Here is a 230,686-nt window from a genome sequence, read left to right on the forward strand (position 1 = left end):
CCAGCTTCAGCGCGGCGGCAATCGACGGCGTATTGAGCCCGCGCTCGACCTTGGACAGGTAACTCTTGGTCATCCCGGATTTTTCAGCCAGGGCTTCCAGGGTCACGCCAAGTTTTTTTCTCAATAGTTTCAAACGGATAGACATGTGCTGCGGTTAATCCCTGCAGAAAGGCAAGAGCCATGCTTGCCAATGACACAAAGTGTCATATAGCATCGTTAGTGTCATTTGCAGCCACCGAGGGCACCCGATATGGCCAAGACATTAGCACTCCCCAAAGACCAACTGGTCAAGCAGGCGCTGATCCAGATGCAAAACACCCTGGCGGATAATACGTGGACCGACCGGCAAAAGCTGGCGCTCACGTGTCGCATCCTGTTCGAGCACGGTCACGATTCCGGTCTGGCCGGGCAGATCACCGCGCGTGGGCCGCAGCCTGGCACCTATTACACCCAGCAATTGGGCCTGGGCTTTGATGAGATCACCGCCAGCAACCTGTTGCTGGTCAACGAAGACCTGGAAGTGTTGGAAGGCCATGGCATTCCCAACCCGGCCAACCGTTTTCACACCTGGGTTTACCGTGGGCGGCCGGATGTGAATTGCATCATCCACACCCACCCTACCCATATCGCGGCACTGTCGATGCTGGAAGTGCCGCTGCAGGTGTCCCACATGGACCTCTGCCCGTTGTACGAGGATTGCGCGTTCCTGGAAGCCTGGCCCGGCGTGCCGGTGGGCAATGAAGAGGGGGAAATCATCACGGCGGCACTGGGCGACAAACGCGCCATCCTGCTTTCGCACCACGGCCAGTTGTCCACCGGGGCGAGCATCGAGGAGGCCTGTGTGATCGCGCAGTTGATCGAACGCGCAGCCAAGTTGCAGTTGCTGGCGATGGCCGCCGGCACGATCAAGCCGATCCTGCCAGAGCTCGGGCGCGAGGCCCATGACTGGATCTCCAAGCCCAAGCGCTTCGGCGCTGCGTTCAATTACTACGCCCGGCAGAACCTGCGCCAACACGCCGATTGCCTGAACTGATTGCCCCTTTTTGACCGGAGACTGTTTATGTCCAGCCCAACGATTCACGGCATCATCGGCTACACCATCACCCCGTTCAGCGCCGACGGCCAGCGCATCGACCTTGATGCCCTGGGCCGTTCCATCGACCGCTTGATCGACAGCGGCGTGCACGCCATCGCGCCCCTGGGCAGCACCGGCGAAGGCGCGTATTTGAGCGACGCCGAGTGGGACGAAGTGAGCGCCTACAGCCTGGCCAAGATCGCCCGGCGCGTGCCGACCATCGTCAGCGTGTCCGACCTGACCACCGCCAAGGCCGTGCGCCGCGCCCGTTACGCCGAAGCCAACGGCGCCGACGTGGTGATGGTGCTGCCGGCGTCTTACTGGAAGCTCAGTGAAGCGGAAATCCTCGCCCACTACGCGGCTATTGGCGACAGCATCGGCGTGCCGATCATGCTCTACAACAACCCGGCCACCAGTGGCACGGACATGTCGGTGGAGCTGATCCTGCGCATCATCAAGCAGGTGGCCAACGTTACCATGGTCAAGGAAAGCACCGGGGATGTTCAGCGCATGCACCAGTTGCATCGCCAGACGGACGTGCCGTTTTACAACGGCTGCAACCCGCTGGCGCTGGAAGCCTTCGCGGCAGGTGCCAAGGGCTGGTGCACGGCAGCGCCGAACCTGATCCCGCAACTCAATCTGGCGTTGTATGAGGCGGTATTGGCCAATGACCTGGCCAAGGCGCGGGAACTGTTTTATCGCCAGTTGCCGTTGCTGGAGTTCATCCTCAAAGGTGGGTTGCCGGCGACGATCAAGGCGGGTTTGCGTTTGACGGGGCTGGAAGTGGGTGATCCACGGTTGCCGGTTTTCCCGCTGGGTGAAGCGGCGATCGAGCAGCTGAAAACATTGCTGCGCTAACCCACAATCCCCTGTGGGAGCGGGCTTGCTCGCGAATGCAGTGCGCCAGTCAATGGATAAATCGACTGACACACCGCTTTCGCGAGCAAGCCCGCTCCCACATTTTTTGCTGTGTACATCCGTAAAATAGAGACAAATGACAATGGTTCTCGATACCATTCACGACTTTTCTACGTCGTGCTTCCTCAAGAAGGATCCCCATGTCTCGTCCCAAGCCCGACCCGTTGTCGGCCGATGCCTTTCGCGGGTTCTATACAGATATCCTGTATTTCCTGCGCAAACGCACGGACAACGCCAGCGACGCCGCGGACATGACCCAGGATGTCTTCACCCAATGGCTGGACTACCGCGACCGGGCCAAAGTCGAGCAGCCACGGGCGTTTCTGTTCCAGATGGCGCGCAACCTGCTGCGTGATCACTGGCGCAAGCAGAAGGTACGGCAGACCGTCCACTCAGACCCGGCCGACATGGACACCGAGCCGGTCACCGATGAGCAAAACGATCCCATGGCCGCCGCGCAACGCTTGCAACGCCTGGAACAGTTGAAAGAAGTCCTCGCCGAACTCTCGCCCCGAAGGCGAGAAGCCCTTATGCTGCACCGCTTCGAAGGCTTGAGCCAGGCACAGATCGCCGAGCGCATGGGCATTTCGACCAGCATGGTGGAAAAGCACATCGCCTTTGCCCTGCTGCACTGCAAGCGACGCCTTCAAAACGAACCCGGCACGGAGCAGCCCGAATGAACCGCCTGAGCGACATCGACGCCCTGGACATCGAGCAGAGCGACTCCATCGATGCCCAAGCCGCCAGCTGGTTTGCCCGCAACCGCAACGAGGCGGGGCGTGCCGACCGCAAAGCCTTTGCCGCCTGGCAAGCGGAGCCTGCCCATGCCCGCGCCTATGCCGAATTCGAACAACTGTGGGCAGACCTCGCCCAGTTGCAGCAACTGAACAAACCCGTGGCGCTGCCCAAGCGCAAACCGTCGGTGTGGCGCCCTGCCCTGGCCGTGGCCGCAGCCCTGGTCTGCGCCGTGATGGCCAGCGCTATCGACGCCCCGCGTGCGCTGTACCACAGCCAGGTGGCCGCCCATGCCAAAGGCATGCGCACCCTGAACCTGCCCGATGGCAGCACCTTGTATGTGAATGCCAATACGCGGGTGCGGATAGACTTCACCGCCCACCAGCGCATCGTTCATCTGGACAAAGGCCAGGTGTATATCGAGGTGGCCGCCGACAAGGAGCGGCCCCTCTACGTGCAGGCCGGCGAGGCGAATGTGCGGGTGGTGGGCACCGGTTTCGATGTGCGCCGCAGCCAGCAGCAACTGGTGGTGAGCGTGGCCCACGGGCAGGTGGCCTTCGAGCCAGACCCCAAGAGCCCGGTATCCTTGCTCGGCGCCCAGCAGCGCGCCACCTACAGCTATGCCAAGGGCACGTTGCAGCAGCAAAGCCTGAACGCCGAAGAAGTCGCCGACTGGCGCAGCGGGCACCTCACGTTTCGCAATCGCGAACTGGCCAGCCTGATCGACGAATTGAGCCTGTACCGCCCCCAGGCACCGCTGCAGGTGAGCCGCGCGGTGGCGCAATTGAAGGTGTCGGGCAACCTGGATGTCAATGACCCGGACGCCTTGCTCAACGCCCTGCCCGCCCTGCTTCCGGTGAAAACCGTACCGTCAGCGGATGGCATCGTACGGATCGAACCGAGCAAGTAACCCCGCAAAACACCGTACTTGAGAATATTTTGCATTCGCATGTGTGGATTTTTTTGCCTGCCCCGTCTTCCCCCCGTCTGCGTTTGATACGCACGCCTTTTTGGCCGTTTGGCCACACCGGGGGATTTCATGTTTCGCGCGCCTTGCCACGTTTCACACCTGTTTCTTCGACCGTCGATCATCGCCACCTGCCTGGCATTCAGCCTCAGCGCCCAGGCCGAGTCGCTCACGCTGCAACTGCCCGCCCAGCCGCTGGCGACGTCCCTGAGCCAAGTGGCGCAACAGGCGAAAATCCAGCTGTTGTTCGATGAAACCCTGCTCAAGAACGTGCAGGCGCCGGCGCTCAATGGCGAGTTCACCCCGGAAGTGGCGATTCGTACCTTGCTCAAAAACGGTACGTTCACCTTGATCAAGGTCGGCAGCACCTATGTGGTTAAACCCGAAGAGGACAAGACCAGCAACAGCGGTACCGTCCAGCTCGACGCCCTGAGCGTGATCGGCACCGGTACCCAGGTCGACTCCAGCACCGTGGGACGCTCGACCCTGAACCAGGCCGACATCGACCGCTACCAGCCCAATAACATTCCCGCCCTCCTGCAGACCCTGCCCGGCGTATTCATGGGCGGCTCACCCAAACCCGGTGGCCAGACCATCAACATTCGCGGGATGGGTGAGGCTGAAGACATACCGATGACCGTGGACGGTGCGACCAAAAGCGGCTTCGAGCGCTATCAGCAAGGCACCGTGTTCATCGAGCCCGAGCTGATCAAGAGCATCGAAGTCGAGAAAGGCCCGTACTCGGCCTTTACCGGCAACGGCGGCTTCGGTGGCACGGTGCACATGGAAACCAAGGACGCCCCCGACCTGCTCGAAGACGGCCGCAACGCCGGTGCCATGCTCAAATATGGCTACTCCAGTAACGACCACGAACAGGTCTACAGCTCGGCCATTTATGGCCGCACCGATGATGGTCGCCTGGATGGCCTGGCCTACCTGACCCAACGCGACGGCGGCGACATGAAGCTGGCGGCCACTCCGCCAGACCCGCGCAACGAATACCCGATCAACCCAAAGCGCCTGCCCAACAGCGCGACGAATGTGGATGGCGCCCTGTTCAAGGTCAACGCGCACTTCACCGACGAGCACAGCATGGGCCTGTCTTACTCGCGCTCGCGAAGCCAGCGCTGGACGCCCTTCTCGGCTAAAAGCTACCCCACGCCGCCGCTGCAATCGGCCATTGACCGCTACGGTTATGAAGGCGCCCTCAAACGCTTCCTGGCAGACCGCGAGACCATCGACACCACCTACTCGGCCAAGTACGAATACCAGCCTCTCGACAACCCATTGGTGGACCTGAAACTCAGCTACTCCGCGTCCAATACCGACCAGACTGACGAACGTGACGCGAACGCCTCGTTCTCCCTGGCCACCGGCGGGCGCAAGATGGACACCTCGTACGACGACAAGATTCTGGAAGCACGCAACATCAGCCGCTTCAGCACCGGGCCGCTGGAACACGCCGTCACCACCGGGGTACAGGTGCGCAAGCACATCCGTGAAACCGAAAGCTGGATGCCCGGCGCCACCTACAACACGCCGCGCTACAACTACGGACACTTCCAGCCGTACTTCATGCCCCACGGCAAAGTCGATACGAACTCGTTCTATCTTCAAGACGCGGTGACCCTCGGCGACGTGACCATCACTCCATCGCTGCGCTACGACCACGTGCGCAACCGGGGTGAAGCCAACGATGCGCCGTACTACAGCAACCCCAACCCGTCCTTCGGGCATGACTACAGCGACCGCACCTACACCGGCTGGTCACCCCGCCTGGCGGCCTATTGGAACATCACCCCCGACGTAGCGATGTTCGCCAGCTGGAACAAAACCTGGCGCGCCCCGGTGATCGACGAACAGTACGAAGTGCAAGGCATAGGCAGCCGCACTGCCACCAGCGTCGACCTGGACCCGGAACGCATCACTGCGATCACCGCCGGCAACATCACCAACTTCTCCGGCCTGTTCACCCGCGAAGACAACCTGCAACTGCGTACCACCCTGTTCCACAACCGCATCGAAGATGAGATTTTCAAAGCCACCGGCATCGGTTGCGCACGGCAGAACTCGGTCTCGGGCAGTATCGACACAGTCTGCGCCGGCGACATGGCGGCCAAGTCCAACTACCGCAACATCGGCGGCATGACCATCAAGGGCTTCGAGGTTGAAAGCTACTACGACTCGACGTACCTGTTCGGCTCGCTGTCCTACTCCTGGGCCACCGGCAAGCGCGACAACCCCTACACCAACCCCTGGGCCACCAGCACCCACGTGTGGGCCCGTGACATTCCGCCGGCCAAATGGGTGGTGGTGCTGGGCACCAAGATCCCGAGCTGGGACGCGCAAGTCGGCTGGCAGGGGCAGTTCGTGCGCAAGACCGACCGCCTGCCCAGCGATAAATATTCCAGCAGTCTCAACAGCGTCGCCGGTGACAGCTTCTACGACCAGTATGAAAACGCCAGCTACGACACCCAGGGCCTGTTCGCCAGTTGGAAACCGCAGCAGGCCGGCCTCAAGGGCACCGAAGTCAACTTCACCGTCGACAACCTGTTCAATCGCAATTACCGCCCCGCGCTCAGCGGCGACCGTGCCTACAGCGAGGGGCGCAACGCCAAGATCAGCATCACGCGGTTCTTCTGAAAAACTGTACGGATAAATCTGCGATCAGCTGTAGGCCCGCAATCGCCGGGGGTTGTGGCTAGATGGGCTTCCCTTGAAGCCCTCTTGATCCCGGTCCCCTCACCATGAGCTCGCGCGAAAACACCGGCATGGCCCTCGGCCTGCTGGGCGTCATCATCTTCAGCCTGACCTTGCCGTTCACGCGCATCGTCGTGCAGGAAATCCACCCGTTGCTCAACGGCCTGGGCCGTGCGCTGTTCGCGGCGATCCCGGCGGCGGCGTTGCTGCTGTGGCGCCGTGAACGCTGGCCGACCTGGCGCCAGGTGCGCGGGCTGTGCCTGGTTATTGCCGGTGTGATCCTGGGCTTTCCGGTGTTGTCGGCCTGGGCCATGCAAACCCTGCCGGCGTCCCATGGTGCACTGGTCAACGGCCTGCAACCGCTGTGCGTGGCGCTGTACGCCGCCTGGCTGTCCCATGAGCGTCCGTCCAAGGCCTTCTGGGCCTGTGCGGCGCTGGGCAGTGCCTTGGTACTCGGCTACGCGTTGATCACCGGTGCCGGCAGTATCCAGGCCGGCGACTTGCTGATGCTCGGCGCGATTGCCGTGGGTGGCCTGGGTTATGCCGAAGGCGGCCGGTTGGCCAAGGAAATGGGCGGCTGGCAGGTGATCTGCTGGGCGTTGGTGCTTTCAACACCGGTGTTGATCGGCCCGGTGTGGTACCTGGCGGCGCAGCATCAAGGTGCAATCTCGATGCGCGCATGGTGGGCGTTCGGCTATGTGTCGCTGTTCTCGCAGTTCCTGGGATTCTTTGCCTGGTACGCCGGGCTGGCCATGGGCGGCATTGCGCGGGTCAGCCAGATCCAGCTGTTGCAGATCTTCTTCACCATCGCGTTTTCGGCGCTGTTCTTTGGTGAACATATCGAGCCGATTACCTGGCTGTTTGCATGCGGGGTAATCGTGACGGTGATGTTGGGGCGCAAGACGGCGGTGCAGCCAGCCCCGATTCCCAAGCCAAATACAGTCTAAATGTGGGAGCAAGCCCGCTCCCACACAAGCCGGCTCCTACAGGGGGTGTGTTCAGCTCAGGAAACCGTCGGCGCGCAGCAGGGTTTCCAGGCAGTGCTCGGTGATGTGGTAGAAGGCCTTCAATTCCTGGATTTTCTCCAGCAACTGCGCGTTGTCCACAGGCTCGGCGCGCTTGACCGCCAGGATCATCTTGTTCTTGTTGGTGTGTTCCAACGAGATGAACTCAAACACCTTGGTCTCGTAGCCACAGGCTTCGAGAAACAGTGCGCGCAGGCTGTCGGTAACCATTTCGGCCTGCTGGCCCAGGTGCAAACCGTATTGCAGCATTGGCTTGAGCAGCACCGGGCTCTGGATCTGCAGGCGGATCTGTTTGTGGCAGCACGGCGAGCACATGATGATCGACGCACCGGAACGGATGCCGGTGTGGATCGCGTAGTCGGTGGCGATGTCACAGGCGTGCAACGCGATCATCACGTCCAGCTCGCTCGGCGCCACGCTGCGCACATCACCACACTTGAACACCAGCCCCGGGTGCTCCAGGCGCGCAGCGGCGCTGTTGCACAGGGTCACCATGTCTTCGCGCAACTCCACACCGGTGACTTCGCCCTCGGCCTTGAGGGTGTTGCGCAGGTAATCGTGGATGGCGAACGTCAGGTAGCCCTTGCCCGAACCAAAATCGGCCACGCGCACCGGCTGGTCCAGCTTCAACGGTGACGAGGTCAGCGCATGGCTGAACACCTCGATGAACTTGTTGATCTGCTTCCACTTGCGCGACATCGACGGGATCAGCGCCTGCTTGGCGTCGGTCACGCCCAGGTCGGCGAGAAACGGCCGGCTCAGGTCAAGAAAGCGGTTCTTCTCACGGTTGTGCTCTGCCGACGGCGCTTCGCGCAACTTCTGCGGCTTGCTTTTGAACAGCGAGCTTTTGTTCTTCTTGCTGTATTCCAGCTGGGCTTCATCGGTCAGCGACAACAGGTGCGCGTTCTTGAACTGGGCCGGCAACAACTCGGCAATCGCCGCCACGCCGTCAGCCAGGGGCAGGTTCTTGGTGATGTCGCGGGTCTTGTAGCGGTACACGAACGACAGGCAGGCCTGCTCCTTGACCACCACCTGCTTGATGATCAGCCGCTGCAACTCGGCTTCGGCACCGACGTACTTGGCCAGCACCAGCTTGATGAAAGCATTCTGCGCAAGGCTGTCGCTCAGCAGTGCGATGAACTGGGCGTGATGATCCGGTTGAACAGTGACAGACATGAACAAAAACGCCTCGGGCAGGGAATGCCGGGCATTTTAGGGGGGATGGGGCTTGAGGGCACGGGGTTATTTGACTAACGGTACTGCGTCTGGATAACACACATGCAAATGTGGGAGCGGGCTTGCTCGCGAACGCAGTGCGCCAGTCAATGAATAAATCGACTGACACACCGCTTTCGCGAGCAAGCCCGCTCCCACATTTCGAACCGCATATCCAGGATCACTCCAACACGATTAACCGGTTGGGCAGCTCATTACGCGTCTGCGTCAACGGCACATGCACCTTGAGCAGTTCGCCACAGGCCTCGATGCACGCGATGAACCCCGCCAGCGTCTGCCCCTGCTTCACCTGCTGGGTAAACGCCTTGACGATCACCTCCCAGCTGCTGTCATCCAGGCGCTGGGAAATCCCGTCATCCACCAAAATCTCCACGTACCGCTCGGCCTCGCTGACGAAAATCAGCACGCCGGTGCTGCCCAGCGTGTGGTGCAGGTTCTGCTCCAGGAACTGGCGCCGCGCCAGGTTGGACGCACGCCAATGGCGAACCGAACGCGGGATCAATCGCGTGGTGACCGCCGGCATACGAAACACCAGGCACAGCACGATGAACGTCGCCCATTGCGCCAGCAGCAAGGTGTACATGGTCAGGTAGCCGGACAGGTAATGCACCACGCCTGGCACCACCAGGGCGATCAGGCTGGCCCACAACAACGGGATGTAGGCGTAGTCGTCGGCACGCGCCGCCAGCACGGTCACCAGTTCAGCGTCGGTGGTTTTCTCGACGCGGGCGATCGCTTCGGTGACTTGGCGCTGCTCGTGTTCAGTCAGTAATGCCATGGTTGTCGATGCTCTTTTCTCGTTATTGTCATTACCACCCGCCTGAAGCCCCGCCGCCGCCAAAACCACCGCCGCCGCCCCGGAAGCCGCCACCACCGCCGCCGCCGCCACCACCGCCACGCCCGCTGTTGCTGAGGATGGCCAGGAGAATGGCGCCCACTGGCAGGCCCATGCGATGGCACAACCACAAGACGCCGATCAGCAGAATGAACAGGCCGATGGAAAACCCGGGATTATCCTTGGCAAAGTTCGCGTCGGCCACATGCGCCGGCACCGCCAAGGGGTCACCGCCCACCACCTGCAGCATCGCCGCCACGCCGTCGCTGATGCCCTGGCTGTAGTTGCCGGCCTTGAACTTGGGCGCGATCACCTGGTTGATGATGACCCACGACTGCGCATCCGTCAGCACGCCTTCAAGACCATAGCCGACTTCGATGCGCAACTTGCGCTCATCCCGGGCGACGATCAACAGCGCGCCGTTGTCCTTGCCCTTCTGACCGATGCCCCACTGACGGCCCAACTGGTAACCCAAGTCTTCAATGGGCACACCTTGCAGGTTGGGCACGGTGACCACCACGATCTGGTCGCCCGAGGCCTGCTCCAGCGCCTGCAACTGCTGGGTTATTTGCTGGCGCGTGGCCGGGTCGATCATCTGGGCATCGTCCACCACCCGCCCGGTCAATGCCGGAAAGGTAAGCGCCGCCTGGGCCGTCATGGCACCGAGCAACAGCAGCAGCGCCAGGCCCATTCGTACTATTCGCATCATGCCCCCTTGGCCTGTGAATGCCTGGCTACCAATTACCGGTCGCCCCTGCGCCACCGAAGCTGCCGCCACCACCGGCAGAATCGGAGCGCTTGTCGCTGTCGCCCGGGCGCGGGGCGTCATCGTCGGAGGGCGTGGTCCGGCGCCCGTACTTGATCACCACAAAACCGATCACCAGCACAAACAACGCCGCCAACCCGAAGATCCACCCCACCCAGTTCTTGTGCGAAACCTTGCCGTGCACCGGCTTGCCGCCCAGCACCTGGACCATGGCGTTCACGCCCGCCGTGATCCCCTGAGCAAAGCGGTTCTGCTTGAACGGGGGAATGATCACCTGATTGATGATCACCGAACTCTGGGCATCGGTCAGGCGATCTTCCAGGCCATAACCCACTTCGATCCGCACTTGATGTGCCTTGGGCACCACGATCAACAACGCGCCGCTGTTCTTGCCCTTTTCGCCCACACCCCAGTGACGCCCCAGCTGATAACCGAAGTCTTCCAGGGTGTTGCCGTGCAGGCTGTCCAGGGTGACCACCACAATCTGCTCGCCGGTCTGCTGCTCGTGGCTGTCCAGCATGTGCTTGAGCGTCGCTGTGCTAGCGGCGTCGAGCAGGCCGGCGCGGTCGACGATGCGACCGTCCAGCTGGGCAAACTGCTCGGCGATCAAGGCCTCGACCGACACCGGGGTGTCAGCCGCCATCACCTGACCGCACAGCAGCAAGGCGGCGAACAACCAGCCCCGTGCGCCCATCAGAACTTCACTTGCGGCGCTTTATCAGCATCGGCGCTGGTGGCTTCGAAGTTGGCGCGGATCGGCAAGTCGCTGTACATCACGCTGTGCCACAAGCGGCCTGGGAAGGTGCGGATTTCAGTGTTGTAGGCCTGCACCGCCTGGATAAAGTCGCGGCGGGCCACGGCAATCCGGTTTTCGGTGCCTTCAAGCTGCGATTGCAAGGCCAGGAAGTTCTGGTTGGCCTTGAGGTCCGGATAGCGCTCGGACACCACCATCAACCGGTTGAGTGCACCGCTCAGGCCGTCCTGGGCTTGCTGGAACTGCTTGAGCTTCTCGGGGTTGTCCAGGGTGCCGGCGTCCACCTGGATCGACGTGGCCTTGGCCCGCGCCTCGATCACGGCGGTGAGGGTGTCCTGTTCATGGGCCGCGTAGCCCTTCACCACTTCCACCAGGTTGGGGATCAGGTCGGCACGCCGTTGGTACTGGTTCTGCACCTGGGCCCAGGCCGCCTTGGCCTGTTCGTCAAGCGTGGGGATCTTGTTGATGCCGCAACCGCTCAACACTGCGCCTATCAGCAGCATCGCCGCCGCCTTGAAGCCCCAGCGATATCCTTGAATAACTGACATAAGTCTCTCCGCAACCATTGCTGTGAAATTTGATAACCCTGTAAATCGTGCGCCTGGGGCATAATCCGCCACCACGACTGGCATGCATCGACCCAATCAGCTAAAAGATGCCCTGCGCGAATCAGAGTTCAGATGTGTGCTGCATTCGTCTGACATAACACTCGAACAACAACATATGTTCCAAACACTTTGGCCGAGCAGCGTTCCTTTTGTCGCTGCGCAGTACGCCACGAAAGGATATTCATGAAGAAGCTGTGTTTGCTCGGCCTTGTGGCCACGTTGGCCTGCCACCCCGCCTGGGCTGAAACAGGGTCCGCCGCGCCAAAGGACAAGGACGCGTTCGTCAACGACCTGCTCAAGCAGATGACCATCGATGAAAAGATAGGCCAATTACGCCTGATCAGCATCGGCCCGGAGATGCCCCGCGAGCTGATCCGCAAGGAAATCGCCGCCGGTCGCATCGGCGGCACGTTCAACTCTATCACCCGCCCGGAAAACCGTCCGATGCAGGACGCGGCCATGCGCAGCCGGTTGAAGATCCCGATGTTCTTCGCCTATGACGTGATCCACGGCCATCGCACCATATTCCCGATCAGCCTGGCGCTCGCCTCCAGCTGGGACATGGACGCCATCGGCCGCTCCGGGCGCATCGCTGCCCAGGAAGCCGCCGCCGACAGCCTCGACATCACCTTTGCGCCGATGGTCGACATCTCCCGCGACCCGCGCTGGGGCCGCACCTCCGAAGGTTTTGGTGAAGACACCTACCTCGTTTCACGCATTGCCGAAGTGATGGTCAAGGCCTTCCAGGGTGTCAGCCCGGCCAACGCCGACAGCATCATGGCCAGCGTCAAGCACTTCGCCCTGTACGGCGCGGTGGAAGGCGGTCGCGACTACAACGTGGTCGACATGAGCCCGGTCAAGATGTACCAGGACTACCTGCCGCCGTACCACGCGGCGATCAAGGCCGGCTCGGGCGGCGTGATGGTGGCGTTGAACTCGATCAACGGCGTGCCCGCCACCGCCAACACCTGGCTGATGAATGACCTGCTGCGCAAGGACTGGGGTTTCAAGGGCCTGGCCGTGAGTGACCATGGCGCAATCGTCGAGCTGATCAAGCACGGCGTGGCCAAGGACGGCCGTGAAGCGGCGAAGCTGGCAATCAAGGCCGGCATCGACATGAGCATGAACGACTCGCTGTACGGCAAGGAACTGCCGGGGCTGCTCAAGTCCGGCGAAATCCAGCAAAGCGACATCGACAACGCCGTGCGCGAAGTGCTCGCCGCCAAGTACGACATGGGCCTGTTCAAGGACCCGTACCTGCGCATTGGCAAGGCCGAGGATGACCCGGTCGACACCTATTCCGAAGACCGACTGCACCGCAGCGAGGCCCGTGATATCGCGCGCCGCAGCCTGGTGTTGCTGAAGAACCAGAACGACGCCCTGCCGCTGAAGAAATCGGCGACCGTCGCACTGGTCGGCCCACTGGCTGATGCCCCCATCGACATCATGGGCAGTTGGGCCGCTGCCGGCCGTCCGGCACAATCGGTGACCCTGCTCAAAGGCATGACCGACGCCCTCGCGGGCAAAGGCAAGCTGGTGTATGCACGCGGTGCCAACATCACCAACGACAAGGCGGTGGTCGACTACCTCAACTTCCTCAATTTCGACACCCCGGAAGTGGTGGATGACCCTCGCTCGCCGCAAGCCTTGATCGACGAAGCGGTCAAGGCGGCCCAAAACGCCGACGTGGTCGTGGCGGCCGTGGGTGAGTCCCGTGGCATGTCCCACGAGTCGTCCAGCCGCACCGACCTGAACATCCCGCAAAGCCAGCGCGACCTGATCAAGGCCCTCAAGGCCACCGGCAAGCCGCTGGTGCTGGTGCTGATGAACGGCCGTCCGCTGTCGATCCTGGAAGAAAACCAACAGGCCGACGCGATCCTGGAAACCTGGTTCGCCGGCACCGAAGGCGGCAACGCCATCGCCGACGTGCTGTTCGGTGACTACAACCCGTCGGGCAAGCTGCCGATCACCTTCCCACGTTCGGTGGGGCAGATTCCGACCTACTACAACCACCTGACCATCGGCCGCCCGTTCACCCCTGGCAAGCCGGGCAACTACACCTCGCAGTACTTCGATGACATCACCGGGCCGCTGTTTCCGTTCGGTTATGGCCTGAGCTACACCCGCTTCAGCCTGTCGGACATGGCGCTGTCGTCCACCACGCTGAACAAGACCGGCAAGCTCGACGCCAGCGTCACCGTCAAGAACACCGGCAAGGTGGATGGCGAAACCGTGGTGCAGTTGTACATCCAGGACGTGGCGGGCTCGATGATCCGCCCGATCAAGGAGCTGAAGAACTTCCAGAAAGTCATGCTCAAGGCGGGTGAAGAGCGCACGTTGCACTTCACCATCACCGAGGACGACTTGAAGTTCTACAACACCCAGCTCAAGTACGCGGCAGAGCCGGGCGAGTTCAATGTGCAGATCGGGCTGGATTCCCAGGATGTGCAGCAGCAGACCTTCGAACTGCTGTAACACAAGGCTGTAAACCCGGCTTGTGTGGGAGCCGGGCTTGCCCGCGATGCAGGCACCTCGGTGTGTCAGTCATACCGAGGTGATGCCATCGCAGGCAAGCCAGCTCCCACAAAAGCCCGCTCCCACATTTGTTTTGCGGTGTGCTTCTTAGCCGCGTCGGTCGAGCAGGTTGACCACCAACCGGTCAATCCACCCCCACACCCGCTGCTTCACCCGCCGCCACAACGGTCGCGCCTTCCACGCCTCCAGGCTCACTGCCTGGCTCTGTTGAAAATCCCGCTCGAAACTGCCCGCCACTGCCAGCGTCAACGCCGGGTCCAGTGCTTCCAGGTTGGCGTCCAGGTTGAAGCGCAAATTCCAGTGATCGAAGTTGCACGAGCCCACGCTGACCCAATCGTCCACCAGCACCATCTTCAGGTGCAGGAAGCACGGCTGGTATTCAAAGATCTGCACGCCCGAGCGCAGCAGGCGCGGGTAATAGCGGTGCCCGGCGTAACGCACGGACGGGTGATCGGTGCGCGGGCCGGTGAGCAGCAAACGCACCTCCACCCCGCGCCCGGCCGCACGGCGCAAGGCTCGGCGCACACTCCAGGTGGGCAGGAAGTACGGCGTGGCCAGCCAGATACGGGTCTGGCTGCTGTTCAGGGCGCGAATCAACGATTGCAAAATGTCGCGATGCTGGCGGGCGTCAGCGTAGGCGACACGGCCCAGACCCGGGCCGCTCGCCGGCAGCTTGGGCAAACGCGGCAAGCCAAAATGGGTGGCGGGTTTCCACTCGCGACGGGCCGCGTTGGCGTGCCATTGACGGTCGAACAGCGCCTGCCAGTCCATCACTAGCGGGCCGCTGATCTGCACCATCACTTCATGCCAATCGGCACTGTCGTTACCCGGCGTCCAGAATTCATCGGTAACCCCAGTGCCGCCGACAAACGTGACGCCTTGGTCGATCAGCAACACTTTGCGATGGTCGCGGTAGAGGTTGCGCATCCACCGACGCCAGCTCAGGCGGTTGTAAAAACGCAGCTCCACGCCGGCGTCGGTCAGGCGTTTGCGCAAGCCGAGGGTAAAGGCCAGGCTGCCGTAATCATCAAACAGGCAACGCACGCGCACACCGCGTTCGGCGGCCTGCACCAGGGCGCTCACCATGGCATCGGCGCAGGCGCCGGCTTCCACCAAATACAGTTCAAGATCGACTTGGCGCTCGGCCCGGGCAATGCCCACTAGCATCTGCGGAAAGAACTGCGGTCCGTCGATCAGCAACTCGAAACGGTTGGCGCTGCGCCAGGGGAACACCGCGCCGCTCATGTCAGCGCGCCGTGAAGATCAGTACCGCACCCACCGGCACCGACAGGCTGATCGATTCGAGCCCCGCCGCTTTACGCAGCGTGGCCACGCCGGGCACCAGGTCGAAGTCCTCGGCGTGCACCACCAGCGGTTCCAGGGTCACCACCTGGAAACGCCGGTCGTCCAGGCGCGTGGCCAGCAGCTCGGCGCTGTAGGTCTGGGTCTTGCCGTGCAGGGTCACGGCCAATGGCAGGCGTAACTCCAGTTGCGCGCCGGGCGCCAAATCATTGATCGGTTGCAGGTTGATCTGGGCGTTGATCAGCGCGTCGGGGAATGTCTTGATCTCAAACAGTTGGTTGCGCATGCGCTCATCGCGCAATGGAATGCCGCTGTTGACCGACTCCAACTCGACTTCCAATTGCGCAGCACCTTTGCTGTCGACCTTGCCGTGCAGCACCAGGAAACGCTGCACTTCGGCGATTTCGGTGTTCTTGGTGGTGACGAACGACAGGCGTGACGATTCGTTATCCAGGTACCAGTCGGCGTGGGCAGGCGCGGCAGCGGCGGCCAGCAGGGCGAAGGCCAGGGGTTTGATTGACATTGAAGACTCATGGGACGAAAAACCTGAACGAACCTTAAGCGCAATGTCATGAACCGCGCAAATCCAATGTGGGAGCGGGCTTGTGTGGGAGTTGGCTTGCCTGCGATTGCATCGACTGAGTGTTACCGACAGACCGAGTTGCCTGCATCGCGGGCAAGCCCGGCTCCCACATAAACCACAATTCCCTCAGTGAGGAGGCGGTGACTGTCAGGCCAGCGCCCGCTGCACTTCCCGCACGGTCTGCTCCAGGCTGGCCATGTGCAGGTTCAATACGCGCTCCACCGGCGCCTGGTGCATCGGCCAATGCAGCGCCATGCTGCCCACCAAGCGGCCGTTGGCTTGTACCGGCAAGGCCACGGCGCGGATCAGGAATGGCAGGCGCACCGGGTATTCCCAGTAGCCTTCGGTGCGCTGGCCAAACCCCTGGTGCTGGGTTCTCTCGCAGGCATCGTACTGCTCGTGCGCCGCCACATGGTCACGGCCCGCCAGGCGCTGCACTTCTTCGGCCGGCAATTGCGTGAGGCATGCCTTGCCCATCGCCGAATGAAACAAGCTCGCGTGCTGGCCGACGATCTGGCAATTGTTGGGATACAGTTTGCGCAGCACGCCAGGAATCGCACTTTCCATGACTTCGAGGCGCTCACCATCAAAGCATGACAAGTCCACCACCAACCCGGTGCGCTCGCTGAGTTCCAGCAGCCACGGCGCCGCGCTTTCCACCACTTGGCGCTTGAAGCGTTGCTGGCTGTCGCCGAACAGGCGCTGGGCGCGCAGGCGGTAGCGCCGGTCGCTCAAGCCGCGATAAACCCAGCCCTGGTCCTGCAGGGTCAGCAACATGCGCGACACGGTGGCCTTGGGCAGGCGCGTGAGATAATGCAATTCCTCCAGCCCCAGGGCCTGGTGTTCGCCCAGCAGTTCGACGATTGCCAATGCACGTTCAACCGAGCGTACCGTGCCTGTCTCCATGTTCGATCTCCCTGATGCCGGTGGATGATCATTGTTCACAGCAAGATACAGGCCCGGTCGTGCCTCAACGCGCCGATTCAAGGCAGGTCGGCGGGCGACGCTGCACCCATTGCGTCAGCTGTTCATGGGCGTAGGCCAGTTGCAACACCGCCCGGTCCGCCTGGGCCGGGCCAATGATCTGCACGCCCATGGGCAACCCTTGAGGGTTGAAGCCCACCGGCACGCTCATGCTTGGCAAACCGGCCAGGGTGGGGCCGATCACCACTTCCATCCAGCGGTGGTAGGTGTCCATTTCGCGCCCACCGACGAGGCGTGGCCAGGGTTGTTGTGCATCGAAAGGGAACACTTGAGCGGTGGGCAACAGCAGGAAATCGTAACGCTCGAACAGCTTGGCCAGGGCGCGATACCACTCGCTGCGGTCCACCGACGCCTGGTACACCTGCTGGGCACTCAAGCCCTGGCCGCCCTCCACTTCCCACTGCGCCTCGGGTTTGAGCAGCGCGCGTTTTTGCGGGTTGGCGTAGGCCGCGCCGAGGTTGCCGTGCACCAGCCAGTGACGATGCACCAGCCAGCTGCGCCACAGGCGCGCCAGGGAAAAATCCGGTTGGCAGCTTTCCACTTCGCAACCCAGCGCGGTGAAGTCGCCAAGGGCCGATTCGCACAGGCTCATCACGCCGTCATCCATCGGCAGGTAGCCGTTGTAATCCCCCAGCCAGCCCAGGCGTGCGCCCTTGAAGTCGCGCTGCAACGGCTGGCCGAGCACGGCGGGATCATCCTTGGAGGACAGCGGCACCCGAGGGTCGTAACCCGCCTGGATGCTCAGCAACCGCGCCACATCCGTCACGCTGCGGCCCATCGGGCCTTCGGTGCCCAGTTGCTGCACGAACAGTTCCGGCATCGGCCCGTGGGGCACGCGCCCTTGGGACGGGCGCAGGCCAAACACATTGTTGAACGCCGCAGGGTTGCGCAACGAGCCCATCATGTCGCTGCCATCGGCCACCGGCAGCATGCGCAAGGCCAATGCGACAGCTGCCCCGCCGCTGCTACCGCCGGCGCTCAGGCGTGGGTCATAGGCGTTGCCGGTGGTGCCGAACAGGCTGTTGTAGGTGTGCGAGCCCAGGCCGAACTCCGGCACGTTGGTCTTGCCGATGATGATCGCGCCACTGGCCCGCACCCGCGCCACGCTAATGGCGTCTTCGCTCGGCACCTGCTCGGCGAACAGCGGTGAACCCAAGGTGGTGCGCAAACCTCGGGTGGCCGCCAGGTCCTTGATCGCCTGGGGCATGCCGTGCATCCAGCCGCGCGACCGGCCTTGGTCCAACTCACGGTCACAGGCCCGGGCTTCGGCCAGTACCTCATCGGCATCACGCAACGACACCAGCGCATTCACGCCCGGGTTGAAGCGTTGGATCTGTGCCAGATACGCCTGCATCACGTCTTCACACGACACCTGCCGCGCATGGATCGCCTGCGACAGCTGCGTGGCATCCCAATCGACAATACTCAAGGCTTCACCTCTTTGGAAAACGGCTGCGACTGTTTGGCGCGCGGCGCTTCCTGCATGCAGTAAGTGCCCAGCAGCGTCAGCACGCACGCGAACAACACATAGAAGGCTGGCGCCACCGGCGTGCCCAGCACCTTGCTCAACCAGGTGACGATCAGCGGTGCAAACCCACCAAACACCATGACCGCCACGTTATAGGCCACCGACACGCCCGTCGAGCGCACTTCGATGGGGAACTGCTCGGCCAACGCGGTCGGCGCGGGGCCGAAGAATCCGCCAATGGCCGTGCACAGCAGCACCTGCATCACCATCAAGCGTTCGATGGATGGCGCGGCGGCCACCCACACATACAGCGGGTAGACCATCACAAAAAACGCCAGGGTGAACGCCATCAACACCGGCCGCCGCCCAAAGCGATCGGACGCCAGGCCCGACAATGGGATCACCACGGTCATCAGCGCCACCGCAAACATCTGCACCATCAACACCTGGTCCAGCGGCAGGCCGAGGTTCTTGTGGGCGAAGGTCGGCATGTTCACCAGCACCACATAGAACGACACCGTCGCGCCACAGGCCAGGCCCATGGACACGAGAATGCTGCGCCGGTGTTCGCGCACCACCTGCATCAGGCTCGGCGCGGGGCCGGTCGCCTGTTTGCGGGCTTCGATGAATGCCTCCGGGTCTTCCATGTGCCGGCGAATCCACAGCCCCACCGGGCCGATCAGCAAGCCGAACACGAACGGCAGGCGCCAACCCCACAGGTCAAGAGTTGCCGGCGAGAAGAAGTGCGTAACCGCCGCCACCATGGCCGCGCCGCCAAACACCGCCAGGCACTGGCCCACCAATTGCCAGGAGCCATACAAGCCCTTGCGATGGGCCGGCGCACTTTCCACCAGGAACGCCGTGGCGCTGGCGTATTCACCGCCGGTGGCAAAGCCTTGAAGCATACGCGCCACCACGATCAGCAACGGCGCGCCCATGCCGATGGCAGCGTAGTTGGGCGCGAAGGCGATCAACGCGATGGACACCGTCATCAGCCGGATAATCAACTGCATCGCCGCCTTGCGGCCTTTGCGATCGGAGTAGATGCCCAGCAGGATGCCGCCCACCGGGCGCATGAAAAAGCCCACGCCAAAGGTGGCCAGGGCCATCAACAGCGACGCGTACTCATCGTCCGAGGGGAAGAACTGCCGGGCGATGATGCTCGCCAGAAAGCCGTAAACGATGAAGTCATACCATTCCAGCGCATTGCCGATCACGGCCGCTACCACCTGGCGGGTGCGGGAGACGCCTGTGTGTGAAGTCTGCATGAGGAACACTCCATTCAACCGAACGTGGGAAAGGGTCCAGCGGCAGAAAAAAAGTGAGGGCGTCAGGCAGGCTTGAGCCAGCTCTCGGCCAGCGCGCCCCAGTAGGCGGCGCCGGTCAGCAGGATGTCGTCGTTAAAGTCATAGGCGGGGTTATGCACCATTGGCCGCGACACGCCGTTGCCGATAAACAGGTAACTGCCGGGGCAGCGTTGCAGCATCCAGGCGAAGTCTTCACTGCCCATCAGCGTGCGGGTGTGGCCGTCCACCGCGTCGGCGCCGAGCAAGGCCACGCCGACCGCGCGCGCGAACTCGGTTTCTTCGGGGTGGTTGACCAGCACTGGGTACGCCGGGCGATGCTCGATCTGCACGGTGCAGCCGAAGCTCGCGGCCTGGGTCTGGATGATGGCGAACACGCGCTCCAGCATCTGTTCGCGGATTGCCGGGTTGAGTGCGCGCAGGCTCAAACGCAACAGCGCTTGCTGCGGAATCACGTTGGCCGCCTGGCCCGCTTGCAGGGCGCCGACGGTGACCACGGCGGCTTCCTGGGTGTCGATATTGCGCGCCACCACCGTCTGCAACGCCATGACCATGCTCGCTGCCGCTACCAGCGGGTCCACCGTGAGGTGCGGCATGGAACCATGACCGCCGACGCCGTCGAGGGTCACGGTGAGCAAATCCTGGGAGGCCATCATCGGCCCCACGCGCAAGCCCAGATGCCCCGCCGGCAGGCCAGGCATGTTGTGCATGCCAAACAGGCCATCACAGGGGAAACGCTCCAGCAAGCCGTCGGCCAGCATGGCTTCGGCACCGCCCTGGCCTTCTTCGGCGGGCTGGAAGATCAGGTTCAACGTGCCGTCGAACTGCCGCGTGGCTGCCAGGTAACGGGCGGCACCCAGCAGCATGGTGGTGTGCCCGTCATGGCCGCAGGCGTGCATGCAACCGGCGTGTTGGCTGGTGTAGGCCGCGCCGGTGTTTTCGATGATGGGCAAGGCGTCCATGTCGGCACGAATGCCCAGGGTGCGTGAGCTGCTGCCGTTGCGCAGTACACCCACCACACCGGTCTTGCCGATGCCGGTGTGCACTTCGTAACCCCAGCCTTTTAAGGATTGGGCGACCAGGGCGCTGGTGCGATTCTCTTCAAAGCCGAGTTCAGGATGGGCGTGGATGTCGTGGCGCACGGCGTGCAAGTCGCCGGCAACGTCGCTGAGCCAATCCAGGATGTGCTGGTGGGGGCGCATGGTGATTCTCCTCACAGGCGGGTATTCCCGTTCTTGTTTGCTGCACACCGCCAGCTAACCGCGATGTGCTCAGGAGGACAATCAAAGGTGGTTCCACCCTGTGGAACCTCAGGGTTTTAGTGTTGGTCACCGAACCCTGTGGGGTGGGTCAGGGCGTCAGGCGACAGCCGTGGCGGTCGCCGAGCCAGCGGGCGGTGTGGGTGCGGCCCAGCCCGCTGGCGATGACTTCGCTGCGCTCGGGGTTGTCGCTGAACGCGCTGGTGGGCACGTATTGCTTCACGTAGCCCCGGCAATAGTCAGCCGGGTTGTTCTCGACATAACGGCACGAGCAATACTCCTTCGCCGTGTACGCCGCAATGATGTCGGGGAAGGCTTGCAGGTTGACGCGCTCGTGCCAGATCCAGCCCAGCAAGGCGAGCAGCAGCAACAGAAATACACTGGTAAACGGCCGGCGACGGATCATGGTTGCACCGCCGCGAGCACGTGCTTGAGCAGGTCGTTGTGGCGGTAGCTGCCGTCGCGGTCATCGCCATAGCGCACGATCACCAGGTGTTCGGCGGGCATCACGTACAGCGCCTGGCCCCAGTGGCCGAGGGCGGCGAGCGTGTCACCGGGAGCATCCGGCCAAGGCCTCGGCGCACCTTTGTTGAGCCACCAATGGCCGCCCGGCACGGCTTCATCCTGGCCGGCCCGGTAATTGGCGAAGGGTTGGCGATTGAAGGCGACCCAGTCCTTGGGCAGCAATTGCTGCTCACCCCAGCGACCGTCACGCGCCATCAGCAGGCCGACGCGTGCCAGGTCGCGGGCGGTGAGGTAGGCGTAGGACGAGGCCACGAACGTCTCGTCGGCATCGGTTTCCCACGTGGCGCTGCGGATGCCCAGCGGTTTGAACAGCGCGTCCCACGGGTAGCTCATATACGCCTTGTGGCCGAGCATGCCTTTAAGCGTGGCGGACAGGATGTTGGTGTCGCCGCTGGAATAGCGGAACACCTGGCCGGGCGCGCTGGCGGCGTCCGTATCGGCGGCGAAGTCGGCCATGTCGGCGTGACCACGGGTGTAGAGCATCGCCACCACCGAGGATTTCAGCGGGGCGTATTCGTAGTCCTCCTGCCAGTCGAGGCCCGAGGCCCAGTGCAGCAGGTCGGCCATGGTGACTTTGGGGTGCTGCTTCATCGGCGGGTAAAAGCGTGCGGCGGGGTCGGTCAGTTTGAAGCGGTTTTCGCCGTAGGCCACGCCCAATACCGTCGCCATCAAGCTCTTGCTGACGGACCAGGTCAGGTGCGGCGTGCTGACAGTGGTGGGCGCTGCGTAGCGTTCATAGATGACTTCGCCGTCGCGGATCACCAGCAGCGCATCGGTACGAATGCCCTTGCGGGAGGTGTCATCACGAGGCGGAAAAGCGTAGGCATTCAGGGCATCGACGGCGGGGCCTGCGAGCGGCGTGCCCTTGGCCCAGTCCTTGTCTGGCCAGGTCTCGGCGTGGGCGGTGACGGTGACTAGCAGGAGGGCGACGGATAGCAGGCCTCTGAACATGGATACGGACTCACGGGGGGCATTCGTGGTCGCGAGGCTAGATGAGGGGGATGACGGTTTTGTGACCGGGGGGGGGTGGGGGGGGGTTGGGGGCATATCCGTTATTTGGGGGATGGCCACTTAGGGTTCCGCCCTTACGGCGGGTCACTTTTGGAAAAGAGCCCGGAATGCCGGCCCAGCCAAAAGTAACCAAAAGGGCTCTTGCCCCAACACTCGGCACCTCGCTTAGGCTCGGTGTGCCCGAACGAAGGCTTGAATCCGTGGGCCGCCGCCACGCGCCATCCATGGCGCGGGGCGGCTAACCCGGCATCCCTGCCGGGTTACCCACGGATTCAAGCCTGCGTTCGGCCAGCGTGTTTGACGGGGCGCCTAAGATCAAAATCAAGATCAACAGCAAGAGCACAGCGGCCTAGTAGCCGACCTGAGTGGTTAGATCAAAGGCAGATACGTGTAGGAGCTGGCTTGCCGGCGATGCAGGTACCTCGGTGAATCAGGTACACCGCGTTGATGCCATCGCCGGCAAGCCGGCTGTCAGGCCGCTGTGCTCTTGCTTTTGACTTTGATCTTAAGCGCCCCGTTAAACACGCTGGCCGGAATTCGGCAGGGATTTGGGGGGTAAACCGGCAGGGATGCCGGTTTAGCCGCCCCGCGCCATGGATGGCGCGTGGCGGCGGCCCCCCAAATCACTGTCGGATTACGGGCACACCGAGCCTAGGCGAGGTGCCGAGTGTTGGGGCAAGAGCGTTTTGCTTACTTTTGCGCTCTATCAAAAGTGAGCCGCTGTAAGAGCGGAACCGATATCAGCCATCACCGAAATAACGGATAAGCCCCCTGTCATCCAACCGTCACCGGAACTTCATGGAGATGACACCGAGCCTACATAGCCTGAGTTTGGACAAACAAGTCGACCGGCCGAACAGTGGCTGGCACTCGGAGATTCGCCATGACTCAGATCGCCCGCATCAGCGACACCGGCAATGAACGCCGTCTGCAAGCCGAACGCCTGATTGGCGCAGCGGCATTGCAGGAAGCCCAGGCCCTGCGTTTCAACGTGTTCAGCGGCGAGTTCAACGCCAAGCTGAAAGGTGCGGAACAGGGTCTGGACATGGATGACTATGATGTTCACTGCAGCCACATCGGCGTGCGGGACTTGAACACTGGCCGCCTGGTGGCGACCACCCGCTTGCTCGACCACGCGGCCGCCAGCACCCTGGGTCGTTTCTACAGCGAAGAAGAATTCAGCCTGCACGGGCTGCTCCACCTGCAAGGCCCGATCCTGGAAATCGGCCGTACCTGCGTCGACCCGGCCTACCGCAACGGCGGCACCATCGCGGTGCTCTGGGGCGAGTTGGCCGAGGTGCTGAACCAGGGCGGCTACAGCTACCTGATGGGCTGCGCGAGCATCCCGATGCACGACGGCGGTATCCAGGCCCATGCGATCATGCAGCGCCTGCGCGAACGCTACCTGTGCAACGAACACCTGCGCGCCGAACCGAAGAAGCCCTTGCCGGCGCTGGACCTGCCGTCCAACGTGATCGCCGAGATGCCGCCCTTGCTCAAGGCCTACATGCGCCTGGGCGCGAAGATCTGCGGCGAGCCGTGCTGGGATGAAGACTTCCAGGTGGCCGACGTGTTCATCCTGCTCAAGCGCGACGAGTTGTGCCCGCGTTATGCACGCCACTTCAAGGCTGCAATGTGATGAGCCGCCTGCGGGTGTACGGGCGCATTGCCCGCGTGCTGCTGGTGGTGGCGCTGGGCTTGAGCATGGCCAGTGTGTTTGGTGTGTTCGAGCGCTTAGGCATTGCCAACTCGATGGTACGGCGCCAGCGTTGGTCGCGGTTTTTCATGGCGCGGCTGACCAACGCCCTGCCCTTTCGCGTGACGGTGCACGGCGAGTTGCCGCAAACCCCGATGCTGTGGGTGAGCAATCACGTGTCCTGGACTGACATCCCGCTGTTGGGGATGGTCACGCCCATGTCGTTCCTGTCCAAGGCCGAAGTGCGCACCTGGCCGGTGGCCGGCTGGTTGGCGGCCAAGGCCGGCAGCTTGTTCATCCGCCGTGGTTCGGGCGACAGCCAATTGATCCGCAAGCAGATGACCCGCCATCTGGAGCAACAGCACCCGCTGCTGATGTTCCCCGAGGGCACGACCACCGACGGGCGCAGCCTGCGCACCTTCCACGGGCGTTTGCTGGCCAGCGCGATTGATGCCGAGGTGTCGCTGCAACCGGTGGCGATCCGTTACCTGCGTGACGGCCAGGTGGACCCGCTGGCACCGTTTATTGGCGATGATGATTTGCTGTCACACCTGATGCGGCTGTTTGCCAATGACCAGGGCGATGTGGAAATCCATGTGCTCAAGCCGATTGCCTGTGCCGGGCAGGAGCGCGCGGCGCTGGCGTTCCAGGCGCAGCAGGCGGTGCAGAAGGCGTTGTTTGGGCCGGTGCCGGAAGCAGAGCCAATCGCGGTTCGACCGGCATTCGCGGCTTAAAGCGGGCACGGTTAAACATGTGGGAGCTGGCTTGCCTGCGATGGCGGTGTTGAATTCACCGACGCCATCGCAGGCAAGCCAGCTCCCACATTTAGACCTCAGTGGTCAGTTGTTTTTGTGCAAAGGCCTGCAGCTCGGGATAGAAGATCCGGAAGTCTTCGCTCAACGGCTCATAAAGCTCGCGCAACTCCTGCATTGCAAACCCCAATTCCTCCGGCTGCGACAGCCTCCGCGAAATCCCCCGCAACACCTGCTCCATCACCGCAAACTCGCGATACGACCCCAACCAGTCATCCGCCGCCATCCACGGCGCAATCTGCGCCAGTCGCCCCGGCAATTGCGGCTCGGCCGCCAATACGCGGTACACCTGCGATGTGAAATGCTCCAGCGGCTGGTCGGCATACAGCGCCCAATCCCGCGCCAGGCAATGGTCGAAAAACACATCAAGGACGATCCCGGCATAGCGCTTGCGGGTCAGGGTGAAACGCGACAGTGCCTCCCCTACCAACGGGTGGCTGTCGGTGAAACGGTCGATGCTGCGGTGCAGCGCAATTGCCGCCTCGATTTGCGGGCTGAACTGGCCCTGCAGGCGGCCTTTGACGAAGTCGCCATACAAACTCCCCAGCAGTTGCGCAGGAAGTTGGCCGCCCAGGTGCAGATGTGCGAGATAATTCATGGTGCGCAGTCTATCACTGCCATCAACGTATCGTTATAACCCGATATACCGATTTGAGCGGGACTCAGATCAAATTCATATTGGTATATCGGGATACAACGATTTAAAGTTCGCCTCATCGCGATATAACGCTGCACGACACCGAGCACCTGCCATGTCCATCGACCTCGACGAAATAATAAAAGCCCTGGCGCACCCAGTACGGCGAGACATCCTCAACTGGCTGAAAGACCCGAAAGTGCAATTCCCCGAGCAAGTGCACAACCACGAATACGGCATCTGCGCCGGGCAGATCGACCAGCGCTGCGGCTTGTCCCAGTCGACCGTGTCGGCCCACCTGGCCACGTTGCAACGGGCGGGTTTGATCAGCAGCCAGAAGGCCGGGCAGTGGAACTTTTTCAAACGCAACGAGGACACCATTCGCGCGTTCCTCGATGCGCTCATCACTGAGCTAACCCCCGACATCAGCGAACCGCTGTAACCAAGGAAACGATAATGCCCCTCTCGCTACTCATACTGGCCCTGAGCGCCTTCGCCATCGGCACCACCGAGTTCGTCATCATGGGCCTGCTGCCCGATGTGGCGACGGACCTGGGCGTATCGATCCCCGGCGCCGGCTGGCTGGTAACCGGCTACGCCCTGGGCGTGGCCATCGGCGCGCCCTTCATGGCACTGGCCACCGCCAAGCTGCCGCGCAAGGCCGCCCTGGTAGCGTTGATGGGGATCTTCATTATTGGCAACCTGCTCTGCGCCCTGGCAGGTGACTACAACGTGCTGATGTTTGCCCGTGTGGTCACCGCGCTGTGCCACGGTGCATTCTTTGGGATTGGTTCTGTGGTAGCGGCCAACCTGGTGCCGGCCAACAAGCGGGCTTCGGCCGTGGCCTTGATGTTCACCGGTTTGACCCTGGCCAACGTGCTGGGTGTGCCACTGGGTACCGCGCTGGGCCAGGAAGCCGGCTGGCGTTCGACCTTCTGGGCTGTGACCGTGATTGGCGTTGTGGCACTGATCGGGCTGATCCGCTTCCTGCCGGCCAAACGTGACGAAGAAAAACTCGACATGCGCGCCGAACTCAAGGCCCTCAAGGGCGCCGGCATCTGGTTGTCGCTGACCATGACCGCGCTGTTCTCCGCCTCGATGTTCACCCTCTTCACCTACGTCGCACCGCTGCTGGGCGATGTGACGGGCGTGTCGCCCAAAGGCGTGACCTGGACCCTGTTGCTGATCGGCCTGGGCCTCACTGTGGGCAACATCATCGGCGGCAAGCTGGCGGACAAGCGCCTGGCCGCCACCCTGCTCGGCGTGTTCGCCAGCATGGCGGTGGTCTCCACCCTGCTGACCTGGACCAGTGCTGCGGTGATCCCGACTGAAATCACCCTGTTCCTGTGGGCTGCCGCTTCGTTTGCCGCCGTACCGGCGCTGCAAATCAACGTGGTGACCTTCGGCAAGGCGGCACCGAACCTGGTGTCCACCCTGAACATCGGCGCATTCAACATCGGCAACGCCCTCGGCGCCTGGGTCGGCGGCACGGTGATCGCCCACGGTTTCGGCCTGACCAGCGTGCCCTTGGCCGCGGCCGCCCTGGCGATCCTCGCGCTGCTGGTGACCCTGATTACCTTCCGTCAGAGCGGCGATGCCGACCTGGCCCCTGCGACCCACTGATCAATCCACTTAAAGAGAAGGGTGTTATCCCATGACGACGATTTTCGATCCCATCAAACTGGGCGACCTGGAACTGTCGAACCGCATCATCATGGCACCGCTGACCCGCTGCCGCGCCGATGAGGGTCGTGTACCCAACGCGCTGATGGCCGAGTACTACGTGCAGCGCGCCTCTGCGGGCCTGATCCTCAGCGAAGCCACTTCCGTGACGCCCCTGGGCGTGGGCTACCCGGACACCCCGGGCATCTGGTCCAACGACCAGGTGCGCGGCTGGGCCAATGTGACCAAGGCTATCCACGGCGCAGGCGGCAAGATCTTCCTGCAACTGTGGCACGTGGGCCGTATCTCCCATGAGTCGTACCTGAACGGCGAAAGCCCGGTGGCCCCGAGTGCGATCCAGCCCAAAGGCCATGTCAGCCTGGTTCGCCCGCTGGCCGACTACCCAACTCCACGCGCCCTGGAAACCGCTGAAATCGCCGACATCGTCGACGCCTACCGCACCGGTGCCGAAAACGCCAAGGCCGCCGGCTTTGACGGTGTAGAAATCCACGGTGCCAACGGCTACCTGCTTGACCAGTTCCTGCAGAGCAGCACCAACAAGCGTACCGACAACTACGGTGGCTCCCTGGAAAACCGTGCGCGCCTGCTGCTGGAAGTGACTGACGCTGCCATCGAAGTCTGGGGCGCAGGCCGTGTGGGTGTGCACCTGGCACCACGCGCCGACTCCCACGACATGGGCGACGATAACCTGGCAGAAACCTTCACCTACGTCGCCAGCGAGCTGGGCAAGCGCGGCATCGCGTTTATCTGCTCCCGAGAAAAAGAAGGCGCCGACAGCCTCGGCCCTCAACTGAAAAAAGCCTTCGGCGGCCCCTACATCGCCAACGAGCGCTTCACCAAGGACAGCGCCAACGCCTGGCTGGCGTCGGGCAAGGCAGACGCGGTGGCCTTCGGCGTACCGTTCATTGCCAACCCGGACCTGCCGGCTCGCTTGAAGGCCGATGCGCCATTGAATGAAGCGCACCCGGAAACCTTCTACGGCAAAGGCCCGGTCGGCTACATCGACTACCCGACGCTGGCGATCTGATGTAACCCGCTGAAACGAAAAAGCCCCGGTTCGCAGGAACCGGGGCTTTTTCATTGGCGCTGGGAAACATTCCTTCACAGCCTTGCAACAAAATCGCTACAAAATACTTAGGCGGCTACCTATCAACCGCCCGCCAGCCCGTATATAAAGTCACCCCACCTATCAGTCGAAGGGGCGATTGACTGCCTCTGGGCTTTACTGTTGACACAACTGGATGCAATTACGCATTTTGTCTTAATTGCGCAGGCTGGGGCTCAAGCGCAGCATGTCCAACCCTGCATCCACCCAGCGTTCGGCATCCTGATGCAATTGGAAGCTGTCGGGCACCAGCAGCCACTGGCCGATCAGCCCGTGAATGTAGGCATGGATGCACACCGCACCGCGGGTTGTGTCCAGGTTTTCCGGAAGCTGCCCGCGATGGACCGCGTTGCGCAATGTCAGCCCGATGCGCAGGTTGCACTCAAGACTGTGGGTTTGGCGTTGACGCCGCATGTCACACATTTCATCGGTGAACTCGCACTTATGAAACAGGATTTCGTTGATGCGCCGGGTTTTCGGGTCCAGTGCCACTTGATGATAAAGATGAATGAGCAACTTGCGCATACAGCCCAGCGGGTCGACTTCATCCTCGCTTTCACTCGCCCGGGCCAACTCGTCCAGCGGCTCGTGCAGCGTGTCGAGCAGCGCCTGGAGCAAGTCGGACTTGTTGCTGAAGTGCCAGTAGATGGCCCCCCGCGTCACGCCCGCCAGCGCAGCGATGTCTGCCAGCGTGGTCCGCGCGACACCGCGTTGGTAAAAGGCTTGCTCGGCGGCATCGAGAATCTGGCTGCGCGTTTCCTGAGCTTCCTCTTTGGTGCGACGAACCATGGCAGTAAAACCTCTATCAGGACACTGTGGATGGTGCTGGACCATCATCTGAATAATTGTGGGACGACGCCGTCATGGGCGCCGAACGTACTAAAATCGAGGCTTTGGGAGCTGCTTTGTCAACATTTCGCGAAGCCTGTCAAGAGTTTACAAACAACCGTGAACGTAAGTATATTGCGTAGCAAGCTACTTATCTACTCACGGCTTGTTTTTTACCCTTCCACACTTCTTGTGCGCAGTCTGCGCGCCTGACCCGAGGATCTTCATGCAACTTAAGCCAGCTGTTACCGCTCTGGTTACTGCCGTCGCCCTGGCATCGCTGCTCAGCGGATGTAAAAAGGAAGAAGCGGCTCCGCCCGCTCAAACCCCTCAGGTCGGCGTGGTCACTATTCAACCGCAAGCCTTTACCCTGACGTCCGAACTGCCAGGCCGCACCACCGCCTACCGCATTGCGGAAGTTCGCCCACAGGTCAACGGCATCATTCTCAAGCGCCTGTTCAAGGAAGGCGGCGACGTGAAGGAAGGGCAACAGCTCTACCAGATCGACCCGTCGGTGTATGACGCCACCCTGAAAAGCGCGCAAGCCAGCCTGACCCAGACCAAGTCCATCACCGACCGCTACAAGCAGTTGGTCGATGAACAAGCCGTCAGCCGTCAGGAATACGACACCGCCGTCGCCAACCGCATGACCGCCGAAGCAAACGTTCAAACCGCCCAGATCAACGTGCGCTACACCAAAGTGTTCGCGCCGATCTCCGGGCGTATTGGCCGTTCTTCGGTGACCGAAGGCGCACTGGTCAGCAACGGCCAGACCGACGCCATGGCGGTGATCCAGCAACTGGACCCGATCTACGTCGACGTCACGCAGTCCTCGGCCGAAATGCTGAAACTGCGCCGCGACCTGGAAAGCGGCCAACTGCAGAAAGCCGGCGACAACGCGGCCAAGGTCAAGCTGACCCTGGAAGACGGCAGTTCCTACGCCCAGGACGGCAAGCTGGAATTCTCCGAAGTGTCGGTTGACCAGACCACCGGCTCCGTGACCCTGCGCGCCGTGTTCCCCAACCCTGACCACACCCTGCTGCCGGGCATGTTCGTACACGCCCAACTGCAAGCCGGCGTGAACAGCAAGGCCATCCTCGCCCCTCAGCAAGGCGTGACCCGCGATCTCAAGGGCATTCCGACTGCGCTGATCGTGAACAAGGACAACAAGGTCGAGCAACGCGTACTGGTCGCCAACCGTACAGCCGGCGCCTACTGGCTGGTGGAAAAAGGCCTGGACGCCGGTGACCGCGTGATCACCGAAGGCCTGCAGTTCATCAAGCCGGGCATCGAAGTCAAGGTCAAGGACGCTGATAACGCCAAGCCTGCTGGAACCGCTGCTGCTCCTGCTGCCACTACGGGCAAAGGGGAGTAACCCATGTCTAAATTTTTTATCGACCGTCCCATTTTCGCCTGGGTAATTGCCCTGGTGATCATGCTGGTCGGGGCACTGTCGATCCTGAAGTTGCCCATCAACCAGTACCCGGCCATCGCGCCAACTGCCATTGATATCCAGGTGACCTACCCGGGTGCCTCTGCACAAACCGTGCAGGACACCGTGGTGCAGGTGATCGAGCAACAGCTCAACGGTATCGACAACCTGCGTTACGTGGCCTCGGACAGTAACTCCGACGGCAGCATGACCATCACCGCGACGTTCAACCAGGGTACCAACCCGGACATCGCCCAGGTTCAGGTGCAGAACAAGCTGAACCTGGCGACCCCACTGCTGCCGCAAGAAGTGCAGCAGCAGGGTATCCGCGTGACCAAGTCGGTGAAGAACTTCCTGATGGTGATCGGTCTGGTGTCGGAAGACGGCAGCATGACCAAGGACGACCTGTCCAACTACATCGTGTCCAACATCCAGGACCCGATTTCCCGTACCGCAGGTGTGGGTGACTTCCAGGTGTTCGGTTCGCAGTACGCCATGCGCATCTGGCTCGACCCGGCCAAGTTGAACAACTACCAGCTCACGCCGGTGGATGTCAGCAACGCCATCGCGGCCCAGAACGTCCAGGTGGCCACCGGTCAACTCGGCGGCCTGCCTGCCCTGCCCGGCACCCAACTGAACGCCACCATCATCGGCAAGACCCGCCTGCAAACCGCTGAAGCGTTCGGCAAGATCCTGATGAAGGTCAATGCCGACGGCTCGCAGGTTCGACTGGGCGATGTTGCCCGGATCGAGCTGGGCGGCCAGAACTACAGCATCAGTGCACAGTTCAACGGCAAGCCGGCTTCCGGCATGGCGATCAAGCTGGCAGCAGGCGCTAACGCCCTGGACACCGGCAAGGCTATCCGCGCCACCGTGGCCTCTTTGGAACCGTTCTTCCCGCCAGGCATGAAGGCCGTGGTGCCGTATGACACCACGCCTGTGGTGACCGAATCGATCTCCGGTGTGGTTGACACCCTGGTCGAAGCGATCGTGCTGGTGTTCCTGGTGATGTTCCTGTTCCTGCAGAACTTCCGCGCCACCATCATCACCACCATGACCGTTCCGGTGGTATTGCTGGGTACGTTCGGGATCCTCGCGGCCTTTGGCTTCACCATCAACACCCTGACCATGTTCGGCATGATCCTGGCCATCGGCTTGCTGGTGGACGACGCCATCGTTGTGGTGGAAAACGTCGAGCGGGTGATGGCCGAGGAGCATTTGTCGCCTAAAGAGGCGACGATCAAATCCATGGGCCAGATCCAGGGCGCCCTGGTGGGTATTGCCCTGGTACTGTCGGCGGTACTGCTGCCGATGGCCTTCTTCGGCGGTTCCACGGGTGTGATCTACCGGCAGTTCTCCATCACCATTGTGTCGGCGATGGCGTTGTCGGTACTGGTTGCCCTGATCTTCACTCCCGCCTTGTGCGCCACCATGCTCAAGGACATCGACCCGGAAAAACACGGCCAACCCAAGCGCGGTTTCTTCGGCTGGTTCAACCGTACCTTCGACAGCGGCGTCCTGAAATACGAGCGTGGCGTCGGCAACATGATCAAGCACAAGATCCCGGCGTTCCTGGTGTACGCGTTGATCCTGGCCGGCATGATCTGGATGTTCACCCGTATTCCGAGCGCGTTCCTGCCCGAGGAAGACCAGGGCGTGATCTTTGCCCAAGTGCAGACGCCGGTCGGTTCGTCGGCTGAGCGCACGCAGAAGGTCATCGACGACATGCGCGCCTTCCTGCTCAACGACAAGGAAGGCGAGCCTGGCGAAGGCAAAGCGGTTAAGTCGGTGTTCACCGTGAACGGCTTCAACTTCGCCGGCCGTGGCCAGAGCTCGGGCCTTGCGTTCGTGATGCTCAAGCCGTGGGGCGAGCGTGATGCCACCCAGTCGGTATTTGAAGTGGCCAAGCGTGCCCAGGGTTACTTCTTCGGGGCTTTCAAGGACGCTATGGTCTTTGCCATCGTGCCGCCTTCGGTTCTGGAGCTGGGTAACGCCACCGGTTTCGACGTGTTCCTGCAAGACCAGGGTGGCGTCGGCCACGAGAAGCTGATGGCTGCACGTAACCAGTTCCTCGGTGCCGCAGCGCAAAGCAAGGTCCTGGCGGGCGTGCGCCCCAACGGCGTGAACGATGAGCCGCAATACGAACTCACCGTTGACGACGAAAAAGCCAGCGCCCAGGGCATCAGCCTGTCGGACATCCAGCAGACCCTGGCGATTGCCCTGGGTGGCAGCTACGTCAACGACTTCATCGACCGTGGTCGTGTGAAGAAGGTGTACGTGCAGGGTGACGCCGCCAGCCGTATGTCCCCGGAAGACCTGGACAAATGGTACGTGCGCAGCAACTCCGGGAAGATGGTGCCGTTGTCGGCCATCTCGTCGGGCAAGTGGATCTACGGCTCGCCGAAGCTCTCGCGTTACAACGGTGTAGCGGCGATGGAAATCCTCGGTACTCCGGCACCGGGCTACAGTACCGGTGACGCGATGGCGGAAGTCGAGCGTATCGCCAAAGACTTGCCAGCCGGCGTGGGTTACGCCTGGACCGGCCTGTCGTACGAAGAGCGCCTGTCCGGCTCCCAGGCTCCGGCGTTGTACGCGCTGTCGCTGCTGGTGGTGTTCCTGTGCCTTGCGGCCCTGTATGAAAGCTGGTCGATCCCGATCGCGGTGATCCTGGTGGTGCCACTGGGTGTGATCGGTGCATTGATCGCCACCAGCCTGCGCGGCCTGTCCAACGACGTGTTCTTCCAGGTGGGCTTGTTGGTGACGGTGGGCCTGGCGGCGAAAAACGCCATCCTTATCGTCGAGTTCGCCAAGGAGCTGCATGAACAAGGCAAGGGCATCGTCGAGGCGGCCATCGAGGCGTCCCGCATGCGTCTGCGTCCGATCATCATGACCTCCATGGCGTTCATGCTCGGCGTACTGCCCCTGGCGATTTCCACGGGTGCCGGTTCAGGCAGCCAGCACGCCATCGGTACGGGCGTGATTGGCGGTATGATCACCGCCACCGTGCTGGCGATCTTCTGGGTGCCACTGTTCTATGCAACCGTGTCCTCGGCTGGCGAACGTAAAAAGAAAGACACTACTGAAACTCCTAAAGAGGCTGGCCAATGAGCAAGTCGCTACTCTCCTTAGCCGTCACCGCATTCGTGCTCAGTGGCTGCTCGCTGATACCTGACTATCAGCGCCCTGAGGCGCCGGTGGCCGCCCAGTTCCCGCAGGGGCCGGCGTATTCGTCGGCCCAGGCGCCGAGCCAGGCCGCGGCGGAGCAAGGCTGGAAGCAGTTTTTCCATGACCCTGCCCTGCAACAGCTGATCCAGACCGCACTGGTGAACAACCGCGACCTGCGTGTCGCGGCCCTGAACATCGATGCCTACGCCGCGCAGTACCAGATCCAGCGCGCCGATCTGTTCCCGGCCGTCTCGGCCACGGGCAGCGGCAGCCGTTCGCGTACCCCGGCCAAGCTGTCGCAGACCGGCGAATCGACCATCAGCAGCCAATACTCGGCCGGCCTGGGTATCAGCTCCTATGAGCTGGACCTGTTCGGTCGCGTGCGCAGCCTGAGCGAAGAAGCCCTGCAGAAGTACTTCGCCACTGAAGAAGCACGGCGCAGCACCCAGATCAGCCTGGTGGCCAGCGTGGCCAACGCCTACCTGACCTGGCAGGCCGACAAAGAGCTGCTCAAGCTCACCCAGGACACCCTGGGCGCGTTCGAGCAGAGCTACAAGCTGACCTCGCGCAGCAATGAAGTCGGCGTGGCCTCGGCCCTCGACCTCAGCCAGGCGCGCACCTCGGTGGAAAACGCCCGCGTGCAACTGGCACGTTATACGCGCCAGGTGGCCCAGGACGAAAACAGCCTGACCCTGCTGCTGGGCACCGGCTTGCCGGCCAACATCACCAGCAAGCCGCTGGCGGATGACCTGCTCAGCGAAGTGCCCGCCGGGTTGCCTTCGGACCTGCTGCAACGTCGTCCCGACATCGTGCAGGCCGAGTACAACCTCAAGGCCGCCAACGCCAACATCGGTGCAGCCCGGGCAGCGTTCTTCCCGAGTATCAGCCTGACGGCCAGCGCCGGCACCGCCAGCCCGACCCTGGGCGGCCTGTTCAAAGGCGGTTCGGGTACCTGGTCGTTCGCCCCGCAGATCAACATCCCGATCTTCAACGCCGGTAGCCTGCGCGCAAGCCTGGACTACTCGAAGATCCAGAAAGAGATCAACGTGGCCAACTACGAGAAGGCCATCCAGACCGGCTTCCAGGAAGTCTCCGACGGCCTCGCCGCGCGTGAGACCTACAAGCAGCAGCTGGATGCCCAACGTGGCTTCGTCGCGGCCAACCAGGATTACTACCGCCTGGCCGAGCGTCGCTACCGCATTGGTGTCGACAGTAACCTGACGTTCCTCGACGCCCAGCGCCAACTGTTCAGTGCCCAGCAATCGCTGATCACCGACCGCCTGGCGCAGCTCACCAGCGAGGTTAACCTGTACAAGGCCCTCGGCGGTGGCTGGAACGAGCAGACGGCCAAGAACGAGCCGCTGAAAGAAGAAGCGCCGCCGTTGAAGTTGTTCTGATAGCAGCGCTGTACACCAAACCGCTTCCCTCACCGGAAGCGGTTTTTTTATGCCCGCCGCTCTCTGTAGGAGCTGGCTTGCCAGCGATGGCGGTCTTTCCCTGTGAACAACACTACCTGACACACCGCTATCGCCGGCAAGCCGGCTCCTACAGGTGATCGGCGTTGCGTTGTTGCCTTGCTTTTCGCCCAACCCTTCAGGGTAAAATTGGTAACAGATTCTTACAGACCACAGAGGGAGCTTGTCGTAATGATCGTAGGAATCGACCTGGGGACGACCAACAGCCTGGCCGCCGTCTGGCGCGGCGATGCCGCCGAAATGGTGCCCAATGCCCTTGGCCAGCTGCTGACCCCCAGTGTGGTCGGCCTGGATGATCAAGGCCGCGTCCTGGTCGGCCAAGCCGCCAAGGAACGCCTGCACACCCACCCGCACCTGACCACCTCGCTGTTCAAGCGCTACATGGGCAGCGCCACTGAAGTGCGCCTGGGCGACCGCTCGTTCCGCCCCGAAGAACTCTCGGCGCTGGTGCTCAAAAGCCTCAAGGAAGACATCGAGCGCACCTACGGCCAGACCGTCACCGACGCCGTGATCAGCGTGCCCGCCTACTTCAGCGACGGCCAACGCAAGGCCACGCGCATCGCCGGTGAGTTGGCGGGGCTCAACGTTGAAAAACTGATCAACGAACCCACCGCCGCCGCCTTGGCCTACGGCCTGCACCAGCGTGACAAGGAAACCTCGTTCCTGGTCTTCGACCTGGGCGGCGGCACCTTCGACGTGTCGATCATCGAGCTGTTCGACGGCGTGATGGAAGTGCGTGCCAGCGCCGGCGACAACTTCCTTGGCGGTGAAGATTTCGACACCCTGCTGCTGGAACACTTCGTCGACAGCCAGCGCAACGCCCCAGGCTTCCCGCCCACCCGCAGCGTGCTGCAAGCCCTGCGCCGCGAAGCCGAGCGCGTACGCAAGGCCCTGGGCCAGGACGACAGCGCCGAGTTCAGCCTGCGCGTCGACGGCCAGCAATGGGTCAAGACCATCACCCAGCAGGAACTCGCCAAGCTCTACACGCCCCTGCTGGAACGCCTGCGCGCCCCGATCGAACGCGCCCTGCGTGATGCGCGGATCCGTGTCGGCGACCTCGATGAGATCCTGCTGGTCGGCGGCACCACGCGCATGCCGCTGGTGCGCAAGCTCGCCGCCGGCCTGTTCGGGCGCTTCCCGTCCATCAGCCTCGACCCGGATCAGGTCGTCGCCCACGGCGCGGCGATTCAGGCGGCGCTGAAAGCCCGCTCGGCGGCTCTTGAAGAGGTGGTGCTCACCGACGTCTGCCCCTACACCCTGGGCATCGAGACCTCGAACCAGTACGGCGGCCATATCGAAAGCGGCCACTACCTGCCGTTGATCGAACGTAACAGCAGCGTGCCGGTGAGCCGGGTCAAGACGGTCGTGACCCTGCATGACAACCAGAGCCAGGTGCTGCTCAAGATCTTCCAAGGCGAAAGCCGCCTGGTCAAAGACAACATCGAACTCGGCCAACTGGACATCGCGGTGCCCAAGCGCAAGGCCGGCGAAGTCTCGCTGGACGTGCGTTTCACCTACGACAACAACGGCTTGCTGGAAGCCCAGGTAAAGATCCCGCTGACCGGCGAGCAACACTCACTGGTCATCGAGAACAACCCTGGCGTGTTGAGCCCGGAGGAAATCCAGCAACGCCTGCAAGCCCTGGCGCAGTTGAAGGTTCACCCGCGCGACCAACAGGTCAACACCGTGCTGGTCGCCCGCCTCGAACGTCTCTACCAGGAAAGCCTCGGCGAGGTGCGCGAGCAGCTCGGCCACTGGGCGGCGCAGTTCCAGCAAGTACTCGACACCCAGGATGAGCGCCGTATCCGCGAGGCCCGCAGCGAACTCACCCGCCAACTTGAACACCTCGACAACGGGTTCTGGCGCTAAGGGAAAACAACATGGATTGTTGGACAGTGTTGCAACTGGCAGACGATGCCGACGAGCGCACGATCAAGCGCACCTACGCGCGCCTGCTCAAGGGCTGCCGGCCGGACGATGATCCCGAAGGTTTCCAGCGCCTGCGCGAAGCCTACGAAGAAGCGTTGAATGAAGCACGCTGGCGCACGGACGACGAGGCCGAGGAGACCGTTCACGCGCCTGTCGCCGAACCGGCCTACGCCAACCTCAACGACCTGGCCGAACTGATGGACGTGCGCCCGCTCAGCCCTGCGCCGTTCGACGCCCCAGCACCGAGCCCGGCCCAAGCCCTACTCGCCGGCCTCAACGTGCACAACCTCGATGAACGCTGGGCCCACGCCCAACTTCAAGGGTGCGCCGACGCCTTTCAAGACGGTCTGTTGCGCCACTGCTTCGACGCGCCAGGCGAGCGCAGCGCCATCGCCCGTTGGGCGGTGCAGCACCTGGAATGGCTGACGCCCTGGCAACAGGTGAGCATGACGCCCTGGCAGCACGAGGCCCTGAGTGCCGAACTGCTGCAGGACTACCGCCTTACTTTGCAGGAGCTGCTGGAGCAAAAGGCCGAACGCGAATTCATCACCCAACTCACGCAGTACAACACCCAGCCCTGGCTGCGCGTGTTCGACCTGCAGCAACAGTGGCAACGCATCGTCCTGCAACTGCTCTACGACACCCAATGGAGCGTGCCGCTGTTCGAGCGGGTGTGCCAGGCGTTCGGCTGGGACGACCAGAAAGGCGTGTTCCCGGAACCCGCGTGGATGTGGCGCCAGCTGGTCTCGCGCTGCGAGCAGGAAAGCTTCTTCGCCAACCTCCAAGAGAAGGCCCAGGACCCTCGGCGTACGTCCCCGGATGCGCTGGCGGCGCGGCTGTTGCTCACACCGATGTCGGCCACCCAACACAAACGCATCATCGACCAGTTCGGCGAAAACGAGTGGAACGCGTGCCAGCACCTGGCCGAAACACTGACCTGGCGCTACCCGCAACTGGCTGAACGCGTGCCGCAAGACGACCTGTTTTTCTGGCGCAGATTTGTCCCTCGGCCGATCTACACCCAGGTGTTTATCCGACTGTGGGCCGTCTTTGCATTGGGCCTCGGCCTGAGCATCGCCCACGACAAACCCGATCGCATGAACCTGATGTCGATCGTGATCTTCATGATGATGGCGTTCGTACCCGCCGGTATTGGCTTTCGCGTCACACAGCTGTGGGCGGGCATGAGTTCGACCTTCAAGGTCCCGGACCTGTGGCTGACCGAGCGCCTGGTGCCCAAGCGGTTCAACCCCAACAGTTATTGGCTGGTGATACGTCACGGCGTGCCGCAGGCCGTCATGCTGCTAGCTTGCGGGCTGATGCTCGGCGTACTGGGCATGATCACCTACGCCGGCATGGTGCTGATCAACCTGCTGCATAAAAAACGCATCGGCCACATCAGCCAGGCGTTCAGCCACGGCTACCCGTGGCTGAACGGTTTGCACTGGGCGTTCTGGAGCCCGCTGCAGGTGGTGTTCCTGGTGGTGATGGTGAGCGCGATTGTTGCGGCCCAGCATTACTTGCCGGCGGTTCCCTGGACTCATCTAACACTACCGCGTTAGCAGTTAAAGCTCGTCCATGATGCTTTCATCAAGTGCGAGCTTTTATTTAAGTACAAAACATTTAAGCGACCTGATTTACTTGAACTTGAAACGCCGAGCTTTTTATTGAATATTTTACTTCTTTGCTTTCAGACAAAAAATGCACAACTGAGAACTCAAACTCACCAATAAACCAAGCACCTAATCCCTCGCCATTGATTTGGCCTACTTTAAATGTTCCCTCAGGATCTGAGTGACCGCCTGCCGCAAACTCGGGCAATACAAAATTCACACCTACCTGCCCTTCTTGCACCTCACCCGAAATCCGGTATGACGTATAGGACTTGAGTGGATTCCCGCGGAATTCGAGGCTCTCGAAGGGCCCACCTTCTGGCGGTCTGCATCGGATGAAAAAGTCGGAGTTGGGATACTGAATGTAATAGACATCATCCCAATGACGCACATCGTAACCTTCGCCATCCTTCGTGATAACAAACTCACAAAAAACAGGGACTACCTTACCCTCACCAAACTCACTTCCAGACCCCAGAGACTTATCCATATCAGCACCCTCACATTTAACATTGAGTCAGCACTGACACTATAGCTGCGGATTTCGGATCGGCAACTGTCAAATCTAACAGGTTGACGATTCAACCCCCTCATTCAAAGTTAAAAAACTGGACTTAAATTCAAGTTATAAACAAATAACTTATGACAAAGACCTATTAGATCAATTTCGTTCGATCACCGCCCAGAAACAAATTTGCCCAATTGAACCCCCTCCGCCCTCCCACGCACCATGGCCGGCACCTGCATAACCCCAATAACAACAGGTCCTACACCATGAGCATTCTCCACCCGCGCCAGTTCGTGCTGGCGACCGCTGTCGCGTGCGTTACCCTACCCGTCGTCGCCGAAGAACACGGCTTTCTCGAAGACGCCAGCGCCAACCTCAACCTGCGCAATTTCTTCTTCAACCGCAATTACACCAACCCGACCAAGGCCCAGGGCGGCGCGCAGGAGTGGACGCAGAGTTTCATCCTCGACGCCAAGTCCGGCTTCACCCAGGGCACCGTGGGTTTCGGCGTGGACGTACTCGGCTTGTACTCGCTCAAGCTAGACGGCGGGCGCGGCACGGGCGGTACGCAGTTGCTGCCGCTGGACCACGACGGTCGGCCCGCCGATGAATTCGGGCGCCTGGGCGTGGCGTTCAAGGCGCGCATTTCCAAGACCGAAGTGAAGGTCGGCGAGTGGATGCCGGTGCTGCCGATCCTGCGCTCCGACGATGGCCGCTCCCTGCCGCAAACCCTGCGCGGCGGGCAGATCACCTCGAAGGAAATCAGCGGCCTGACGCTGTACGGCGGCCAGTTCCGCGCCAACAGCCCGCGTGACGACAGCAGCATGAGCGATATGTCGATGTTCGGTAAAACCGCCTTCACCTCCGACCGCTTCAACTTCCAGGGCCTGGAATACGCGTTCAACGACAAACGCACCCAGGTCGGCCTGTGGAATGCCCAGCTCAAGGACATCTACAGCCAGCAATACCTCAACCTGACCCACAGCCAACCCGTGGGCGACTGGACCCTGGGCGCCAACCTCGGCTTCTTCTACGGCAAGGACGACGGCAGCGCCCGCGCCGGGGAACTGGACAACAAGACCTGGTCCGGCCTGTTCTCGGCGCGCTACGGTGGCAACACCTTCTACGTCGGCCTGCAACGACTCACCGGCAACAGCGCCTGGATGCGCGTCAACGGCACCAGCGGCGGCACCCTGGCCAACGACAGCTACAACGCCAGCTACGACAATGCCCAGGAAAAATCCTGGCAAGTGCGCCACGACTTCAACTTCGTCACCCTCGGCGTGCCGGGGCTGACCCTGATGAACCGCTACATCAGCGGCAGCAACGTACACACCGGCACCGTCACCGATGGCAAGGAATGGGGCCGCGAGAGTGAACTGGGTTACACCGTGCAAAGCGGGCCACTGCGCGACCTCAACGTACGCTGGCGCAATTCGAGCATGCGCCGCGACTACAGCAACAATGAGTTCGATGAAAACCGGTTGATCGTCAGTTACCCGATCAGTTTGCTGTGAACCGGCGGGTATCGAACGATCGCACCGCATCTTTGATACCCATATACGCGCCCTTTCGGATAGGTACAACGGAGAACTCTTAAGAGATTGCTGTAGTACCTATCGTCAAGGGTAGAGGGAACTGTCACCTGCAAAATATCCACTGATAGGCATCCTGGCCGCCGCATGCGCTGGCTAGGACAAACAACAAAGGATAACAACAGGTGGCCTCCCGATGAACTCAATCACTCAACAACAACCTCAATTGACACCCCCACCGCCGTCAGCCCCATCCACGGATACTGCAGCGTCTAAACACCCCTTCGACAATCCCCGCATACGCCCAAAGACACAGGTATTGCTGGATGACGGTAATCTGCGAGCCAGCCGCAAGACCCTCGAATATGCTGAAGCCCCGAAAAACCTGTAGTCATGGGAAACACGCTGATACTTGAAACGGGTGACGCTTCGGACAATATTCATGTCAGTCAACGTCCAGATGGGCAACTGAGCGTCAATGTGAATGGCCGGGTTTACACCTTCGCCCCGTCTGACGGCGCCCCTGATTCTTCGTCCCAGAATCAGCCAAAGCCTTTCTTCAATCTTCAGATCAAATCCGGAGGCGGCAACGACAATATAACGATTGACCCCAATGTCACCACTGAAGTGAAAATCGACGCAGGCGATGGCGATGACACCGTTCAAGCCGGAGGCGGAACCACTGAAGTTTATGGAGGCCGCGGCAACGACCACATTCGACTTGGCAGCGGCGCGGGTTATGCCGAAGGCAACGAGGGTGATGACACCATGATTGCCGGCACCGGGCCTTCGGTTATGTACGGCAACAAAGGCAAGGATCGTATGTATGCCGGCTCCGGCCCTTCCGATAAGACAACTCATCTGGATGGCGGTGAAGACGACGACCAATTGCACGGGGGCGATGGCACTGCAGTACTGAACGGTGGCCTCGGAAACGACGTACTGGTCCCTTATGACAACAACATTGTCTACACAGGAAAGGGGCGCGACACTGTGTGGGCCAACTTCCGAAAAGCGCGCATCTATGCCACCGACGGAGATCGCCTGATCAATGCCGGAAAATCGACCGTCACAACAGTCAATCCGAACGACGCAGGTCGCAAAGCTTTCAACATCAAGGGTTCGGACGCGTTCAAGCAACGGGTTGAAGACGACTTGGAACTACTCCGTGCCTCGCCCGCCGGGAAAGAAATGCTTGAGGCTATGGATCAGGCGGCCGAGCGCAATGGAGCGCCGGTCAATATTGAGCAGGACGATAAGTACGCCACTACTTACACATTCTCAAATACCGAGCTGGATGCACTGAACGAAGAGGAACGGGCGGACATCAAACGGAGCGACCCAAGGAAGGGGGCTATCAAGGATGGTAAGCCGGGGTCCGTGGCGAACAGCGCTACGATCTACTTTAACCCGACCCATATCGAACAAAGTACCCAGAACACGTCGCCTATTATCCAGTTCTACCATGAGATGGTGCATGCCTGGAACGGTGCTAACGGAACATTCCTGCCAGGTTTAAGTGCCCCGCCAGCCGACAACCCCAGCCGCTTAGGCCCAGCCAACGCCGAACTGCAGGCCATAGGTCTACCGACTGAAACAGCGCCCTTCGACTTCGATAACGACCCCTCTACGCCGCCCACCACAACCAATCCAGAGCCGTTCACCGAGAATACGTTGAATAAGGAAATGGGCAGGACAATACGAACAGGGTATAGCTGACCTATTGAGGCGGGTTGGCATACCAGCCCGTCATCCTCACGCCTGCACTGTATTTTCGGTAATGCCTGGCACTCTCATGCTGTATCGTGCACACGCCCTTCGCCCGGCACAGGGATCTCAACGACACGGATGACCACCTCTTAGCCCAGGCTGCCATGAACTACCTCATTGTCATTCTGTCGATGCTGCTCAGCGGCTGCATCGGTGCGCCCATCGCCCTGACGCCGCAGACCGAGCAACGCCTGCAAGCCCAGGCACCGATCCGTTTTCTGCTGACCTTCGATGACGGCCCCAGCGCGTCGGGCTACAACAACCCGAGCCGCTCGGTGGTGGCTGACCTGGCGAACAACCCGATACTGCCGGGCATCAAGGCGGTGTTTTTCCTGCAGACCGAAGCCTCACGCTCCGGCGGCAACCCGCGCGGTCACAAGACCATGGAGCGTGAATACGCCGCCGGGCACATCCTGGCCTTCCACACGGCGACGGCGTTTCACACCAATCACCGTTGGCTGAATGATGCCGAGCTGGAAAGCACCCTCACCCAGGGTGCGGCGGACATTGCCGCGATCACTGGCAGCCCGCCCAATCTGGTGCGCCCGCCCTTCTGGAACTACGACAAGCGCACCTTCGCCGCTTACCAACGCCACGGTATGCACGTGTTGCTGACCGACCTGAGCGCCAACGATGGCAAGATCTGGGGCTTCAACGGCAGCCCGCGCCGCCGCGCCAACCTGTACCGGCAACTGTCGGTATTGCGTGAGCACATTGCCCTGAGCGAGCTGCCAACGGTGGACGGGGTGATCCCGGTGGTGGTGACGTTCCACGACATCAACCGCTACACCGCACGGCATATGCAGGAATACCTGCAGATCCTGCTGGACAGCGCGCGGATCAATGGCATGAAGACGGCGGCCGAGCCGTTCTATACCGACACGGCCCAGCTTCAGCGAGCGGCGCTGGCGCGCACGGTCAAGGACGTGAATGAGCCGGTGCACCTGCCCGGCGTGTGGAATTGGGTGTGGGATGCCGATTCACGCTGATCTGTGCAACCTGTGTGAAGATCAAACTGTGGGAGCGGGCTTGCTCGCGAATGCGGCCTTTCAGTCGACATCTGTGTCACTGACCCACCGTATTCGCGAGCAAGCCCGCTCCCACAGTTGACCGCATTTCAATTCAGGCTTCGCGGGACTCTACGCCCAGCTCATCCCACACCGACTCAGCCAGGTGAAACGTCGCGTTCGCCGCCGGAATCCCGCAGTAGATCGCGCTCTGCATCAGCACTTCCTTGATCTCAGCGCGGGTCACGCCGTTGCTCGCGGCGGCGCGCAGGTGCAGTTTGAGTTCTTCACTGCGGTTCATGCCGATCAGCATGGCGATGGTGATCAGGCTGCGGGTGTGCCGCGACAAGCCGGGGCGGGTCCAGATGTCGCCCCAGGCGTGGCGGGTGATCATTGCCTGGAACTCGCTGTTGAACTCGGTCAGGGCATTGAGGCTGCGGTCGACATGGGCATCGCCCAGCACTTCGCGGCGCACTTGCAGGCCCTCGGCATAACGTTGTTTCTCGTCCAAAAAAAGTACTCCTCTACACCTGTAGTGAGCGGGCTTGCCCCGCGCCGCGGTGTGCCAGGCACTTCAAATCAACCTGATACACCGCCGCGCGGGGCAAGCCCGCTCACTCCATTATTGGGCTGACAGAAATGCCAGGACGCGCGTGCTGAACGCGGCGCCGGCCTGGACGTTGGACAGGTGCGCCGCAGGGAACTCGGCGTACTCGGCGCCTCGCACATGGGCCTGGATAAAGTGGCTGCCGGCAGGTGGTGTGACGGCATCTTCAGTGCCGGCAATCACCAGGGTCGGCACCTGGATCGACGCCAGTTTTTCACGGAAATCCGCATCCCGCACCGCCGCGCAGTTCGCGGCGTAGCCTTCGGGCGAGGTGGCCGCCAGCATGTCGGTGATCTGCTTGGCCTGGTCCGGATTGGCCGCCGCAAAATCAGCGGTAAACCAGCGCGCAATCGATGCATCACGCAGGGCGACCATGGCCGCCGCGCCATCGCGCAGTACCATTTCAATGCGTGGGTTCCACACTTCGGGCGTGCCGATCTTGGCGGCGGTGTTGCACACCACCAGGCGGTTCAAGCGATCGCCCGCGTTAATCCCCAGCCATTGGCCAATCAAACCGCCCATGGACAGGCCGCAAAAATGCGCACGCTGAATATCCAGCGCATCCAGCAGCGCGATCACGTCGTGCCCCAGTTGCTCGATGCTGTAAGGGCCTTCGGTGACCAGGGATTTACCGTGGCCACGGGTATCAAAACGCAGCACACGGAAATGCTCGGTGAAGGCCGGAATCTGGATGTCCCACATATGCAGATCAGTGCCCAGGGAGTTGGACAGCACCAACACCGGTGCCCCCTCGGGGCCATCCAGTTGATAATGCAGTTCGCCCTCGGCGAGTTGTACAAAGGCCACGGTGGTCTCCTCAAGCAAAGTGTTCGGTCACGGCGCGGGTGACCCAGGTACGGGCCTGGCCCAGGTAGTGGGCCGGGTCGAGCAGGCGGTCGAGTTCGTCTACGGACAGTTCGGCGGTGATCTGTGCTTCGTCCGCCAGCACCGCACGCAAGTGGCGGCCTTCGGCGACGGCCCGCTTGCAGCACTGCTCCAGCAAGTGGTGCGCGGTTTCCCGGCCCAGGCGCTGGGCGAGCACGATGCTGACGGCTTCGGCCAGCACCAGGCCCTGGGTCAGGTCGAGGTTTTTGCCCATGCGCTCAGCGTCGACCTCCAGCCCTTCGCTCACCAGCAGCGCCTGTTGCAACGCACCGGAGACCAAGAGGCAAATCTGCGGCAGGGTGTCCCATTCGGCATGCCACAGGCCCAGGCTGCGCTCGTGCTCCTGGGGCATGGCGCTGAACATCGTCGACACCAGCCCCGGCACACGGGTGGCGGCGCTGATCAGCACAGCGGCGCCCACCGGGTTACGTTTGTGCGGCATGGTCGACGAACCGCCCTTGCCCGGCGCAGAAGGCTCGAACACCTCGGCCGCTTCGGTCTGCATCAGCAGGCTGATATCGCGGCCCAGTTTGCCGAGGCTGCCGGCAATCAGCCCGAGCACGCTGGCGAATTCCACCAGGCGATCACGCTGGGTGTGCCAGGGCTGCTCGGGCAAGCTCAGTTGCAGGTGGGCGGCCAAGGCCTCGGCCACGGGCATCGCCTGTTCCCCCAGCGCCGCCAACGTGCCGGACGCGCCGCCAAATTGCAGCACCAGCAGGCGCGGTTTCAATTGGGCAAGACGCTGCCGACTGCGAGTCACCGCCCCCAGCCACCCGGCGATTTTCATCCCCAGGGTGACGGGCGTTGCGTGCTGCAACCAGGTGCGCCCCGCCAATGGCACGTCGGCATAACGCTGGGCCTGGGCCGCCAGGATGTCGCCCAGGCGCGCCAGGTCGGTTTCGATCAGAGCCACGGCCTGACGCAGTTGCAGCACCAGGCCGGTGTCCATCACGTCCTGGCTGGTAGCGCCCAGGTGCACATAGCGCTCGGCGCCGGCATCTTCACTGGCGATCAACTTGCCCAGCGCCTTCACCAGCGGAATTGCCGAGTTGCCCGCCGTGGCAATCGCCACACCCAGGGCATCCACGTCGTACAACGAAGCCAGGCACGCCTGGGCAATCGGTGCGACGGCGGCCTGGGGAATCACCCCCACCTGGGCCTCGGCCCGGGCCAGCGCCGCTTCAAAATCCAGCATGCCCTGCAAGCGTCCCCGGTCGCAGAACACCTCGGCCATGCTGCCCGCCGTGAAGTAAGCGTCGAACAATTGATTGCTCGTGCGCACAGTCATAACGCGTCCCTTACAAATCGTGGTGCAGGTACTCCGCCTGCTTCGGCAGGCGCAGGCTGAACAGGAAGGCCACCGCCATCATGCCGGTGACGTACCAGTAGAAGGTGTTTTCCATGCCCATGGATTTGAGGCCCAGGGCCACGTATTCCGCCGAACCACCGAAGATCGCGTTGGCCACGGCATAAGCCAGGCCAACCCCCAAAGCGCGCACATGCGGCGGGAACATCTCGGCTTTCACCAGGCCGCTGATCGAGGTGTAGAAACTCACGATGGCCAGCGCCAGGGAGATCAACACAAACGCCAGGATCGGGCTGGTGACGGTTTTCAGGGTCAGCAGGATCGGCACGGTGCACAGGGTGCCGAGGGCGCCGAACCAGAGCATGGAGTTACGACGGCCGATCTTGTCCGAGAGCATGCCGAACAGCGGCTGCATGCACATGTACACGAACAGCGCGCCGGTCATGATGTAGCTGGCGGTCTTGGCGTGCATGCCGGCGGTGTTCACCAGGTACTTTTGCATGTAGGTGGTAAAGGTGTAAAAAATCAGCGAACCGCCTGCGGTGTAGCCCAGCACGGTGATGAACGCCGCTTTGTGGTTACGGAACAGCGCCGCCATGCTGCCGGCGTCTTTGTCCTGGCGCGTTTCCTTGCTGGTGGTTTCCTTGAGGGTACGACGCAGCAACAGGGAGATCACCGCCGCAATGGCGCCGATCACGAACGGAATCCGCCAGCCCCAGGCGCGCAGCTCTTCCTCGGTGAGGATTTGTTGCAGGATCACCACCACCAGCACCGCCAGCAGTTGCCCACCGATCAGGGTCACGTACTGGAACGAGGCGAAGAAGCCGCGCTGGCCCTTGAGCGCGACTTCACTCATATAGGTCGCGGTGGTGCCGTATTCACCCCCCACCGACAGGCCCTGGAACAGGCGCGCCACCAGCAGCAAGGCCGGAGCCCAGGCGCCAATGTCTTTGTAGGTCGGCAGGAAGGCGATGACCAGGGAACCGGCGCACATCATCAGCACCGAGATCATCATCGAGTTCTTACGCCCGTGCTTGTCGGCTACCCGGCCAAACAACCAGCCGCCGATGGGGCGCATCAGGAAGCCGGCGGCGAACACACCGGCGGTGTTGAGCAGCTGCACCGTCGGGTCATCCGAGGGGAAAAACGCCGGGGCGAAATAGATGGCGCAGAAGGCGTAGACGTAGAAGTCGAACCATTCGACAAGGTTGCCGGAGGAAGCACCGACAATCGCAAAAATCCGTTTGCTGCGTTCTTCTCCGGTGTAGTGACTCGTTGTTGTTGTCATGTTTTTTTCACTCAGTGGGAACGGTTATAGCCTAGACATACTTTGCAACAACCATGTTCCGCAAGAAGACTTTTGGATAGGAGTTGCCTGAGCGGGCCTCATCGCCGGCAAGCCGGCTCCCACAGTTGACTGCATTCCAGAGTTGGAACTCGATCAAATGTGGGAGCTGGCTTGCCTGCGATAGCGTCCTCAAGGCCATCTCAATAATCGAAGAACACCGTTTCCTTATCGGTACCCTGCAAAATCACATTCCACTGATGCACACCCTCTGCATCAGGCTTGGCAATCAAGGTGCCACGCCGCTCTGCCGGCACACAGGCCAACAGCGGGTCATCCCCATTCAACGCTTCACCGTCGAAATAGATCCGCGTGAGCAGGTGCTTCACCAACCCACGGGCGAACACCAGCACCACCAAGTGCGGCGCTTGAGTCGTGCCCTTTAACCCCGGTACGGCGCCAGGCTTGATGGTGGTAAAGCGAAACCGCCCTTCCCCATCCACCGGCACCCGGCCGAAGCCTTCGAAGTGCGGGTCGACGGCCTTGTCTTGTTCATCTTCCGGGTGGTCGTACTTGCCGGCGGCGTTGGCCTGCCAGACTTCGAGCATGGCGTCGTTGACGACATCACCGTTGCCATCCACCACTTGCCCGCTGATTGCCACGCGTTCGCCGAGGGTGGCGGCGGTGGTCAAGTCTTCACGGTTCAGCCAGGTCAGGCCGATGTGGTAATACGGCCCGACGGTGTGGGACGTGGTCGCGTTGAGTGTCATCTCATTTCTCCATCGGCGTGGCGTCGCGGCCGCGCAGGACGATGTCCCAGCGGTAGCCGAGGGCATAGGAAGGAATGGTTTTTTCCAAGTCGAAGCGCGCGATCAGGCGCTCCTTGGCCGAAGTGTCCGGCACGCAGTTGTAGATCGGGTCGTATTCCAGCAGCGGGTCGCCGGGGAAATACATCTGCGTGACCAGGCGCGTCAGCACGCTAGGGCCGAACAGCGAAAAGTGGATATGCGCCGGGCGCCACGCGTTGTGGTGGTTGCCCCAGGGGTAGGCGCCGGGCTTGATGGTCTGGAACTGGTACCAGCCGTCGGCATCGGTGACGGTACGCCCGGTGCCGGTGAAGTTCGGGTCCAGGGGCGCGTCGTGCAGGTCGCGCTTGTGGTTGTAGCGGCCGGCCGCGTTGGCCTGCCAGATTTCCACGAGGATGCCCGGCACCGGCAAACCGTTTTCATCCAGCACGCGGCCGTGGATGATGATGCGCTCGCCTTGCGGCTCGCCGTCATGCTGGGCGGTGAGGTCATTGTCCTTCTCATTGACCCGCTCGGCACCGAGGGTCGGGCCGGTGATTTCCGACAACGAATGGGGCAGGAACACCAACGGCTGAGACGGCGAACGCAGGTTCGTCGACTGATAGGCCGGGTGCAGGTAATCAGGTTGAGTGCCCGCTTGCGGGCGCCGGTAACCGGGCTTGTCACTCATGGAGCAATCCTCTCTTATTAGACGCGTTCAATCGCCAGCGCCAGGCCTTGGCCGACGCCCACACACATGGTTGCCAGGCCTTTGCTGCCGCCGGTTTTTTCCAGCTGATGCAGGGCTGTCAGTACCAACCGCGCGCCGCTCATGCCCAGCGGGTGACCGAGGGCAATGGCACCGCCATTCGGGTTGACCTGCGGCGCGTCGTCGGCAATGCCCAGCTCGCGCAACACCGCCAGGCCTTGGCTGGCGAAGGCTTCGTTGAGTTCGATCACGTCAAAATCGGTGACCGCCAAACCCAGGCGCTCCACCAGCTTGCGCACCGCAGGCACCGGGCCGATGCCCATTACCCGTGGCGCCACGCCAGCGCTGGCCATGCCCAGTACCCGGGCGCGCGCGGTCAGGCCATGTTTCTTGACGGCTTCGGCGGAGGCCAGAATCAGCGCCGCCGCGCCGTCGTTCACTCCCGAGGCATTACCGGCGGTCACGGTTTTGTCCGGGCCGTTGACGGGCTTGAGTTTGGCCAGGGCTTCCAGGGTGGTGTCGGCGCGGGGGGGCTCATCGTGCTCCACCACGGTCTCGCCTTTTTTATGGGCGATGCGTACCGGTACGATTTCCTCGGCGAAGAAACCGGCAGCCTGGGCGGCAGCGGTGCGTTGCTGGCTGCGCAAGGCAAACGCGTCCTGGTCGGCACGGGACACGCTGTAGTCATCGGCAACGTTATCGGCGGTCTGCGGCATCGCATCCACACCGTATTGGGCCTTCATCAGCGGGTTGATAAAACGCCAGCCGATGGTGGTGTCTTCCAGCTTCATATTGCGCGAGAACGCCGCGTCGGCCTTGCCCATCACGAACGGGGCGCGGGACATCGACTCGACGCCACCGGCAATCGCCAGTTCCATTTCGCCGCTGGCAATGGCGCGGAAAGCGGTGCCAATGGCGTCCATCCCCGAGGCGCACAAACGGTTGAGCGTCACGCCGGGAATGCTCTCCGGCAAGCCCGCCAGCAACAGCGCCATGCGCGCCACGTTGCGGTTGTCTTCGCCGGCCTGGTTGGCGCAGCCGAGGAATACTTCATCGACCGCGCTCCAGTCCACCGACGGATTGCGCTCGATCAGTGCCTTGATCGGCAGCGCCGCCAGGTCATCGGCGCGCACGGTGGACAGGCCACCGCCAAAACGGCCGATGGGGGTACGAATGGCATCACAGATAAATACGTCGCGCATCAGGCTTCTCCCGGCGCTTGGCCATGGGCGGCGGCGGTGCGGGCTTCGAGGTCACGCAAGGCCGTCAATTCGATTTCGGTGGGTTCGTCGGTAGTGCTCACTTGCGGGGCAAACCGGATCGGCCAGCCCGTAGCGGCAACCACTTGCTCGCGGGTCACGCCAGGGTGCAAGGCGGTGACGACAAATTCATGGGTGCCGGCTTCGGGTTCCATGATGCACAGGTCGGTAATGATTCCCACGGGCCCAGCGCCCGGCAGGCCCAGGCGCTTGCGCGAATCGCCGCCCTCGCCGTGGCCCACGGACGTGATGAAGTCCAGCTTGTCGACAAACGAACGGGCCGACTGCTTGAGGATGATCAACACGCTCTTGGCCGAACCGGCGATCTCCGGCGCGCCACCGGCACCCGGCAGGCGCACTTTGGGCTGGTGATAGTCACCGACCACGGTGGTGTTGATATTGCCGAAGCGGTCGACCTGGGCCGCGCCGAGGAAGCCCACGTCAATGCGCCCGCCTTGCAGCCAGTAGCGGAAGATCTCGCCGGTCGGCACCACGGTGTCGGCGGTTTCTGCCAGTTCGCCGTCACCGATGGACAGCGGCAGTACCGAAGGTTTGGCGCCAATCGGGCCGGACTCGTAGATCAGCACCACGTCCGGCGACGAAGTCAGGCGCGCCAGGTTGGCCGCCTTCGACGGCAGGCCAATGCCGACAAAGCAGACAGAGCCATTCTTGAGGCGGCGCGCGGCGGCGACGGTCATCATTTCATTGGTGGAGTAAGCCATTACTTGGCCTCCTGCGCGGTGGCCAGCTTGGCCTGGAATTCGGTGAAGTCGGCAGTGCCGTGGATGTATTCGTCGATCCAGGCGGTAAAGGTCCCACGGTCGCGGGCAATCGGATCCCACGCCTGGTAGAAGCGGTTATCACGCTCGTTGTAGCCATGGGCGTAGGACGGATGCGCGCCACCGGGTACATGGCACACCGCTGTCAGGGCCCAGGTCGGCAGCACGCAGCTGTTCATGGGGGCGTTGAGGTCATCGACGATTTCCTCGACGGTGACGATGCAACGCTTGGCCGCCAGGGCCGCTTCTTTCTGCACACCCAGGATGCCCCAGAGCAGCACGTTGCCCTTGCGGTCGGCCTTTTGCGCATGGATCACGGTGACATCCGGACGGACCGACGGCACCGCCGCCAGCACTTCGCCGGTGAAGGGGCAGGTCACGGTCTTGATCAGCGGGTTGACCTTGGGCAGGTCGGAACCGGCGTAGGCACGCAGCACCGCGAAGGGCAGGCCGGATGCCCCGGCGACGTAGGCGTTGGCCAGGTCGGCATGGCTGTGTTCTTCAATCTCCAACGGCTGCGGCCATTGTTTCTCGACTGCGTCACGCAGGCGGTGCAAGGAGCCCACACCTGGGTTACCGCCCCAGGAGAAAATCAGCTTTTTTGCGCAACCGGCACCGATCAGTTGGTCGTAGATCAAGTCAGGCGTCATACGTACCAGTGTCAGGTCTTTCTTGCCCTGACGAATGATTTCATGACCCGCTGCCGTAGGGATCAGGTGGGTGAAGCCTTCCAGTGCGACGGTATCGCCGTCGTTCACGAATCGCTTCACCGCGTCGCGCAGCGCAAGAATTTCAGCCATGGGGTTCGGGCTCCCGGTGTGGATCGAAAAAGGCGCTGAGGTGGCGCCGGAGTGCTTGAAGATTAAGCCGGGGAAATGGCCCAAACAATCCGATAATCGACGCAGTGTTCGATTATCGAACGGATTGTTGTCTTGCTAACCTTTTGTGCTGACTCGGTCAATGTGGGAGCGGGCTTGCTCGCGAATGCGCAATGTCAGTCGCCATATGTGTTGGCTGATACACAGCTTTCGCGAGCAAGCCCGCTCCCACTTTTTTTACCGCGTCAGGCCTCAGGTAGCGTCGGCGTGGCTGACCATGCCCTTGATCACGACGGCGGTGGTGGCCAGTGCGGCGGGGATGACGAGCGCGGTGAGCACCTGCTCGAAGTTCCAGCCCAGGCCCAGCAAAGTGGCGCCCATCCAGGCACCGAGAATGGCGCCAAAGCGACCAATGCCGAGCATCCACGACACACCGGTGGCCCGCCCCTGGGTCGGGTAGAAACGTGCTGCCAGTGACGGCATCGCCGATTGCGCGCCGTTCACACACATCCCCGCGATCAACACCAGGGTCGCCAGCAGCGTGATGTTGCCCAGGCTCTGCCCTACTGCGTAGGCAAACAGCCCCGCCAGCAAGTAGAAAGTGCCAATGACCTTGTGGGGGTTGAACCGGTCCATCGCCCAGCCCACGCCCACGGCGCTGAGGACCCCGCCAAACTGGAACAGCGCGCCGATGAAGGCGGCCTGCTCCAGGCTGGCGCCGCTGTCGCGCATCAGGGTCGGCAGCCAACTGGTCAGCAGGTAAACAATCACCAGCCCCATGAAGTAGGTAAGCCACAACAACAAGGTGCCGGCGCTGTAGGTGCCGGAAAAAATCACCGCGAAGACGTTGCGTGCCTTCACGCTCTTCTGTTCGGGGACACTGAAGCGGGTGGCCTGCGCAACCACATTGGGCTCGATGGGCGACAGGGTCTTGCGCACCTTGTCAGTGCCACGGTTGCGCACCACCAGGTAGCGCGCCGACTCCGGCAGCCACAGCATCAGGACCACCACCAGGATCAACGGCAAGATGCCGCCGATCATCAACAACGCGTGCCAGCCGAACGCCGGGATCAGCTTGGCCGAGATAAACCCGCCACCGGCCATGCCCAGGTTGAAGCCGCAGAACATGCTGGTCACCAGCAGCGACTTGTGGCGTTCAGGCGTGTATTCGGAGAGCAGCGTGGTGGCGTTCGGCATGCCTGCCCCCAGGCCCAGCCCGGTGAGGAAGCGCAGCACCAGCAACTGGTCAACGTTGCTGCTGTAGGCCGAGGCCAGGCTGAACGCACCGAATACCAACACCGCGCCCACCAATACTACTTTGCGCCCGAAGCGATCGGCCAACGGGCCGGAGCCCAGTGCGCCGAACACCATGCCGATCAGCGCAGCGCTCATCACCGGGCCAAGGCTGGCGCGGTCGATGCCCCAGTCCTGGGACAGGGCGGGCGCGATAAAACCCATGGCGGCGGTGTCGAGGCCGTCGAGGAAGACGATCAGGAAACACAGGATGACCACGCGCCACTGATAGCGCGACAGCGGCTGAGCGTTGATAAAGGACTGTACGTCCAGGTTGGTACCGACAGAAGGCTGATTCATTATTCTTATTTCCACACCGATGGGCGGGCTAACGACCTGGGGTCGTCATTATTATTGGGCGGCGCACAGAGCGCTGCCGCACCTTAATAAGCCTGGGGAAACACCGTCAATTCATCGAACCGGGATCTGTGCGGTCACCGCACACTTAGGCAAATAACTGCGCACTCAGCTCACGGCTGGCACTGAGCATGCTCGGCAAAAAGCGCTGTTCCAGCTCGCTGCGGCTGACCCGTGCGGCGTGGGTACTGACGTTCAGCGCGGCCAGCACCTGGCCGGATGCGTCATACACCGGCACGGCGATGGAGCGCAGGCCCTGCTCCAACTCCTGGTCGACAATGCACCAGCCCTGCTGACGCACCTGTTGCAGGCATTCGAGCAAGGCGTCAGGCGTGGTGAGAGTGCGGCTGGTCTTGGTTTGCAGGTCGGCGTGGTCAAGGTAGTCACGCAGCGACGCGTCATCCAGCGCCGCCAGCAGGATGCGGCCCATGGACGTGCAATACGCCGGCAGCCGCCCGCCCACCGACAGGTCCACGGAAATCAGGCGCTGGGTCGTCGCCGAACGGGCGATGTAGAGGATGTCATCGCCTTCCAGGGTCGCCATGTTGCAGGCTTCGTGGAGCTGCTCGCTCATGCGGTCCAGGTAGGGTTGGGCCGACACCGCCAGTGGCGTGGAAGATAAATAGGCATGGCCCAGGGTCAGCACCTTGGGCAACAGTGAGTAGGTACGCCCGTCGGTGGTGGCGTAACCGAGCTTGATCAAGGTGTGCAGGCAACGGCGCACGGCGGCGCGCGGGATTTCCGTGCGATGGCTGATCTGGGCAATGGTCAGGTGGCGCTTGCGCTCCTGGAAGGCCTGCACCACCGCCAGGCCACGGGCCAGGGACGTCATGAAATCCGGATCACCGGTGAACGCCTGGATGCGCTTGGCCGGCGAGGCCACGATCGGCGGCGCCACTGACGCGAAGGAGTTGCGCAATTGATCGTTCATTTCAAGGGTCCTTTCTCTTGTTTTCAACCGCAGGGAGGGTTGGCCGCTATTACAAGCCGCGCCGCTTGGGATGCACAAGGCGGGGCCGGCAACATTGGGCGATTATCGGACGATCATTCGATTATCGCAATTTGGCCGCCCCGCGCCGGCGACGGGCAGATTGAACAAGTTCGGGCGTTACCCAATAACGCGATAAAAAGAGCGCATACCGGGGCAGTTAGAACACGTGCGGAATTTATGGCGTCAGAATTGTGCAACTACTGGCGCAGGCATGTAACAAAAAGCTCACACAACGCTGGCACCTTTTAACTGGATGGAGATAGTGTTATTCAAACACGCCGCTATAATGCAACCTGTGCGGAGGTCGGCCCGGTGTCATTATCGGGATCGGAGCTCGCCGGACGATGCAGGCTATGTGCATCACCGACCACAAGTATCGGATTAAACGAAATCACGTTCGGCAGCCCTTTCAAACTTGAACCGCTCAATCGTTCAACTTGAAACACCCCGAGGGCGACTTTCAGGCAAGACGCTGCACGGTAATTAAACTCAACTCAATTAGGTAACACTGTGACGAAAGATGAACTGCGCGCGGAACTTGAGCGCCAGGAGCAACGTTACAAGGACGTTTACGGCGGGGAAGTCACCACCTACGCCGCCCAGCCTGAACCTGAGCGCAAGCCATGGCGCAAACGAGCCAGCCTGTTGGATCAGGCATTTGCCCAGGAAATCCAAAAGATTGAACAGGAGCTCAAAGCCGAAGAGCCATAAGCCCTTCGATTCGAGCCTCCAGGGTTTGCTGTCTCTGCCGGTCCACCGCCGGCGGAGGGCACCTGGCTTACACGTGATTATTCAATTTTCTGCTGCCTGCAGCGAAATTTCATACAAATGTTTCACGCAAGGCATTTGCCTGGCAAAAACCCGCCTTTTCAGCCCCGCACGTTAGAAATCAAAGACTTGCCAAAGCCCCGAAAACCCTGGGATGCGCCCCTTTTCTACGCATTTTTGGGTCGAGAAATGTTACCGATGAGCAGCTAATGCATCGATTACTGAGGTTTTCTGGCATAATCGCGCCCCCTTACGACCGGGTCAGAAAACCTTCATGATCGATTTATTCAGCGGACTGGATGCTTGGGTTCTAGTGAGCCTGTTGCTCGCCCTGGCCTTTGTCCTCGCCTTCGAGTTCATCAATGGCTTTCATGACACCGCTAACGCGGTGGCCACAGTCATCTATACCAAAGCCATGCCGCCGCACCTGGCCGTGTTCTTCTCCGGGGTGTTCAACTTCCTCGGCGTGTTGCTCGGCGGTGTGGGCGTCGCCTACGCCATCGTGCACCTGCTGCCGGTGGAGTTGCTGATCAATGTGAACACCGGCCACGGTTTGGCCATGGTCTTCTCATTATTGGCAGCCGCGATCACCTGGAACCTGGGCACCTGGTACTTCGGGATCCCGGCATCCAGCTCCCACACCTTGATCGGCTCGATCCTCGGTGTCGGCCTGGCCAATGCCCTGATCAACGACATTCCCCTGGCGGACGGTGTGAACTGGCAGAAAGCGATCGACATCGGCGCTTCCCTGGTGTTCTCGCCGATGGCCGGTTTCCTGGTCGCAGCCCTGGTGCTGATCGGCCTGAAATGGTGGCGCCCGCTGTCGAAGATGCACAAGACCCCGGACCAGCGCCGCAAGCTTGACGACAAGAAACACCCGCCGTTCTGGAACCGCCTGGTGCTGGTGATTTCCGCCATGGCCGTGAGTTTCGTACATGGCTCCAACGATGGCCAGAAAGGCATCGGCCTGATCATGCTGGTGCTCATCGGTATCGTGCCGGCGCAGTTCGTGCTCGACCTGGGCAGCACCACCTACCAGATCGAACGCACCCGTGACGCCACCGTGCACCTGAGCCAATTCTACCAGCGCAACAACGCCACCCTCGGCGAGTTCCTGGCCCTGGGCAAAAGCGTGAAGAACGACCTGCCGGGCAAGTTCCAGTGCAACCCGCAGCAGACCGAGCCGACCATCAGCGCGCTGATGGAGACCCTCAAAGGTGTGTCCGACTACCACTCGCTGACCGCCGAGCACCGCATTGAAGTGCGTCGCTACCTGCTCTGCCTGGACGACACCGCGAAGAAAGTCGGCAAGCTGCCTGGCCTGGATGCGCGTGAGAAGTCCGATCTGGACAAGCTGCGCAAAGACCTGACCGCCACCACCGAGTACGCGCCGTTCTGGGTGATCCTGGCCGTTGCACTGGCCCTGGGCCTGGGCACCATGGTCGGCTGGAAGCGCGTGGTACTGACCATCGGTGAGAAGATCGGCAAGCAAGGCATGACCTACGCCCAAGGCATGTCGGCACAGATCACCACCGCCAGCATGATCGGCCTGGCCAACATCTTCAGCCTGCCGGTGTCGACCACCCACGTGCTGTCGTCCGGTGTGGCCGGCACCATGGTTGCCAACAAGAGCGGCCTGCAAGGCGGCACCGTCAAGACCATCCTGATGGCCTGGGTGTTGACCCTGCCCGCCACCGTTGGCCTGTCGGCCGGTTTGTTCTGGCTGGCGTCGAAGGCGCTGGGCAGCTGATAGTGTCCCGGCCATGAAAAAAGGTGCGATCCGCGAGGTTCGCACCTTTTTTATTTCACGACTTTTGACCCGTCGCGGTCCAACTGTGGGAGCCGGGCTTGCCCGGCTCCCACAGTTGATCTTCGATTGTTAAATAGCAGCCAAAAAAAAGGGCGACCGAAGTCGCCCAAAATGCCTTGCGTGCTCATGTAACCTGGAAAGAACTAAGGTTTTTTCCGCTTATTCGCGTCTTTCCAGATAAAAATTCCAAACCCTACAAAAAACATCACCATGAGGCTTACTGTCAGCACTCCGGCGAATACCACATTATCGATAAACATGACCGGCCTCCCGTGCTTGCCCTGTTGCGATAGGGCTAAGTTAATGGAGAAGGCACATTGGAAAATTGACGGGGATCAATGTCGCCCGCAACGGGGCGTAAAGAAGGGCAATAACTGACCTGCATCAATAGATGCAGGGTGTTTCAACGCTTTTTCGGTTTATTCTTTGGCTTTTTCTTAACTTTGCCGAGCGGCATCGCCTGTTCAAACGCCTGGCGCACTTCATTCAGGCGCTTGTCGTTCAGGTCATGAACCCGTTTGGCTCGTTCGGCATTCAGGTCGATCAGCTTGTCGTCATCACTCATGGCTTGGCTTACGTCGTGGCGGGAATGGCTCAATAATGCGGCCTCCTCTTCTCGACGGCAAATCAGCGGGCGACAAAAGGCGGGCCATCGCACAAAATCGGCCCATCTCCCCGGCTCAAGAGGCGCATTCTGGTGGCACTGCACAAGGACCTTCCCCCGCTGCTGGCCCTGCGCGCCTTTGAAGCCGTGGCGCGGCACTTGAGCTTTATCAAGGCGGCGAACGAATTATCAGTGACCCAGAGTGCCCTGAGCCATCAGGTGCAAAAACTGGAACAGCACTTGGGCAAAGCGCTGTTTATCCGACGCACCCGTGCGATCGACCTGACCACCGACGGCCAACACTACTACGACGAAATCCGCCCTGCCCTCGATGCCATCGCCGCCGCCACCCGCGCCCAGAAAACAGCCCCCAGCAGCACCGTGCTACGCGTCGGTTTGCTGGCCTCCTTTGCCACGCTGTGGCTGGCACCGCGCCTGGCGGGTTTTCTCAATCGCTACCCGCACATCCAGGTGGAACTGCTGCCGGCGATTCAACTGGCAGACGTCGCGGCCGCCGAGGTCGACCTGGCGATCCGCTACGGCAAGGGCGACTGGCCCGACGTGCAGGCCACACGACTGATGCCCGAAGTGATCTCCCCGGTGTGCAGCCCGGCGTTCAAGGCCAGCCACCTGCAAAACGGGCCGCTGCTGATGGCCACCTCCCATCGCCCGTTTGAATGGACGGATTGGTCCGCCCATTATCAGGTCGACCTGGAGCGCCACCCCCGCGTCATGCTGCATGACTACAACATCGTGGTCGAAGCCGCCGTGGCCGGACAAGGCATCGCCATGGGCCGCCATCGCTTGATCGAGCGCAGGCTCCAGGACGGCAGCCTGGTAGAAGCCTTCGACTGGCCGCCCTACCACAGTGAAATCGGCTACTGGCTGATCGCCCCGCAAGGCCCATCCAGCGAAGCGGCGGCCTGCTTCAGCGCGTGGTTGAAAGAAGCCTGCAACGACGCGTGAGTTATTTTGATACGTCGGGTGAGATCTATCCGTTTGTCGCCCATCGATGCAGCCAACATGCTGGAACCTCTCAACCCAGGAGGATTCACCATGAGCAACTCCATCCGCGAACGCGTGCAAGCCCTCGGCCTGACCCTGCCCACGCCCGGCCAGCCGATCGCCAACTACATCAACTATGTGGTTAGCGGGAACCAACTGTTCGTTTCCGGGCAAATCCCGCTGGTGGACGGCAACCCTGCCTACGTCGGCCGCCTGGGCGAATCCCTCAGCGATGAAGAAGGCGCCCAGGCCGCAGAGTTGGCCGCATTGGGCCTGCTGGGGCAATTGAGCCACGCCTTGGGCGATGACTTGTCGCGTCTGGTGCGCACCGTGCGCTTGGGCGTCTTCATCGCCAGCAGCGGCGACTTCCAGCGTCAGAGCGTGGTCGCCAATGGCGCTTCGAACCTGGTGGTCAACGCCCTGGGCGACAAGGGCCGCCATGTGCGGACCGCCGTGGGGGTGTCCAGCCTGCCGGCCGGGGTTGCGGTGGAGGTGGACGGGATTTTCGAGTTACTGCCGTGAGCCCGCTGGAAGTCCAGCACCTGCGCGACGACACGCCCGGCTGCCAATCCGGCATCGTGCACTTCAACCACGCCGGTGCGTCCCTGCCGAGCCAGGCGACCCTCGATGCCATCATCGACCAACTTCAACGTGAAGCCCGTGATGGCCCGATGGAAGCCGGTGAACATGGCGCCGTACTGGTGGAAAAAGCCCGTCGCGCAGCCGGGCAATTGCTCAACGCGCCGGCGTCCTCGATTGCCTTCACCAGCAGCGGCTCGACCGCCTGGAGCATGGCGTTCCAGGCCTTGGGCCCGTGGCAACCGGGTGATCGCATTCTGGTGGGCCGCCATGAATGGGGCGGCAACCTGGCGAGCATGCAGGTGGCATTGCAAGCCGGCGCACAGGTGGAAGTGATCCCCTGCGATGAAACTGGCGCGGTGTGCCCACAGGCGCTGGACGCCATGATCGACGCGCGCGTAAAGCTGATCGACCTGACCTGGCTGCCGGCCAACGGCGGCCTGATCAACCCGGCCCAGGCCATCGGTGAAGTGGCCCGGCGCCACGGCATCGCCTACTTCATCGACGCCGGCCAGGCCGTCGGCCAGTTGCCGGTGGATGTACAGGCCTTGCACTGCGATGTGCTCAAGTCGGCCGGTCGCAAACACCTGCGCGGGCCACGGGGCACGGCGCTGTTGTATGTGCGGCCGGATTTTCTCCCGCGCTTGAACCCGGCCCAGCGCGATGTGCTCTCCGCGCCTTGGACCGAGGAAGGTTTCGACCTGCGCGACGATGCCCGACGCTTTGAAACCAGCGAAGCCTCCTACGCCCTGTTGGCCGGATTGGGCAATGCGTTACAAGAAGCCAATCGACTGGGGGTGGAACGGACGTGGGAAAGGGTTCTGCACATCAGTGGGCACATTCGCGAAGCGTTGCGCGAGATGCCAGGGATTTCCCTGCATGACCTGGGCACGCAGCATTCAGGGCTGATCGCCTTCAACCTGGACGGCTGGGACGCCTTTGAACTCAAGCGACGGCTGGGGCTCAAGCGCATCAACATTGGCGCCAACGGTGTGGCCTACACCCCGCTGGACATGCAGGCGCGGGGCCTTGCCAGCATTGCGCGAATTTCCGTCAGCCCACTCAACACCGAAAACGACGTTGAATTGTTGATGGCGGCGCTGCGGGAGCTGCGCGATTAAATCTCGATGTCCACCCACAGGCCCTGGCGCGGCGCATCTTCAATCAGCGGCACCACCGGCACGGTGTTGTCGGCGTTAAGCACATCGCCGGGGATTGCCAGGTGCGCCTCGGGGTCTTCGTCGGCTTCACGCCGGCGCTTCTGCTGCTCCTGCTGGCGGCGTTGTTCTTCGCGCAGCAGAAAGGTCGACTGCTCGGCATCGCCCTTTTTCAGGTCGATCGTGCTTTCGTTGGAGCCCGCCTGGACTGGCACCACGGGCGGGATATCCGGCTTCTGGCGCACCGGATCGAGTTGTGACGTGACCGGCACAACGCTGACGGGCAGCATGGGTGGCAGCATAAGGTTTGTTCTCCTGATCAACAGGCTGTCGGCGGGTTGCAGGGCGACTTGAGCATAGGCTCGCCAAGCTGTGACTCAGTCGACACTTGCAAGTGCCCGCCACCCGTCGATTCGACTCCCGGTTGCCCATTCAAACGGAGTAGTTTTTGCCAGAGTCCTTTGGATGAGGGCCTTGTTCCGTTAAGATAGTCGGCTTTTTCACGGCGGGAGTCAGGCAGCATGGCGCAGCAGTATCAACCGGGGCAACGCTGGATTAGTGACAGCGAAGCAGAGCTGGGGTTAGGCACCGTTCTGGCACAGGACGGCCGCTTGTTGACCGTGCTCTATCCGGCCACTGGCGACACGCGCCAGTACGCGCTACGGAATGCGCCCCTCACCCGCGTGCGGTTCTCGCCGGGTGACACCATTACCCATTTCGAAGGCTGGAAAATGACCGTCCAGGAAGTCGACGACGTCGACGGCCTGCTGGTGTACCACGGCCTCAATGGGCAGAACGAGCAGGTCACCCTGCCGGAAACCCAACTCTCCAACTTCATCCAGTTCCGCTTGGCCAGCGACCGCCTGTTCGCCGGGCAGATCGACCCGCTGGCCTGGTTCTCCCTGCGCTACCACACCCTGGAACACACCAGCCGCCAATTGCAGTCCTCGCTGTGGGGCCTGGGTGGCGTGCGTGCACAACCCATTGCTCACCAACTGCACATTGCCCGTGAAGTCGCCGACCGTATCGCGCCACGGGTATTGCTGGCTGACGAAGTAGGCCTGGGCAAGACCATCGAAGCCGGTCTGGTGATCCACCGCCAACTGCTGTCGGGCCGCGCCAACCGCGTGCTGATCCTGGTGCCGGAAAACCTGCAGCACCAGTGGCTGGTGGAAATGCGCCGCCGCTTCAACCTGCAAGTGGCCCTGTTCGACGAAGAACGCTTCATCGAAAGCGATGCCACCAACCCGTTCGAAGACACCCAGCTCGCCCTCGTGGCCCTGGAGTGGCTGGTGGACGACGAGAAAGCCCAGGATGCGCTGTTCGCCGCCGGCTGGGACCTGCTGGTGGTCGACGAAGCCCACCATCTGGTGTGGCATGAAGACAAGGTCAGCCCGGAATACGCGCTGGTCGAGCAACTGGCCGAAGTGATTCCCGGCGTCCTGTTGCTCACCGCCACCCCGGAACAACTGGGCCAGGACAGCCACTTTGCGCGCCTGCGCCTGCTGGACCCGAACCGTTTCCATGACCTGGCCGCCTTCCGCGCCGAGAGCGAGAACTATCGCCCGGTGGCCGAAGCCGTGCAGGAGCTGCTGGACAAGGGCCGCCTGTCGCCGGCCGCCCACAAGACCATTCAGGGTTTCCTCGGTGACGAAGGCGAAGCCCTGCTCACCGCCGTCAACGATGGCGACACCGAAGCCAGTGCACGCCTGGTGCGCGAGCTGCTCGACCGCCACGGCACCGGCCGCGTGCTGTTCCGCAACACCCGCGCCGCGGTGCAAGGCTTCCCGGAGCGCAAGCTGCACGCCTACCCGCTGCCGAACCCGGACGAATACCTCGAGTTGCCGCTGGGCGAACACGCCGAGCTGTACCCAGAAGTCAGCTTCCAGTCCCAGCCGGACATCGAAGAAGAAAACCGCTGGTGGCGCTTCGACCCGCGCGTCGAGTGGCTGATCGACCAGCTGAAAATGCTCAAGCGCACCAAGGTCCTGGTGATCTGCGCCCACGCCGAAACCGCCATGGACCTGGAAGACGCCCTGCGCGTGCGCTCTGGCATCCCGGCCACGGTGTTCCACGAGGGCATGAACATCCTTGAGCGTGACCGCGCCGCCGCCTACTTCGCAGACGAAGAATTCGGCGCCCAGGTGCTGATCTGCTCCGAGATCGGCAGTGAAGGTCGCAACTTCCAGTTCTCCCACCACCTGGTGCTGTTCGACCTGCCGTCCCACCCGGACCTGCTGGAGCAACGCATCGGCCGTCTGGACCGGATCGGCCAGAAACACGTGATCGAACTGCACGTGCCGTACCTGGAAACCAGCCCGCAAGAGCGTCTGTTCCAGTGGTACAACGAGGCACTCAACGCCTTCCTCAACACCTGCCCGACCGGCAACGCCCTGCAGCATCAGTTCGGCCCGCGCCTGCTGCCGCTGCTGGAAAACGCCGACGACGGCGAGTGGCAAGCCCTGATCGACGAAGCCCGTGCCGAGCGCGAGCGCCTGGAAGAAGAGCTGCACACCGGCCGCGACCGCCTGCTGGAGCTCAACTCCGGTGGTGCCGGTGAAGGCGATGCGCTGGTGGAAGACATCCTTGAGCAAGACGACCAGTTCGCCCTGCCGATCTACATGGAAACCCTGTTCGACGCCTTTGGCATCGACAGCGAAGACCATTCGGAAAACGCGCTGATCCTCAAGCCGAGCGAAAAAATGCTCGACGCCAGCTTCCCCCTGGGCGACGACGAAGGTGTGACCATCACCTACGACCGCAACCAGGCGCTGTCGCGCGAAGACATGCAGTTCATCACCTGGGAACACCCAATGGTGCAGGGCGGCATGGACCTGGTGCTGTCCGGCTCCATGGGCAACACCGCCGTGGCGCTGATCAAGAACAAGGCGCTCAAGCCGGGCACCGTGTTGCTGGAACTGCTCTACGTCAGCGAAGTGGTTGCCCCACGTTCGCTGCAGTTGGGCCGCTACCTGCCACCGGCTGCGCTGCGTTGCCTGCTGGATACCAATGGCAACGACCTGTCGAGCCGTGTGTCCTTCGTGACCCTCAACGACCAGCTCGAAAGCGTGCCACGGGCCAGCGCCAACAAGTTCATCCAGGCCCAGCGCGATCAGCTGACGCCACGGATCAACGCCGGTGAGGACAAGGTCACCCCGCAACACGCCGAGCGCGTGGCCGAGGCCAAACGTCGCCTGGCCGCAGACACCGACGAAGAGCTGGCGCGCCTGACCGCGTTGCAAGCGGTCAACCCGACCGTGCGTGACAGTGAGCTGGTGGCGTTGCGTAATCAGCGTGAGCAAGGTTTGGCGATGCTGGATAAGGCGGCGTTGCGACTGGAAGCGATTCGAGTGTTGGTCGCGGGTTGATCACTGCACTGCCCTGCTAAAAACAAGGCCCGCGCAATGCGGGCCTTTTTTATTGGCCTTCAGGGCCTCATCGCAGGCAAGCCAGCTCCCACATTTTGAATCGCGAACACATTCAACTGTTGGAGCTGGCTTGCCTGCGATGGCGTCATCTCGGTCTCAAGCCGGAACCCCCTCAGCCGGCACCTCCACAGCCCCCAACCCTTCCTTCATCTTCTTGGCATCGCGTACAAAACTGCGCGACGCCTGGAACAGAAACAGCATGGTCAAGAACAGCGCCACCGGAATCAGGTACATGGCATCATGCAACCCCACCGCTTTATAGGCCTCGGTCATCTGCTCCGCCCCCGCCGCATACATCGCCGAATGGGCAAAATGATCGGACAAGCCGCCGACGACAATCGGCCCCATGCCACCGCCCAACAGGTACAAGCCAGCAAAGAACAGCGCCATCGCCGTCGCCCGCAGGCGCGGTTCCACCACGTCCTGGATCGCCGTGTACACGCAGGTGTAGAAGTTATAAGCAAACAGCCAGCCCACACTGAACAACGCCACGAACACACCGATCTCGATGCGCCCGGCGTGCAACGCCCAGGCAGTGGTGACGGTGGAGATGATCAGGCTGAATGCGGCAAACAACAGTCGTCCATTGGCGACGCGCTGGTGGATCTTGTCGGCTATCCAACCGCCCAGGGTCAGGCCCACCAGGCCGGTGATGCCGACGATGACACCGGTGGCCACCGCCGCGTCCTGCAACAGCAGCAGGAAATAACGTTGCAGCATCGGCACCAGGAACGAGTTGCACGCATAGGTGGCGAAGTTGAAGCACAACCCGGCCAGCACCAGCCAGAGGAACGTCGGCACCGCGAGCACGCGGCGGATCGGGCGGTCGACGCGCTCTTGGGAAACTTGCACGGTTTCGGCCGCGCCACGCTTGGGCTCCTTGATGTAGAACATGAACACCGCGAGGATCAGCCCCGGTACCGCCGCGATAAAGAACGGCGCTCGCCAGCTGTCGAACGCCTTGACCATCGCGCCGATGGTGAAGAATGCCAGCAGCAGGCCCAGGGGCAGGCCGAGCATGAAAATTCCCATGGCCCGGGCGCGACGATGGGCCGGGAACAGATCGCCAATCAGCGAATTGGCGGCCGGCGCGTAGCTGGCCTCGCCAATGCCGATGCCCATGCGCACCAGCAGGAACGTCCAGAAACTGCCGACCATGCCATTGACCGCCGTCAGCCCGCTCCAGGCGAACAGGCCCCAGCCCATCAGCTTGCTGCGCGAGCCAGTGTCGGCCAGGCGCCCGAGGGGCAGGCCGGCAATGGCGTAAACGATGGTGAAAGCGGTGCCGATGATGCCGAGCTGGAAGTCGCTCAGGTGCCATTCCATGCGGATGGGTTCGATGATGATCGCCGGGATGGTGCGATCGAAGAAGTTGAACAGGTTGGCGAGGAACAGCAGGAACAGAATGCGCCAGGCATTCGCCGCTTGGGTCGAGTTCTGCATGGGTCCGTCTCTTTTATTGTTATGAGAGCTGCGATGCCCGATGCATCCTGCCCGGTACCTGCAACATAGTCAGGCGGGCTCCGGTTGTCTGTAATGATTCGTAAAGCTGATAGGGCATGATTTCACCCGGCAGCGCGGGACTTCGCCTACAAAAATATAAGTTCCTGCCCCCCTTCCCAACGGCCATGGCCCGGATAGAATGGCGAGCCTTCCGTATCCCCCCAATCCTACTTTTCTTATCGATGACGCCCATGTCCGAAGCCAGTCCGTGTCTGAATTGCGGTGCCTGCTGTTCACACTTTCGTGTGTCTTTCTTCTGGGGTGAGTGCGCCTCATCGGGGGGCACGGTGCCCGATGACTTGGTGGTGCAGATCAACCCCACCCGTGTGGCAATGATCGGCACCGACCAGAAGCCCGCCCGCTGCTGCAGCCTTGAAGGAGAAGTGGGCAAAAGCACCCGTTGCTCGATTTACGAGCTGCGCTCGAGCCCTTGCCGCGAATTCGATGCGTCCTGGAGCCAAGGCGAGCAGAACGTCGACTGCGATGCAGCCCGCGCCGCCTTTGGCCTGGCGCCCCTGGAAGCGCCATTCGAGATCGAGCTGCCCATCAGCGCTTAGCATCAAACGCTATGGCCAGCATGCCAAAATCGTTGAGAGCAAAGTGCCATTATCCATGGCAAACCCCGTGAGGCTTCTATACTCGAAGGCGTAGGTCATCGCCGTAGGCAATGACGTAATGACGCTATGACGGGACATGCTATGGAATGGCTTGGTCTGCATTTTTTTACCGACCTTCCAGACAACGGGCACTTATTACTCAATTGCAGTCATAACCCCTTTCTGGTGCTACTGGCCTATCTGGTCGCGTGTGCGGCCGGGTTCGGCACGCTGGACATGGCCGAACGAGTCGGCCATGTGGAAGACCCCACCGCCCGCCGCCATTGGCGCTGGCTGGGTGCGGGGTGCCTCGCCGGGGGGATCTGGTCGACTCACTTCATCAGCATGCTGGCCTTCCAGGCGCCGATCGCCATTCATTACGAATTGCTCATGACGTTCGCCTCGCTGCTGATCGCCCTGATCGCATCGCTGTTTGCCATGCAAACCCTCAGTCACGCCCAGCTCAAGTTCCATCAGTACCTGCTGGCCTCGGTGTGGATGGGGCTTGGTATCGCCTTGATGCATTACGTCGGCATGTCGGCGATGCGCTCCCAGGCCCAGGTGTATTTCGAGTCGGGACTGTTCATGGCCTCGGTCGGCATTGCGATTGGCGCAAGCCTGGCGGCGTTGCTGCTGTCCAGCTACCTGCGCAACGGCTCTGGTGTGTTTCACCAGTTGCTCAAATACGCCGCCAGCCTGGTGCTGGGCGCAGGCATCCTGAGCATGCACTTCACCGGCATGGCCGCCATGCAAATGCTGGTGCCCAATGGCGCCGACCTGTCGTTGCCGGTGGACAACAACCCCATTCAACTCGGCCTGTCGGTGGCGGTGATCACCTTGCTGGTGATCGGCAGCAGCGTCAGTGCCGCCCTGGCGGACAAGAAGCTGCAGCACAAGGAGCGCGACCTGCGCCGGGTGAACGCCCTGCTCAGTGAACTCGATCAGGCGCGGGCCTCGCTGCAGCAGGTGGCGCACTTCGATGCGCTGACCAGCCTGCTCAACCGTCGCGGTTTCAATCAGATCTTCGCGGAAAAACTCGCCGAAAAAACCGCCTCACACGGCATGATGGCGGTCATCTTCCTCGATATAGACCACTTCAAGCGCATCAACGACAGCCTTGGCCACGACGCCGGTGACCAACTGCTCACCGTGCTGGCCGGGCATATCAAGGGCTCAGTGCGCAGCCATGAAGACGTGGTCGCGCGCTTTGGCGGGGATGAGTTCTGCATTCTGATCAGCATCCACCATCGCGATGAAGCGCGGCACCTGGCCCAGCGCATCATGCAAAGGATGAAAGACCCCATCGAACTGGCGGGACGGCGCATGGTGATGACCACCAGCATCGGCATCAGCCTGTTCCCCGATGACGGCCTGACCTGCGAAGAGCTGCTGAAAACCGCAGACCTGGCGCTGTATCAATCCAAGGACACCGGGCGCAACAGCCTGAACTTCTTCAGCTCCAATCTGAAAACCCGCGCCTTTCTCGAACTGCAATTGGAAGAAGAGCTGCGCGCAGCCCTGCGTTCACGCAATGAGTTGGTGCTGTTCTACCAGCCAATCTTTGACATGAAACTGGGCAAGGTGACCCGCCTGGAAGCGCTGGTGCGCTGGCAGCATCCGCAACACGGCTTGCTCGCCCCGGACCGCTTCATCGGCATCGCCGAAAGCAACGGACTGATTGCCGAACTGGATCACTGGGTGTTGCGCCAGGCCTGCCACGACTTGAGCCTGTTGTCGGATCGCGGTTACACCGAACTGACCATGGCGGTGAACTGCTCGGCCCTGAACCTGGCCCGAGACGAATTGGCCGATGAAATCGAAGACGCCCTGCGCTTCGCCGGTGTCGCCGCCAATCGCCTGGAACTGGAGGTCACCGAAAACGCGTTGATGGGCAATATCAGCAGCACCCTGGCGTTGTTGCGGCAAATTCGCTCGCTGGGCGTGTCACTGGCCATCGACGACTTCGGCACGGGTTATTCCTCCCTGGCCTACCTCAAGCGCCTGCCCCTCAATACCTTGAAGATCGACCGCTCGTTTATCCAGGACATCCCCAAGTCCACCGCCGACATCGAAATCGTCCAGGCCATTATCGGCATGGCCCATACCCTGCACCTGCAAGTCGTCACCGAAGGCGTGGAAACCCAGGCGCAATTCGATTTGCTGCTCAAACATGGTTGCGACTACATCCAAGGCTACCTGCTGAGCCCGGCCGTAGCGGCCAGCGACATCATTGGCGTGATGCAGGGCATCCAGATGCGCAACCCGCTTTACCCCTTCAGCGTGGAAGGCAACAAGGAGGCGCCATCACCCAAGGATCCCTCCCCCACACGGGCAAGCCCCGCCTCGATCGTCAGGCCAATTCGCTGACGCCTAAACTTTGGCATTTAGCCATCATTGGGCTAAAGAACGCCGACGAACGGCCGATTCATCAGAGTCCGGCCAGGATTTCCCGTGAATAATCAGGGTTGAACCCGACTGTCCCGGACTAAGACGCACTGTAAAAGTCGCGAACTCTCATTCAGTGATGGCTCCTCGATTCCTTTCGGCCATCCGTCCAGGTACATGGCGCCCAATGACTTCCAACAATAACTCTGCCACCGTGGTCTCCGACGTGTTGCCGACAGCTCCTGCGGAAAAACCCTCAGGTTCCAAGTCATTGAGCAGCGCCCGTCCTCTGGCGACCCAGCAATACTTGTACTTCACCGAAACCAACACTGATCGCATCCTCGACAACCTCGACGGCCTGCGCGACATGGTGTTCCCGCGCCTGCCCCAGCAGGAAGGCGACGGCGACCCGCGCAATGAACAGGAATTTCCCTCGGTGTGCCTGATCGGCCTGGGCCGTTGCGGCTCCAACATCGCGTTGGACGTGGCGGAACTGGTGTACAACGCGCGCAAGTTCTACCTGAACGAATTCAGCAACGAAGACAAATCGCAAGATAAGGGCTACAGCCCGGCCCAGTGGATCCGCAACAACCTGCGCCTGGGCAGTGGCAAGGCCAGCAAACCGGTGTTCCTGGTGGAACCCCTGGTGATGCTGGGCGACCTGGACAAGGACATCGCCGGGCGTATCCGCTTCTCGCGCAAAGGCGAAAAAAGCGGCTTTTTGCGCGATTACAGCAAGATGAAAATCATGGACCTCTCGGAAGTCCATGCCGGTGGCGCCGGTAACGCGCCGATCCTCGGCCAGTACCTGGCCAAGATCATCCTCAATAAAGATACCCAGCGTTTTTCCAGCCCCGACTGGAAGATGATCCATTCGTACCTGATCGACTCCTGCGGCATCAAGGCCAACCAGTCGCGCCTGTACTTCTCGATCTTCAGTGCCGGCGGCGGTACCGGTTCGGGCATGGCCTCGGAGTTCGGCCTGGCGCAGCAGCACTCGTACATGAACAAGACGTTCGACACCAAGCCCGCCGACGAGCATGACAGCAAGAGCGGCCACGCCTTTGTGTTCGAGCCGATCTTCACCAGCGGCATCTGCGTGCTGCCGAATATTTCCGATCACCGCAGCGAAATGTCCGAGGCGCTGCATATCAACGCCGGGCGACTGCTGTGCAAATACCTGTCGGAAGAATGGGATTTCTCGTACAACTTCGCCAATGAAGACAGCAGCGAAGCCAGCGTGAAGGGGCGTATCCGGCCATGGAACGCCATGATGCTGATCTCCAACGACATCATGCGTTACGCCGAAGAGAGCGATGACGGCAATATCCAGAACATTGACGTCAATGCCATGGAAAAACACGCCAACCAGTACATCTCGCAGCAGATCTTCAACATCCTCACGGCCCAGGCCGTGACCACCGACTACGACCAGAACTATTTCCGGCGTGCCGGCATCGACATCGGCGAAACAATCCGCCTGGATGCCAACGACCTGTTCATGAGCCTGGCCGGCCCGGTCGCCATTGCCTACGCCGAATCCGTGGTACCGGAAACCCCGCCGCCGTCCAACGACAAGTTCAAGGTGTTCGATAAAGAGCCGCAGCGCCTGAACATCGACGACCTGTTCTTCCGCTCCATCGACCTGCCGCACTTCAACAAGGTCACCCAGGCCATCGAGGGCATCAGCCTGTTGCCGATCGAGTCCAAGCGTTACAAGGCCTCCCTGGAGCAATACAAGAATTCCGGCTACGACGCCGCCGCGCTGCACGACCTGCACTTCTTCAAGAACTGCTCGTCGGTGGTGTCGATCGTCTCGCTGCCCAAGGACTACAAGCTGTCCTACATGGACCTGAATCGGCTCAAGACTCACCTCAACAGCCTGTTCCCCAACACCACGCTCAAGCGCTACGCCCTGGTGATCGGCGCGTCGGCCAACCTGTCGCTGACCACGTTGATCGCCAAAAGCCCGTGCCTGTCGGATGATTTCCTGACGCTGATCGTGGCGTTCATCAAACGCTGCTTTGCACGCACCCCGTACCGCTTCGACGACACGCTGGACAACTCGATCCTGGACTTCATCATCCACGAAAACTTTGACGAAGACCGTATCGACGAATTGCTCAACGAGTTCGAAAACCCGGCGAAGATCCTCGATACCAACTGGTACGCGATCAAGCCGATGTATGAGAAGAAGTACCGCGAGCTGATCAACGACAAGGAGAAGTTCGTGTCGATCAATGACATTCGCCTGTCACGGGATTGCGTGAAGAAGTCGATCAAGTACCTGCGCGAGATCTACCGTCACCGGATTGGCAAGACCAAGGTCATTTCCTTGAATAACCATACCGGCAAGACGGCCTAGACCGAGGCGCGCCCTTCGCGAGCAAGCCCGCTCCCCCATTCGACCGCATTCCTGCAGGATGCAGACGGTCAAATGTGGGAGCGGGCTTGCTCGCGAATGCGTTAGTCCAAGCAACAAATATCTACAACTCTGGTACGCTTGGAAACAATTCCTCGACGATTCCAGCACCGCTTCAACTGTTCCCGTGACGCGCACGTCACCCTCGGCTGTGACCTTTCTCTACGGCAAGATGCCATCACCGCTTCAGCGGTTACTCCGCTACACACTTACGGCAGCAAAAAAGACGCACCTTTTTCGTGCAGGCTTTTCTTACGCTGCTCTTTCCTGGATCAGAATCCACGGCGAAACCACCACCGCCCACAGGCTCGGATCGCGCTCCACCAGGTCCAATGCCCGCGTCGCAGACACCTCGCCAAGGCTCCCGGAAGCCAGCCACGCAGCGACTTTGTCGCGGTTGTCCTCGGCCATCCCCTCGGCGGCTTCGATCAAATCCAGGCCGGCGTCGACCCACAATAGGGCACCCTTGGCGAAGAACGGCTCAAGCTCCTTCCAGGATATTTCGGCGGTTTCACCGAGCAGCTTGGCATAGAGGGTGCTAGGTTCTTGCGTCATGGGAATTCACCTTGGGAAAAAATCGGCGCAATCATAACGTCGTGGCTCTTGCAGCAAAACCCAAGGCAGAAAAACCCAGTTGCAAATGAGTCATCGAACGAAAGTGTCAGGAAAGCCAAGGATTGCCCGAAACTCTGGCATCACCCCGCCGCAATTCTGTCTTTTTCTTTCATTAAAGCGACACCCCCGGGTTTTGCCCCCAGCAGCCAGCTTTTCAAGCGATCAACCGGCGCTCTACACTGTACCGGTACAGTTGCCAGGGCACTGCCGGGGGGATATCCGAGATATCTGATCCGGTTCTGCAGCTCACAAGGCCGCTAGAACTATAAAAAATACAACAGTAAGAGTGGAGCACTATGAATAAGGCTACTAAGCAGATTTCCAAACTGTTTGCCGCTATGGTCCTGGCTGGGGTTGCCGGCCATTCGTTCGCAGCCGACACCATCAAGATCGGCATCGCAGGCCCTAAAACCGGTCCTGTGACGCAATACGGCGACATGCAATTCATGGGTGCCAAGCAAGCCATCGCCGACATCAACGCCAAAGGCGGCGTAGATGGCAAGATGCTTGAAGCCAAGGAATACGACGACGCTTGCGATCCTAAACAAGCCGTGGCCGTCGCCAACAAAGTGGTCAACGACGGCGTCAAGTTCGTGGTCGGTCACCTGTGCTCCAGCTCCACTCAGCCAGCGTCGGATATCTATGAAGACGAAGGCGTCATCATGATTACCCCGGCTGCCACCAGCCCGGAAATCACTTCCCGTGGTTACAAACTGGTGTTCCGCACCATCGGCCTGGACAGCGCCCAAGGCCCTGCAGCCGGTAACTACATCGCCGACCACGTGAAGCCAAAAGTCGTTGCGGTCATCCACGACAAACAGCAGTACGGTGAAGGCATCGCCACCGCCGTTAAACAGACCCTCGAGAAGAAAGGCGTGAAAGTTGCCCTCTTCGAAGGCATCAACGCGGGCGACAAAGACTTCGGCTCGCTCATCCAGAAGCTCAAGCAAGCCAACGTCGACTTCGTCTACTACGGCGGCTACCACCCGGAGCTGGGCCTGATCCTGCGCCAAGCCAAGGAAAAAGGCGTGAACGCCAAGTTCATGGGCCCGGAAGGCGTCGGCAACGACTCCATCTCGCAGATCGCCCAGAACGCTTCCGAAGGCCTGCTGGTCACCCTGCCGAAGTCGTTCGACACCGATCCAGCCAACAAGGCAATCGTTGAAGAATTCACCAAGAACAAGCAGGACCCAACCGGTCCGTTCGTGTTCCCGGCCTACTCGGCTGTTGAAGTCATCGCTGGCGGTATCGCTGCCGCGAAGTCCGAAGACACTGCCAAAGTGGCTGCTGCCATCCACGCAGGCACCTTCAAGACCCCAACCGGCGACCTGAGCTTCGACGCCAAGGGCGACCTGAAGGACTTCAAGTTCGTGGTCTACGAATGGCACTTCGGTAAACCAAAAACCGAAGTTTCCCCTCAGTAAGCCAGGCGTTACTGGTCCAACAAGCCCACTGTGAGAGCAGTGGGCTTTGTTTTACGAGGTTTATGGGCCTGACACCCGCGATCCGGGCGCTGGCTCACCTGAAAATCTTAAAACCGTCACCAGCGGTTCGCTGGCAAACGCTTTGTGCAAATGTGCTCATAGAACACAGCACAGGGCCGGAACATGACTCCACCAGTGAAATGCGTATCGGGTTTTTAGGAGCGTTGTAATGCCTGAGATCTATCATTTTTTCCAAACGCTGGTTAACGGGATGACCGTTGGCAGCACCTATGCCTTGATAGCCATTGGCTACACAATGGTTTACGGCATCATTGGAATGATTAACTTCGCCCATGGCGAGGTGTACATGATTGGCTCCTACGTGGCCTTCATCGCCCTTGCCGGGCTGGCCATGATGGGTATCCACTCCCTGCCGCTGTTGATGACTGCTGCGTTCCTTGCATCGATCATCGTGACCAGTGCCTATGGCTACAGTATCGAGCGCGTTGCCTACCGTCCCTTGCGTGGCAGCAACCGTTTGATCCCGCTGATTTCCGCCATCGGCATGTCGATCTTCCTGCAGAACACTGTATTGCTGTCCCAGGACTCCAAGGACAAGTCCATTCCCAACCTGATTCCGGGGAGCTTCTCCTTCGGCCCAGGTGGCGCACAAGAAGTGCTGATTTCGTACATGCAGGTCCTCGTTTTCGTCGTCACCCTGGTGGCGATGCTGGGCCTGACGCTGTTCATCTCCCGCTCCCGTCTGGGGCGCGCCTGCCGGGCCTGCGCCGAAGACATCAAGATGGCCAACCTGTTGGGCATCAACACCAATAACATCATCGCCCTGACCTTCGTGATCGGTGCTGCGCTGGCCGCCGTCGCGGCAGTGCTGCTGAGCATGCAGTACGGCGTGATCAACCCCAACGCCGGCTTCCTGGTAGGCCTCAAGGCCTTTACCGCGGCGGTATTGGGCGGCATCGGCAGTATCCCGGGCGCGATGCTCGGTGGCCTGGTGCTGGGTGTGGCCGAAGCGTTCGGCGCCGATATTTTCGGAGACCAATACAAGGACGTCGTGGCGTTCGGCCTGTTGGTTCTGGTGCTGTTGTTCCGTCCGACCGGCATCCTGGGCCGTCCGGAGGTTGAGAAAGTATGAGCAGATATCTTAAATCGGCGTTTTTCAGCGCCTTGCTGGTATGGGCCGTGGCCTTCCCGGTACTCGGCCTCAAGCTGAGCATTGTGGGCATCAACCTTGAAGTGCATGGCACAGGTCCCGTGACCCTGACCGTCATCGCCCTGTGTTCGGTGCTGATGTTCCTGCGCGTGTTGTTCAGCGATCAGTTCAATGCCTTGCTCAAGAGCAACCGTGGCCCGTTGGTATCGCCCAAGGTCAGCCAATTCCTGACCCTGCCGCGCACCCAGCGCTACATCATCATCGCGTTGATCATCGCGGCGTTGATCTGGCCGTTCTTCGGCTCGCGCGGCGCAGTCGACATTGCCACCCTGATCCTGATCTACGTGTTGCTGGGCCTGGGCCTGAACATCGTGGTGGGCCTGGCTGGCCTGCTTGACCTGGGTTATGTGGGCTTCTACGCGGTGGGTGCCTACACCTACGCGCTGCTGTCGCATTACCTGGGCTGGAGCTTCTGGATCTGCCTGCCGCTGGCCGGTATGGCGGCGGCCACGTTCGGCTTCCTGCTGGGCTTCCCGGTACTGCGCTTGCGCGGTGACTATCTGGCGATCGTGACCCTGGGCTTCGGTGAAATCATCCGACTGTTCCTGCGTAACCTCACCGATATCACTGGCGGCCCCAACGGTATCAGCAGCATCCCCAAGCCAACGTTCTTCGGGCTGTCGTTCGACCGTAGCGCTGCTGAAGGCATGCAGACCTTCCACGAGTACTTCGGGATCGACTACAACCCGGTGAGCAAAGTGGTGTTCCTGTACCTGGTGGCGCTGTTGCTGGCGCTGGCGGCCTTGTTCGTGATCAACCGCCTGCTGCGCATGCCGATCGGTCGTGCGTGGGAAGCGTTGCGCGAAGATGAAATTGCCTGCCGTGCCCTGGGCTTGAACCCGACCATCATCAAACTCTCCGCGTTCACCCTGGGCGCCGCGTTCGCCGGTTTCGCCGGCAGCTTCTTCGCCGCTCGCCAAGGCCTGGTGACACCGGAGTCATTCACCTTCATCGAATCGGCGATCATCCTCGCCATCGTGGTACTGGGTGGCATGGGCTCGCAGCTGGGCGTGATCCTGGCGGCCATCGTGATGATCCTGCTGCCAGAAATGATGCGTGAGTTCAGCGAATACCGCATGTTGATGTTCGGCGCCATGATGGTGCTGATGATGATCTGGCGTCCTCAAGGCCTGCTGCCCATGCAACGTCCACACATGGAGCTGCGCAAATGAGCCGCGAGATCCTGAAAGTCGAAAACTTGAGCATGCGCTTCGGCGGCTTGCTGGCGGTCAATGGCGTGGCCCTGACCGTGAAAGAAAAACAAGTGGTTGCCTTGATCGGCCCTAACGGCGCCGGCAAGACCACCGTGTTCAACTGCCTCACCGGTTTCTACAAGCCAAGCGGCGGCAGCATCCTGCTGGACGGCCAGCCGATCCAGGGCCTGGCCGGTCACGAGATCGCCCGCAAGGGCGTGGTGCGTACGTTCCAGAACGTGCGGTTGTTCAAGGACATGACGGCGGTCGAGAACCTGCTGATCGCCCAGCACCGTCACTTGAACACCAACTTCTTCGCCGGCCTGTTCAAGACCCCTTCGTTCCGCAAAAGCGAACGCGAGGCCATGGAATACGCAGAGTACTGGCTCGACAAGGTCAACCTGACCGAGTTCGCCAACCGCCCTGCTGGCACCTTGGCCTATGGTCAGCAACGCCGCCTCGAAATCGCCCGCTGCATGATGACCCGCCCGCGGATCCTCATGCTCGACGAACCGGCTGCCGGCCTGAACCCCAAGGAAACCGAAGACCTCAAGGCGCTGATCAGCGTGTTGCGTGAGGAAAACAACGCCACGGTGCTGTTGATCGAACACGACATGAAACTGGTCATGAGCATTTCCGACCACATCGTGGTGATCAACCAGGGCACGCCACTGGCAGACGGGACGCCGGAGCAGATCCGCGACAATCCTGACGTGATCAAAGCCTATCTGGGGGAAGCGTAAAATGCTGCAATTCGAAAACGTTTCCACTTTCTACGGCAAGATCCAGGCCCTGCACAGCGTCAACGTGGAAGTGCGCCAGGGTGAGATCGTCACGCTGATCGGCGCCAACGGTGCCGGCAAGTCGACCTTGCTGATGACGCTGTGCGGTTCGCCCCAGGCTCACAGCGGCAGCATCCGCTACATGGGTGAGGAGCTGGTCGGCAAGCACTCCGCCGAAATCATGCGCAAGAGCATTGCGGTCGTGCCGGAAGGCCGCCGCGTGTTTTCGCGCCTGACGGTGGAAGAGAACCTGGCCATGGGTGGGTTCTTCACCGACAAGGGCGACTACCAGGAGCAGATGGACAAGGTGCTGCACCTGTTCCCTCGGCTCAAGGAGCGCTTCAGCCAACGTGGCGGCACCATGTCCGGCGGCGAACAGCAAATGCTCGCCATCGGCCGCGCGCTGATGAGCAAGCCCAAGCTGCTGCTGCTGGACGAACCGTCCCTGGGACTGGCCCCGATCATCATCCAGCAGATCTTCGACATCATCGAACAGCTGCGCAAGGACGGTGTAACGGTGTTTTTGGTGGAGCAGAACGCCAACCAGGCGCTGAAAATCGCTGACCGTGCCTATGTGCTGGAAAACGGCCGGGTGGTGATGCAGGGCACGGGTGAGCAGTTGCTGACCGATCCGAAAGTGCGCGAGGCGTACCTCGGCGGTTAAGACACGGTCGCTGTAGAGACCGGATCTAAAATGTGGGAGCTGGGGTGTGTGGGAGCTGGCTTGCCTGCGATGGCATCACTGCGGTGTGACTGACACACCGAGGTGGCTGCATCGCGGGCAAGCCCGGCTCCCACACACACCAGCTCCCACATTTTTTTGTGTGCTCCAGAATTTATTAAATTATTTTCGATGAGCATGTAACGAAACCCAGCCTGCTGCCTCTAGTGGAGTAAGCAGGCAAACAGGCCTGATACCTCAACCCACTGCTGGAGATACATCATGACCACCAAACTGTCCGCCGCTACCCTCGTCCTGGCCCTCGGTTCCGCCCTGAGCCTGTCCGCCCTGACCAACACCGCCCACGCCGCCGACGACATGCAGAAATGCTTCGGTGTCGCTGAAGCCGGCAAGAACGATTGCGCTGCAGGCGCTGGCACTTCCTGCGCCGGCACATCGAAAGTCAAAGACCAGGCCAACGCCTGGAAGCTGGTCCCGGCCGGCACCTGCAAAACCACCCCAAGCAGCACCTCGCCGACCGGTTTTGGCCAGGAAGCGGCTTTCACGGCCAAGTCCTGATTCAATCCGCAACCTGAGTACTGATGATGACGCTCTCACCCCAACACTCCGTCTCACCGGCTCAGGTGCCCGGTCTCCCCTACAGGGCCGGGCTGGGGCTGAAGAACGAGCACTTCAACGAAGTGCTCGAGACCTCGCCCGACATCGGCTTTTTTGAAGTGCACGCCGAAAACTACATGGTGGCCGGCGGCCCGTTTCATCACTACCTGGGTTTGATTCGCGAGCAGTACCCGCTGTCGCTGCACGGCGTGGGCCTGTCCATCGGCGGCGAAGGCCCGTTGAACCGTGAGCACTTGGCACGGCTGGCCACATTGATCGAGCGCTATCAACCCCACTCTTTTTCCGAACACCTGGCCTGGTCCAGCCATGGCCCGGTGTTTCTCAATGACTTGCTGCCCCTGGCCTACGATACGGCCACCCTGAACCGGGTGTGCGAACACATCGACCAGGTGCAAAGCACCCTCAGGCGGCCGATGCTGCTGGAGAATCCGTCGACTTATGTGCAGTTCGAGCGCTCGACCATCGACGAGACGGACTTCATCGGCGAGGTCATCCGCCGCACCGGCTGCGGCTTGCTGCTGGACGTCAATAACGTCTACGTGTCGTGCATCAACCATCAGCGCGATCCACTTGCCTACATCGATGCGCTGCCTTTGCGCGCTGTGGGTGAGATTCATCTGGCGGGCTTTGCCGAAGATACCGACAGCTTGGGTGATCGCTTGCTGATTGATGACCACGGCGCCCCCATCGACAACGCCGTATGGCAGTTGTATGAGCAGGTACTGGCACGTACCGGCCCGGTGGCCACGTTGATCGAGCGGGACAATCAGGTGCCCGCCTTCAGCGTGCTGCTGGCCGAAGCCCAGCACGCGCAGTCGCACCTGACGCAGGTGACCCCATGAGCCTTCATGATGCGTTTGCCGATGCCTTGATATCGCCCGACCTGCCCTGCCCCGACGGCCTGTTCAGCAGTAACGGCGCTGACCCGGCCAGCCGCTTCGCGGTGTACCGCAACAACGTCCACAGCTCATTGATCAATGCACTGGTGTCGGCGTACCCCGTGACCTTCCAATTGGTTGGCGAAGCGTTTTTCCGCGCAATGGCCGGCCTGTTTGTGCAGGCGTGCCCCCCCGCCAGCCCGTTGATCAGCGAGTACGGCAGCGCGTTCGCAGCATTCATCCAGGACTTTGAACCCGCTGCCAGCGTGCCCTACCTGGCCGACGTCGCGCGGCTTGAGCGCCTGCGGGTGCGCGCCTATCACGCGGCAGATACACCGCCCATGAACCAGCAGGCCGTCCTTGAGGCCTTGCAAGGTCAAACCGACCTGGGGGCATTGCGCCTGCAACTGCATCCCTCCCTGGCCACGCTGAATTCCGCCTATGCGGTGGTGGCGGTATGGGCGGCCCACCAGACCGAAGGCACCCTGGCATCCCTGAACCCCTGGCATCCCCAAGGCGCGCTGGTGCTGCGCCAAGGCCTGGCGGTCAAGGTGTTCGCGATCGACGCGGGCTCGGTCGCTTTCATCAACAGCCTCAACCATGGCACGGCGCTGGAAATGGCCGTGACACACGCCCTGGAAGCCTCGGCGGAATTCGACTTGCACCAATGCCTCACGGTGCTGATCAGCCACGACGCCATCACTCATTTGCACCTGGAAGAAAAGGTATCGCCATGAACACAACCCCAACGTGCCTGATCAAACGGGTCATCGCCTTGTTTGAGAAAATTCCCTACAGCCTGATCGCCTTTCTCGCACGGTTTTCCATCGCGGCAGTGTTCTGGAAGTCGGGACAGACCAAAGTCGAAGGCTTTGCCATCGACCTGATCAGCGGCACATTCCAGCTGGGCGAGCCGCGACTGGCCGCGTCCACGCTGCCGTTGTTTCGCAGCGAATACCATGTGCCGTTGCTGTCGCCAGAAGTGGCCGCGCACATGGCGGCGTTTGCCGAGCACTTTTTCCCGGTGCTGATCCTCGTGGGCTTTGCCACCCGCTTCTCGGCCCTTGCGCTGATCGGCATGACCCTGACCATTCAGCTGTTCGTGTACCCAGACGCCTACCCGACCCATGGCACCTGGATCGCCTTGCTGTTGCTGCTGGTCGCCAAGGGCCCGGGCTGCCTGTCCATCGATCATCTGATTGCACGTCGCTACCGTTAAAGGCGGTCGAGGGCCTCGCCGCTGCGCTTGAACCAGTCCACCAGGTAATCGGCGAGGACCTGGGTGCGGCGCGGCAGCCCTCCTTGGTAGGGGTGAACGAGGTACATCGGCAGGCTCCGCGTCTGATAGTCGCGCAGGAGCCAGCGCAGTCGACCGTCAGCCAGTTCCGCAGGTAATACGTAGGACGGCAGGCGCGCAATACCCGCCCCCACCAGCGCAGCTTTCTTCAACAGGTTGTAGTGATTGGACGCAAATGTGCCGCTGACCCGCACCCGCAGCAGTTCATGCTGTTGGTGGTACAGCCATTCTTCACGCCCGCTGTAATGACTGTTGAGCAAGCAGGTATGGCCAGCCAGGTCGGCCGGCGTCAGCGGCTCGCCATGCTGTTCCAGATAAGCCGGGCTGGCGCAGGTCATCTCCTGCCAGGCCAGCAGAGGCTTGGCCACCAGGCGCTCGTTTTCGATCGCCCCCGAGCGCACTCCCAGATCGAACCCATCCCGCGCTAAATCACGATAGCGGTTGTTCAGTTCCAGTTCGATCTGCACTTGGGGATAGCGCTTGGTGAACTCCAGCAGCAAACCATCGAAAAAGGTTTCGCCCAATGACACCGGAACCGTCATACGCACCGGCCCTGCCAAGTCGTCCTTGAGCCGCGCCAGTGCCTGGCGCGCGCGGTCCACCTGGACCACCAGTGCCTGGGCCTGGGGCAACAAGGCGGCGCCGGCAGCCGTCAGGCTGAGCTTGCGGGTCGTGCGGTGCAGCAACACCACGCAATACTGTGCTTCCAATTGGCTGATGCGCTTGGACAACTGGCCCTTGCTGCACCCCAGTTGCTCGGCCGCCACCGTGAAACTGCCGGCTTCGATCAGCACGGCAAAGGCGGCCAGGTCATCCATCTCGCTCATGGATTGTTTCCATTTGAAAACCAAAGGTTGCCTATTAGCGCGTTTATCCAACCAAAAAGCCACACTAGACTGAACCTTCACTTACCCCCTGGAGGAACAGCACGATGAAAATCCTATTGATTGGTGCCAGCGGCACGGTTGGTTCAGCGGTCAAGGCAGAGCTGGCGCAGCGTCACGAGGTGATCAGCATCGGCCGCAGCGGCGGCGACTTCCAGGTGGATATCAGCGACAGCAACTCGATCCGCAAACTGTTCGAACAGACCGGCAAGTTCGATGCGCTGGTCTGCGCAGCGGGCAGCGTCAACTTCGTGCCGCTGGGTGACATGAGCGAGACCGATTTTGAACTGGGCCTGCGCGACAAGCTGATGGGCCAGGTCAACCTGCTGCTGATCGGCCGCGAGTACGCCAATGATGGCGCTTCTTTCACCTTCACCAGCGGTATCTTGAACCGTGACCCGATTCGTACCGGCGCCTCGGCAGCACTGGTCAATGGCGCACTGGATGCCTTCGTCAAAGCAGCGGCAATCGAATTGCCACGTGGCCTGCGCATCAACTCGGTGAGCCCGACGGTCCTGCTGGAAGCCATGGGCAGCTATGCGCCTTACTTCCGCGGCTTCAAACCGGCCACAGGTGCCGATGTGGCGCTGGCCTACGCAAAAAGCGTCGAAGGCCTGCAGACCGGTCAGACCTACATCGTGGGCTGAACGGCAATTGCCTCGCGCGAAGGCTCGGACATCCATTCACTCACCAGCGCACGCGGGGCCGGAAACCTGAACGCACCGCCCAGTGGGCTTTGAACCTTGGCCGTATTGATCAGATAACCGTCAACGTAGAGTGTGACGTACTTCTGGTAGGCAAGCAGCGTGATGGATTGGGTTCTGGCCTTCGCCTCCGGGGTCAGCGAAACATTGACCTCGACATTGGCCGGGACAGCGTGCCCGGCCCGTTTGAGCGTCAACGAGATATCCGTGAAATCCGTGGCTGACGAGTATTCGAGCCGGGCGGGTTCGTCCGAAAAGGCAACATTTGCCCAGAACAGCAGTGCGCAGATGCCCCATTTGATGCTCATGGCTGTCTCCCAGTGAAAAGAAGTCGACACTCTCATGACGCTCTAGCCTTGAGTGTAGGAAAAGTCTCTATCAGCAACGCTCCGTTTCCCATCCTTGTCGCGCAGACGGTTCAAACGGTGTCCCGCACTTGTGATGCAGCGCCAGCCTGCGTAACGTGGCGGCACTTGTTTGGAGACCGATAAATGCGTGCCGTCCGTACCCTCGCCCTGTTTGCCCTGCTGCCGCTGTTCACCGCTTGCCAGATGTTCGAGAGCGAGCCGGCTAAAACCTCTACTGTCGGGATGACCCGCATGCAGGGTGAACTGACAGCGGTCGGCGGCAAGCTGCTGTTCCAGCCGTGCGGCGACCAGCGTAACTATGTCGTCAACGACACCGGCGGCACCAGCGTGCTGCAGGAAGCCGCTTCCCTGGCCGGCCAGCAAGGTGCGCTGTTTGCCGACCTGCGCGGCAAGTTCTCTGGCGTGGCTGCCGGTACCCAGGGTTCGGTGGACCTGCAACAGCTCTACCGCGTAGAACGCTCGACCTCGGCCTGCAACGACCCGGACTTCAAGCGCATGATCCTGCGGGCCAATGGCCATAAACCGGCCTGGGCGATGAACGTCACGGCCAAGGGCATGGTGCTGGAGCGCGAAGGCCAACCGCCGCTGGCCGTGCCCTACGTGGAAGAGCAGATCGGTGACGGCCGCTTCAACCTGATGACCGAAGCCAACAACCAGCACGTCGAGTTGTGGGTGGCCCCGCAGCGTTGCGTCGACCCGGTCAGCGGCAGCCTGCAGCACATGACCGCCGAGCTGCGCGTGAACGGCCAGGTGCAGCGCGGTTGTGCGGCGTTCGGCGGCTCCCGGGACGACTGATTCGGCCCTGCACTGTTTTAACCTGACCGAAATCCGCCATTGGGGCTTATAATCGCCGGTTTGCAAAACAGCCGGCCTCTTTGCCCGCCGCCTACCCGGACCCTGTCATGTTACGAATCACCGAACTCAAGCTGCCCATCGACCATCCCGAAGAAGACCTGCGGCCTGCCATCGTGCAGCGCCTGGGCATCGCCAGTGATGACCTGCTCGATTTCACCCTGTTCAAACGCAGCTACGACGCTCGCAAGAAGTCGTCGGAGCTGTGCTTCATCTACACCATTGACCTGAACGTGAAGGGCGAAGCCGCCCTGCTGCTCAAGTTTGCCGATGACCGTAACGTCAACCCCGCGCCGGATGTCAGCTACAAAGTGGTGGGCCAGGCACCGCAAGGCCTCACAGAGCGTCCGATCGTGGTGGGCTTTGGTCCCTGCGGGATTTTTGCTGGCCTGCTGCTGGCCCAGATGGGCTTCAAGCCGATCATCCTCGAGCGTGGCAAGGAAGTGCGCCAGCGCACCAAGGACACCTGGGGCCTGTGGCGCAAAAGCGTGCTCAACCCCGAGTCCAACGTACAGTTCGGTGAAGGCGGTGCCGGGACCTTCTCCGACGGCAAGCTCTACAGCCAGATCAAGGACCCGAAATTCCACGGCCGCAAAGTGCTGCACGAGTTCGTCAAGGCCGGCGCGCCGGAAGAAATCCTCTACGTCAGCAAGCCACACATCGGTACCTTCCGCCTGACCGGCGTGGTGGAAAACATGCGCGAACAGATCATCGCCCTGGGCGGTGAAGTGCGGTTCGAGCAGCGCGTGACCGACGTACTGATCGAAGACGGCCAACTGAACGGCGTTGTGGTGGACGGCGGCGAGCAAATCCTTTCCAAGCACGTGATCCTGGCCCTGGGCCACAGTGCTCGCGACACCTTCCGCATGCTCCATGGTCGTGGCGTGTACATGGAGGCCAAGCCGTTCTCGGTGGGCTTCCGTATCGAACACCCGCAATCGTTGATCGACGCCGCGCGCCTGGGCAAATACGCCGGGCACCCCAAACTGGGCGCCGCCGACTACAAGCTGGTGCACCACGCCAAGAACGGTCGTTCGGTCTACAGCTTCTGCATGTGCCCGGGCGGTACGGTGGTGGCGGCCACGTCCGAGCCGAACCGCGTCGTCACCAACGGCATGAGCCAATACTCGCGCAACGAGCGCAATGCCAACTCGGGCATCGTGGTGGGCATCACCCCTGAGGTGGACTACCCGGGGGGCCCGCTGGCCGGTATCGAGTTGCAGGAGCGCCTGGAGTCCCACGCCTACATCCTCGGTGGCAGCAACTACGAGGCCCCGGCACAGCTGGTGGGCGATTTCATCGCCGGCAAGCCGTCCACAGCCCTCGGCAGCGTGGAACCCTCCTACAAGCCTGGGGTGTCCCTGGGTGACTTGGCGCTCGCGTTGCCAGACTTCGCCATCGAAGCGATTCGTGAGGCACTGCCGGCGTTCGAGAAACAGATCAAGGGCTACTCGCTGCACGACGCCGTGTTGACCGGAATCGAGACCCGCACCTCTTCGCCGCTGCGGATTACCCGTAACGAATCGATGCAGAGCCTGAACGTCAAAGGGTTGTTCCCGGCCGGTGAAGGCGCCGGTTATGCCGGTGGGATCCTGTCGGCAGGTGTGGACGGCATCCGCATTGCCGAAGCCTTGGCCCGGGATATGTTGGGCCTGGAGGCCTGACCCATCAACGTGTAGGAGCCCGGCTTGCCGGCGATGAGGCCTTGAGTTCAGTGTTGATCTCAGGAAAGCCATCGCCGACAAGCCGGGCTCCTACAGGTTTAGATATTGGCGCGCAGGATGTTGTCCGGCAACGGCTCGCCGCGCTCGACACTGGCCGCAACGGCCGCGATCAAGCCGTCCAACTCATAACCCTGCGCTTTAAGCCACGCCTGATCGTAATAGGTGGTGGCATACCGCTCGCCCCCATCACACAAGATCGCCACGATCGACCCCGACTCCCCCGCCGCCTTCATATGTTGAGCTGCCACCAAGGCCCCCATCAGGTTGGTCCCGCTGCTGCCCCCGACCCGCCGCCCCAAGCGTTCAGCCAGGTAGTGCATGGCGGCCAGCGATAAAGCATCCGGCACCTTGACCATCGCGTCGATCACCTTCGGCAGAAAAGACGCCTCAACCCGTGGCCGGCCAATGCCTTCGATGCGAGAACCGCAATCCAGGCGCAAGCTGGCGTCGCCGCTCTGGTAGAAGTCGAAGAACACTGAACGCTCGGCATCCGCGCAGAGCACCCGGGTGCAATGTTGGCGGTAGCGTACGTAGCGACCCAGGGTCGCGGTGGTGCCGCCGGTGCCCGGGCTGGAGATCAGCCAACTCGGCTCGGGGTAATGTTCGAATCGCATCTGCTGGAAGATCGACTCGGCGATGTTGTTGTTCGCCCGCCAGTCGGTGGCCCGCTCGGCGTAGGTGAACTGGTCCATGAAGTGACCGCCACTTTCCTTGGCCAAGCGTTCGGATTCGGCGTAGATCTGTGTCGGGTCCTGTACCAGATGGCTCTTGCCACCATAGAACGCAATCTGGGCGATTTTTTCCTGGGACGTGGTGGCCGGCATCACCGCGATAAACGGCAGGCCAAGCAAGCGCGCAAAATAGGCTTCCGAGATTGCCGTCGAGCCACTGGACGCCTCGATCACCGGCGCACCCGGCTTCAGCCAGCCATTGCACAACGCATACAGAAACAACGAGCGGGCCAGACGATGCTTGAGGCTGCCGGTGGGGTGGCTGGACTCATCCTTGAAATACAACTCGATACCCGGCAACCCCGGCAATGGCAAAGGGATCAGGTGCGTGTCGGCGCTACGCTGAAAGTCCGCTTCAATGATGCGAATGGCTTCGCGGGCCCAGGTACGTTGATCGTTCATAGCGTGAGTCTCTAAAGATTTCATCCACAATCTTAGGGGGTTTCCTACACTGCACACAGATACAGTGACGACTCAATTGGACACACAATTGCTAGGCTTTGGCGCAACGCCTCCCCCGGTCATCGCTTATAACAAATAAGAATATAACTTTTGTTTTAACAACTAACGGTACGGGTTAGGGTACCCACCTATTGAACCTGGATTGGAGAGCATCCCGTGCCTCTGCGTAGCACTTTCACCCGTTTCTTCCAGCTGGAAGCCGCCAGCGGTCTGTTGTTGATCGCCGCTGCCGCCTTGGCGCTGATCATCAACAACTCTCCGTTGTCGCACCTGTACAACGCCTTCCTCGATGTACCGGTGGTGGCCCAGGTGGGCGCCCTGAAAATCGCCAAGCCCGCCCTGCTGTGGATCAACGACGGCCTGATGGCCCTGTTCTTCCTGCTGATCGGCCTGGAGGTCAAGCGCGAGCTGCTCGATGGCCACCTCTCCAAGCCGTCGCAAGTGGTGCTGCCCGGTGCAGCGGCCATTGGCGGCATGGTGGTGCCGGCGCTGATCTACTGGGCGCTGAACAAAGGCAACTCGGCCGCCCTGGCCGGCTGGGCGATCCCCATGGCCACGGACATCGCGTTCGCTCTGGGCGTACTGGCCCTGCTGGGCAAGCGCGTGCCGGTATCGCTGAAACTGTTTCTGATGACCCTGGCCATCATTGATGACCTGGGCGCGATCATCGTCATTGCCCTGTTCTATTCCACTGACCTGTCCGGTGCCTCCCTCGCCGGCGCGGCAGCCTGCCTGATCGCCCTGATCGCGATGAACCGCCTTGGCGTGATCAAGCTTGGCCCCTACCTGATCATCGGCTTGATCCTGTGGGTCTGCGTGCTCAAGAGTGGCGTGCACGCCACGCTGGCCGGCGTGACCCTGGCGTTCTGCATCCCGATGCGCACCAAGAATGCCGAGCCTTCGCCGTTGCTGACCCTGGAACACGCCCTGCACCCCTGGGTGGCCTATGGCATCCTGCCGCTGTTCGCCTTCGCCAACGCCGGTGTCTCGCTGACCGGCGTCAGCCTGGACAGCTTCACCCACCACGTACCGATGGGCATCGCCGCCGGCCTGCTGATCGGCAAGACCGTCGGCGTGTTCGGCCTCACCTGGCTTGCCGTGAAGACCGGCCTCTCCGCCCTGCCTTCGGGCGCCAACTGGGGCCAGGTCTTCGGGGTGGCGATCCTGTGTGGTATCGGCTTCACCATGAGCCTGTTCGTCGGCTCCCTGGCGTTTGTGCCGGGTGTCAGTGAGTTCGCCGGGGAAGACCGTATGGGCATCCTGACCGGTTCTATCCTGGCAGCGTGCATTGGGTATGCGGTCACGGCGATGGCGAGTCGCAAGAAAGCCTGAGCCTGTTCGGGAGCCGGCTTGGCTGGCTCCTGAGTGACGCCCTGCAACATCGGACGTGAATAAAATGCTCGTTGTCAGCTGCTGTGAATGACGCATGGATGACATAGCAATGTTCACCTGAGGCCCAAATACCTCATACACGAAACCTCAACCGCTCACCCGGTTGAGGTTTTTCTTTTTCCGCCGCCACCCGCAACATGAAACTTACCCACCCAGCCCCCACCGCCCCTAAAGACTTCACGCCCACCGCCGACTAGCTGGTGTGGCGCCTCGACTGTCCCGGCCCGGGACGCCCGACTTTGCTCTTCAACGCGTTTTCAGCCCGAGCGTAAACCCCATGTTCCTGAGAAATATAAGAATCGCGGCCAGAGCCTTCATCGGCTTCGCTGCTATTGCGTCACTGAGTGTGTTTCTCGGTCTGTTTGCGCTCAAGCAGATCGGCGAAGTCCAGTCCCAGGCGGCCGACATCCAGAACAACTGGATGCAGCGCGTCAGGATACTGGCCCTGGCCAACGCATCGCTCGACCGTTTTCGCCTGGGTGAAATGGCGCACATCCTGTCGTCCAGCGATGCCGATATGCAGACCTACGAAGACAAGTCCGCCGGTCGCCTCAAGGCCGTCAAGGAGCAGTTGACCCAGTACGCGGCGCTGTTGCGTACGCCGGAGGAAAAATCACGGCTCGAGGTGTTCAACCAGAGCCTCGAGGCGTACGCGAAAAACCATACCGAGATGCTCAAGCGCTCGCGCTCAGGCGACAAGGCCGGCGCGCGGGACTTTCTCAATAGCATTCGAGAAAGCTATGAGCAGATGACCAAGAATTTCGACCAACTGATCGACCTTGCCAACAAAGGCGCAGAACAGGCCGGCATGACGTCCGTCGGTGCTTACCAACATGCGGTGAGTGGCATCACGCTCGTGATCCTGTTGGTGAGTGGCGGCACGGTGCTGGTGGCCTGGTTACTGACGCGCAGCATCACTGGCCCGATCATCGAAGCGGTGCATGTGGCCGAGACCATCGCCAAGGGCGACCTGACCCAACCGATCACCCCCACGGGCAACGACGAAGCCACGCGTTTGCTCAGGGCCCAAGAGGTCATGCGCAATAACCTGGTACAGACCCTGCGGCAGATCACCGGCTCGTCCAGCCAACTGGCGGCGGCGGCCGAAGAGCTCAATGCCGTCACTGCCGAAGGTAGCCGTGACCTGCAGCAGCAACATGGCGAAATCGAACAGGCCGCGACTGCCGTCACCGAGATGACCACGGCGATTGAGGAAGTGGCGAGAAATGCGGCGTCCACCTCAGACCTGTCTCAGGAGTCGCGAAGCATTGCCTTGAAAGGCCAGCAGCGCATGGTCGAAGCGCTGAACGCAATCCAGGCGCTGACCCGTGGCGTTGAACTCAGCTCTGGCCAAGTGGGCGGTCTTGCCGAGCAGGCCAAGGGGATCGGCAAGGTCCTCGATGTGATCCGCACGATTGCCGAGCAAACCAACCTGCTGGCGCTGAACGCGGCCATCGAAGCCGCGCGCGCGGGCGATGCAGGCCGTGGGTTTGCCGTGGTTGCCGATGAAGTGCGCGCCCTGGCCCACCGCACCGCCCAGTCGACCCAGGAAATCGAACAGATGATCGGCAGCATCCAGACCAACACCGCCAGCACCGTCAACACCATGCTCGACAGCAGCACCATGACCGAGCAAACCCTGGCGCTGGCCGAACTGGCGCAGAAAGCGCTGGCGGATATCCTGGCGGCCAACGATGAGATCAATGACCGCAACCTGGTCATCACCACGGCGGCGGCTGAGCAAGCTGATGTGGCCCGGGCGGTTGACCGCAATTTGCTGAACATTCAGCAGTTGTCGGTTCAATCTGCGGAAGGCTCGACCCAAACGACGGCTGCCTCGCAGTCCCTGGCAAGCCTGGCCCATGAGTTGAACACCATGGTGAAGCACTTCCAGATCTGAGGGCAGCCTGAGAAACCAAAAAGCCGTCTCGGCTTAAACCGAGACGGCTCCACTTCTTAGACCTTAAAGGTCATCGAAGCTGTCCCGCAGGAACACCCACACGTGGTACACACGCAAGGCGTTCACTACGAGGTTCCACGTACGTCGTGCAAACTTCGACATACTCGGCCCTCCAAATGTTGGGCCTTACCTCCAGCGTACTTACCGGAACATGCGCGCATTCGGATACAGGTCATTGTTTCCTGTGAGGCGGCCGGGTTGATGGTCCAGCCGCGTTAATCCGGCACGGATTGCAAGCCCGTGGCCGCCGGTCCAAATTCGCCGGCGAACCCAGCTTGCTCACAACACAATGCACGCAGAACGAGGGCGATACTAACTTAGCCTTCCGGCTCGAGGTGTAACGAAGGCAGCTTGAACAGCTAACTCTACGCTCTGGATTTGTTGCCTTATTTTGCAAAACAATTCGCAAAATAAAACCCAACAATAAGATCCGCCACTTATCGTCTTATCTTGCGTCATGCAAAGGCCAACAGTAGTATTTCGCGCAGGTCATTGTTTCCTGTGAGCACGCAATATCAGCTGCAAACTGGTATTGCAAATAAAAAACCGCCTTTTCGTGGCGGTTTTTTATTGCCTGCATTTTTAGCGGGAACGACAGCGCACTCACTTCAGATCGACGGTACAGCCAACCTCGCCCCATACAATAAAAAACCCCCAACCAGTCACCCGGTTGGGGGTTTTGTGTTTCTACAACCGACGCTTAGCGAGTCACTCGGCTGGTGCCGTTAACGGTCATGATGCGAACGCGGTCACCGATGCGGAAGATTTCGTTCTCTTCAACCGCTTGCACGTAGGCGCGCATGCTGCCGTCGTCTTCGCGCACGGTGATTTCAACGCCTTGGGTGCGGGTCAGGCCCTCTTCGGTGGCCGAGCCCAGCAGGCCGCCAGCGACGGCGCCGATCACGGCAGTGACAATGCTGCCACGGCCGCCGCCGATGGCGCTGCCGCCAACGCCGCCGATGACTGCGCCAGCAGCGCCGCCGATTGGGGTCTTGGTGCCTTCGATTTTCACCGGACGCAGGGATTCAATGGTACCCATGCGAACGGTCTGTACACGACGCGCTTCGTCACGGGAGTACGAGTCGCCGGTCAGACTCGAGGCGCAGCCACCCAACAGCAACGACAGGGTGGTAAAGCAGGCAACTAGTAAAACGGACTTACGCATAGCATCAACTCCAAAGGACAGGTATTCATTAGACGCTGCGGCTTGGCGCCTGTCACGGCAAGCACGGCAGAAAATTGCTTTCATTCAGCCCTAGTACAGACTGCCCTTACCAAAAAACTCGACGAACGGTAGCACTCTCCTTGTACCAAGAAGTGTCACGCATACGCTTGCCGATGGGGTTGTCCGCACTCAACAACCCGAAGCCTCTTGGTAAAGACGTCAGGCCTGCGGACACTATTCAGGTGAGGTGACGAAAGGTGAAGTTCAGGGCGCCAGACGCTCGCGCGTCCATTCGCCCGCTTGCAGGCGATAGTTCAGGCGGTCATGCAGGCGGCTGGCGCGGCCCTGCCAGAACTCGATGCGCTCAGGCAGCAAACGGTAGCCGCCCCAATGCTCGGGGCAATCGGGCTGGGTATCACTGAAACGCTGCTCGGTTGCCTTGAGCAAGTCCTGCAGCTCTTCACGGTCGCGGATGACCTTGCTCTGCGGCGATGCCCAGGCCCCCAGGCGGCTGCCCAAGGGACGCACCTGGTAATACGCGTCCGACTCTTCAGGCGTGACCTTGACCACCCGCCCCTCGATACGCACCTGGCGCTCCAGGGTCGGCCAGAAGAAGGTCATGGCCGCGAAGGGCCGTGCCGCGAGCTGCTCACCCTTGGCACTCTGATAATTGGTGAAGAAGGTAAAGCCCTGCGCATCCAGCCCCTTGAGCAACAGGATGCGGCAGTGCGGGCGACCCTCCTGGTCGACCGTCGCCAGGGTCATGGCATTGGCTTCCACCGGAGGCTGCTCGGTTTTCACCGCATCGGCAAACCACTGGTGGAACAACGCAAACGGCTCGTCCGGGGCCTGGGCCTCGCTCAAACCGTCCCGTGTGTAGTCACGGCGCATATCAGCCAGTGCCTGGGTCATGCGACTTTATCCTTGTGCTTCAACAGATCAGTTTTTCGCCTGGTCGTTCGCAGCCGGTGCAGCGGCCTTGGCTGGAGCCGGTTTCTTCGCGGCAGGCTTGGCCGGGGCTTTTTTGGCGGCTGGCTTGGCGGCGGCTTTCTTGGCCGGAGCCTTCTTGGCCGGTACGGCTTTTTTCGCAGCCGGTGCCACCGGTGCAGGCGCGTCCTGTACGGCAACCATTTCGGCCTTCGGCGGGTTGGCCGAGTTGTACTTGCTCAGCAACGCCAACATCGTTGTACGCTGTGTGAACAGAATTTCCATGCGACGGTTCAGCGCACGACCCTGGGTGCTGTCGTTGGCGGCACGTGGCATCAGGTCGCCCATGCCGCGCAGCATCAGGCGGTCCTGCTTCAAACCGCTGAGGCTGAAGATCGAAGCGATCGACTGCGCACGTTCCTTGGTCAGCGCCTGGCTTTGCGCCTCGGCACCGTTGGTGTCGACATGGCCCAGTACCAATACAGCGGTCTTCGGATCGCCTTCAACAGCCTTGGCAACACGGGTGAACGGGCCCAGTGTGACCGGCAGCAACATGCCTGGGCGTTTAGGGTTGTAGGAACCGTCTACCGGAGCGATCACGACCAATACGTTGTCACGGCGCTCGAGTTGCAGGTTGCTGTCCTTGATCGCGGTACGCAGGCGCGGCTCGTAGTCGTCCAGCCAGGCTTGGGTGATTTTCGGATCAGGCATCGGTACGTTGGTCACGTCGACCTTGGCCAGTGGCTTTGGCTTGCTTTCGAACGGCCACCACCAGTGGGTCTCGGTGTCGGTCTTGGCGACAGCCGGTGCCGCAGCTGGCGAAGGCGCTGGCGTTGCGGCCTTGAGGTCGGCTTTCAGATCAGCCTTGGCGTCGGCCGCCTTGTCATCGGCGCTCTTGGAGGAGAACGGCCACCAGCTGGAGCCGGTATCCGCCTTGGCGACGGGAGCCGGTGCGGCTGCCGCGGGAGCCGGGGCAGTTGCAGCGACAGGCGCGGCAGGCTTGGCGCCGGCAGCCGGCTTGGCGTCGGTTTGGGTCACTGCGTCCTTGGTAGCAGCCTTGTCGGATCCAAATGACCACCAATGCCCACCTTCGGCATCATTTTGTGGAGTTTGTGCGCAGCCGGTAATAGTGAGGCACAGCGCCAGTGCCAAGGACTTGTTCGATAACATGAGATATCCACAAAATGAGAAAAAACCAGGGGGTCTGGATGACCCGTTAAACAGACGCTTACTGAACATTAAAGTTACATCATTTCGCTCAGCGTCTTCTTATAGTTGCCTTTGTAACAAAAAAACGTGAAACAGCAAGGGGTTTACAGACAACCGGCCAATATTCCGACCAACTTCTGCGCACGCGGGTCCATAAGTACATAAGGCCCCAGTGTATTAGTCACGAAACCGAACGCTACATCATGTTCAGGGTCGGCAAAACCGACCGAACCGCCCGCCCCGGGGTGGCCAAACGCACGTGGGCCAAGGCCGAAGGTGGCATTGGGCAATTGCGGTTGATCCAACATGCAGCCCAGACCGAAACGGGTTTGGGTCAATAAGGTTTTATCCGGCCCGATACTGTGTTCGCGGGTCAATTGTTCGAGCATGTCGCTTTCCAGCAAACTACCGTCCAACAAACCGCTATAAAAACCGGCCAGGCTGCGCGCATTACCGTGACCATTTGCCGCTGGCTGCTGCATGCGCCGCCATTCGGGTTTATTAGTGCTCGTCAGAATAGACGGTGGGTTGGCAAAAGCCCGCGTTGTCATGGCCGTGGGCTCGCGCATCATTACTTGAAGTAACCGTTGGGCCGCTTCATCACCCATATTGCCTTTGCTGCGCGCTATATGCGCAACACGATGAAACTCTTCATCCGCCAGCCCCACGTGGAAGTCCAGCCCCAAGGGCCGTGCCACTCGCGCCACGATGGACTCGCCCGGGCCGCGCCCGTCGGCACGGCGCAGCAGTTCGCCCACCAGCCAGCCGTAAGTGATGGCCTCGTAGCCATGGCCTTCGCCGGGCGTCCACCACGGTGCCTCGGCCGCCAGGGTGTCGACCATCAGTTGCCAGTCGTACAGGGCTTCGGTGGGCAGCATTTCGCGGATTGCGGGCAACCCGGCCTGGTGGCAGAGCAACTGACGCAGGGTGATAGTTTCTTTGCCCGCCGCCGCAAACTCCGGCCAGTAGTTGGCCACGGGCGCGTCCAGTTGCAGCTTGCCTTCGGCCACCAATTGCAAGGCCGTGACGGCGGTGAAGGTCTTGGTGCAGGAGAACAGATTGACGATGGTATCGCTGTGCCAGGCCTCGGCACCGTCCTTGTCCGCCGTGCCGGCCCACAGGTCGACGACGGTTTCGCCACCCACCTGGATGCACAGCCCGGCACCACGTTCCTGTGGGTCATCGAACAACGCGGCGAAGCCTTCGCGCACCGCTTCGAACTGGAGCTCGTAATGACCCTGAATCTGCACCTAAGCCCCCTCGGAAAACACCGTAAAAATTGGCCGCCATTGTTCCAGCCCTTGTGGGTTTTGTGAACCCGTCAACGCTCAATCAATGGCCATTTCCAGAGTGCCCGCCGGCATGCCCGGCGCCCTGCCCCGGGCCTTTGCCGTCGTGCCCGGCCTGCTTGCCCTCGGCCTCACGCGCAGCGTTGGCAGCCTTGGCCTTTTCAGCCTCTTTGCCCAACTGGTCGACGGCTGCCAGGTTGCTTTTGCGCACGCTGTCGACAAAGCCCTGGAACGGTACGTCAGTGATACCCACCAGACCGAAATGACCATTCTCACCGTCCAGCAGACGCCCCGTGACCGGCTGGTCCAGGTACTGGAACCAATGCACGCCGACAATCGATGGCTCCGCCATGGCCTGCTTGAGGAAATTAGCGTAGGCCGCACCACGGTCCTCTTCCCTGGCCAATTGCGTCACGCCGCCCCAGAACGGTCCACGGTCCGCCGAGCCAAAGTTGAATTCGGTGATCAGCACCGGCTTGTCCAGCGCACGCAGGGCGGCGAAGTCATAACCGTCCTGGGGTTTGAGGGTGTACATGTTGAAACTCAGCACATCGCAGTACTGCGCGCAGGACGCCACGGCCTCCGGCGTGCTCACCGCATAACGCCCGCCCAGCAGCAGCTGATTGGGCGCGTGCCACTTGAGCGAATCGGAGATGGTCTTGAAATAGGCATCGGCGAAGGTTTTCTGGAAATATTTGAAGTCGGCCTCGATTTCCGGGTGCTCGGGGTTCGGCATCGGTGGCTCGAAGCCCGGGTCTTCCATCAGTTCCCAGCCAGCCAGGTGAATGCCCCAGGCTTTCGACAAGCCCTCTTCGTTACGGTACTTGTCGCGCAATTGCTTGAGGAACGCGCGCTTGGCCGGCACGTCGGTGGTCATGCGCAACGTGCCGTAGGCCAAGGCGTAGCGCGATTTTGGAGCGTCACCCGGACCGGCCCAGGCCAGCTCGTTGTCGGCGAAATAACCGATCAACCATGGATCATCGCGGTGATCCCGGGCCGCAATGGCCACAGCGCGCTCGGTGGCCATGGCGAAGCGTGGGTCGAACGGATCGGGCATGCCGCCCCACCAATCGGTGCCGGTGCTGATGCTGGCGTAATCGCCCACGATCGACAGCGGCAAGGTGTAGGGCACGCGATCAGCAGCAGCCAGGTTCTCGTCGCTCCAGTTGCCCACGGTGTTGAAACCCCAGGCCTGCAGGCGGTCGAGGGTGTGGCTGACCCAGCGCTTCTGGTCAAAACCTTCGGTGCCGTAGGTGCGTTCCAGGTTGGCGCCGTAGAAGTCATACCAACGCCCGGCGCCAAAACTGCGCCCCTCTCCCGCGCCGTTGCCGGTGCGGTTGTCAGCGCTGCCGTAATACTTGTCGAAGGGCTCACCGGCCTTGGGCAATGCCGCAAACATCCACTCGCGCCCGGCGACGTAGGTCTGATTGTTGTCCGGGGCGACGGTGTTGACGCCCAACGAGTAGAACGGATGGCCCAGCGGGGTCACCAGGTACCAGCGGCCGTCGCGTTTCTCAGTGCGGAAAAACCCACTGGCCTCGAACGCCGGACCTTTGTTCCAGCCACCGTATTGATCCAGTGAGGCTTTATCCCGTTCCGCCAGCCACCCCTTGAGCTGTTGTTGCTCTTTGGCGGCGGCGGCCTTGAGCTGATCGTCGCTGCTGACCTTTTCCGGCCAGCGCGCCCGGGTGGACTGGCCATAGGCGTCTACCAGTTCACTGTAGGCCGCCTTGATCACCGGCTCGCTGTCCTGCACGCCAAAGCGCTCCAGCAAGATGCTCTGGGCGGCGTTGGGCTTGATCATCGAGAGCGTCACCGACACCACCTGGCTGCGGTCGATTTCCCCCGCGCTGCTGGCCAGCAATACGCGCTGACCATCCACGGTGATAGGCATTGGCGGGCCGGCCTTCATGCCCTGGCTCAACGGCGAGTTGGCTTGCAGCGGAACCAACAGCGTCTGGGCCGGGCCGGCCGGCAGGTCGATGCGGCTGACCAGGGTCTTGCCATCTGCGCTCTGCACCTTGACGTAGAGGGTCAGCGCCCAGTCCATGGCACTTTGAATGCGCAGGCTCATCGCACTGGATTGGGACCAGTCCCACGCGCCGCTTTGCGGGCTGAGGACCAGGCTCGGCTCGGCAGCCGGGTTGAAGGTGATGCGGCGCAACACTTCGCCTTCGGGGGTCTGTTCGGCGTTGTATTGCGGCAGGCTGGCGTCCTGGGTCGCCACCTTGACCACATCGGCAGGCCGGACGAAGTTGAACAGCGTTTGTTGCCCCGCGGGCGCGGCCATCAACGGCGCAGTGAACAGCAGGGCAAACAGGGCGGGCAGCGTGCGAATCATACGAACAAGGTTCTCCCAATCGGCCGGTGAATGGCCTGATGACATAAATCGATAGCAGTGAGATAGACCACGAAGTGGGCGAATTCGCCCACGGTGGCTTAAGAAATTTCGCGCCTGAAAGGCGGCAAGGCATTCAGGATAGCCTTGCCATAGCGCTGGGTGACCAATCGGCGGTCGAGCAAGGTGATGGTGCCCCGGTCCTGTTCGGTACGCAGCAAGCGGCCGCAGGCCTGCACCAGCTTCAGGGACGCATCCGGCACCGAGATCTCCATGAACGGGTTGCCGCCCCGCGCTTCGATCCACTCGGCCAGTGCGGCCTCGACCGGATCATCCGGCACCGAGAACGGGATCTTGGCGATCACCACGTGCTCGCAGTAGGCGCCAGGCAAGTCGACGCCTTCGGCGAAACTGGCCAGGCCGAACAGCACGCTGGAATCGCCGCCATCGACCCGTGCCTTGTGCTTGTTCAGGGTTTCCTGCTTGGACAGGTTGCCCTGGATGAACACCTGCTTGCGCCAGTCGCGGTCGAGGCCGTCGAACACGTCCTGCATCTGTTTGCGCGAGGAAAACAGCACCAGGGTACCTTTGGAACCCTCCACCAGGTCTGGCAGGTCACGGATGATCGCAGCCGTGTGGGCCGCCGCATCCCGAGGGTCGGCCTTGAGGTCCGGCACCCGCAGCACACCCGCGTCGGCGTGGTGAAACGGGCTCGGCACCACGGCGGTTACGGCTTTTTTCGGCAGGCCGGCGCGCATGCGGAAGCGGTCGAAGGTGCCCAGGGCAGTCAGGGTGGCCGAGGTCACCAGGCAGCCGTAGGCCACGTTCCACAGGTTGCGGCGCAGCATTTCGGCGGCCAGGATCGGGCTGGCATTGACCTCGATGTCAAACAGCGCGCCGCTTTCCGAGAGGGTCAGCCAACGCGCCATCGGCGGGTTGTCTTCCGGGTCTTCGACGGTGAAGGCGGTCCACAGCTCCCAGTTGCCCTGTGAGCGAGACAACAGGCTGCCAAACAGCGGGTACCACTCCTCGGCCTGGTTGCTGGCGATGCCGATGTTGACCTCGCCATCCATGCCTTCCTTGAGCAGGTCGGTCAACCGGGTAAACACGTCGGTCAGGCGCGAAAAGCCCTTCTTCAACTCGATGCCCATTTCACGCATGTGCTCGGGGATCAGCCCGCCGACGAAGCGGTGACGCGGCCGCTCACGGCCCTCCACATCTTCGCCGGGCTTGAAGTCGGCGACTTGTTCACAGGCGCTGAACATGAATTGCTGCTGGGTCTTGATCTCCCGCGCCAGCTCAGGCACCTGCTCGATCAGCTTGCCCAGGTCGCCGGGCAGCGGGTGCTGGGCCAGCAACTTGGTGAGGTTCTTCGCGGTGGTCTCCAGCCAGTCGGCGGTGGAGCGCAGGCGGGTGTAGTGGGCGAAGTGGCCGATGGCCTTGTCGGGCAGGTGGTGCCCTTCGTCGAACACATAGAGGGTGTCGCGTGGGTCCGGCAATACGGCACCGCCGCCCAGGGCCAGGTCGGCCAGGACCATGTCGTGGTTGGTGACGATCACGTCGACCTTGCCCATGCCTTCGCGGGCCTTATAGAAGGCGCACTGGCCGAAGTTGGGGCAATGGCGGTTGGTGCACTGGCTGTGGTCGGTGGTCAGGCGCGCCCAGTCGGAATCTTCAAGGGCGGTGGGCCAGCTGTCGCGGTCGCCGTCCCATTTATTGCCGGCCAGTTTCTCGATCATGCTGGTAAACAGCTTCTGGCTGGCCTCATCCACCTCGATCTTGAAGCCTTCTTCTTCGAACAACTGGGCGGTGGCGGTTTGCGCGTGGCCCTCCTGCAGCAGCACATCGAGCTTGGACAGGCACATGTAGCGACCACGGCCCTTGGCCAGGGCAAAGGTGAAGTTCAGGCCGCTGTTACGCATGAGGTCAGGCAGGTCTTTGTAGACGATCTGCTCTTGCAGGGCGACGGTGGCGGTGGCGATCACCAAGCGCTTGCCGGCCGCCTTGGCAGTGGGGATCGCAGCCAGGCTATAGGCCACGGTCTTGCCGGTACCGGTACCGGCCTCGACGGCCACGACCGCGGGCTCACCCTCGCGGCGACCTTCGTCGTCGGTGTCGATATCCCCGAGGACCTTGGCCACTTCGGCGATCATCAGGCGTTGGCCGTAGCGCGGTTTCAAGCTCTTGGCTTCGAGAAAACGCGAATAGGCGCCCTGGATCGTGGTTTTGAGTTCAGTGCTGATCATGAATAGTCGGGCGCTAAAAACGCTGGATAAATTTTCAGTGGTTCGGATCGGCGGCTATCATACCCCGCTAATGAATCCCGCGCAGAACGGAGTACCGCAATGACCGTGTTTAGCCTCGCCTACACCCTGCATGTATTGGCCGCCCTCGTCTGGGTCGGCGGCATGTTTTTCGCCTGGATGATCCTGCGCCCCGCCGCTGTGGCGGCACTTGAGGGCCCTGCCCGGCTCAGGCTGTGGGCAAATGTGTTTCAACGTTTTTTCGTATGGGTGTGGATCGCCGTGGCCATTTTGCCGATCAGCGGCATTGGCCTGCTGCAATTGCGCTTCAGCGGGTTTGAGACAGCGCCACGCTATGTACAGGTGATGATGGGCTTGTATCTGGTGATGACGGCACTGTTTATCCGTATCCAGGCACTGAAATTCCCGGAGTTGCGCGCGGCGGTGGCGGCTGAAGATTGGCCGGCTGGGGCTGCGGTGCTGGGGCAGATTCGCAAACTGGTGGGGATTAACTTGATCGTGGGGTTGGTGGTGGTGGCGATTGCTTCGGCTCGGCCGATGTTCTGAGGCAGTCCTTAGACCGTTATCGCCGGCAAGCCGGCTCCTACAGGTTTTATACGATCAACTGTAGGAGCCGGCTTGCCGGCGATGATGTCTTTACAGGCGCTGAATAGTCACAGCCCCCGCAGGCCCTGCCGGCCCCGGTTGCCCTTCCAAACCAGGGCGGCCCTTTTCACCGCCATCGGCACGGTACACCAAGCAACCCTTGGACTGGCCGCCACGGCCAGGTTTACCTGCCGTGCCCGCCAAACCACCCGCACCGCCATCGACCCAGACCTTGATGCGTTCAGCCGGGAAATCCTGCGGCAACTCAACCCGCACCTGCGCGCCTGCCGCACCGGGCAAACCATCGCCGCCGTTATCGCCATTGGCGCCGCGGCCAGCCGAACCCCAGGTGCAACCCGGGTCCACGCCATTGGCGCCATCCAGGCCCGCATAACCCTGGGCACCCGCACCGCCCCGGGCATCCACCGACAGCTCTTCAGCCGTCAGCGCATTGATGCGCAGGGTCAGGTCGCGTCCCGCCTTGGCCGGGCGTTCGTGGGTGCCGGGGGCGCCACGCGAAGTGATCTGGCTGCCATGGTCCAACTGCGCGTGGCGCACCTGCAACTGCAAGCCGGTATTGCCCGGGGCGATGGCGATACGTGCTTCACGCCCCAGGTGCAGCTCATCCACCGTGACCTGGCTGATCGTCGCCGGAATCAGCAAGGTGCCGTAATCGGCGACGTCCAGGCGTTCCAATTGCAGCACGCTGGTACTGCTGGGCAAGCGCATCAACGAATTACTTTCAACACTGACGGTCTGCGCCAGGGCGATGGGGCTGACCAGCAGGGCCAACAGAAAAACCTTACGCATGATTGGCCTCCTTGTTCGTTTCATTAACCGCCGCAGGCACCGACAGGCCCTGCACGTGGAACATACCGACCAGCAGAATCTGCACGCGGTCACGCCAGGGATGGGCGCGGTGTTTGACGCTGCTGTTGAACAACAGCAACTCCAGCAAATGGGTGAGGAACAACAGACTGCCGGCCAGGTTGACCAACAGGTGGAACGGGCTGGCGAGCGGCCGGAACAGATTGACCACCACCACGACCCAGAACAGTAACGTCAGAAACTTCCCCAGCCCCCAAAACACCTTCATCCCGCATGCCCCCTTGCCTATTATTCTTTGGGCGCACAGTACCGACTTCTACAGGCGATTTGCCAGTGAAGGATGAAAAAACTTGATAAAGGGCAGGTATGCCGGCTGTTTCGGCGAGGATCGCCAGCAATGCCCCTGTGACTGGCACAGGGGCAAGGGCTATCAGCGGTTGATCTGGATTTCCACGCGGCGGTTCAGTGCGCGCCCTTCAGCGGTTTTATTGTCGGCCACCGGATGGCTTTCGCCGGCACCGGTGACCGAGACAAAGTTGCTGCGAGGCACGCCGGCACCGATCAAGTAGTCCGTGACCGAGTGGGCGCGTTTTTCCGAGAGTTTCTGGTTGTAGGCGTCCTTGCCGACGCTGTCGGTGTGCCCGCTGACCCGCAGTTGCGCGCTGGGGGCTTCTTTTTTCAGGCGAGTGGCAATGGTGTCGAGCTTGGTTTTGTCCGCGGCCGTCAACTTGGCCGAATCGAACTGGAAGTGCACATCGCGGATCACGATGGTTTCTTCTTTAACCACCACCACTTCCTCGACCACCGCTGGCGGCGCCACAGGAGGGCAACCATTGGCATCGACCTGCACGCCTTTTGGCGTACCCGGGCACTTGTCGCGGCTGTCCGGCACACCATCGCCGTCTTCATCGCCATCGCCGTGCACCCAGCAATAGGCGCCAGCCATGCCACCGATCAGCAGCGCGCCCGCGCCTGCATAGGCTGAACTTTCAGTAGCGCCGATCGCCGCGCCCGTCACACCGCCCACGGCGGCGCAGGTGGGCCAGTCGGTTTTCTGCAAGCCTGCGCAACCTGTCAATACTCCGGTTAGCAGAACCAAGGGTAGAGCTGTCCGCATGATGCTCATCTGTTTTCTCCTGAGGGGATCGGCGGGGGCCGATGGGTGGAGTAAAGACGGCTCTTTTCATCTGCGCCACTACGCCGCGCCCCTGTATTCATTGAGGATCGCTGCACTCGTAGGACTTTTCGCAGCCACCCGCTCTAGGCCCGCACGCTCAGCCGCGCTAGTCTCTACGGTCCTGATGTGAGGATCTGTGATGACCGCCGGTATTTCTTCCCGTACACCCCAGCAAGCCTTGGCTGCCTTGCTCGATCTGCACCAGCCCAAACGCCTGTTGCTGTTGGGTGCCAGCCAGTTCCCGGCGCTGGACGCCTTCCAGGCCGAGCACCCCGACACCGTCGTCGCCATCGCGCCGCCCGGGCCCTTGCCCGCAGCGCTGGCGGCGCAACGTTTTGACTTGGCGCTGGTGGTCGACTGCCTGGAGCACCTGTCAAAACCGCAAGGCCTGACCCTGCTCGGTGGCGTGCGCAACCTCAATGCCAGCCGTATTGCTGCGCTCGTCGACCTCAACGCCTGCGGCTGGAAGGAAACCGACTTCTTCTCCCTTGCCCTGCAGGCCGGCGAGCGTTTCCAGCGCGATGAGCAGGTTCTGACGCTGTTTACCTATGATCTGCTTGACTATAAACAGGTGCCGGACTGGCTCAACGCCCGTTTCTGGGCCAACCCGGAAAACTTCGGAAAGTATTGGTGGTAACCCCGATGAGTACATCCATTTGCCCCTGCGGCAGTGGCAACCTGCTGGATGCCTGCTGCGGCCACTATCACGCCGGCCACCCCGCACCCTGCGCCACCGCGCTGATGCGTTCGCGCTACAGCGCCTATGTGCTCGGCCTTGTGGACTACCTGGTGGCAACTACCTTGCCCGCGCAACAGGCCGGCCTGGACCGCAACGCCATCGGCGCCTGGAGTGCCCAAAGCACCTGGCTGGGCCTTGAGGTGGAAAGCTCCGAGGTGTTCGGCGGCCAGCCGGAACATGCGTTCGTGACCTTTACCGCCCGCTGGCACGACAGCACCGGTGAACATAGCCACCGCGAGCAGTCCTCTTTCGTACAGAATGATGGGCGCTGGTACTTCATCGACCCCACCGTCGAGGTCAAGGCAGGACGCAACGATGCGTGCCTGTGCGGCAGTGGTCAGAAATTCAAGAAGTGTTGCTCCAACTACCTCTAAGCCCTCTGACAGGAAAAACGCCATGCTTCGGATCTACAGCTTGATGCTGGCGTTGACACTGGGCTTGACCGGCTGCGCCTCGTGGTTCGAAGACGATACGCCGGCACCTCACGTGGCCCTGGTCAAAGTCGAAGTGGTGCGGGCCAAGTTGCTGGAGCAGAAGTTCAAGCTGTACTTTCGCGTGGACAACCGCGACGACGCCGACCTGACGGTGCGCGGCCTGATCTACAAGGTCACCCTGGACGATTTTGTGCTGACCGAAGGCGAGTCCAACGAATGGCTCACCGTGCCGCCGCGCAGCCATGCGTTCTTCCGGGTGACGGTGCGCACTAACCTGTGGCCGCAGATACGCGATGTGGTGCAGATGCTGAAAAATCCCACCCAGCTCGTGCCCTATCGCCTGGACGGTGAACTGAAAACCGGATTATTCATCGGTAATGACGTGCAGGTGTCCCACAATGGCGAGATAATCCCCGGCGATTTTATTCCGGAGCGACATCGATGACTCAGCAACCCCATGTCCATGGTCCTGACTGCAACCACGATCACGATCACCATGATCACGACCACGGCCATGTCCACGGCCCGAACTGCGGCCACGCTCACCAGGAGCCGGTGCGCAACGCCTTGAAGGACGTTGGCCGCAACGACCCTTGCCCTTGCGGCAGCGCGAAGAAATTCAAGAAGTGCCACGGGGCGTGATGCCCTGACCCAGGCTGTGTGGGAGCTGGCTTGCCTGCGATGGCATCAACCGGGTGTGCCTGATGTACCGAGGTGTCTGCATCGCGGGCAAGCCAGCTCCCACATGAATGGTGTTGCAGGTTCAGGGTTTACGTTGGAACTGCAATTCCACTTCCAAGCCCCCACCTTCCCGATTGCTCAAGCTCAACTGCCCGTCATGCGCCCGCGCAATGGTGTGGGCAATGCTCAGCCCCAACCCATACCCGCCCGTCTCGGCGTTGCGTGAGCCTTCCACCCGATAAAACGGCTCCATCACCTGTTCCAGCTGTTCCTGGGGAATCCCCGGGCCACGGTCACTGATGACGATCTTCAGGCTGTCTGCCTGGTCCTCGACCTGCACCACCACTTCACAGCCATAACGCACCGCGTTTTCCAGCAGGTTCTGCACACAACGCTTGAGGCTGCGGGCATACCCCGGCAAGGGTTGCCGGGCCCGTCCCACTATCGTCACGCTTTGCCCCACATCCTCAAGATCGGCCTGCAGGCTTTGCAGCAAGGCGTTGATGTCGATGTTCTGCCGCGTCTCATTGATTTCGCCACTGCTGACAAAATCCAGGGTGCTGGAGACCATGTGCTCCATTTCTTCCAGGTCGCTGCGAAACCGCTCCTTGGTGCGGGTGTCTTCCAGCATCTCGGTGCGCAGGCGCAGGCGTGTGATCGGTGAACGCAGATCGTGGGAAATCGCCGCGAGAAAACGCGTGCGTTCGGCGATGTTGGCGATCAAGCGTTGCTGCATCGCATTGAAGGCCTGCGCCGCACGGCGGACTTCAGTGGGGCCGTCCACCGACAGCGGCGGGCGCTGGATATCACGCCCCAACGCCTCAGCCGCCTTGGCCAGGGCATTGAGCGGGCGGATCGCCAGGCGCACCGCCACCAGGGCGATCACCACCAGCACCAACACCCGCAGCAAGTAGATACGCATCACATAGTCGAACAGCAGGTCCAGCGGCGAAGTGCTGGTCCAGCCCTGTTCTTCACTGGCATCCACCTGCAACCAGCGTCCGTCGGGCAGGCGCAGGTCAATCAGGAACTGCCCCACCACCGGCTTGGAGCTCAGCAGGGTCGACAACCCTGCAGTTTGCCCTTCGCCATCCACCAAAGACAGGCGCAGCAGGATCAGGGTCTGGGCGTAGCCGGTTTTCTCCGACAACACCTTTTTGATCAGGCGCTCGGTGGGCCGGTCGCTGTCAGTCAGGGTGCTGGGCGTGCTGCTGGCCTGGTCGCTCACCGTCAGGCGAAAGTGCGGCGTGTTGAGCAGCTTGATCAACTGGTCGGCCTGCTGCGGGTCGCTGTGCACCAGCCGCACCACGTCGGCCAGGCGCGTCGCGATCAGCCGCGCGGGAATTTCCAGCACCTGGCCATGGCGGCGGTCGTACCAGATGCTGCTGGTCAGGGCCTGGGCCGCGAGCATGCCGCTGACCAGGATCAGCACCAGCCGCCCGAACAGCGAGCGCGGCAGCAGTCTCACGAGCCCAGCACCACATCATCGGCGGTGAGCATGTAACCCTCGTTGCGCACGGTCTTGATTAGCCCGGCCGGCAGTTGGGAACGCAGGCGGCTGACGCACACGTCGATGGAGCGGTCGAACGGCGTGCTGTCCTTGTCGAACACGTGATTGAGCAGAAAGTCGCGACTCAACGGGCGGTTGGGGTGCTGCAACAACAGGCGCAGCACGCGGTAGTCCGAATTGCCCAGGCTGACCACCACACCTTCCGGGGTGAGCAGTTGCCGCGCCCGTGTGTCGAGCTGCCAGCCGGCGAAACGGATGCTCGGCGCTTCATCCAGCCGCGCCCGGTCCGGAAAACTCTGCACCCGACGCAGCACCACCTTGATGCGTACCAGCAACTCACGCGGGTCGAAGGGTTTGGGCAGGTAGTCGTCGGCACCGATTTCCAGGCCGACGATGCGGTCGATCAACGAGCCCTTGGCCGTGAGCATCACCACCGGCGTGTTGGAACTCACCCGCAATTCGCGGCACAAGCTCAGGCCGTCTTCGCCCGGCAGCATCAGGTCGAGCACGATCAGGTCGATCACATTGAGCGCCAGGCGGCGGCGCATTTCCTTGCCGTCGGCGGCGGTGGACACCTGGAAGCCGGCGTCGCTCAGGTAGTCGCAGAGCAGTTGGCGGATTTGCGGGTCGTCATCGACGATCAACAGGTGGTCTTGCTTGGCCATGGGCAGTCGGTCCGAAAACTCAAAACGCAGGAGATAGCCGAAAGTTCAGCCAGCAGTACGCGCAAATGTAATGGAATGTTGTGGGAAACGATAATCACGCATCAGCGATACAAACCCAGGGTATGGCAGGCGGAATCGCTCTTTAGACTACCGAACCTAAATGAGAGTAATTGTAATTTAGACTCGGAACTCGCCTATGTCACTGCCCACACCTCGCAGCCACACGCTGCACACCACTCTGGCGCCGATGTTCGGCTTGCTGGCTGCCGGTAGCGTTGCCCCGACGGCCTGGGCCGATGCGCCCGCCGCCGCGAACAACGACGCGGTGCTGAGCCTGCCGGAAATCAAGGTCGATGGCCAAGCTGCCCCCACCTCCGCCTTCAAGGTCGACCGGGTGACCTCCGCCAAGATCAGCCAGCCGCTGCTGGATGCGCCGCAAAGCGTGACCATCGTGCCGCAACAGGTGCTCAAGGAGCAGAACGCGCAGACCTTGCAGGAAGTGCTGCGCAACGTGCCAGGCATTACCTTCATGTCGGGCGAAGGCAACCTGGGATGGGGCGACCTGTTTTCGATTCGCGGCTTCTCGTCCGAGCAAAGCCTGACCGTCGATGGCGTGCGCGATGCCGGCATGTCCACGCGCACCGACACCTTCAACCTGCAACAGGCTGAAGTGTTCAAGGGCACCGGGTCGATTGAGTCCGGGGTGTCGGCCGTAGGCGGCAGCGTCAACCTGGTGAGCAAAGAAGCACACCTGGGCGATGCCAATAAAGTCTCGGCCGGCATCGGCACCGACAGCTACCGCCGGCTCACGGCCGACCTGAACAAACAGATCAACGACACCACCGCCGTGCGCATCAACCTGATGAAGCACTACAACGGGGTGGCCGAGCGCGACGATGTGGACTATGACCGCTGGGGCATCGCGACGTCCTTCGGCTTCGGCCTGGGCACCGACACGCGGTTCTTCGTCGACACCTTCTATCAGAAAGACACCAACACCCCGGACGGCGGCGTGCCGATCCAGCGTGGGACCAATGGCGACCGCATGCCGGGCGTAAAGCGCTCGAACTGGTACGGCGATTCCAGCCTCTACACCCAACAGAACGAAACCACCTCGCTGACCGCGCGTTTCGAACATGACTTCGACTGGAACGACGCCAACCTGCGCAACCAGACCCGCTGGGAACGCAGCGACAACTTTGCGGTGCTCTCCCCGGCGCGGTTCTTCGCCGCCAATGCCAACGGCCAGAAAACCTGCTCCGGCACGCGCTGTGCGACCTTGGGCTACACCGGTGTAGGCCCGATCAGCCAAGTCCCGGGCAGCACGGTCAATGCCTACACCGACTACGTGAACAACAGCAACACCGCCTACGGCATCCTGCGCGGCAGCGATTTCGGTTTGTCCAAGCGCTACACCATCCTGGATAACCAGACCGACTTCAGCTTCAAGTTCAACACCGGCAGCCTGCAGCACGCGGTGGTGTCGGGCCTCGAGTTCTACCACGAGACCTACGGCGGCCTGAAACGCAACGCCGAAGTGCCGGCCGGCGACATGTTCTTCGACATGAGCGACCCCAGCCACAGCTTCGCCAGCACCTATGTGACCAAGGGCGAAGGCGACCCACGCTCGGTGATCGACAACGCCGGCATTTATGCAGGCGACACGGTTACGCTCAACGACCAGTGGCAAGTGCTCGGCTCACTGCGCTACGACAACTGGCGCGCCCAGACCACCCAACGTGGCCAGGCAGATATCAGCAGTACCGATGGCGCCGTCAGCGGTCGTGTCGGCGCGGTGTACAAGCCGTTGCCCAACGGCAGCATCTATGTGTCCTACAGCGAGGCGGCGCAACCGTCGGCACTCGGCGCGTCCACCAACAACCAGATCTACGGTTCGGCCACCACCAGCAACTACAGCCCGGCCAAGTCCAAGACCTATGAAATGGGCACCAAGTGGGACATTGCCCACGACATGCTCAACGTGACGGCGGCGATCTTCCGCACCGAACTGGACAACGCCTGGGAATACCAGGACGGCGAGTCCGCCCCGGTCCGCGCCCTGCCCGCCAAACGCGTAGACGGCGTGGAACTGGGCCTGCAAGGCAACATCACGCCGCGCTGGACCGCCTACACCGGGTTCTCGGCGCTCAAGAGCACCCAGACCAAAGGCATCAACAAAGGCGCCGAAGCCAAGAACGTGCCCGACCTGACCGCCAACCTGTGGACCACCTACGCCGTCACCGACGCCCTGAGCCTCAGCTACGGCGAGCAATACGTGGGCCGTCGTCGCTACAGCGACAACAAATACGTCGGCGGTTTGAACAACAACAGCAGCTACGCCAACGGCCCGTCCGGGGTCAACGCCATCTATGTGCGCGACAACGAAAAGGCACCCGGCTACTGGCTGAGCAACGTGGCGGCGCAATACAAGGTGAACAAGGACACCACGGTCAACCTCAACCTCAACAACGTGTTCAATAAGTTCTATTACAGCCAGGTCGGCGCGTCCCTCGACGGCTTCCAGCTGTACGGCATCCCCGGTGCCGGGCGCACCCTCACCGCCAGCGTCGACTATGAGTTCTGACCGGTGCTGATCGAAATCCCGGGGCTGCTCAGCCCCCGTGAAGTCGAGACCAGCGTGGCGGCCTTGCTCGATCAACCCTGGGTGGACGGCAAGGTGACCGCCGGGCAGCGCTCGGCCCTGGCGAAAAACAACCGGCAGTTGCCGGAAGATTCGCCGACGGCCATCCGCGTGGGTGAGCAGATTCTGGCGCGGCTGTCGGACAACGCGCTGTTCATGTCCGCCGCCCTGCCCAAACGCATCTACCCGCCGCTGTTCAACCGTTACAGCGGCGGCGAGGCCTTTGACTGGCATATCGACAATGCCATTCGCGGCCTCAAGGGCGTGCGCGAACGGGTGCGCACCGACATCTCCGCCACGTTGTTCCTGGCCGACCCGGCCAGCTACGACGGCGGCGAACTGGTGATCCGCGACACCTTCGGCGAACACGCCGTGAAGCTGCCCGCCGGCCACCTGCTGATCTACCCCGGCAGCAGCTTGCACAAGATCAACCCCGTCACCCGCGGTGAGCGCCTGGCCAGTTTCTTCTGGATCGAAAGCCTGGTGCGCGAAGACAGCCAGCGCCAACTGCTGCTGGACATGGACGTGGCGATCCAGACCCTCACCGCCCAACACGCCGACCACCACGCGCTGCTGCAACTGAGCGGCGCTTATCACAACCTGTTGCGGCGCTGGAGCGATGTCTGATGCGCCGCCTTCACCTGGAGTCCGTGCCATGTTGAAACCCCGAAACGCGCTCAAACTCGGCGTGCTGTTCGCCGCGCTGGTCCTGGGCCATGCCGAAACCGCCGCCGCCCATGAAGTCACCGACGTGCTGGGCCGCAAGGTCGAAGTGGCCGACAACGTCAAGCGTGTGGTCCTTGGCGAAGGCCGGCTGATTTCCGCCTTCGCCTTGCTCGACAAGGACGCGCCGTTCCAGCGCATCGTCGGCTGGCAGAACGACCTGAAGCTGCTGGACCAGCACACCTACAACGCCTACGTGGCGAAATTTCCGACAGTGAAAGACATCCCGCTGATCGGCCAGGCGTCGGAGCAAAGCGTCAGCGCCGAGGAAATCCTTTCGCTCAAACCCGACCTGGCGGTGTTCAGCATTTCCGGCCACGGCCCCACTGAACACAGCCCGGTCGCCGATGTGCTGGCCAAGGCGGGCATCCCGGTGTTGTTCGTCGACTTCCGCATCAACCCGGTGCAAGGCACCCACACCAGCATGACAGCGCTGGGTGACGCGCTGGGCCGTGAAGCCCAGGCCAAGGCGTTCCTCGACTTCTATGACCAGCACATCAAGGTCATCACCGACGCCGTCGCCACCCTGCCTGCGGGCCCGCGCCCGAGCGTGTTCCTCGAACTGCTGGCCGGTGCCTGGCAAGCGCCGGGTCACACCACCGGCAAGAGCGGCATGGGTGAAGTGATCAAGCTGGTGGGCGGGCGCAACATCGCCGCCGATGTGGTGCCGGGTGCGCTGGGGGATATCAGTGTCGAGTACGCGTTGAAGGCTGACCCGGATGTCTACGTCGCCACGGGTAACCACAAGCCGGGGCTGATCCTGGGCGCAGGCGTGAGTACCGACGAAGCACGCGAGGCATTTGATCGGGTGCTGGCACGTCCGGAATTCGCCAACCTGCGTGCGATCCGCACAGGTAATTCCCACGGCCTGTGGCATGACTTCTACAACTCGCCGTACAACCTGCTGGCCATCGAGTCGTTGGCCAAGTGGGTACACCCCGAGTTGTTCGCCAAGCTGGACCCGCAGGCGACCATGGAGCAGATCAACCAGCAGTTCCTGGGGATGCCGCTACAGGGCGCCTATTGGATCGACGCTAAGCCCGCCGTAGAAACACGGTAAAAACTGTGGGAGCGGGCTTGCCCGCTCCCACATTTTGATCTTCTTCGTTTTCGAAACGGTGTGAGCCACATGACCACTCAAACCCTCGACCTCGCCAGCGCCACCCAGGGCTACCGCCGCCTGCTGGCGCGGCGTGCCTGGCTGCTGGCGTTACTGGGCACCGCGCTGGTCTGCGCCATCCTCGTGGACCTGGCCAGCGGCCCATCGGGCATGGGCCTGCTGGCGCTGCTCAACGGCATTTTGCACCCTTCCCACCTGAGCGCCACCGACCAGGTGATCATCTGGAACGTGCGCCTGCCCTACGCCTTGATGGCGGTGTTGGTCGGTTGCGCGTTGTCGCTGGCCGGAGCCGAGATGCAGGCCATCTTGAATAACCCACTGGCCAGCCCCTTCACCCTGGGCGTGTCCTCGGCGGCGGCGTTGGGCGCGTCCCTGGTGATTGTGTTCCCGGTGACCACGCTGTGGGTCTCGGCCAATACCGCCATCTCCATCTCGGCGTTTATCTTCGCCGCCGCCTCGGTGTTTTTGCTGCAAGCCATGTCACGCCTGCGCGGTGCCGGGGTGGAAAGCCTGGTGCTGTTCGGGATCGCCCTGGTGTTCAGTTGCAACGCGGTGGTGGCCTTGCTGCAACTGGTCGCCACCGAAGATGTGCTGCAACAGCTGGTGTTCTGGACCCTGGGCAGCGTGACCCGGGCCAACTGGGACAAGCTCGGCATCCTCGCGTTGGTGGTTGCCGTGGTCATGCCATTTTCCTTCACCGCCGCACCGCGCCTCACACTGTTGCGCATGGGCGAAGACCGCGCACAAAGCTTCGGCGTGGACGTAAAGCGCCTGCGGTTTTTCTCGCTGCTGCGTATCAGCCTGTTGTCGGCGACCGCCGTGGCGTTTGTAGGCACCATCGGTTTTATCGGCCTGGTGGGTCCGCATATCGCGCGGATCCTGGTGGGCGAGGACCAACGCTTCCTGCTGCCGGCCAGTGCCTTGACCGGCGCGTTGCTGCTGTCGCTGTCGTCCATCGCCAGCAAGCTGATCATGCCCGGGGTGATCGTGCCGGTGGGCATTGTCACGGCCTTGGTGGGCGTGCCGATTTTCGTGGTGCTGGTGTTCAAGCGTGGGAGGCAGTTATGAGTGCAGGGTTATCGGTACACAACGCCAATGTGAGTTATGGACGCCGGCAGATCGTGCACGACCTGAACCTGCCCACCCTGCCCCACGGCAGCCTGACCGCCTTGATCGGGCCCAACGGCGCCGGAAAATCCACCTTGCTGCGCGCCGTGGCCGGGCTGGAAAAGATGCAGGGCGTCGTGCGATTGGGCGACCTGGACCTGTCAGCCATGTCGGTGGCCGAGCGCGCACGGCGCGTCACCTACATGCCGCAGAACCTGCCGCCGGGCCTGAGCCTCAGCGTGATGGAAAGCGTGATCGCCGCCTTGCGCGTGGCCAATGCCGACGGCGTTCCCCTGTCCAATACCGCCTGCCTGCGCGAAGCCTTCGAGGCCTTGCAGCGCATTGGCATCGCGCATTTGGCCGATCAACTGTTAAGCACGTTGTCCGGTGGCCAGCGCCAATTGGTCAGCCTTGCCCAACTGATCGCGCGTCGCCCCCAGGTGATGTTGCTCGACGAACCCACCAGCGCCCTGGACCTCAATTACCAATTGAAGGTGATGGAGTGCGTGCGTTCCCTGGTGCGCGAGCACAACCTGATCGCCGTGGTGGTGTTGCATGACATCAACCTCGCCGCGCGTTTTGCCGACCGTATTGCGGTGCTGCGCCAAGGCCGCTTGTACGCCAGCGGCACGGCGGATGCGGTGCTCGACCCGCTGATGTTTGCCGAGGTGTACCGCGTGCAGGTGCGCATCGAGCGCTGTTCGCAGCAGTCGTTGCAGGTGTTGGTGGACGGTGCTGTGTGATTCGCTTCTAAGGGTATGCACAAATGTTTCATTGAATTTTCGTCAGTGGAACATTACCTATACCTACAGGCATTCGCTCAAGCATCACCACCTTTGGAGAGCTTCATGATCGACCTGTATTACTGGACTACCCCCAACGGTCACAAAGTATCGCTGTTCCTGGAAGAAGCCGGCCTGCCCTATAAGGTGCACCCGATCAACATCGGCCAGGGCGACCAGTTCAAGCCCGATTTCCTGAAGATCGCTCCCAACAACCGCATCCCGGCCATCGTCGATCACCAGCCGATCGACGGAGGCGCGCCGATTTCGCTGTTCGAGTCCGGCGCCATCCTGCTGTACCTCGCGGAAAAAACCGGCCTGTTCATTCCCAAAGACCTGCGCGGTCGCCAGGAAGCCCTGCAATGGCTGTTCTGGCAAATGGGCGGGTTGGGGCCGATGGCCGGGCAGAATCACCATTTCAGCCAGTTCGCGCCTGAGAAGATTCCTTACGCGATCAAACGCTATGTAGACGAAACTGCCCGCTTGTACGGCGTGCTCGACCGCCGCCTGGCGGACCGCGCCTTCGTGGCGGGCGAGGACTACAGCATTGCCGACATGGCGATCTACCCGTGGATCGTTTCCCACAAATGGCAGAGCCAACGCTTGGAAGACTTCCCGCATCTGCACCGCTGGTTCAACAGCATCAAGGAGCGGCCAGCGACGGTTCGGGCTTATGAACTGGTGCAGAAAGTGAACCCACCCAAAGCCTGACCTTGCGCCGTACGCGGTCAAACTGTGGGAGCAAGCCCGCTCCCACATTGTTCTGTGCCAGTCTCAAGATCTGACGTTTACCCCAAACTCCCGCTTGCGTCGTTTCGCCGCGCTCACTAACGTAGCGCCTTTACTGACGCTACCCCCCGCAGGAGCTTTGCCATGGCCTCGCCAGCCCTCTCACATTTTCTTCCCCGGTTCGGCGTTGCCGCGGCAGTGGCCAGTGCATTAAGCCTGGCCGGTTGCCAGCTCCAGAGCACCCAGGACACCCTGCTCCCTGCCGCCGGCGTACAGCCGATCAAGGGCCTCGCGCAGAACGTATCGGTACGCCGCAATGCCCAAGGCATGCCGCTGATCGAAAGCAACACCTTCCACGACGCGCTGTTCAGCCTCGGTTATGTGCACGCCAGCGACCGCATCACCCAGATGGTCACCTTGCGCCTGCTGGCCCAGGGCCGTCTGGCGGAAATGTCCGGGCCGGAGGTGCTGGACGTCGACCGTTTCATGCGCGCCGTCAACCTGAAAAAAAGCGCCGGCGAGCTGTACAACGCCTCCAGCCCGCGCCTCAAGCGCTTCTTCGAAGTGTATGCGCGTGGCGTCAATGCCTATCTGTTCCGCTACCGCGACAAGCTGCCGCCAGACCTCGCCCAGACCGGCTACAAGCCCGAGTACTGGAAGCCGGAAGATTCAGCGCTGCTGTTCTGCCTGCTGAACTTCAGCGAGTCGAGCAACTTGCAGGAAGAACTGTCCTCCCTGGTGCTGGCGCAGAAAGTCGGCGTGGACAAGCTCGCCTGGCTCACCCCGAGCGCGCCGGATGAACCTATCCCGCAGGCTGAAGCCGACAAGCTCAAGGGCGTGAACCTCGGCCAGATCACCGGCCTTGCCGGGCTGGAAGCGGTTGGCCAGCAGCTCAACAGCTTGAATGCACTGGCGGTGACGACTTCGAACAACTGGGCCGTCGGCCCGCAGCGCAGCCGCAGCGGCAAGAGCCTGTTGGCCGGCGACCTGGCCGCCCAGCCGCAAGCACCGTCACCGTGGAACTACGTGCAGATCCGTGCGCCGAAGTACCAGGCGGTCGGCGCCTCGATTGCCGGCCTGCCCACCCTGTTGTCCGGCTTCAACGGCAAAGTGGCGTGGAGCATGAGCGCGGTCAAGGGCGATACCCAGGACCTGTTCCTCGAAAAGGTCAAACGCCAGGGCAACGGGCTGTACTACGAGAACAATGGCAAATGGCTGCCGGCCGGTGTGCGTAACGAGACCTTCTTCATCAAGGGCCAACGCTCGATTCGCGAAGTGGTGTACGAAACCCGCCATGGCGCCCTGCTCAACAGCAGCCAGGCGCTGACCACCGGTTTCGGCGTGGCCCTGCAAACCGCCGACTTCAAGGACGACAAGAGCCTGGATGCGTTCTTCGACCTGTCCCGCGCGCAAAACGCGGGCAAGGCCTCGGACGCGACCCGGGAGATCCGCGCCATCGCCCTGAACATGATTTTCGCCGACGCCAGCAACATCGGCTGGCAAGTCACCGGCCGCTTCCCCAACCGCCGCGAAGGCGAAGGCCTGCTGCCCTCGCCGGGCTGGGATGCGCGCTTTGATTGGGACGGTTACGCCGACGCGATGCTGCACCCGTATGACCAGGACCCGCCCCAGGGCTGGATCGGCACCGCCAACCAGCGCACGGCGCCGCGCGGCTACGGCATGCAGTTGTCCAACTCGTGGGACGCGCCGGAGCGCAGCGAGCGCCTCGCGCAACTGGCCAATGCTGGCAAGCATGACAGCCGCAGCCTGATCGCCATGCAGTACGACCAGACCACCACGTTCGCGGCCAAGCTCAAGACCATGTTCCAGGCGCCGGGCATGGCGCAACCGCTGAAACAGGCGATCGACGCCTTGCCAGCGGCCGAACAAGCCAAGGCCCGCGAAGCCCTGGGCCGCCTGATGGCCTTCGACGGCCGCCTGGTGTCCACCTCCGCAGATGCAGCCATTTACGAGCTGTTCCTGCAGGAAAGCGCCAAGCAGATCTTCCTCGACAAGCTCGGCCCGGAAAACAGCGCGACCTGGAAGGCGTTTGTCAGCAACGCAGGCCTGTCTTACTCCGCCACCGCCGACCATTTGCTCGGCCGCGAAGACAGCCCGTTCTGGGACGACACGCGCACGCCGCAAAAAGAAGACAAACCGGCGATTCTGGCGCGCAGCCTGGCTGCAGCGATCACCGCAGGCGACAGCCAACTGGGCGGCGATCACAAGGCCTGGCAGTGGGGCAAACTGCACAGCACCACCTGGAAAAACATCAACGGCCAGGTGATCCGTGGCCCACTGGCCAGTGGTGGCGACCACAACACCTTGAACCCTGCGCCGTACAGCTGGGGCCAAAACTTCAACACCACCCAGGTACCGGCGCTGCGCATGATCGTCGACTTCGGCCAAGCCGAACCGATGATGGGCCAGGGCGGCATCGGCCAGTCCGGCAACCCGGCCAGCCCGAACTATGCCAACGGCATCGACCCGTCGCTGAAGGCGCAATACCTGAGCTTCCCGATGCAGCCGCAGAACTTCGACAAGGCCTACGGCAAAACCCGGTTGACCCTGACACCCGGTAAGTAACCCGGTTCTCGCTGAAGGAACCGGAAAAAATGTGGGAGCTGGCTTACCTGCGATGGCGGTGCATCAGCCACTTGATCAGTGACTGACACGGCCTCATCGCAGGCAAGCCAGCTCCCACATTGGATCGCATGCAGTTAGATAGAACTTCTCAAGTCTCACTCCCCTCATACCTGATAAGCCCATTGCCCCCGGCACCGCCCATGGACCTTGTCATCGCCCGGCCCGAAGGCCTCTATTGCCCAGCCGGTGATTTCTACATCGACCCCTGGCGCCCGGTTGAACGCTCGGTCATCACCCACGCCCACGGCGATCACGCCCGCACCGGCAATCAACACTACCTGGCCGCTGCGCCGGGCGAAGGCATCCTGCGTTCACGTCTGGGACAGGACATCAACCTGCAAACCCTGGCCTATGGCGAACCCTTGGTGCACCACGGCGTGACCTTGAGCTTTCACCCCGCAGGCCACGTGCTCGGTTCAGCCCAGGTGCGCCTGGAATACAGGGGCGAAGTCTGGGTCGCCTCCGGGGACTACAAGGTCGAACCCGATGGCACCTGCGCGCCTTTCGAACCGGTGCATTGCCACACCTTCATTACCGAGTCGACCTTCGGCCTGCCGATCTACCGCTGGCAGCCTCAAGCGCAAATCTTCGCCGGGATCAACGACTGGTGGCAGGCGAATATCGCTGCCGGCAAGGCCAGCGTGTTGTTCTGTTATTCCTTCGGCAAAGCCCAGCGCATCCTGCATGGCATCGACGCCAGCATCGGCCCGATCCTCAGCCATGGCGCGGTAGAACCGCTGAACCGGGTGTACCGCGAGGCCGGGGTGTATATCCCCGAAACCCTCTACGCCGGGGACTTCAAGAAGACCGACCCACTGCTGCGCCAGGCCCTGATCATCGCCCCGCCCTCTGCCGGTGGCAGCAGCTGGATCAAGCGCTTCGGCGATTACAGCGACGCCTTTGCCAGCGGCTGGATGCGCTTGCGTGGCACACGGCGGCGGCGCGGTGTAGACCGAGGTTTTGTGCTTTCAGACCACGCCGATTGGCCGGGCCTGCTGTGGGCCATCGAACAGACCGGCGCCGAGCGCGTGATGGTCACCCACGGTTCCGTCGGCGTACTGGTACGCCACCTGCGGGAAAAAGGCCTGGATGCCCAGGGTTTCACCACCGAATACGGCGATGACGAAGAAGAGGCCACGGCATGAAGGCCTTCGCCGAGTTGTACGCCAACCTCGACGCCACCACCTCCAGCAACGCCAAGCTGGCGGCTTTGCAAACCTACTTTCGGCACGCGCCGCCCGCAGATGCGGCATGGGCGGTGTACTTCCTGTCTGGCGGGCGGCCCCGGCAACTGGTGCCCACGCGCCTGCTGCGGGACATGGCCACCGAAGCGTCAGGCATCGAGCCTTGGTTGTTTGAAGAAAGCTACCAGTCCGTGGGCGACCTGGCCGAAACCATTTCGCTGCTGTTGCCAGAATCGCCCTACACCTCTGAAGACGGCTTGGCGGTGTGGCTGGAAGAAAAGCTCCTGCCCTTGAGAGGCCTGCCACCTGCGGAGCTGGCTGAACGCCTGCCCGCGTTATGGGCGCAGCTGGATCAACCCAGCCTGATGGTGTGCATCAAGTTGATCACCGGCAGTTTCCGAGTGGGCGTGTCCAAGTTGCTCGTCACCCGGGCTCTCGCTGCCATGGCCGACCTGGACAGCAAACGCGTGGCCCAGCGGCTGGTGGGCTACACCGATTTGTCCAACCGCCCGACAGCAGAGGGTTACCTCAAGCTGATCGCTGCTGAATCGTCGGACGAGCACGCGCAAAGAGGCGGACAGCCCTATCCGTTTTTTCTCGCCCATGGCTTGTCGCAACCGCTGGAACAATTCGACGCCCTGCTCGGTTCGCCCGCCGACTGGCAGGTGGAATGGAAGTGGGATGGCATTCGCGCGCAACTGGTCAAGCGTGAGGGGCGCTTGTGGATCTGGTCGCGAGGCGAAGAACTGGTTACCGAGCGTTTTCCTGAACTGCACAGCCTGGTGAGCGGTTTGCCGGACGGCACGGTGATCGACGGTGAAATCGTGGTGTGGAAGGACGCGGTGCAACCCTTCGCCCTGCTGCAACAACGCATTGGCCGCAAGACCTTGAGTAAAAAGGTGCTCGACGAGGCGCCTGTCGTGATCCTCGCCTACGACCTGTTGGAGTATCAGGGCGACGACTGGCGCAACCACGCCCAGGCCAAGCGCCGCGCCCAACTCGAACAGGTGATCAGCCTGTGTAACCAGCCTGTGCTGATTCCATCACCGTTGCTGACGGGCACCACCTGGCAGGAACTTGCGCAGCAGCGCGAGGCCTCTCGCCGGCTAGGGGTGGAAGGCATGATGCTCAAGGCACGCGACGGCCTCTACGGCGTGGGCCGCACCAAGGACATGGGCGTCTGGTGGAAATGGAAGGTCGACCCGTTCAGCGTCGACGCCGTATTGATCTACGCCCAGCGCGGCCACGGCCGCCGCGCCAGCCTGTACAGCGACTACACCTTTGCCGTGTGGGACGGCCCGCCCGGCAGCGAGCGCACATTGGTGCCGTTCGCCAAGGCGTATTCAGGGCTGACCGACGAAGAGATGCGCAAGGTCGACGCGATTGTGCGCAAGACCACAGTCGAGAAATTCGGCCCGGTCAGTAGCGTGACGCCGAGCATGGTGTTTGAGCTGGGGTTTGAGGGGATTGCCTTGTCGAAGCGGCACAAAAGCGGGATTGCGGTGCGGTTTCCACGGATGTTGCGGTGGCGGCAGGATAAGACAGTGGAAGACGCGGATAACCTTGGAACGCTACAGGACCTCCTGACCTGACACATATCCCCTGTGGGAGCGGGCTTGCTCGCGAATGCGGTGGATCAGTCGATGGATCTGTTGACTGACACTCCGTATTCGCGAGCAAGCCCGCTCCCACATTTTGATCCTCGCCAACCCCAAAATGGTGCGCTGATTTTTTGATGCCCATTTTCGGGCATCTCCTACACTCAAAACGCCCTCGTCTCACCTTTTAAAACGCTCATTCGGAACTATGGTGCAGAAATTGCTACTTGTGATCCGTCTGACACCGTTCAGTAACAGTCCTAAACGCGCCACAAGCGCTTATCTTGGTTTCCAGGGATTACATAATGAAAAAAGCATTGCTGACCCTTTCTGCACTGGCTCTGTGCATGGCTGCAGGTGTTGCGACAGCCAAGGAATACAAGGAATTGCGTTTTGGTGTCGATCCGTCCTACGCGCCGTTCGAGTCCAAGGCCGCTGATGGCAGCCTGGTGGGCTTCGATATCGACCTGGGCAATGCGATCTGCGCCGAGCTGAAGGTCAAGTGCAAGTGGGTTGAAAGTGACTTCGACGGCATGATTCCGGGCCTCAACGCCAACAAGTTCGACGGCGTGATCTCCTCGATGACCGTGACCGAAGCCCGTGAAAAGGCGATCGACTTCTCCAGCGAGCTGTTCTCCGGCCCGACGTCCCTGGTGTTCAAAAAAGGCGCGAACTACTCCACGCCTGAGTCCCTCAAGGGCAAATCCGTGGGCTACGAGCAAGGCACCATCCAGGAAGCCTACGCCAAGGCCGTGCTGGACAAAGCCGGTGTGACCACCAAGGCCTACGCCAACCAGGACCAGGTGTACGCCGACCTGACCTCCGGCCGACTGGACGCTTCCGTGCAGGACATGTTGCAAGCCGAGCTGGGTTTCCTGAAGTCGCCAGCCGGTGCTGACTACGAAGTCAGCAAGGCCATCGACGACCCACTGCTGCCGTCCAAAACTGCGGTCGGTATCAAAAAAGGTAACAAAGAGCTCAAGGCCTTGCTCGATAAAGGTATCAAAGCGTTACACGATGATGGCACCTACGCCACCATCCAGAAGAAACACTTCGGCGACCTGAACCTGTACAGCGGTAAATAACACCCCGGCGCCCACCTGTTTCAGGTGGGCGCTTTTTTATCGCCATAGGTCCTGAATTCATGTTTGAAGATCTTTTACAAACCCTGGGGCTGAGTGCCTTCAGCTTGAAAGGGTTCGGCCCACTGTTGCTGCAAGGTACGTGGATGACCGTGAAGTTGTCGGTCGCCTCCCTGGCTGTCAGCGTCTTGCTGGGCCTGCTCGGCGCCAGCGCCAAACTCTCCAGCGTCGCCCTGTTGCGCGTTCCGGCGCAGATCTACACCACCCTGATTCGCGGCATACCCGACCTGGTGCTGATGCTGCTGATTTTCTACAGCCTGCAGATCTGGCTGACCGGCCTCACCGACTTCATGGAATGGGAGTACATCGAGATCGACCCATTCAGCGCCGGGGTCATTACCCTGGGCTTTATCTACGGTGCCTATTTCACCGAGACCTTTCGCGGCGCGATCCTCGCAGTGCCCCGTGGCCAGCTCGAAGCGGCGACCGCCTACGGGCTCAGCCGTGGCCAGCGGTTTCGCTTCGTGACCTTCCCGCAGATGATGCGCTTTGCCCTGCCCGGCATTAACAACAACTGGTGCGTGATGCTCAAGGCCACGGCGCTGGTGTCGATCATCGGCCTGGCAGACCTGGTAAAGGCCGCCCAGGATGCGGGCAAAAGTACCTATCAACTGTTCTATTTCCTGGTGCTCGCCGCCTTGATCTACCTGCTGATCACCAGCGCGTCCAACGTCGTGCTGCGCTGGCTTGAACGCCGTTACTCCGCTGGGGCCCGGGAGGCCGTGCGATGATCGAACTTATCCAGCAATACTGGCGGCCTTTCCTTTATAGCGACGGCCAGCACATCACCGGGCTGGCCATGACCCTGTGGCTGCTCAGCGCGGCATTGGTCATCGGTTTCGTGGTGTCGATCCCGCTCTCCATCGCCCGGGTTTCGCGTAAGCGCTACATCCGCTGGCCGGTGCAGTTCTATACCTACTTGTTTCGCGGCACGCCGCTCTATATCCAGTTGCTGATCTGCTACACCGGCATCTACAGCATCGCGGCGGTGCGTGCGCAACCGGTGCTGGACGCGTTCTTTCGCGACGCGATGAACTGCACCATCCTGGCCTTTGCCCTCAACACTTGCGCCTACACCACGGAGATCTTCGCGGGTGCGATTCGCAGCATGGCCCACGGCGAAGTCGAGGCGGCCAAGGCCTATGGCCTGACCGGCTGGAAGCTGTATGCCTACGTGATCATGCCCTCGGCATTGCGCCGCTCGTTGCCCTACTACAGCAACGAAGTGATCCTGATGCTTCACTCAACCACCGTGGCCTTCACCGCGACCGTGCCCGACATTCTCAAGGTGGCCCGGGACGCCAATTCGGCCACGTACATGACCTTTCAATCATTCGGCATCGCCGCGCTGATCTACCTGACCGTGACCTTTGCCCTGGTCGGTCTGTTTCGCCTGGCGGAGCGCCGTTGGCTGGCCTTCCTCGGGCCGAGCCACTAAGGAGTCTTCATGCGTCATCAGGTACATGATCTGATCGCGCCGGTGCCAGGCACGGCGCGGCAGATTCACAGTTTCCACTTCGGCCCGCAAGACGCCGCTGGCAAGGTCTACATCCAATCGTCGCTGCACGCCGATGAGCTGCCGGGCATGCTGGTGGCCTGGCACTTGAAAGTACGCCTGGCCGAGTTGGCCGCCGCCGGGCGCCTGCGCAGTGAAATCGTGCTGGTGCCCGTCGCCAACCCGGTGGGCCTGGAACAGGTGCTGATGGATATTCCCCTGGGCCGCTACGAGCTGGAAAGCGGGCAGAACTTCAACCGCTGGTTCGTGGACCTCAGCGACGAAGTCGGCAACAGGGTCGAGGACCTGCTGGGGGACGATCCACAGCACAACGTCGAACTGATCCGCGCCGCGCTGTCCACTGCCCTGGCAGCACACACCGCCGACACCCAGCTGCATTCCCAACGCCTGGTGCTGCAACGCCTGGCCTGCGATGCCGACATGGTGCTGGACTTGCATTGCGACTTCGAAGCCGTGGCGCACCTGTACACCACGCCTGAAGCCTGGCCGCAGGTGGAACCGCTGGCGCGCTATATCGGTTCGGAAGCCAACTTGCTCGCGACCGATTCGGGCGGGCAGTCCTTCGATGAGTGTTTCACCCTGGTGTGGTGGCAACTGCAGCAACGCTTCGGCGAGCGCTTCCCGATCCCCATGGGCAGCTTCTCGGTGACCGTCGAACTGCGCGGCCAAGGCGACGTCAACCACGGCCTGGCCGCCCTCGACTGCCAGGCGATCATCGACTACCTGATCCACTTCGGCGCGATTGCCGGTGACGTGACGCCACTGCCCGACCTGCCCTACCCGGCGACGCCGCTGGCGGGGGTGGAACCGGTGGCCACGCCTGTCGGCGGCTTGCTGGTATTCAGCGCCCTGCCCGGCGAATACCTGGAAGCCGGGCAACTGATCGCCGAAATCATCGACCCCATTACTGACCGCGTAACGCCTGTGCACTGCCAGAAGGCCGGCCTGCTTTACGCCCGTTCGCTACGCCGCATGGCCACTGCCGGGATGGTCATCAGCCATGTCGCAGGCAGTGAGGCCTACCGCAGCGGCTACCTACTTTCGCCTTGAGGATGCACGCCCCATGTACAAATTGACCGTTGAAGGCCTGCATAAAAGCTATGGCGACAATGAAGTGCTCAAAGGTGTCTCGCTCAAAGCCAAGACCGGTGATGTGATCAGCCTGATCGGCGCCAGCGGCTCGGGCAAAAGCACCTTTTTGCGCTGCATCAACTTCCTGGAAACCCCCAATGACGGCGCGATGACCCTCGACGGCCAGCCGATCCGCATGGTCAGCGACCGCCACGGCATGCGCGTGGCCGACGACGCCGAACTGCAACGCCTGCGCACGCGCCTGGCGATGGTGTTTCAACACTTCAACCTGTGGAGCCACATGAGCGTGCTGGAAAACATCACCATGGCCCCGCGCCGGGTGCTGGGCTGCAGCAAGAAGGACGCCGAAGATCGCGCCCGTCGCTACCTCGACAAGGTGGGCCTGCCAGCACGCGTGGCCGACCAGTACCCGGCATTCCTGTCCGGCGGTCAGCAGCAACGGGTAGCCATTGCCCGCGCACTGGCCATGGAGCCGGAGGTGATGCTGTTCGACGAACCCACCTCGGCCCTTGACCCGGAGCTGGTGGGTGAAGTGTTGAAGGTCATCCAGGGCCTGGCCGAGGAAGGCCGCACCATGATCATGGTGACCCACGAGATGAGCTTTGCGCGCAAGGTGTCGAGCCAGGTGCTGTTCCTGCACAAGGGCCTGGTGGAAGAACAAGGCGCGCCTGAAGACGTGTTGGGCAACCCGAAGAGCGAACGCCTCCAGCAATTTCTCAGCGGCAACCTCAAGTAAAGGTGATGCACGCCCGGAACGTGTGGCGCGTACAGGCGGTTTCGAGCTGCCAACCGGTATGCGCACAGGCGCGGGCGACGATCTCCAGACCGAACCCGTAGCCCTGTGACTGCACCTGCTCGTCACGGTTGTTGAGGATCACCAGGCGCTGCTCAGTGAGGATCACCCGGACTTTCCCGGCGCCATGCTGGGCCGCGTTGCCGAGCAGGTTCTGCACCACGCTGCGGACAATCGCCTCGCTGGCGGCCAGCGTGAAAGACGCGGTGCCAGTAAACACCAGGGCGCCTGCCGCGAACGGATAGAGCAGTCGGTACTTTTCGATCTGCTCGACGACCATCGCCCCCACGTCTACCGCTTCATGCCTGGATTGATGCGGCGCCCGGGCCAGGCTCAGAAACAGCTCAATCGTCATTTTCATCCCGGCCAGCGCCCCCTCCATACGCTGCAGGCAGCGCGTCGTTTTATCCGCCCCGCACCCCGGCAGGCGCAGGATGGCCAGGCTGTTGTTGAGGATACTCAGGGGCGTACGCAACTCGTGGCTGACGTGCCGGGTAAAAGCCTGCTCGCGCAGCAACGCCGTGTTTTGCTGGGCGACCAATGACGACAGCGTGCGGCTCAAGGTGCCGATTTCATCTTTGCGCTCTACACCGCTGAAACAGGGTGGGCCAGAGGGCGACCCAGCCACCTGCGCCGCCAATTGGCTGATTGGCCGGGCGATGGCCCGGGCAATCGCGATGGCAAGAATCGCACCCAGGATAAGGATCAGGCCGGCCACTGCACACAGGAGCCCGAAGACCTGCCCACGGTAGCCTTCGGTTTGACTGAGACTGGACTCATCCATGACCAGCACCAGCAACGCCGCAACGCCTGCCACCTCACTGACCAGCACATGAATGTCCTCTTTTTCGATTTCATGATGGCCGACGGGCAAGTGCCGAACCTTGGCCGGCAGGTTGGCGTCCGTTGACCAGTAACCCTTGAGGTAGATCGCATTGGGCATCACCGCAGCGCGGCCCAATTGAGCGTATTTGGCCTGGAACTCCTGCGCCTCCAGGTTCAGGTAGCTGGAGACGATGTAGTCTTCGGTAAGGATCACGGCGGCCCAGATCAGCAGGCTGTAGAACAGGGTTATCAGCGCCATGAACGGCAACAGCGCGTAGAGGATGCGCGCAAAGAACGAGTCAGTAGGGGATAGCAAGGCGATACCCTTTACCGTGGACGGTTCGGATCAAGTCATTACCGTGAGGTTTGCCCAGGGCTTGCCTGAGTCGGTAGATGTAAGTGCGCAATGCGTCACTGTCGGGCAGGTCGCCTCCGGGCCACAGCGCCGCCTCGAGCCTGCGTCGGCTGACAGGCTGCGGGGCCACATCGGCGAGCAGGCTCAGCAGGCTGAACTGAAGCGCCGGCAATGCAATGACGGCACCGTTGTGCCGCAAGGACTGCATCGCAGGATCAAGCACAAGGTCACCCAGCTGCCTTGAGGCCCGCAACGGGCGCGGGGCACTGCGACGCATCAGCGCACGAATGCGCCACAGCAACTCCTGGGGCTCGAAAGGCTTGACCAGGTAGTCGTCGCCACCGGCCGCATAGCCCTCTTCCTTGTCGAGCAACGCATCGCGTGCAGTCAAAAAGATCACCGGGGTCTGGACCTCTTCGCTGCGCAATTGGCGGCAGGTATCAAACCCGTTCAGCCGAGGCATAGCGACGTCCATCACAATCAGGTCGTACTCATGCTGCCGCACACGCTCCAGGCAACTTTTCCCATTGCGAGCAAAGTCCACGTCATAACCAAATTCCGTCAGGTAATCCCCCAGTGAACCCGCCAACGCGTGATCATCTTCCACCAGTAATATTTCCATTAGAGCAAACTCCAAATTCATACATACAGCAAGGATTATTCCTTCAACAGCAAACTAAATTCCTACAAAAACACCGCACTATATTTACGCGAAGTGACATTTGATTCACATGCAACCTTATACATTCCCGGCATGCCAAAGACACTTGAATTATTAACTCGCTATTTGGGCGCCGGTTGCATCGCCACGCTCATTCATCTGATGGTATTTGCGCTCCTGCTGCCCGGGTGCGGCCCGATAGTGTCAACCCTCTGCGCCGGCGCAGGCGGGGCAGGAGCGGCCTATTACCTCAATCGGCATTGGGTATTCGTCGCACGCCCGTGCAGTGGCCTGCGCTTCACCGTCACGGCAGCCAGCCAAGTAGCATCGAATACGCTCATTGTCGGGTTATTGACTCACGGAGGCGCATCGCCCTATCTCGCACAACTAACCGCCATGGCAGTCGTTACCGCACAGGGTTTTACGATCAATCTCTTTTGGGTATTCAAACATGACATCCAGCGCACACCCCCCCAGTGATGCCTTATTACCGATAGAACTTACACTGCTGATCCCCTGCTTTAACGAACAGTGCGTACTGGCGCAATTTCACACGCGCCTTCTAGCCACCCTCGAACATCTGAAAGTTACTGTCGAAGTACTTTATATAAATGACGGAAGTCAAGACGCAACAGCTGCAATCATCGACGGGTTTGCTCAAGATCCACGCATCAAAACCCTGCACCTGAACCGCAACTTCGGCAAGGAGGCGGCCATGCGCGTAGGTATCAACGAAGCACGGGGCCGCGCGGTGATCATCCTGGACTGCGACCTGCAAGACCCTCCGGAGTTGATCCCATTGATGGTGCAGGAATGGCACCGCGGATTTGAAATCGTCAACATGCAGCGCCGCTCACGGCGTTGCGATTCCTGGCTCAAACGCACGGCGGCCAGGCTCTATTACGCCGCCATGGATCAGTTGATCGATGGCTTCGATGTGCCGAGGGAAGTCAGCGACTTCCGACTGATCGGACCGAATGCGCTGGCCGACATTCGTGCCATGGACGACAACGCCGGCGTGTTGAAGATTTTGGTCAGTTGGCTCGGCTACCCCACCATCGAAGTGGATTACGACCGCAAACCGCGCCAGGCGGGCCAGACCAAATGGTCGTCGCTGTCGTTGCTGAACCTGGCGGCGGACTCGATTCTCGCGTTCTCCACCCGCCCCTTGCGGATGTACAGCTACATCAGCGGCATCAGCTTCCTGGTCGGCTCACTGTGGGTCGCGGGCGTGGCGGCATCGGGCGGACTGACCCTTGAGCATCTCCAAGTGCAGGCAATCCTGCTGCTGTGCCTGGGTACCGCCGTGGTCGGAGAGTACGTCGGTCGGGTGCTGACCGTGGTCAGCCCCAGGCCCTCCTCCCTGTGCAAACGCGATCAACCTTGAACCTCTTCATCCACTCAGGAGGCTACCGGCATGAACCCTTCCGTTTCCCTTCGTCTGCTCTGGGCAATCTTGCTTGGCGTACTGCTCCTGCGCCTGGGGACGCTGGGGCTTTATCCGCTCATGGATACATCAGAGGCGCGCTACGCGGAAATTGCCCGCAAGATGCTCGTGTCCAACGACTGGATCACGCCCATGTTCGATCACGACGTACCGTTCTGGGGCAAACCGCCACTGTCGTTCTGGGTACAGGCACTGAGCATGAAAGTGCTCGGAATCCAGGAATTCGCCAGTCGCTTTTCAAGTTGGCTGCTGCACGTCGCAAGCTGTCTGTTGATTGTGCACTTCGCCCGTCAGGAGCGAAGCCTGCAGGTCGGGTTGATCGCCGCGATCATTTATTCGACGTGCACGCTCGGGTTCCTCTCCAGCGGCGCCGTATTGACCGACGTGGCCTTGGCGTTCGCCCTGACGCTCGCGCATCTGGGCATGTGGCGCGGGTTGATGCACGGTGACCGGGGATGGGCCTTGGCCGGCTTTTTCGGCCTGGGCCTGGGCCTGCTTGCCAAAGGCCCGTTGGCGCTGGTGCTGATCGCGCTGCCCGCCGCCATATGGTTGGCGATCACCGCCCACTGGCGCCGACTGTTGGGCCTGCCCTGGCTGCGTGGCGGTGCATTGACGCTCGCCGTGGCCTTACCCTGGTATTGGCTGGCGGAGCAAAAAACACCGGGGTTCCTGGAGTACTTCATCGTCGGTGAGCATTTGAGTCGCTATGTCATCAGCCAATGGCAGGGCGATCTTTATGGCAGCGCCCATGCCGAACCCATCGGGATGATCTGGTTACACCTGCTGGGCGGGCTCATGCCCTGGGCGCTTTTCCTGCCACTGCTGGTAAAGCTGCGCGGGCAGCTTGGGGCTCAACCCGAGTACTTCATATTCGTGATGGCGTGGGCTATTTCGGCACCGTTGTTTTTCACCATGTCCACCAACATTCTCTGGACTTATATACTGCCCACCTTGCCGGCCTGGTCGGTACTACTGGCCGACGTGATCTACCGACACATGCGCCCGGCCGTTATCGTCGCCTTGGCGTTGGCCCTGCCGCTGGCCGGCTGTGGCCTGATCATCAGCGGCAAGGTCGCCGACCGCCCTCAGAACCAGAAAGCCATCGTGGCGCTCTGGAAGGCGCAACAGGCGGCTACCCCCGGAGACCTGATCTACCTGGGTTCACGCTCCTACTCGGCCGAATTCTACAGCGCCGGCTGGGCACGTCACAGCAAGAGCCTGCAACAACTGCCGAAGACCGAGGGCTTCTATCTGGTGCAACGCCTGGACAAGCTGCAACCCTTGCCGCCGACCTGTCACACCGTGGGCCAGGCCAATGGCTCGCAACTGCACTACTGTCGCGCCGTCGAGCTTTAGTTAAACCTTTGGTGCAGCAGAGGGGTCTGTGAAATAAGCCCTCCAGAGCGTCAGCTGCCGCATGGCCCCTCATCACGACTACGCCAAGCAATGGTTTGCCGCCAAAGGCTGGAAGCCATTCCCGTTTCAGAAAGAAGTGTGGCGGGCGGTCATGGACGGCCGCTCAGGTTTGCTGCACGCCAACACAGGGGCCGGTAAAACCTATGCGCTGTGGTTTGCCGCACTTAACCGCTTCGCCATCACCCGCCCACCCGTCGTCGGTAAACGCAAGCCGCCGGCCGAACCCCTGACCGTCCTGTGGATCACGCCGATGCGCGCCTTGGCTGCCGACACCGCGCGTGCCCTGGAGGCGCCGTTGGCCAGCCTACAGATTCCCTGGAGTGTCGGCCTGCGCACCGGCGATACCAGCAGCAGCGAACGTGCACGCCAGACGCGACGTCAACCCAGCACACTGGTCACCACACCAGAAAGCCTGACCCTCATGCTGGCGCGGGCCGACAGCGAAGCAAGCCTGGGGCATCTGCGCATGGTCATCGTGGATGAATGGCATGAACTGATCGGCAATAAGCGCGGTGTGCAGTTGCAACTGGCGTTGGCGAGGTTGCGGCGCTGGCACCCTGAGTTAGTGGTGTGGGGGATATCCGCGACGCTGGGTAATCAGGCTCACGCGTTAGAGGTATTGGTCCCACAAGGTGGCGGGATTAATGTGCAGGGACGAACCGCCAAGCAATTGCACGTGGACACACTGCTACCGCCTGTCACCGAACGTTTCCCGTGGGCAGGGCATATCGGTTTGAAGATGCTGCCGCAAGTGGTCGCCGAGGTAGACGCTTGTGCCAGTTGCCTGGTGTTTACCAACACACGGGCGCAATCGGAGATCTGGTATCAAGCATTGCTGGAGGCTCGCCCTGATTGGGCTGGGGTGATTGCCCTGCACCACGGATCGCTGTCCAGGGAAACCCGCGACTGGGTCGAACGAGCATTGAAAGACGGCCAGCTCAAGGCGGTGGTGTGCACCTCCAGCCTGGACTTGGGGGTGGATTTCCTGCCGGTGGAACGGGTGCTGCAAATCGGATCGGCCAAAGGCGTCGCACGCCTGATGCAACGCGCCGGGCGTTCGGGGCATGCGCCAGGGCGGCCCTCACGGGTGACACTGGTGCCGACCCATAGCCTGGAACTGGTGGAAGCGGCCGCTGCGCAGGATGCGATTGCCCTGCGGCATATCGAAGCCCGCGAATCGCCCCACAAACCGTTGGATGTACTCGTACAACACTTGGTAAGCATGGCCTTGGGCGGTGGGTTTACACCGCCAGCGCTATTGGCTGAAGTTTGCAGCGCGTGGGCGTATCGCGATCTCACGTACGCCGATTGGGCCTGGGCCCTGGGGTTTGTACGGCATGGCGGCCTGTCGCTGACGGCCTACCCGGATTACCGTCGCGTCGAGCCGGATGAGCACGGCACTTGGCGCGTCCCCGATGCACGCCTGGCGCGTCGTCATCGCATGAGCGTGGGCACTATCGTGAGCGATGCCAGTATCCACCTGAAATTCTGGAGCAAGGGCGGCGGCGGCAAGAACCTGGGCAGTGTCGAGGAAGGTTTCATCGCCAGGCTCAAGCCGGGAGATGGCTTTCTGTTTGCCGGGCGGCTGCTGGAACTGGTACGGGTGGAAAACATGACCGCCTATGTACGGCGCAGCACCGCGAAAAAGGCCGCTGTACCACGCTGGAATGGCGGACGAATGCCGCTTTCCAATGAGTTGGCCCAGGCGGTGGTGGAACGTTTTGACGCTGCTGCACACGGGCATTTCGACGGCCCGGAGATGCAGGCAGTGCAACCCTTGTTGCAGACGCAATTGCGCTGGTCCGGGCTGCCGACGCGCAAGCATTTGCTGGCCGAGGCCTTCAAGTCGCGCGAGGGGTGGCACCTTTTTCTCTATCCCTTTGCCGGGCGGCAGGTACACCTGGGGTTGGCGAGCCTGTTGGCGTGGCGGGTCAGCCGGCATCAGGCGGTTACCTTTTCGATCGCGGTCAACGATTACGGGCTGGAGTTGTTAAGCGCCACAGAAGTGCAATGGCCGGTATTGCTGGACGAGGCGTTGTTGAGCCCCGACGATCTGTTGGAAGACGTTGTTGCCAGCCTGAACGCAGGAGAACTGGCCCTGCGGCGCTTTCGCGAGATCGCACGCATCGCCGGCCTGGTATTCGCCGGCTACCCCGGCTCGCCGAAAAGCACGCGTCAGGTGCAGGCTTCCAGCGGGTTGTTCTTTGAGGTGTTCAAGCAATATGACCCACAGAACCTGCTGCTGACCCAGGCGGGGGAAGAAGTCCTGCGCAATGAGTTGGATATTCACCGGTTGGAACAGACGTTACATCACCTGTCGACACTGAAACTGGACATGCACCTGATCGAACGGCCTACCCCCCTGGCCTTCCCCCTGCTGGTGGAGCGCATGCGCGAAAGCATGAGCTCGGAAAAACTGTCGGAGCGCATCGCGCGGATGGTCAAGGACCTGGAAAACGTCGCGGACAACGGGAAACGTTGATGACCTGTTCAGTGATGCTTGAGGGTGAAGAGCTGTGGCTGCTGGCGGACAAGGCCGTGTACTGGCCCGCCCGCCGCTGCCTGCTGATTGCCGATGCGCACTTGGGCAAGGCGTCGGCTTATCGAAGCCTGGGGCAGCCGGTGCCGCAAGGCACCACCACCGAGAACCTGGCAACGCTGGATCGGCTTCTGGCCGCTGTTACGTGCGAGCAGGTGATCTTTCTCGGTGACTTCCTGCACGGTCCAGGCTCCCACGCTTCGGGCACCCTTGGGGCCTTGAGGGCGTGGCGAGCGCACCACCGCTCGCTGATCCTGGTGCTGGTGCGCGGCAATCACGACAAACGTGCGGGCGACCCGCCTGCGGATTTGGGCATTGAGGTGGTTGAAGAGCCTTTATTGATGGGGCCATTTGCCCTGCAGCATGAACCGCAGGTCCATCCCAGCCACCACGTGCTGGCGGGGCATGTGCACCCGGTGTATCGCTTGCGCGGCAAAGGCCGGCAAAGCTTGCGCCTGCCGTGCTTTCAGATCGGCCAGCGGGTGAGCGTGCTGCCAGCGTTTGGCGCTTTTACGGGCGGCTATCCAGTGCAGGTGGGCAAGGATCAGCAGGTGTTTGTGATCGGCGGCAACGAGGTATGGCCGGTACGCTGAAGAGCCGGCCATGCCTGCTGCCCAATCAAATCAGGCGACGGGCGCGGGTGGCGGTTCATCTGGAAGGGTGGGTTCACCCGGTTCGGTGGGCTGCTGTGGCCAGTCCTCGTCGGGTTGGCCGGGAATGCCGCCCGCAAACGCTGGGTCAGCCATCAGGGACCAGGCCAGAACACCAATCTGGTTGGGTTCAAGCCGAGCGAGTTCGGCGCTTATTCGCGGGTCGAGCTTCATAAGGTACTCCTCAAGCGTGGCTCGGCGCGTTTTGCACGCGCCGAGGCAGTACACTTAATAGAGTCACTTCCCGCAGACAAATTCCCTTTACGTGTAAGACCTTTCGATCAAGCGCGTGGGAGAGTAACGCCGCGCTGACCTTGGTACTTGCCGCCACGGTCTTTATAGGACACTTCACAGGCCTCATCGGACTGCAGGAACAGCATCTGCGCCACACCTTCGTTGGCGTAGATCTTGGCCGGCAACGTGGTGGTGTTGGAGAACTCCAGGGTCACATGACCTTCCCACTCAGGCTCAAGCGGCGTCACGTTGACGATGATGCCGCAACGCGCGTAGGTGCTTTTACCCAGGCAGATGGTCAGCACGTCGCGGGGAATACGGAAGAACTCCACGGTGCGCGCCAGGGCAAAGGAGTTTGGCGGGATGATGCACACGTCGCTCTTGATGTCGACGAAGCTTTTTTCGTCGAAGTTTTTCGGATCGACGGTCGCCGAGTTGATGTTGGTGAACACCTTGAACTCATCGGCGCAACGCACATCGTAGCCGTAGCTGGAAACCCCGTACGAAATCAGGCGTTCGGCGCCTTCGCCGCGCATCTGGCGCTCTACGAAGGGCTCGATCATGCCGTGCTCTTGCGCCATGCGGCGAATCCACTTGTCCGATTTGATGCTCATGGCGGGTGTCCTGAATAGCGAGGTGGAAAAATTCTGTTGGGCATCTTACCGGGGCTGGCCCCGGGGTTCAAAGGCCGCCGGGCTTTTCTTGATGAATGCGTGCATGGCTATAAGCCGCAGCCAGCGGGGCCGGGACCCTGGTTGTACGCGACCGGTGACCGTAAATACCACCGCCAGTCACGAAAATGGAGAAACCTTCGGAAATATCATTGGCACGTTCCGGAAAAAGGGTTAAGGTGGCGCCACTGTGCTGCTTGTGTCACTGAGAATCTCTACACGATATGTTGAATTTCGATCCAACCATCTCCAAGAATTTTTCCTGCTCTTTGCACTCAGTCTCGGCCAGGGCTTTTCCTGAGTCGCAGTTAACTTTGTCCAAGGAGATACACCATGTCTAATCGCCAAACTGGTACCGTTAAGTGGTTCAACGATGAAAAAGGCTTCGGCTTCATCACTCCACAATCCGGTGACGACCTGTTCGTTCACTTCAAAGCTATCCAATCCGACGGCTTCAAAAGCCTGAAAGAAGGCCAACAGGTTTCTTTCATCGCTACCCGCGGTCAGAAAGGCATGCAAGCTGAAGAAGTTCAAGTTATCTAACTTGTACTGACTTAGTCGAAAAGACCCCGCCCTTAAAAGCGGGGTTTTTTTATGCCTGTAATTTGGTGTTGGTATCCCTTGTAGGAGCCCGGCTTGCCGGCGATGGCGATCTCAGAGCTGCCATCGCCGGCAAGCCGGGCTCCTACAGGGGACGTGTTGGTTATGAATGATCAGCACACAGCAAAACGCCCGGTGCACTCCCATGCACCGGGCGTTTTGTTATAGCCGTCTTAATCGTTACTGGAACAACGACTCACTCGACAAGCCATTCTTCTCGAGGATCTCACGCAAGCGCTTGAGGCCCTCCACCTGGATCTGGCGCACCCGCTCGCGGGTCAGGCCGATCTCCAGGCCTACATCCTCCAGAGTGCTGCTCTCATGGCCGCGCAGACCGAAGCGGCGAATCACCACCTCACGCTGCTTGTCCGTGAGCTCCGACAGCCACTGGTCAATGCTTTGGGAAAGATCATCGTCCTGCAACAGCTCGCAAGGATCTGTAGGACGATCATCCGTCAGGGTGTCCAGCAGGGTTTTATCCGAATCCGGACCCAGCGAGACGTCGACCGAAGACACACGCTCGTTCAGACCAAGCATGCGCTTGACCTCCCCTACCGGTTTTTCCAGCAGGTTGGCGATTTCTTCGGGCGAAGGTTCATGATCGAGTTTCTGGGTAAGCTCACGCGCCGCCCGCAGGTAGACGTTGAGCTCCTTGACCACATGGATCGGCAACCGGATCGTGCGGGTCTGATTCATGATCGCCCGTTCGATGGTCTGGCGAATCCACCAGGTAGCATAGGTTGAAAAGCGGAAACCCCGCTCAGGGTCGAACTTCTCCACCGCCCGGATCAGGCCCAGGTTGCCCTCCTCGATCAGGTCCAACAGGGAGAGCCCACGATTGACATAGCGTCGGGCGATTTTCACCACCAGCCGCAGGTTGCTTTCAATCATGCGCTTGCGCCCAGCCGGATCGCCCTTTTGCGACAATCGCGCAAAATGGACTTCTTCTTCGGGAGTCAGCAGAGGGGAAAAGCCGATTTCATTGAGGTACAGCTGGGTCGCGTCGAGCGCCCGAGTGTAGTCAATGTACTTGTGTTGCTTTAACGCGGTGGAGTTCTTGGATTTGGTGCGAACTGAAGGTGCAGCTGACCCCTCATTATTCGACATCGATTCCGTATCGATGGGTTCTCCCATAAGGAGAAGCTCATCGTCGATGTCAAACTCCGGCGCTTCTTTACTGAGAGCCATTGTTATAGTCCTTTGGTGAGTTCGACCTCAAGCTCAAGCGACGCCTTTATCCTTGGCAACGCTGGAGCCTGTTCCTTCTACGTGAGGGAACAGGCTGTGCAACACATCAACGACGGGGCAGGAATTGCAGCGGATCTATAGGCTTCCCTTGGCGGCGAATCTCAAAGTGCAGTTTCACCCGGTCTGTACCAGTTGACCCCATTTCGGCAATTGTCTGTCCGACTTTGACCTGCTGCCCCTCCCGAACCAACAGCCTACGGTTGTGACCGTAAGCACTGACGTAGGTATCGCTGTGTTTGATGATGACCAGCTCGCCGTAGCCCCGTAAACCACTCCCGGCGTACACCACTGTCCCATCAGACGCAGCTAAAACAGGCTGTCCCAAATCTCCGGCGATATCAATGCCTTTATTCAAACTACCGTTTGAAGAGAATTTTCCAATCAACACGCCGTTTGAAGGCCATCCCCAACCCGTCGGCGCAGGGCCTGGAGGTGGCAACGGCGCAGGTGTCGGCTTGCTCGCAACCGTAGGCGCAGCGGTGCCTGCAGGGCGGGTGATGATGGTGGTCTTGCTCGAAGACGAGGGCGAAGATCCGGTGTTTGTCACAACTCTCGTAGGCGTTGAACCCGTACGCCCGTCAAAGCGAATGACCTGACCTATTTGTATCGTATAGGGGACAGGAATATTGTTACGAGCTGCGAGCGCCTTGTAATCCCAGCCGTAGCGAAAGGCGATTGAGAACAGCGTGTCCCCCTTTCGTACTACATATTGCCCGGTGGTGACCGTCGGCTTCTGGGGTACGGCACTGGCGTTGTTGCGGTCGACAACCCGCGCACCACTGGAGGGAGAGCTGGAGCAGCCCGCCAACAAGGAACTCAAGACAAGGCCAAGCACCAGTCGCTGAAAACTTGTTTTACTCATACGCTGCGCAAGACCTGTGAGACTCACCCGCCGCTCCCTTTGTGGTGGCTGAACATGAATGCCTGTATCAGGCTTGAAATATGACGCAAGTATAACTGGGCATTGGTTTTTTACCGGCACACGGCTGAAACGAAAAATTCATCGTGTTTAAAATCGAAAGCCAAGCATGTTGACTCTATAGACCCCGCCGTAAGACACATCGCCACCGACAGAATTCACTGCCCGCGAACAAATGATCAGGCCAGCGGGCCATTGAGCAACGGCACAAAGCGCACGGCGCCCAGTACATGCCGTGAAAAACCTTCGTCTTCACGGATAATGAGCATCAATTGTTGCACTTCGCCGGAGCCCACCGGGATCACCAACCGCCCGCCAGGCGCCAGTTGATCGAGCAGTGCCTGTGGAACATCGGTCGCCACGGCGGTGACAATGATGCCGTTGTACGGCGCGAGTGCCGGCCAGCCTTCCCAGCCATCTCCCCAGCGGAACACCACGTTGCGCAGGTTCAACTCCACCAGGCGTTCCTTGGCGCGGTCCTGCAGGACCTTGATGCGCTCCACCGAGAACACACGCTCCACCAGTTGCGACAGCACGGCGGTCTGGTAGCCCGAGCCGGTGCCGATCTCCAGCACCTTGTCCAACGGCCCCGCCGCCAGCAGCAACTCGCTCATGCGCGCAACCATATAAGGCTGGGAGATGGTCTGGTTGTGGCCGATCGGCAAAGCGGTGTCTTCGTAGGCGCGGTGCGCCAGGGCTTCATCGACAAACAAGTGCCGTGGCGTGCGCCGGATCACTTCCAGCACCTGCGCATTGGACAAGCCTTCTTCATACAGGCGCTGGATCAAACGCTCACGGGTGCGCTGGGAGGTCATCCCGATGCCACGGCGCAACAGGTCATCCTGTTCACGAGCCATCAGCGCAGCCCCTCCAGCCAGCCATCGAGACTACTGAAGGCATCACTGAAGGTGCGATCAAGTTGCAGCGGGGTAATCGAGACATAACCTTGCATCACCGCATGAAAGTCCGTGCCGGGGCCACCGTCTTCGGCATCGCCCGCTGCGGCAATCCAATAGCCTTCCTTGCCACGCGGGTCGACCACCTTCAACGGCGCCGCGGCACGGGCACGATGGCCCAGGCGCGTGAGCTGGATACCGCGGATGTGGTCGAGCGGCAGGTTGGGAATATTGACGTTGAGCACAGTACGCGGCGGCAGGTCCAGTGAACCGTGGGCCTCCACCAGCTTGCGCGCGAAATAGGCGGCTGTGGGCAGGTTATCCAGTTGCCGCGAAGCGAACGAAAAGGCAAACGAGGTCCGGCCGAGAAAGCGCCCTTCAAGGGCCGCCGCCACCGTGCCGGAATACAGCACGTCATCGCCCAGGTTGGCGCCGAGGTTGATCCCCGACACTACCAGGTCCGGCTCAAGGTCCAGCAGGCTGTTGATTGCCAGATGCACACAGTCGGTGGGCGTGCCGTTCACGCTGATAAAGCCATTGGCCAGGACTTGCGGGTGCAGCGGACGGTCGAGCGTCAGCGAACTGCTGGCGCCGCTCTTGTCCTGGTCCGGGGCGACCACCACGCATTCGGCATAATCCTGCAGCGCAGCATAGAGCGCGGCAAGGCCAGGTGCGGTGGCACCGTCATCGTTTGATATCAGAATACGCATGGGTTGTCCGTCTGCCCCACCGGCACCAGATCAACAAGCTCGCGCACCAAGACAGTGGCGAAGCATCCGGCCGGCAGGACGAATTCCAATTGCAGAATGTCCAGCGACGGATAATGCCACGTCAACCCGCCAATGGGCAGTCGCAGAATGCGACGTTCCTGGCTCATGCCCGCCTTCGCCAGCCAATCGCGCAAGTCCGCTTCACCGGCGGCGACCGACTGCTCCAGTTCAAAGGTTGCGCCCGTGGCCGGTGAATCACCCTCGCCCCACTGTGGCCCGGTGGGATGCAGGTCGAGAATCGCCAGGCGCGGGTCGCTGCATTCAGCCTCCCCGGCCGGGAAGAAACTGCGGCTGTCGGTGAACGCCAGCAGATCACCGACTTGCGCACGCTGCCAGGAGCCATCGGCCACCCGCGCCGCCAGCACTTTGTTGAACAGGTAACTGCGTGCCGTGGACAGCAGGCGCGAGCGCACATTGCGCTGCTCCGGCAAGGCTTTGCGCGCCGCCCACTCACGGGCGTCCACCACATTGCCACCGTTGTGGCCAAAGCGCTGGGCGCCGAAATAGTTGGGAATGCCGTGTTGCGCAATCAGTTGCAACCGCGCATCGATGGCAGCGGTGTCACCGGCCAGCTGGGTCAGGCGCAGGGTGAAACCATTGGCCGAATGCGCGCCGCGTTGCAGCTTGCGTTTGTGACGCACGATTTTCAGGATCTTGAGCGTGTCGTTTTCCGCACCACTCATGTCCGGGTCGGCCTTGCCGGGCAGTTGCACGCTGAACCACTGGCGGGTCAGCGCCTGGCGATCCTTGAGCCCGGCATAGCTGACCGTGCGCAAAGGCACGCCCGCCGCCTTGGCGATACGCCGTGCGGCCTCTTCGGTATTGAGCCCGCGCTTCTCCACCCACAGCCAGAGGTGCTCGCCGTCGCCGGTCAGCGGGATGTCCAGCACTTCGTCGACCTGGAAGTCTTCAGCCGTGGCTTTGAGTACCGCGCTGCCCAAGGCCTCGCCATAGGCCCGCGGGCCCAGCAGTTGCAGGTCATTCATGCGCGCAGCAACAAGGCAACGGCGTGCACCGCGATGCCCTCTTCACGACCGGTAAACCCGAGCTTTTCGGTGGTGGTGGCTTTCACGTTCACTTGATCCAGTTCAATTTGCAGGTCTGCGGCGATCAGCGCCCGCATCGACTCGATATGCGGCGCCATTTTCGGCGCCTGGGCCACGATGGTGTTGTCGACGTTGCCGACCTTCCAGCCCTTGGCATGGATCAGGCCGACCACGTGACGCAATAGCACACGGCTGTCCGCGCCCTTGAAGGTCGGGTCGGTGTCCGGAAAATGCTTGCCGATGTCGCCCAACGCCGCAGCGCCGAGCAAGGCATCGCTCAAGGCATGCAACACGACATCGCCGTCGGAATGAGCCAGCAACCCATGGTGATGTGCAATGCGCACGCCACCCAGGGTGATGAAATCGCCGTCGGCGAAACGGTGCACATCATAGCCGTGACCAATACGCATAAAAAAACGCCCCGATTTAATTCAGGGCGTGATTCTACCTACTTTTGCCTCACATTAACCGAGCAAAGCACGTCCGTGATGACGCAAATGATCGTCAATGAAGCTGGCGATAAAGAAGTAGCTGTGGTCATAGCCGGGTTGCAGGCGCAGTTCCAGCGGATGGTTGGCCGCCTTGGCAGCTTGCTGCAGGGCTTCGGGCTTGAGCTGGACCGCGAGGAAATCGTCGCGGTCGCCCTGGTCCACCAGCAGTGGCAGTTTTTCCGAGGCTTCGCTGATCAGCACACAGGCGTCCCATTCGCGCCACTTAGAGCGCTCTTCGCCCAAATAACGCGAGAAGGCCTTCTGGCCCCACGGGCAATCCATCGGGTTGTTGATCGGCGAGAACGCCGACACCGATTGGTAACGCCCGGGGTTGCGCAGCGCACACACCAGCGCGCCGTGGCCACCCATGGAGTGACCACTGATGCCACGCTTGTCCGAAGCCGGGAAATGCGCTTCAACCAGTGCCGGTAATTCCTGCACTACGTAGTCATGCATCCGATAGTGCTTGGCCCAAGGCTCCTGCGTGGCATTCAGATAGAAGCCCGCACCGAGGCCGAAATCCCAGGCGTTGTCCGGGTCGCCCGGCACACCGGGGCCACGGGGGCTGGTGTCCGGTGCCACGATGATCAACCCCAGTTCGGCCGCCATGCGCTGGGCGCCGGCCTTTTGCATGAAGTTTTCATCCGTGCAGGTCAGGCCGGACAGCCAGTACAACACCGGCAGCTTGCCGCCCTGCTCCGCTTGCGGCGGCAGGTAGACGGCGAAGGTCATGTCGCAACCGAGCACATCGGAATGATGCTTGTAGCGTTTATGCCAGCCGCCGAAGCTCTTCTGGCACGACAGGTTTTCCAGACTCATGGCCGACCTCAGAAGTGGATGACGGTACGAATGCTCTTGCCTTCATGCATCAGGTCAAACGCTTTGTTGATGTCTTCCAGGCCCATGGTGTGGGTGATGAAGGTGTCCAGCGGGATCTCGCCGGTCTGGGCCATTTCCACGTAGCTTGGCAATTCGCTGCGGCCGCGCACGCCGCCGAACGCCGAACCACGCCAGACGCGCCCGGTAACCAGCTGGAATGGGCGGGTAGCGATTTCCTGGCCGGCACCGGCCACGCCGATGATCACCGACTCGCCCCAGCCCTTGTGGCAGCACTCGAGGGCGGCGCGCATCAGTTGCACGTTGCCGATGCACTCGAAGGAGAAGTCCACGCCGCCGTCGGTGAGGTCGACAATCACGTCCTGGATCGGGCGGTCGTAGTCTTTCGGGTTGATGCAATCGGTAGCGCCCAGCTGCTTGGCGATTTCGAACTTGGCCGGGTTGATGTCGATGGCAATGATGCGACCCGCCTTAGCCTTCACCGCGCCGATCACCGCTGACAAACCGATACCGCCCAGGCCGAAGATGGCCACGGTGTCGCCTGGCTTGACCTTGGCGGTGTTGATCACCGCACCGATGCCAGTGGTGACGCCGCACCCCAGCAGGCAGACTTTTTCCAGCGGCGCTTCTTTAGGAATCTTGGCCACGGAAATTTCCGGCAGCACGGTGTACTCGGAGAAGGTCGAAGTCCCCATGTAATGGAAAATCGGCTGGCCCTTGTAGGAGAAGCGCGTGGTGCCATCCGGCATCAGGCCCTTGCCCTGGGTGGAGCGAATGGCCTGGCACAGGTTGGTCTTGCCCGACAGGCAGAATTTGCACTTGCCGCATTCCGGGGTGTACAGGGGGATCACGTGGTCGCCCACGGCCACCGACGTGACGCCCTCGCCGATCGCTTCAACCACCGCGCCGCCTTCGTGGCCGAGGATCGACGGGAAGATACCTTCCGGGTCTGCGCCCGACAGGGTGTAGGCGTCGGTATGGCAGACACCGGACGCAACCACGCGCAACAGCACTTCGCCCGCCTTGGGCATGGCCACATCCACTTCAACGATCTCGAGGGGCTTCTTGGCTTCGAAGGCTACGGCGGCGCGGGACTTGATCATCCGGGTTTCTCCAGGGGGTTAAAAACTGAGACGGCGAGTGTAAAACATGGCCTGTTGATTAATAATCCAACCAAAAGCAAAACTTTATTGCTGTACGGGGATAATCACCATGCTGGAAAACCGCTGGGAAGGCATCGATGAGTTTGTCGCCGTAGCCGAATGCAGCCAATTCACCGCCGCGGCCGAGCGACTCGGGGTGTCTTCGTCCCACATCAGCCGGCAGGTGGCACGCTTGGAAGAACGCCTGCAAACCCGCCTGCTCTATCGCAGTACGCGCAAGGTCACCCTGACCGAGGCCGGCCAGACCTTTCTGCAGCATTGCCAGCGCCTGCAGGATGGCCGCGAAGAAGCCCTGCGCGCAGTCGGCGACCTCACCAGTGAGCCCAAGGGCATGTTGCGCATGACCTGCGCCGTGGCGTACGGCGAGCGCTTTATCGTGCCGCTGGTCACGCGGTTCATGGCGCTCTACCCGCAATTGCGCGTGGACATTGAGCTGACCAACCGCCAATTGGACCTGGTGCACGAAGGCCTCGACCTGGCGATCCGCCTGGGCCGCCTGCAGGATTCACGCATGGTTGCCAGCCGCCTGGCGCCCCGGCGCATGTACTTGTGCGCTTCGCCGTCCTACTTGGAACGGTATGGTCGGCCACATAGCTTGTCGGAATTGAGTCGGCACAATTGCCTGATCGGCAGCTCGGATATCTGGCAACTGGCTCAGGACGGGCGGGAATTCTCCCAGCGCGTGCAGGGAAACTGGCGCTGCAACAGTGGGCAGGCGGTGCTGGATGCCGCACTTCAGGGCGTGGGGTTGTGCCAGTTGCCGGATTATTACGTGCTGGAGCATTTGCACAGTGGTGCGCTGGTGTCGCTGTTGGAAGCGCATCAACCGCCGAATACGGCGGTGTGGGCGTTGTATCCGCAGCAGCGGCATTTGTCGCCGAAAGTGCGCAAGTTGGTGGATTTTTTGAAGGTGGGGTTGGCACAGCGGCCTGAGTACAGCGTGTAAGTATGGGTTGTTTGTGCTGGCCTCTTCGCGAGCAAGCCCGCTCCCACATTTGACCGCGTACATTCTGGAGAAATACGGTTGAATGTGGGAGCGGGCTTGCTCGCGAAAGAGTCGACGCGGTGCAATTGACTAGTGCCGGTTAGCCCACCGCAACCGCAACCACTCCAGATCCTCGGGCCGGGTTACTTTGATATTGTCCGAGCGCCCTTCAATCAGACGCGGTGCCTGGCCCGACCATTCCATAGCCGAGGCCTCGTCGGTGATCACCGCATCGGCCACCAGGCTGTCAGCCAGCGCACGGTGCAAGCCCCCCAGGCGGAACATCTGCGGCGTGTAGGCCTGCCAGATCAAACTGCGGTCGACGGTTTCCACCACCCGACCGCGCTTGTCGACGCGCTTGAGCGTGTCGCGGGCCGGCACCGCCAGCAGGCCGCCCACCGGGTCGTCCGCCAGCTCGGCAAGCAAGTGGTCCAGGTCATCGCGACTCAGGTTCGGCCGCGCCGCATCATGCACCAACACCCAGTCGTCATCGCTGGCACCCAGGGCATTGAGGTGCAGCAAGGCATTGAGCACCGAGCCCGATCGTTCCGAGCCGCCGTCCACACGCTGAATGCGCGGGTCGGCCGCACACGCCAGGGCAGGCCAATAAGGATCATCAGAAGCAAGACTGACCACCAGGCCCTTGAGGCAAGGATGGTCGAGGAAACAGCCGAGGCTGTGTTCAAGAATAGTGCGCCCGCCCAGTTGCAAGTACTGTTTGGGACGGTCTGCAGCCATACGGGCACCCACGCCCGCGGCAGGAATCACGGCCCAGAAGGCCGGTAGGGAGTTGCTCATTGGGCCAACTGGTAGAGGGTTTCGCCCTCCTTGACCATGCCCAATTCATGACGAGCCCGTTCTTCAACGGTCTCCGTGCCTTTTTTCAACTCAAGCACTTCAGCATCGAGGACGCGGTTGCGCTCCAGCAGACGTTCGTTTTCGGCATGCTGGTCGGCAATTTGCTGGGTCAGTTCTTTCACCTGCGCAAAGCTGCCATTACCCACCCAAAGGCGGTATTGCAGGCCAGCCAGCAACAAGAGCAAGACGAGGAACAACCAATTGGGACTGCGCATCGAAATCCGGGTATCCAGTAAAAAAAGACAGCCATGCAAAACTTTTGAAGCAACTGATAGCACGAAGCCTGGAAAAACCAGGCTTGTGCTTGATAGCCATCAGATTAGCGCCGAAATCCACTCCATCGAGTTTTTTCCGACGCAACCCGTCGACTTTTTACCATGCTTTACATCAAGTAGCGATCAGCCGCGGAACTCGCCACGACCGTTGTACTTGGCCTTGCCAGCCAGTTGCTCTTCGATGCGCAGCAATTGGTTGTACTTGGAAACACGGTCGGAACGGCACAGGGAACCGGTCTTGATCTGGCCCGCCGAAGTACCCACGGCCAGGTCGGCAATGGTGGAGTCTTCGGTTTCGCCGGAGCGGTGGGAGATCACGGCGGTATAACCCGCAGCCTTCGCCATCTGGATGGCTTCCAGGGTTTCGGTCAGGGTGCCGATCTGGTTGAACTTGATCAGGATCGAGTTGGCGATCGACTTGTCGATGCCCTCTTTCAGGATCTTGGTGTTGGTCACGAACAGGTCGTCGCCCACCAGTTGGATTTTCTCGCCGATCTTGTCGGTGAGGATTTTCCAGCCGTCCCAGTCGGACTCGTCCAGGCCGTCTTCGATCGAGATGATCGGGTAGCGCTCGGTCAGGCCTTTCAGGTAGTCAGCGAAACCTTCGGAGTTGAACACCTGGCCTTCGCCGGACAGGTTGTACTTGCCGTCTTCATAGAACTCGCTGGCCGCGCAGTCCAGGGCCAGGGTCACGTCGGTGCCCAGCTTGTAGCCAGCGTTGGCCACGGCTTCGGAGATCACTTTCAGTGCATCTTCGTTGGACGCCAGGTTTGGTGCGAAACCACCTTCGTCACCCACTGCAGTGCTCAGGCCACGGGCCTTCAGCACAGCCTTGAGGTGGTGGAAAATCTCGGTGCCCATGCGCAGGCCTTCGGAGAAGGTCTTGGCGCCAACCGGCTGCACCATGAATTCCTGGATGTCGACGTTGTTATCGGCGTGCTCGCCACCGTTGATGATGTTCATCATCGGTACCGGCATCGAGTACACACCCGGGGTGCCGTTCAGGTTGGCGATGTGAGCGTACAGCGGCAGGTCCTGGTCCTGGGCAGCAGCCTTGGCAGCGGCCAGGGACACGGCGAGGATGGCGTTGGCGCCCAGGCTGCCTTTGTTTTCGGTGCCATCGAGCTTGATCATCGCGTGGTCCAGGGCTTTCTGGTCCAGCGGATCCTTGCCCAGCAACAGGTCACGGATCGGGCCGTTGATGTTGGCTACAGCCTTGAGTACACCCTTGCCCAGGTAACGGCTCTTGTCGCCATCACGCAGTTCCAGCGCTTCGCGCGAACCGGTAGAAGCACCGGACGGCGCGCAGGCGCTGCCGATGATGCCGTTATCGAGAAGCACGTCGGCTTCGACGGTGGGGTTGCCACGGGAGTCGAGAACTTCACGACCTTTGATGTCGACGATTTTTGCCATTGTTGTAAACACTCCAAAGTTGACGAAAACGACGCAGCTGAAGGAAATCTTTTGACCGACCGCAAGGGTGGAACAACGAGGCAGGCTTGCAGACGACAAGGCTCAGGCCCGTAGGCCTGAGCGTAAAGCGTGGGAAATTCTACCGGAGAAACGCGGCTTACGCGGTCTCTACCGTCGGAAAACTCTTGACCAGTTCGTCCAACTGCTTGAGCTGGGCCAGGAACGGCTCCAGCTTGTCCAGGCGCAGGGCGCAAGGGCCATCGCACTTGGCGTTGTCCGGGTCCGGGTGGGCCTCCAGGAACAGGCCCGCCAGCGACTGGCTGATGCCCGCCTTGGCCAGGTCCAGCACCTGGGCACGACGCCCGCCCGCGGAGTCGGCGCGACCACCGGGCATTTGCAGCGCGTGGGTCACGTCGAAGAACACTGGGTATTCGAACTGTTTCATGATGCCGAAACCGAGCATGTCCACCACGAGGTTGTTGTAGCCGAAGCTCGAACCCCGCTCGCAGAGGATCAACTGGTCGTTACCCGCTTCCACGCACTTGTTCAGGATGTGTTTCATCTCCTGGGGCGCGAGGAACTGGGCTTTCTTGATATTGATCACAGCGCCGGTCTTGGCCATCGCGACGACCAGGTCGGTCTGGCGCGACAGGAAGGCCGGCAACTGGATGATGTCGCACACCTCGGCGACCACGGCAGCCTGCTCAGGCTCGTGGACGTCGGTGATGATCGGCACGCCGAAGGCTTGCTTGATGTCCTGGAAGATCCGCATGCCTTCTTCAAGGCCCGGGCCGCGATAGGAGGTCACGGACGAACGGTTGGCCTTGTCGAAGCTGGCCTTGAATACGTAAGGGATACCGAGTTTCTCGGTGACCTTGACGTACTCTTCACAGACCTGCATCGCCATGTCGCGGCTTTCCAGCACGTTCATGCCGCCAAACAGCACCATGGGCTTGTCGTTGGCAATCTCGATGTCGCCGACGCGAATGATCTTCTGGGCCATCAGGGTTACGCCTTCTTCTGGTGTTGCGTCAGTGCAGCCTTGACGAAACCGCTGAACAGCGGGTGACCGTCACGCGGCGTCGAAGTGAACTCAGGGTGGAACTGGCACGCCACGAACCATGGATGATCCGGTGCTTCAACCACTTCAACCAGCGCGCCATCACCGGAGCGGCCGGAGATTTTCAGGCCAGCTTCTTTGATCTGCGGCAGCAGGTTGTTGTTCACTTCGTAGCGGTGACGGTGACGCTCGACGATCACGTCCTTGCCGTAGCAGTCGTGAACCAGCGAGCCCGGCTCCAGCAGGCAGTCTTGCGCGCCGAGGCGCATGGTGCCGCCCAGGTCGGACGCTTCGGTACGGACTTCAACAGCGCCGGTGGCATCTTCCCACTCGGTGATCAGGCCCACGACCGGGTGGCCGCTCTTGCTGTCGAACTCGGTGGAGTTGGCGTCTTTCCAGCCCAGCACGTTACGGGCGAACTCGATGACGGCCACTTGCATGCCCAGGCAGATACCCAGGTACGGCACCTTGTTCTCACGAGCGTACTGCACGGCAGTGATCTTGCCTTCCACGCCACGCAGGCCGAAACCGCCCGGGACGAGGATCGCGTCGACACCTTCGAGCAGCGCAGTGCCCTGGTTCTCGATGTCTTCAGAGTCGATGTAGCGCAGGTTGACCTTGGTACGGTTGCTGATACCGGCGTGGCTCATCGCTTCGATCAGCGACTTGTACGCGTCCAGCAGCTCCATGTACTTGCCGACCATGGCGATGGTGACTTCGTGCTCAGGGTTGAGCTTGGCGTCGACCACGGCGTCCCACTCGGACAGGTCCGCACCACCGCATTGCAGGCCGAAACGCTCGACCACAAAATCATCCAGGCCCTGCGAGTGCAGGATGCCCGGGATCTTGTAGATGGTGTCGGCGTCTTCCAGCGCGATCACCGCACGTTCTTCAACGTTGGTGAACTGCGCGATCTTGCGACGCGAGGAAATGTCGATCGGGTGATCGGAGCGGCACACCAGCACGTCCGGCTGCAGGCCGATGGAACGCAGTTCCTTGACCGAGTGCTGGGTTGGCTTGGTTTTGGTCTCGCCGGCAGTGGCGATGTACGGCACCAGGGTGAGGTGCATGAGCATCGCGCGCTTGGCGCCGACTTCGAAACGCAACTGGCGGATGGCTTCGAGGAACGGTTGGGATTCGATGTCACCCACGGTGCCACCGATCTCGACCATCGCCACGTCGGCATCGCCTGCACCCTTGATGATGCGGCGCTTGATCTCGTCGGTGATGTGCGGGATCACCTGGATGGTTGCACCCAGGTAGTCACCACGGCGCTCTTTGCGCAGCACGTGCTCGTAGACACGGCCAGTGGTGAAGTTGTTGTTCTGGGTCATGGTCGTGCGGATGAACCGCTCGTAGTGGCCCAGGTCCAGGTCGGTCTCGGCGCCGTCGTGGGTGACGAACACTTCACCGTGCTGGAACGGGCTCATGGTGCCCGGGTCAACGTTGATGTACGGGTCCAGCTTGAGCATGGTGACCTTAAGTCCCCGCGCCTCCAGGATGGCCGCCAATGAAGCGGAGGCAATGCCTTTCCCCAATGAAGAAACAACACCGCCCGTGACGAATATGTAGCGCGTCATGAAAAACCCTAGAAGTCTGCGTTAAAGCGGTCCGAGCCGCCGGGGAAAGCGAAGGAAGGCCGAAGCCCCCGATCACCTGCATTAATCACAGTGCACCTTTCAAAAAAACCGCCGCGTTGTGACAGACCAGCAGTGAAACACCGGTACGTTGATCGCTACACATTTTTTGGAATCGCCCAGCAAAGACTGCTTGGTAATCGGCAACTGCTGCGATTCAGGAGAATCCACAGAAGTTGTATCAAGAAGGGAGCGTAGTCTACCGGAAAGGCTCTATCAGCTCAAACCTCTATCGCAGCTCTGTGGCACCCAATGCAATTGCCAGTCACTTGCCGGGCCGCGCCACAGCCCGGCAAGGGTTGGGGCAGCCAGCAATTGCTCGCCCTGATACAGCAGCGGCAATCTGCCACGCACGAACCCCGGCAACCCACACTCATTCAGCAGGCGCTTCAAGTCTCGCCGGCCGCGACCTGGCACTTCCACGATTTCGCCTCCCTGGCGATAGCGAACCTCGAACGGCCCTTCGGGCACCTTGCCGACAATTTCCAGCTCGCCATTACCGGGCAACGCCAATGTTTTTTCTGGACAAGTCCAACTCACTGCGTCGCCCGAAAAATCCGACCAAGTGACAGGCAACCACCAGATACGCTCGCCACAACGGTGCAATTCACCGTCGGCCAGGCGCCATAGGGGCTGCGCGTCACCCTTGGCATCGCGCAAGGCATCCCAGCCAGCCCAGTGGTCACTGTCGGGCAAACGGGTCAGTGGGTTCAGCCAATGACGCAAGGCATTGCGCTGGCGGGCGCCGGAAAGCTCGCACAAGGGCGCAAGAGCCAAGGACGGCAAGGGCAGCCAGGGAAAGGGTGAGGGTTGATCGGCAGCGTGCAGATCCATCCGAGCCAGCTCATCCAGCAGGCCCTGGGCTTCACTCAGATGCTCCGCAGTACGCGCCAGGCTCGAGACGGCCTGGGGCCAGCGCTCGGTGAGCACGGGAAACACGCGATGACGCAGGTAGTTGCGGGAGAATCGCGGGTCGGCGTTGGAGGGGTCTTCGATCCATTTGAGCTGATGCGCGTGGGCGTAGGCTTCCAGCGCTTCACGGGAGACATCCAGCAGTGGCCGCACCAGGTAACCATCCGCCAATGGGCGCTGCACCGGCATTGCCGCCAACCCGCGCACGCCTGCCCCGCGCAGCAAGCGGAAGAGCAGGGTTTCGGCCTGGTCATCGCGATGCTGGCCCGTCAGCAGCACGTGCCCTGCCCCGATCACTTCGGCGAAGGCCTGGTAGCGTGCGTCGCGGGCGGCACGCTCAAGACTGGCACCGGGCCGGACCTGCACGCGCATGATCCGCAGCGGCACGCCCAACGTGTCGCATACCGACTGGCAATGCTCCGGCCACAGGTCAGCAGTTGCTTGCAGGCCATGGTGAACATGCACAGCACTGAGGGGTGGCAGGGTTTCGGTGTTTGCCAAAGAGGCCAGGAGGTGCAGCAGGACGGTGGAATCAAGGCCACCCGAGAATGCGATGTGCCAGGCCGGGGCATTGCGCCAGGGGGCCAGGGTTTGCAGGAGTTTGGCGGACAGAGCTGGTTTCATCACAGGTTACCGCTGCAAATCTGGAGTACGTCAGCCCAGCATACACAAAGCAAATGTGGGAGCTGGCTTGTGTGGGAGCTGGCTTGCCTGCGATAGCATCACCTCGGTACAACTGCATAACCGAGGCGCCTGCATCGCGGGCAAGCCACGCTCCCACACAAGCTGGCCCCCACATTGGGTATTGCGTGGGTCTTAGAGACCGTAGCTCATCAGGCGCTCGTAGCGACGGGCCAGCAGCGCTTCGTTATCCAGCTTCTTGAGCATCGCCAGTTGCGATGCCAGTTCAGCACGGATGGTGGCAGACGCGGCAGCCGGGTCGCGGTGGGCACCGCCCAATGGCTCGGCGATAACCTTGTCCACGATGCCCAAGCCCTTGAGGCGATCTGCGGTAATGCCCATGGCTTCGGCAGCGTCCGGCGCCTTTTCTGCGGTTTTCCACAGGATCGAGGCGCAACCTTCCGGCGAGATCACCGCGTAGGTCGAGTATTGCAGCATGTTCAGTTGGTCGCACACGCCAATGGCCAGTGCACCACCGGAACCCCCTTCACCAATCACGGTGGCGATGATCGGGGTTTTCAGGCGGGCCATGACGCGCAGGTTCCAGGCGATGGCTTCGCTCTGGTTGCGTTCTTCGGCGTCGATACCTGGGTAAGCACCCGGGGTGTCGATGAAGGTCAGGATCGGCATCTTGAAACGTTCAGCCATTTCCATCAGGCGGCACGCCTTGCGGTAGCCTTCCGGACGCGGCATGCCGAAGTTGCGGCGCACCTTCTCGCGCACTTCACGGCCTTTCTGGTGGCCGATCACCATCACCGGCTGGTCGTCCAGGCGAGCGATACCGCCCACGATGGCCGCGTCGTCGGAGAAGTGACGGTCGCCGTGCAGCTCGTCGAACTCGGTGAAGATGTGCTGGATGTAGTCCAGGGTGTACGGACGGCGCGGGTGGCGGGCCAGGCGCGCGATCTGCCAGCTGGTCAGCTTGCCGAAGATGTCTTCGGTGAGCGTCTTGCTCTTGTCTTGCAGGCGGGAGATTTCATCGCCGATATTCAGCGAATTGTCATTGCCGACCAGGCGCAGCTCTTCGATCTTGGCTTGCAGGTCAGCGATCGGCTGTTCGAAATCAAGAAAATTCGGGTTCATAAGCGTCCGTCTTGGGTCGACGGCCAGGGAGTGCCTGGCCAGCCGGTTGTCTATTCGCGCCCTACCTTAAGGGAGAGGCGCGTTTAGGTCGAGATTAAATGTTTAGTCGAGATCAGGTGCCCTGACCGTCAACGGTATTGGAGGAAGACGTTGTCTCGCCCGAACTGGTCACGCAAAGCTTGAATCAAGCCATCGGCGGGATCAATTCGCCAGGTCTCGCCAAACTGCAACATGGCCTTGGCGTCGCTGCCGGTGTACTCCATGGTCACCGGGCACGCGCCACGGTGGCGTTTGAGCAGGTCACCCAACCAGCGTAGCTGATCGCCCTTGAGCGCCTCGGTTTTCACCTTCAAGCGCAGGCTTTCGGCCAGGTTGGTACGGGCATCTTCCATGCTCATCACCCGTTTGATCCGCAGGCGCAGGCCACCGGAGAAGTCGTCGTTGCTGACCTCCCCTTCCACCACCACCATGGCGTCGGTCTGCAGCAGCGACTGGGCGGAGTGGAATGCGTCGGCAAACAGTGACGCTTCGATACGGCCCGAGCGGTCGTCGAGGGTGATGAAGCCCATCTTGTCGCCCTTTTTGTTCTTCATTACCCGCAGGGCGATGATCATGCCGGCAACGGTCTGGGTATCCCGCGCAGGCTTGAGGTCGATGATGCGCTGACGGGCAAAGCGGCGGATCTCGCCTTCGTACTCGTCAATCGGGTGACCGGTGAGGTACAGGCCCAAGGTGTCTTTTTCACCCTTGAGGCGCTCCTTGAGGGTCAGCTCCTTGGCCTTGCGGTGGTTAGCGTACACATCGGCATCTTCCTCGACGAACAGCCCGCCAAACAGGTCGGCGTGACCACTGTCGTGGGTGCGCGCGGTTTGCTCGGCGGCCTTGATCGCTTCCTCCATCGCGGTCAGCAGCACCGCGCGATTGCGATCGATGTTCGCCTGGTAGGCCTTGGGCTCATCATGGAAATACGGGCCAAGACGGTCGAGCGCGCCGCTGCGGATCAGGCCATCGAGGGTACGTTTGTTGATGCGCTTGAGGTCGACCCGCGCGCAGAAGTCGAACAGATCCTTGAACGGCCCGTCCTGGCGCGCTTCGGTGATGGCTTCCACCGGGCCTTCGCCCACGCCCTTGATCGCGCCCAGACCATAAATGATGCGGCCTTCGTCGTTCACCGTGAACTTGAACTCCGAGGCGTTCACGTCCGGCGCGTCGAGGCGCAGCTTCATGGTGCGCACTTCCTCGATCAAGGTCACGACCTTGTCGGTGTTGTGCATATCCGCCGAGAGCACCGCGGCCATGAACGGCGCCGGGTAGTGGGCTTTCAGCCAGGCGGTCTGGTACGACACCAGGCCGTAGGCGGCGGAGTGGGATTTGTTGAAGCCGTAACCCGCGAACTTCTCTACCAGGTCGAAAATGTTACCGGCCAGGTCCGCGTCAATATTGTTGGTGGCGCAACCTTCAATGAAACCGCCGCGCTGCTTGGCCATTTCCTCGGGTTTTTTCTTACCCATGGCTCGACGCAGCATGTCTGCGCCGCCGAGGGTGTAGCCGGCCATCACCTGGGCAATCTGCATCACCTGTTCCTGGTACAGGATGATGCCGTAGGTCGGTGCCAGTACGGGCTTGAGGCCTTCGTACTGGTAGTCGGAGTGCGGATACGCCAGCTCGGCGCGGCCGTGCTTACGGTTGATGAAGTCATCCACCATGCCCGATTGCAGCGGGCCCGGACGGAACAGGGCCACGAGTGCGATCAAGTCTTCCAGGCAGTCGGGCTTGAGCTTCTTGATCAGTTCCTTCATGCCGCGGGATTCAAGCTGGAACACCGCCGTGGTTTCGGCTTTTTGCAGCAGGGTGTAGGTCGGCTTGTCGTCCAGCGGGATGAACGCGATGTCCAGCGGCTCTTCGCCCACCTTGGCGCGGTCACGGTTGATGGTCTTGAGCGCCCAGTCGATGATCGTCAGGGTTCGCAGGCCGAGGAAGTCGAACTTCACCAGGCCGGCCGCCTCCACGTCATCCTTGTCGAACTGGGTTACCAGGCCGTCGCCTTCTTCGTCGCAATAGATCGGCGAAAAGTCGGTGAGTTTGGTGGGCGCAATAACCACACCACCGGCGTGCTTGCCGACGTTACGCACCACACCTTCGAGTTTGCGGGCCATGTCCCAGATTTCGGCGGCTTCTTCATCGACCTTGATGAAGTCACGCAGGATCTCTTCCTGCTCAAAGGCCTTTTCCAAGGTCATGCCGACTTCAAACGGAATCATCTTCGACAGGCGGTCCGCCAGGCCGTAGGACTTGCCCTGCACCCGCGCCACGTCGCGGATTACAGCCTTGGCGGCCATCGAACCGAAGGTGATGATCTGGCTGACCGCGTTGCGGCCGTATTTTTCGGCCACATATTCGATCACGCGGTCACGACCGTCCATGCAGAAGTCGACGTCGAAGTCGGGCATGGAAACCCGTTCCGGGTTCAGGAATCGTTCGAACAGCAGGTCATATTCCAGCGGGTCGAGGTCGGTGATCTTCTGCACATAGGCCACCAGCGAGCCAGCACCTGACCCCCGGCCAGGGCCCACCGGCACGCCGTTGTTCTTGGCCCACTGGATAAAGTCCATCACGATCAGGAAGTAACCGGGGAACCCCATCTGGATGATGATATCCAGCTCGAAATTCAGCCGATCGACGTAGACCTGACGTTTGGCGTCGTAATCTTCGGTAGTGTCCTTGGGCAGCAGGACCGTGAGCCGCTCTTCCAGGCCATCGAACGATACCTTGCGGAAGTACTCATCGATGGTCATGCCATCGGGAATCGGGAAGTTGGGGAGGAAGTGCTTGCCCAGCTTCACTTCGATATTGCAGCGCTTGGCGATTTCGACGGAGTTTTCCAGGGCCTCGGGCAGGTCGCTGAACAGCTCGGCCATTTCCTCGGCGCTTTTGAGGTACTGCTCTTCGCTGTAGTTCTTGGAGCGGCGCGGGTCATCCAGCGCTCGGCCTTCACCGATGCACACGCGGGTTTCGTGGGCCTCGAAGTCTTCCTTCTTGATAAAGCGCACATCGTTGGTGGCCACCAGCGGTGCGCCCAGCTTGTCGGCCAGGGCGACGGCGGCGTGCAGGTGCTCTTCATCGTTGGGGCGGTTGGTGCGCTGGACTTCCAGGTAGAAACGGTCGGGGAAGACCTGCATCCACTCACTGGCCAGCACTTCGGCTTCCTGGGGGTTGCCACCCAGCAGCGCGATACCGATCTCGCCCTCTTTAGCGGCCGACAGCATGATCAGGCCTTCGCTGGCCTCGGCGACCCACTCGCGCTCGATGATGATCGAGCCATTGCGCTGGCCGTCGATAAAACCACGGGAAATCAATTCGGTGAGGTTGCGGTAACCGACGCCATTCATCGCCAGCAGGCTGATGCGGCTCAGTGGGTTATCCGGGTCTTTATTGGAGAGCCACAGGTCAGCGCCGCAGATCGGCTTGATGCCGGCGCCCATGGCGTTCTTGTAGAACTTGACCAGGGAACACATGTTGTTCTGATCGGTCACCGCGACCGCAGGCATGTTCATGCCCACCAGAGTCTTGACCAGCGGTTTGATCCGTACCAGGCCGTCGACCAGGGAGTATTCAGTGTGCAGGCGTAGGTGAACGAATGAAGCCGGCATAGTGATCTCTTATACGTGGAAAACAACAAGGCCCGGATTGTACCGGGCCTTGGCAAAAACATCAGCCTCGCGACTAAACCTCGCTCAGGCTCTCCCGCGCCTCGTAAGCCTGGCGCACCGGGGCGAACGAGCGGCGGTGGATCGGCGTGGGCCCCAGGCGAGCCAGGGCTTCCAGATGAACGGGCGTCGGGTAGCCTTTATGTCCACCTATGCCGTAGCCGGGGTAGATCAATTCGAAAGCCGCCATTTCACGGTCACGGCTGACCTTTGCCAGGATCGAGGCGGCGGCAATGGCTGGCACCTTGCCATCCCCCTTCACCACCGCTTCCGCCGGCATGGCCAGCTTGGGGCAACGGTTGCCGTCGATCATCGCCAGTTTTGGCGTGACGTGCAGGCCTTCCACCGCGCGCTGCATGGCCAGCATGGTGGCGTGGAGGATGTTCAATTCGTCGATTTCTTCGACTTCGGCTCGGGCAATATGCCAGCTCAGGGCTTTCTCGCAGATCTCGTCAAAAAGCTTTTCGCGACGAGCTTCGGTGAGTTTTTTCGAGTCGTTAAGGCCCAGGATCGGGCGGTTCGGATCAAGAATCACCGCAGCCGTCACCACGGCGCCACACAACGGGCCACGCCCGACTTCGTCAACGCCAGCCACCAGTTCGTGGGCTTCGGCCACCAAGCTGAAATCCAGGCCCATTTGCGTCGTCATAGGGTTTCCTGTTTGTGGCCGATCAAGGTCAGCACGGCATCTGCCGCCTGGTTCGACGCATCACGACGCAGGGTGCGGTGAATCTCGTCGAAGCCGCGGGTCTGCTCTTCGCCACCCTCGATCAGCGGGAAGAGGGTTTGCGCCAGGGCGTCCGGCGTCGCATCGTCCTGCAACAACTCCGGCACCAGCAGGCGCTGGGCCAGCAGGTTGGGCAAGGAGATGTAAGGGCTTTTGACCATGCGCTTGAGAATCCAGAAGGTCAGCGGCGCCAGACGATAGGCCACGACCATCGGGCGCTTGTACAGCAAGGCTTCCAGGGTAGCCGTGCCGGAGGCGATCAGCACTGCATCGCAGGCCGCCAGCGCCAGGTGCGACTGGCCATCAAGCAAGGTCAACGGCAGGTTGCGGCCTTCCAGCAGTGTTTCGATCTGTACTCGGCGTTGCGGGCTGGCACAGGGCAGCACAAAACGCACCCCAGGCTTCAAGGCCATCAGACGCTCGGCCGCATCGAAAAACAGGGCACCCAGGCGGCCGACTTCCCCGCCTCGACTGCCAGGCATCAACGCAACCAGCGGGCCATCGGCCAAGCCCAGTTCAGCCCGGGCCGCCGCGCGATCGGCCTGCAACGGAATGGTATCGGCCAGGGTATGCCCGACAAACCGCACCGGCACGCCCTTCTCTTCATAGAACCTGGCCTCGAACGGCAGCAGGGTCAGCATCAGGTCGCAGCCTTCACGGATCTTCAACACGCGCTTCTGCCGCCACGCCCACACGGACGGGCTGACGTAGTGCACGGTCTTGATGCCGGCCTGACGCAACTTGAGTTCGATATTGAGGGTGAAGTCGGGCGCGTCGATTCCGATGAAAACGTCGGGCTTTTCTTCAATGAGTGTCTGGATCAACAACTTGCGGCGGGCCAGCAACTCACGAAGCCGGCCCAACACTTCCACCAGCCCCATGACCGACAGGCGTTCCATGGGGAAGTAAGAGGTGAGGCCTTCAGCCTGCATCAAGGGGCCACCAACCCCGATGAACTCCACCGCAGGATGCTGGGCCTTGAGGGCCCGCATCAAACCTGCGCCCAGAATATCGCCGGAAGCTTCCCCGGCCACCAGCGCGATACGCAGATTGGCCATGATCAGCGAGTGATGCCGCGAGTCGACGCCTGGATCGAGTCGCGGAACACAGCGACTTCCGGGAACTGTGCTGCAGGCTCGGCCAGTTCGGCCAACGCCTGATCAACGGTCAGCCCCTGGCGGTAGACCACTTTGTAGGCACGACGCAGGGCGTGAATCGCATCTTCACTGAAACCACGACGGCGCATGCCTTCGAAGTTCATGCTGCGCGCTTCAGCCGGGTTGCCGAATACCGTGACAAACGCCGGTACATCCTTGCCGATGGCGGTGCCCATGCCGGAAAAGCTGTGGGCGCCGATATGGCAGTACTGATGCACCAGGGTGAAACCGGACAGGATCGCCCAATCATCAACGTGCACATGGCCCGCCAGGGCGGTGTTGTTGACCAGGATGCAGTGGTTGCCGATCACGCTGTCGTGGCCGATGTGCGCATAGGCCATGACCAGGTTGTGGTCACCCAGCGTGGTCTCGGCACGATCCTGCACGGTGCCACGGTGAATGGTCACGCCTTCACGAATGATGTTGTGATCACCGATTACCAGGCGCGTTTCCTCACCCTTGTACTTCATGTCCGGGGTGTCTTCGCCTACCGAGGAGAACTGGTAGATGCGATTGTGTTTGCCAATGCGGGTCGGACCTTTGAGGATCACGTGCGGCCCGATGACTGTCCCCTCGCCGATTTCCACACCTGCGCCGATGATCGACCACGGGCCGACCTCAACGTCGGCGGCCAGTACGGCCGACGGATCGATGATTGCGCGAGGGTCAATCAAACTCATAGTTTGCGTTCCGCACAGATGATCTCGGCGGAGCACACTGGCTTGCCGTCGACCGACGCCTGGCATTCGAACTTCCAGATCTGACGCTTGCAACTGATGAACTTGGCTTCCAGGATCAACTGGTCACCGGGCGTGACCGGGTTGCGGAAACGCAACTTGTCGGAGCCCACGAAATAGTAAAGCGTGCCGTCGGCAGGCTTGAGGTCAAGCATTTTGAAACCAAGGATACCGGCAGCCTGGGCCATCGCTTCGATGATCAGCACGCCCGGCATGATTGGATGCGCAGGAAAGTGACCGTTGAAGAACGGTTCGTTGATGCTGACATTCTTGTAGGCACGAATGCGCTTTTCCTCGACATTGAGGTCCACTACGCGGTCCACCAGCAGGAACGGGTAACGGTGAGGCAGGTATTCGCGAATCTCGTTGATGTCCATCATTTCGGGGGGAAGCCTGTAATAAAGATTGGGGGCGGGCGGACTAAAAGCACGCCCCGCTAGCAAATCAAGGAGGCAGTCTAGCGGCTGTGCACACTTGATATGGAAATGGTATCAGCCTTCTGATGAAGCATTACCGCCAGGGGTCACGTCCCCAACACGCTTTTCCAGCTGTTTGAGACGTCGAGCCATGTCGTCGAGCTGCCTCAAGCGCGCTGCGCTCTTGCGCCATTCAGCTGCGGGCTGCATGGCGGTACCGGATGAATAGGCCCCGGGCTCGGTAATCGAGTGGGTCACCATGGTCATGCCGGTAATGAAGACGTTGTCGCACACTTCGATATGCCCCACCAGCCCAACGCCACCGGCGAGCATGCAATGCTTGCCGATCTTGGTGCTGCCGGAAATACCTACGCACGCGGCCATGGCGGTGTGATCGCCGACCTGTACGTTGTGGGCGATCTGAATCTGGTTGTCGAGCTTCACGCCATTGCCAAGCACGGTATCGGCCAGTGCCCCGCGATCAACAGCGGTATTGACGCCGATTTCCACGTCATCGCCGATCAATACACCGCCCACCTGGGCGATCTTGTTCCAGACGCCTTTCGAATTGGCGAAGCCGAAGCCCTCGCCCCCGATCACGGCACCCGACTGAATCACCACGCGCTCACCGATACGCACATCGTGGTACAGGGTCACACGGGGCGCCAACCAGCCATCGGCACCAATGGTGCAGCGTGCGCCGATAAAGCAATGCGCACCCACCGTTACCCCAGCCGCAATACGCGCGCCACTTTCGATCACCGCAAAGGCGCCAATACTTGCCGCCGGATCAACCTGGGCATCATCGGCGATCACCGCAGACGGGTGAATCCCGGCTACGGCCTTGGGCTTGGGATCGAACAGGTGCGATGCCCGTGCATAGGCCAGGTAGGGGTCAGCTACCACCAAGGCATCCCCGGCAAACCCTTCGGCGTCGGCGGCCTTCAGCAACACGGCTGCGGCTTGACTGTCGACCAGGTATTTACGGTATTGGGGATTTGCGAGGAAGCTCAACTGAGCTGGGCCAGCCTCCTGCAAGGTGGCTAGCCCAGTGATTTCTTTCTCCTTGGAGCCACGCAAGGTGGCCCCCAGGAACTCGGCCAACTCGCCGAGCTTGATAGTCGCGGTCATGGCTTACTTCAGCTGGTTCATGCGCTCGATCACCTGACGGGTGATGTCGTATTGAGGCTTGACGTCAATCACAGCGCCACGCTCGAACACCAGGTCAAAGGCACCTTTCTTGATGACTTCTTCCACAGCGCTGTCGAGTTTCGGCTTCAGCTGTTTCAGCATTTCACGGTCGGCAACAGCCTTGGCTTCGTTCAGCTCCTTGGACTGGAACTGGTAGTCGCGGGCCTTTTGCTTGAATTCAAGCTCCAGACGCTCGCGCTCGCCTTGCTGCATCTTGTCACCACCGGCAACCAGACGATCCTGTATACCCTTGGCGCTGCTTTCCAGGGTTTTGAGCTTGGTCAGTTGCGGACCGAACTTCTTCTCGGCATCCACGGCGTATTTCTTGGCCGCGTCCGATTCCAGCAGGGCCATCTGATAGTTCAGGACGGCGATTTTCATTTCGGCGAAGGCCGGGGTGGTTACCAGCACAGTGGCCAGCAGAACCAATTGAGTCAACTTACGCACGATGTACTCCTACAGAATCCGTTGTCGTTATCTTGGGTCAGACGCTTAGAACGTCTGGCCGAGGGAGAATTGGAAAATCTGGGTTTCAGCGTTATCCGGTTTCTTGATCGGCATGGCCAGAGCAAAGCTCAACGGGCCGAGCGCAGTCACCCACGTCACACCCACACCCACAGAACTGGCGAGGTTGCTCAGACTGATGTCGTTGCACTGGGTCTGAGACTTCACGCCACTCGGGTTGGTGATCTGGTCGCACTTGGAGTCGAACACGTTACCCACGTCCCAGAATACCGAGGTCCGCAGCGAACGCTGATCCTTGACGAATGGCAGCGGGAACAGAATTTCCGCACCACCCTGGATCAACACGTTGCCACCGAACGGCAGCGGGTCGTTGTCCGAGTCAGCCACTGTGCCATTGTTGCCGGTTACGCCAACACCACGGCTCGGAGTACCACGCGGGCCGAGGGTGCTGTCCTTGAAACCACGTACAGAGTTGAAGCCACCTGCGTAGTAGTTCTCGTAGAACGGTAGACCATGAGTCGAACCATAACCATCGCCATAACCCAATTCGGTGTGCAGGCGCATGGTGTAGTTGTCACTCAATGGCTGGAACAACTGGCCACGGTAGTCGAGCTTGAAGAACGACAGGTCGCTGCCCGGCGTGGTTGCTTCCAAAGTCAGGCTCTGGGAATGGCCACGGGTTGCCAGTACGCCTTTGTTCAAGGTCGACTCGGACCAGCCGGCCGATGCCTTGAAGTTCAGGAACTTGTCACCTTCGGTACGCACGAAGTTGAAGATCTCGTCCACGGTGTACACACCGGTCTTGATCTCATCCTGTTGCGCGGTCAGGCCGAACGTCAGACGCGAAGTTTCGCTGATCGGGTAACCGATGTTGACACCGGCACCCAGGCTGTCGATCGCATAGCTTGCAACGTCAACGTCGAGGTCTTTGTAGTCGGTGGTGCGGTAGAAGGCGTTGTAGCCCAGGCTCACACCGTCAGCAGTCCAGTAGGGGTCGACATAACCGAAGTTGTAGCGGCTCTGGTATTCGCTTCGGGTCAGGCCGATGGACACCTTGTTACCGGTACCAAGGAAGTTGTTCTGGGTAATCGAACCACCGAGGATCAGACCCGCACTCTGTGCAAAGCCGACGCTTGCGGTGATCGAACCCGACGCTTGTTCTTCCACGGCGTAGTTCACGTCAACCTGGTCATCCACACCCGGTACAGCCGGTGTCTCGACGTTGACTTCCTTGAAGAAGCCCAGGCGCTCAAGACGGGTCTTGGACTGGTCGATCAGGTAAGTCGACGCCCAGCCACCTTCCATCTGGCGCATTTCACGGCGCAGCACTTCGTCCGCAGACTTGGTGTTGCCACGGAAGTTGATACGGTTCACGTAGGCACGCTTGCCTGGGTCGACAACGAAGGTGATGTCCACGGTATGGTCATCATCATGCGGGGTCGGCACGCCGTTGACGTTGGCGAAGGTATAGCCTTCGTTACCCAGGCGGCGGGTGATCAGTTCGGAAGTGGTGGTCATCAGCTTGCGCGAGAACACCTGGTTCTTCTGCACCAGCAGCAGGGCCTTGACCTGGTCTTCAGGGACTTTCAGGTCGCCGCTGAGCTTCACGTCACGAACGGTGTACTTCTCGCCTTCGTTGACGTTGACAGTGATATAGACGTGTTTCTTGTCCGGCGTGATGGACACCTGGGTCGAAGCGATATCCATGTTGATATAGCCACGGTCCAGGTAGTAGGAACGCAGGCGCTCCAGGTCACCGGAGAGTTTTTCACGGGCGTACTTGTCATCGTTCTTGAAGAACGACAACCAGTTGGTGGTCTTGAGTTCGAACAGATCGATCAGGTCGTCATCAGAGAACTTGGTGTTGCCCACCACGTTGATGTGCTGAATGGCAGCCACGGTGCCTTCGTTGATGTTGACCTTCAGGCCGACACGGTTACGAGGCTGCGGGATCACTTCTGTTTCCACGGTCGCGGAGTAGCGGCCCTGGGCAACGTACTGGCGTTGCAGTTCGTTACGCACACCCTCAAGGGTGGCGCGCTGGAAGATCTCGCCTTCGGCCAGGCCGGATTGCTTGAGGCCCTTCATCAGGTCTTCAGTGGAGATCGCCTTGTTGCCCTCGATCTCGATACTGGCGACGGAAGGTCGCTCGACGACGGTGATGACCAGGACGTTGCCTTCGCGACCCAGTTGGATATCTTGAAAGAACCCGGTTTTGAACAGCGCACGAGTGGATTCCACCAGGCGACGGTCATCAGCCTGTTCCCCGACGTTCAACGGCAAGGCACCAAAGACGCTACCCGCGGAAACCCGCTGGAGGCCGTTGACGCGAATATCGGAGATAGTGAAGGACTCGGCGTGAACTTCGGCGATCATCAATACGGTGAGAACCGCAGTTAGCAGCAGACGTTTCATGAAGTCCTTTCTTATTCCAACTGGCAATAAACAAACTGCCGCAAAATGCGGCAGATTCGCAATTCAGCGAAGCGTTACAGTCGTCCCAGATCGTTGACCAGGGCTAACAACATCACCCCGACCACCAAACTGATACCGATCTGTATCCCCCAACCCTGCACCCGATCCGACAAGGGGCGACCACGCACCCACTCGACCAGATAAAACAACAGATGCCCCCCATCCAATACTGGAATGGGCAGCAAATTCAGAACCCCCAGGCTAATACTCAGATAAGCCAGGAAATTCAGGAAATCTGCGACACCCGACTGGGCAGAAGCGCCCGCCACTTTAGCAATGGTTATCGGTCCACTCAAGTTTTTTACCGAGAGCTCGCCGAACAACATTTTCTTGAGGGATTCGAGGGTCAGCACGCTCATGGTCCAAGTGCGTTTTGCACCTTCGCCAATCGCTGCCAAAGGCCCGAAACTGACCTCCCGAACCATCGACGGCGGCCACTCTACGCCCTTGACTCCAGCACCCAGGTACCCCCCGGCCGCCTTGGCTTCCCCGCGTACCGACAAGGTCACAGGGACGTCGATTTGAGCACCATCGCGCTCAACTTTCAGCACAATTTTGGTATCAGGGCGTACACGCACCAGATCGACCACTTGCTGCCAGTCACCCAGCGACTGACCATCAAGCGCCAACAGGCGATCGCCGGTTTTCAGGCCTGCAGCCTGGGCCGGACCTTTCGGGTCCAGCTCGGCAAGTACCGGCGGCAGCGCAGGACGCCATGGGCGAATACCCAGGGATTTGATCGGATCAGGCTCATCAGCGCCCTTAAGCCAATGATCCAGGACCAGCTCACGCGGGGTTTCAGTGGTGGAGTCTTGCTCACGCACTACCACATTGACGGTGCCGCTTTCGCCCAGGCGACGAACCAACTGCAGGTTGACCGCGCCCCAGCCAGTGGTAGGTTCGCCATCAATGGAAACAATTTCCTGCCCGGCAACCAGGCCAGCCTTGGCCGCCAGGCTGTCCGCCTCGACCGCACCGATGACCGGGCGCACCTGCTGGCTGCCCAGCATGGCCAAGACCCAGAAGAACACCATCGCCAACAGGAAGTTGGCAATCGGGCCCGCAGCCACAATGGCGATACGCTGACGAACGGTCTTGCGGTTGAAGGATTGGTCCCGTTGATCGGCCGGCACTTCGCCTTCACGCTCATCGAGCATCTTGACGTAGCCGCCCAGCGGAATGGCTGCAATCACGAACTCGGTACCATGGCGATCGTGCCAGCGGACCAACGGCATGCCGAAACCGACGGAAAAGCGCAATACCTTGACGCCGCAACGACGCGCCACCCAAAAGTGGCCGAATTCGTGGAAGGTAACCAGCACACCCAGAGCAACCAGGGTGCCGACAATCATGTAGAGCGCACTCATCTAATTTCTCCGCATTCCAATCCAGTGCCTGAAGGCCTACTGCGCCGACAGACTAACGCGCATTGCGGTTCAACCATTGCCCGGCCAGCGCTCGAGCCTTTGCATCCGCCTCAAACACCGCGCCCAGATCATTCACCGCGACCACAGGCTCAAGGCTCAGCACGTCCTCGATGATACTCGCGATCTGCGGAAAGCGGATGCGCCCATCAAGAAACGCCGCCACCGCCACTTCATTGGCCGCATTGAGCATGGCTGGCGCGCTGTTGCCCGCCTCGGCCGCTTGCCGCGCCAGACGCAGGCATGGGAAGCGCTGCTCGTCCGGCGCCTCGAAGTCCAGGCGGGCGATGGCAAACAAATCCAGAGGCGCAACCCCGGAGTCGATCCGCTCAGGCCACGCCAAGGCATTGGCGATCGGTGTGCGCATGTCGGGGTTACCCAGCTGCGCCAATACCGAACCATCCACATAGTCGACCAGGGAATGAATCACACTTTGCGGGTGAATCACCACCTCGACCTGGTCCGGCCGGGCATCGAACAGCCAGCAGGCTTCGATCAGCTCCAGGCCCTTGTTCATCATGCTGGCTGAGTCTACGGAGATTTTGCGCCCCATGGACCAGTTCGGATGGGCACAGGCCTGATCCGGAGAGACATGCTCCAGCTCCGCCGAAGGTGTCTGACGGAACGGACCACCCGAAGCGGTCAGCAGAATGCGACGCACGCCTACCTGGCTCAGACCACGGGAAAAATCCCCCGGCATGCACTGGAAAATCGCGTTGTGCTCACTGTCGAGAGGCAGCAGTACGGCGCCGCTCTTGCGCACCGCCTGCATGAAGAGCGCGCCGGACATCACCAGCGCTTCTTTATTTGCCAGCAGGATCTTCTTGCCCGCATCGACAGCCGCGAGCGTCGGACGCAGGCCCGCAGCGCCAACGATGGCTGCCACGACGGTATCGACCTCGGCATCCGCCGAAACCTGGCAAAGCCCCTCCTCGCCCACCAACACTTGAGTGGCGAGCCCGACAGCGCGCAGGTCGTCCTGCAAGCCACGGGCTGCCGCCGCCTCAGGCACTACAGCAAAACGCGGCGCGTGGCGCACGCACAACGCCAGCAGCTCACTCAGACGCGTAAACCCGGTCAGGGCAAAGACCTGATAACGGTCCGGGTGGCGAGCAATCACATCAAGGGCGCTCAACCCTACCGAGCCGGTTGCACCCAGCACGGTCACTTGCTGCAGGCGGCTCACGAAGCGGCCATCCACAACAGCACTGCAAAGATCGGGATCGCAGCAGTCAGGCTGTCGATACGGTCCAGCACACCACCGTGACCTGGCAGCAGGTTGCTGCTGTCCTTGATCCCGGCCTGGCGCTTGAACATGCTCTCAGTGAGGTCGCCAACCACCGAAATAAACACGACGACAGCGGTGCCCAACAAGGCCAGGAAAATCTCCTTCACCGACCAATCGCGCACAACACCGACCACCAGCGTAATGACCAGAGTCAACGCCAGACCACCGTACACGCCCTCCCAGCTCTTGCCCGGGCTCACGGCCGGCGCCAGCTTGCGCTTGCCAAAGGCCCGACCCGAGAAGTACGCACCGATATCAGCACCCCACACCAACACCATCACCGCCATGATCAGCCAGTTGCCCATGGGCGAATTCTTGATCTCCACCAACCCTTGCCAGGCCGGCAGCAGAATCAGCAAACCAATCACCAGCTTGCTGGCAACACTGGACCAGTGACCACTGGTACGCGGAAACGTCAGCACCAGGAAGGTCGCCAGCGCCCACCACAACACCGCCGCCCCCAACACCCAAGGCACGACGATGCTCGACAGGGTATGCATCAGAAACAGCAGCACCGCGACCACCGCGGCGTACACCACGCGTGACAATTGCGCATTGAAACCCGCCAGGCGCGCCCATTCCCAGGCGCCCAGGGTCACGACCAGGCCGATAAACAGCGCAAAGCCGGAACCATCGAGCAGGAAGAACCCGCACAAGGCGATCGGCAACAGGATCAGTGCAGTGATGATTCGTTGTTTAAGCATTTAAACCCGGGCTCCAGCTTCGATCTGCTCGCTCGTTTTACCGAAGCGACGCTGACGGGAAGCGAAATCGGCCAGCGCATTGCGCATGGCATCGTGTTTGAAGTCCGGCCAGAACAGGTCGGAGAAGTACAGCTCGGTGTAAGCCAACTGCCACAGCAGGAAATTGCTGATGCGATGCTCGCCACCGGTACGAATGCACAGGTCCGGCAACGGCAGGTCACCGGTGACCAGGCAGGTTTGCAGCAATTCAGGCGTAATGTCATCCGGCCGCAGATGACCGGCCTGCACTTCGCGGGCAAGGCGTTGCGCCGCTTGGGCGATATCCCACTGACCACCATAGTTGGCTGCGATCTGCAGCACAAAACGGTTGGCGCCGGCCGTGATAGCCTCGGCCTCGCGCATGGCCGCCTGCAGCTCCGGGTGAAACCGCGAGCGATCACCGATGATGCGCAGGCTGATGTTGTTGTCGTTGAGGCGCTTGGCCTCACGACGCAGGGCCTTGAAGAACAGGTCCATCAAGGCGCTGACTTCTTCGGCAGGCCGCTGCCAGTTTTCACTGGAGAAGGCGAACAAGGTCAGCACCTCGACCTTGGCTTCGGCGCACACCTCAATCACGGCCCGCACCGCATCGACACCCGCTTTATGCCCGGCTACACCCGGCATAAAGCGTTTCTTCGCCCAGCGATTATTCCCATCCATGATGATCGCGACATGGCGCGGCACCACAGAGGGTACAGTCTGCTTGGTCTTTTCCATGAAGGCGTCCTGACCCCTTATACGGCCATCAGGTCCTTTTCTTTTTCTTCCGTGGCCTTGGTGATCTGGGCCTCGGCATCTTTAGTCAGCTTGTCGATATCGGCAACGGCACGACGCTCTTCGTCTTCGCTGATTTCCTTGTCCTTGACCAGCTTCTTCAGGTCACCCAAGGCATCGCGACGGATGTTGCGCACGGCCACACGGGCATCTTCTGCAGCGCTGCGTGCCTGTTTGGTGAAGCCCTTGCGGGTTTCTTCGGTCAGGGCAGGCATGGAGATCAGCAGCAACTCACCCAGGTTGGTCGGGTTGAGGTTCAGGCCAGCGCTCTGGATTGCCTTGTCAACGGCAGCAAGCATGTTGCGCTCGAATGCCACGACCTGCAGGGTGCGCGAGTCTTTCACGGTGACGTTGGCCACGCTGCTCAGCGGAGTGTCGGCGCCGTAGTAAGGCACCATCACGCTACCCAGGATGCTTGGGTGCGCCTTGCCGGTACGAATCTGGCCGAATGCATGGCTCAGAGACTCCAGGGATTTCTGCATACGCGCTTGGGCGTCTTTCTTGATTTCGTTGATCATTGTTGGCCTTCCTCGATCAGAGTCCCTTCCGCGCCGCCGTGTACGATATTCAGCAGGGCGCCGGGCTTGTTCATGTTAAATACGCGCAGCGGCATCTTGTGGTCGCGGCACAGGCAAATTGCCGTCAGATCCATCACGCCCAGCTTGCGATCCAGCACTTCATCGTAGGTCAGATGATCGAACTTCTCGGCATGCGGGTCTTTGAATGGGTCTGCGGTGTACACACCATCCACCTTGGTGGCCTTGAGCACCACGTCAGCATCGATCTCGATGGCACGCAGGCAAGCAGCCGAATCGGTGGTGAAGAACGGGTTACCCGTGCCGGCGGCAAAGATCACCACTTCCTTGGCGTTCAGGTGGCGCATGGCTTTACGACGATCATAGTGATCGGTCACGCCGACCATGGAAATAGCCGACATCACGATGGCCGAGATATTGGCGCGCTCCAGAGCGTCGCGCATGGCCAGGGCGTTCATCACAGTGGCCAGCATGCCCATGTGGTCGCCCGTGACCCGATCCATCCCGGCCGCACTCAGTGCAGCGCCGCGGAACAGGTTGCCGCCACCGATCACCAGACCGACTTGTACGCCGATTCCGACCAACTGGCCGACCTCCAGCGCCATGCGGTCGAGCACCTTGGGATCGATCCCGAACTCTTCCGAGCCCATCAGGGCCTCGCCGCTAAGCTTGAGTAGAATGCGTTTATAGCGAGCCTGATAACCACTGCCCTGCTGAGCCATTGCGAATCTCTCCTGCGGCGTATTTTTTAAAAATTCTTGGCGAGCCGTTTACGGCTTGCGTTCACTCTAGCTGGACGCTATCACAGCGCCATCGGAACACGGCTTTGTAAGCCAGTTCCGAGGGGAAGCCAAATAAAATCAGCCTTCCCATTTGAAAAGAGGCTGCGCGCGTGAGCGGGCAGCCTCTTTCGGGCGACAGTTTAAAACTGTCTTATTGCTTGGCGGCAGCCAGCTGGGCAGCAACTTCTTCAGCGAAGTTGTCGACCGGCTTCTCGATGCCTTCGCCTACTTTGAAGTAGGTGAAGGAAACGATTTCAGCACCGGCTTTCTTGGCCAGGTCGCCAACCTTGATTTCAGGGTTCTTGACGAACGCCTGCTCAACCAGGCTTGCTTCAGCCAGGAACTTGCTGATACGGCCTTTGACCATGTTCTCAACAATGTTTTCTGGCTTGCCTTTGATTTTTTCTTCGTTCAGCTGCAGGAACACAGCTTTTTCACGCTCGATCGCTTCGGCCGAAACTTCCGAAGGCAGCAGGAACTCAGGGTTGCTTGCAGCAACGTGCATAGCGATGTCTTTGGCCAGCTCTACGTCACCGCCTTTCAGAACAACCGCTACACCGATCTTGTTGCCGTGCAGGTAACCACCAACCACGTCACCTTCAACGCGGGCCAGGCGACGGATGTTGACGTTTTCGCCAACCTTGCCGACCAGTACCAGGCGAGCAGCTTCTTGAGCTTCGATCAGAGGCTCAACGGTGGTCAGCTTGTCAGCGAATGCTTTTTCAACGCTGGCAGCCACGAATGCCTTGAAGTCGTCCTGCAGAGCCAGGAAGTCGGTCTGCGAGTTCACTTCCAGCAGAACAGCGGACTTACCGTCTTCTTTCAGAGCGATAGCGCCTTCAGCAGCTACGTTGCCTGCTTTCTTGGCGGCCTTGATGGCGCCCGAAGCACGCATGTCGTCGATGGCTTTTTCGATGTCGCCGCCGGCCTTGGTCAAGGCCTTTTTGCAATCCATCATGCCTTCGCCGGTACGCTCACGCAGTTCTTTAACCAACGCTGCAGTAATCTCTGCCATTTCAAAATCCTCTTGGATAGGTTTTCAACCATTCCACCCGATCAAACGGGCGATCAATTCTTCCCGAACCACCCTTGTAGGCCGCTGCACGTTACAAATGATGTAGCTGCGCTGCCGACAAATGGTTTTCGAGGTGGCAAAAAGGGGGCCAAGCCCCCTTTTTGCTTACTGAGTCAACGCCAGGGCGCTATTACTCAGCGGCAGCTACCGGAGCTTCTTCAACGAACTGCTCGGTACCACCAGCAACGTGGTTGCGACCACGGATTACAGCGTCAGCCATCGAACCCATGTACAGCTGGATAGCGCGGATTGCGTCATCGTTGCCTGGGATGATGTAGTCAACGCCTTCCGGGCTGCTGTTGGTATCGACTACGCCGATAACAGGGATGCCCAGCTTGTTGGCTTCGGTGATCGCGATGCGCTCGTGATCAACGTCGATAACGAACAGTGCGTCAGGCAGACCGCCCATGTCCTTGATACCACCCAGGGAACGATCGAGCTTTTCCAGGTCACGGGAGCGCATCAGCGCTTCTTTCTTGGTCAGCTTGGCGAAAGTACCGTCTTCGGCTTGTACTTCAAGGTCACGCAGACGCTTGATGGAAGCACGGATGGTCTTGAAGTTGGTCAGCATGCCGCCCAACCAGCGGTGATCGACGTACGGCGAACCGCAACGTGCTGCTTCTTCAGCAACGATCTTGCCAGCGGAACGCTTGGTGCCGACGAACAGAATCTTGTTTTTGCCCTGGGCCAGACGCTCTACGAAAGTCAGAGCTTCGTTGAACATTGGCAGGGTTTTTTCAAGGTTGATGATGTGGATCTTGTTACGCGCGCCGAAAATGTATTTACCCATTTTCGGGTTCCAGTAACGGGTCTGGTGACCGAAGTGCACACCGGCCTTCAGCATATCGCGCATATTGACTTGGGACATGATAGTTCCTTAATAAGTCGGGTTTGGCCTCCACGTATCCCAATGACCAACCAGCGGCATCAAGGCCTCCGGCACCCAGGTCATCGTGTCGACACGTGTGTGGATTTAAGCTTTGCGGGGTATCCCCGGAAAGCGGCGCATTTTATACCACAGCATCGACGAAAACGAAACCCGCAATCACATCTGCCGCCGACCGCGTTCACGCAAGCCCTTGAATAGAGCCCACAACCCCCTACCTTATAGAGAGAAGCGATTATCAGAGGCTCATGATTTGAGGCCATCGTCTGATAGAATCGCGTTTTTTGTGGCTTGTGCGAATTCTGTAACCTTTTGTCGCACGCCCGTAAACCGTATTGATTTCAGCGCGTCGCGCTAGAGAGAGCCTGTATGACCGTAAGTTTGAAAACCGCCGAAGACATCGCCGGCATGCGCATCGCCGGCAAACTGGCTGCCGACGTGCTGGAAATGATCGCCGAACACGTCAAGCCCGGCGTCACCACCGACACCCTGAACCAGATCTGCCACGACTATATAGTCAATGTGCAAAAGGCCATCCCTGCCCCGTTGAACTACAAGGGTTTCCCCAAGTCCATCTGCACCTCGGTCAACCACGTGGTCTGCCACGGGATCCCGGGCGACAAGCCCCTGAAGGACGGCGACACCCTGAACATCGACGTCACCGTGATCAAGGACCGCTACTTCGGCGACACCAGCCGCATGTTCCACGTCGGCACCGTGCCGGTCTGGGCCGAGCGCCTGTCCCAGGTGACCCAGGAATGCATGTACAAGGCCATCGAGATCGTGAAACCCGGCTGCCGCCTGGGCGACATCGGCGAAGTGATCCAGAAGCACGCCGAAAAGAACGGTTTCTCGGTGGTGCGCGAGTTCTGCGGCCACGGCATCGGCACTGTGTTCCACGAAGAGCCACAGATCCTGCATTACGGCCGCGCCGGCACCGGTATGGAGCTGAAAGCAGGCATGACCTTCACCATCGAACCGATGATCAACCAGGGCAAGGCCGACACCAAGGTGCTGGGCGACGGCTGGACCGCCATCACCAAGGACCGCAAGCTCTCGGCCCAGTGGGAACACACCCTGCTGGTCACCGACACCGGCTACGAAATCTTCACCCTGCGCGCCGACGACACGATCCCGCGCACGTCGGGTGCGGCTTCGGCGTAAAGCTTGCTTAGGTTTTCCCCCCACTGTGTTGTGACTGACTGATAGATAGAAAGGAAAACCGATCGATGCCCCAGGTGGATCCCGAACTCTTCGACCGTGGCCAGTTCCAGGCCGAACTGGCGTTGAAGGCAAGCCCCATCGCCGCCTTCAAGAAGGCTATCCGCCAGGCCCGCGAGGTGCTCGATGAGCGCTTTCGCAGCGGCCGGGACATCCGCAGGCTGATCGAGGACCGCGCCTGGTTCGTCGATAACATCCTGCAAAAGGCCTGGGAGCAATTCAGTTGGAGCGAGGACGCCGACATCGCCCTGGTGGCGGTCGGCGGCTACGGGCGCGGCGAGCTGCACCCCTACTCCGACATCGACCTGCTGATCCTGCTGGACAGCGCCGACCATGAGATCTTTCGCGATTCTATCGAGCGCTTTCTCACCCTGTTGTGGGACATCGGCCTGGAAGTCGGCCAGAGCGTGCGCTCGGTGGACGAATGCGCCGAAGAGGCCCGCGCCGACCTGACCGTCATCACCAACCTGATGGAAAGCCGCACCATCGCCGGCCCCGAGCGCCTGCGCCAGCGCATGCTCGAAGTCACCAGCACCGCGCACATGTGGCCAAGCAAGGACTTCTTCCTGGCCAAACGCGCCGAGCAGAAGGCCCGGCACCACAAATACAACGACACCGAATACAACCTGGAACCCAACGTCAAGGGCTCGCCCGGTGGCCTGCGGGATATCCAGACGATTTTGTGGGTTGCCCGTCGCCAGTACGGCACCCTGAACCTGCGGGCCCTGGCCGGCGAAGGTTTCCTGGTGGAAAGCGAAAACGCCCTGTTGGCCTCCTCCCAGGAGTTCCTGTGGAAAGTGCGCTACGCCTTGCACATGCTCGCCGGACGCTCCGAAGACCGCCTGCTGTTCGACCACCAGCGCTCCATCGCCACCCTGCTGGGCTTTGAAGGCGAAGACGCGAAGACCAGCATCGAAAGCTTCATGCAGCAGTATTACCGGGTGGTCATGAGCATTGCCCAGCTCAGCGACCTGATCATCCAGCACTTCGAGGAAGTGATCCTGGCGCCCGAGGATGAAGCGCCGCCGCAGCCGATCAACGCGCGTTTCCAACTGCACGACGGCTATATCGAGGCGCGCAACGACAACGTCTTCAAACGCACCCCGTTCGCCATGCTGGAGATCTTCGTGCTGATGGCCCAGCAGCCGGAAATCAAGGGCGTGCGCGCCGACACCATCCGTTTGCTGCGGGAAAACCGTCACCTGATCGACGATGACTTTCGCAACGATATCCGCAACACCAGCCTGTTCATCGAGCTGTTCAAGTGCAAGATCGGCATCCACCGCAACCTGCGGCGCATGAACCGCTACGGCATCCTCGGGCGCTACCTGCCGGAGTTCGGCTTTATCGTCGGGCAGATGCAGCACGACCTGTTCCACATCTACACCGTGGACGCCCACACTCTGAACCTGATCAAGCACCTGCGTAAGCTGCAGTACACCCAGGTGTCAGAGAAATTCCCGCTGGCCAGCAAGCTCATGGCCAAGCTGCCCAAGCCGGAGCTGATCTACCTCGCTGGCCTGTACCACGACATCGGCAAGGGCCGCCATGGCGACCACTCGGAAGTCGGCGCCGTCGACGCCGAGGCGTTCTGCCAGCGCCACCAGTTGCCCCTGTGGGACAGCCGCCTGATCGTCTGGCTGGTGCAGAACCACCTGGTGATGTCCACCACTGCCCAGCGCAAGGACTTGTCCGACCCGCAGGTGATCCACGACTTCGCTGGCATCGTCGGCGACGAAACCCGTCTCGACTACCTGTATGTGCTGACCGTCTCCGACATCAACGCCACCAACCCCACGCTGTGGAACTCGTGGCGTGCCAGCCTGCTGCGCCAGCTCTACACCGAGACCAAGCGCGCCCTGCGCCGTGGCCTGGAAAACCCGGTGGACCGCGAAGAGCAGATCCGCCGTACCCAAAGCGCAGCCCTGGACATCCTGGTGCGTGGCGGCAACGACCCGGACGATGTCGAGCAACTCTGGTCGCAACTGGGCGACGACTACTTCCTGCGCCACACCGCCGGCGATGTGGCCTGGCACAGTGACGCGATCCTGCAGCAGCCGGCCGATGGCGGGCCTTTGGTGCTGATCAAGGAAACCACCCAGCGCGAATTCGAAGGCGGTACGCAGATCTTCATCTATGCGCCGGACCAGCACGACTTCTTCGCCGTGACCGTGGCCGCCATGGACCAGCTCAACCTGAACATTCATGACGCACGGGTCATCACCTCCAGCAGCCAGTTCACCCTCGACACCTACATCGTGCTCGACACCGACGGCGACTCGATTGGTGACAACCCGGTGCGGGTGAAAAAGATCCGCGAAGGCCTTACCGAGGCCCTGCGCAACCCTGACGACTACCCGACCATCATCCAGCGCCGGGTACCGCGCCAGCTCAAGCACTTTGCGTTTGCGCCCCAGGTGACCATTTCCAACGACGCCCAGCGGCCGGTAACCGTGCTGGAACTCAGCGCACCGGATCGCCCGGGGTTGCTGGCACGCATCGGCGGGATCTTCCTGGAGTTCGACCTGTCGTTGCAGAACGCCAAGATTGCGACCCTCGGTGAGCGCGTGGAAGACGTGTTCTTCATCACCGACGCCGATAACCAGCCGCTGTCCGACCCTGAGCTGTGCCTGCGCTTGCAGGAAGCCATCGTGCAGCAGTTGAGCGTGACCCAAGAGCCTGGGGTCGAGCTCACCCGGCTGACTATTTGATTATTGAATGTGTTAACCCGATTCATGTGGGAGCTGGCTTGCCTGCGATAGGGCCGCCACGGTGTATCTGGCACACCGAGGCGAAGCCATCGCAGGCAAGCCAGCTCCCACAGGGTCTGCGCTTACCTAAGAGACTTTTATGAACAACGCCCTGAACCAGCTCCAGCCCTACCCGTTCGAAAAACTGCGTGCCCTGCTGGGCAGCGTCACGCCGAACCCGGACAAGCGCCCGATCGCGCTGTCCATCGGCGAACCCAAGCACAAGTCACCTGAGTTCGTCGCCAAGGCCCTGGCCGACAGCCTCGACCAGATGGCGGTGTACCCGACCACCCTGGGCATTCCGGCCTTGCGCGAGGCCATCGGCGCCTGGTGCGAACGCCGCTTCAATGTACCCAAGGGCTGGCTCGACCCGGCGCGCAACATCCTGCCGGTCAACGGCACCCGCGAGGCGCTGTTCGCCTTCACCCAAACGGTGGTCAACCGCGGTGACGATGCCCTGGTGGTGAGCCCGAACCCCTTCTATCAGATCTACGAAGGCGCGACGTTCCTGGCCGGGGCCAAGCCGCACTACCTGCCTTGCCTGGATGCCAACGGCTTCAACCCGGATTTCGATGCCGTGACGCCGGACATCTGGAAGCGCTGCCAGATCCTGTTCCTGTGCTCCCCGGGTAACCCGACCGGCGCGCTGATCCCGGTCGATACCCTGAAAAAACTCATCACCCTGGCCGACGAACATGACTTCGTCATCGCCGCCGACGAGTGCTACAGCGAACTGTACTTCGACGAACAAACCCCACCACCGGGCCTGTTGAGCGCCTGCGTCGAGCTGGGCCGCCAGGACTTCAAGCGCTGCGTGGTGTTCCATAGCCTGTCCAAGCGCTCCAACCTGCCAGGCCTGCGCTCCGGTTTTGTGGCCGGCGACGCCGACATCCTCAAGGCCTTCCTGCTGTACCGCACCTACCACGGCTGCGCGATGCCGGTGCAAACCCAGTTGGCCAGCATTGCAGCCTGGAAAGACGAAGCCCATGTGCTGGCCAACCGTGACCTGTACCGCGAGAAATTCGACGCCGTGCTAGCCATTCTCAAGCCGGTACTGGATGTGCAGGCACCGGATGGCGGGTTCTACCTGTGGCCGAATGTGAATGGAGACGATGCCACCTTTTGTCGCGACCTGTTCGAGCAAGAACACGTAACCGTGGTTCCGGGTTCCTACCTGTCGCGGGAAGTGGATGGCTTCAACCCGGGTGCAGGGCGAGTGCGTTTGGCACTGGTTGCACCACTGGCGGAGTGCGTGGAGGCGGCTGAGCGAATTCGCGATTTTGTCCAGCGCACTCAGTAACCCTTGCCAACCCCGCACTGTGCAACACAGTGCGGGGCCTTGCTCACTTGAACAAGGGGAACCAGAATTTCGCGCTTAACACTCATTGGGACATTCCCTTTGAGTACAGCGCATGAACCCGACCGCTCAACTTTCTGGCAACGTTCATTTCCCACTGCCGCCCTTAGATAGCGAAACTCCCACCTCTGCGCGCACCGGCCGGACCAAAAGAGGCCTCGCAGACACAACCAAACGCTGGCCCGCAGGCGTCATAACCGTTGCTGTTGACCTTAGAGACCAGAAAAGCAAGGCTCTGGTGATAGATGCGATCAGGGAGTGGGCGCATAACACTCCCGCCCATCAATTTCGGGTTGTCGATGGCAGAGAGGGCGATATTCGAATCTCTGATGACCCCGGCATCAAGAGAAACTGGACCGCGATTGGCACCGACGCGAAAAACGTGCCGCTGAGCGAACCGACGATGCACTTGGAACGACTCGATGATTCGAGGGAATTCCGTGCAAAAGCGCTGCACGAATTCGGCCATGCCCTGGGGCTGCTGCACGAACACCAAAACCCTGAGCACGATATCAACTGGGACATAGACGCTGTTTACGAAGGTTACACCAGCGAGCACTTCCCGAAAGAGCTCGTCTATAGTCAGTTCCTGAAACTACCTGTTGGCGACCATTTGCTCGTCACCCGCTATGACAGTAAGTCCATCATGCATTACGACTTCCCGGATATTGTCACCCTTGATGGAAGAGGTGTCGGTGCCAATACCCATCTCTCGGAAGGAGACAAAGCCATCGTACGCAAACTATACAAATTACCCACCTGATAGTTACTCAGTGCGAACCTCTACTTCATCACTCCCAAGTTCGCTTCGCTCATATCCAGATCCGCCAACACTTCCCTCAACACGTCATCACCCATCTGGTGATGACGGCTCAAGCTATACAACTCCAGGCGCTGCGCCCGCAGGGCCCTGAGCCACAACTTGCGTTCAAGCAGATCTATCTGTTGCGCCAGCGCCTGGGCTTGGGCCGAGTCGTTGCAGAGCGCCACGATTGCGACCCTCGGCGAGCGCGTGAAAGACGTGTTCTTCATAACCGACGCCGATAACCAGCCGCTGTCCGACCCGGAGCTGTGCCTGCGCTCGCAGGAAGCCATCGTCGTGACTCAGGAGCCTGGCGTCGAGCTCACGCGCCTGACTATATAAATTTTAATGTTGTGGACGTGGCTCATGTGGGAGCTGGCTTGCCTGCGATGGCATCGCCTCGATGCGAACATGTGAAAGCGGCGGAGCGGGTTCGTGCGTTTATTCAGCGTCATCAGTCATCAAACACGCCCGCACTGCGCAATGCAGTGCGGGATGCTGAGCATTTCCTACAGCGCCACAAGTATTAAGCTACGCCTTTGTTGGAACGTTTCCCTCAAACAGCACCACTACATGGACTCCAGACTCCTTTCGTCAGCGAGGCCGTGCATTTTGAGCATCAACCCTACTGCCCATCCAACAGCCGCCGCCCCTGAGCATGCCTACAACAACCAGGCGCCGGAAACATCCGCGCTCAGTAGAAAAAAACGTGGCGTGGCATTCCCTGCGGACCTTTGGCCACAACACTCGACACTCAAGATCTCGTTGATTGGCATGACGCCGGAGCAAGAGCAACTCACCAAAACCAGCATCAATAAGTGGGCGCCTCACGTCAATCTGACGTTTGAGTTCACCCAATCACCCGACGCCGATATCAGGATTGCAGCGGACAATAATTCCTATGGGGGCTCATCGACAGTCGGCGTAAATGCGAAGAAGGTTCCCGCCCAAAAGCCCACGATGGTTATCGGTTTTGCACACGGCTTGGTTACAAAAACCAGCCAGACGGTAGCGCATGAGTTCGGCCATGCCTTGGGTTTGAAGCATGAGCACCAACATCCCTACCGGACTTTAGAGTTCAATGCAGAAAACGTCTATCAAGAGCACGATCGCTACAAACAACCCAGGAAAGAGGCTGACGACCAAATACTGAAAAAATTTGATCCTCGCCAGGTTTATTCTTCTCAGTATGACCCGCGCTCAATCATGCACTACAGCATGCCGGGGGAGTACTTCACTAACGGCATGCCCACATCCGAGAACTATGAACTGTCAGAAACCGACAAACAGTTCATCCGTGCGCTGTACCCTAAAAACCGATAGAGCCCCTGAGACTTATTTCAGCGATCCCAGGTTCGCTTCGCTCATATCCAGCTCCGCTAACACCTCCCGCAACACGTCATCACCAATCTGGTGATGACGGCTCAAGCTATACAATTCCAGGCGCTGCGCCCGCAGGGCCTTGAGGCGCAACTTGCGCTCAAGCAGGTCCATCTGTTGCGCCAGCGCCTGGGCCTCGGCCGAGTCGTTGAACACTTCCAACTGGTGGCGGTATTCCGACATCAAGCGTGCCTTCAACTCAGCAGCGAGCGCGGCCTGGGCGGCGTCCTGGGTTTCGGTTTCAGCAAGTTCCTCGGTTTCCAGGGCATGGATCGCGGCCACGGCGGTTTTCTTCCAGGCCTCGCGAACCTCGTTGTGGCGCTTCTCATCGGGACTCTTTTCGACGCCGCGCAACAACAGTGGCAAGGCAATGCACGCAGCAATCAGCGATAACAGGATCACCCCTGCCGCGATAAAGGTCAGCAGGTCACGCTCGGGAAAGTCCTGCCCCGGCGCCAGCAGCAGCGGCACCGACATCACACCGGCCAGCGTCACTGCACCGCGCACGCCACCGACGGTGAGCAACCAGCATGAACGCGCCGTTGGCACCAGCGTCAGCTCACCTTTGCCTCGCAGCCTGCGCAGCAAACCCGACAGCCGCCAAATACTCTGTACCCAGATAAAGCGCAGCACCAGCAACACCAGGAAGATCGCCACCACGTCCAGGCAGCGATACAACAAGGTCGGCCACAACGTCGGCTCATGGCTGACCACCGCCTTGATGATGTCCGGCAGTTGCAGGCCCAGCAGCAGGAAGATCAAGCCGTTGAAAGCAAACTCCAACAACGACCAGACGCTGCGGTTGAGCAAACGCGTGCTCGTCTGGCGCGGCAGCAGGTCGAGCCAGCTTTGCATCATGCCCGCTGCTACCGCCGACAAAATCCCCGATGCACCCAAACGCTCAGCCAACACATACGCGGCAAACGGCAGCAGCAACATGAACACTACATGCGTCGCCGGGTCGTCCCAACCCCGGGCGATCATCCAGGTGCGCAAGCGGCCCACCAGCCAGCTCAGCGCGACCCCCACGGCCAGGCCACCGACGGCCACCAAGACAAACGTGAGGCTGGCATCGGCCAGGGAAAACACCCCGGTCAACGCCGCCGCCAGGGCGAACTTGAAGGTCACCAGGCCCGACGCATCATTCATCAATGCCTCGCCCTGCAACATGTGCATCAGCGGAGTAGGCAAACGGTTCTGGGAAATGGCGGACACGGCCACAGCATCCGTCGGCGACAAAACCGCCGCCAGGGCGAAGGCCACCGGCAGCGGGATCGTAGGCAATATCCAGTGAATGAAGTAACCGGCACCGACTACCGTGAACAGCACCAGCCCCACCGCCAACGTCAGGATCGGCCCGCGCAGCCGCCAAAGCTCTCGCTTGGGCATGCGCCAACCATCGGAGAACAACAACGGCGGCAGGAACAGAAACAGGAACAGCTCCGGGTCCAGTGCCACGTGCAACCCCAGCGTAGGCCACGCCAGCAAGGCGCCGGCGGCAATCTGCACCAGGGGCAACGGCAGAGGAATGACACGCCCGACCAGACGCGAAACGCTGACCAGCATCAGCAGAATAAGAACGGTGTAGGCGGTTTGCATAACGCGGGTTTCCCGGACAATCGACGTGCAACGACACACATACGGCAACAACTCGCCGTTGAAGTGCCATATAACCCAGCTATGTTACCCACCTGGCTGCAGCCTGACATTTGCACATAAGTCGCACGCCGGCATGACGAGCGGCACCCAAACCCGCTGGTCGTGGCATAATCCGTGACCTTCCGTTTTCACACGCTCAAAGGGGGCAATTCCTTGACCGCTTCAAGCAAAACGTTGCACCTTTTCGGCATCAAAGCCTGCGACACCATGAAAAAGGCCCGCACCTGGCTCGATGAGCACGCTGTGAGCTATGAGTTCCACGACTACAAAACAGCCGGTATCGACCGCGAACACTTGACCCAATGGTGCAACGAGCACGGTTGGCAGGTGGTTTTGAACCGTGCGGGCACCACCTTTCGCAAACTCGAAGACGAACGCAAAGCCGATCTCGATCAGTCGAAAGCCATTGAATTGATGCTCGCGCAACCTTCGATGATCAAGCGCCCGGTGCTTGATCTCGGTGACAGAACCCTGATTGGCTTCAAGCCAGATAGTTATTCGGCGGCCCTCAAGTAGGCCAGCCCTTTCCATTTTGTAGAGGTAACAGCATGTCCAATTCCCTGTTCAGCCTGGGCTTCGGCGTCGGCACTCAGAACCGCCAAGGTGCTTGGCTGGAAGTGTTTTACGCGCAGCCGCTGCTCAACCCTTCGGCTGAAATCGTCGCAGCCATCGCGCCGATCCTCGGTTACACCGAAGGCAACCAGGCCATTACCTTCACCATCAGCCAAGCACTGCAGCTGGCTGATGCGCTCAAGAATGTCGACGCCACCCAAGCCGCGTTGCTCAACCGCCTGGCTGAAAGTCACACGCCGCTGGTCGCCACCCTGCTGGCTGAAGACGCCGCACTGACCTCCACGCCTGAGGCCTACCTCAAGCTGCACCTGCTGTCCCACCGCTTGGTCAAGCCACACGGCCTGAGCCTGGCCGGTGTGTTCCCGCAACTGCCGAACGTGGCCTGGACCAGCCAGGGCGCAATCGACATCGCCGAACTGGCCGAACGCCAACTGGAAGCGCGCCTGCGTGGCGAGCTGCTGGAAGTGTTCTCGGTGGACAAGTTCCCGAAAATGACCGACTACGTGGTTCCGGCCGGCGTACGGATCGCTGACGCCGCGCGTCTGCGCCTGGGCGCCTACGTGGGCGAAGGCACCACCGTGATGCACGAAGGTTTCGTCAACTTCAACGCCGGCACCGAAGGCCCGGGCATGATCGAAGGCCGTGTGTCGGCTGGCGTGTTCGTCGGCAAAGGCTCGGACCTGGGCGGCGGTTGCTCCACCATGGGCACCCTGTCGGGCGGCGGCAATATCGTGATCAAGGTGGGCGAAGGCTGCCTGATCGGCGCCAACGCCGGTATCGGTATCCCGCTGGGCGACCGCAACACCGTGGAGTCGGGCCTGTACGTCACCGCCGGCACCAAGGTTGCGTTGCTGGACGAGCAGAATCAATTGGTCAAGGTGGTCAAGGCACGCGAACTGGCCGGCCAGCCGGACCTGCTGTTCCGCCGCAACTCCGAGACCGGTGCCGTGGAGTGCAAAACCCACAAATCGGCCATCGAACTGAACGAAGCGCTGCACGCTCACAACTAAGCAGCCACTCGATGCCACTAGCGGGCCCCCACCCAGGGGCTCGCTTATACGAGTCTTTATCACCATGCTTGTGCCCTCTCCCTGGCGCGCCGACTTCCCGGCCATCGCCACCCTGCAACGGCAAGACCAGACCTACCTGGACAACGCCGCCACCACGCAAAAACCCCAAGCCCTGCTGGATGCCATCAGCCATTACTACGCCAATGGCGCAGCCAATGTGCACCGTGCCCAGCATTTGCCGGGGGCTCACGCGACACAGGCTTTTGAAGACAGCCGCAACAAGGTCGCGCAGTGGCTGAACGCAGGTGACAGCGGGCAAATCGTGTTTACCCACGGCGCGACGTCGGCGCTGAACCTCTTGGCCTATGGCCTTGAGCACTTATTCAATGCGGGCGATGAGATTGTCATCAGCGCCCTGGAACACCATGCCAACCTACTGCCCTGGCAGCAGTTGGCCAAACGCCGCGCGCTGAACCTGGTGGTATTGCCCCTGGGTGACGACGGCGTGATTGACCTTGCCGTCGCCGCCGAACTGATCGGCCCACGCACGCGCCTGCTGGCGGTGAGCCAGTTGTCCAATGTGCTCGGCGCCTGGCAGCCCCTGGAGGCCCTGTTGGCGCTGGCCCAGCCACACGGCGCGCTGACCGTCATCGACGGTGCCCAGGGCATCGTCCATGGCCGCCACGACGTGCAGGCCCTGGGGTGCGACTTCTATGTGTTCTCCAGCCACAAACTCTACGGGCCGGACGGCGTCGGCGTGCTGTTTGGCCGCAACGAAGCCCTGCACCACCTGCGCCACTGGCAGTTTGGTGGCGAGATGGTGCAACAGGCCGACTACCACAGCGCCAGCTTTCGCCCGGCGCCCCTGGGTTTCGAAGCCGGCACGCCGCCAATCGCCAGCGTGATCGGCCTGGGGGCCAGCCTGGACTACCTGAGTTCGCTGGACCCCAACGCCGTGATCGCCCATGAAGCAGCCCTGCACGACTACCTGTTGCGCGGGCTCAAAGCGCGCAACGGTGTGCAAGTATTGGGATATCCCCAGGTGGCCCTGGTCAGCTTCGTGGTCGATGGCGTGCATAACGCTGACCTCGCCCACCTGCTGACGGAGCAAGGCATTGCCGTGCGGGCCGGCCATCACTGTGCGATGCCGTTGCTCAAGGCGATGCACCTGTCGGGGGCGATTCGTGTGTCCCTGGCGCTGTACAACGACTCCGATGATCTGGAGCGTTTCTTTGAAGCGCTGGATCAAGCGCTGGATATGCTGCGATGAATTTGCCGGTGGATGCAGTGACCGCGCTTGACGCCTTCCAGGCTGTCGGCAGTTGGGAACAGCGCGCGCGGATGCTGATGCAATGGGGCGAGCGCATGCCTGCCCTGGCGGAGGCAGACAAGACCGACGCCAACCTGGTGCAGGGCTGCGAAAGCCTGGTGTGGTTGGTGGGGCACTTGCAGGATGGCCGATGGCAGTTTGCTGCCGCCAGCGATGCACGGATGATTCGCGGGTTGGTGGCGTTGCTGCTGGCGCGGGTGAATGGGTTGACGGCCGCCGAGTTGCAGGCCGTTGATCTGCCGGACTGGTTCAACCAGCTGGGGCTTTCCCGCCAATTGTCACCGTCCCGCAGCAATGGCCTCAACGCAGTCCTGCAGCGTATGCGAGCGTTGGGCCATACCTAAAACCAAATGTGGGAGCGGGCTTGCTCGCGACAGCGCCGTGTCAGTCTATACATGATTGACTGAGCCACCGCATTCGCGAGCAAGCCCGCTCCCACATTTTGAGCTTGGTTCGGCAGGATAGTTAAGCAGGCTTGACCCGCTCCGACGGCCTACGCACCCCGGCGACGATCTTATCCACGGCCTTGGTCGCCGCGACCATGCCAAACGTCGCCGTCACCATCATCACCGCGCCAAACCCACCCGCGCAGTCCAGCTTCACCCCATCCCCGACAAAGCTCTTTTGCAAACAGATACTGCCGTCCGGCTTGGGATAGCGCAGTTGCTCGGTGGAAAACACACACGGCACGCTGTAGTGGCGGGTCACGGTGCGCGAGAAACCATAGTCGCGGCGCAGGGTTGAGCGCACTTTGGAGGCCAGCGGGTCATTGAAGGTGCGGTTCAAGTCGCACACCTGGATCAACGTCGGGTCGATCTGCCCGCCGGCACCGCCGGTGGTGATGATCTGGATCTTGCGGCGCTTGCACCAGGCAATCAGCGCCGCCTTGGCGTTGACCGCGTCGATGCAGTCGATCACGCAGTCGATGTCTGGCGTGATGTATTCGGCCATGGTGTCGCGGGTGACGAAATCCGCCACCGCGTGCACCGTGCAATCCGGGTTGATGCCGCGCAGGCGCTCAGCCATCACCTCGACCTTGGGTTTGCCCACGGTGCTGTCCAGGGCATGCAACTGGCGGTTGCTGTTGCTGACGCAGACGTCGTCCAGGTCAAACAGCGAAATCTCGCCCACCCCGCAACGGGCCATGGCTTCCGCCGCCCAGGAACCCACGCCGCCGACGCCGACGATCGCCACATGGGCCGCTTTCAAGCGTTCCAGGCCTTCAATGCCATACAAGCGGGCGACGCCTGCAAACCGTGGATCTTCTGTACTCATGACCATTACCCCAAAAACCGGCGCGCATTATGGACTACAGAGCGACAAGTTCGAAGCGACAAGCTACAAGTAAAGAACTTAGATGGCCTTTCGCTGACTAATGTCCGGTTTTTCTCTGCTTGCTGTACGGTCAGGGAAGGGCCGGTGTAGGATGCGCGCCGTTCGGCGCAGGCCGACACCTCTTTTCGTTCCACACCCTTTGGAACCCGAAATAGCCATGGCATCGCGTAAATTTGGACTCAACCTGGTGATCGTGCTGGCAATCGCCGCGCTGTTCACCGGCTTCTGGGCGCTGATCAACCGCCCGGTCACCACCCCCAACTGGCCTGAACAGATCTCCGGGTTTTCGTACTCGCCGTTCCAACAAGGCCAGTTCCCACAGAAAGACCAATACCCGACTGACGATCAGATGCGCCAGGACCTGGCGATCATGAGCAAGCTGACGGACAACATCCGTACCTACTCGGTTGACGGCACCCTGGGAGACATCCCCAAGCTGGCGGAAGAATTCGGCCTGCGGGTGACCCTGGGCATCTGGATCAGCCCGGACCTGGAACGCAACGAACGTGAAATCCAGCGCGCCATCGAGTTGGCCAACAGTTCGCGCAGCGTGGTACGGGTGGTGGTCGGCAACGAAGCGCTATTCCGCGAAGAAATCACCCCCGAAGCGCTGATCGTGCTGCTCGACCGGGTGCGTGCCGCCGTGAAAGTGCCGGTGACCACCTCCGAACAATGGCACATCTGGGAAAAGAACCCGCAACTGGCCAAGCACGTCGACCTGATCGCCGCGCACATCCTGCCGTTCTGGGAATACATCCCGATGGACAAGGCCGGCCAATACGTACTCGACCGTGCCCGAGACCTGAAAAAACTGTTCCCGAAAAAACCCTTGCTGCTGTCGGAAGTGGGCTGGCCGAGCAACGGCCGTATGCGCGGTGGTAACGAAACGTCGCCGGCCGACCAGGCCATTTACCTGCGCACGCTGGTGAACAAGCTCAACCGCCAGGGCTACAACTACTTCGTGATCGAGGCGTTCGACCAGCCGTGGAAAGTCAGTGACGAAGGCTCCGCCGGCGCCTACTGGGGCGTGTACAACGCCGCGCGCCAGCAGAAATTCAACTTTGAAGGCCCGGTGGTCGCGATCCCGCAATGGCGCGTACTGGCCATCGGCTCGGTGGTACTGGCACTGCTGTCGCTGACCTTGCTGATGATCGACGGCTCGGCCCTGCGCCAGCGAGGCCGTACCTTCCTGACCTTTATCGCATTCCTGTGCGGTTCGGTGCTGGTGTGGATCGGCTACGACTACAGCCAGCAATACAGCACCTGGTTCAGCGTGACGGTCGGCGTCTTGCTGGCACTCGGCGCCCTCGGCGTGTTTATCGTGTTGCTGACCGAAGCCCATGAGCTGGCCGAGGCGGTGTGGACCCACAAACGTCGGCGTGAATTCCTGCCGGTTGAAGGGGATTCAGACTACCGCCCAAAAGTGTCGATCCACGTGCCGTGCTACAACGAGCCGCCGGAGATGGTCAAACAGACCCTCGACGCCCTGGCAGCCCTCGATTACCCGGACTACGAAGTCCTGATCATCGACAACAACACCAAGGACCCGGCCGTCTGGGAGCCGGTGCGCGACTACTGCGAAACCCTCGGCCCGCGCTTCAAGTTCTTCCACGTCTCGCCCCTGGCCGGTTTCAAGGGCGGCGCGCTGAACTACCTGATCCCGCACACCGCCAAGGATGCCGAAGTGATCGCGGTGATCGACTCGGACTACTGCGTGTCGCCGAACTGGCTCAAGCACATGGTGCCGCACTTCGCCGACCCGAAAATCGCCGTGGTGCAGTCGCCGCAGGACTACCGCGACCAGAACGAAAGCACCTTCAAGAAGCTCTGCTACGCCGAATACAAAGGCTTCTTCCATATCGGCATGGTCACCCGCAACGACCGTGATGCGATCATCCAGCACGGCACCATGACCATGACCCGTCGCTCGGTGCTCGAAGAATTGGGCTGGGCCGACTGGTGCATCTGCGAAGACGCCGAACTGGGCCTGCGCGTATTCGAAAAAGGCCTGTCGGCGGCGTATTACCACGACAGCTACGGTAAAGGCTTGATGCCGGATACCTTTATCGACTTCAAGAAGCAGCGGTTCCGCTGGGCCTATGGCGCGATCCAGATCATCAAGCGTCACACCGCCAGCTTGCTGCGCGGCAAGGACACCGAGCTGACCCGTGGCCAGCGCTACCACTTTCTCGCGGGCTGGCTGCCGTGGGTGGCGGACGGCATGAACATCTTCTTCACCGTGGGCGCCCTGTTGTGGTCGGCGGCGATGATCATCGTGCCGACGCGCGTCGACCCGCCGCTGCTGATTTTCGCGATCCCGCCCTTGGCGTTGTTCGTGTTCAAAGTGGGCAAGATCATCTTCCTGTACCGCCGCGCCGTTGGCGTGAACCTCAAGGATGCGTTCTGCGCGGCCCTCGCTGGCCTGGCGTTGTCCCATACCATCGCCAAGGCGGTGCTGTACGGCTTCTTCACCAGCAGCATTCCGTTCTTCCGTACACCCAAGAACGCCGATAACCACGGCTTCTGGGTCGCGATTTCCGAAGCCCGCGAAGAGATGTTCATCATGCTGCTGCTGTGGGGCGCGGCGCTGGGGATCTACCTGGTGCAGGGCCTGCCCAGCAACGACATCCGCTTCTGGGTGGTGATGCTGCTGGTGCAGTCGCTGCCGTACGTGGCGGCGCTGATCATGGCGTTCCTTTCGTCGCTGCCCAAACCTGCAGCGACGCCGGCGCCTGAACCGGCCGTGTAAAAACTTGCGCAATGCACTAAACGGCGGCCTCTGGCCGCCGTTTTGCTATAAGATAACGGCCGTTTTGTTGGATCAGCCAAGCGCCGATTGCCTTATGTGGGAGCGGGCTTGCTCGCGAATGCGGTATATCAGCCAATACATGCGTAGCTGACACTCCGCATTCGCGAGCAAGCCCGCTCCCACATTAGAATTTCGCCATTTCAAGTTCTGTATTCCACATGCGTCCTGCGCCCATTACACGCTTCCGGAGCTTTCCATGACGGCCCATGCCGACCTTTCGCCGACCCTTCAACTTGCCATCGACCTGATCCGTCGCCCCTCGGTCACGCCGATCGACGCCGATTGCCAGAAGCTGATGATGCAGCGCCTGGGCGACGCCGGTTTTGCGCTCGAGCCGATGCGTATTGAAGACGTGGACAACTTCTGGGCCACCCACGGCAAGCACGAAGGCCCGGTGCTGTGCTTTGCCGGTCACACCGACGTGGTGCCCACCGGCCCGGTGAACGCCTGGCAGAACGACCCGTTCGACGCGCTGATCGACGAAAACGGCATGCTCTGCGGGCGTGGCGCGGCGGACATGAAGGGCAGCCTGGCGGCCATGCTCGTGGCATCGGAGCGTTTTGTCACCGACTACCCGGACCACCGCGGCTCGGTCGCGTTCTTGATCACCAGCGATGAAGAAGGCCCGGCGCACCATGGCACCAAGGCCGTGATCGAGCGCTTGGCAGCCCGCAAGGAACGCCTGGACTGGTGCATCGTCGGCGAGCCGTCGAGCACCACCCTGGTGGGCGATGTGGTCAAGAACGGCCGTCGCGGTTCCCTCGGCGCCACCCTGACCGTACGCGGCGTACAAGGCCACGTGGCCTACCCGCACCTGGCCAAGAACCCGATCCACCTGGCCGCCCCGGCCCTGGCAGAGCTAGCGGCCGAGCACTGGGATGACGGCAATGCCTTCTTCCCGCCAACCAGTTTCCAGATCTCCAACCTCAATTCCGGTACCGGCGCGACCAACGTGATCCCGGGCGACCTGACGGCGGTGTTCAACTTCCGTTTTTCCACCGAGTCCACCGTCGAAGGCCTGCAGCAACGCGTGGCGGCGATCCTCGACAAGCACAACCTGGACTGGCACGTGGAGTGGGCGCTGTCGGGCCTGCCGTTCCTCACCGAACCCGGCGCCCTGCTGGATGCCGTTTCGGCCAGCATCAAGGCGGTCACCGGCCGTGACACCAAGGCCTCGACCAGTGGCGGCACGTCCGACGGGCGTTTTATCGCCACCCTCGGCACCCAAGTGGTCGAGCTGGGTCCGGTCAACGCGACGATCCACCAGGTCAACGAACGCATCCTGGCCAGCGACCTCGATGTGCTGACCGAAATCTACTACCAGACCCTGATCAAGTTGCTCGCCTGATGCTCGCCTGCCCCCTTTGCAGCGCCCCGCTCAACGCGGTGGACAACGGTGTGGCCTGCCCGGCCGGGCACCGTTTCGACCGCGCGCGCCAGGGCTACCTGAACCTGTTGCCGGTGCAGCACAAGAACAGCCGCGACCCGGGAGACAACCTGGCGATGGTGGCGGCGCGCCGCGACTTCCTCAACGCCGGGCACTACGCTCCGGTGGCCAGGCGCCTGGCGGAACTGGCCGCCGAGCGCGCACCACAACGCTGGGTGGACATCGGCTGTGGCGAGGGTTACTACACCGCGCAGATCGCCGATGCCCTGCCCCAGGCCGATGGCTACGCGCTGGACATCTCCAAGGAAGCGGTCAAGCGGGCCTGCAAGCGCAACCCGGCGCTGACCTGGTTGATCGCCAGCATGGCCCGCGTGCCGTTGGCGTCAGGCAGCTGCCAGTTTCTGGCCAGCGTGTTCAGCCCATTGGATTGGGAAGAGGCCAAGCGCCTGCTCAGCCCAGGCGGCGGTTTGATGAAGGTTGGCCCGACCAGCGGTCACCTGATGGAACTGCGCGAGCGGTTGTACGACGAAGTGCGCGAGTACACCGACGACAAGCACCTGGCCCTGGTGCCGGAGGGCATGAGCCTGGCCCACAGCGAGACGCTTGAGTTCACCCTGAGCCTGGCCGAGCCTGCAGACCGCGCCAACCTGCTGGCCATGACGCCCCACGGCTGGCGGGCCAGCGCCGAGCGCCGCAACGAAGTGATCGAGGCCGCCGAACCGCTGAAGGTCACGGTGTCGATGCGCTACGATTATTTCGTGCTTCAATAACCGACTTTTCCGCGAATGGATTTTCGAATCCCGCAACGAGGAACATCCATGCGCCAACCTGATATCGAGATTTACCTGAAGGACGCCGACGTCGACCACAAGGCCATCGCCGCCTGGCTGGGCGCCGCCTTGGGTCCGTGCTCCGACTGGGTCCAGAAGGGCCAGACCTACAAGTGCAAGGCCGGCAGCGTGCCCGTCACCTGGCTGCCGAAAGCTGTAGGCAAATGGAACAGCCTGTACCTGGAAAGCGACCAGACCCCGTGGGACGACGACATCGCCTGCGCCCGCGCTGCGTTTGCTGTGCTGAACGTCGAAGTGCGTTGCGCACCGGGGACCTGGGTCGAGGAAGAAGGTGAAGAAAGCGCCGACACCTGGATTCGCATCAGCGCCGACGGTGAAGAGCAGATCACCTGGAAAACAGCCTGATTTAACACTGCAAACCCAATCAATGTGGGAGCTGGCTTGCCTGCGATGCAAGCACCTCGGTCTTTCAGGCAGACCAAAGTGATGCTATCGCAGGCAAGCCAGCTCCCACAGTTGATTGTGGTGATGCTTAAAGACCCACCACATCCTCAGCCTGCAAACCCTTCTCGCCGGTCACCACGGCGTACTCCACCTGCTGGCCTTCAGCCAGGGAACGGTGGCCTTCACCGCGAATGGCGCGGTAGTGCACGAACACATCCTTGCCATCCTCGCGCTGAATAAAACCATAGCCCTTTGCATCGTTGAACCACTTCACATTGCCGGTTTCGCGCGTTGCCATCTGTTTTGCTCCCACATGCTTTTTATTGTTGAGTCAGTCGCATTGAACTGCCGAGTATATGACAGGCTCAAAAAGCTTCAACTCAAGTTTATTTAGCCGCTTTTTTGCCGATTTTCGGCGAATACGGCACACTACCCGCCCGAGCACCTGCTCGGTTTTTTCCACTTGAAGCAGCACGCCTATGACCCGCTCCCCGTTCCGCCGTCTGGTGTTTGGCACCTTGCGCCGACTGTTGTACCTCTGGGTTCGCTCGGAGACGATCAACCAGTCGTCCCTAACCCTTAACCTGGACCGCAGCCGGCCGGTGTTCTACGTCCTGCAATCGCCCTCCCTCACCGAACTGGCGGTGGTCGATGCCGAGTGCACCAAGGCCGGCCTGCCGCGCCCGGTGCTGCCGGTGTCGGTCGGCCCGTTGATGGAACCGGCGGCGTTCTTCTACCTCACGCCAGATCCCGACTGGCTCGGCCGCCAGGACAAACGCGGCGCACCGCCCACCCTGACCCGGCTGGTCAACACCCTGACCGAACACGCCGAAGAGAATGCACAAATCATTCCGGTCAGCGTGTTCTGGGGCCAGTCACCCGAAAGCGAGTCCAGCCCGTGGAAGCTGCTGTTTGCCGACAGTTGGGCTGTGACCGGGCGTCTGCGCCGGCTGTTGAGCATCCTGATCCTGGGCCGCAAGACCCGCGTGCAATTCTCTGCGCCTATCAACCTGCGTGAATTGATCGAGCACAATAAAGGCCACGAACGCACCGTGCGCATGGCCCAGCGCATCCTGCGCGTGCACTTTCGTAACCTGAAAACTGCCGTAATCGGTCCCGATTTGTCACACCGTCGCAACCTGGTGAAAGGCCTGGTCAACATGCCACTGGTGCGCCAGGCCATCGCCGACGAAGCCGAGCGGGAAAAGATCAGCCCCGAAAAAGCCAAGGCCCAGGCCCTGCGCTACGGCAACGAGATCGCCTCGGACTACACCTACACCGCGATTCGCTTCCTTGAAGTGGTATTGAGCTGGTTCTGGAACAAGATCTACGACGGCATCAAGGTCAATAACATCGAAGGTGTGCAAAAGGTTGCCCAGGGCTACGAGGTCATCTACGTGCCTTGCCACCGCAGCCACATCGACTATCTGTTGCTGTCCTACCTGCTGTTCAAGAACGGCCTGACCCCGCCGCACATCGCCGCCGGCATCAACCTGAACATGCCCGTCATCGGCAGCCTGCTGCGCCGTGGCGGTGCGTTTTTCATGCGCCGCACCTTCAAGGGCAACCCGCTGTACACCTCGGTGTTCAACGAATACCTGCACACGCTGTTCACCAAAGGCTTCCCGGTGGAGTACTTCGTCGAAGGCGGCCGTTCGCGCACCGGGCGCATGCTGCAACCCAAGACCGGCATGTTGGCGATTACCCTGCGCAGTTTCCTGCGCTCCTCGCGCATGCCGATCGTGTTCGTGCCGGTGTATATCGGTTATGAGCGCGTGCTCGAAGGCCGTACCTACCTCGGCGAACTGCGGGGCGCGAGCAAGAAGAAAGAATCGATCTTCGATATCTTCAAAGTGGTCGGCGCGCTCAAGCAGCGCTTTGGCCAGGTCGCGGTCAACTTCGGCGAACCGATCAAGCTGGCCGAATTCCTCGACGCCGAGCAGCCGGACTGGCGCACCCAGGACCTGGGCCCGAACTACAAACCGGCCTGGCTCAACGAGACCACCAACCGCCTGGGCGAACAGGTGGCGCGCCACTTGAACGAAGCCGCCGCGGTGAACCCGGTGAACCTGGTAGCGCTGGCGTTGTTGTCCACCACCCGCCTGGCCCTGGACGAACAGGCCATGGCGCGCCAGCTCGACCTGTACCTGGCCCTGTTGCGCCGTGTGCCCTATTCACCCCATACCACGCTGCCGGAAGGCGATGGCCTGGCGCTGATCAAGCATGTGAAGGACATGGACCTGCTGTCGGAGCAAAGTGATGCTCTGGGCAAGATCTTGTACCTGGACGAACAAAACGCCGTCCTGATGACCTACTACCGCAACAACGTGCTGCACATCTTTGCCCTGCCGGCGTTGTTGGCGAGCTTCTTCCAGAGCAGCTCGCGCATGAGTCGCGAACAGATCCTGCGCTACACCCACGCGTTGTACCCGTACCTGCAATCGGAGCTGTTCATCCGCTGGTCGCTGGACGAGTTGGACACAGTGATCGACCAATGGCTGGAAGCCTTTGTCGAGCAAGGCCTGCTGCGTTTCGAGAACAACGTGTACCTGCGTCCGGCGCCAAGTTCGCGGCACTTTGTGTTGCTGACCCTGTTGTCCAAGAGCATTGCCCAGACCCTGCAGCGCTTTTACATGGCGATCTCGTTGCTGCTCAACAGCGGCCAGAACAGCATCAGCGCCGAAGAGCTGGAAGACCTGTGCACCATCATGGCCCAACGCCTGTCGATCCTGCATGGCCTGAACGCGCCGGAATTCTTCGACAAGAGCCTTTTCCGACATTTCATCCAGACCCTGCTGGAGCAAGATGTACTGCGCCGCGATGAAGCCGGCAAGCTGAGCTACCACGACCTGCTCGGCGAACTGGCCGAAGGCGCGGCAAAACGTGTGCTGCCCGCCGATATTCGCCTGTCGATTCGCCAAGTGGCGTTGCATCGCGTCGACGGTGCTGCGGAGGCGCCGGTGGAGCCTGAAGCGCCCAAACCTGAAGAAAGCCGCTAGATTGAATAAGGCGTCGGGCGGTTTCCGACGCCGCTGACAAGGAGCTGTACCATGAAAAAGATCATTCTCCTCGGCCTCACGGCCTTGCTCGGAGCCTGCCAATCGATGAATCCTGCGCCCAAGGCCAGCCTCGACGGCGAGGTGTTCTACCTGCAACGCATCGCCCTGCCGCCTGCTGCCACCCTGAGTGTCAGCCTGCAGGACGTGTCGTTGATGGACGCGCCGGCCGTGACCCTCGCCGAACAGAAAGGCCCAGTCAAAGGCCAGGTGCCGCTGCCGTTTCACTTGAGCTACGACCCTGCCCAGGTCAAGCCGGGCCACAGTTATTCGGTGAGCGCTCGCATCGAGCTCGATGGCAAGCTACTGTTTATCACCACCGAGCGGCACACCGTGCAACTCAACGGCCAGGACCCACAACCGCTGCGCCTGCGGGTTGATGCCGTCGCGCACTGACACTTTCCAGTACACCCGATCAAAAGGAAGCGCCCATGCTCCGTAACTCCCTTCGCCTCACTGCCCTGTGTGCCGGCTTGCTGCTCGGCGCCAACGCCCTGGCCCTGGACCTTGGTAGCCTGTCCCAGGGCGACGCCTCTGGCGGCCTCAAGGACGCGCTGACCCAAGGCGCGCAGATCGCCGTGAAACAGCTGGGTGTACCCGGTGGTTTCAGCAATAACCCGGAAGTGAAGATCGGCCTGCCAGGCAAACTGGGCAAGGTGGCCGACAAGCTGAAGATGTTCGGCATGGGTGACCAAGTCACGCAACTGGAAACCAGCATGAACAAGGCGGCCGAATCCGCCGTAACCCAAGCTCAGCCGATCTTGGTCAATGCGGTGAAGAATATGAGCGTGACTGACGCCAAGGGCATCCTCACCGGTGGCCAGGACTCGGCGACGCAATACCTGAACAAGAGCAGCCGCGAACAGATCCGCGCCAAGTTCCTGCCGATCGTCAAGGCCGCAACCGACAAGGTTGGCGTAGCCCAGCAATACAACGCACTGGCCGGCAAGGCCGCAGCCTTTGGCGCAGTGGATGCCAAGAGCGCAAACGTCGAGAACTATGTGACTGAACAAGCGCTGGACGGCCTGTTCAAGATGATTGCCCAGCAAGAAGAAACCATTCGCAAGAACCCGGCGGCGGCAGCCACCAGCCTGGCGAAAAAGGTGTTTGGCGCGCTGTAACTGCCCTGCCCTTTCACTGCGCCCAGATCGCTGGCTAAGGATCTGGGCGCAGTTGTTTCAGGCCAGCCGCTTAGCGATTAAACGCAAACAGCGGATACGAAGGCCGAGTAGGGTAAAGGTGCCCCGGGTCGGGAAACGGCTCGCCGTGTCCTGGCTTACAGTGAGGGTCGTGGCCGTACCCTGGCCCGGTTGGATAGGGGCGGTGATGATGGCCATACCCAGGCCTCAGTGGGTTAGCGGGTTCAAAGCCCTTGTGCGGCAGATTGTTCCCAAGCAAGGCCCCGAGAAACGCGCCTTTGAAAGCCGCAATCGCTGATAAGATCGTCATGTGACACTCCATACACTCATTGAAATAGGCTGGCTCGCCACTGGCGAGGTCCTGGCCCGTGCCTGTCCATCAGGCAAATCTGAGTGGAGTGCGACGGGCAAACGTTCCGAATGCCCTGACACCTGTTTGCGTCTGCATGTAAACGCCGCACAGTGTGCTTCAGTGAAATACCGAGTCGGCCAGCCGTCCCATCATGAGCGTGGCAAAGCAGCAGATCGCCACGGAGGTCACACGGTTGATCCTCAACGGCGTCAGCCACGCCTTTTGAAGGCCCTCGAACCGACTGCCCAGCAGGATCCAGGCCGTCCCTACCGGTATCACCACCACCGCAAGCGTCAGCATGAACCCTGCATACCCTTGCAGCGTGGCAAAGGCGTTCGCCGGTGCGATAAACGAAACTATCAACAGGCCTTTGGGGTTCATCACCGTCAGCCAGAAAAAGTACAGCCCGCTGAAGCGATCCCTTCCCGGATCGCGATCGCCACTGTTGCGTTGCCATAACTTGAACGAGATATAGAGCAGGTAGCAGGCCGCGACCAACTGGGTGAGCTTCAACGCCCACGGCGAATAGGCCGCCAGGTATTGCAGCGCCACGCCCCACGCGGAGACCTGGAGCAGGTACGCCAGGCATTCGACAAGCACCAGCCGCCACGACGCCCGATACCCGAACAACACCCCGGCGCGAAACAACAGGGTATTGGTCGGGCCAGGGGCAAGCAGCAACAACAGCAGGGCTGAAACGGTGGCCAGCATGATTACGCGACGTCCTTCCTCACTCGGAACCACGCAGCATACAGGGCTGGCAAGAACAATAGGGTCAACGCCGTCGCCACGATCAACCCCCCCATGATCGCCACAGCCATCGGACCGAAGAACACACTGCGTGACAGTGGGATCATCGCCAGCACCGCCGCGAGGGCGGTGAGAACGATCGGCCGGAAGCGTCGGACGGTGGCCTCGATGATTGCCTGCCACGGTGCCAGGCCCGCCTTGATGTCCTGCTCGATCTGGTCCACCAGGATCACCGAGTTACGCATGATCATCCCCGACAGGGCGATGGTGCCCAGCATGGCCACGAAACCGAAGGGCTGGCGGAACACCAGCAGGAACAGGGTCACCCCGATCAAGCCCAATGGCGCGGTCAGAAACACCATCGCGGTGCGTGAGAAACTGCGCAGTTGCAGCATCAGCAACGTCAGCACCACCACGATAAACAGTGGCACACCGGCTTTGACAGAGTTCTGTCCACGAGCGGAGTCTTCAACCGTGCCGCCCACTTCCAGCAGGTAGCCGTCCGGCAATTCGGCGCGCACACCTTCCAGGGTCGGCAGGATTTGCTGGACCAGGGTGGCCGGCTGTTCCTTGCCATAGATATCGGCGCGGATGGTGACCGTTGGCAGGCGATTGCGGTGCCAGATGATGCCTTCCTCAAACCCATATTCGAGGGTGGCGATCTGCGACAGCGCGACGCTTTTGCCGTTGTCGGTCGGCACCGCCAGGCTTGGCAGCAGCGACAATTCGGTGCGCTCATGCGCGGTGCCACGCAGGAGGATTTCGATCAACTCGTTGTCCTCCCGGTACTGGCTGACGCTGGAGCCGGTCAACGAACTCTGCAGGAATTTCGACAAGTTGGCGGTGCTCACGCCGAGGGCGCGGGCGCGATCCTGGTCGATATTGAGGTAGACGATCTTGCTCGGCTCTTCCCAGTCCAGGTGCACGTTGACCACATGGGTGTTTTCGCGAACCTTGGCCGCCACCTTGCGCGCCAGCGCACGCACTTCTTCGATGTGCTCGCCCGTCACGCGGAACTGCACCGGGTAGCCCACGGGCGGGCCGTTTTCCAAACGGGTGACGCGCGAACGCAGGTCGGGGAATTGTTCGTTGAGGGTCTCGATCAGCCAAGTGCGCAGGCTTTCACGCTCCTCGATGGTTTTGGCCAGCACGACAAACTGGGCGAAGCTGGCGGCAGGTAATTGCTGATCCAGGGGCAGGTAGAAGCGCGGTGAGCCAGTGCCGACATAGGCCACGTAGTTATCGATGCCCGCGTGTTCCTTGAGCAGTGCCTCCAGGCGCTTGACCTGATCGGCGGTGTTGCTCAGGGAGGCGCCTTCGGCCAGTTTCAAGTCGACCATCAACTCCAGGCGACCGGAAGCCGGGAAGAACTGTTGCGGCACAAAACGAAACAGCGCAACCGAGCCGATAAACAGCAGCAGGGTCAGGACGATCACAGTTTTGCGCCGACGCACGCACCACTCCACCAAGCGCCTTACACGCTGATAGAACGGCGTGCCGTAGGGATCAGGGCCGTCGGTGCCATGCTTGGCCGCGTGAATCTTCGCCAGGTCTGGCAGGAGTTTTTCCCCCAGGTACGGCACAAACACCACCGCCGCGACCCACGAGGCCAATAGCGCGATGGTCACCACCTGGAAAATCGAGCGGGTGTATTCGCCAGTACTCGATTGCGCGGTGGCAATCGGCAGGAACCCGGCCGCCGTGATCAGGGTGCCGGTGAGCATCGGGAACGCGGTGCTGGTCCAGGCAAAGCTGGCAGCCTTGAGCCGGTCGTACCCCTGCTCCATTTTGATCGCCATCATTTCCACGGCGATGATCGCGTCATCCACCAACAAGCCCAGGGCCAGCACCAACGCGCCCAGGGAAATCTTGTGCAAACCGATGCCGAGGTAATACATGGTGGCGAAGGTCATCGCCAACACCAACGGGATTGCCAGGGCTACCACCATGCCGGTGCGCACGCCGAGGGAGAAGAAGCTCACCAGCAACACAATGGCCAGTGCCTCGGCCAACACCTGGACGAATTCACCGACACTGGTTTTCACCGCGGCCGGCTGGTCTGACACCTTGCGCAACTCCATGCCTGCCGGAAGGTTCTTCTGCAGCCGCGCGAATTCGCCTTCGAGCGCCTTGCCCAGCACCAGGATGTCGCCGCCGTCACGCATGGCCACGGCCAGGCCGATCGCATCGGCGCCCATGTAGCGCATGCGCGGCGCGGGCGGGTCGTTGAAACCACGGTGGATGTCGGCGACATCGCCGATGCGGAAGGTTCGGTCACCCACGCGAATCGGGAAATTGCGGATCTCCTCCACACTTTTGAAGTTACCCGACACGCGCAACTGCACACGCTCGGTCGGGGTTTCAAAGAAGCCTGCGGTGGAGACCGCGTTCTGTTCCTGCAAGGCCTGCTGCACTGCCGCCAACGGCAAGCCGAGGGTGGCCAGCTTGAGGTTGGACAGTTCGATCCAGATCTTCTCGTCTTGCAGGCCCAGCAACTCAACCTTGCCCACATCCGGCACGCGTTGCAGTTGAATCTGGATGCGGTCGGCGTAGTCCTTAAGCACGGCGTAGTCGAAGCCATCACCGGTCAGGGCGTAGATGTTGCCAAAGGTGGTGCCGAACTCATCATTGAAAAACGGCCCCTGGATATCCGGCGGCAAAGTCTGGCGGATGTCGCTGATCTTCTTGCGCACCTGGTACCACAGCTCGGGAATCTGCGCCGAGTGCATGGAATCGCGGGCCATGAAGGTGACCTGGGATTCCCCTGGGCGCGAGAATGACACGATGCGCTCGTAGTCGCCGGTTTCCATCAGCTTCTTTTCGATACGCTCGGTGACCTGGCGCGAGACTTCCTGGGCCGTCGCTCCCGGCCAGTTGGTTTTGATGACCATGGCCTTGAAGGTGAAGGGGGGATCTTCACTTTGCCCCAACTTGGTGTAGGACAAGGTGCCGACTACGGCCAGCAGGATCATCAGGAACAGTACGATCTGGCGATTACGCAACGCCCATTCGGAAAGATTGAAACCCATCGGGGACTACTCCTTGGCCGCCAGATTCACAACTCGGTTGGAGCGATCCACCGGGCGCACTTGCTGGCCCTCATGGAGTACATGCACACCTGCGGCGATCACCCAGTCGGTGGGGCTCAAGCCTTCGAGCACCGGCACGGTTTTCTCGCCAAACGCGCCGATGCGCACCGGGGTACGTTTGAGTGTGTTGTCCGGTTGCACGCGCCAGACGTAGGACGCGCCGTTCTCCGCGCTGAGGGCCGACAACGGCACCGACAGCGGAATCACGCCGTCGGCCTGGACGAATACGCGGGCACTCTGGCCCAGTTCGGCGGGGACTTTACCGCCGGTGAAGGCCACACGGGCGGCAAAGGTGCGGGATTTGGGATCTGCCGCGGGGGACAACTCACGGATGCGCCCGGCAAAACGCTGGTCGGGCTGGCTCCACAACTCCACCGACACCGGTTGGCCGATTTTGAAACGGCCGAAGCCTTGCTCGGGCAGGCTGATCAACACTTCACGCTCGCCGTCGGTAGCCAGGGTGAACACCGTCTGGCCTGCGGACACCACTTGGCCCACTTCAACCGCGCGCTTGGCGACCACTCCGTCCTGGGGCGCCCGCAACACGGCATAGCCGGCCTGGTTGCTGGACACGTCAAACTCGGCCTTGATCTGCTTGAGGCGTGCTTCACCGGATCGGTAGAGGTTCTCGGAATTGTCGTACTGAGAGCGGCTGACCATCTGACGGTCCATCAGGGTCTTGTAGCGGTCGCGCTCGGCGCGCACCAGGCTCAGGTTGGCCTCGGCGGCGGCCACCTGCGCGCGAGTGGCTTCCAGTTGCAGACGCACGTCCTGAGGGTCGAGCTCGGCCAGCGGTTGGTTGGCCTTGACCCGTTCGCCCTCCTCCACCAGGCGCTTGCTGACTTTGCCACCGATGCGAAACGCCAGGTCAGGCTCGTAGCGCGCCCGCACCTCGCCTGGGTAGCTGTCCATCGCCTGCGCCGAAGGCTGCGGTTGCACCACCATGGCCGGGCGGACAGTGGTCTGGGCCGCTTCTTCATGGCCGCAGGCGGCCAAGAGGAAGACCAGGCTGGCAGGCAACGCAAGGGGCAGGAAAGTACTGCGCATGCTGAAGGACCTTTCGCAAATGGAGCTAGGAATAATTATACTGGCGGGTATGTTATTAATACCAAACTCACCAGTCCAGTATTAAAGGTGAAAATGTCCGACAATCCCATCAACACCAATAGCCCCGGGCGCCCCAAGGACATGGCAAAACGCCAGGCTATCCTCGAAGCCGCGAAAATCCTGTTTTTGAGCAATGGCTACGCCAGCACCAGCATGGATGCCGTGGCGTTGGAAGCCGGCGTGTCGAAGCTGACCGTCTACAGCCACTTCACCGACAAAGAGACGTTGTTCACCGCCGCCGTCGTGGCGACGTGCGAGGAACAGTTACCGGTGATGTATTTCGAATTGCCCGAAGGCATGCCCGTGGAAACGGTGCTGCTGAATATTGCGCGGGGCTTCCATCGGCTGATCAACAGCGAGGAGTCGGTGAACCTGCATCGCCTGATGATGACCACCGGCAACCAAGACGTGAAGCTCTCGCAGATTTTCTTCGAAGCGGGCCCGATGCGCATGCTTCAAGGTATGGAGCGCCTGCTCAGCCGGATCGACCAGAGCGGCGCCCTGAGCATCGACAAGCCGTTTACGGCAGCCGAGCACTTCTTCTGCCTGCTCAAGGGCACGGCAAATTTCTGTCTGCTGTATGGCTGTGGCGGTCACCTGAGTGAGGAAGCCGCCGAGGCGCATGTGCAGGATGTGGTGGGGTTGTTTATGCGGGCGTATCGCCCCTGAGACCGCTATCGCCGGCAAGCCGGCTCGTACAAGGGCAGCACATTTTCGTGTAGGAGCCGGCTTGCCGGCGATGAGGCCCTAAAGGCCAACAAAGAATCAGGCCTTGAGCGCCTTCTTCGGATAAATGTCATACCGGCTGGATTTCCCATCCAGTGCATGGCTCGGCTTGGGCCCTTCAATGCACGGCGCCTTGCGCGGGCGCTTGACCACCACCCGGTGGCTGGCCAAGGCCAGTGCTGCGGCCAGCAATGCCGGGGCATCCGGATCATCCCCGACCAAGGGCCGGAACAGGCGCATTTCCTTCTTCACCAGGGCAGTTTTCTCACGATGAGGAAACATCGGATCGAGGTAGATCACCTGGGGCGGCTCGCCTTCCCAGTCGCGCATCACCTCAATGGAATTGCCCTTGAGCAGCTTCATGCGTGCCACGATGGGGGCCACTTCAAAATCGTCCGCACCGCGTGCCAGGCCGTCTTCGAGCAAAGCGCCAATCAGCGGCTGACGCTCGATCAGGCTCATGTCGCAGCCCAGGCTGGCCAGCACGAACGCGTCCTTGCCCAAACCCGCCGTGGCATCCAGCACCCGTGGGCGCACGCCCTGGGCAATGCCGACCGCCTTGGCGATCATCTGCCCGCTGCCACCGCCGTACAACCGCCGATGCGCCGCGCCACCTTCAACAAAGTCCACCCGCACCGGCCCCGGCGCGTCAGGCCCGAGCTGTTGCAACTGCAGGCCCTGTTCACCGACTTGCAGGGAAAAGTCCGCATCCGCCAGCGCTAACGGCAAGCCAAGTCGCGCCGCCCATTGCTCGGCAAGGGCCTGGAAACCTTCGGCCAAGGCCTCGACCTGAATGCGGCTGGCCGCTGGTTGTTCGCTCATCAATCGCTACGCTCAAAAATATTAAGGATCGGCAAACAACGGCCGATAAAAACAACAGTCAGGTATTTTGCCAGAGCTGAGCGTCGACCGAGAAAAATGTCAGACATTCTTCCCCTAACTATCGGTGTATTGCCGACCCACAACCACTACGGCCTGCGCAATACCCAAGCGCTGGCCGGGGTGAGCCATGTGTGGCAGGACTTCTTCGCCCGTGCGCTGGCCGAACAGCTCGGCGAAACGCCGGATGCGCTCGCCGCCAAGGCGCCTGCACCGGCAGACCCTGCGGTAGAACCGCGCGAAGGCGCCGACCTGCTTTCGCAGATCCTCACCCAGCGTGAGTGCGACGTGACAGACACCGAAATCGCTCCGCCTGAGCCGCTATTCCTGCCAATCGCCGAGTTCGAAACCGATTTGCTGCCACCGGCCGCGACGCCATTCCCGCAGGAAGAAATCGTCGCGCAACAACGCCAACAGAATTTCGAAAGCGAATGGGTCCGCCCGCTCGTATTGAATGCAGGCCAGCCGCTGCCAGAACCAGGCCCGGCACCCGACCCGCGCCCCCTGCACCTGCCGATTGCCGAGTTCGAACTGGACCTCTTGCCACCGGCTGCAACCCCGTATCCCACCGAAGAGCTGGTGGCACAACAGAAGGCCTTGGACTTCGACTACTACTGGGCGCGCCCGCTGGTCACCCAGAACCTGCGCCTGGCCGCCTGATTCACCCCTTGAAAAAGGCGTTGGCCTGGCTGAAGGGCATCTTGCGTTCCGTAAACGTAAAAGTGCCCAACTCATACACCTCCTGCGCTGCACGGTAAAACTCGCCATAGGCCGCCAAGGCCAGGGCCGAGCCGACGCTGATACGCCGCACACCCATCTCGCTCAGTTGCGCCACGCTGAGGTTCAGCCCACCGGACATCAACACGTTCACCGGCTTGGGCGCGACCGCCTTGACCACCGCCAGCACCTCTTCGGCACTGCGCAACGCCGGCGCATACAGCACGTCGGCACCGGCTTCGGCGTAGGCTTGCAGGCGGCGAAGGGTGTCGGGCAAATCCAGGCGACCGTGCAGGAGGTTTTCCGCGCGTGCCGTCAGCGTGAACGGGAACGGCAAGCTGCGGGCAGCAGCAACGGCTGCTTCTACGCGCTCGACGGAGAGGTCAAAAGGATAGATCGGGTCAGCGGCAATGCCGGTGGCGTCTTCGATCGAGCCGCCCACAATGCCGGTGGCCGCAGCCCGCAGAATGGTCTGGGCACAGCCTTCGGGCGTGTCGCTGAAGCCGTTTTCCAGGTCCGCCGCCACTGGCAGCGAAGTCGCCCGGGCGATGGTGCCGGCGTTGCCCAGGGTGTCTTCAAGGGACAACGCCCCTTCTGCATCCGGCCGGCCAAGGCTGAAGGCAAAACCCGCACTGGTGGTGGCCAGGGCTTCGAAGCCAAGGCTGGCCAGCATGATCGCGGAACCCGCATCCCACGGGTTGGGCATCACGAAGGCACGCTCACGCTCATGCAGGGCCTTGAAGGTTTCGGCGCGAAGGGTTTGGGCATCCATGGCTGACTCCAGGCGAAAAAGGAGCCTTAGAGTAACCCCAGTTGCTCCGCAGCGGGTTCCCGATGCAAGGTCGGCAACGCTGGCAAACCGGGCAGGCGCGCCATCAGCTTGTCGTGAAAGCGCAGCGCCAGTTGGGCGGCGAGGCGGTTATCCGAGGTGTGCAGGAAGACGTAGGGCGTGCGCCCTTCTTCGATCCAGGTGGCGATCTTTTCAACCCAGGGGATCAGGAACGGATCGTTGGCTTCCAATTCCGGATGGCCGATGAAACGCACCTGTGGGAATTGAGTGAGCGCTGCCGGACGGGGCGGCACCTTGGGCTTTTTCGATTGGGCATGCAGCACCGCCGCCGAAGTCGAGGTGCAACTGAACAACGCGCGCGGATCGAGGCAGATGCGCTCCACACCCCGGTCACGCAACAAGCGGTTGAGCATGCGCTCGGCATCGCCTTTGGCGAAGAACTCCGGATGGCGTACTTCGACTGCCAACGGCCGCTCAAGCCCATCGATAAACCCGGCCAGTTCGCCAAGGCGTTGCGGCGAGAAACTCGCCGACAGTTGCAGCCACAGCGGCGAAACACGCTCCCCCAACGGGCTCATCAAACCGACGAAGCTTTCGGCAGCCGGCAACTGTTCGCGCAAGTCGCCACCATGGCTGATATCACCCGGGAATTTGGCGGTGAACCGAAAATCATCGGGCATGATTTCGGCCCAGCGCTGCACCGTGGCGGCCAAGGGGCGAGCGTAAAACGTGGTGTTGCCTTCAACGGCATTGAAGACCTGTGAATACAGGCCAAGGTAATCGCTGGAGCGGGCATCGGCGGGGTACAGGTACTCGCGCCAGGCGTTTTCACTCCAGGACGGGCAGCCGATGTAGTAAGGCAGGCGCATCAGATGTGGATATCGAGACCCAGCACTTCCATATCCCATTCGACAAAACCGGCGGTGGTCAGGTAACTGGCCAGGGCGGTGGCGACGCTTTTGCTCATGGAGCGGGGGAAGACCATGTCTTGCTGACGGGCGGGAAGACCGCTGATACGCGCTTGGGCATTGGCTTGCGCATCGGACTGGACTTCGATGAAGTCCGGCGAATCCTCGACGGAATCGTCCACCGTAGCGTTGGCCTTACGCGGCTTGCGCTTGATCGGGTACGACTGTGAGGAAAAGCCATCAATACGCATGGGCGCGAACTCGCTATCAGTAATGGCATTTTGGCAGCACTGTCCGTAGTGCGCAAATGCTCTGGTGATAACTAGAACACATAATTTGAAAAAGGTTTAAAAGCGCGGGCAAATTCTGACGATTGGTGAAGTTCACACCAAAATGCCAGCATTTTTGGCGTCAAATAATCCCGCGTTCGGCCTTGGTCTGCGCCACTTTATCGCGCAGGTAAACCGGTGCCGCCTGGTCGGCCGGAATGGCCTCGCCGCGTTCGAACGCAAAGCACGCCAGGGCCAGCAAGTCTTCAGCGTGGGGCAGCATCGTGGCGTCCTGGCCAACCGTTTTAACACCGATGCGCTCGCCATACCCCCAACCGGTGCCAGCACCGAACCAGTCACCGCTGGCATCCTGCGGCAGTGTCGACGCCTCGGGCGCCTGCACGGCCTCCTCGCCTACCAGGCGCATCTCCCCCGCCGTTTCGCGGTAGCAGCCCCAATAGACTTCGTCCATGCGCGCATCGATTGCCGCTGCCACTTGCTTGGCGCCGTGTTCACGCAAAGCGCGCTGTGCCAACACCGCCAGGTTGGACACCGGCAACACCGGACGCTCCAGCGCAAACGCCAGGCCCTGCACCACACCGATGGCAATGCGCACACCGGTGAACGCGCCCGGGCCACGGCCAAAGGCGATGGCGTCCACGGCTGACAGGGTGGTGCCGGCGTCTTCCAGCAGTTGTTTGATCATCGGCAACAGCTTCTGCGCGTGCAGGCGCGGGATCACCTCGTAGTGGCTCGTGACCTTGCCGTCGTGCAGCAGGGCAACGGAGCAAGCTTCAGTCGCGGTATCCAGGGCCAACAGGGTGCTCATCGGTGCGGGTGTCCAGGTCGAAAAAAAGTGCGCCAGTATAAACAACAACGGCCCGCAAGCGGGCCGTTGTCTGTGAAGCCGACCGAAGGATCAGCTCAACGCTTGCAGCACCTTGGCGGTGATGGCTTCTACCGAGCCAACGCCAGGGATGTGGCTGTACTTCGGCTTGCCCTGGGCTGCAGACAGCTTCTGGTAGAAATCCACCAGCGGCTTGGTCTGAGAATGGTAGACCGACAGACGATGACGCACGGTTTCTTCAGTGTCGTCTTTACGCTGCACCAGGTCTTCGCCAGTGACGTCATCCTTGCCTTCAACCTTTGGCGGGTTGTAGACGGTGTGGTACACGCGGCCCGAGGCTTCGTGAACACGGCGACCGGCAATGCGCTGGACGATTTCTTCGTCTTCAACGGCGATTTCAACCACAGCGTCCAGCTCGACGCCGGCCTTCACCAGGGCTTCAGCCTGGGGAATGGTGCGTGGGAAACCGTCGAACAGGAAACCGTTCTTGCAGTCTTCCTGGCTGATGCGTTCCTTGACCAGGTTGATGATCAGGTCATCGGAGACCAGGCCACCGCTGTCCATCACGCTCTTGGCGATCAGGCCCAGCTCGGTGCCGGCCTTGACGGCAGCGCGCAGCATGTCGCCCGTGGAGATTTGTGGAATGCCGAATTTTTCAGTGATGAACTTTGCCTGAGTACCTTTACCGGCCCCGGGAGCTCCCAGCAGAATGACGCGCATCGATGTGCTCCTCAATTTTTTATAGAGATGACGCTCGGATTCGCCGCATGGGGCCAATCTCGTAGAAATGGGTCCAGGCCGATCAAACGGCCAAAGGCTGATCAAGATACACAGCGGGCCCTCACCATACAAGCCGCCAAAAGTCGCAGGAACCCTCGTCGGGCATACGCCACAGGCAGGGTGCGCCTGGGTGCAACCCCGACCTGCAAACGCAGGCCGCCCCTCTCGGGACGGCCTGTATGCTTCATCTGCAAGCTATTGAGAACACGCAAGAAACCTCAACCGGTGTTGCGCAACCCAGCGGCAATACCGGCCACAGACACCAGCAGCGCCTGTTCCAGAGGGCTGTCCTGCGCCGCTTCCTTTTGACGTGACCGCGCCAGCAACTCGGCCTGCAGCAGGTGCAAGGGGTCGAGGTAGGTGTTGCGCAGGCGGATGAACTCCAGGGTGTCTGGGCTATGGGCCAGCAGTTGCGACTGGCCAGTCAGGCCAAGCACCACGCTGCACGCCTGCGACAATAGGTCGCGTAAGTGCGCACCCAACGGCAGCAAGTCTGGTTGCACCAAACGTTCGTCATAAAGCTGAGCGATGTCGGCGTCGGCCTTGGCCAGCACCATTTCCAGCATGTCGATGCGGGTACGGAAGAACGGCCAACGCTCACGCATCTGCTCCAGCAACTCGCCTTCGCCGCGCTCCAGCGCCTTGCTCAGCGCCGCCTCCCAGCCCAGCCAGGCCGGCAGCATCAGGCGGGTCTGGGTCCAGCCGAAGATCCACGGAATCGCACGCAGGCTTTCAATCCCCCCGGCACGCCGCTTGGCGGGGCGGCTGCCCAGCGGCAAGCGCCCCAGTTCCTGCTCAGGGGTGGATTGGCGGAAGTACTCGACGAACTGCGGATTTTCCCGCACCACCGCGCGGTAGGCGCTGACCCCATCTGCCGCCAATTCATCCATCAAATGGCGCCAGGCCGGCTCCGGAGGAGGCGGTGGCAGCAAGGTGGCTTCCAACACCGCCGCCAGGTACAGGTTGAGGTTCTGCTCGGCAATGTCCGGCAGGCCGAACTTGAAGCGGATCATCTCGCCCTGCTCGGTGGTGCGGAAACGCCCCGCGACCGAACCCGGTGGCTGCGACAGGATCGCCGCATGGGCCGGGCCGCCGCCACGGCCAACGGTGCCACCGCGGCCGTGGAACAACAACAGCTCCACCTGTTGCTCACGGCAGATGTCCACCAGGCGCTCCTGCGCGCGGTACTGCGCCCAGGCCGCTGCGGTGGTGCCAGCGTCCTTGGCCGAGTCGGAATAGCCGATCATCACTTCCTGCGGGCCTTGCAAGCGTGCGCGGTAACCCGGCAATTGCAGCAGCCGCTCCATCACCGGCCCGGCGTTATCCAGGTCGGCCAGGGTTTCGAACAACGGCACCACGCGCATCGGCCGTTGCACCCCCGACTCTTTAAGCAGCAGTTGCACCGCCAATACGTCCGACGCCGCCCCCGCCATGGAGATGACGTACGACCCCAGCGAAGCGGCCGGTGCAGCGGCAATTTCCTTACAGGTGTTCAAGACTTCAGCCGTGTCTGCCGACGGTTTGAAGTAGCCCGGCAGCAACGGCCGACGATTGGCCAGCTCCTGGGTGAGGAAGCTGATACGCGCCTCCTCATCCCAGTCTTCATAGCGGCCCAGGCCCAGGTAGTCGGTGATTTCGGTCATGGCCGCGCAATGACGGCTGGAATCCTGGCGCACATCCAGGCGCACCAGGAACAGGCCAAACGTCACCGCGCGGCGCAGGCAATCGAGCAACGGGCCGTCGGCGATCACGCCCATGCCGCACTCATGCAGCGATTGGTAGACCAGCTCCAGCGGGTCCAACAGGTCGCGGTTGTTTTGCAGCACATCAGCCGGCGCCACGGTGTTGGAGGTCAACGCGGTGTGCGCCCATTGCCGGGTGGCGCGCAGGCGTTCACGCAGCTGCTTGAGCAGCGCGCGATAAGGCTCGACGCTGTCGCCGACCTTGGCTTGCAGGGCCGGGCTGGCCTGGCGCATCGACAACTCCGAGGCCAGGTGATCGACATCACGCAGGTACAGATCGGCAGCCATCCAGCGCGCCAGCAACAACACCTCACGGGTGACAGGCGCGGTGACATTCGGGTTGCCATCACGGTCGCCGCCCATCCACGAGGCAAAGCGGATCGGCGCCGCCTCCAACGGCAAACGCAGGCCCGTCGCGGCGTGCAGCGCCTGGTCGGCCTTGCGCAGGTAGTTGGGGATGGCGTGCCACAGCGAATGCTCGATCACCGCAAAGCCCCACTTGGCCTCGTCCACCGGGGTGGGCCGAATGCGGCGGATTTCTTCGGTGTGCCAGGCTTCGGCAATCAGCCGCTGCAAGCGCTCGCGGATCTGCTTACGCTCGGCCGTGGTGAGGTCGCGATGGTCCTGCAGCGCCAGTTGCGCGGCGATCGCATCGTATTTCTGGATCAGGGTACGGCGGGCAACTTCGGTGGGGTGAGCGGTAAGCACCAGCTCGATGTCCAGCCGCGCCAACTGGCGGGCCAGGGATTCGTTGCTGTGGCCTTCGCTCTGCAAACGTGCCAGCAACTCGGGCAACACACGGGACTCAAACGGTGCCGGTTGCGTCTCATCTCGCCGGTGAATCAATTGGTACTGCTCGGCAATATTGGCCAGGTTGAGGAACTGGTTGAACGCCCGCGCCACGGGCAGCAGTTCGTCTTCCTGCAACTGGTTGAGGCTGGCGCTCAATTCATCGCCAGCACCATGACGGTCGGCCTTGGCGCCTTTGCGAATCTGCTCGATCTTGTCGAGAAACTCATCGCCGTACTGCTCTCGAATGGTGTTGCCCAACAGCTCACCCAGCAGGTGAACATCCTCACGCAAGCGTGCATCGATATCACTCATCAGCCAATCTCCAGCCAGAAATCCGGGACGCGCAGGGTTTCCAGAGTGCCGCCAGCATCCATTTATGACAAGACTTTAAACCTTGTGGGTTGCAGCTAGTCTCAACACTACGTCGCCTGTGTTTATCCACGCGGGCGGCGGGTCACTCATCACCGCCTGCTATCGCGGGCTTTACTGAGGTTGCCATGAAAATTCGAGAATTGGCCCAACAGTGGGAAGAGAATGCCAAGGGTCGCCTGACCAAGACTGAATACGCGATCCACCTGGATGTGGAATCTGCCGCACGCCTGGCGGCCATTGCCGAGATGTACCCCAAGCGCCGCACTGAAGAGCTGCTCGGCGAGCTGATCGGCGCCGCCCTGGAAGAGCTGGAAGCGAGCTTTCCCTACATCAAGGGGCAACAGGTGATTGCCACCGATGAAGAGGGCGATCCGCTGTACGAAGACGTCGGCCCTACGCCGCGCTTTCTCACCTTGTCACGGCGCTATCTACATGATTTGTCAGCCAGTGCTGACGAGAAGAAGCACTGATAAACATCCGCTGAATCCCACCTGACCCGCGTATTCCGGGCCTCACAGAGGCTCGGTGTACCGCTGCGCGCCTTGAAAGTTCCAACTTTTATACGCTGACCAAACAGTCAGATATTTTTTTAGGCAAATCGCCATCTTCTCTGAACTATTCAAAAAAGCCTTCGGTCACACCGAGTAAGCCATCACTTGGAACAGCCGTTTGAAAGGCGCCACGCGCATCACTGCCGGGCCCTCGGCCGCTGACCACCTGAGATGGATGTTGATGTTTTTCAGGAGTTATCCAATGGAGTTGAAGACGATGAAGACCAGCACTGCCAAATCCTCGTTTAACCACCTGCGCGGGCTCAAATTGGCCGCGCTGGCAATCGGCACCAGCTTCGTTCTGGCGGGCTGCGCCGGTAACCCGCCGACCGAGCAATACGCGGTCACCCAATCGGCGGTCAACAGCGCCGTCAGCGCCGGCGGTACCGAATACGCCGCCGTGGAAATGAAGTCGGCCCAGGACAAGCTCAAACAAGCCGAAATCGCCATGCACGACAAGAACTATGACGAAGCCCGTCGCCTGGCCGAACAAGCCGAATGGGACGCTCGCGTCGCCGAACGCAAGTCCCAGGCCGCCAAGGCCGAACAGGCTGTGAAGGACTCCCAGAAAGCTGTTCAGGAGCTGCGTCAGGAAGGCATGCGCCCGGCTGTTATCCCGCAGCAATAAGCCGCCGCCCCTGATTGCATTGCACCCGATATCGAATTGAAAGGACGACACGACTATGCGTAAACAATTGATGATCCCTGCCCTGCTGGCGATGAGCGTTGCCCTGGCGGCGTGCTCCACCCCGCCGAACGCGAACCTGGAAAACGCACGGACCAACTTCTCGTCCCTGCAGACCAACCCGCAGGCCACCAAGCTCGCGGCGCTGGAAACCAAGGACGCCAGCGAATGGCTGGACAAGGCTGACAAAGCCTACCGCGACAACGAAGACCAGAAGAAAGTCGACCAACTGGCCTACCTGACCAACCAGCGCGTTGAAGTGGCCAAAGACACCATCGTGCTGCGCGAATCCGAAGCCAAGTTGAAAAACGCCGGTGACGAACGTGCCCGCGCCCTGCTGCAAGCCCGTGACGCGCAGATCAAACAACTGCAAGACAGCTTGAATGCCAAGCAGACCGATCGCGGTACGCTGGTGACCTTTGGTGACGTGCTGTTTGCCACCAACAAGTCCGACCTCAAGTCCAGCGGCCTGGTGAACATCACCAAGCTGGCGCAGTTCCTGCGCGACAACCCGGACCGTAAAGTGATCGTCGAAGGCTACACCGACAGCACCGGTTCCGATGCGTACAACCAGAGCCTGTCGGAGCGTCGCGCGGCTTCCGTGCAACGTGCACTGGCGCAACAAGGTGTGGATATCTCGCGCATCGTGACCCAGGGTTATGGCAAGGAATACCCGGTTGCCGACAACGGCAGCGTATCGGGCCGCGCCATGAACCGCCGTGTGGAAGTCACCATTTCCAACGACAACCAGCCGGTCAAGCCACGGTCTTCCGTCGCTTACTGAGTCGTCCCGGCGCTACAAAAAACCCACCTTATGGTGGGTTTTTTTTGGCTAGCCAAAGGTGATGGGAACGTCCGCCTCGTCCGGCAGTTCGATTGCCTTCACGCCATAGGCATTGTCCGAGAGTTTCTCCAACAGCTCACTGAGCGCATCGACTTGTGCATCCTCACGCTCCAGCGCCTCCTGCCCCCTGGCCATATCCAGCATGTTGCGTATCGCGCCAATGGTTATCGCCACCGTCCCTTCCCCCGTTCTGCAAAAGTTACCAGGGGATCTGTGGCGTCTTGCGCAATACGGTTCCAGATATTTCCAAAATCGGCGTTATTGCTCCAGCTGTGGCGTCTCCTGGCCCATGCAACGCACCGCTTGCTTCTTGTTGTTCACCAGCACGCCGCTGAGGCCTTTTTGCTCGGTGTCGAACATCACCAGCACGCCATCGACGCACTGCGCCACTTGTGCGGCCGGGGTCAGGGAAATCTTGTAGTCCTCGCCGGGGATGGTCTTGAGCAGGGTGAAGTCGCTGAGCAGCAACGCGTCTTCCGGCTTGGCGAAGTGCAGGTAACCGTAGTACCACAGGCAACCGACTGTGCCGATGATGGTGCCGATACCGGTGAGGATCAGCGGGATCATATTGCGTTCTTCGCTCATTGCGGGCTCTCTGATGAATCAATGTTAGGAAGGGGGTAATTCGGAATCTCGCCCAGGCGGCGCAGGCCGTTGAAGTGCTGTGGGTCGTCCAGATAACGCAGCATCACGGTTTGCCAAGTCTTGTCGGCAAAAGTCTGCACATGCCCGCCACGGGTCAGTTGCAGCACCCTGGGTGGTGGCGCGGCCTGGTACAGGCGGATGCCGTTGGACAGCGGCACAATCGGATCATCCAGGCTGTGGAACAGCAACTTCGGCACACCGGTCAGCTGCGGCATGGCGTTGATCGCACTGTCGGCGTCCGGCACCAGCCAGGACAAGGGTACCTGGAAAGGCCATGTTAACCACGAGGTGCTGAGGGCGAATTGTCCTACGTCACGATAACTGGCCGGCACGCCGTCCAGTACCAAGGCCTTTATCCGGGGCTGGCGCTCGGGGTGGGCCGCCAGGTAATGCACCGCCAGCGCACCGCCCAGGCTCTGGCCCAGTACGATCACCGGCTGGCCTTGGGTTTCAGGCGCCTTGTCGAGCCAGTTGAACGCCGCATCGATGTCCTGGTAGATCGCTGGCAATGACGGCTTGCCTTCGGACAGGCCATAACCACGATAGTCCAGCAGCAGCACTTGATAGCCCTGCTCCGGCAACCACCAGCTCCCCCCCAGGTGCCAGGCCAGGTTGCCGCCGTTGCCATGCAGGTGCAGCACCGTGCCCTTGAGCGGCACGCCGGGCTTGGCCGGTAGCCACCAGGCGTGCAGCTTCACGCCGTCGGCGGTGACCACAGTGACGTCGCGGTAGGCCAAGTGGGCTTTTTCCGGCGTGAACGGCAGGCCGGGTTCGGGGTAGAACAGCAGGGAGCTGCAGCCGTTCAAAGTGAGTAGCAGGCATAGAATGCCGAGGATTCTCATCCGTTGAAACCTCGTAATTGAGAGCGCAGAAGGTCACCTGTAGGCGCCGGCTTGCTGGCGATAACGGTGTATCAGTCGCCGTTGCTTTAGCTGAAAGACCGCTTTCGCAGGCAAGCCAGCTCCCACATTTTTGAACCGGTTTCGTCAGCCTGAACCAGCAAAACCCACATTTTGGTTCGGTTTCGTCAGCCACAACCATTAACCCTGTAGGCGCCGGCTTGCCGACGATGGCGTTTTTTTCAGCTAAAACACGGGTGGCTGATGCACCGCTATCGCCGGCAATCCGGCGCCTACAGGGTGATGGGGTGCCGTCAGAGGATATTGGAGTAGTCCGCCTCGATCCGGTCCAGGCTCAAGTGGTTGAGGAAGTTGGAGAAACACATCCAGGCCGCCAGTGCATTCATGTCGCGGAATTGTTCCGGCAGGTACTTAGGCGGCACCACCAGGCCTTCATCCACCAATTGGCGCAGGGTGCGCATGTCTTCCAAAGTGGTCTTGCCGCAGAACAGCAGCGGCACTTGCTCCAGCTTGCCTTTGCGCACGGCCAGCTGGATGTAGTTGTAGACCATGATAAAGCCCTTGAGGTAGGACAAATCCTTGGTAAACGGCAGACCGGTCGGCACCGAGCCACGGAAGACGCGACTGGCGTTGCCGTAGCTTTCGGCCATTTCAAAGCCTTGCTCGCGGAAGAATTCGAACACCTGCAGGAAGTCGGCGCCCTCCTCCACCATGTGGATGGCGCGGGTGCGGTTGGTGAGTTTGCGCAGGCGACTCGGGTAGGAGGCGAACGTGATGATCTCCATCAGGATCGCCAGGCCTTCCTGGGTCACGGTGGACGACGGCGGGCCCTTGGACAGGAAGGTGCAGATCGGCTGGTTCTGGCCGTTGAGGGTGGTGCCGACGTGCACCAGGCCTTCATGCACTTCCAGGGCGCGCACATCGCGGTCATTGAACATCGCGTCGGCGCGAATCTTGATGTAGTCGGCACCCGCCGCGGCGTCGGCGACGATACCGTCGGACTCGAACACGCGGATGGTCTCTTCGGCTTCGCCGAACACCTTGTTCAGGCGGGTTTGCAACAAGCTGACGGCGTCCTTGGCGGTGAGGGTCTTGGCCTCATCCTTCAAGTCGCCGCGGCCGTCGATGTTGTTGAGGTAGTCGGAGAGCATCAGGCCCAGGTCGGCCAGCGTCGGGTCGCCGGCGTGAAACGCATCGGACGCGGCGCCGTACAGCTCCTGGGAAATCAGCCCGAAGTCCTCGGTGCCGCGCGCTTCGAGCATGCGCACCACCATGCGATATTCCTTGCACATGCGGCGCATGATCTGCCCCACCGGGCTGAACTGGCCGAGGCGACGGGTGATGTCGCGCTCGATGTTCTGGAACTCCAGCTTTACCGCGCTGGAATCGAACGACAGCGGCCGGTTCAGGTAGTAATCACGGTCTACGGCAGGCATGGCCTTGCCCTTGGCCTTGAGGAAACCCTGGCGAATGTTCTCGTCCCACTTCACGGCGTCGAGGACGCGAATCGGTGTTTGCGCCAGCACAATGCGATCAGACAAGGTGCGTATCGTCTGCTGGTAATCGTCCACCCGTTGCTTCCTCTTTAAACGTTATTTGCCCGAGCGCTGGTAGCGCACGGCTTCAACGAACACATCGGCATTGGCCGGGTCATCCAGATAGGCAAACACCTGGTCCATGGGGCTGTCGACCACGACACCGGCACCTTCGACGGTGTCCACGGTGGCGCCATGCAAGGCCTTCTGGCCGATGGCCTGGTGGATCTGCTCCAGGTCCAGGTTGTAGACCACTAATTCGTGTTTTTCGTCGAATTCGAAGCCGGCCAGGATGTAATGCCCACCGAGTTTTGCCGGCAACGCTGCCGACAAATACCAGCGGCTGCCGTGGCGCGACACGGTAAACAGGTACTCATCGCGCTGGCCCGGTTTGCCTGTAGGGTAGCTCACGGCTTTGTAACGGTGATCACCGGCGGCGGTAATGTGCAGGTTGAGCGGTTCGCCCCAGGCGTTTTTGCTGGCCCACTGGCCGATCAGCCCGGACGGCGCGGCTTCGTGGGCCGGCAGCGGGTCCTTGAAGGTCACCAGGCAACCGCTCAGTAGCAGGAACGATAAGGCGATTACCGCGACGCGCCAGGTTTTCATCAAGTACTCCACGGGTGGTATAGGGTGAACCGCTTTATGTGGGAGCGGGCTTGCTCGCGAAAGCAGTGGTTCAGCCAAACATGTATCGACTGACACTGCGCATTCGCGAGCAAGCCCGCTCCCACACAAAGCAAATCCCGTCTTCGTCTAGACCGAGGCCAACACCAAATGCATGTAACGCTTGAGGATCTCAAGCATCTCTTCACCGGTCAGAGGCTCTGCGCCGCCCAGCAGGCCCTGATATTCCATCCGACTGATTATCGCCGTCAACACTTTGGCATCCTGTTGCGGCTCTCGGGAGCCCAATACCTGGAAAAACTGCCCAGTGCCCTGCAGCAGGATTTGTTGGTGGGAGCGCACCAGCTCCGCCAGGCGCGGGTTCAGCAGGGCTTCCTGGCGAAAAGCCAGTTCAGCCATCAGGTGTTCGCGGCGGTTGGTCAGTTGGCGCATCACGTAGTCGGCGGTCAGGCGCGCAATGTCATCGGCCAGTTGCGAGCGTGACTGCGGGCTGCCATCACCGTAGGCGACCATCTCACGCAGCAGCCCTTCGTTGCGCACCCACAGCTTGCCCATGAAGGCGGCGCTGCGTTCGACGTACTGGGCGAAGGTATCGGTGAGCAGGTCGTCGATGTCCTTGAAATAGTAGGTCGTGGCCGACAACGGCACCCCCGCCTCCGCCGCCACCGCCCGGTGACGTACCGCACGCACGCCTTCGCGGACCACGATGCGCATGGCCGCATCGAGAATGTCTTGCCTGCGTTGCTCGCTGCCCCGGCGACTGGCCTTGCGGCCCTGGTACTGGACACTTTCAGCCACGGCAGCCGCAATGCCGGCGGCGCCTTCTTGAGCCATTACGCGGTTCACGACACACATCCTTGAATAGATCAAAACCTGGCGCTGTTCGCTTGACGCTTATTAACGCCACATAAAAAAGCCGCCTTATAAAAGGCGGCTTCGGATTTCGCTACGGTTACGCTTGTGGCCGCATGTGCGGGAACAAGATCACGTCGCGGATCGACGGCGAGTTGGTCAACAGCATCACCAGGCGGTCGATGCCGATACCTTCACCGGCCGTTGGCGGCATGCCGTATTCCAGGGCACGCACGAAGTCGGCGTCGTAGTGCATGGCTTCGTCGTCGCCAGCATCCTTGTCGGCCACCTGGGCCATGAAGCGCTCGGCCTGGTCTTCTGCGTCGTTAAGCTCGGAGTAGGCGTTGGCGATTTCGCGGCCGCCGATGAACAGCTCGAAACGGTCGGTGACGTTCGGGTTGTCGTCGTTGCGACGGGCCAGCGGCGACACTTCGAACGGGTACTGGGTAATGAAGTGCGGCTGTTCCAGCTTGTGCTCCACCAGTTCTTCGAAAATCATCACCTGCAGCTTGCCCAGGCCTTCGAAGCCCAGCACCTTGGCGCCGGCTTTCTTGGCAATGGCACGGGCCTTGTCGATGTCGTTGAGGTCGTCGGCGGTCAGCTCAGGGTTGTACTTGAGGATCGAGTCGAACACCGACAGGCGCACGAACGGTTCGCCGAAGTGGAACACCTTGTCGCCGTACGGCACGTCGGTGCTGCCCAGGACCAGCTGTGCCAGCTCGCGGAACAGTTCTTCGGTCAGGTCCATGTTGTCTTCGTAGTCGGCGTAGGCCTGGTAGAACTCCAACATGGTGAATTCGGGGTTGTGACGAGTGGAAACGCCTTCGTTACGGAAGTTGCGGTTGATCTCGAACACTTTTTCGAAGCCGCCAACCACCAGGCGCTTCAGATACAGCTCTGGCGCGATACGCAGGAACATTTCCATGTCCAGCGCATTGTGGTGGGTTTCGAACGGCTTGGCTGCGGCACCACCGGGGATGGTTTGCAGCATCGGGGTTTCCACTTCCAGGAAGTCACGCTTCATCAGGAAGCTGCGGATGTGGGCGATTACTTGCGAACGTACGCGGAAGGTCTGGCGTACTTCTTCGTTGACGATCAGGTCAACGTAGCGCTGGCGGTAGCGCTGCTCGGTGTCGGTCAGGCCGTGGTGCTTGTCCGGCAGCGGGCGCAAGGACTTGGTCAGCAGGCGCACGCTGGTCATTTCAACGTACAGGTCGCCCTTGCCGGAGCGGGCCAGGGTGCCTTCGGCCGCGATGATGTCGCCCATGTCCCAGGTTTTCACCGAGGCCAGGGTTTCTTCGGACAGCGTCTTGCGGTTGACGTAGACCTGGATGCGACCGGTCATGTCCTGGATCACCATGAACGAGCCACGGTTGAGCATGATGCGACCTGCCACCTTGACCGGGATCGCAGCCTCTGCCAGCTCTTCCTTGGTCTTGTCCGCGTACTGTTTCTGCAAGGCATCGCAGTAGTTTTCGCGGCGGAAGTCGTTGGGGAAGGCATTGCCCTTGGCGCGCTCGGCAGCAAGCTTTTCCTTGCGCAGGGCGATCAGGGAGTTTTCTTCCTGTTGCAGGGCTTGCGGGTCGAGTTGTTGGTCGCTCATGTCTTTAGATTTTCCATCAGGTTCGTTGCCCCCGGCCTGCGGCCGGGGATCGCCGGCAAGCCGGCTCCTACAGGGGTGTTACAGGCCTGATTTCAGGCTGGCTTCCAGGTATTCGTCGATGTCGCCGTCGAGCACCTTGTCGCAGTCGCTGCGTTCGATGTTAGTGCGCAGATCCTTGATCCGCGACGCATCGAGCACATAGGAGCGGATCTGGTGACCCCAGCCGATGTCCGACTTGGTGTCTTCCAGCGCTTGCGACGCGGCGTTGCGTTTCTGCATTTCCTGCTCGTACAACTTGGCCCGCAGCATTTTCATGGCGGTGTCCTTGTTGGCGTGCTGGGAACGTTCGTTCTGGCAGCTGACCACGGTGTTGGTCGGTACGTGGGTGATACGTACGGCCGAGTCGGTGGTGTTTACGTGCTGACCACCGGCACCGGAGGAACGGTAGGTGTCGATCCGCAGATCAGCCGGGTTGATCTCGATTTCCACCTTGTCGTCGATCTCTGGCGAGACGAACACAGCGGAGAACGACGTGTGGCGACGGTTGCCGGAGTCGAACGGGCTCTTGCGCACCAGACGGTGCACGCCGATCTCGGTCCGCAACCAGCCAAAGGCGTATTCGCCCTTGATGTGCACGGTCGCGCCCTTGATACCGGCGACTTCACCGGCCGACAGTTCCATGATGGTCGCGTCGAAACCGCGTTTGTCCGCCCAGCGCAGGTACATGCGCAGCAGGATGTTGGCCCAGTCCTGGGCCTCGGTGCCACCGGAGCCGGCCTGGATATCCAGGTAAGCGTTGTTCGGGTCCATTTCATGGCTGAACATGCGGCGAAATTCAAGCTTGGCGAGGTTTTCCTCGAGACGGGCCAGCTCGGCGACGACATCGCCCACTGCGCCTTCGTCGTTTTCTTCGACGGCCATGTCCAGCAGGTCACGGCAATCGGCCAGACCGGTGTTCAGTTCGTCGAGGGTGTCGACAATCTGCGCCAGCGCAGCGCGCTCGCGGCCCAATTCCTGGGCGTATTCAGGTTTGTTCCAGACGCTCGGATCTTCAAGCTCGCGATTGACTTCGGTCAGACGCTCATGCTTTTGATCGTAGTCAAAGATACCCCCGAATAGTTTCGGAGCGCTCGGACAGGTCCTTGATGGTGTTAAGGATCGGGTTGATTTCCATGGCGGGCAGCACTCGTTGGCGAACTTTTGAAAGCCGGCGAGTATAACGGGAAATGGGGGGGAGCGGCAGTCCGCTGGGCGAAAAGGGTTGGGGGGGGGGGTTGGTGGTGTACATATCCGTTATTTGGGTGATGGCGGGTATTGGTTCCGCCCTTACGGCGGGTCACTTTGGAAAAGAGCCCCAAAGTAACCAAAGGGCTCTTGCCCCAACACTCGGCACCTCGCTCACGCTCGGTGTGCCCGTAATCCGACAGTGATTTGGGGGGCCGCCGCCACGCGCCATCCATGGCGCGGGGCGGCTAAACCGGCATCCCTGCCGGTTTACCCCCCAAATCCCTGCCGAATTCCGGCCAGCGTGTTTGACGGGGCGCCTCAGATCAAAATCAAGATCAAAAGCAAAAGCACAGCGGCCTGACAGCCGGCTTGAGTGGTGTGGATCAAGAGCGAAGAGCTTTGAGGGGGTTGATCGGGGTTTTCGGGTGTACCAAGGTACCTGACGCGGCGCCCTCACTGTGGGAGCTGGCTTGCCTGCGATGGCATCGACTGGGTGTACCTGACTCTCCGAGTTGCCTGCATCGCCGGCAAGCCAGCGCCTACACGTACCTGCTTTTGATCCAACCACTCAGGTCGGCTACTAGGCCGCCGTGCTTTTGCTTTTGATTTTGATCTTAGGCGCCCCGTTAAACACGCTGGCCGAACGCAGGTTTGAATCCGTGGGTAACCCGGCAGGACGCCGGGTTAGCCGCCCCGCGCCATGGATGGCGCGTGGCGGCGGCCCACGGATTCAAGCCTGCGTTCGGGCACACCGAGCCTAGGCGAGGTGCCGAGTGTTGGGGCAAGAGCCTTTTGGTTACTTTTGGGCTCTATCAAAAGTGACCCGCCGTAAGGGCGGAACCCATATCAGCCGTTACCGCAGCAACGGATATGTACTCAAAGGCGCCTACTCAATCCCCACCTGATTACGCCCATTATGCTTGGCCGTATACAGCCCCTTGTCCGCCGCCATGATCAGTTGCCGGCAATCGGTCCCCTGCTGCGGGGTCACCGTCGACAAGCCAATGCTGATGGTCAGGCTGGAGCCTTCCGCCGGGGCAATGTGCGGGATTTTCAGCGCCGCCACCGCCATGCGCAGCTTCTCAGCCACCAAACGCGCACCACCCGGCGAGGTATTCGGCAATACCAACGCAAACTCTTCACCACCATAACGCGCCGGCAGATCCGAAGGCCGGCTGCTGGCTTCGCGGATGGTCGCCGCGACTTTACGCAACGCTTCATCACCTTCGACATGCCCAAAACTGTCGTTGTAGGTCTTGAAGAAGTCCACATCGATCATCAGCAGCGACAACTGGGTCTGGTCACGCATGGCACGGCGCCACTCCAGCTCCAGGTATTCGTCGAAGTGGCGACGGTTGGACAGCCCGGTCAGGCCATCGGAGTTCATCAGGCGTTGCAGCACCAGGTTGGTGTCGAGCAGTTGCTGCTGGCTGACCCGCAGCGCACGGTAGGCCGCGTCGCGCTGCAACAGGGTCATGTAGGAGCGCGAGTGATAGCGGATGCGCGCCACCAGTTCGATGTTGTCCGGTAACTTCACCAGGTAGTCGTTGGCACCGGCCGAGAACGCCGCGCTCTTGATCAGCGGGTCTTCCTTGGTGGACAGCACGATGATCGGGATATTGGCCGTGGCAGGGTGGTTGCGGTACTCGCGCACCAGCGTCAGGCCGTCCAGGCCGGGCATCACCAGGTCTTGGAGGATCACAGTCGGCTTGATGCGGATCGCCTGGGCAATCGCCTGGTGCGGGTCGGCGCAGAAGTGGAAGTCGATGTTTTCTTCATGGGCCAGGCCACGCCGCACGGCTTCGCCGATCATGGCCTGGTCATCGACCAGCAACACCATGGCGGCGTTTTCGTCGGTCTTGATGTCGTCGATCTGTAAATCATTCATGTGCAGTCACCTGAATTACTACCAGCAAGCCAGCACTGCGGGAGGTCGCGATCATTTTGCAAAGACCTCCATCAGTCGGGGCGCAATTCTATCCAGTGGGCGAATTTCAACAGCAGCGTCAATCGCCGCCGCCGCTTTGGGCATGCCATACACCGCTGAGCTCTGCTGATCCTGGGCGATGGTCAAATATCCTTGTTCACGCAACAACTTCAGGCCCTGGGCGCCGTCGCGGCCCATGCCCGTCAGCAGTACACCGACGGCGTCACCGTCCCAGTGGCTGGCGACGCTCTCGAAAAACACGTCGATGGACGGCCGGTAAATCTCGTTCACCGGCTCTGCGGTATAGGCTAGCGTGCCATTTTTCAACAGGCGAATATGATGGTTGGTGCCGGCCAGCAACACCACGCCACTTTGCGGCGGCTCGCCTTCGCGGGCCAGGCGCACCGGCAGGCCGGAGGCGCTGCCCAGCCACTCGGCCATGCCCGCAGCGAACACCTGGTCCACATGCTGCACCAGCACAATGGCGGCCGGAAAGTCCCGTGGCAAACCCTTGAGCAGGATTTCCAGGGCAGCCGGGCCGCCCGCCGAAGAACCAATGGCCACCAGGCTCTGGCGTTTGCTGGCGGTGCGTTGGGGCGCAGTTTCGGCGCGCACGCGGCTGCCACGCTGACCGATCAGCCAGCCAATATTGAGGATTTTGCGCAGCAACGGCGCCGCCGCATCCTTGGGGTTGCCCACGCCGAGCGCGGGGGTGTCCACCACATCCAGCGCGCCGTGGCCCATGGCCTCGAATACCCGGCTCATATTGGCCTGGCGGTCGACAGTCACCAAGAGAATCGCGCACGGTGTCTCGGCCATGATCTGCCGGGTGGCCTCGACGCCATCCATCACCGGCATGATCAGGTCCATCAGGATCAAGTCCGGGGTCAGCTCGGCGCAACGCTGCACGGCTTCAAGGCCATTGCTGGCCACCCAGACGACTTGATGCGCGGGCTCGAAACTCAGGGCACGGCGCAACGCCTCCACCGCCAGGGGCATGTCATTGACGATCGCAATCCTCATGCCCGGGCACCTCCAATCAGCTCGACCACGGCGTCCAGCAGGGCGTCATCGTGGAAACTGGCCTTGGCTAGATAATAGTCCGCGCCGGCGTCCAGTCCACGGCGCCGGTCTTCTTCGCGATCCTTGTACGACACCACCATCACCGGCAACGATTGCAGGCGACTGTCACGGCGCAGGAGTGTGACCAATTCAATACCGTCCATACGAGGCATATCAATGTCAGTGATGAGCAGGTCGAAGTCTTCGGAGCGCAACGCGTTCCAGCCGTCCATGCCATCGACCGCAACGGCCACTTCATAACCACGATTAAGTAACAATTTGCGTTGCAGCTCACGCACGGTCAGCGAGTCATCCACCACCAGCACGCGTTTGCGCGGCGCCTCAGTGGCCTGCTGGCTGCGCCGGGCGATGCGTTCCAGGCGCCCGGTGTTGAGCAGTTTGTCCACCGAACGCAGCATGTCTTCAACGTCGACGATCAACACCACCGAGCCGTCGTCCAGCAACGCCCCGGCAGAAATATCCTGGACCTTGCCCAGGCGATCATCCAGCGGCAACACCACCAACGTGCGTTCGCCGATAAAGCGCTCCACGGCAATGCCATACACCGCGTCGCGCTCACGGATCACCACCACCTTGAGCGTTTCTTCATTGCTCTGCCCCGCCGGGCGCTGCAACAACTGGCTGGCGGCAACCAGGCCGACATGCCGGCCCTCGTGCCAGAAGTGCTGGCGGCCTTCCAGTTGCACAATGTCATCGAGCGCCAGGTCGCACATACGTTCGATGTGCGCCAGCGGGAAGGCATAGGCTTCTTCGCCGACTTCCACCACCAGGCTGCGCACCACCGACAAGGTCAGCGGCACCTCCAGGTGGAAGCGGCTGCCCTGCCCTGCTGTCTGCTCCAGCACCACGGCACCGCGCAGTTGGCGAACCATATGCTGCACCGCATCCAGGCCCACGCCACGCCCGGACACTTCGGTGACTTTGTCACGCAGGCTGAACCCCGGCAGGAACAGGAACGTCAGCAGTTCCTCTTCACTCAGGCGCAGCGCCGTTTCCAGCGGCGACAGGTGCCGGTCGACGATGGTGCCGCGCAAGCGCTCAAGGTCGACACCATTGCCATCGTCGCTCAACTCCAGCACCAGCAAACCGGCCTGGTGGGAGGCGCGCAGACGAATCAGGCCTTCCGCCGGCTTGCCCGCCAGTATCCGTTGTTCGGGGGTTTCGATGCCATGGTCGACGGCATTGCGCAGCAAGTGGGTCAGCGGCGCTTCGAGCTTTTCCAGCACATCGCGGTCGACCTGGGTCTTTTCGCCCTCGATCTCCAGGCGCACTTGCTTGCCCAGGCTGCGGCCGAGGTCCCGCACCATGCGTACCTGCCCGGCCAGCACATCGGCAAACGGGCGCATACGACAGGCCAGCGCGGTGTCGTAGAGCACCTGGGCGCGTTGCCCGGCCTGCCAGCCGAACTCATCCAGCTCGGCGGTTTTTTCCGCGAGCAACGCCTGGGCCTCGCTCAACAACCGACGGGTATCGGCCAGGGCTTCCTGGGCTTCCAGGTTCAGGTCCAGCGTCTTGAGCTGGCCATCCAGGGTATCGAGGGCGCGCACGCCCTGGCTCTGGATACGCTTGAGGCGCTGCATACTGGCCAGGTAAGGCTTGAGCCGCTGGGTTTCCACCAGGGACTTACTGGACAGATCCAACAGGCTGTTCAGGCGCTCGGCGGTCACTCGCAACACGCGCTCGCCGCCTTCGGTCATGCGCTTGTTCTGACGCGGCGGCTCGCTGCTGACCGGCGGCGCCGGTTCTGGCTCCGCTGGCAGCTCCTCAACAACAGGCGGCGAGACCGGCGCGGGCTCGGGCGGCGGTGGTGCAACGGTTTGCACCGGCGCCTGGGATGGATCGAGCAAGCGCTCCATCAGCGCAACATAGGCTTCAATGTCCGCCGACCCCACGTCGTTGCCGGGCGTGGCGATGCGCATCAGCAGGTCGGTGCCTTGCAGCAACGCATCAATATGTTCGGGTTGCAGGTACAGGCGGCTCTCCTGGGCACTGACCAGGCAATCCTCCATCACGTGGGCCACGCTGACCCCGGCGTCCACCCCGACAATCCGCGCCGCGCCCTTGAGCGAGTGCGCCGCACGCATGCAGGCCTCAAGCTGGTCGGCCTGGGTGGGGTTGCGTTCCAGGGCCAGCAGGCCCGCGCTCAACACCTGGGTCTGCGCATCGGCTTCCAGGCTGAACAGTTCCAGCAGCGAGGCGTCGCGCATCTGGTCGGGGGTCATGTGAGGCTCCGGGTCACGGCGGACAACAATTGCGCCTCATCCAGCCAACGCAGGCTGCGGCCTTTCCACTGCAACACACCTTGGGTGTAACGCGCACTGGCCTGGGTGCCCGAGGCCGACGCGGCTTTTAATGTGCGCTCATCGATGGCATGGATACCGTCGACTTCGTCCACCGGCACCACCACCGGGCCATCCTGCGCGGCGATGATCAGCATGCGCGGCATGACGCGCCCGCCCGTGGTGCCAGGGCTGGTGCTGTCCAGGCCAAGCAATTCCACCAGCGACAGGCACGCCACCAGCGCACCGCGCACGTTGGCCACGCCGAGCAAGGCACGGGAGCGTTGGTGCGGCAGGGAGTGAATCGGCTGCAACGGCGCCACTTCCACCAGGCAGCGGGTGGCGATACCCAGCCACTCCTCGCCGAGGCGGAACATCAACAGGGAACGGGTGACCACATCCGTGGCCACTTCGGCCTCAGCCTGGGGGCGACGGTCGTCCTGTTGCAGGGCATAACGGTCCAGCAGGCGCGTGGCCGCCGCCGAATACACCGCGCAGTTGCGGCAGTGAATGTGCTCCGCCAGCAAGGGGCAGGACTTGTCACCGTGGATGCCGATGCGGTTCCAGCAGTCGTCGATGGCTTGGGTGTCGGCCAGGGTCAGGTCCAGGCCTGCGGTATCGAGCGCGTCGGGGCTACTCATCGTTTGGACTCACTGTCAGCTCGCTCGCTGCGGGCGGCCCGCGCCTGCAACCGGCGCGCCCCCGCATTGTCGCCCTGGGATTCAAGCAACGCAGCCAGGTGCATCAAGGCTTGCGGGTGCTGGGGTTCCAGGTACAAGGCTTTTCGGTAATACCCCTGGGCTTCCAGGGCGCTGCCGGCCACATCGCTGAGCAGCCCCAGCCAGTAGAACACCTGGGCGGCGGGCGGGTGGTTGCTTAAATACTGTTCGCAGGCCGCACGGGCCTCGGCACTTTTGCCTTCGTTGGCCAGGGTGGCGATCTGGCTGAGCAAGTGACCCGCATCGGTTTGCGCGGTTTTGATCGGCGTCACGGCGGGCGGGACAAGGCTGAACGGTCGCGGCTTGGGCGGAATCGGCGCCGCACTGCGCTGCGGCACCGGCGCGGGCATCGGCACGAACACCGGCTCGGCCTTGACCGGCTCCGCATGCCGGCTGAACGCGAAGGACTGCGGCACGCCAATCGAGCGCATGCCGTGGCGCCCCAGCAGGCTGCCCTCGGCCGGGCCGATGAACAGCACGCCGTCCACATGGGTCAGGCCCTTGAGCACGTCGAACACTTGCTTCTGGGTCGGCTGGTCGAAGTAGATCAGCAGGTTGCGGCAGAACACAAAGTCGTAGGTGGGCTCATTGGCCAACAGGGCCGGGTCGAGCAGGTTGCCGACTTGCAGGCGCACCTGCTCGCGCACGCGATCATCGATACGATAGCCGTCGGCCTGTTCGGTGAAGTGACGTTCACGAAAGCCGATATCGCCACCGCGAAACGAGTTCTTGCCGTACACCCCGCGCCGGGCGCGTTCCACCGACAGCGGGCTCACGTCCAGGCCCAGCACCTTGAATTGGTGCGGCGCCATCCCGGCATCCAGCAACGCCATGGCTATCGAATAGGGTTCTTCGCCGGTGGAACAGGGCAGGCTCAAGATGCGCAAGGCGCGCATCTGCTTGATCTCGGCCAGGCGCGCCACCGCGAGCCGGGCCAGGGTGGCAAACGATTCGGGGTAACGAAAGAACCAGGTCTCGGGGACGATCACCGCTTCGATCAGCGCTTGCTGCTCGTCATGGGAGCTTTGCAGGTGTTGCCAGTACTGGTCGGCCGTCTGCGTTTGCAGGGCCTGGCTGCGCTGGCGCACCGCACGGTCGATGATGGCTTCGCCCACCGAGGCCACGTCCAGGCCGATGCGTTCCTTGAGGTAGGCCGAAAAGCGCGGGTCGCTGCTCATAGGCTCAGCTCGGCAGAAAACAGCAAGGTGCGTACTTCGTCGTTCAACAAGTCGTTCACGCCGATCCACTGCATCAGGCCCTGGGCATCTTCGCGCACCGGCCCCAGGTACGGCGCCTGCGGGTTATCCAGGCCATAGGGCTGGAACTCGGCGGGGTCGCAACGCAGGGTGTCGGTGGCTTGCTCCAGGATCAGCCCCAGCCAGCGGGCTTCGAGCCACGGTTGCGGCTGATAGTTGACCAGCACCAGGCGCGTGCTGGTGCGAGCCTGGGCGGCCGCGCCGAACGTGAGGGCACTGAGGTCGATGACCGGTACCAGCACGCCCCGGTGGGCAAAGATCCCCGCCACCCACACCGGCGCATGGGCAATGGGCTTGAGGGGCAGGCGCGGCAGTACCTCGGCCACTTCCGTGGCCTTGAGGGCATAGCGCTCCTGGCCGATCCGAAACACCAGGTACAACGCCTTTTTCGCTGCCGGGACGGCGCCGCGTTTAGCCGCGAGGTCGCTCATCAGACTTTGAAACGCGACACGCCGCTGCGCAGACCGACCGCAACCTGGCTCAGTTCATCAATGGCAAAGCTGGCCTGGCGCAGCGACTCCACGGTCTGGCTGCTGGCATCGCCCAACTGCACCAGCGCGTGGTTGATCTGCTCGGCACCGGTGGCCTGGGCCTGCATGCCCTCGTTGACCATCAACACACGCGGCGCCAGCGCCTGGACCTGATGGATGATCTGCGACAGCTGCTCGCCCACTTGCTGCACCTCGAACATGCCGCGACGCACTTCTTCGGAGAACTTGTCCATGCCCATCACGCCCGCCGACACCGCCGACTGGATCTCGCGCACCATCTGTTCAATGTCGTAGGTGGCCACGGCGGTCTGGTCGGCCAGGCGCCGCACTTCGGTGGCCACCACGGCAAAGCCGCGACCGTACTCACCGGCCTTCTCGGCCTCGATGGCCGCATTGAGGGACAGCAGGTTGGTCTGGTCGGCCACCTTGACGATGGTCACCACCACCTGGTTGATGTTGCCGGCCTTCTCATTGAGGATCGCCAGCTTGGCGTTCACCAGGTCGGCGGCGCCCATCACCGAGTGCATGGTTTCTTCCATGCGGGCCAGGCCTTGCTGGCCGGAACCGGCGGCCACCGAAGCCTGGTCGGCGGCGGTGGACACTTCGGTCATGGTGCGTACCAGGTCCTTGGACGTGGCGGCAATCTCGCGGGACGTGGCACCGATTTCGGTGGTGGTGGCAGCGGTTTCGGTGGCGGTGGCCTGTTGCTGCTTGGAGGTGGCGGCAATCTCGGTGACCGAGGTGGTCACCTGCACCGAGGAGCGCTGGGCCTGGGACACCAGGGCGGTCAGCTCGGTCATCATGTCGTTGAAGCCGGTTTCCACCGCGTTGAACTCGTCCTTGCGCTCCAGGTTCAAGCGCTTGCTCAGGTCACCGTCACGCATGGTGCCCAGGATCGACACGATGCGCTGCATCGGCGCCATGATCGCGCGCATCAACAGCAGGCCGCAGAGGCCGGCAGCAACGACAGCGAATGCCAGCGACACGAACATGCTGACCTTGGCGGCCTCGACGGCGTCGTCGATGGCAGTGGTCGCGCGGTCGGCGACGTCCTTGTTTTCCGTAATGATGTCATTGAGCTTCATGCGCCCTGCCGTCCAGGCGGGCGTCAGGGTGGTGTTGAACTCCTTGCGCGCAGCGGCGAGGTCATTGCGCTGCAGGCTGTCGAGCACCACAGCCAGGCTCTTGTTGTAGGCCTGGTGCAGGGTTTCGAATTTATCGAACTCGGCCTGGTCTTCACGGCCGTTGATGGTTTTCTGGTAGTTGGCCATCTGCGTCAGGATGCGACCTTCAAACGACTTGAAGTCGGCCTTGTCCGCGTCGGTCAGGCCTTTGTCGTCACGCAGGCCGAGCAATTCCAGGGTCTGCAGGTAGCTGTCGACCCAGGCGCTGCGGATCATCGAACTCAGGTAAACGCCCGGTACGGCATCGTCACGTACCGCGACTTCACTGGCTTCAATCTTCAGCAACCGTGAATAGGAGACCACAACCATTAACAGCATGATGGCGATAATGACCGCAAAGCTTGCCAAGATCCGTTGGCGCAAGGTCCAGTTCTTCACAGTAATTCCTCGAAGGGCCGATCAAATGCCGGGGAGTATAGCTGAGCAGAAGCCCTCATTTATCAATGGGTTTTGATGTAGCGATCACAGAAAGCAAATGTGGGAGCGGGCTTGCTCGCGAATGCGGTGGATCAGTCAGCAGAGAGGTGACTGATAAACCGTATTCGCGAGCAAGCCCGCTCCCACAATTTGATCGGCGTGAAGCCAGCGGTTACTGGTTCAGGCGCACCTGTTTTTCCAGCTCCAGCTTCAAACCTGGCTCCAGCCTCAGCTGGCGCGCCAGCTCGTCGAGGTAGGCTTTTTCCATGAAGTTTTCCTCATCCACTAGCATCACGCTGGCGATGTACATCTCGGCCGCCATTTCCGGGGTGCCCGCCGCCCGCGCCACGTCGGCCGGGTCCAGGGGTTTGTTCAGCTCGGCATGCAGCCAGCCTTGCAGCTCGCGGTCGTTGTCCAGCTTGGTGAACTCACCTTCGATCAGCGCACGTTCACGCTCATCCACATGGCCGTCGGCCTTGGCTGCCGCCACCAGTGCCTTGAGGATCGCCTGGCTGTGCTGCTCGACCTGGGCCGGTGGCAGGCGATCGACCGTCTGTGGCTCGCCTTTCGGCGCATTCGCTTGTTGCGCCTGCCAATTGCCATACGCCTTGTAGGCAATCACCCCCAGTGCTGCCAGCCCGCCGTAAGTCAGGGCTTTTCCGCCAAACTTGCGGGCTTTTTTATTGCCCAGCAACAGGCCCATGGCACCCGCCGCCAGGGCTCCCCCACCGGCGCCACCGAGCAGGCTGCCCAGCCCGCCACCGCCGAGCAAGCCGCCAAGGGCGCCTTTATCCTCCTGCTTACGCGAGTCGCCGGCCTTTTTCTGCAGCATGTCCTGACCGGATTTGAGCAACTGATCGAGCAATCCACGGGTATTCATAAGGAACCTCCAGGCACTTGGGTACGTAGGACTAATAGGCTCCCAGCGTAAAACCAAGTGCCAAAAACCCTCGATCTAGAGTGCTTCCAGATGTAACGCCACGGCCTTTCGATTAAAACGATATACACTCGAACAAATCTATAAAAATACCCCACTGGTAATTCCAGCATGATGACCTTGCGTCAAATCCGGCACTTTATCGCCGTGGCCGAGACCGGCTCGATCTCCGCCGCCGCGCAGACCGCATTCATTTCCCAGTCCACCCTGACCCTGGCGATCCAGCAACTGGAGCAGGAAATCGGCGTCAACCTGTTCAACCGCCACGCCAAGGGCATGACCCTGACCCACCAGGGTCACCAATTCCTGCGTCAGGCGCACTTGATCCTCGCCACCGTCGACAACGCCAAGCGCAGCCTGCAACAGAGCACCGACCAGGTCGCCGGGCAGTTGATCATCGGCGTGACCAGCCTGGTGGCCGGTTATTACCTGGCCGATCTGCTCACCCGCTTCCAGCGCGCCTACCCCAACGTGGAAATCCGCGTGATGGAGGACGAACGCCCGTATATCGAGCATTTACTGGTCAGCGGTGAAATCGACGTGGGTGTGCTGATCCTCTCCAACCTCGAAGACCGCCACGCCCTGCAGACCGAAGTGCTCACCCATTCACCCCACCGCCTGTGGCTGCCGGCGCAGCACCCGCTGCTGGAGCACGACAGCATCAACCTGGCCGACGTCGCCCGCGAGCCACTGATCCAGTTGAACGTCGATGAGATGGGCCACAACGCTCAGCGCATGTGGGCCGGCGCCGGCCTGCAGCCCCGCGTCACGCTGCGCACCGCCTCCACCGAAGCCGTGCGAAGCCTGGTGGCCGCAGGGCTTGGCGTGTCGATCCAGCCGGATATGACTTACCGCCCGTGGTCACTGGAGGGCGACATCATCGAAGCCCGACCGATTGCCGACCTCAGCCAGACCCTCGACGTGGGCCTGGCCTGGCGCCGTGGTACTGCGCGGCCGGCGCTGGTGGACCCGTTCCTGACGGTGGCCCGCGAACAGCCGCACCCGCGCAAGCCATCTATTTAATCGAATGCTGCATTCAGTATTTAGTATTTGTTGACCTCGCGCCTGACCTCTAGTCTCTGCTTATCCCATAAGAGAAAGGTCAAGCGCTCGTAAGAGAACGCCCATGGCCATACAAGAAAAGAGATCGCGAAAAATGTCCGGCGCGCCCACCCCGCTGCTCACTGCGTTGCTGATCGACGGCGAACTGGTCCAGGGCCAGGGCTTTGCCGAGCCGATCCTCAACCCGGCCACCGGTGAAGTCCTCACCCAGATCGCCGAAGCCAGCACCGAACAGGTGGAAACCGCGATCCTCGCCGCCCACCGCGCCTTTGCCGGCTGGTCACGCACCACGCCCCAGCAACGCTCGAACATCCTGCTCGGCATTGCCGACGCTATCGAAAAACAAGCCGACTATTTAGCCCGCCTGGAATCCCTGAACTGCGGCAAGCCGTTGCACCTGGCGCGCCAGGATGACTTGAGCGCCACTGTCGACGTGTTCCGTTTTTTCGCCGGCGCCGTGCGCTGCCAGACCGGGCAACTGAGCGGCGAATACCTGCCGGGCTACACCAGCATGGTGCGCCGCGATCCCATCGGGGTGGTGGCGTCGATTGCGCCATGGAACTACCCGTTGATGATGGCCGCATGGAAGATCGCGCCTGCCCTAGCGGCCGGCAATACCCTGGTGTTCAAGCCGTCAGAACATACGCCGCTGTCGATCCTGGCATTAGCCCCCGCACTTAAAGAGCTGCTGCCGCGTGGCGTGATCAATATTCTGTGTGGCGGCGGCGAAGGCGTCGGCAGCCATCTGGTGAGCCACGCCAAAGTGCGCATGGTCTCGCTGACCGGCGATATCGTCACCGGGCAGAAGATCCTGCAAGCCGCGTCCAAAACCCTTAAACGCACGCACTTGGAACTGGGAGGCAAGGCCCCAGTGATCGTGTGCAACGACGCCGACCTGCAAGCAGTGGTCGAGGGTGTGCGCGCCTACGGTTATTACAACGCGGGCCAGGATTGCACCGCCGCGTGCCGCATCTACGCCCAGGCCGGTATCCACGACAAGCTGGTCGCCGAACTCGGCGCCGCTGTGAGCAGCCTGCGCTTTGCCGGCAAACGCGACACCGACAACGAACTGGGCCCGCTGATCAGCACACGCCAGCGCGACCGCGTGGCCAGTTTTGTCGAACGCGCCCTCGGCCAGCCGCATATCGAACGCATCACCGGCGCCGCCGTGCATTCCGGTGCGGGCTTCTATTACCAGCCGACCCTGCTGGCCGGTTGCAAGCAGCACGATGAAATCGTGCAGCGCGAAGTGTTCGGCCCGGTGGTCACCGTGACCCGCTTCGACGAGCTGGAACAAGCCGTGGACTGGGCCAACGACTCCGAATATGGCCTGGCCTCGTCGGTGTGGACCCAGAACCTGGACAAGGCCATGCAAGTGGCCGCACGCCTGCAATACGGCTGCACCTGGATCAACAGCCATTTCATGCTGGTCAGCGAAATGCCCCACGGCGGCTTGAAGCGCTCGGGGTACGGGAAGGATCTGTCCAGCGATTCGCTACAGGACTACAGCGTGGTGCGGCACATCATGGCCCGCCACGGCCAGCATCTTTAAAACAACAACTAAGCTCATGCGTTACGGCTTCACACACTGCCCCGACCATAATTAAAGAAGAGGGAATCCCCATGTCTGCGCACAAGACCGCACTGCTCAGTGCCCTGACCACCGCGCTGCTGGCCAGCGCCAGCCTCCAGGCCGCCGAACCGCTCAAGGCGGTCGGCGCCGGCGAAGGCCAACTGGATATCGTCGCCTGGCCCGGCTACATCGAACGTGGCGACAGCGACAAGGCCTACGACTGGGTCACCGGTTTCGAGAAGGAAACCGGTTGCAAGGTCAATGTGAAAACCGCCGCCACCTCTGACGAAATGGTCAGCCTGATGGCCAAGGGCGGCTATGACCTGGTCACCGCGTCGGGCGATGCATCGCTGCGCTTGATCGGTGGCAAACGTGTGCAGCCGATCAACACGGCGCTGATCCCCAACTGGAAGAACATCGACCCGCGCCTCAAGGATGCGCCGTGGTACGTGGTCGGCCAGCAGACCTACGGCACCCCGTACCAGTGGGGCCCGAACGTGTTGATGTACAACACCAACGTGTTCAAGACCGCGCCCACCAGCTGGAGTGTGATTTTCGACGCGCAGAACCTGCCGGACGGCAAGCCTAATAAAGGTCGCGTGCAAGCCTATGACGGCCCGATCTACATCGCCGATGCGGCGCTCTACCTCAAGAGCACCAAGCCGGAGCTGGGCATCCAGAACCCTTATGAGCTGACCGAAACCCAGTACAAGGCCGTGCTTGAACTGCTGCGTGCCCAGCAACCGCTGATCCATCGCTACTGGCACGACACCACCGTGCAAATGAGCGACTTCAAGAACGAAGGCGTGGTGGCCTCCAGCGCCTGGCCGTATCAGGTCAACGGCCTGGTCAACGAGAAACAGCCGATTGCCTCGACCATTCCGAAGGAAGGCGCCACTGGCTGGGCGGACACCACCATGCTGCACACCGACGCCAAGCACCCGAACTGCGCCTACAAGTGGATGGACTGGTCACTGCAGCCGAAGGTCCAGGGCGACGTCGCGGCCTGGTTCGGCTCGTTGCCAGCCGTACCGGCGGCCTGCAAGGAAAGCGAGCTGCTGGGCGCCGAAGGCTGCAAGACCAACGGTTTCGACCAGTTCGACAAGATCGCCTTCTGGAAAACCCCGCAGGCTGAAGGCGGCAAGTTCGTGCCGTACAGCCGCTGGACCCAGGATTACATCGCGATCATGGGCGGCCGCTGAGCCTGCCTGACAACGCAGGACAAAATGTGGGAGCGGGCTTGCTCGCGAAAGCGGTGTGTCAGTCAACACATCTGTAACTGATCCACCGCATTCGCGAGCAAGCCCGCTCCCACACAGATTCAGTACCGCGTTTATTTTTCAGAAGTCCAGGCCGGGCCGCTGCGACGACCCGCGCTTTTTTGGAGCACCGCACCATGACGCTTGCAGTCCAATTCACCCACGTTTCCCGTCAGTTCGGCGAAGTGAAGGCCGTTGACCGGGTTTCCATCGATATCCAGGACGGCGAGTTCTTTTCCATGCTCGGCCCTTCCGGCTCCGGCAAGACCACTTGCCTGCGCCTGATTGCCGGTTTCGAGCAGCCGAGCGCAGGCTCGATCCGTATTCATGGCGAGGAAGCCGCCGGCTTGCCGCCGTACCAGCGTGACGTGAACACCGTGTTCCAGGATTACGCGCTGTTCCCCCACATGAACGTGCGCGACAACGTGGCCTACGGCCTCAAGGTCAAGGGTATCGGCAAGACCGAGCGCCTGAACCGTGCCGAAGAAGCCCTCGCCATGGTTGCCCTCGGCGGCTACGGTGACCGCAAGCCGGTGCAGCTTTCCGGTGGTCAGCGCCAACGGGTCGCCCTGGCCCGCGCCCTGGTCAATCGCCCACGGGTGCTGTTGCTTGACGAGCCCCTGGGCGCCCTCGACCTCAAGCTGCGCGAGCAGATGCAGAGCGAGCTGAAAAAGCTGCAGCGCCAGCTCGGTATCACCTTTATTTTCGTGACCCACGACCAGACCGAAGCGCTGTCGATGTCCGACCGGGTGGCCGTGTTCAACAAGGGCCGCATCGAGCAGGTCGACACCCCGCGCAACCTCTACATGAAACCCGCCACCTCGTTCGTGGCCGAGTTCGTCGGCACCTCTAACGTGATTCGCGGCGAACTGGCGCAACGCCTCAGCGGCAACGCGCAAGCGTTCTCGATCCGCCCGGAACACGTGCGTTTTGCCGAAGGTGCGCTGGGCACCGGTGAAGTGGAAGTCAGCGGCCTGCTGCATGACATCCAGTACCAAGGCAGCGCCACCCGCTATGAACTCAAGCTGGAAAACGGCCAGGCCCTGAACATCAGCCAGGCCAACAACCAATGGCTGGATACCAGCAGCGGCTACCAGGTGGGCCAGCCCATCACCGCGCGCTGGGCACGGGAAGCGATGACGCCCCTGACCGACAGCGCAGGCGAGGTGTGACATGAGCCTGGCCCTTTCCCAACCGCCGATGCGCAGGTTTTCCAACCTGCTGTACCGCAAGCCCAACCTGTACCTGGCGATGTTGCTGGTGCCACCGCTGATCTGGTTCGGCGCCATCTACCTGGGCTCGTTGCTGACCCTGCTGTGGCAAGGCTTCTACACATTCGACGACTTCACCATGGCGGTCACGCCGGACCTGACCCTGGCCAACTTCGCCGCGCTGTTCCAGCCGTCGAACTTCGACATCATCGTGCGCACCTTGAGCATGGCGATCGTGGTGTCCATCGCCAGCGCCATCGTCGCGTTCCCGATTGCCTACTACATGGCGCGCTACACCACGGGCAAGACCAAGGCGTTTTTCTACATCGCAGTGATGATGCCGATGTGGGCCAGCTACATCGTCAAGGCCTACGCCTGGACCTTGCTGCTGGCCAAGGGCGGCGTGGCGCAGTGGTTTGTGCAGCACCTGGGCCTGGAGCCGGTGTTGCAGTTCGTGCTGGGCATTCCCGGTGTGGGCGGCAGCACCTTGAGCACCTCGCACCTGGGACGCTTCATGGTGTTCGTCTACATCTGGCTGCCGTTCATGATTCTACCGATCCAGGCCTCGCTGGAGCGTTTGCCGCCTTCACTGTTGCAAGCGTCGGCGGACCTCGGCGCCAAGCCGCGCCAGACCTTCATGCAGGTGATTCTGCCGCTGTCGGTGCCGGGGATTGCGGCGGGTTCGATCTTCACCTTCTCGCTGACGTTGGGCGACTTCATCGTGCCGCAACTGGTCGGCCCACCGGGTTACTTCGTCGGCGGCATGGTGTACGCCCAGCAAGGCGCCATCGGCAACATGCCCATGGCGGCGGCGTTCACATTGGTGCCCATCGTGCTGATCGCGGTTTACCTCTCCATTGTCAAACGCCTGGGGGCCTTCGATGCACTCTGAGAAATCTTCGCTGGGTCTGAAGATCGCAGCCTGGGGCGGCTTGGTGTTTTTGCACTTCCCGATCCTGATCATCTTCCTCTACGCCTTCAACACCGAAGAAGCCGCGTTCAGCTTTCCGCCCCAGGGCTTCACCCTGAAGTGGTTCAGCGTGGCCTTCGCCCGGCCGGACGTGCTGGACGCGATCAAGTTGTCGCTGCAGATCGCGGCCATTGCCACGTTGATCGCCATGGTGCTCGGCACGCTGGCCTCGGCGGCGTTGTATCGCCGTGAGTTCTTCGGCAAGCAAGGCGTGTCGTTGATGCTGATCCTGCCGATTGCATTGCCGGGGATCATCACCGGTATCGCGCTGCTGGCAACCTTCAAGACGCTGGGCATCGAGCCCGGGATGTTCACCATCATCGTCGGCCACGCGACCTTCTGCGTGGTGATCGTCTACAACAACGTGATCGCGCGTTTGCGCCGTACCTCCCACAGCCTGATCGAAGCCTCGATGGACTTGGGCGCCGACGGCTGGCAGACCTTCCGCTACATCATCATGCCCAACCTGGGCTCGGCACTGCTGGCCGGCGGCATGCTCGCCTTTGCGCTGTCGTTCGACGAAATCATCGTCACCACCTTCACCGCCGGCCACGAGCGCACCTTGCCGCTGTGGCTGCTCAACCAGCTGAGCCGCCCACGGGACGTGCCGGTGACCAACGTGGTGGCAATGCTGGTGATGCTGGTCACGATGTTCCCGATTCTCGGTGCCTATTACCTGACACGCGGCGGTGAAAGCGTGGCGGGGAGTGGCGGTAAATAACGGACAACACATAGCCACTGTTGAAACACGGTCAATGTGGGAGCTGGCTTGCCTGCGATTGCGGTATCGACTGACCCACCGCTATCGCAGGCAAACCAGCTCCCACAGTTGACCCGGTTTCCCCAGGAAAAGAACAGTCGCTCAGAGGAGAGCTGAACCATGCAAACCAAATTACTGATCAACGGCCAACTGGTCGCAGGCGAAGGCCCGGCCCAAGCCGTCTTCAACCCGGCACTCGGCCGTGTGCTGGTGGAAATCAACGAAGCCAGCGAAGCCCAGGTCGACGCCGCCGTGCGCGCCGCCGATGCAGCGTTTGAAAGCTGGTCGCAAACCGCACCCAAGGACCGTTCGCTGCTGCTGCTGAAACTGGCGGACGTGATCGAAGCCCACGGCGAAGAGCTGGCCAAGCTGGAGTCGGACAACTGCGGCAAGCCCTACAGCGCCGCGCTGAACGATGAGATCCCGGCCATTGCCGACGTGTTCCGCTTCTTCGCCGGCGCCAGCCGTTGCATGAGTGGCTCGGCCGGTGGCGAATACCTGCCGGGGCACACCTCGATGATCCGCCGCGACCCGGTGGGCGTGATCGCCTCCATCGCGCCGTGGAACTACCCCTTGATGATGGTCGCCTGGAAAATCGCCCCGGCCCTCGCCGCCGGTAATACCGTGGTGCTCAAGCCGTCGGAGCAAACCCCGCTGACCGCGCTGCGCATGGTCGAGTTGGCCGCTGACATCTTCCCGGCCGGTGTACTCAACCTGGTCTTCGGCCGTGGGCCAACCGTGGGCAGCCCGCTGGTGAACCACCCGAAAGTGCGCATGGTGTCGCTGACCGGCTCCATCGCCACCGGTGCGAATATCATCTCCAGCACCGCTGACAGCGTGAAGCGCATGCACATGGAACTGGGCGGCAAGGCGCCGGTGATCATCTTCAACGACGCGGACATCGACGCCGCCGTGGAAGGTATCCGCACCTTCGGTTTCTACAACGCGGGGCAGGATTGCACCGCAGCGTGCCGCATCTATGCCCAGGCGGATATCTATGATGCGTTCGTCGAGAAGCTCGGCGCAGCGGTCGCCAGCATCAAATACGGCCTGCAGGATGACCCGGCCACCGAGTTGGGCCCGCTGATCACTGCGCAACACCGCGACCGCGTGGCCG

General features: G+C 61.3%; 208 protein-coding genes and 2 pseudogenes (2 of these 210 only partly in view). 98 read left to right on the forward strand and 112 right to left on the reverse strand.

The features are described from left to right. Window positions 1-145: the 5' end (the start) of a helix-turn-helix domain-containing protein gene (locus M2394_RS04215; RefSeq protein WP_259171746.1), read on the reverse strand. 383 nt of this gene lie to the left of the window's left edge; the window shows 145 of its 528 coding nt (coding positions 1-145); its start codon is at window positions 143-145; its stop codon lies beyond the left edge, outside the window. A gap of 105 nt (window positions 146-250) precedes the next feature. On the opposite strand from M2394_RS04215, the gene M2394_RS04220 reads away from it, so the two are divergent. The 6 genes from M2394_RS04220 to M2394_RS04245 all read left to right on the forward strand — a co-directional run bounded on the left by M2394_RS04220 (window position 251) and on the right by M2394_RS04245 (window position 7,342). Next, window positions 251-1,033: an aldolase gene (locus tag M2394_RS04220; protein WP_178920970.1), complete on the forward strand. Its 783-nt coding sequence runs from the start codon at window positions 251-253 to the stop codon at window positions 1,031-1,033. A 27-nt stretch (window positions 1,034-1,060) separates the two neighbouring features. Further along, window positions 1,061-1,933 carry a dihydrodipicolinate synthase family protein gene (locus M2394_RS04225; protein WP_259171747.1) on the forward strand — a complete coding sequence of 291 codons (873 nt, stop codon included), beginning with the start codon at window positions 1,061-1,063 and terminating at the stop codon, window positions 1,931-1,933. A gap of 200 nt (window positions 1,934-2,133) precedes the next feature. After that, the gene (locus tag M2394_RS04230) at window positions 2,134-2,673 is read left to right on the forward strand and encodes an RNA polymerase sigma factor (RefSeq protein WP_178920966.1); all 540 of its coding nucleotides are present in this window, start codon (window positions 2,134-2,136) and stop codon (window positions 2,671-2,673) included. After that, window positions 2,670-3,638, forward strand: a complete 969-nt coding sequence (locus M2394_RS04235) for a FecR domain-containing protein (RefSeq protein ID WP_259171748.1) — start codon at window positions 2,670-2,672, stop codon at window positions 3,636-3,638. The genes M2394_RS04230 and M2394_RS04235 overlap by 4 nt, the downstream gene beginning before the upstream one ends. 129 nt (window positions 3,639-3,767) lie before the next feature. After that, window positions 3,768-6,338, forward strand: a complete 2,571-nt coding sequence (locus M2394_RS04240) for a TonB-dependent receptor (protein WP_259171749.1) — start codon at window positions 3,768-3,770, stop codon at window positions 6,336-6,338. Between the two features lie 104 nt (window positions 6,339-6,442). Beyond that, the gene (locus tag M2394_RS04245) at window positions 6,443-7,342 is read left to right on the forward strand and encodes a DMT family transporter (RefSeq protein ID WP_178920960.1); all 900 of its coding nucleotides are present in this window, start codon (window positions 6,443-6,445) and stop codon (window positions 7,340-7,342) included. Window positions 7,343-7,393: 51 nt separating this feature from the next. On the opposite strand, the gene M2394_RS04250 is transcribed toward M2394_RS04245, so the two are convergent. The 5 genes from M2394_RS04250 to M2394_RS04270 all read right to left on the reverse strand — a co-directional run bounded on the left by M2394_RS04250 (window position 7,394) and on the right by M2394_RS04270 (window position 11,559). After that, entirely contained in the window at window positions 7,394-8,596 is a 1,203-nt protein-coding gene (locus M2394_RS04250; protein ID WP_259171750.1) for an SAM-dependent methyltransferase, read from the reverse strand. Between the two features lie 220 nt (window positions 8,597-8,816). Further along, a complete protein-coding gene (locus M2394_RS04255) occupies window positions 8,817-9,434 on the reverse strand; it encodes a TPM domain-containing protein (RefSeq protein ID WP_259171751.1) in 618 nt (205 codons plus the stop codon). Between the two features lie 31 nt (window positions 9,435-9,465). After that, window positions 9,466-10,197, reverse strand: coding sequence for a YgcG family protein (locus M2394_RS04260; RefSeq protein WP_259171752.1), 732 nt, complete (start codon window positions 10,195-10,197; stop codon window positions 9,466-9,468). A 28-nt stretch (window positions 10,198-10,225) separates the two neighbouring features. Continuing rightward, window positions 10,226-10,951 (reverse strand): YgcG family protein, encoded by a 726-nt coding sequence (locus M2394_RS04265; protein WP_259171753.1) that lies wholly within the window; start codon window positions 10,949-10,951, stop codon window positions 10,226-10,228. Next, window positions 10,951-11,559, reverse strand: coding sequence for a LemA family protein (locus M2394_RS04270; RefSeq protein ID WP_176999237.1), 609 nt, complete (start codon window positions 11,557-11,559; stop codon window positions 10,951-10,953). Before M2394_RS04270 ends, M2394_RS04265 begins: the two co-directional genes overlap by 1 nt. 243 nt (window positions 11,560-11,802) lie before the next feature. On the opposite strand from M2394_RS04270, the gene bglX reads away from it, so the two are divergent. Then, window positions 11,803-14,094 (forward strand): beta-glucosidase BglX, encoded by a 2,292-nt coding sequence (gene bglX, locus M2394_RS04275; protein WP_259171754.1) that lies wholly within the window; start codon window positions 11,803-11,805, stop codon window positions 14,092-14,094. Between the two features lie 147 nt (window positions 14,095-14,241). On the opposite strand, the gene M2394_RS04280 is transcribed toward bglX, so the two are convergent. The 8 genes from M2394_RS04280 to M2394_RS04315 all read right to left on the reverse strand — a co-directional run bounded on the left by M2394_RS04280 (window position 14,242) and on the right by M2394_RS04315 (window position 22,530). Further along, on the reverse strand, window positions 14,242-15,399 hold the full coding sequence (locus M2394_RS04280; RefSeq protein ID WP_178925850.1) for a phosphatidylserine/phosphatidylglycerophosphate/cardiolipin synthase family protein: 1,158 nt from the start codon (window positions 15,397-15,399) through the stop codon (window positions 14,242-14,244). A 1-nt stretch (window position 15,400) separates the two neighbouring features. After that, entirely contained in the window at window positions 15,401-15,979 is a 579-nt protein-coding gene (locus M2394_RS04285) for a YceI family protein (protein ID WP_178925849.1), read from the reverse strand. 207 nt (window positions 15,980-16,186) lie between these two features. After that, window positions 16,187-16,945, reverse strand: coding sequence for an IclR family transcriptional regulator (locus M2394_RS04290; RefSeq protein ID WP_259171755.1), 759 nt, complete (start codon window positions 16,943-16,945; stop codon window positions 16,187-16,189). Window positions 16,946-17,009: 64 nt separating this feature from the next. Continuing rightward, complete coding sequence (locus M2394_RS04295; RefSeq protein ID WP_259171756.1) at window positions 17,010-18,452, reverse strand: amidase; 1,443 nt, start codon at window positions 18,450-18,452, stop codon at window positions 17,010-17,012. Further along, complete coding sequence (locus tag M2394_RS04300; RefSeq protein ID WP_178925846.1) at window positions 18,449-19,759, reverse strand: citrate-proton symporter; 1,311 nt, start codon at window positions 19,757-19,759, stop codon at window positions 18,449-18,451. The genes M2394_RS04295 and M2394_RS04300 overlap by 4 nt, the downstream gene beginning before the upstream one ends. Window positions 19,760-19,821: 62 nt before the next feature. Next, window positions 19,822-20,997: a M20 aminoacylase family protein gene (locus tag M2394_RS04305; RefSeq protein WP_259171757.1), complete on the reverse strand. Its 1,176-nt coding sequence runs from the start codon at window positions 20,995-20,997 to the stop codon at window positions 19,822-19,824. 148 nt (window positions 20,998-21,145) lie between these two features. Continuing rightward, complete coding sequence (locus M2394_RS04310; protein WP_178925844.1) at window positions 21,146-21,460, reverse strand: amidase; 315 nt, start codon at window positions 21,458-21,460, stop codon at window positions 21,146-21,148. Beyond that, window positions 21,457-22,530, reverse strand: a complete 1,074-nt coding sequence (locus tag M2394_RS04315; protein WP_178925843.1) for a serine hydrolase — start codon at window positions 22,528-22,530, stop codon at window positions 21,457-21,459. Before M2394_RS04315 ends, M2394_RS04310 begins: the two co-directional genes overlap by 4 nt. 943 nt (window positions 22,531-23,473) lie before the next feature. On the opposite strand from M2394_RS04315, the gene olsB reads away from it, so the two are divergent. Further along, a complete protein-coding gene (gene olsB / locus M2394_RS04320) occupies window positions 23,474-24,229 on the forward strand; it encodes an L-ornithine N(alpha)-acyltransferase (protein WP_259171758.1) in 756 nt (251 codons plus the stop codon). Continuing rightward, window positions 24,229-25,020, forward strand: a complete 792-nt coding sequence (locus M2394_RS04325; protein ID WP_178925674.1) for a 1-acyl-sn-glycerol-3-phosphate acyltransferase — start codon at window positions 24,229-24,231, stop codon at window positions 25,018-25,020. The genes olsB and M2394_RS04325 overlap by 1 nt, the downstream gene beginning before the upstream one ends. A gap of 91 nt (window positions 25,021-25,111) precedes the next feature. Here M2394_RS04325 and M2394_RS04330 read toward each other — a convergent pair whose 3' ends face one another. After that, entirely contained in the window at window positions 25,112-25,696 is a 585-nt protein-coding gene (locus M2394_RS04330) for an ACP phosphodiesterase (protein ID WP_178925675.1), read from the reverse strand. Between the two features lie 154 nt (window positions 25,697-25,850). Here M2394_RS04330 and M2394_RS04335 point away from each other — a divergent pair, with 154 nt between their 5' ends. From M2394_RS04335 to M2394_RS04345, 3 genes are read left to right on the forward strand one after another with little or no spacing between them, the layout of a single operon-like run. Next, window positions 25,851-26,177 (forward strand): helix-turn-helix transcriptional regulator, encoded by a 327-nt coding sequence (locus M2394_RS04335; RefSeq protein ID WP_176994783.1) that lies wholly within the window; start codon window positions 25,851-25,853, stop codon window positions 26,175-26,177. A 14-nt stretch (window positions 26,178-26,191) separates the two neighbouring features. Then, on the forward strand, window positions 26,192-27,358 hold the full coding sequence (locus tag M2394_RS04340; RefSeq protein ID WP_178925676.1) for an MFS transporter: 1,167 nt from the start codon (window positions 26,192-26,194) through the stop codon (window positions 27,356-27,358). 31 nt (window positions 27,359-27,389) lie between these two features. Then, window positions 27,390-28,445, forward strand: a complete 1,056-nt coding sequence (locus M2394_RS04345) for an alkene reductase (RefSeq protein ID WP_259171760.1) — start codon at window positions 27,390-27,392, stop codon at window positions 28,443-28,445. 234 nt (window positions 28,446-28,679) lie between these two features. Here M2394_RS04345 and M2394_RS04350 read toward each other — a convergent pair whose 3' ends face one another. Beyond that, on the reverse strand, window positions 28,680-29,312 hold the full coding sequence (locus M2394_RS04350) for a TetR family transcriptional regulator (protein WP_056857447.1): 633 nt from the start codon (window positions 29,310-29,312) through the stop codon (window positions 28,680-28,682). A 265-nt stretch (window positions 29,313-29,577) separates the two neighbouring features. On the opposite strand from M2394_RS04350, the gene M2394_RS04355 reads away from it, so the two are divergent. The 5 genes from M2394_RS04355 to M2394_RS04375 all read left to right on the forward strand — a co-directional run bounded on the left by M2394_RS04355 (window position 29,578) and on the right by M2394_RS04375 (window position 38,914). Further along, entirely contained in the window at window positions 29,578-30,726 is a 1,149-nt protein-coding gene (locus M2394_RS04355; RefSeq protein ID WP_259171761.1) for an efflux RND transporter periplasmic adaptor subunit, read from the forward strand. A 3-nt stretch (window positions 30,727-30,729) separates the two neighbouring features. Next, the gene (locus tag M2394_RS04360) at window positions 30,730-33,891 is read left to right on the forward strand and encodes an efflux RND transporter permease subunit (protein WP_178925679.1); all 3,162 of its coding nucleotides are present in this window, start codon (window positions 30,730-30,732) and stop codon (window positions 33,889-33,891) included. Further along, a complete protein-coding gene (adeC, locus tag M2394_RS04365) occupies window positions 33,888-35,345 on the forward strand; it encodes an AdeC/AdeK/OprM family multidrug efflux complex outer membrane factor (RefSeq protein WP_176994778.1) in 1,458 nt (485 codons plus the stop codon). Before M2394_RS04360 ends, adeC begins: the two co-directional genes overlap by 4 nt. 249 nt (window positions 35,346-35,594) lie before the next feature. Continuing rightward, window positions 35,595-37,292: a molecular chaperone HscC gene (locus M2394_RS04370; protein WP_259171762.1), complete on the forward strand. Its 1,698-nt coding sequence runs from the start codon at window positions 35,595-35,597 to the stop codon at window positions 37,290-37,292. An 11-nt stretch (window positions 37,293-37,303) separates the two neighbouring features. Continuing rightward, window positions 37,304-38,914, forward strand: coding sequence for a J domain-containing protein (locus tag M2394_RS04375; protein ID WP_259171763.1), 1,611 nt, complete (start codon window positions 37,304-37,306; stop codon window positions 38,912-38,914). A 61-nt stretch (window positions 38,915-38,975) separates the two neighbouring features. On the opposite strand, the gene M2394_RS04380 is transcribed toward M2394_RS04375, so the two are convergent. Continuing rightward, window positions 38,976-39,455, reverse strand: a complete 480-nt coding sequence (locus M2394_RS04380; RefSeq protein ID WP_178925682.1) for a hypothetical protein — start codon at window positions 39,453-39,455, stop codon at window positions 38,976-38,978. Window positions 39,456-39,739: 284 nt separating this feature from the next. On the opposite strand from M2394_RS04380, the gene M2394_RS04385 reads away from it, so the two are divergent. The 3 genes from M2394_RS04385 to M2394_RS04395 all read left to right on the forward strand — a co-directional run bounded on the left by M2394_RS04385 (window position 39,740) and on the right by M2394_RS04395 (window position 43,767). Further along, window positions 39,740-40,990, forward strand: a complete 1,251-nt coding sequence (locus M2394_RS04385) for an OprD family porin (protein ID WP_259171764.1) — start codon at window positions 39,740-39,742, stop codon at window positions 40,988-40,990. A 411-nt stretch (window positions 40,991-41,401) separates the two neighbouring features. Next, complete coding sequence (locus M2394_RS04390; protein WP_259171765.1) at window positions 41,402-42,727, forward strand: M91 family zinc metallopeptidase; 1,326 nt, start codon at window positions 41,402-41,404, stop codon at window positions 42,725-42,727. Between the two features lie 155 nt (window positions 42,728-42,882). Further along, complete coding sequence (locus M2394_RS04395; protein WP_259171766.1) at window positions 42,883-43,767, forward strand: polysaccharide deacetylase family protein; 885 nt, start codon at window positions 42,883-42,885, stop codon at window positions 43,765-43,767. Between the two features lie 133 nt (window positions 43,768-43,900). Here M2394_RS04395 and pcaC read toward each other — a convergent pair whose 3' ends face one another. The 11 genes from pcaC to pcaR form a co-directional block, all read right to left on the reverse strand. Beyond that, window positions 43,901-44,296, reverse strand: coding sequence for a 4-carboxymuconolactone decarboxylase (pcaC, locus tag M2394_RS04400; protein ID WP_259171767.1), 396 nt, complete (start codon window positions 44,294-44,296; stop codon window positions 43,901-43,903). 111 nt (window positions 44,297-44,407) lie between these two features. Beyond that, window positions 44,408-45,199 (reverse strand): 3-oxoadipate enol-lactonase, encoded by a 792-nt coding sequence (pcaD, locus tag M2394_RS04405; RefSeq protein WP_259171768.1) that lies wholly within the window; start codon window positions 45,197-45,199, stop codon window positions 44,408-44,410. 10 nt (window positions 45,200-45,209) lie between these two features. Then, entirely contained in the window at window positions 45,210-46,565 is a 1,356-nt protein-coding gene (locus M2394_RS04410; RefSeq protein WP_259171769.1) for a 3-carboxy-cis,cis-muconate cycloisomerase, read from the reverse strand. Window positions 46,566-46,575: 10 nt separating this feature from the next. Further along, the gene (locus M2394_RS04415) at window positions 46,576-47,871 is read right to left on the reverse strand and encodes an MFS family transporter (RefSeq protein ID WP_178925689.1); all 1,296 of its coding nucleotides are present in this window, start codon (window positions 47,869-47,871) and stop codon (window positions 46,576-46,578) included. Window positions 47,872-48,071: 200 nt separating this feature from the next. Continuing rightward, window positions 48,072-48,638 carry a protocatechuate 3,4-dioxygenase subunit alpha gene (gene pcaG / locus M2394_RS04420; RefSeq protein ID WP_178925690.1) on the reverse strand — a complete coding sequence of 189 codons (567 nt, stop codon included), beginning with the start codon at window positions 48,636-48,638 and terminating at the stop codon, window positions 48,072-48,074. 1 nt (window position 48,639) lies between these two features. Further along, window positions 48,640-49,344 (reverse strand): protocatechuate 3,4-dioxygenase subunit beta, encoded by a 705-nt coding sequence (pcaH, locus tag M2394_RS04425; protein ID WP_259171770.1) that lies wholly within the window; start codon window positions 49,342-49,344, stop codon window positions 48,640-48,642. A 17-nt stretch (window positions 49,345-49,361) separates the two neighbouring features. Further along, window positions 49,362-50,567 carry a 3-oxoadipyl-CoA thiolase gene (pcaF, locus tag M2394_RS04430; RefSeq protein WP_259172022.1) on the reverse strand — a complete coding sequence of 402 codons (1,206 nt, stop codon included), beginning with the start codon at window positions 50,565-50,567 and terminating at the stop codon, window positions 49,362-49,364. Next, a complete protein-coding gene (locus M2394_RS04435) occupies window positions 50,564-51,343 on the reverse strand; it encodes a CoA-transferase subunit beta (RefSeq protein ID WP_178925692.1) in 780 nt (259 codons plus the stop codon). Before M2394_RS04435 ends, pcaF begins: the two co-directional genes overlap by 4 nt. Next, complete coding sequence (locus M2394_RS04440; RefSeq protein ID WP_178925693.1) at window positions 51,343-52,200, reverse strand: CoA transferase subunit A; 858 nt, start codon at window positions 52,198-52,200, stop codon at window positions 51,343-51,345. The genes M2394_RS04435 and M2394_RS04440 overlap by 1 nt, the downstream gene beginning before the upstream one ends. Before the next feature lie 270 nt (window positions 52,201-52,470). After that, window positions 52,471-53,811 (reverse strand): MFS transporter, encoded by a 1,341-nt coding sequence (locus M2394_RS04445; protein ID WP_178925694.1) that lies wholly within the window; start codon window positions 53,809-53,811, stop codon window positions 52,471-52,473. 145 nt (window positions 53,812-53,956) lie between these two features. After that, window positions 53,957-54,799 carry a pca regulon transcriptional regulator PcaR gene (gene pcaR, locus M2394_RS04450; protein ID WP_176994765.1) on the reverse strand — a complete coding sequence of 281 codons (843 nt, stop codon included), beginning with the start codon at window positions 54,797-54,799 and terminating at the stop codon, window positions 53,957-53,959. Window positions 54,800-55,369: 570 nt separating this feature from the next. On the opposite strand from pcaR, the gene M2394_RS04455 reads away from it, so the two are divergent. After that, entirely contained in the window at window positions 55,370-55,570 is a 201-nt protein-coding gene (locus tag M2394_RS04455) for a hypothetical protein (RefSeq protein WP_003172389.1), read from the forward strand. 331 nt (window positions 55,571-55,901) lie between these two features. Further along, the gene (locus M2394_RS04460; RefSeq protein WP_176994764.1) at window positions 55,902-57,377 is read left to right on the forward strand and encodes an inorganic phosphate transporter; all 1,476 of its coding nucleotides are present in this window, start codon (window positions 55,902-55,904) and stop codon (window positions 57,375-57,377) included. Window positions 57,378-57,580: 203 nt separating this feature from the next. Here the strand turns inward: M2394_RS04460 and ccoM are convergent, their stop codons facing one another. Next, window positions 57,581-57,697 carry a cytochrome c oxidase subunit CcoM gene (gene ccoM / locus M2394_RS30390; RefSeq protein WP_010212341.1) on the reverse strand — a complete coding sequence of 39 codons (117 nt, stop codon included), beginning with the start codon at window positions 57,695-57,697 and terminating at the stop codon, window positions 57,581-57,583. Between the two features lie 143 nt (window positions 57,698-57,840). Then, complete coding sequence (locus tag M2394_RS04465; protein WP_017844811.1) at window positions 57,841-58,002, reverse strand: hypothetical protein; 162 nt, start codon at window positions 58,000-58,002, stop codon at window positions 57,841-57,843. Window positions 58,003-58,134: 132 nt separating this feature from the next. Here M2394_RS04465 and M2394_RS04470 point away from each other — a divergent pair, with 132 nt between their 5' ends. The 3 genes from M2394_RS04470 to M2394_RS04480 all read left to right on the forward strand — a co-directional run bounded on the left by M2394_RS04470 (window position 58,135) and on the right by M2394_RS04480 (window position 60,746). Next, entirely contained in the window at window positions 58,135-59,007 is an 873-nt protein-coding gene (locus M2394_RS04470; RefSeq protein WP_178925696.1) for a LysR substrate-binding domain-containing protein, read from the forward strand. Between the two features lie 90 nt (window positions 59,008-59,097). Continuing rightward, window positions 59,098-59,568: a RidA family protein gene (locus M2394_RS04475; protein WP_259171771.1), complete on the forward strand. Its 471-nt coding sequence runs from the start codon at window positions 59,098-59,100 to the stop codon at window positions 59,566-59,568. Further along, entirely contained in the window at window positions 59,565-60,746 is a 1,182-nt protein-coding gene (locus M2394_RS04480) for an aminotransferase class V-fold PLP-dependent enzyme (protein ID WP_178925698.1), read from the forward strand. Before M2394_RS04475 ends, M2394_RS04480 begins: the two co-directional genes overlap by 4 nt. Here M2394_RS04480 and M2394_RS04485 read toward each other — a convergent pair. Then, window positions 60,743-61,084, reverse strand: a complete 342-nt coding sequence (locus tag M2394_RS04485; RefSeq protein ID WP_176994760.1) for an aspartate-semialdehyde dehydrogenase — start codon at window positions 61,082-61,084, stop codon at window positions 60,743-60,745. The genes M2394_RS04480 and M2394_RS04485 overlap by 4 nt on opposite strands. Window positions 61,085-61,303: 219 nt before the next feature. Between M2394_RS04485 and rapA the strand changes: the two genes are divergently transcribed. Beyond that, the gene (gene rapA, locus M2394_RS04490; RefSeq protein WP_178925699.1) at window positions 61,304-64,150 is read left to right on the forward strand and encodes an RNA polymerase-associated protein RapA; all 2,847 of its coding nucleotides are present in this window, start codon (window positions 61,304-61,306) and stop codon (window positions 64,148-64,150) included. 156 nt (window positions 64,151-64,306) lie between these two features. Here the strand turns inward: rapA and M2394_RS04495 are convergent, their stop codons facing one another. Beyond that, window positions 64,307-65,653 carry an MFS transporter gene (locus tag M2394_RS04495; RefSeq protein ID WP_259171772.1) on the reverse strand — a complete coding sequence of 449 codons (1,347 nt, stop codon included), beginning with the start codon at window positions 65,651-65,653 and terminating at the stop codon, window positions 64,307-64,309. A 251-nt stretch (window positions 65,654-65,904) separates the two neighbouring features. On the opposite strand from M2394_RS04495, the gene M2394_RS04500 reads away from it, so the two are divergent. From M2394_RS04500 to M2394_RS04510, 3 genes are all read left to right on the forward strand, one after another. Beyond that, window positions 65,905-66,270, forward strand: coding sequence for a YkgJ family cysteine cluster protein (locus tag M2394_RS04500; RefSeq protein WP_178925701.1), 366 nt, complete (start codon window positions 65,905-65,907; stop codon window positions 66,268-66,270). 141 nt (window positions 66,271-66,411) lie between these two features. After that, window positions 66,412-68,676 carry a bifunctional diguanylate cyclase/phosphodiesterase gene (locus M2394_RS04505; RefSeq protein WP_178925702.1) on the forward strand — a complete coding sequence of 755 codons (2,265 nt, stop codon included), beginning with the start codon at window positions 66,412-66,414 and terminating at the stop codon, window positions 68,674-68,676. Window positions 68,677-68,881: 205 nt separating this feature from the next. Then, window positions 68,882-71,059, forward strand: coding sequence for a hypothetical protein (locus tag M2394_RS04510; protein WP_259171773.1), 2,178 nt, complete (start codon window positions 68,882-68,884; stop codon window positions 71,057-71,059). Between the two features lie 309 nt (window positions 71,060-71,368). Here M2394_RS04510 and M2394_RS04515 read toward each other — a convergent pair whose 3' ends face one another. Beyond that, the gene (locus M2394_RS04515) at window positions 71,369-71,671 is read right to left on the reverse strand and encodes a DUF2288 domain-containing protein (protein ID WP_017735930.1); all 303 of its coding nucleotides are present in this window, start codon (window positions 71,669-71,671) and stop codon (window positions 71,369-71,371) included. A gap of 356 nt (window positions 71,672-72,027) precedes the next feature. Between M2394_RS04515 and M2394_RS04520 the strand changes: the two genes are divergently transcribed. The 9 genes from M2394_RS04520 to M2394_RS04560 all read left to right on the forward strand — a co-directional run bounded on the left by M2394_RS04520 (window position 72,028) and on the right by M2394_RS04560 (window position 79,758). After that, window positions 72,028-73,155, forward strand: a complete 1,128-nt coding sequence (locus M2394_RS04520; RefSeq protein ID WP_058425228.1) for a branched-chain amino acid ABC transporter substrate-binding protein — start codon at window positions 72,028-72,030, stop codon at window positions 73,153-73,155. A gap of 229 nt (window positions 73,156-73,384) precedes the next feature. Then, window positions 73,385-74,308, forward strand: a complete 924-nt coding sequence (gene livH / locus M2394_RS04525) for a high-affinity branched-chain amino acid ABC transporter permease LivH (protein ID WP_025855194.1) — start codon at window positions 73,385-73,387, stop codon at window positions 74,306-74,308. Continuing rightward, window positions 74,305-75,558 (forward strand): high-affinity branched-chain amino acid ABC transporter permease LivM, encoded by a 1,254-nt coding sequence (locus tag M2394_RS04530; protein WP_058425230.1) that lies wholly within the window; start codon window positions 74,305-74,307, stop codon window positions 75,556-75,558. The genes livH and M2394_RS04530 overlap by 4 nt, the downstream gene beginning before the upstream one ends. Then, window positions 75,555-76,322, forward strand: coding sequence for a high-affinity branched-chain amino acid ABC transporter ATP-binding protein LivG (livG, locus tag M2394_RS04535; RefSeq protein WP_178925704.1), 768 nt, complete (start codon window positions 75,555-75,557; stop codon window positions 76,320-76,322). The genes M2394_RS04530 and livG overlap by 4 nt, the downstream gene beginning before the upstream one ends. A gap of 1 nt (window position 76,323) precedes the next feature. Further along, window positions 76,324-77,025 (forward strand): ABC transporter ATP-binding protein, encoded by a 702-nt coding sequence (locus M2394_RS04540; RefSeq protein ID WP_065932826.1) that lies wholly within the window; start codon window positions 76,324-76,326, stop codon window positions 77,023-77,025. A 279-nt stretch (window positions 77,026-77,304) separates the two neighbouring features. Continuing rightward, window positions 77,305-77,601: a DUF2282 domain-containing protein gene (locus tag M2394_RS04545; RefSeq protein WP_178925834.1), complete on the forward strand. Its 297-nt coding sequence runs from the start codon at window positions 77,305-77,307 to the stop codon at window positions 77,599-77,601. A gap of 23 nt (window positions 77,602-77,624) precedes the next feature. Beyond that, window positions 77,625-78,503 (forward strand): DUF692 domain-containing protein, encoded by an 879-nt coding sequence (locus M2394_RS04550; RefSeq protein ID WP_259171774.1) that lies wholly within the window; start codon window positions 77,625-77,627, stop codon window positions 78,501-78,503. Further along, window positions 78,500-79,276: a DNA-binding domain-containing protein gene (locus M2394_RS04555; protein WP_178925832.1), complete on the forward strand. Its 777-nt coding sequence runs from the start codon at window positions 78,500-78,502 to the stop codon at window positions 79,274-79,276. The genes M2394_RS04550 and M2394_RS04555 overlap by 4 nt, the downstream gene beginning before the upstream one ends. Beyond that, window positions 79,273-79,758, forward strand: coding sequence for a DoxX family protein (locus tag M2394_RS04560; RefSeq protein WP_178925831.1), 486 nt, complete (start codon window positions 79,273-79,275; stop codon window positions 79,756-79,758). Before M2394_RS04555 ends, M2394_RS04560 begins: the two co-directional genes overlap by 4 nt. Here the strand turns inward: M2394_RS04560 and M2394_RS04565 are convergent. Next, window positions 79,755-80,663 (reverse strand): LysR family transcriptional regulator, encoded by a 909-nt coding sequence (locus tag M2394_RS04565; protein ID WP_259171775.1) that lies wholly within the window; start codon window positions 80,661-80,663, stop codon window positions 79,755-79,757. The two genes, M2394_RS04560 and M2394_RS04565, sit on opposite strands and share 4 nt — an antisense overlap. A 104-nt stretch (window positions 80,664-80,767) precedes the next feature. Here M2394_RS04565 and M2394_RS04570 point away from each other — a divergent pair, with 104 nt between their 5' ends. After that, entirely contained in the window at window positions 80,768-81,367 is a 600-nt protein-coding gene (locus tag M2394_RS04570; RefSeq protein ID WP_259171776.1) for a short chain dehydrogenase, read from the forward strand. Here M2394_RS04570 and M2394_RS04575 read toward each other — a convergent pair. Next, complete coding sequence (locus tag M2394_RS04575) at window positions 81,352-81,732, reverse strand: hypothetical protein (protein WP_259171777.1); 381 nt, start codon at window positions 81,730-81,732, stop codon at window positions 81,352-81,354. The genes M2394_RS04570 and M2394_RS04575 overlap by 16 nt on opposite strands. A 183-nt stretch (window positions 81,733-81,915) precedes the next feature. Between M2394_RS04575 and M2394_RS04580 the strand changes: the two genes are divergently transcribed. After that, entirely contained in the window at window positions 81,916-82,587 is a 672-nt protein-coding gene (locus tag M2394_RS04580) for a COG3650 family protein (RefSeq protein WP_259171778.1), read from the forward strand. A gap of 107 nt (window positions 82,588-82,694) precedes the next feature. Then, entirely contained in the window at window positions 82,695-84,308 is a 1,614-nt protein-coding gene (locus M2394_RS04585; protein ID WP_178920945.1) for an NAD(P)/FAD-dependent oxidoreductase, read from the forward strand. A 98-nt stretch (window positions 84,309-84,406) separates the two neighbouring features. On the opposite strand, the gene M2394_RS04590 is transcribed toward M2394_RS04585, so the two are convergent. Continuing rightward, entirely contained in the window at window positions 84,407-85,501 is a 1,095-nt protein-coding gene (locus tag M2394_RS04590) for a PLP-dependent cysteine synthase family protein (RefSeq protein WP_259171779.1), read from the reverse strand. A 216-nt stretch (window positions 85,502-85,717) separates the two neighbouring features. On the opposite strand from M2394_RS04590, the gene nhaA reads away from it, so the two are divergent. Next, window positions 85,718-86,893: a Na+/H+ antiporter NhaA gene (gene nhaA, locus M2394_RS04595; protein ID WP_178920950.1), complete on the forward strand. Its 1,176-nt coding sequence runs from the start codon at window positions 85,718-85,720 to the stop codon at window positions 86,891-86,893. A gap of 337 nt (window positions 86,894-87,230) precedes the next feature. Then, window positions 87,231-88,853, forward strand: a complete 1,623-nt coding sequence (locus M2394_RS04600) for a methyl-accepting chemotaxis protein (protein WP_178918950.1) — start codon at window positions 87,231-87,233, stop codon at window positions 88,851-88,853. A gap of 760 nt (window positions 88,854-89,613) precedes the next feature. On the opposite strand, the gene M2394_RS04605 is transcribed toward M2394_RS04600, so the two are convergent. From M2394_RS04605 to dinG, 6 genes are all read right to left on the reverse strand, one after another. Then, window positions 89,614-90,078: a glycine zipper 2TM domain-containing protein gene (locus M2394_RS04605; protein WP_056857494.1), complete on the reverse strand. Its 465-nt coding sequence runs from the start codon at window positions 90,076-90,078 to the stop codon at window positions 89,614-89,616. A gap of 264 nt (window positions 90,079-90,342) precedes the next feature. Further along, complete coding sequence (gene pdxH / locus M2394_RS04610) at window positions 90,343-90,990, reverse strand: pyridoxamine 5'-phosphate oxidase (protein ID WP_178918952.1); 648 nt, start codon at window positions 90,988-90,990, stop codon at window positions 90,343-90,345. 27 nt (window positions 90,991-91,017) lie between these two features. After that, entirely contained in the window at window positions 91,018-92,175 is a 1,158-nt protein-coding gene (locus tag M2394_RS04615) for an OmpA family protein (protein ID WP_178918953.1), read from the reverse strand. A gap of 143 nt (window positions 92,176-92,318) precedes the next feature. Continuing rightward, window positions 92,319-93,464: a serine hydrolase domain-containing protein gene (locus M2394_RS04620; protein WP_259171780.1), complete on the reverse strand. Its 1,146-nt coding sequence runs from the start codon at window positions 93,462-93,464 to the stop codon at window positions 92,319-92,321. A gap of 82 nt (window positions 93,465-93,546) precedes the next feature. Then, window positions 93,547-95,844, reverse strand: a complete 2,298-nt coding sequence (locus M2394_RS04625) for a beta-galactosidase (RefSeq protein WP_259171781.1) — start codon at window positions 95,842-95,844, stop codon at window positions 93,547-93,549. A gap of 98 nt (window positions 95,845-95,942) precedes the next feature. Then, window positions 95,943-98,087 (reverse strand): ATP-dependent DNA helicase DinG, encoded by a 2,145-nt coding sequence (gene dinG, locus M2394_RS04630; RefSeq protein ID WP_259171782.1) that lies wholly within the window; start codon window positions 98,085-98,087, stop codon window positions 95,943-95,945. A gap of 99 nt (window positions 98,088-98,186) precedes the next feature. Here dinG and M2394_RS04635 point away from each other — a divergent pair, with 99 nt between their 5' ends. Continuing rightward, on the forward strand, window positions 98,187-98,651 hold the full coding sequence (locus tag M2394_RS04635) for a CopD family protein (protein WP_178918959.1): 465 nt from the start codon (window positions 98,187-98,189) through the stop codon (window positions 98,649-98,651). A gap of 90 nt (window positions 98,652-98,741) precedes the next feature. Here M2394_RS04635 and M2394_RS04640 read toward each other — a convergent pair whose 3' ends face one another. From M2394_RS04640 to M2394_RS04650, 3 genes are all read right to left on the reverse strand, one after another. Then, window positions 98,742-99,500, reverse strand: a complete 759-nt coding sequence (locus M2394_RS04640; RefSeq protein ID WP_178918961.1) for a collagen-like protein — start codon at window positions 99,498-99,500, stop codon at window positions 98,742-98,744. Continuing rightward, window positions 99,493-99,786, reverse strand: a complete 294-nt coding sequence (locus M2394_RS04645; RefSeq protein WP_178918963.1) for a DUF1145 domain-containing protein — start codon at window positions 99,784-99,786, stop codon at window positions 99,493-99,495. Before M2394_RS04645 ends, M2394_RS04640 begins: the two co-directional genes overlap by 8 nt. Before the next feature lie 162 nt (window positions 99,787-99,948). Beyond that, window positions 99,949-100,644, reverse strand: coding sequence for an OmpA family protein (locus tag M2394_RS04650; protein ID WP_178918964.1), 696 nt, complete (start codon window positions 100,642-100,644; stop codon window positions 99,949-99,951). A 190-nt stretch (window positions 100,645-100,834) separates the two neighbouring features. Between M2394_RS04650 and M2394_RS04655 the strand changes: the two genes are divergently transcribed. From M2394_RS04655 to M2394_RS04670, 4 genes are read left to right on the forward strand one after another with little or no spacing between them, the layout of a single operon-like run. Continuing rightward, on the forward strand, window positions 100,835-101,332 hold the full coding sequence (locus M2394_RS04655; RefSeq protein WP_178918965.1) for a DUF6231 family protein: 498 nt from the start codon (window positions 100,835-100,837) through the stop codon (window positions 101,330-101,332). 5 nt (window positions 101,333-101,337) lie between these two features. Next, on the forward strand, window positions 101,338-101,808 hold the full coding sequence (locus M2394_RS04660) for a YchJ family protein (RefSeq protein ID WP_259171783.1): 471 nt from the start codon (window positions 101,338-101,340) through the stop codon (window positions 101,806-101,808). 22 nt (window positions 101,809-101,830) lie between these two features. Further along, entirely contained in the window at window positions 101,831-102,313 is a 483-nt protein-coding gene (locus M2394_RS04665) for an LEA type 2 family protein (protein WP_259171784.1), read from the forward strand. Then, window positions 102,310-102,510 carry an SEC-C metal-binding domain-containing protein gene (locus M2394_RS04670; RefSeq protein ID WP_026136698.1) on the forward strand — a complete coding sequence of 67 codons (201 nt, stop codon included), beginning with the start codon at window positions 102,310-102,312 and terminating at the stop codon, window positions 102,508-102,510. The genes M2394_RS04665 and M2394_RS04670 overlap by 4 nt, the downstream gene beginning before the upstream one ends. Before the next feature lie 121 nt (window positions 102,511-102,631). Here M2394_RS04670 and M2394_RS04675 read toward each other — a convergent pair whose 3' ends face one another. Beyond that, entirely contained in the window at window positions 102,632-104,017 is a 1,386-nt protein-coding gene (locus M2394_RS04675; protein WP_259171785.1) for an ATP-binding protein, read from the reverse strand. Beyond that, the gene (locus M2394_RS04680) at window positions 104,014-104,724 is read right to left on the reverse strand and encodes a response regulator (protein ID WP_178918969.1); all 711 of its coding nucleotides are present in this window, start codon (window positions 104,722-104,724) and stop codon (window positions 104,014-104,016) included. The genes M2394_RS04675 and M2394_RS04680 overlap by 4 nt, the downstream gene beginning before the upstream one ends. A 196-nt stretch (window positions 104,725-104,920) precedes the next feature. Between M2394_RS04680 and M2394_RS04685 the strand changes: the two genes are divergently transcribed. From M2394_RS04685 to M2394_RS04750, 14 genes are all read left to right on the forward strand, one after another. Beyond that, window positions 104,921-107,308, forward strand: a complete 2,388-nt coding sequence (locus M2394_RS04685) for a TonB-dependent siderophore receptor (RefSeq protein ID WP_259171786.1) — start codon at window positions 104,921-104,923, stop codon at window positions 107,306-107,308. Window positions 107,309-107,311: 3 nt separating this feature from the next. Next, window positions 107,312-107,992, forward strand: a complete 681-nt coding sequence (locus tag M2394_RS04690; RefSeq protein ID WP_259171787.1) for a Fe2+-dependent dioxygenase — start codon at window positions 107,312-107,314, stop codon at window positions 107,990-107,992. A 28-nt stretch (window positions 107,993-108,020) separates the two neighbouring features. Then, complete coding sequence (locus M2394_RS04695; protein ID WP_259171788.1) at window positions 108,021-109,148, forward strand: ABC transporter substrate-binding protein; 1,128 nt, start codon at window positions 108,021-108,023, stop codon at window positions 109,146-109,148. A 69-nt stretch (window positions 109,149-109,217) separates the two neighbouring features. Next, window positions 109,218-110,276 (forward strand): iron ABC transporter permease, encoded by a 1,059-nt coding sequence (locus M2394_RS04700; RefSeq protein ID WP_259171789.1) that lies wholly within the window; start codon window positions 109,218-109,220, stop codon window positions 110,274-110,276. Next, window positions 110,273-111,058: an ABC transporter ATP-binding protein gene (locus M2394_RS04705; RefSeq protein ID WP_259171790.1), complete on the forward strand. Its 786-nt coding sequence runs from the start codon at window positions 110,273-110,275 to the stop codon at window positions 111,056-111,058. Before M2394_RS04700 ends, M2394_RS04705 begins: the two co-directional genes overlap by 4 nt. 105 nt (window positions 111,059-111,163) lie before the next feature. Then, window positions 111,164-111,808 (forward strand): glutathione S-transferase N-terminal domain-containing protein, encoded by a 645-nt coding sequence (locus M2394_RS04710; RefSeq protein ID WP_259171791.1) that lies wholly within the window; start codon window positions 111,164-111,166, stop codon window positions 111,806-111,808. A 162-nt stretch (window positions 111,809-111,970) separates the two neighbouring features. Next, on the forward strand, window positions 111,971-114,412 hold the full coding sequence (locus M2394_RS04715; RefSeq protein WP_259171792.1) for a penicillin acylase family protein: 2,442 nt from the start codon (window positions 111,971-111,973) through the stop codon (window positions 114,410-114,412). Between the two features lie 200 nt (window positions 114,413-114,612). Continuing rightward, window positions 114,613-115,617 (forward strand): ligase-associated DNA damage response exonuclease, encoded by a 1,005-nt coding sequence (locus M2394_RS04720; RefSeq protein ID WP_178918982.1) that lies wholly within the window; start codon window positions 114,613-114,615, stop codon window positions 115,615-115,617. Further along, the gene (locus M2394_RS04725; protein ID WP_178918983.1) at window positions 115,614-117,248 is read left to right on the forward strand and encodes an ATP-dependent DNA ligase; all 1,635 of its coding nucleotides are present in this window, start codon (window positions 115,614-115,616) and stop codon (window positions 117,246-117,248) included. Before M2394_RS04720 ends, M2394_RS04725 begins: the two co-directional genes overlap by 4 nt. Window positions 117,249-117,559: 311 nt before the next feature. Then, entirely contained in the window at window positions 117,560-118,339 is a 780-nt protein-coding gene (locus tag M2394_RS04730) for a transporter substrate-binding domain-containing protein (RefSeq protein WP_176994717.1), read from the forward strand. Window positions 118,340-118,398: 59 nt separating this feature from the next. Beyond that, window positions 118,399-119,127, forward strand: a complete 729-nt coding sequence (locus M2394_RS04735) for an ABC transporter permease (RefSeq protein ID WP_178918988.1) — start codon at window positions 118,399-118,401, stop codon at window positions 119,125-119,127. Further along, the gene (locus M2394_RS04740; protein WP_176994715.1) at window positions 119,124-119,834 is read left to right on the forward strand and encodes an ABC transporter permease; all 711 of its coding nucleotides are present in this window, start codon (window positions 119,124-119,126) and stop codon (window positions 119,832-119,834) included. The genes M2394_RS04735 and M2394_RS04740 overlap by 4 nt, the downstream gene beginning before the upstream one ends. Window positions 119,835-119,843: 9 nt before the next feature. Beyond that, entirely contained in the window at window positions 119,844-120,962 is a 1,119-nt protein-coding gene (locus tag M2394_RS04745) for a succinylglutamate desuccinylase/aspartoacylase family protein (RefSeq protein ID WP_178918990.1), read from the forward strand. Between the two features lie 13 nt (window positions 120,963-120,975). Further along, the gene (locus M2394_RS04750; RefSeq protein ID WP_012722621.1) at window positions 120,976-121,740 is read left to right on the forward strand and encodes an ABC transporter ATP-binding protein; all 765 of its coding nucleotides are present in this window, start codon (window positions 120,976-120,978) and stop codon (window positions 121,738-121,740) included. Here M2394_RS04750 and M2394_RS04755 read toward each other — a convergent pair. Beyond that, window positions 121,733-122,938: a HAMP domain-containing sensor histidine kinase gene (locus M2394_RS04755; protein ID WP_259171793.1), complete on the reverse strand. Its 1,206-nt coding sequence runs from the start codon at window positions 122,936-122,938 to the stop codon at window positions 121,733-121,735. The genes M2394_RS04750 and M2394_RS04755 overlap by 8 nt on opposite strands. Continuing rightward, on the reverse strand, window positions 122,922-123,599 hold the full coding sequence (locus tag M2394_RS04760; RefSeq protein ID WP_259171794.1) for a response regulator transcription factor: 678 nt from the start codon (window positions 123,597-123,599) through the stop codon (window positions 122,922-122,924). Before M2394_RS04760 ends, M2394_RS04755 begins: the two co-directional genes overlap by 17 nt. A gap of 132 nt (window positions 123,600-123,731) precedes the next feature. On the opposite strand from M2394_RS04760, the gene M2394_RS30425 reads away from it, so the two are divergent. From M2394_RS30425 to pdeM, 5 genes are all read left to right on the forward strand, one after another. After that, window positions 123,732-124,118: a GtrA family protein gene (locus tag M2394_RS30425; protein ID WP_178918995.1), complete on the forward strand. Its 387-nt coding sequence runs from the start codon at window positions 123,732-123,734 to the stop codon at window positions 124,116-124,118. Beyond that, window positions 124,090-125,025 (forward strand): glycosyltransferase family 2 protein, encoded by a 936-nt coding sequence (locus tag M2394_RS04765; RefSeq protein WP_259171795.1) that lies wholly within the window; start codon window positions 124,090-124,092, stop codon window positions 125,023-125,025. The genes M2394_RS30425 and M2394_RS04765 overlap by 29 nt, the downstream gene beginning before the upstream one ends. 30 nt (window positions 125,026-125,055) lie before the next feature. Then, window positions 125,056-126,441 (forward strand): glycosyltransferase family 39 protein, encoded by a 1,386-nt coding sequence (locus M2394_RS04770; protein ID WP_178918999.1) that lies wholly within the window; start codon window positions 125,056-125,058, stop codon window positions 126,439-126,441. 61 nt (window positions 126,442-126,502) lie between these two features. Further along, complete coding sequence (locus tag M2394_RS04775; protein WP_259171796.1) at window positions 126,503-128,983, forward strand: ligase-associated DNA damage response DEXH box helicase; 2,481 nt, start codon at window positions 126,503-126,505, stop codon at window positions 128,981-128,983. Continuing rightward, window positions 128,983-129,633, forward strand: coding sequence for a ligase-associated DNA damage response endonuclease PdeM (gene pdeM, locus M2394_RS04780; protein ID WP_178919003.1), 651 nt, complete (start codon window positions 128,983-128,985; stop codon window positions 129,631-129,633). The genes M2394_RS04775 and pdeM overlap by 1 nt, the downstream gene beginning before the upstream one ends. Window positions 129,634-129,663: 30 nt before the next feature. Here the strand turns inward: pdeM and M2394_RS04785 are convergent, their stop codons facing one another. After that, the gene (locus tag M2394_RS04785; protein ID WP_176994712.1) at window positions 129,664-129,864 is read right to left on the reverse strand and encodes a hypothetical protein; all 201 of its coding nucleotides are present in this window, start codon (window positions 129,862-129,864) and stop codon (window positions 129,664-129,666) included. A 107-nt stretch (window positions 129,865-129,971) separates the two neighbouring features. Next, complete coding sequence (gene dcd, locus M2394_RS04790) at window positions 129,972-130,538, reverse strand: dCTP deaminase (RefSeq protein WP_016973172.1); 567 nt, start codon at window positions 130,536-130,538, stop codon at window positions 129,972-129,974. A 390-nt stretch (window positions 130,539-130,928) separates the two neighbouring features. Between dcd and M2394_RS04795 the strand changes: the two genes are divergently transcribed. Next, a complete protein-coding gene (locus tag M2394_RS04795) occupies window positions 130,929-131,138 on the forward strand; it encodes a cold-shock protein (protein ID WP_002554837.1) in 210 nt (69 codons plus the stop codon). Window positions 131,139-131,375: 237 nt separating this feature from the next. Here M2394_RS04795 and rpoS read toward each other — a convergent pair whose 3' ends face one another. The 8 genes from rpoS to M2394_RS04835 form a co-directional block, all read right to left on the reverse strand. Further along, window positions 131,376-132,383: an RNA polymerase sigma factor RpoS gene (rpoS, locus tag M2394_RS04800; protein ID WP_178919005.1), complete on the reverse strand. Its 1,008-nt coding sequence runs from the start codon at window positions 132,381-132,383 to the stop codon at window positions 131,376-131,378. Window positions 132,384-132,489: 106 nt separating this feature from the next. Then, on the reverse strand, window positions 132,490-133,332 hold the full coding sequence (locus M2394_RS04805; RefSeq protein ID WP_259171797.1) for a peptidoglycan DD-metalloendopeptidase family protein: 843 nt from the start codon (window positions 133,330-133,332) through the stop codon (window positions 132,490-132,492). A 209-nt stretch (window positions 133,333-133,541) separates the two neighbouring features. Beyond that, window positions 133,542-134,177 carry a protein-L-isoaspartate(D-aspartate) O-methyltransferase gene (locus tag M2394_RS04810; RefSeq protein ID WP_169850588.1) on the reverse strand — a complete coding sequence of 212 codons (636 nt, stop codon included), beginning with the start codon at window positions 134,175-134,177 and terminating at the stop codon, window positions 133,542-133,544. A gap of 41 nt (window positions 134,178-134,218) precedes the next feature. Further along, window positions 134,219-134,968, reverse strand: coding sequence for a 5'/3'-nucleotidase SurE (gene surE, locus M2394_RS04815; protein WP_259171798.1), 750 nt, complete (start codon window positions 134,966-134,968; stop codon window positions 134,219-134,221). Continuing rightward, entirely contained in the window at window positions 134,956-136,014 is a 1,059-nt protein-coding gene (gene truD, locus M2394_RS04820; protein WP_178919011.1) for a tRNA pseudouridine(13) synthase TruD, read from the reverse strand. Before truD ends, surE begins: the two co-directional genes overlap by 13 nt. Further along, entirely contained in the window at window positions 136,011-136,484 is a 474-nt protein-coding gene (gene ispF / locus M2394_RS04825) for a 2-C-methyl-D-erythritol 2,4-cyclodiphosphate synthase (RefSeq protein ID WP_178919013.1), read from the reverse strand. The genes truD and ispF overlap by 4 nt, the downstream gene beginning before the upstream one ends. 54 nt (window positions 136,485-136,538) lie before the next feature. Beyond that, window positions 136,539-137,384: an S-formylglutathione hydrolase gene (gene fghA / locus M2394_RS04830; RefSeq protein WP_176994706.1), complete on the reverse strand. Its 846-nt coding sequence runs from the start codon at window positions 137,382-137,384 to the stop codon at window positions 136,539-136,541. An 8-nt stretch (window positions 137,385-137,392) separates the two neighbouring features. Then, window positions 137,393-138,505, reverse strand: a complete 1,113-nt coding sequence (locus M2394_RS04835; protein ID WP_010212435.1) for an S-(hydroxymethyl)glutathione dehydrogenase/class III alcohol dehydrogenase — start codon at window positions 138,503-138,505, stop codon at window positions 137,393-137,395. Between the two features lie 109 nt (window positions 138,506-138,614). Here M2394_RS04835 and M2394_RS04840 point away from each other — a divergent pair, with 109 nt between their 5' ends. Next, on the forward strand, window positions 138,615-139,511 hold the full coding sequence (locus M2394_RS04840; RefSeq protein ID WP_178919015.1) for a LysR substrate-binding domain-containing protein: 897 nt from the start codon (window positions 138,615-138,617) through the stop codon (window positions 139,509-139,511). Window positions 139,512-139,640: 129 nt separating this feature from the next. Here M2394_RS04840 and ispD read toward each other — a convergent pair whose 3' ends face one another. The 23 genes from ispD to rpsB form a co-directional block, all read right to left on the reverse strand. Next, window positions 139,641-140,348, reverse strand: coding sequence for a 2-C-methyl-D-erythritol 4-phosphate cytidylyltransferase (ispD, locus tag M2394_RS04845; RefSeq protein WP_259171799.1), 708 nt, complete (start codon window positions 140,346-140,348; stop codon window positions 139,641-139,643). Next, window positions 140,345-140,623, reverse strand: a complete 279-nt coding sequence (ftsB, locus tag M2394_RS04850) for a cell division protein FtsB (protein WP_017137157.1) — start codon at window positions 140,621-140,623, stop codon at window positions 140,345-140,347. Before ftsB ends, ispD begins: the two co-directional genes overlap by 4 nt. Window positions 140,624-140,806: 183 nt before the next feature. Beyond that, window positions 140,807-142,096: a phosphopyruvate hydratase gene (gene eno / locus M2394_RS04855; protein ID WP_178919017.1), complete on the reverse strand. Its 1,290-nt coding sequence runs from the start codon at window positions 142,094-142,096 to the stop codon at window positions 140,807-140,809. Window positions 142,097-142,253: 157 nt separating this feature from the next. Then, window positions 142,254-143,099, reverse strand: a complete 846-nt coding sequence (gene kdsA, locus M2394_RS04860) for a 3-deoxy-8-phosphooctulonate synthase (RefSeq protein WP_010212442.1) — start codon at window positions 143,097-143,099, stop codon at window positions 142,254-142,256. 5 nt (window positions 143,100-143,104) lie between these two features. Beyond that, complete coding sequence (locus M2394_RS04865) at window positions 143,105-144,736, reverse strand: CTP synthase (RefSeq protein WP_034096253.1); 1,632 nt, start codon at window positions 144,734-144,736, stop codon at window positions 143,105-143,107. 273 nt (window positions 144,737-145,009) lie between these two features. Continuing rightward, window positions 145,010-146,329 carry a tRNA lysidine(34) synthetase TilS gene (gene tilS / locus M2394_RS04870; RefSeq protein ID WP_259171800.1) on the reverse strand — a complete coding sequence of 440 codons (1,320 nt, stop codon included), beginning with the start codon at window positions 146,327-146,329 and terminating at the stop codon, window positions 145,010-145,012. 192 nt (window positions 146,330-146,521) lie between these two features. Continuing rightward, the gene (locus M2394_RS04875; RefSeq protein WP_016974415.1) at window positions 146,522-147,469 is read right to left on the reverse strand and encodes an acetyl-CoA carboxylase carboxyltransferase subunit alpha; all 948 of its coding nucleotides are present in this window, start codon (window positions 147,467-147,469) and stop codon (window positions 146,522-146,524) included. Window positions 147,470-147,597: 128 nt separating this feature from the next. Further along, complete coding sequence (dnaE, locus tag M2394_RS04880; protein ID WP_259171801.1) at window positions 147,598-151,119, reverse strand: DNA polymerase III subunit alpha; 3,522 nt, start codon at window positions 151,117-151,119, stop codon at window positions 147,598-147,600. Window positions 151,120-151,192: 73 nt separating this feature from the next. Beyond that, window positions 151,193-151,825, reverse strand: a complete 633-nt coding sequence (gene rnhB / locus M2394_RS04885) for a ribonuclease HII (RefSeq protein WP_259171802.1) — start codon at window positions 151,823-151,825, stop codon at window positions 151,193-151,195. Further along, complete coding sequence (gene lpxB / locus M2394_RS04890; protein ID WP_259171803.1) at window positions 151,822-152,961, reverse strand: lipid-A-disaccharide synthase; 1,140 nt, start codon at window positions 152,959-152,961, stop codon at window positions 151,822-151,824. Before lpxB ends, rnhB begins: the two co-directional genes overlap by 4 nt. A 2-nt stretch (window positions 152,962-152,963) precedes the next feature. Further along, window positions 152,964-153,740 carry an acyl-ACP--UDP-N-acetylglucosamine O-acyltransferase gene (lpxA, locus tag M2394_RS04895; RefSeq protein ID WP_176994696.1) on the reverse strand — a complete coding sequence of 259 codons (777 nt, stop codon included), beginning with the start codon at window positions 153,738-153,740 and terminating at the stop codon, window positions 152,964-152,966. Continuing rightward, entirely contained in the window at window positions 153,737-154,177 is a 441-nt protein-coding gene (gene fabZ / locus M2394_RS04900; protein WP_003172281.1) for a 3-hydroxyacyl-ACP dehydratase FabZ, read from the reverse strand. Before fabZ ends, lpxA begins: the two co-directional genes overlap by 4 nt. A 111-nt stretch (window positions 154,178-154,288) precedes the next feature. Beyond that, entirely contained in the window at window positions 154,289-155,344 is a 1,056-nt protein-coding gene (lpxD, locus tag M2394_RS04905) for a UDP-3-O-(3-hydroxymyristoyl)glucosamine N-acyltransferase (RefSeq protein WP_178919022.1), read from the reverse strand. A 3-nt stretch (window positions 155,345-155,347) separates the two neighbouring features. Beyond that, window positions 155,348-155,851, reverse strand: a complete 504-nt coding sequence (locus M2394_RS04910) for an OmpH family outer membrane protein (protein WP_003172279.1) — start codon at window positions 155,849-155,851, stop codon at window positions 155,348-155,350. 45 nt (window positions 155,852-155,896) lie between these two features. Further along, entirely contained in the window at window positions 155,897-158,284 is a 2,388-nt protein-coding gene (bamA, locus tag M2394_RS04915; protein WP_176994694.1) for an outer membrane protein assembly factor BamA, read from the reverse strand. A gap of 74 nt (window positions 158,285-158,358) precedes the next feature. After that, window positions 158,359-159,711, reverse strand: coding sequence for a sigma E protease regulator RseP (gene rseP / locus M2394_RS04920; protein WP_259171804.1), 1,353 nt, complete (start codon window positions 159,709-159,711; stop codon window positions 158,359-158,361). A 52-nt stretch (window positions 159,712-159,763) separates the two neighbouring features. Next, on the reverse strand, window positions 159,764-160,954 hold the full coding sequence (gene ispC / locus M2394_RS04925) for a 1-deoxy-D-xylulose-5-phosphate reductoisomerase (RefSeq protein WP_178919025.1): 1,191 nt from the start codon (window positions 160,952-160,954) through the stop codon (window positions 159,764-159,766). Next, the gene (locus tag M2394_RS04930) at window positions 160,951-161,760 is read right to left on the reverse strand and encodes a phosphatidate cytidylyltransferase (RefSeq protein WP_259171805.1); all 810 of its coding nucleotides are present in this window, start codon (window positions 161,758-161,760) and stop codon (window positions 160,951-160,953) included. Before M2394_RS04930 ends, ispC begins: the two co-directional genes overlap by 4 nt. Further along, complete coding sequence (gene uppS, locus M2394_RS04935) at window positions 161,761-162,516, reverse strand: polyprenyl diphosphate synthase (protein ID WP_016974405.1); 756 nt, start codon at window positions 162,514-162,516, stop codon at window positions 161,761-161,763. A 17-nt stretch (window positions 162,517-162,533) separates the two neighbouring features. After that, window positions 162,534-163,091 carry a ribosome recycling factor gene (gene frr / locus M2394_RS04940; protein WP_043049618.1) on the reverse strand — a complete coding sequence of 186 codons (558 nt, stop codon included), beginning with the start codon at window positions 163,089-163,091 and terminating at the stop codon, window positions 162,534-162,536. Beyond that, entirely contained in the window at window positions 163,088-163,831 is a 744-nt protein-coding gene (gene pyrH, locus M2394_RS04945) for a UMP kinase (protein ID WP_003172271.1), read from the reverse strand. Before pyrH ends, frr begins: the two co-directional genes overlap by 4 nt. A gap of 211 nt (window positions 163,832-164,042) precedes the next feature. Next, window positions 164,043-164,906 carry a translation elongation factor Ts gene (tsf, locus tag M2394_RS04950; RefSeq protein WP_016974403.1) on the reverse strand — a complete coding sequence of 288 codons (864 nt, stop codon included), beginning with the start codon at window positions 164,904-164,906 and terminating at the stop codon, window positions 164,043-164,045. A gap of 190 nt (window positions 164,907-165,096) precedes the next feature. Continuing rightward, window positions 165,097-165,834 carry a 30S ribosomal protein S2 gene (rpsB, locus tag M2394_RS04955; protein WP_003189158.1) on the reverse strand — a complete coding sequence of 246 codons (738 nt, stop codon included), beginning with the start codon at window positions 165,832-165,834 and terminating at the stop codon, window positions 165,097-165,099. Window positions 165,835-166,221: 387 nt separating this feature from the next. On the opposite strand from rpsB, the gene map reads away from it, so the two are divergent. The 4 genes from map to M2394_RS04975 all read left to right on the forward strand — a co-directional run bounded on the left by map (window position 166,222) and on the right by M2394_RS04975 (window position 171,943). Beyond that, window positions 166,222-167,016 carry a type I methionyl aminopeptidase gene (gene map, locus M2394_RS04960; RefSeq protein WP_178919029.1) on the forward strand — a complete coding sequence of 265 codons (795 nt, stop codon included), beginning with the start codon at window positions 166,222-166,224 and terminating at the stop codon, window positions 167,014-167,016. A gap of 65 nt (window positions 167,017-167,081) precedes the next feature. Continuing rightward, window positions 167,082-169,784: a [protein-PII] uridylyltransferase gene (locus M2394_RS04965; RefSeq protein WP_178919030.1), complete on the forward strand. Its 2,703-nt coding sequence runs from the start codon at window positions 167,082-167,084 to the stop codon at window positions 169,782-169,784. 139 nt (window positions 169,785-169,923) lie between these two features. Then, the gene (dapC, locus tag M2394_RS04970) at window positions 169,924-171,123 is read left to right on the forward strand and encodes a succinyldiaminopimelate transaminase (protein WP_259171806.1); all 1,200 of its coding nucleotides are present in this window, start codon (window positions 169,924-169,926) and stop codon (window positions 171,121-171,123) included. Between the two features lie 112 nt (window positions 171,124-171,235). After that, on the forward strand, window positions 171,236-171,943 hold the full coding sequence (locus M2394_RS04975) for a M12 family metallopeptidase (RefSeq protein ID WP_259171807.1): 708 nt from the start codon (window positions 171,236-171,238) through the stop codon (window positions 171,941-171,943). Between the two features lie 20 nt (window positions 171,944-171,963). On the opposite strand, the pseudogene M2394_RS04980 reads toward M2394_RS04975, so the two are convergent. Next, window positions 171,964-172,158: pseudogene (locus M2394_RS04980) on the reverse strand (Na+/H+ antiporter); the annotation flags it as partial. Between M2394_RS04980 and M2394_RS04985 the strand changes: the two are divergent. Together M2394_RS04985 and M2394_RS04990 are read left to right on the forward strand one after the other, a co-directional pair. Next, a pseudogene (locus tag M2394_RS04985) lies at window positions 172,154-172,324 on the forward strand (PII uridylyl-transferase); the annotation flags it as partial. The pseudogenes M2394_RS04980 and M2394_RS04985 overlap by 5 nt on opposite strands. Window positions 172,325-172,594: 270 nt before the next feature. Continuing rightward, window positions 172,595-173,305, forward strand: a complete 711-nt coding sequence (locus M2394_RS04990; RefSeq protein ID WP_259171808.1) for a M12 family metallopeptidase — start codon at window positions 172,595-172,597, stop codon at window positions 173,303-173,305. Window positions 173,306-173,317: 12 nt separating this feature from the next. On the opposite strand, the gene M2394_RS04995 is transcribed toward M2394_RS04990, so the two are convergent. Next, complete coding sequence (locus M2394_RS04995) at window positions 173,318-174,961, reverse strand: Na+/H+ antiporter (protein ID WP_178919034.1); 1,644 nt, start codon at window positions 174,959-174,961, stop codon at window positions 173,318-173,320. A gap of 267 nt (window positions 174,962-175,228) precedes the next feature. On the opposite strand from M2394_RS04995, the gene M2394_RS05000 reads away from it, so the two are divergent. The 4 genes from M2394_RS05000 to M2394_RS05015 all read left to right on the forward strand — a co-directional run bounded on the left by M2394_RS05000 (window position 175,229) and on the right by M2394_RS05015 (window position 178,278). Further along, window positions 175,229-175,537 (forward strand): arsenate reductase, encoded by a 309-nt coding sequence (locus M2394_RS05000; protein ID WP_231982825.1) that lies wholly within the window; start codon window positions 175,229-175,231, stop codon window positions 175,535-175,537. Window positions 175,538-175,569: 32 nt separating this feature from the next. After that, window positions 175,570-176,604, forward strand: a complete 1,035-nt coding sequence (gene dapD / locus M2394_RS05005; protein WP_178919035.1) for a 2,3,4,5-tetrahydropyridine-2,6-dicarboxylate N-succinyltransferase — start codon at window positions 175,570-175,572, stop codon at window positions 176,602-176,604. Window positions 176,605-176,668: 64 nt separating this feature from the next. Further along, complete coding sequence (locus tag M2394_RS05010; RefSeq protein WP_178919036.1) at window positions 176,669-177,874, forward strand: aminotransferase class V-fold PLP-dependent enzyme; 1,206 nt, start codon at window positions 176,669-176,671, stop codon at window positions 177,872-177,874. Beyond that, complete coding sequence (locus tag M2394_RS05015) at window positions 177,871-178,278, forward strand: SufE family protein (RefSeq protein WP_259171809.1); 408 nt, start codon at window positions 177,871-177,873, stop codon at window positions 178,276-178,278. The genes M2394_RS05010 and M2394_RS05015 overlap by 4 nt, the downstream gene beginning before the upstream one ends. 121 nt (window positions 178,279-178,399) lie before the next feature. Here M2394_RS05015 and tcdA read toward each other — a convergent pair whose 3' ends face one another. Beyond that, complete coding sequence (tcdA, locus tag M2394_RS05020) at window positions 178,400-179,209, reverse strand: tRNA cyclic N6-threonylcarbamoyladenosine(37) synthase TcdA (protein ID WP_372339886.1); 810 nt, start codon at window positions 179,207-179,209, stop codon at window positions 178,400-178,402. 217 nt (window positions 179,210-179,426) lie between these two features. On the opposite strand from tcdA, the gene M2394_RS05025 reads away from it, so the two are divergent. From M2394_RS05025 to M2394_RS05040, 4 genes are all read left to right on the forward strand, one after another. Next, complete coding sequence (locus M2394_RS05025) at window positions 179,427-182,018, forward strand: glycosyltransferase (RefSeq protein ID WP_178919041.1); 2,592 nt, start codon at window positions 179,427-179,429, stop codon at window positions 182,016-182,018. Between the two features lie 256 nt (window positions 182,019-182,274). Beyond that, a complete protein-coding gene (gene dapE / locus M2394_RS05030; RefSeq protein ID WP_178919043.1) occupies window positions 182,275-183,426 on the forward strand; it encodes a succinyl-diaminopimelate desuccinylase in 1,152 nt (383 codons plus the stop codon). Further along, window positions 183,426-184,235 carry a putative RNA methyltransferase gene (locus M2394_RS05035; RefSeq protein WP_259171810.1) on the forward strand — a complete coding sequence of 270 codons (810 nt, stop codon included), beginning with the start codon at window positions 183,426-183,428 and terminating at the stop codon, window positions 184,233-184,235. The genes dapE and M2394_RS05035 overlap by 1 nt, the downstream gene beginning before the upstream one ends. A 48-nt stretch (window positions 184,236-184,283) precedes the next feature. Continuing rightward, window positions 184,284-184,661 carry a hypothetical protein gene (locus tag M2394_RS05040; RefSeq protein WP_178919047.1) on the forward strand — a complete coding sequence of 126 codons (378 nt, stop codon included), beginning with the start codon at window positions 184,284-184,286 and terminating at the stop codon, window positions 184,659-184,661. Between the two features lie 127 nt (window positions 184,662-184,788). Here M2394_RS05040 and M2394_RS05045 read toward each other — a convergent pair whose 3' ends face one another. Continuing rightward, complete coding sequence (locus M2394_RS05045) at window positions 184,789-184,998, reverse strand: cold-shock protein (protein ID WP_003219353.1); 210 nt, start codon at window positions 184,996-184,998, stop codon at window positions 184,789-184,791. Between the two features lie 181 nt (window positions 184,999-185,179). On the opposite strand from M2394_RS05045, the gene plsB reads away from it, so the two are divergent. The 3 genes from plsB to M2394_RS05060 are packed head-to-tail and all read left to right on the forward strand — an operon-like array spanning window position 185,180 to window position 188,877. Further along, window positions 185,180-187,699, forward strand: a complete 2,520-nt coding sequence (gene plsB / locus M2394_RS05050; RefSeq protein ID WP_259171811.1) for a glycerol-3-phosphate 1-O-acyltransferase PlsB — start codon at window positions 185,180-185,182, stop codon at window positions 187,697-187,699. Between the two features lie 51 nt (window positions 187,700-187,750). Then, window positions 187,751-188,152 carry a YbaY family lipoprotein gene (locus M2394_RS05055; protein ID WP_178919050.1) on the forward strand — a complete coding sequence of 134 codons (402 nt, stop codon included), beginning with the start codon at window positions 187,751-187,753 and terminating at the stop codon, window positions 188,150-188,152. A 35-nt stretch (window positions 188,153-188,187) separates the two neighbouring features. Next, on the forward strand, window positions 188,188-188,877 hold the full coding sequence (locus M2394_RS05060; protein WP_178919052.1) for a DUF4197 domain-containing protein: 690 nt from the start codon (window positions 188,188-188,190) through the stop codon (window positions 188,875-188,877). A 487-nt stretch (window positions 188,878-189,364) separates the two neighbouring features. Here M2394_RS05060 and M2394_RS05065 read toward each other — a convergent pair whose 3' ends face one another. The 3 genes from M2394_RS05065 to M2394_RS05075 are packed head-to-tail and all read right to left on the reverse strand — an operon-like array spanning window position 189,365 to window position 194,133. Next, window positions 189,365-189,958 carry a LysE family translocator gene (locus M2394_RS05065; RefSeq protein WP_259171812.1) on the reverse strand — a complete coding sequence of 198 codons (594 nt, stop codon included), beginning with the start codon at window positions 189,956-189,958 and terminating at the stop codon, window positions 189,365-189,367. A gap of 2 nt (window positions 189,959-189,960) precedes the next feature. Further along, window positions 189,961-193,026, reverse strand: a complete 3,066-nt coding sequence (locus tag M2394_RS05070; RefSeq protein WP_178919054.1) for an efflux RND transporter permease subunit — start codon at window positions 193,024-193,026, stop codon at window positions 189,961-189,963. A 6-nt stretch (window positions 193,027-193,032) separates the two neighbouring features. After that, window positions 193,033-194,133, reverse strand: a complete 1,101-nt coding sequence (locus M2394_RS05075; protein WP_178919055.1) for an efflux RND transporter periplasmic adaptor subunit — start codon at window positions 194,131-194,133, stop codon at window positions 193,033-193,035. Between the two features lie 93 nt (window positions 194,134-194,226). On the opposite strand from M2394_RS05075, the gene M2394_RS05080 reads away from it, so the two are divergent. Next, a complete protein-coding gene (locus tag M2394_RS05080; RefSeq protein WP_178919056.1) occupies window positions 194,227-194,862 on the forward strand; it encodes a TetR/AcrR family transcriptional regulator in 636 nt (211 codons plus the stop codon). Window positions 194,863-194,958: 96 nt separating this feature from the next. Here M2394_RS05080 and M2394_RS05085 read toward each other — a convergent pair whose 3' ends face one another. After that, window positions 194,959-195,741, reverse strand: a complete 783-nt coding sequence (locus M2394_RS05085; protein ID WP_178919057.1) for a class I SAM-dependent methyltransferase — start codon at window positions 195,739-195,741, stop codon at window positions 194,959-194,961. Between the two features lie 96 nt (window positions 195,742-195,837). Here M2394_RS05085 and M2394_RS05090 point away from each other — a divergent pair, with 96 nt between their 5' ends. Next, entirely contained in the window at window positions 195,838-196,458 is a 621-nt protein-coding gene (locus M2394_RS05090) for an energy transducer TonB (RefSeq protein ID WP_178919058.1), read from the forward strand. Between the two features lies 1 nt (window position 196,459). Here M2394_RS05090 and M2394_RS05095 read toward each other — a convergent pair whose 3' ends face one another. The 6 genes from M2394_RS05095 to ppc all read right to left on the reverse strand — a co-directional run bounded on the left by M2394_RS05095 (window position 196,460) and on the right by ppc (window position 202,955). Further along, window positions 196,460-197,287, reverse strand: a complete 828-nt coding sequence (locus tag M2394_RS05095) for an oxaloacetate decarboxylase (RefSeq protein WP_259171813.1) — start codon at window positions 197,285-197,287, stop codon at window positions 196,460-196,462. A 26-nt stretch (window positions 197,288-197,313) separates the two neighbouring features. Further along, window positions 197,314-198,174 carry a DUF72 domain-containing protein gene (locus M2394_RS05100; protein WP_259171814.1) on the reverse strand — a complete coding sequence of 287 codons (861 nt, stop codon included), beginning with the start codon at window positions 198,172-198,174 and terminating at the stop codon, window positions 197,314-197,316. Continuing rightward, window positions 198,174-198,464 carry a hypothetical protein gene (locus tag M2394_RS05105; protein ID WP_259171815.1) on the reverse strand — a complete coding sequence of 97 codons (291 nt, stop codon included), beginning with the start codon at window positions 198,462-198,464 and terminating at the stop codon, window positions 198,174-198,176. The genes M2394_RS05100 and M2394_RS05105 overlap by 1 nt, the downstream gene beginning before the upstream one ends. Window positions 198,465-198,624: 160 nt before the next feature. After that, a complete protein-coding gene (gene tsaB, locus M2394_RS05110; protein WP_259171816.1) occupies window positions 198,625-199,311 on the reverse strand; it encodes a tRNA (adenosine(37)-N6)-threonylcarbamoyltransferase complex dimerization subunit type 1 TsaB in 687 nt (228 codons plus the stop codon). A gap of 90 nt (window positions 199,312-199,401) precedes the next feature. After that, window positions 199,402-200,049 (reverse strand): adenylate kinase, encoded by a 648-nt coding sequence (gene adk, locus M2394_RS05115; RefSeq protein ID WP_010212617.1) that lies wholly within the window; start codon window positions 200,047-200,049, stop codon window positions 199,402-199,404. Window positions 200,050-200,327: 278 nt separating this feature from the next. Beyond that, window positions 200,328-202,955, reverse strand: a complete 2,628-nt coding sequence (ppc, locus tag M2394_RS05120; protein WP_259171817.1) for a phosphoenolpyruvate carboxylase — start codon at window positions 202,953-202,955, stop codon at window positions 200,328-200,330. A gap of 185 nt (window positions 202,956-203,140) precedes the next feature. Here ppc and M2394_RS05125 point away from each other — a divergent pair, with 185 nt between their 5' ends. The 3 genes from M2394_RS05125 to M2394_RS05135 all read left to right on the forward strand — a co-directional run bounded on the left by M2394_RS05125 (window position 203,141) and on the right by M2394_RS05135 (window position 205,035). Next, a complete protein-coding gene (locus M2394_RS05125) occupies window positions 203,141-203,485 on the forward strand; it encodes a pilin assembly protein (protein WP_176999373.1) in 345 nt (114 codons plus the stop codon). Between the two features lie 298 nt (window positions 203,486-203,783). Beyond that, window positions 203,784-204,194, forward strand: a complete 411-nt coding sequence (locus tag M2394_RS05130) for a DUF4398 domain-containing protein (RefSeq protein WP_178919075.1) — start codon at window positions 203,784-203,786, stop codon at window positions 204,192-204,194. A 55-nt stretch (window positions 204,195-204,249) separates the two neighbouring features. Next, window positions 204,250-205,035, forward strand: coding sequence for an OmpA family protein (locus M2394_RS05135; RefSeq protein WP_178919077.1), 786 nt, complete (start codon window positions 204,250-204,252; stop codon window positions 205,033-205,035). A gap of 48 nt (window positions 205,036-205,083) precedes the next feature. Here M2394_RS05135 and M2394_RS05140 read toward each other — a convergent pair whose 3' ends face one another. The 16 genes from M2394_RS05140 to M2394_RS05215 all read right to left on the reverse strand — a co-directional run bounded on the left by M2394_RS05140 (window position 205,084) and on the right by M2394_RS05215 (window position 222,677). After that, complete coding sequence (locus M2394_RS05140; RefSeq protein ID WP_259171818.1) at window positions 205,084-205,269, reverse strand: hypothetical protein; 186 nt, start codon at window positions 205,267-205,269, stop codon at window positions 205,084-205,086. 84 nt (window positions 205,270-205,353) lie between these two features. Next, window positions 205,354-205,680: a hypothetical protein gene (locus tag M2394_RS05145; RefSeq protein ID WP_178919081.1), complete on the reverse strand. Its 327-nt coding sequence runs from the start codon at window positions 205,678-205,680 to the stop codon at window positions 205,354-205,356. Further along, window positions 205,677-206,582, reverse strand: coding sequence for an alpha/beta hydrolase (locus M2394_RS05150; protein ID WP_178919083.1), 906 nt, complete (start codon window positions 206,580-206,582; stop codon window positions 205,677-205,679). Before M2394_RS05150 ends, M2394_RS05145 begins: the two co-directional genes overlap by 4 nt. 311 nt (window positions 206,583-206,893) lie before the next feature. Then, complete coding sequence (locus M2394_RS05155) at window positions 206,894-208,171, reverse strand: flavohemoglobin expression-modulating QEGLA motif protein (RefSeq protein WP_178919085.1); 1,278 nt, start codon at window positions 208,169-208,171, stop codon at window positions 206,894-206,896. A gap of 21 nt (window positions 208,172-208,192) precedes the next feature. Further along, complete coding sequence (locus M2394_RS05160; RefSeq protein ID WP_178919087.1) at window positions 208,193-208,741, reverse strand: hypothetical protein; 549 nt, start codon at window positions 208,739-208,741, stop codon at window positions 208,193-208,195. Between the two features lie 147 nt (window positions 208,742-208,888). Next, window positions 208,889-209,605, reverse strand: coding sequence for a TetR/AcrR family transcriptional regulator (locus M2394_RS05165; RefSeq protein WP_176999365.1), 717 nt, complete (start codon window positions 209,603-209,605; stop codon window positions 208,889-208,891). Between the two features lie 106 nt (window positions 209,606-209,711). Next, window positions 209,712-211,214 (reverse strand): lysine--tRNA ligase, encoded by a 1,503-nt coding sequence (gene lysS / locus M2394_RS05170; protein ID WP_008431110.1) that lies wholly within the window; start codon window positions 211,212-211,214, stop codon window positions 209,712-209,714. Between the two features lie 78 nt (window positions 211,215-211,292). After that, a protein-coding gene (prfB, locus tag M2394_RS05175) for a peptide chain release factor 2 (protein ID WP_098465888.1) occupies window positions 211,293-212,388 on the reverse strand; the annotation gives its coding sequence in 2 pieces (ribosomal slippage) (window positions 211,293-212,315 and window positions 212,317-212,388; 1,095 coding nt in all). Window positions 212,389-213,327: 939 nt separating this feature from the next. Further along, window positions 213,328-214,329, reverse strand: coding sequence for a PleD family two-component system response regulator (locus M2394_RS05180; protein WP_176994790.1), 1,002 nt, complete (start codon window positions 214,327-214,329; stop codon window positions 213,328-213,330). Between the two features lie 51 nt (window positions 214,330-214,380). Further along, entirely contained in the window at window positions 214,381-215,391 is a 1,011-nt protein-coding gene (locus M2394_RS05185; RefSeq protein WP_178925751.1) for a chemotaxis response regulator protein-glutamate methylesterase, read from the reverse strand. Further along, window positions 215,388-217,673 (reverse strand): hybrid sensor histidine kinase/response regulator, encoded by a 2,286-nt coding sequence (locus M2394_RS05190; RefSeq protein ID WP_259171819.1) that lies wholly within the window; start codon window positions 217,671-217,673, stop codon window positions 215,388-215,390. The genes M2394_RS05185 and M2394_RS05190 overlap by 4 nt, the downstream gene beginning before the upstream one ends. Next, on the reverse strand, window positions 217,670-218,371 hold the full coding sequence (locus M2394_RS05195; RefSeq protein WP_176994793.1) for a chemotaxis protein CheW: 702 nt from the start codon (window positions 218,369-218,371) through the stop codon (window positions 217,670-217,672). The genes M2394_RS05190 and M2394_RS05195 overlap by 4 nt, the downstream gene beginning before the upstream one ends. Continuing rightward, complete coding sequence (locus tag M2394_RS05200; RefSeq protein ID WP_259171820.1) at window positions 218,368-219,627, reverse strand: protein-glutamate O-methyltransferase CheR; 1,260 nt, start codon at window positions 219,625-219,627, stop codon at window positions 218,368-218,370. The genes M2394_RS05195 and M2394_RS05200 overlap by 4 nt, the downstream gene beginning before the upstream one ends. Further along, window positions 219,624-220,136: a chemotaxis protein CheW gene (locus tag M2394_RS05205; protein ID WP_259171821.1), complete on the reverse strand. Its 513-nt coding sequence runs from the start codon at window positions 220,134-220,136 to the stop codon at window positions 219,624-219,626. Before M2394_RS05205 ends, M2394_RS05200 begins: the two co-directional genes overlap by 4 nt. Continuing rightward, entirely contained in the window at window positions 220,136-221,758 is a 1,623-nt protein-coding gene (locus M2394_RS05210; RefSeq protein ID WP_178925756.1) for a methyl-accepting chemotaxis protein, read from the reverse strand. Before M2394_RS05210 ends, M2394_RS05205 begins: the two co-directional genes overlap by 1 nt. Before the next feature lie 211 nt (window positions 221,759-221,969). Then, entirely contained in the window at window positions 221,970-222,677 is a 708-nt protein-coding gene (locus tag M2394_RS05215) for a tellurite resistance TerB family protein (RefSeq protein WP_178925757.1), read from the reverse strand. A 168-nt stretch (window positions 222,678-222,845) separates the two neighbouring features. On the opposite strand from M2394_RS05215, the gene M2394_RS05220 reads away from it, so the two are divergent. The 7 genes from M2394_RS05220 to M2394_RS05250 form a co-directional block, all read left to right on the forward strand. Next, window positions 222,846-223,757 carry a LysR family transcriptional regulator gene (locus tag M2394_RS05220; RefSeq protein WP_101267138.1) on the forward strand — a complete coding sequence of 304 codons (912 nt, stop codon included), beginning with the start codon at window positions 222,846-222,848 and terminating at the stop codon, window positions 223,755-223,757. A gap of 133 nt (window positions 223,758-223,890) precedes the next feature. Next, window positions 223,891-225,348 (forward strand): gamma-aminobutyraldehyde dehydrogenase, encoded by a 1,458-nt coding sequence (locus M2394_RS05225; RefSeq protein WP_259171822.1) that lies wholly within the window; start codon window positions 223,891-223,893, stop codon window positions 225,346-225,348. Between the two features lie 71 nt (window positions 225,349-225,419). Next, the gene (gene ydcS / locus M2394_RS05230; protein ID WP_178925759.1) at window positions 225,420-226,571 is read left to right on the forward strand and encodes a putative ABC transporter substrate-binding protein YdcS; all 1,152 of its coding nucleotides are present in this window, start codon (window positions 225,420-225,422) and stop codon (window positions 226,569-226,571) included. 194 nt (window positions 226,572-226,765) lie between these two features. Then, window positions 226,766-227,800: an ABC transporter ATP-binding protein gene (locus tag M2394_RS05235; RefSeq protein ID WP_259171823.1), complete on the forward strand. Its 1,035-nt coding sequence runs from the start codon at window positions 226,766-226,768 to the stop codon at window positions 227,798-227,800. Window position 227,801: 1 nt separating this feature from the next. Further along, window positions 227,802-228,731, forward strand: coding sequence for an ABC transporter permease (locus M2394_RS05240; RefSeq protein ID WP_178925761.1), 930 nt, complete (start codon window positions 227,802-227,804; stop codon window positions 228,729-228,731). Beyond that, the gene (locus M2394_RS05245) at window positions 228,721-229,530 is read left to right on the forward strand and encodes an ABC transporter permease (protein WP_176994802.1); all 810 of its coding nucleotides are present in this window, start codon (window positions 228,721-228,723) and stop codon (window positions 229,528-229,530) included. Before M2394_RS05240 ends, M2394_RS05245 begins: the two co-directional genes overlap by 11 nt. 159 nt (window positions 229,531-229,689) lie before the next feature. Continuing rightward, window positions 229,690-230,686 carry the 5' portion of a gamma-aminobutyraldehyde dehydrogenase gene (locus M2394_RS05250; protein ID WP_259171824.1) on the forward strand. 428 nt of this gene lie beyond the right edge of the window, so only the first 997 of its 1,425 coding nucleotides appear in the window; the start codon lies at window positions 229,690-229,692; the stop codon falls past the right edge of the window.

The sequence above is a fragment of the Pseudomonas sp. BIGb0164 genome, assembly GCF_024810135.1.
Classification (GTDB): Bacteria; Pseudomonadota; Gammaproteobacteria; order Pseudomonadales; family Pseudomonadaceae; genus Aquipseudomonas.

Excerpts from the sequence above, each read along its gene's own strand:
- M2394_RS04875 (WP_016974415.1), bottom strand. The coding sequence starts at position 147,469 with ATGAACCCGAATTTTCTTGATTTCGAACAGCCGATCGCTGACCTGCAA.
- map (WP_178919029.1), top strand. The coding sequence starts at position 166,222 with ATGACCGTAAGTTTGAAAACCGCCGAAGACATCGCCGGCATGCGCATC.
- M2394_RS04995 (WP_178919034.1), bottom strand. The coding sequence starts at position 174,961 with ATGCAAACCGCCTACACCGTTCTTATTCTGCTGATGCTGGTCAGCGTT.
- M2394_RS04735 (WP_178918988.1), top strand. The coding sequence starts at position 118,399 with ATGTTTGAAGATCTTTTACAAACCCTGGGGCTGAGTGCCTTCAGCTTG.
- plsB (WP_259171811.1), top strand. The coding sequence starts at position 185,180 with ATGACCCGCTCCCCGTTCCGCCGTCTGGTGTTTGGCACCTTGCGCCGA.
- M2394_RS04550 (WP_259171774.1), top strand. The coding sequence starts at position 77,625 with ATGATGACGCTCTCACCCCAACACTCCGTCTCACCGGCTCAGGTGCCC.
- rapA (WP_178925699.1), top strand. The coding sequence starts at position 61,304 with ATGGCGCAGCAGTATCAACCGGGGCAACGCTGGATTAGTGACAGCGAA.
- pcaG (WP_178925690.1), bottom strand. The coding sequence starts at position 48,638 with ATGACACTCAACGCGACCACGTCCCACACCGTCGGGCCGTATTACCAC.
- M2394_RS04670 (WP_026136698.1), top strand. The coding sequence starts at position 102,310 with ATGACTCAGCAACCCCATGTCCATGGTCCTGACTGCAACCACGATCAC.
- bamA (WP_176994694.1), bottom strand. The coding sequence starts at position 158,284 with ATGAAACGTCTGCTGCTAACTGCGGTTCTCACCGTATTGATGATCGCC.
- rseP (WP_259171804.1), bottom strand. The coding sequence starts at position 159,711 with ATGAGTGCGCTCTACATGATTGTCGGCACCCTGGTTGCTCTGGGTGTG.
- M2394_RS05205 (WP_259171821.1), bottom strand. The coding sequence starts at position 220,136 with ATGAGCGACCTCGCGGCTAAACGCGGCGCCGTCCCGGCAGCGAAAAAG.
- M2394_RS04590 (WP_259171779.1), bottom strand. The coding sequence starts at position 85,501 with ATGAACGATCAACGTACCTGGGCCCGCGAAGCCATTCGCATCATTGAA.
- livG (WP_178925704.1), top strand. The coding sequence starts at position 75,555 with ATGAGCCGCGAGATCCTGAAAGTCGAAAACTTGAGCATGCGCTTCGGC.
- frr (WP_043049618.1), bottom strand. The coding sequence starts at position 163,091 with ATGATCAACGAAATCAAGAAAGACGCCCAAGCGCGTATGCAGAAATCC.
- M2394_RS04345 (WP_259171760.1), top strand. The coding sequence starts at position 27,390 with ATGACGACGATTTTCGATCCCATCAAACTGGGCGACCTGGAACTGTCG.
- pdxH (WP_178918952.1), bottom strand. The coding sequence starts at position 90,990 with ATGACCCAGGCACTGGCTGATATGCGCCGTGACTACACACGGGACGGT.
- ispD (WP_259171799.1), bottom strand. The coding sequence starts at position 140,348 with ATGAGCAACTCCCTACCGGCCTTCTGGGCCGTGATTCCTGCCGCGGGC.
- ydcS (WP_178925759.1), top strand. The coding sequence starts at position 225,420 with ATGTCTGCGCACAAGACCGCACTGCTCAGTGCCCTGACCACCGCGCTG.
- M2394_RS04530 (WP_058425230.1), top strand. The coding sequence starts at position 74,305 with ATGAGCAGATATCTTAAATCGGCGTTTTTCAGCGCCTTGCTGGTATGG.
- eno (WP_178919017.1), bottom strand. The coding sequence starts at position 142,096 with ATGGCAAAAATCGTCGACATCAAAGGTCGTGAAGTTCTCGACTCCCGT.
- M2394_RS04495 (WP_259171772.1), bottom strand. The coding sequence starts at position 65,653 with ATGCAGAACTCGACCCAAGCGGCGAATGCCTGGCGCATTCTGTTCCTG.
- M2394_RS04305 (WP_259171757.1), bottom strand. The coding sequence starts at position 20,997 with ATGCGCCCCCACCAGCACATCCTGGATTGGCTCAGCGACGTTGCCGGC.
- M2394_RS05035 (WP_259171810.1), top strand. The coding sequence starts at position 183,426 with ATGCTCGCCTGCCCCCTTTGCAGCGCCCCGCTCAACGCGGTGGACAAC.
- M2394_RS05025 (WP_178919041.1), top strand. The coding sequence starts at position 179,427 with ATGGCATCGCGTAAATTTGGACTCAACCTGGTGATCGTGCTGGCAATC.
- M2394_RS05200 (WP_259171820.1), bottom strand. The coding sequence starts at position 219,627 with ATGAGCAGCGACCCGCGCTTTTCGGCCTACCTCAAGGAACGCATCGGC.
- M2394_RS04380 (WP_178925682.1), bottom strand. The coding sequence starts at position 39,455 with ATGGATAAGTCTCTGGGGTCTGGAAGTGAGTTTGGTGAGGGTAAGGTA.
- M2394_RS04710 (WP_259171791.1), top strand. The coding sequence starts at position 111,164 with ATGATCGACCTGTATTACTGGACTACCCCCAACGGTCACAAAGTATCG.
- M2394_RS04360 (WP_178925679.1), top strand. The coding sequence starts at position 30,730 with ATGTCTAAATTTTTTATCGACCGTCCCATTTTCGCCTGGGTAATTGCC.
- M2394_RS05245 (WP_176994802.1), top strand. The coding sequence starts at position 228,721 with ATGCACTCTGAGAAATCTTCGCTGGGTCTGAAGATCGCAGCCTGGGGC.
- M2394_RS05000 (WP_231982825.1), top strand. The coding sequence starts at position 175,229 with ATGAAAAAGGCCCGCACCTGGCTCGATGAGCACGCTGTGAGCTATGAG.
- M2394_RS04290 (WP_259171755.1), bottom strand. The coding sequence starts at position 16,945 with ATGGAGACAGGCACGGTACGCTCGGTTGAACGTGCATTGGCAATCGTC.
- pcaR (WP_176994765.1), bottom strand. The coding sequence starts at position 54,799 with ATGAACGATCAATTGCGCAACTCCTTCGCGTCAGTGGCGCCGCCGATC.
- M2394_RS05040 (WP_178919047.1), top strand. The coding sequence starts at position 184,284 with ATGCGCCAACCTGATATCGAGATTTACCTGAAGGACGCCGACGTCGAC.
- M2394_RS04570 (WP_259171776.1), top strand. The coding sequence starts at position 80,768 with ATGAAAATCCTATTGATTGGTGCCAGCGGCACGGTTGGTTCAGCGGTC.
- M2394_RS04285 (WP_178925849.1), bottom strand. The coding sequence starts at position 15,979 with ATGTCAATCAAACCCCTGGCCTTCGCCCTGCTGGCCGCCGCTGCCGCG.
- M2394_RS04435 (WP_178925692.1), bottom strand. The coding sequence starts at position 51,343 with ATGGCTTACTCCACCAATGAAATGATGACCGTCGCCGCCGCGCGCCGC.
- M2394_RS04740 (WP_176994715.1), top strand. The coding sequence starts at position 119,124 with ATGATCGAACTTATCCAGCAATACTGGCGGCCTTTCCTTTATAGCGAC.
- M2394_RS04720 (WP_178918982.1), top strand. The coding sequence starts at position 114,613 with ATGGACCTTGTCATCGCCCGGCCCGAAGGCCTCTATTGCCCAGCCGGT.
- tsf (WP_016974403.1), bottom strand. The coding sequence starts at position 164,906 with ATGGCAGAGATTACTGCAGCGTTGGTTAAAGAACTGCGTGAGCGTACC.
- M2394_RS04765 (WP_259171795.1), top strand. The coding sequence starts at position 124,090 with ATGACATCCAGCGCACACCCCCCCAGTGATGCCTTATTACCGATAGAA.
- M2394_RS05180 (WP_176994790.1), bottom strand. The coding sequence starts at position 214,329 with ATGAATGATTTACAGATCGACGACATCAAGACCGACGAAAACGCCGCC.
- adk (WP_010212617.1), bottom strand. The coding sequence starts at position 200,049 with ATGCGCGTCATTCTGCTGGGAGCTCCCGGGGCCGGTAAAGGTACTCAG.
- M2394_RS04520 (WP_058425228.1), top strand. The coding sequence starts at position 72,028 with ATGAATAAGGCTACTAAGCAGATTTCCAAACTGTTTGCCGCTATGGTC.
- M2394_RS04750 (WP_012722621.1), top strand. The coding sequence starts at position 120,976 with ATGTACAAATTGACCGTTGAAGGCCTGCATAAAAGCTATGGCGACAAT.
- M2394_RS04390 (WP_259171765.1), top strand. The coding sequence starts at position 41,402 with ATGGGAAACACGCTGATACTTGAAACGGGTGACGCTTCGGACAATATT.
- M2394_RS04655 (WP_178918965.1), top strand. The coding sequence starts at position 100,835 with ATGACCGCCGGTATTTCTTCCCGTACACCCCAGCAAGCCTTGGCTGCC.
- M2394_RS04230 (WP_178920966.1), top strand. The coding sequence starts at position 2,134 with ATGTCTCGTCCCAAGCCCGACCCGTTGTCGGCCGATGCCTTTCGCGGG.
- M2394_RS04965 (WP_178919030.1), top strand. The coding sequence starts at position 167,082 with ATGCCCCAGGTGGATCCCGAACTCTTCGACCGTGGCCAGTTCCAGGCC.
- M2394_RS04715 (WP_259171792.1), top strand. The coding sequence starts at position 111,971 with ATGGCCTCGCCAGCCCTCTCACATTTTCTTCCCCGGTTCGGCGTTGCC.
- M2394_RS04315 (WP_178925843.1), bottom strand. The coding sequence starts at position 22,530 with ATGTTCAGAGGCCTGCTATCCGTCGCCCTCCTGCTAGTCACCGTCACC.
- M2394_RS04370 (WP_259171762.1), top strand. The coding sequence starts at position 35,595 with ATGATCGTAGGAATCGACCTGGGGACGACCAACAGCCTGGCCGCCGTC.
- M2394_RS05130 (WP_178919075.1), top strand. The coding sequence starts at position 203,784 with ATGAAGACCAGCACTGCCAAATCCTCGTTTAACCACCTGCGCGGGCTC.
- M2394_RS05225 (WP_259171822.1), top strand. The coding sequence starts at position 223,891 with ATGTCCGGCGCGCCCACCCCGCTGCTCACTGCGTTGCTGATCGACGGC.
- M2394_RS04760 (WP_259171794.1), bottom strand. The coding sequence starts at position 123,599 with ATGGAAATATTACTGGTGGAAGATGATCACGCGTTGGCGGGTTCACTG.
- M2394_RS04475 (WP_259171771.1), top strand. The coding sequence starts at position 59,098 with ATGAGCAACTCCATCCGCGAACGCGTGCAAGCCCTCGGCCTGACCCTG.
- M2394_RS04695 (WP_259171788.1), top strand. The coding sequence starts at position 108,021 with ATGTTGAAACCCCGAAACGCGCTCAAACTCGGCGTGCTGTTCGCCGCG.
- M2394_RS04775 (WP_259171796.1), top strand. The coding sequence starts at position 126,503 with ATGGCCCCTCATCACGACTACGCCAAGCAATGGTTTGCCGCCAAAGGC.
- M2394_RS04650 (WP_178918964.1), bottom strand. The coding sequence starts at position 100,644 with ATGAGCATCATGCGGACAGCTCTACCCTTGGTTCTGCTAACCGGAGTA.
- ccoM (WP_010212341.1), bottom strand. The coding sequence starts at position 57,697 with ATGTTTATCGATAATGTGGTATTCGCCGGAGTGCTGACAGTAAGCCTC.
- M2394_RS04505 (WP_178925702.1), top strand. The coding sequence starts at position 66,412 with ATGGAATGGCTTGGTCTGCATTTTTTTACCGACCTTCCAGACAACGGG.
- M2394_RS04300 (WP_178925846.1), bottom strand. The coding sequence starts at position 19,759 with ATGCAGACTTCACACACAGGCGTCTCCCGCACCCGCCAGGTGGTAGCG.
- M2394_RS04500 (WP_178925701.1), top strand. The coding sequence starts at position 65,905 with ATGTCCGAAGCCAGTCCGTGTCTGAATTGCGGTGCCTGCTGTTCACAC.
- M2394_RS04385 (WP_259171764.1), top strand. The coding sequence starts at position 39,740 with ATGAGCATTCTCCACCCGCGCCAGTTCGTGCTGGCGACCGCTGTCGCG.
- M2394_RS04485 (WP_176994760.1), bottom strand. The coding sequence starts at position 61,084 with ATGCTGCCACCCATGCTGCCCGTCAGCGTTGTGCCGGTCACGTCACAA.
- M2394_RS05190 (WP_259171819.1), bottom strand. The coding sequence starts at position 217,673 with ATGACCCCCGACCAGATGCGCGACGCCTCGCTGCTGGAACTGTTCAGC.
- M2394_RS04555 (WP_178925832.1), top strand. The coding sequence starts at position 78,500 with ATGAGCCTTCATGATGCGTTTGCCGATGCCTTGATATCGCCCGACCTG.
- M2394_RS04375 (WP_259171763.1), top strand. The coding sequence starts at position 37,304 with ATGGATTGTTGGACAGTGTTGCAACTGGCAGACGATGCCGACGAGCGC.
- M2394_RS04355 (WP_259171761.1), top strand. The coding sequence starts at position 29,578 with ATGCAACTTAAGCCAGCTGTTACCGCTCTGGTTACTGCCGTCGCCCTG.
- M2394_RS05185 (WP_178925751.1), bottom strand. The coding sequence starts at position 215,391 with ATGAGGATTGCGATCGTCAATGACATGCCCCTGGCGGTGGAGGCGTTG.
- M2394_RS04260 (WP_259171752.1), bottom strand. The coding sequence starts at position 10,197 with ATGCGAATAGTACGAATGGGCCTGGCGCTGCTGCTGTTGCTCGGTGCC.
- M2394_RS05015 (WP_259171809.1), top strand. The coding sequence starts at position 177,871 with ATGAATTTGCCGGTGGATGCAGTGACCGCGCTTGACGCCTTCCAGGCT.
- M2394_RS05085 (WP_178919057.1), bottom strand. The coding sequence starts at position 195,741 with ATGAGCGAACAACCAGCGGCCAGCCGCATTCAGGTCGAGGCCTTGGCC.
- lpxA (WP_176994696.1), bottom strand. The coding sequence starts at position 153,740 with ATGAGTTTGATTGACCCTCGCGCAATCATCGATCCGTCGGCCGTACTG.
- M2394_RS04445 (WP_178925694.1), bottom strand. The coding sequence starts at position 53,811 with ATGAATCAGCCTTCTGTCGGTACCAACCTGGACGTACAGTCCTTTATC.
- olsB (WP_259171758.1), top strand. The coding sequence starts at position 23,474 with ATGACTCAGATCGCCCGCATCAGCGACACCGGCAATGAACGCCGTCTG.
- M2394_RS05240 (WP_178925761.1), top strand. The coding sequence starts at position 227,802 with ATGAGCCTGGCCCTTTCCCAACCGCCGATGCGCAGGTTTTCCAACCTG.
- M2394_RS04840 (WP_178919015.1), top strand. The coding sequence starts at position 138,615 with ATGCTGGAAAACCGCTGGGAAGGCATCGATGAGTTTGTCGCCGTAGCC.
- M2394_RS04640 (WP_178918961.1), bottom strand. The coding sequence starts at position 99,500 with ATGCGTAAGGTTTTTCTGTTGGCCCTGCTGGTCAGCCCCATCGCCCTG.
- M2394_RS04250 (WP_259171750.1), bottom strand. The coding sequence starts at position 8,596 with ATGTCTGTCACTGTTCAACCGGATCATCACGCCCAGTTCATCGCACTG.
- M2394_RS04540 (WP_065932826.1), top strand. The coding sequence starts at position 76,324 with ATGCTGCAATTCGAAAACGTTTCCACTTTCTACGGCAAGATCCAGGCC.
- M2394_RS04270 (WP_176999237.1), bottom strand. The coding sequence starts at position 11,559 with ATGTCAGTTATTCAAGGATATCGCTGGGGCTTCAAGGCGGCGGCGATG.
- tcdA (WP_372339886.1), bottom strand. The coding sequence starts at position 179,209 with ATGAGTACAGAAGATCCACGGTTTGCAGGCGTCGCCCGCTTGTATGGC.
- M2394_RS05100 (WP_259171814.1), bottom strand. The coding sequence starts at position 198,174 with ATGCGCCTGCCTTACTACATCGGCTGCCCGTCCTGGAGTGAAAACGCC.
- rpsB (WP_003189158.1), bottom strand. The coding sequence starts at position 165,834 with ATGTCCCAAGTCAATATGCGCGATATGCTGAAGGCCGGTGTGCACTTC.
- M2394_RS04865 (WP_034096253.1), bottom strand. The coding sequence starts at position 144,736 with ATGACGCGCTACATATTCGTCACGGGCGGTGTTGTTTCTTCATTGGGG.
- M2394_RS04460 (WP_176994764.1), top strand. The coding sequence starts at position 55,902 with ATGATCGATTTATTCAGCGGACTGGATGCTTGGGTTCTAGTGAGCCTG.
- dapC (WP_259171806.1), top strand. The coding sequence starts at position 169,924 with ATGAACAACGCCCTGAACCAGCTCCAGCCCTACCCGTTCGAAAAACTG.
- M2394_RS04510 (WP_259171773.1), top strand. The coding sequence starts at position 68,882 with ATGACTTCCAACAATAACTCTGCCACCGTGGTCTCCGACGTGTTGCCG.
- M2394_RS04795 (WP_002554837.1), top strand. The coding sequence starts at position 130,929 with ATGTCTAATCGCCAAACTGGTACCGTTAAGTGGTTCAACGATGAAAAA.
- M2394_RS05075 (WP_178919055.1), bottom strand. The coding sequence starts at position 194,133 with ATGCGCAGTACTTTCCTGCCCCTTGCGTTGCCTGCCAGCCTGGTCTTC.
- M2394_RS05195 (WP_176994793.1), bottom strand. The coding sequence starts at position 218,371 with ATGAGTAGCCCCGACGCGCTCGATACCGCAGGCCTGGACCTGACCCTG.
- M2394_RS04410 (WP_259171769.1), bottom strand. The coding sequence starts at position 46,565 with ATGACTGTGCGCACGAGCAATCAATTGTTCGACGCTTACTTCACGGCG.
- fghA (WP_176994706.1), bottom strand. The coding sequence starts at position 137,384 with ATGAGTCTGGAAAACCTGTCGTGCCAGAAGAGCTTCGGCGGCTGGCAT.
- M2394_RS04600 (WP_178918950.1), top strand. The coding sequence starts at position 87,231 with ATGTTCCTGAGAAATATAAGAATCGCGGCCAGAGCCTTCATCGGCTTC.
- M2394_RS04625 (WP_259171781.1), bottom strand. The coding sequence starts at position 95,844 with ATGATTCGCACGCTGCCCGCCCTGTTTGCCCTGCTGTTCACTGCGCCG.
- M2394_RS04680 (WP_178918969.1), bottom strand. The coding sequence starts at position 104,724 with ATGGCCAAGCAAGACCACCTGTTGATCGTCGATGACGACCCGCAAATC.
- surE (WP_259171798.1), bottom strand. The coding sequence starts at position 134,968 with ATGCGTATTCTGATATCAAACGATGACGGTGCCACCGCACCTGGCCTT.
- M2394_RS04280 (WP_178925850.1), bottom strand. The coding sequence starts at position 15,399 with ATGAGCGGCGCGGTGTTCCCCTGGCGCAGCGCCAACCGTTTCGAGTTG.
- M2394_RS04235 (WP_259171748.1), top strand. The coding sequence starts at position 2,670 with ATGAACCGCCTGAGCGACATCGACGCCCTGGACATCGAGCAGAGCGAC.
- M2394_RS04565 (WP_259171775.1), bottom strand. The coding sequence starts at position 80,663 with ATGAGCGAGATGGATGACCTGGCCGCCTTTGCCGTGCTGATCGAAGCC.
- ppc (WP_259171817.1), bottom strand. The coding sequence starts at position 202,955 with ATGAGTGATATCGATGCACGCTTGCGTGAGGATGTTCACCTGCTGGGT.
- M2394_RS05095 (WP_259171813.1), bottom strand. The coding sequence starts at position 197,287 with ATGGATGCCCAAACCCTTCGCGCCGAAACCTTCAAGGCCCTGCATGAG.
- M2394_RS05145 (WP_178919081.1), bottom strand. The coding sequence starts at position 205,680 with ATGAGCGAAGAACGCAATATGATCCCGCTGATCCTCACCGGTATCGGC.
- M2394_RS04785 (WP_176994712.1), bottom strand. The coding sequence starts at position 129,864 with ATGAAGCTCGACCCGCGAATAAGCGCCGAACTCGCTCGGCTTGAACCC.
- pcaH (WP_259171770.1), bottom strand. The coding sequence starts at position 49,344 with ATGAGTGACAAGCCCGGTTACCGGCGCCCGCAAGCGGGCACTCAACCT.
- M2394_RS04645 (WP_178918963.1), bottom strand. The coding sequence starts at position 99,786 with ATGAAGGTGTTTTGGGGGCTGGGGAAGTTTCTGACGTTACTGTTCTGG.
- bglX (WP_259171754.1), top strand. The coding sequence starts at position 11,803 with ATGAAGAAGCTGTGTTTGCTCGGCCTTGTGGCCACGTTGGCCTGCCAC.
- M2394_RS05125 (WP_176999373.1), top strand. The coding sequence starts at position 203,141 with ATGAAAATTCGAGAATTGGCCCAACAGTGGGAAGAGAATGCCAAGGGT.
- kdsA (WP_010212442.1), bottom strand. The coding sequence starts at position 143,099 with ATGGCCCAGAAGATCATTCGCGTCGGCGACATCGAGATTGCCAACGAC.
- M2394_RS05235 (WP_259171823.1), top strand. The coding sequence starts at position 226,766 with ATGACGCTTGCAGTCCAATTCACCCACGTTTCCCGTCAGTTCGGCGAA.
- M2394_RS04585 (WP_178920945.1), top strand. The coding sequence starts at position 82,695 with ATGTTACGAATCACCGAACTCAAGCTGCCCATCGACCATCCCGAAGAA.
- rpoS (WP_178919005.1), bottom strand. The coding sequence starts at position 132,383 with ATGGCTCTCAGTAAAGAAGCGCCGGAGTTTGACATCGACGATGAGCTT.
- M2394_RS04730 (WP_176994717.1), top strand. The coding sequence starts at position 117,560 with ATGAAAAAAGCATTGCTGACCCTTTCTGCACTGGCTCTGTGCATGGCT.
- rnhB (WP_259171802.1), bottom strand. The coding sequence starts at position 151,825 with ATGACGACGCAAATGGGCCTGGATTTCAGCTTGGTGGCCGAAGCCCAC.
- M2394_RS05215 (WP_178925757.1), bottom strand. The coding sequence starts at position 222,677 with ATGAATACCCGTGGATTGCTCGATCAGTTGCTCAAATCCGGTCAGGAC.
- M2394_RS05070 (WP_178919054.1), bottom strand. The coding sequence starts at position 193,026 with ATGGGTTTCAATCTTTCCGAATGGGCGTTGCGTAATCGCCAGATCGTA.
- M2394_RS04810 (WP_169850588.1), bottom strand. The coding sequence starts at position 134,177 with ATGACCTCCCAGCGCACCCGTGAGCGTTTGATCCAGCGCCTGTATGAA.
- fabZ (WP_003172281.1), bottom strand. The coding sequence starts at position 154,177 with ATGATGGACATCAACGAGATTCGCGAATACCTGCCTCACCGTTACCCG.
- M2394_RS04665 (WP_259171784.1), top strand. The coding sequence starts at position 101,831 with ATGCTTCGGATCTACAGCTTGATGCTGGCGTTGACACTGGGCTTGACC.
- M2394_RS04350 (WP_056857447.1), bottom strand. The coding sequence starts at position 29,312 with ATGGTTCGTCGCACCAAAGAGGAAGCTCAGGAAACGCGCAGCCAGATT.
- M2394_RS04605 (WP_056857494.1), bottom strand. The coding sequence starts at position 90,078 with ATGCGTAAGTCCGTTTTACTAGTTGCCTGCTTTACCACCCTGTCGTTG.
- M2394_RS05010 (WP_178919036.1), top strand. The coding sequence starts at position 176,669 with ATGCTTGTGCCCTCTCCCTGGCGCGCCGACTTCCCGGCCATCGCCACC.
- M2394_RS04580 (WP_259171778.1), top strand. The coding sequence starts at position 81,916 with ATGCGTGCCGTCCGTACCCTCGCCCTGTTTGCCCTGCTGCCGCTGTTC.
- M2394_RS04395 (WP_259171766.1), top strand. The coding sequence starts at position 42,883 with ATGAACTACCTCATTGTCATTCTGTCGATGCTGCTCAGCGGCTGCATC.
- tsaB (WP_259171816.1), bottom strand. The coding sequence starts at position 199,311 with ATGAGCACCCTGTTGGCCCTGGATACCGCGACTGAAGCTTGCTCCGTT.
- M2394_RS04325 (WP_178925674.1), top strand. The coding sequence starts at position 24,229 with ATGAGCCGCCTGCGGGTGTACGGGCGCATTGCCCGCGTGCTGCTGGTG.
- M2394_RS04330 (WP_178925675.1), bottom strand. The coding sequence starts at position 25,696 with ATGAATTATCTCGCACATCTGCACCTGGGCGGCCAACTTCCTGCGCAA.
- M2394_RS04225 (WP_259171747.1), top strand. The coding sequence starts at position 1,061 with ATGTCCAGCCCAACGATTCACGGCATCATCGGCTACACCATCACCCCG.
- ispF (WP_178919013.1), bottom strand. The coding sequence starts at position 136,484 with ATGCGTATTGGTCACGGCTATGATGTGCACCGTTTCGCCGACGGCGAT.
- M2394_RS05135 (WP_178919077.1), top strand. The coding sequence starts at position 204,250 with ATGCGTAAACAATTGATGATCCCTGCCCTGCTGGCGATGAGCGTTGCC.
- M2394_RS05090 (WP_178919058.1), top strand. The coding sequence starts at position 195,838 with ATGTCAGACATTCTTCCCCTAACTATCGGTGTATTGCCGACCCACAAC.
- M2394_RS04335 (WP_176994783.1), top strand. The coding sequence starts at position 25,851 with ATGTCCATCGACCTCGACGAAATAATAAAAGCCCTGGCGCACCCAGTA.
- M2394_RS04265 (WP_259171753.1), bottom strand. The coding sequence starts at position 10,951 with ATGGGCGCACGGGGCTGGTTGTTCGCCGCCTTGCTGCTGTGCGGTCAG.
- M2394_RS04635 (WP_178918959.1), top strand. The coding sequence starts at position 98,187 with ATGACCGTGTTTAGCCTCGCCTACACCCTGCATGTATTGGCCGCCCTC.
- M2394_RS04930 (WP_259171805.1), bottom strand. The coding sequence starts at position 161,760 with ATGCTTAAACAACGAATCATCACTGCACTGATCCTGTTGCCGATCGCC.
- dcd (WP_016973172.1), bottom strand. The coding sequence starts at position 130,538 with ATGAGCATCAAATCGGACAAGTGGATTCGCCGCATGGCGCAAGAGCAC.
- pyrH (WP_003172271.1), bottom strand. The coding sequence starts at position 163,831 with ATGGCTCAGCAGGGCAGTGGTTATCAGGCTCGCTATAAACGCATTCTA.
- livH (WP_025855194.1), top strand. The coding sequence starts at position 73,385 with ATGCCTGAGATCTATCATTTTTTCCAAACGCTGGTTAACGGGATGACC.
- tilS (WP_259171800.1), bottom strand. The coding sequence starts at position 146,329 with ATGAAACCAGCTCTGTCCGCCAAACTCCTGCAAACCCTGGCCCCCTGG.
- M2394_RS05080 (WP_178919056.1), top strand. The coding sequence starts at position 194,227 with ATGTCCGACAATCCCATCAACACCAATAGCCCCGGGCGCCCCAAGGAC.
- M2394_RS04515 (WP_017735930.1), bottom strand. The coding sequence starts at position 71,671 with ATGACGCAAGAACCTAGCACCCTCTATGCCAAGCTGCTCGGTGAAACC.
- M2394_RS05160 (WP_178919087.1), bottom strand. The coding sequence starts at position 208,741 with ATGAAAACCTGGCGCGTCGCGGTAATCGCCTTATCGTTCCTGCTACTG.
- M2394_RS04685 (WP_259171786.1), top strand. The coding sequence starts at position 104,921 with ATGTCACTGCCCACACCTCGCAGCCACACGCTGCACACCACTCTGGCG.
- M2394_RS04575 (WP_259171777.1), bottom strand. The coding sequence starts at position 81,732 with ATGAGCATCAAATGGGGCATCTGCGCACTGCTGTTCTGGGCAAATGTT.
- M2394_RS05045 (WP_003219353.1), bottom strand. The coding sequence starts at position 184,998 with ATGGCAACGCGCGAAACCGGCAATGTGAAGTGGTTCAACGATGCAAAG.
- uppS (WP_016974405.1), bottom strand. The coding sequence starts at position 162,516 with ATGGAAAAGACCAAGCAGACTGTACCCTCTGTGGTGCCGCGCCATGTC.
- M2394_RS04700 (WP_259171789.1), top strand. The coding sequence starts at position 109,218 with ATGACCACTCAAACCCTCGACCTCGCCAGCGCCACCCAGGGCTACCGC.
- M2394_RS05150 (WP_178919083.1), bottom strand. The coding sequence starts at position 206,582 with ATGAGAATCCTCGGCATTCTATGCCTGCTACTCACTTTGAACGGCTGC.
- M2394_RS05060 (WP_178919052.1), top strand. The coding sequence starts at position 188,188 with ATGCTCCGTAACTCCCTTCGCCTCACTGCCCTGTGTGCCGGCTTGCTG.
- M2394_RS04745 (WP_178918990.1), top strand. The coding sequence starts at position 119,844 with ATGCGTCATCAGGTACATGATCTGATCGCGCCGGTGCCAGGCACGGCG.
- M2394_RS04835 (WP_010212435.1), bottom strand. The coding sequence starts at position 138,505 with ATGATCAAGTCCCGCGCCGCCGTAGCCTTCGAAGCCAAGAAGCCCCTC.
- M2394_RS04255 (WP_259171751.1), bottom strand. The coding sequence starts at position 9,434 with ATGGCATTACTGACTGAACACGAGCAGCGCCAAGTCACCGAAGCGATC.
- M2394_RS04770 (WP_178918999.1), top strand. The coding sequence starts at position 125,056 with ATGAACCCTTCCGTTTCCCTTCGTCTGCTCTGGGCAATCTTGCTTGGC.
- M2394_RS30425 (WP_178918995.1), top strand. The coding sequence starts at position 123,732 with ATGCCAAAGACACTTGAATTATTAACTCGCTATTTGGGCGCCGGTTGC.
- M2394_RS04660 (WP_259171783.1), top strand. The coding sequence starts at position 101,338 with ATGAGTACATCCATTTGCCCCTGCGGCAGTGGCAACCTGCTGGATGCC.
- M2394_RS04240 (WP_259171749.1), top strand. The coding sequence starts at position 3,768 with ATGTTTCGCGCGCCTTGCCACGTTTCACACCTGTTTCTTCGACCGTCG.
- M2394_RS04725 (WP_178918983.1), top strand. The coding sequence starts at position 115,614 with ATGAAGGCCTTCGCCGAGTTGTACGCCAACCTCGACGCCACCACCTCC.
- M2394_RS04310 (WP_178925844.1), bottom strand. The coding sequence starts at position 21,460 with ATGATCCGTCGCCGGCCGTTTACCAGTGTATTTCTGTTGCTGCTGCTC.
- lysS (WP_008431110.1), bottom strand. The coding sequence starts at position 211,214 with ATGAGCGACCAACAACTCGACCCGCAAGCCCTGCAACAGGAAGAAAAC.
- adeC (WP_176994778.1), top strand. The coding sequence starts at position 33,888 with ATGAGCAAGTCGCTACTCTCCTTAGCCGTCACCGCATTCGTGCTCAGT.
- M2394_RS04545 (WP_178925834.1), top strand. The coding sequence starts at position 77,305 with ATGACCACCAAACTGTCCGCCGCTACCCTCGTCCTGGCCCTCGGTTCC.
- dnaE (WP_259171801.1), bottom strand. The coding sequence starts at position 151,119 with ATGCCGGCTTCATTCGTTCACCTACGCCTGCACACTGAATACTCCCTG.
- M2394_RS04340 (WP_178925676.1), top strand. The coding sequence starts at position 26,192 with ATGCCCCTCTCGCTACTCATACTGGCCCTGAGCGCCTTCGCCATCGGC.
- M2394_RS04705 (WP_259171790.1), top strand. The coding sequence starts at position 110,273 with ATGAGTGCAGGGTTATCGGTACACAACGCCAATGTGAGTTATGGACGC.
- M2394_RS04615 (WP_178918953.1), bottom strand. The coding sequence starts at position 92,175 with ATGTTATCGAACAAGTCCTTGGCACTGGCGCTGTGCCTCACTATTACC.
- pdeM (WP_178919003.1), top strand. The coding sequence starts at position 128,983 with ATGACCTGTTCAGTGATGCTTGAGGGTGAAGAGCTGTGGCTGCTGGCG.
- M2394_RS04560 (WP_178925831.1), top strand. The coding sequence starts at position 79,273 with ATGAACACAACCCCAACGTGCCTGATCAAACGGGTCATCGCCTTGTTT.
- M2394_RS04465 (WP_017844811.1), bottom strand. The coding sequence starts at position 58,002 with ATGAGTGATGACGACAAGCTGATCGACCTGAATGCCGAACGAGCCAAA.
- M2394_RS04220 (WP_178920970.1), top strand. The coding sequence starts at position 251 with ATGGCCAAGACATTAGCACTCCCCAAAGACCAACTGGTCAAGCAGGCG.
- M2394_RS05065 (WP_259171812.1), bottom strand. The coding sequence starts at position 189,958 with ATGCTGGCCACCGTTTCAGCCCTGCTGTTGTTGCTGCTTGCCCCTGGC.
- truD (WP_178919011.1), bottom strand. The coding sequence starts at position 136,014 with ATGAATGACCTGCAACTGCTGGGCCCGCGGGCCTATGGCGAGGCCTTG.
- lpxB (WP_259171803.1), bottom strand. The coding sequence starts at position 152,961 with ATGGCCAATCTGCGTATCGCGCTGGTGGCCGGGGAAGCTTCCGGCGAT.
- M2394_RS04415 (WP_178925689.1), bottom strand. The coding sequence starts at position 47,871 with ATGACAACAACAACGAGTCACTACACCGGAGAAGAACGCAGCAAACGG.
- M2394_RS05220 (WP_101267138.1), top strand. The coding sequence starts at position 222,846 with ATGATGACCTTGCGTCAAATCCGGCACTTTATCGCCGTGGCCGAGACC.
- M2394_RS04975 (WP_259171807.1), top strand. The coding sequence starts at position 171,236 with ATGAACCCGACCGCTCAACTTTCTGGCAACGTTCATTTCCCACTGCCG.
- dapD (WP_178919035.1), top strand. The coding sequence starts at position 175,570 with ATGTCCAATTCCCTGTTCAGCCTGGGCTTCGGCGTCGGCACTCAGAAC.
- M2394_RS04440 (WP_178925693.1), bottom strand. The coding sequence starts at position 52,200 with ATGGCTGAAATTCTTGCGCTGCGCGACGCGGTGAAGCGATTCGTGAAC.
- M2394_RS05055 (WP_178919050.1), top strand. The coding sequence starts at position 187,751 with ATGAAAAAGATCATTCTCCTCGGCCTCACGGCCTTGCTCGGAGCCTGC.
- dinG (WP_259171782.1), bottom strand. The coding sequence starts at position 98,087 with ATGATCAGCACTGAACTCAAAACCACGATCCAGGGCGCCTATTCGCGT.
- dapE (WP_178919043.1), top strand. The coding sequence starts at position 182,275 with ATGACGGCCCATGCCGACCTTTCGCCGACCCTTCAACTTGCCATCGAC.
- M2394_RS04245 (WP_178920960.1), top strand. The coding sequence starts at position 6,443 with ATGAGCTCGCGCGAAAACACCGGCATGGCCCTCGGCCTGCTGGGCGTC.
- ftsB (WP_017137157.1), bottom strand. The coding sequence starts at position 140,623 with ATGCGCAGTCCCAATTGGTTGTTCCTCGTCTTGCTCTTGTTGCTGGCT.
- lpxD (WP_178919022.1), bottom strand. The coding sequence starts at position 155,344 with ATGACCGCGACTATCAAGCTCGGCGAGTTGGCCGAGTTCCTGGGGGCC.
- M2394_RS05105 (WP_259171815.1), bottom strand. The coding sequence starts at position 198,464 with ATGCGTATTGATGGCTTTTCCTCACAGTCGTACCCGATCAAGCGCAAG.